The following is a 206,760-nucleotide window of genomic DNA, read 5'->3' as shown; positions in this document are numbered from 1 at the left end:
TTGATGCGCTTTACCTGTCCTGATACGATGAGTCCCTTTGGAGCGGGTGGAATCAATGCTTACGCCTACTGTGTGGGGGATCCAATCAACTTAATTGATCCGACGGGACACTATGTCACTGGAGGCGTGGCTAGTATGGCCATCGGTCGATATGGAGGAGCAACAGGGGGAATCATATTGGGATTGGTAGGAATTGTCACTTCTATTGCCACTTTTGGAGCTTCTGTGGCCGCCATGGGAGCGGTTGCCGCTGGTGTTGCTTTAGCCCTCAGCGTGACTGCAGAAATAACGGGAGTCACGAGTATTGTTATAGGAGATATAAATCCAGAATTATCGGCTAATTTAGGCTGGGCTTCGCTGGGATTGGGAATTGCAGGCGCAGTAACGGGAAGTGTAGGATATAAGAAAAGGCCAACAGCTATAAATTCAACAAGAAATCGAATGCGAATTATGGAAAATCCTCTCTTTGTAGATGATTCGCCTCAAGATTTTCGTAGAGGAGATCTTCTAGAAAATCCAGCACTTCCAGTGCTAGCAAAGCAGAGAGAAGATGTTGATTATCTACTTGATGGAGGGAAAGAATTCAGAGGTACTTATATAAGAACTAATAATCCTTTAGGGGAAAATAGTCTATTTATCACTGCGCATGGTGCTCGAAGTGGAGGAACTTTTACTACCGATAGAAATATTACACTTCTAACTCCTCTAAATACAAACTTAAGGAGCAGACAAGTTATGAACTATCTTGATGGAGGACCAAATAATTTTAATTCAACAACTTATAACGCAGGTACAGAAGTTCCTAATTTGAGGATATCAGGGCCTATTTTACCTAATCAGACCTTAGATGATTCAATAAATTTGTATCAAGATTTAATAGCACGCAATTTTCCTCACACCTTTTTTGCAATTAGTTCACCAATTGAATATGTGAATCTTAGGGAGCTATTAAGGGGATTGCCAAGACAATATCCAGATGTATTTTTAGCTTGCTGTGCTTCATTTCCGAGAAGAGCGAGCGTGTAAAACAAATTATAAATGAACTTCTCAAAGAATTTTATTGTTATTATTGATGAGAAAAAAATCCTACAGCAAGACTTATCTTGTTGTAGGATTTTAATAGTAGAAACGAATAGCTTAATTTAAGCGGATTCTACCACTTTAAACTGAGATTCATATAGGTTTCTATAGTATCCGTTATCATAAGTTAATAACTCTTGATGCGTTCCTTTTTCTACAATTTTTCCTTTATCCATGACGATAATCACATCTGCATTTACAATCGTAGCTAAGCGGTGTGCGATAATGATAGAGGTTTGATTGTGTGTTAAGTAATCGGTTGCCTTTTGTAGTAATTCTTCCGAGTGAGAGTCAATTGAAGAAGTAGCTTCATCCAGAATTAAGATGCTCGGTCTACTTACATAAGCGCGTAAAAAGGCGATTAATTGTCGTTGTCCTGATGAGAGCATTACCCCTCGTTCTTTTACGTCATAATCATAACCACCTGGCAGATTTACAATGAAGTCATGTATGCCTATTTTCTTAGCCGATTCAATGACAAATTCTCTCGTAATATCAGGGTTGTGAAGGGTGATATTATTCATAATGCTATCGCTAAATAAGAAAACATCTTGTAAAACAATGGCAATTTGTTTGCGCAACGAAGCTAATTCAAAATCGTGAATATCTACATGGTCAATTTTGATTGTTCCTGCATTAATATCGTAAAAGCGATTCAATAAATTGATAATCGTTGATTTTCCTGCACCTGATGATCCTACAATCGCAACAGTTTGTCCAGCTTTTATTTCTAAATCAATTCCCTTTAATACTTCAACACCAGGGATATAACTGAAATGAACCTTTTGAAGTGAAATATCGCCTTTGAATGCAGGCGCTTGAATCCTACCGTTATTTTCAATGGTTTCATCCATTTCTAATACTTCAAATACGCGTTCTGCAGCAATGATTCCCATTTGCATCACATTAAATTTATCCGCAATTTGACGCAAAGGGTTGAATAACATACTGATTAACATGGTGTAGGCAAATAAATCTCCAAAAGTTGTCAAGTTATCTCCTTGTACAATAGACATACCTCCATACCAAATAACTAGTCCCAATGTTAAAGAGGAGACAATATCCGCAATAGGGAAAAAGATGGAGTTATATAAGATATTCTTTAGCCAAGCTTGGTTGTGTTTTTCGTTAATCTCTTTGAACTTTTCATATTCAATTTCCTCACGTGTGAAGAGTTGAACAATCTTCATTCCTGAAATGCGTTCTTGTACAAAGGTGTTGAGGTTGGCAATTTGTGTACGCACCTCTTGGAACGCATCTTTCATTTTAATTTGGAAGATACGTGTGGCATATAGTAAAATAGGCATGGCCAATAAAACAATACAACTGAGTTTCCAGTTCATGTAGAACATAATCCCTAAAACAACCACCATTTTCAATAAGTCACTGACAATCATAAATAATCCTTGACTAAAGATACTGGCAATTGATTCGATATCTGATACTGAACGGGTGACTAATTTACCAACAGGTTCATTGTCGAAATAACGCATGCGAAAAGAAATGATCTTTTTGAATAGTTGTTCGCGAATATCTTTGACGATATCTTGTCCCAACCAACTTGCCCAATAGGTAAATAGAAATTGAAACATCACCTCCAGAAAGAGTACAATTCCCATTAGACCTACATAGAGTAATAAACCATTTTGATCTTGGGGTTGTACGTAACTATTTACGGTTTCTTTGACCATATACGGACGGGCCGCGGCAAAGATGGATAGTGCAATAGCAAAGAATACCACCCAACGAAATCTACTTTGATAAGGTTTGGCGTATGCTAAGGTTTTGCGTAAGGATATAGAATTTAATTTTTTCATAAATAAGGGTAACCTACTTTTGTTAAAAATAAGCCTTTTCCGGGAACTGAAAAACCAGCCTTTCCTCGGTCTTTGCTTTCGATGATGGCTCTGAAATCATCGAGGGTAATTTTGTGTAAACCAACATTGATTAAGGTACCTACAATAGCGCGTACCATATTGCGCAAAAAGCGATTGGCACTAACGGTGAAAACCAGTTGATTGTCGTTTAGCATGGTCCATTCTGCTTTGTAAATGGTGCAATTGAAGGTAAAAACATCCGTATGCGTCTTAGAAAAACACTCGAAATCTTCGTATTCAAATAGAATTTGAGCGGCTTGATTCATCAGTGTAATATCCAAAGGACGGTGATGGTAATAACTCAACGGATGAACAAAAGCATCTTTAAATAGATGCATATGGTATTCATAGGTGCGATAAGTAGCATCAAATCGAGCATGAGCCTCTGCATCTACAGAATGAAATTGATAGACCACAATATCGGCAGGTAAAAAGGAATTCATTTTTTGAATTAAACTCGAAGCATCCAAAGGCAGATCATAATCGAAATGAGCGTACATTTGCTTGGCGTGTACCCCTGCATCTGTTCTTCCTGCACCAACTAATTCAATCGGTTGACGCAATAATGTCGAAATAGCCTCCGTTAAAGTCTGCTGTACAGTAGGAGCATTCGGTTGTAATTGCCAACCGTGATATTCCGTGCCGTTATATGCAAATTCGATAAAATATCTCAAAATAAATTCAGTTTATAAGGCTACAAATATACTTTAAAAAAGTGGAAAACAGTTAGCAGAAAGTAGTAATCGGTTCGGGAGAGTTTTAGCTAAAGTTAGATGATATCGTCTTTAATCGAACATACACCAAGCAACAAACACCAAACAAATGCCAAACAAATGCCAAACAAATACCGAAATAATCCTATTTTTACTTTTTGAAAAGAAACGATATCATGAGAAAGATAAAAAAACTAGCCTTAGCATTAGTACTAGGAGGAATGTGCACAGCAATGCAAGCCCAAGATTTTAATCAATATTTTGAAAATAAGACGTTGCGCTTGGATTATATTTTTGGAGGAAATGCCAGTCAACAATACATTTTATTGGATGAATTGGTTCGTTATCCTAGCTGGGCAGGAAGACAGCATCATTTAAGTGAAAATGCTCTACGTGGAAATGGACAAATTCATTTATATGATGAGGCTACGGATCAACTCATTTATACTACAAGTTTTAGTACCCTTTTTCAGGAGTGGCTGTCCACAGAAGAAGCGAGTACAACAACCAAGAGCTTTGAAAATGTCTTTTTAGTTCCTTTTCCCAAACAAAAAACGCGTATTGAAGTGGTGTTGTTTGATGAAAAAGGCAATGAAAAAAATAAATTAGTACATGTTGTACAACCCCATGATATTTTAATTCACGACAAAGGAGGACAAGAGGTTACTCCGCATGAATATATCCATCGCGCGAAAGACAATGCCAAGGCAATTAACGTGGTGTTGATGGCCGAGGGGTATACCTCAGAAGAGATGGGGCAATTTATGGAATCTGCTCGTTTGTCCGTAGGAGAAATATTCAAGCACAAGCCTTTTGATCAGTTTGGGGATAATTTTAATTTCATCGCAGTTCAAAGTGCGTCTTTAGATTCAGGAGTAAGTGTACCGAGAGCGGGAGAATGGAAGAAAACAGCCGTAGAATCCAATTTTGATACGTTTTACTCTGAGCGTTATTTAACGACGAATCGCCTCAAAAAGGTACATGATTTACTTGCGGGAATTCCTTATGAACACATTATTATTTTAGCTAATACAAATGTATATGGTGGAGGAGGAATCTATAATTCGTATACATTGACTACAACAGGACACAAAGATTTTAAACCTGTGGTTGTTCACGAATTTGGACATAGTTTTGCGGGTTTGGCAGATGAATATTTTTATGAACAAGATGTATTAAGTGATTTCATTTCCAATCAAACGGAACCTTGGGAGCAGAATATTACAACATTAAAGGATTTTGATTCTAAGTGGAAGAAGCAATTGAAGAAGGGAACACCAGTTCCAACGCCTATTGAACAAGCTAAAAAATATCCACTTGGTGTTTATGAAGGATTGCCAGGGAATGGCATTTACAAAGGCGCGATGGAATGTCGTATGCGTACCAATCAATACGATAAATTTTGTGTTGTTTGTCAAAATGCAATTGAGCGCTTGATTCACTTTTATATTGATTAACGATTGTAAAACAAAGGAGGATTTAAAAACATTGAAAAAGATATTATTGTTATCCGATACACATAGTTGTATGGATGAATCGATTTTAAAATATGTCAAACAAGCGGATGAGGTTTGGCATGCTGGAGATATAGGAAATATTCAGGTGACAGATGAGATTAAAAAGCATGTGCCATTGCGTGCGGTATATGGAAATATTGACGATACACAAGCGCGATTGGAATTTCCAGAAGAGCAGCTATTTGTTTGTGAGGGAATGAAGGTTTATATGATTCACATTGGAGGATATCCAGGAAAATACAGGACTCAGGTGAAAAATCAATTGACGAAGGAAAAACCAGGTTTATATATTTGTGGACATTCTCACATCTTAAAAGTGCAATATGATCCACAATATAGTGTGTTGCATTTGAATCCAGGAGCGGCGGGAATCAGCGGGTTTCACCAAGTTCGAACGATGCTTCGATTCGTGTTAGATCAAGGGAATATTAAAGATATGGAGGTTATCGAATGGCCTAAAAACAAAAAAACCGAACAACTCTAGTTGTTCGGTTTTTTTTACGCACTAATAAACTAAGATGTTAGGTTTATCGTAAGCGATCCACAGATTTTACAAGATCTTCATCCTTCTTGATGGCTTTGTTTGCTAATACAAGCAACACGATAGAAACAATAGGGAGGAACATCCCAATACCTTTCTCAGAAACGATTTCTGACGCTTCTCCAGATACAGTTAGTGTTCGATAAACAAATAATCCTAATAGTATAACGTTTAATATCATAGTCAGTCTGTTGCAAACAAACTGTCGTTGTCTATTTTTGTAATTCAAGATACTTACTAAGGTCAATGCAGTACATATACCAAAAAGGATGGTATAACTAGGAACAAACATAAAGTAGATTTCTTCTTGTTGGGCATTGTACCATAATGGAAAAACAAAGGGTAATACGCCAAGCACAATAAGTGCTAAAATCATATATACGGTTTGAATTCGCTGTAGCATGATGATTGGATTTCTGTAACTCACACAAAAGTAAGGTTTCTTTTTTATAAAAACCTATTAAATATTAAAAATAATTCGTATTATTGCAACAGTTATGTCGTAAGTACTTCATAATACGACACTTCTACTAATAAAAATTCCATTCTTATTTTTAAGACACAACTCATTTATTTATAATCTATAAACATTTATATGTTTGACATTTCCCAATTAGAAAAAATGAAGGTTTCTGACCTTCAGGAGATCGCGAAGGAGGCTAAGCTAACTAAGGTGTCGACTTTAAAAAAAGGAGAGTTAATTGAGCGAATTATAGCGCTTCAAACTCCGACAGAAGCTAAAGCGCCAAAACCTGTTGCGAAAAAAGAAAAAGCAGTTCAAGCTGAAGCGGTTCAAGCTATACCAGCAGAAGCTACTACAGTTGAAAAAGCTAAACGCCCAAGGTTAGCGAATAAACAAGCCACAGAGGTTGAGACAACATCAGTGGAAGGGAAACAAGAAAAGGCGACTGAAACAACAGTGAAAACAAACGAGCCTTCAAAAGAAAAAAGAACAGAGCAAAGAACAGAGAATAAGGAGGCAGCGATAAGCGATCAACCTACTCAACCTCGCGATAATCGCAAAGAGTTCACACCCAAAAAGAAAAATGACAACACCAAGCGCGATTTTCAAAAACGCGACTTTAAAAATAACAGAAAACAACAAGGAGAAGAACAACGTCAAGGGGTTACTCCAGATACTACAAAAAGCGAAACTGAGCCTTCAGTTGTAAGCGACCAGCCTATTGTTGAACAAGAAAACAAAAAACAACACCACAATCAACAAGGCAATAAAAATCAACAACGCAATCAAAACCAATCCAATAACAATAACGCTCAAAAGAATAATTTCAGAGAACCAGATTATGAGTTTGACGGAATTATTGAAAGCGAAGGTGTATTGGAAATGATGCCTGATGGTTATGGTTTCTTGCGTTCTGCTGATTATAATTACTTGTCTTCTCCGGATGATATTTATTTATCTCAATCTCAAATCCGTCTTTTCGGATTAAAAACAGGAGATACGGTAAAAGGAGTGGTACGTCCTCCAAAAGAAGGAGAGAAATTCTTCCCTTTGGTTCGCGTATTAAAAATCAATGGGCATGATCCTCAAAGTGTGAGAGATCGCGTGTCTTTTGAACATTTAACGCCGATTTTTCCAACGGAAAAATTCAAATTAGACGGACATAGAAGTACGACGTCTACGCGTATTATGGATATGTTTGCTCCAATTGGTAAAGGACAACGTGGAATGATTGTGGCTCAACCCAAAACAGGTAAAACCATGTTGCTGAAAGATGTAGCTAATGCAATTGCAGCCAATCATCCAGAGGTTTATTTGATTGTTTTATTAATTGATGAACGTCCAGAAGAGGTTACAGATATGCAACGCAGCGTACGTGCAGAAGTAATTGCATCAACTTTTGATGAACCTGCAGAACGCCATGTGAAAGTAGCTAATATTGTATTGGAAAAAGCCAAGCGTTTGGTAGAATGTGGCCATGATGTGGTTATCTTGTTGGATTCAATTACGCGTTTAGCTCGTGCATACAATACGGTACAACCAGCTTCAGGAAAAGTGTTGAGTGGAGGGGTAGATGCCAATGCACTACAAAAGCCAAAACGCTTCTTCGGTGCGGCTCGTAATATTGAAAATGGAGGATCGTTGAGTATTATTGCTACAGCATTAGTGGATACAGGATCTAAAATGGATGAGGTTATCTTCGAAGAGTTCAAAGGAACGGGGAATATGGAACTTCAGCTGGATCGTAAATTGGCGAATAAACGCATTTACCCAGCCATTGACATTACTTCTTCAAGTACACGTCGTGATGACGAGTTGTTAGATCGAGATGCATTACAACGCACATGGACCGTTCGTAAAGTAATGGACGACATGAATTCAATAGAAGCAATGACATCGATTATTGATTCAATCAAAAACACAAAAAACAACGAAGAGTTCTTTGCTGAAATTCAAGGATAATTAGTGATTTCGAATATAAGCAGAAAGAGATAGTCCCTTGTGGTACTATCTCTTTTTTTATTTTTTTAATGGAGTGAGGAGATAGTTTGTTATTTTTGCGCATTAAATGATTGCATATCGACGCCTTAGTATGATAAAGATTGTATTGATTTTACTTGTTTTATTAGTGGACTACCTAGGCTATCGCTATGGGAAGTCTCGCCTAGCTATGTCAAGTAGAAAACTTCAAGTACACAGAAAATCACTACAAAAAACCTGGACTGAAAAACGAGCCCAACTCGAAGAAAAAACCAAACAACTCGAGAGAGAACTCAAAGAAGAAGAGGATGAATTTGACGATTTGATTGACAAAGAGACCTTTAACTTCTTATTAGCTGGTGCCATTGCTACGCTCTTGTTTTTAATTGTTGGCTTGTTTACGGGAAATCCGTTATATTTTTATTTGATTATCTTTCTAATCACGACGTTGGTTTATGTGTATTACACGAAAATACAGTAGCAATCAGCAGGTATTAACCCAATCTTCTTTCTTTTTCTAGTAGTAAGAGATTCATTTGTTTTCTTGCGTATTTGCGTCCATTTAAAAACCGCCCTCGAATTGAATCCTCTTGATAATATTCGATAAAGTAATTCAGTTCTTGAAGTGTCATTGCACTTGGTTGTAAGGTGATTTTTTTGAAATTTATTTGATTGATGTCTTTGCATTCAATTGCGTTTTCAATGCGGTGAATCCGATCTAAAGGAAGTATTTCTTCTACATCAATTAAAATATATTGGTTGAGATCTAAATTGGGGAGGTCGATGCATTTTAAGTATTCTTCAATACTTCTATTTTCAAGATAAATAGAACCGCCACCCGAGCGATGTCGATTGTGTTGATTTTTTTTAACTCCTGAAATCCAATACTCATCTCCTGATTCTAGTTCGTAGTAATTTCCCGATAGGCCATTGCCTTGTAAGCTCTGAAAAGCCTTGCCGTCAAAATACAAGGTTTTTCCGCTCTTGGAAAGAGAAATAAGACCAATCCAAGCAGGACCATTATGACTAAATCCCGTTTTTAGTTCAATGTATTTTAGGACTGTTTTCATAAGAGGAGAATATGAAGTGGAGGTTTTTTTTATTTATTTCAAAAAGTTGTCCTTGCATCCAAAGTCTGAAGTTGAAGTCATCTGTAGATTTTGTTTCATAGATATAACCACAGTATACGTTGTTTGTTAATCTAAGCGTAAGAAGAACAGTAAATCTACTAAGATAAATTTAGAAAGAAAAAGTTTATCAGAAAGACAAAAAAAAGTCTGGACTGATAAACTTTTAGTACAAATAATTAGGAAATGACCCCTAATGTGATATGTAATTGATTAGTTAGCTGTTTTGTTTGTCCTATTACCTCTTAATTTGTCAAATAGATAAACAGGGAGTTAATTGAGAAGACAGTTTTTAGTAGTGAATCTTAAGGAACTTGTTTAAGATAAATCACTACATCTGTAGAATTTGTAAGTATACCCACTTCGTAATTACGTCCTTGATAAGTAAATCTATGAGTGTCTGTGTATTGACTATTAGGTTCTATTGTGATGCATATTTCACGCGAATTTTTGTTATAAACTAATCTTTCCCCAAAAAACGAATCAACGTACCCCACATTTGCCCAATTGTTAGGCAAACCATTTTGAAGTAAGTTGTGAGGAAAGTTCATTTTAACAGTAGAATTAGCAACAGGAATTGTTTTGTTTTTTACATCAAATTTGATAAAAAAGAGCTTTCCCATTTTTCCTACGATATCTCTTTCAGCACTTCTTACTGTGCTTCCTGTGTAATTGAAATTGAATCCGTTAATGGTTGGCATTCCAGGGTATTGAAGAGGGACTGCGTTATATGCAATAAAAGTTTGTTGCTGGTTAGGATTTAAAGTGATAGCCTCAGCGGGAATGAAGTTTCCGAATTTTTTACCATTAGTGATAAGGTTAGGCGAATAGTAAATGCTAGATGGGTCAAATATTTTTATATTACTTGAGTTGCTAGGTGAATTTGGCCATAAAATTTCAGGAATATTAGGATCAAAATCAAAAGTACCATAACCGAAGTAAGGAGTAAACGTAAAGAACAAATTAGTACTATTTATTAATTTGTAATTAATATAACCATTAGGAGTAACTCCCATATCCATATAGCCGGACGAATCCGCATAATAAGGGGAATTGTATCCTATACTTGGGTCGATGGTTTGTGTTTCTAACGGTGTGGATTGAATTTCTTTGTCATCTTGAGAACAAGAAAAAAGTAAGAATGCTAACCCGAATAATAGAATTTTTTTCATAAGATTTGTGATTAAGGTTGATCATATGAATTTAATTATTTTTTTTAGTATAATTTAATATAAATTCTATTTTAGGGAAAAGTACAGTTTTTCTGTATTTGTTTCTATGAGAAGGTACTCAAAAAAAGAGAATTGTTTTTTGTAGAAATATAAAGCGATATTAACTAAAGATATAGTTTTTTTGTATTAATTGTTAATTTTATTGTATTAATTTTTTAATAATTTGTTTTATTGTTAAGTTTAATTAACCAATTAAAATTATATTTTATGAAAAAAATGTTAGTATTAATAGTGTCTTTGATGCTGTTTAGTTGTAGTAGTGACTCGGTTACCGAATCAAAAGAAGGTATGGATTATTCTAATGTAAACACTACATTAAATGAGGAAATACAAAAGGCTCGAGCAGATTTTGAAGAGTACTATCGTATGTTTATGCTTGGTAAGGATCCTATGACAAAAGAAGAATTTGTAGATAAACTATATCAATACGCGTATGATTATTTGAAAGCTTTAGATATAGTTCCTCCGTTAGATAAAGAGGAAGCTGTAGGGATGGCTTTTGCTAACTATTATGAAATGAATTCTGTGTCTTCGCCTGGGAAAATGGGAATAGCTAGATCTATTGAAATTATCAATAATACAATACATGATTTGCAGATTCCAGCTTTAGTTGCAGTAGTGACTGATACAAATACAATGTTTGATAATTTACAAATAGCAGCACCTGTACGTATTTCTTCTAATCATTCATTTGTTTTACAACAAATAAATAATAGGTTTGATTTTCCGTTTTGTTCTCCAACACATACGGTGAAATGGAATAATTATCATTATCCTCTTCCTCCTGTTTTAAATGTTGCTTGTGGTGATGTTTTGAATCTTTCAAATGTTGCAGCAATGAATAACTTTATGTATATGACTATGTTTAAAACTGATTTTTTTTATGAGAATACTCAAAATCCTACTGGTTTATCTGGGGCATATGGTTCTGTAGCACGTAATGATAGTCACCATATCATTAATATTGGTGAAATTACTCGTGTACCTGTTGGAATCGTGTCGAATAATGGCGAACAAATGTTGGTATCAGAAGTTGCTTTAATTCTTGGTGGTACTGATGTTCATGTGATTGAAATAAGTATTGAATAAAATAAAGTAAGAAAAAGTTCATCACACGATGAACTTTTTTTATGTCTAGATTAAAGTAGAGAACGAATACTTCTAAGTAAACGGGCTAGAAACTTTTAGATGTATTGATTATACTATGTACTTATGATTCATAAGAAAAAAACTTCTATGCTAAGCCTCTCTCAATTAATCAATTAATCAATAACTTAAAAAAAACATCTATTTTTTCTTTGTTCTAGTTTGGTTTTACAGAATATCGTCTTATATTTGCACTCGCAATAAGCAACAAGGCCACGTGGCGCAACTGAATAGCGCATCTGATTACGGCTCAGAAGGTTGCAGGTTTGAATCCTGCCGTGGTCACGAAATTAAGGCGATGTGGCGCAACTGAATAGCGCATCTGATTACGGCTCAGAAGGTTACAGGTTTGAATCCTGTCATCGTCACAAAAAGGAAAAGGTTACACATTTGTGTAACCTTTTTTTATGGTATTTAGCCAAATTACATAGAATATTTTATACTAGATTTAATTATTCAAAAACGCATTTAAATAAAGAAGTCAGTTAAAATTACAAAATCATTTCAATCAAGATTTACTAAAAACTCTTCATTATTCCTGAATACAGAAAATCCTACTCAGATTTATCTGAGTAGGATTTTCTTTTTATGTTTTATTTACATTTTAAGGTAAAGCTAATATTGCTGCTTCTAATTGTTGATAATTTGTTGTATAAATCAAACTATTAGTCGGTACAATATAGCTTGAATTATTTCCAAGAGGTGTAGATATAATACTATAAACATAATTCCCATTCATTTCAGCTACAAAAATAAGATGAACATCTAAACCGACAGATGCCATATTTGATGAAAATTGAAATGAATTTGATCCTGAATGAAATGTATCCAATTGAAAAAGCGCATTATTTTGTCCTTCTACTGCTAAATATACAGAAGAATTTGATAGATTAAAATTTGATGGTACAGTTACTCTTACATTTGTTTTTTCTCCAGGTAAGTAAATTAATTTATCAACATTACACCATCCAAAATTGCGAGAATTCTTAATTAATATATCATACATTGGTTCTCTTTCTCTCTCATTAGTAAAGGTTTCTCCATCATTTTCAAAAGTTAAATCATTTGAATCTGCAGGTTGCCAAGTTAAATTATCATTTTCATCAATATCTCCATTCCATAAAACCATACCTCTAGGATCTGCATCTGAGTTTCTTGTATCAATATTTACTTTAATAGGGCTCACTATTTCTACTTGCTCTCTTTGATATCTAATATCTATATAAAACTCACCACCTGTAATCAACAATTCTTTTTGTTGATTAATTAAAGCCATTGTTGGCGTATTAGCTAACACCATCTTGCTTCTCTCAAAAATCTCTATATAATCAATGTCTAAAATTCCATTAATATCCTCACCGTGCTTTGTTTTAATTGAATGAGGCGGAATTACAATATTAGATCTACTTTTTGTATAAAAAACAGCCCCTTTTTCGGCATAATAATAAATTCTACCTCCTTGGTTAAGATCAGCTAAAGCCTTTTTTCTAAGGGCTTTTAAATTGCCATTAACCTCTAATGTTGTTTGTGAAGTTGGATTTCCATCGTTAGTATTAACTGAATCCGAACTACAAGAAGCAAGTGTTAATGACAAAGTCAATAACATAAATAAAATTTTCTTCATAATTTAAAATTAAAATTGGTAATTATTTTTTAATTCTACTTTCTATAAGTAAAACTTACTACCCTATCTCCTAAAATATTCCGGACTAGTTTTTAAAAAGATATTACAGTAGTATAAATTTAGTTAAATAAAATTAACTTACAATAAGCAAAGAAAAAATATTTAAGTAAATATGTGGTTTATTTATTCTTTTTTAACCAATAATGCTTGTTAAATCGTCTAAATATAAGGAATTTTGCAATTTTGCTAAACAATAGATATTTATATAATTATTGTTAATTAAATGTTAATTTATTTCATTCTGCTTCACCAACTTCTCATATTCAAAACCCTACTTCATTATTCACTGCGTGGTTTTTTTTATTATAGTGTCAGTCCCGTCCTGAAATAGCGATACATAAAAAATATCGGATTACAGTCAAGTTTTCGGCTTGTATGTCCTCACGCAGGAGAAATCAAAGCGTAGTGAAGATTCATCGAACACTAAAATAAAATAGTAACTCGGTGAGATAGGTCGCATTTCCTAAATCAGGTTTCGATTATCGGATTTCTAAACAAAAAGTTTAGTCAATTTAAAAGGAAAGGATTTGTCTTTTACTTCTACAAACATTCTCCTCAGCTTTTTTTTATTGTTACATAATCGAGTAATGTCATTCATACTTCTATCGTTGTTTTTTTACTATTCTAAAAGAATAGGTGTATAAAAACTGTACATTATGTTAATTATTGATTGTTTATTTTTTTGTTAAATTAACGATATCTATATTTAGGATAACCAATTTTAAAATTATATAGTATGAAAAAATTATTGTTAGGATTAGCATTGACGCTGTCATTAGGAACGTTTGCTAATTCAGGTGAAATTGTTAAAGATGAGAGACTAGAGCAAACTACTAAAAAATGTTATCTGTTGCGATTTGATGCCATTTACTATTCCAATTTCCAAGCAGTTGCGAGTTCTAAAACATACCATGAAATGAATTTTTATGGCACATTTGATGAAGCTATAGTTGAATCAGAAGATTTTAAAGATAGTTTTAATTATTCTCCAATACTAAATTGGACCACTGGAACAGGATGGAGTTTACCAGTTAGCCAACCTCAAGAAGTATCAATAACTAAATGTTTTAATTTTAATTAATAAAAAACAGGCTGTCTTTTTAGACAGCCTGTTATATTCTAATCCTTTCTGTAGGATATAGAGATCCTTTAATGTATTGATAATTCGAAAATTGATTAATTCATGAAGTGTTTTTAAGGTTAATATAAGCGGCTTTAAAATCTTTTGATTTAGAAATATTTCCGAGTGTATGGATAAGCGAAACTAGGGCTTTTTATGCCTGATTTGCGATAGTTTGGATTCGACACAACAAACTTCCAACACATTTTTAAGTTAGTGTAATAGATAAAACTAGCACAGACATTTACGACTTCTTTTGAAAGCATAATACCACAAGTCTTGTTGTTATTGCAAACACCTATCCCTTAGGCGGTACCATTAAATCTCTTACTTGTTCATTTCTTTTTAGATAAGCAAAGTATCTACTTTATTTTCTTTCAAAGTTTCTAGGTGATACTGATGTTTTAGACAAGTTGGTTTTTATTGAAATACTTCAAGGAGCCTTCTCGGATCAGATATAAAAGTTGAGAACAGTAAAAATATCTTAGTATAACCAAGTTTTCGACTCCTATGCCGCCTTGACCTAGGAGAAATCAAAACGTACTGAAGATTGATCGAACACTAAGATAGTAACTCAGTGAGAGAGGTCGCATTTCCTAAATCAGGTTCCACTTATCGGATTTCTAAACAAAAAGTTTAGTCAATTTAAAAGGAAAGGATTTGTCTTTTACTTCAACAAGCATTCTCCTCAGCTTTTTTTATTGTTACATAATCGAGTAATGTCATTCATACTTCTATCGTTGTTTTTGTGTATTTATGTTTTTTAGAATAGGTGTATAAAAACTGTACATTATGTTAATTATTGATTGTTTATTTTTTTGTTAAATTAACGATATTTATATTTAGGATAACCAATTTTAAAATTATAGAGTATGAAGAAATTATTGTTAGGATTAGCATTGACGCTGTCATTAGGAACGTTTGCTAATTCAGGTGAAATTATTAAAGATGACCAAATTATTCATCTAATAAAAACTTGTTATAGATTTGATGTTGATAGAACGAAATGGGTAAATCACAATCCGACAAGTTATACTACAAGTTATACAGAATATGGTATGTATACAGAAGCAGGGGCTTACCAAAGATCTCTGGAGTTGTCTCAATTATATCCGACAGATATTGATCAGAATGGTAACGGATATTTGTCATTACATGCATATAGTGTTTCAAATATATCAAATTGCACTGGACTAATACCAGCTATCTCTTCAGATAATTAGACATATTATCACTACAAATATTAAAAAATATCAGAGTTTAACTACTCTGGTATTTTTTATTTAGGGGGAACTAGGTAGTTTTAATAGTAAAGCTTGGTAATAGTAAAAAGTACATGATTCAAAGAGAAAGATAGAAAATAGACATATTCGACTTTAGATTATAAAAGTTAAGTGGCCTTTCTGTATAACCCCTTAATTCTCGTATTTTTGTTTTTGTAAATAAGAACGAAATACATGATCCTCGACTACCTTCAATTTTGGTTTTCCGCTTATAACGAACACGGCACCCATTCGCCTTTTGTGTTTAATCTCTTGACGCGTGGACTTTATCCTGTTGATGCACGTTGGAAAGGACAGTCTAGGAAAGAACAATTTTTCAATCGCCTTTTGGTGTATTTTGAACCCCAGCAACTCGCTACTTTAGCTGGTAGTATTCCCAAAGATATTAAAACATCAATTTCCACAGTACCCTATCAAGGGAATATAAATAAAGGCTATGATGCGATTCTCTTTCAAGGAGCAGATGCAAAAACGTGGCCTGCTATAGAAGAAGTTGCGCAAACGATGCACAATGATTCTTTTTGGATGATTGATCGTAGAGGAAAAGATGCATCTATTGAAAAATATTGGCAAGAAGTCGTGGCATCAGAGGAAATGATTGTAACTTTAGATTTCTATTATTTTGGAGTGGCTTTTAAGCGAAAAGAACAATTGAAGCAGCATTTTAAACTGCGTCTGCAACCGGATCGCGTTTTTCGCTTGCTGCGCGTGTAACAAAAGGGCACTTCGACACACTTATATGAAAATACGAAGATTATGTCTAAAGAATTAATTATTGATATCAAGGCGATTAAACGCGATTTTAAAATGGGATCCGAAACGGTCAAGGTTTTAAAAGGGGTGGATTTGCAAATTGAAAAAGGGGATTACGTCGCTTTGATGGGACCTTCTGGATCAGGTAAGTCTACGTTGATGAATATATTAGGTTGTTTGGATACGCCTACTTCAGGCTATTATAGCTTAAATGGCAAAGATGTCAGTCGATTGGACGATGATCAATTGGCAGAAATTCGCAACAAAGACATCGGTTTCGTCTTTCAAACCTTCAATTTAATGCCGCGTACTACGGCTTTAGACAATGTAGCCTTGCCGATGATTTACGCTGGACGATCCAAAGAAGATCGCAATCAACGTGCGTCTGATGTATTGCATATGGTGGGCTTAGGGGATCGCATGGATCACCATCCCAATCAATTGTCAGGAGGACAACGACAACGTGTGGCAGTCGCTCGTGCCTTAGTTAATAATCCTTCGATTATTTTGGCTGATGAGCCCACAGGGAATTTAGATACCAAAACTTCGATTGAGATTATGGGGTTGTTTGATGAGATTCACCGCAAAGGCAATACCGTTATTCTCGTGACACACGAAGAAGATATTGCCGAACATGCTCATCGCATTATTCGCTTGCGCGATGGAGTTATCGAAAGTGACCAGCGAATAAAATAGAAAACAAAGAATGGAATTGTGCCTAAAGTATTGTATTTTGCTTCAGTGAAAACATATTATTACAAAGGGAACAATGAAAATATATACTAAAACGGGAGATCAAGGGAGTACTGCTTTATTCGGTGGTACACGTGTGCCGAAAAACCATATGCGAATAGAGGCCTATGGCACGGTGGATGAATTAAATTCTTATATTGGTTTGATTCGCGATCAGGATATTCCCCAACTTGAAAAACAGGCTTTACTCGCTATTCAGCATCACCTTTTTACGTTAGGGGCTATTTTAGCAACAGATCCAGCCAAGGCTATACTGAAAAATGGAAAAGAACGCCTGAATATTCCAAAAATAACAGCAGAGACAATCCTCTTTTTAGAGGAAGAGATTGATCGCATGGAGGAGCCTTTAGCGCCTATGACACATTTTATTCTTCCTGGCGGACATACAACGGTGTCATTCTGTCATATTGCACGTTGTGTTTGTCGTCGATCCGAGCGCTTGTCAGTACAATTAGACCTAGAAGAGGGGGTTGATGCAACAGTTTTGATGTACTTGAACCGACTTTCTGACTATCTATTTGTGTTGGCACGAAAGTTGACTTTTGATTTACAAGCGGAAGAGATTAAATGGATACCTGAAAAGTTGAAATAACCATGGAAATCTGCTGTTTTTTGTTGTGATTAAGCAAGACGTTCTTTAATGTTAGTGAAATACTATGAAAAAAGCTTGCTTATTTCATAATAAAATTTATTTTTGCAATAAAATTTAAAAAAGGTTAAGAGATGTATTGGACATTAGAATTGGCATCTTATTTAAGTGATGCTCCATGGCCTGCTACTAAAGATGAGTTGATAGATTACGCTATTAGAACAGGTGCGCCCCTTGAAGTAGTAGAAAACTTACAATCCATCGAAGATGAAGGAGAAATCTATGAATCTATGGAAGAAATTTGGCCAGACTATCCTACGGACGAAGATTATCTTTGGAACGAGGATGAGTACTAATATAGAAAAAAGCCTTCTTCAAGGCTTTTTTTTGTTTATTTTAGCAAGTAAAAAAGAGTAAAAATATATAAACCTATGAGTCTTATAAATACCATATTAAAGGTTTTTGTCGGCGATAAATCAGAACGAGATATCAAAGAAATAAAACCTCTAATTGAAAAAATTAAAACGTATGAATCGTCTTTATCTGGTTTGTCAAATGACGAATTAAGAGCGAAGACTATCTATTTTAAAGAGAAAATTCAACAATCTAGAGCCGGTCAAGATGCGAAGATTGCTTCGTACAAAGAAGAAATCGAGAAGACTCAAGATATCGATAAAAGAGAAGCTATCTACGCTAGTATTGATAGTTTAGAGAAAGAAGCTTATGACAATACTGAAAAAGTATTGATGGACATCTTACCAGAAGCTTTTGCTGTAGTGAAAGAAACTGCCAAGCGTTTTAAAGAAAATGAAACGGTTGTGGTTACAGCTTCAGAAAAAGATATGGAATTCTCACAAAATAAACCGTATGTAACAGTTGCTGACGGAAAAGCAAGTTGGGCTAATAAGTGGTCTGCTGCCGGTAAGGAAGTTACTTGGGATATGATTCACTACGACGTTCAGTTAATCGGAGGTATCGTATTACACCAAGGAAAAATTGCAGAGATGCAAACAGGGGAAGGGAAAACATTAGTAGCAACTTTACCTTTGTACTTAAATGCCTTAACAGGAAATGGGGTACACTTAGTTACGGTGAATGACTACCTTGCAAAAAGGGATAGTCAGTGGAAAGCTCCTTTGTTTGAGTTCCACGGAATGACAGTAGATTGTATCGATAATCACCAACCTAACTCTCCAGGAAGAAGAGCAGCTTATGCTGCAGATATCACATACGGAACAAATAACGAGTTTGGTTTCGATTACTTGAGAGATAATATGGCACATACACCAGAAGAATTGGTGCAACGTGTACACAACTACGCTATTGTCGATGAGGTCGATTCAGTATTAGTAGATGATGCAAGAACACCATTGATTATTTCTGGACCTGTTCCTCAAGGAGATCGTCACGAATTCAACGAGTTAAAACCAAAAGTGGCTAACTTAGTTGAAATTCAACGCAAATTGGCGAACAACTTCTTGGCTGATGCGAGAAAATTAATCCGCGAAGGAAATACAAAAGAAGGTGGATTCTTATTGTTAAGAGCGTACCGAAGCTTACCAAAAAATAAAGCCCTAATTAAATTCTTGAGTGAAGAAGGGGTGAAACAATTGCTTCAAAAAACGGAAAATCACTATATGCAAGACAACAACAGAGAAATGCATAAAGTGGATGAAGCGTTGTACTTCGTGATTGAAGAGAAAAACAATCAAGTGCAATTGACTGATAATGGAATCAAATTCCTATCACAAGATACAGATGAGAACTTCTTCGTTTTACCAGATATTGGAACAGAAGTGGCACGTATTGAAAGTCAAAACTTATCAAGAGAAGAAGAAGCTGTAGCGAAGGAGCGTTTATTCCAAGATTTTGGTGTAAAAAGCGAGCGTATTCACACGTTAAATCAGTTGTTAAAAGCGTATACTGTATTTGAAAAAGATACAGAATACGTTGTAATTGACAACAAAATCTTAATCGTTGATGAGCAAACAGGTCGTATTATGGATGGACGTCGTTATTCAGACGGATTACACCAAGCGATTGAGGCAAAAGAAAACGTGAAAATCGAAGCGGCAACACAGACGTTTGCAACGATTACCTTACAGAACTACTTCCGTATGTACAAGAAGTTGGGAGGTATGACAGGTACGGCTATCACAGAAGCAGGAGAGTTCTTGCAAATCTACAAATTAGACGTAGTTGAAATTCCAACAAACAGAGGAATTGCTCGTAAAGATAAAGAAGATAAAATCTACCGTTCAGTACGTGAAAAATACAAAGCGGTGATTGACGATGTAGTAGAATTATCACAAGAAGGTCGTCCGGTGTTAATCGGTACAACTTCAGTTGAGATTTCTGAGTTATTGAGCAGATCGTTAAAAATGCGCGGTATCCAACACAACGTATTGAATGCGAAATTACACAAGCAAGAGGCTCAAATCGTTGAAGAAGCAGGAAAACCAGGTGTTGTAACCATTGCAACGAATATGGCAGGTCGTGGTACGGATATTAAACTTTCTCAAGAGGTAAAAGACAAAGGAGGTTTAGCAATTATTGGTACAGAGCGTCACGATTCAAGACGTGTTGACCGTCAGTTAAGAGGTCGTGCAGGACGTCAAGGAGATCCAGGAAGTTCTCAATTCTATGTGTCTTTAGAGGATAACTTAATGCGTTTATTCGGATCAGAGCGTGTAGCGAAGATTATGGATAGAATGGGATTAGAAGAAGGAGAAGTGATCCAACATTCGATGATGACTAAATCAATCGAAAGAGCACAGAAAAAAGTAGAAGAGAACAACTTCGGTATTCGTAAGCGTTTATTAGAATATGATGACGTAATGAATGCACAACGTGAGGTGATTTACAAACGTAGAAAACACGCGTTGTTTGGAGATCGTCTAAAAGTGGATATTGCTAATATGATGTACGATTTATGTGAGCGTATTAGCGAGAACAACAAAATGGCGAATGACTTCAAAAATCTAGATATGGATATGATCCGCAATTTCGGTATTAACGATGTGGTGACAGAAGATCAATTCAATAAAGACGACGTAGTTACGTTAGCAAATAGATTGTATGAAAAGGCATTTACTGCTTACCGTGAAAAAGGACAACGCAGTGCTGCTGAAGCATTCAAGGTAATCAAAAACGTATACGAAAATCAAGATAACAACTTCGAACGTATTGTAGTACCATTTACAGATGGAATGAAAACAATGAATGTTGTAACAAACCTAGAAACGGCATATAGCACACAAGGTATGAGTTTGATTGATGATTTCGAGAAAAACGTTGTATTGTCGATTTTAGATGAGGCATGGAAGAAACACCTTAGAAAAATGGACGAATTGAAACAATCGGTTCAATTAGCGGTTCACGAACAAAAAGATCCTTTGTTGATTTATAAGTTTGAAGCATTTGAATTGTTTAAGAAAACAATTGCTGAAATGGATGCGGAAATAACTTCATTCTTAACGAAAGCGGACTTACCAGTTCAGCCAACACAAGAAGAAGTACAAGCCTAATTTCAGCTTGACAGATACAAAAAAGGGCTCTTTAAGAGCCCTTTTTTTATGGTAAGAGGATGTTAAGACTTGGATTCTTATTTTTCATTCCCTTACTAAATTTGTAATTTTATAGAACAAATAATAATTAGATTAGTATGGCTATTTTTAGCAAACCATTTACGACCAAACATGGTACAGCACCATTTTCTCAAATAAAAATCTCGGATTATAAACCTGCTTTTGATCGTGCAATTGCACAGTCTAAAGCGGATATCGAGGCTATTACGGCTAATCCAGCATCGCCAACTTTTGAAAATACCATCGAAGCTTTGGCTTTTGCTGGAATGGACCTGGATGTTTTAGCGAGTATCTTTTTCAATTTGAATTCCGCAGAAACCAACGATGAGATGCAACAAATTGCACAAGAAGTAGCGCCTTTGTTATCCGAATTGAGCAATGATATTTTGTTGAATGAACAATTGTTCTTACGCGTAAAGGCGGTTTATGAGCAATTGAATCAGTTGAATTTGACAACAGAGCAACAGACGTTATTGACAAAGAATTATAAAAACTTTGTGCGCAATGGTGCTTTACTTTCAGAAGAACAAAAGAATAAAGTAAGAGCAATCGATGCAGAATTGGCAACGACTGCTTTAAAGTTTGGTGAGAATGTATTAGCAGAGACGCATAATTATCAGTTGCATATTACAAAAGAAGAGGATTTAAAAGGATTGCCAGAAGGGGCAATTGAAGAGGCTCATGCTTTGGCACAACAAGAAAACAAGGAAGGGTGGATTTTTACCTTAGACTACCCGAGTTATATTCCGTTTATGACCTATGCTGAGAATAGGGCTTTGCGCAAAGAATTGGCTATTGCAGCTGGAACAAAAGCGTTTAAAGCAAACGAGTATAATAACGAAGCAAATGTTTTAAACATCGCTAAATTAAGACATGAACGCGCCAATATTTTGGGCTATGCTACGCATGCTGATTTTGTATTAGAAGAACGCATGGCTCAATCTCCTGCTAAAGTAAATGCCTTTTTACAAGACTTATTGTTGAAAGCAAAACCAGCGGCAGATGAAGAATTTGCTGAGCTAACTGCTTTTGCTAAACAATTAGATGGTCTGGATCATTTAGAGAAATGGGATGGCAGCTATTATGCAGAAAAATTAAAACAAGAGCGCTTTAATTTAGACGATGAAATCCTAAAACCGTATTTTCAATTGGAGCATGTATTGGATGGTGCTTTTCAAGTGGCGAATAAATTATATGGATTAATCTTTACTGAAGTTTTTGATATCGAGAAATACCACGCAGAAGTTCGCACCTTTGAGGTAACGAATGAAACAGGGGAGTTTATCGCTGTATTTTATACCGATTTCTTTCCGCGTAAAGGCAAACGCAATGGGGCTTGGATGACGTCATTTAAAAATCAGTATAGCTTAAATGGAGTGAATGAAAGACCTCATATTTCCATTGTGTGTAATTTTACCAAGCCCACAGCAACCAAACCGTCTTTATTAACGTTTAACGAAGTAACAACGTTGTTTCACGAATTTGGTCATGCTCTACATGGAATGTTGGCAAATACTACCTATCCGTCTTTATCGGGAACGAATGTATATTGGGATTTTGTTGAATTGCCAAGTCAGATTTTAGAAAACTGGTGTTATGAAAAAGAAACCCTAGCTTTGTTTGCAAAACATTATCAAACCGGTGAAGTGATTCCAATGGAATTCGTAGAAAAGATAAAAGAAAGTGCTTCTTTCTTGGAGGGAATGGCAACAGTTCGACAATTGAGTTTTGGGTTGTTGGATATGGGGTGGCATGGACAAGATCCTACAAAAATCACAAATCTAAAAGCTTTCGAATTGGAACAATTCAAAGCGACGCAACAATATCCAGATGTGGCAGAAAATGCGATGAGTACGTCTTTCTCTCATATTTTTCAAGGAGGTTATTCTTCGGGATATTACAGCTATAAATGGGCGGAAGTATTGGATGCAGATGCTTTTGCTTATTTTAAAGAAAAGGGAATCTTCAATAAAGAAGTAGCTACAGCATTTAAAGAGCATGTGTTATCACAAGGAGGAACGGATCATCCAATGACGTTGTATAAAAAATTTAGAGGACAAGAACCAACGCCAGAAGCTTTGCTTAGAAGAGCGGGGTTATTGACATAAAATGAAAAAGAGTTCCAAAATTATTTGGAACTCTTTTTTACACTTAACAACATCACTTTCTTTTTTCAACTTATCTTTTCTCCTCAAGGGATTTATTTTAACTTGTATATCTCTTATTCATAAGAGAGAAGGAAGATTTAACGAGGGAATTACCTTTTTCGGTTAAATCTATAATTCAAATATAAGTAAAAACTAATTTATTAACAAATAAAAAAAGAAAAAATCATCTATTTGAAATAGGAGTTTTTTATTATTGATTTAAAACTATAAAAAAATAGTTAAATCATTTTGGTTTTTAGAGAAAGCATTCCTCATTATATACATAAGTATCAATAGTAGTAGGTAAATTCTTTGCTTTCTTTAGTTCTTCTTGCAAATATGACAAAGATTCTTCTTGGTCGTCTACAGGATTAGCTTTTAAGTCAGCTAGATCTGCTTGTAAACTTGCCTGTGTATTTTTTTTTGTTTCCATCAATAGTTTCTCTGCTAATTGAATAATCCCTGTAAATGTTAATCCATCTATCTTTTTGAAGTAAATGGCATTCCATTTCTCAAAATCAATATCATCTTCTGCAGTGTAAATATCCACCGTTTCGGCTACATGATTGGATACAATTTGAATGGCTTTTTGCAAGCGCTTTTGATCCATTTCATTCAACATATTCAGCAACTTTTCTTCTGATGCAGCATATAACTCCGTATTAGTACCTACGAGTTTTAATTCTTCTTGCTCAGGAGTTTGAGGTTCAGTTTTCGTTGTTTCTTTATTTTCAACGGTAGTATTTACTGAAGTAGGTTGTTCTTCTGTGTCAGAATTTTTGGAATTACATCCGATAGACAACCCCAAAAGCAACCCCATTATTGCCATTCTTTTACGCATAGTTTTTATTTGCAAAAGTAAAAGAATTCACAAACTGAGAAAATAAAACACATAAAAAAAGGTGTTGCTCAGCAACACCTTTTCGTTATCATTAATTCCAAGTTCCGAATTTACCTGTATTAAAATCGTCGAAAGCTTGTAGCAATTCTTCTTGTGTATTCATCACAAAGGGACCATAATGGGCAATGGGTTCTTTGATTGGAAGACCCGCAAGAACTAAAACAACAGCATCTTCGTTTACTTCTACGGTAAATTGCTCTCCATCATGAGCCATTACCGCTACGTGATCTGTTTGTACGTCAGTTCCGTTTACTTTGATACTGCCTTCTATAACCAATAACAATGTAGTATAGGTTGTAGGAAATTCGTAGGTAACTTGTGCGCCAGTTTGAGCTTTTAAGTTAGACATATGAATTGGAGTGAAGGTTGTAGCAGGACCTTGAACACCTTGATATTCACCTGCAATTACTTCAATAAATCCGAGACCATCTGCTAGCGTATAATGGGGCATTTGTGCATTTTCAATGGCTTGATATTGGGGTTTACCTTTTTTAGCTTCAGCAGGTAGATTTACCCATAATTGAACCATTTGGAATGCTCCTCCTGTTTTACTCCATTCTGTTTCGTGAAACTCTTTGTGCAATACACCTGATGCTGCTGTCATCCATTGTACATCTCCTTCACCTATGATTCCACCACCACCGCTACTATCCCCGTGCTCTACACGTCCTTTGTATGCGATTGTAACCGTTTCAAAACCTTTGTGGGGATGAACACCAACCCCTCTTGGAATTTCACTCGGTCCGAAGTGGTATTTGGAGTTGTAGTCAAACATAATAAAGGGATCCATGCGCTGCATGCTCATGCCCGGTACACCTGGAATAAAATTGTGTACTCTAAAACCATCTCCTACAAAATGCGCAGGTCTTGGTGATACGATTTGTTCAATATTTTTTGTTTTCATATCCTTTTTATTTATACTCAAAGTTACTCCTTTGGATATGGAATATACTTAATCTAAAACAAGAAGTTATCAGTGAACGGTTATGAGGTATCGGTAGATTTTTCTAAAATAAGAAGGTATTTTCTTTAAACAAATCTCACCAAACAAAAAGTTATCAGTGATCTGTTATGAGGTATCGGTAGATTTTTCTAAAATAAGAAGGTATTTTCTTTAAACAAATCTCACCATCTATCTCACCAAGTTTATATTGGTGTTTGGTGTTCGATGAATCTTCACTACGTTACGATTTGCACTGCGTTTCGATTTCACCATCTATCTCACCCAACACCCAACAACAAGCACCCAACACCAAACACCAAACAACAAAACCCCTTACTATAAAAAAAGCCGAAGCATTTGCTTCGGCTTTTTTTATTTTTTAGTAGAACCAATGTGTCTCATGGCATCTCGAACCATCTGAAAGAGTTCAGAAGAATAAACGAAATCCACAACATCTTCATTGTCTGTTTGGATAATTTCCTTGTTGTTTCCCGACCAAGCTAATACACCATTCTTTAAGAATACGATGTGTTCTCCAATTTCTAATACAGAGTTCATATCATGTGTATTGATTACCGTTGTAATGTCGTATTCGTGTGTAATCTCTTGAATCAGGTTATCAATGACGATAGCCGTTTTAGGATCTAGTCCAGAGTTGGGCTCATCACAGAATAAATATTTCGGGTTATTTACAATGGCACGAGCAATTGCTACCCTTTTTTGCATTCCTCCCGATATTTCTGAAGGTTTCTTTTTATTGGCATTGATTAATTTTACGCGATCAATTACCTCATTCACGCGATGCATGATTTCTTTATCGCTTTTGTTGGTAAACATACGCATAGGAAAGGCGATGTTTTCTTCCACAGTCATGGAATCAAAAAGAGCACTTCCTTGAAATACCATTCCAATTTCCGTGCGTAAATCTCTGCGTTGATGTTTATTCATATCCGCATAATCTCGTCCATCAAAAAGGATTTGACCATTATCATGGGCGTGAATACCCAAAAGTGTTTTCAAGAAAACAGTTTTTCCTGAACCACTTTGTCCTATGATTAAATTGGTTTTTCCAGTTTCAAATGTGGTGGTAATTCCCTTCAAAACCTTAGTGCCATTAAAAGACTTTTCTATGTTTGTTACTTTAATCATCTTGTTAATTACTTAAAAGGAGAGAGGTTAGTATATAGTTTGTAAGGATAATAGCCACACTCGTCCATACGAAGGCTGTTGTACTCGCTTTACCCACTTCTAATGCACCACCTTTCATGTAGTAACCAAAGTAAGAAGGAATTGTTGCTAATAAGAAACCAAATAAGGTCGTTTTGATAAAGGCATATGTAATGTGAAAGGGAATGAAGGTATCTTGTAAACCAACAATAAATTGTTCAGAAGTTACGAAGTTTCCCATTACACCACCAAACCATCCGCCTAAAATACCCAAGAACATACTGATACCAATAACAAAAGGATATAAAAGAACCGCGACCATTTTTGGAAATACAAGGTAGTTGAGTGAACTAACTCCCATCACTTCTAAAGCGTCAATTTGTTCTGTAACGCGCATGGTTCCAATACTCGATGTGATAAAAGATCCCATTTTTCCCGCCATAATAATGGAGATAAAAGTAGGGGCAAATTCTAATACAACGGATTGTCTCGTTGCAAATCCAATAAGATATTTAGGAATTAAAGGATTGGTTAAGTTTAAGGCTGTTTGAATCGCAACAACACCTCCAACGAAAAAAGATAAGAAGCAAACAATCCCCAAAGAACCGATGATTAAATCGTCTATTTCTTTGAATATTAGCTCCTTCATTACTTTCCATTTAGTCATTTTACTAAAGATTTCCTTTAGCATAATAAAGTATTGACCAATATTTGTTAATCCAGTTTTTATCATAAAAAATAAATATCGGCTAAATTACCAATTACAAATGATTTTTTAGGTTTATAAGTTCAAAAATGTATTAAAACAACTTAGACTTTATTTTCGTCCAGCGATAGTGGCGGATAAATTTTCCTTGTTCTGTTGTCACTAAATAAGGTTCTTTTCTCGTTTTAGCTTGAAAGTATCCTTTGATATAATCTAGAAATAACAGCGGTTTACCTTTTTTGGAGGCGAGTTTTACACTGGCGATAAGTGTAATTAAAAAACCGTAATGTAAGCGGTAAAAAGCTTCTCCTTGTTTGTAACGTGCGCTTTTGTCATACTGAGCCCCCGTTGGTTTCAGGTGTTTAATTTGCAAATCTTGACGAACAAGAATCTCCCACTTGTAGTAACGACAGAGTAATTCATCTACCGTATCCCATCCCATAGCCGGTTGGAGTCCGCCAATTTGTTGAAAACACGTCTTGCGATAGGCTTTAAAAGCCCCGCGAATATGATCTTTGTCGGTTAGGTTTTCGATAATCCAGGTATTGTTTTTTTCGATAAGGGCCACACCTCCAGCCATACCGAGCTTGGAATTATGCTTAAATTCACGTGCAATGTGGGCAAAATAATCCGAAGGAAGAATTAAGTCAGCATCCAATTTGACGATAAAATCATAGGTAATTGATTCAGGCAAAAAGGATAATCCATAATTAAAGGCTTGAATGACTTTACTTCCCGGCAAGTGAATAGCGGCTGAATCCTTAGTGATTAATTGCATCCAAGGGTGTTGGGCTGTATATGATTCTACAATCGCAGCCGTTTGATCCGTTGATCCATCGTTAATGATCAATACCCATTCAGGAAGTAAGGTTTGATCCGCTAAACTTTGTAAGGTCTTCGCAATATAAGAGGCTTCATTGTAAGCGGGAATAAGGATAATATACTTCATGAAATAGAAAATTTACAAGGGAAGCCTTTTTGGAAATCGAAACTTTGGGCATCCAAACACACAAAAATATAAAAAAATGTAGTTAAGCATCGAATAGCCAGTATATTTGTAGAAACGAATCAAGGAATAAGTACAATGGGGAATGGTATTTCAACCAAACAAGCTTTTTTATTTACGCTAATTAACTATTTAGGCGTATTGATTGGCGTTGTTTCAACGATTTTGATTTATCCTCAAGACAAAGAGATGCTTGGAATTATTCGATTTGTTGATGCTTGTGCTCAAATCATGTACCCTATTATTGTCTTGGGAAGCACGCATGCCTTGATTAATTTTTACCCTCAGTTAACGGAGAGATTACAGCAGAAACTATTTAGTTATAGCTTGATTTCCCTTGCGAAATTAGCGGGATGGGTAGGTCTTTTATTGGTGGTTATTCGATTTTTTTATACCGATACTTCCTTTAAATACCTAGCTTTTGCCTTTCCTCTAGCTTTAGCCATGGCTTATATTGAACTGTTCCGTCGACAAGCGACCAATTTGCAGAAAATATCCTTTCCAACGTTTTTTGAGAAAATTATTCCCAAAATTACCTTGCCTAGTATTTTTTTATTGGCGCTTTATACGACAACGACAATTGATCAAGGTTTGGTGCTCTATATTGTAAGTTACGGTTTAATTACAGCGGTAATAGGCGTCTACATCTATAAAATGTATCCCTATCACCTGAGTAAAAACTACGATGATTTATTCGACAAAGTAAAGAAAAAGGACTATTACGCTTATAGCTTATTTGCCTTTGCGGGTAGTTTTGGTTCTTTCTTTGCCTTTCGCGTGGATTCTTTAATGATTCCGTATTTTATTTCATATGAAGCCAATGGAACCTATAATATTGGCGTTACTTTAGCTTCAACATTGGCTATTCCCGCAACGGGCGTTTTCGCCTTATATGCTCCTGTAATTTCGGATTTAATTAAAAACGTACAACTCAAAAAACTCAATGAAAAATATAAAGAAGTGGCCCGTGTCATGTTTTTTATCGGGATGCTGTTGTTTTCTTGTGTCGCTGTGGGAATTGATCCTTTATTTCGCTTATTGCCAACCTACGAAAAGTTAGCCCCTTCTATTCCTATTATCTATTTGTTGGGGGTGAATGGGGTAATCAATATGGCAACAGGGTTTAATTCAGAAATTATCTCCTATTCCAAATACTATCGCTTTAATCTCATCTCCATTCTTTTTCTAATGGTACTGAATGTAGGGATGAACCTTTGGTTTTTAACCCAAACAACCTATGGTATATTGGGCGTTGGACTAGCTTCATTAATCAGTTTAACCTTATTTAATTTAGGAAAGGTCCTTTACATTTACCTCAAAATGAAACTGTGGCCTTTTGACCTTCAATTCGGTAAATTATTGGGTTGCATGCTCTTGATATTGGGCCTCGGTTTTTATATTCCCATACTCAATCACAGCTATTTTCTAACCTTAGTTGTTCGCGTTGGTTTCATTTTGATTTGCGGGGGAATTTTGATTTTAAAAACCCCTTGGGTGTTTTTAATTCAACAGCGTGTTTTTATGTTGATTCGACGCTATTGGCATTAATTTTCTGGAATTTCTTTCTTCTTTATTTTGGTCAATAATAGAATGGTGAAAATAATACAACTACTTCCTAACCAATCGAGGAATTCAAACTGTACCCCAAAGTAAAAAACGGCGATTAAAGTTGCGGATAAAGGTTCTGCACAGGCGAGTAAACTTGCGCGTTGAGGACCAATATTATTGATAGCATCTAAGAAGATATAAAACGAAATTAGTGTACCAAATAGGATGATAAATGCAACAGCCCAGAAGGTTTCCATGTCCCATATTCCAGGAAAGTGCGTAGGAGGGTAGACAATAGCCATTCCCGTACCTGCAATAAGCATACTCCATCCAATAATAACGATGGGGCTATACTCTTTCAATAAATGCACAGGTAAAATCGTATAAGCGGCTAGGGCAATGGCGGAAATGATTCCCCATACTAAAGCGGTAGGGGTAATGGTTAAACTATTGATGTCTCCGTGTGTAACGAGTAAAAACGTACCCAACATAGCCAAGCCAATTGCTAGTATTTCGATGGGTTTTGGCCATTTTCTCAAGCGAAGCGCCAGATAAATAGCAATAAAAACAGGACCAATATATTGAAGTACGGTTGCAGTAGCTGCGTTAGAGTGAAAGATGGTAATAAAATAAGAGTATTGCACTAATAGCATGCCCAAAAAGCTAAATACAACCAATTGGGAGGCGTATTTTTTGTTCTTCCAGATATGCCATACATCTTTGTCTCCTTTTAAGATACCTAAGGATAGCATAATGCTCCCTGATATGAGGAGGCGAACGGTAACTAGCCATTCGGCATTGAAATTTTTCTCATTGAACAAGAACTGAGCAAATGCTCCTGATACACCCCAAAGTGCTGCAGCAAAAATAGCTGCTGAAAAACCTAGAAACTTATTATTGAGTCCCATAATAGGCAATACGAATTATTTAGACGAAAAAACCGCTTTCCTCAAATAAAGGGAAGCGGCGGCAAAGGTACATATTTCGTCGGAAAATGACTTCTTTTTTCCGTCAGACTATTGTGTTTTTTTATTGAGTTGGACCATGTATAAAATCAAAATTAAAAGACAGATAATCAAGGTAGTATACCGTGTGCTCAACTGAAATTGCGTGTCGATTGCTCCTGACGATGAAATAATAAAACTAGTCAGTGAGGTGATAACATAGGTTAATCCCCCCATTAATCCTCCTGCTGTACCTGAATTATTGGGAAAATACAGCATTGTTGAGGTGAAAAAATTATTGAATATAGTACCTGAACAAATGTGTACTAAAAATAAACCAATCATCAAAAGGTATAAGTTTTCTATGTAATAACTAGCTCCAAGGAGAAGAAGAATCAATCCCAATTGAATGTAAACAGGACGGGTAATGCGCTGTTTAAAGGGAATGTGCATTCTCTTTTTACCAATAATTCCTCCTAACATCCAAGAGAATCCCAATAATAAAGTACAATATCCGATAACAATTGAATTTTGGTTAAAAGTATTTTCAATTAAAAATGGACCTGCAATATTAAAGACCATAACGATAGAATAACTCATTCCTAGGATAAAGATGCCTGTAATAAAGTTTTTGTTGCTCAACATCGTTTGATACACTTGTAGGGTCTGACTTAGGTTGAATTTCTTTTTCTCTGGAATACTTTCTCCACTAATCAATACGTCTAGAATAAAGAGCACTATAGCGTACAGAGAGAGAAAATAAAAATTGGCATGCCATGAAAACAGCGCATCGAGGTATCCCCCCAAGAAAGGCGCTAGAATCGGACCACAAGACCAAACTACTGTAAAGTAGCTGAGGTAATGGATGCGTTGTTTCTCTTCGTATATATCCATGAAAATGGCTCGTGTTGCAACGACTAAGATGGAAATTGCAATTCCTTGAACAATGCGCAACAGACAAATCAAGAAAATATCATTGGTGAAAGCGATTAACGTACTGGATAAAGCGATAAAAAGTAAGGCGATTAAACGGGGCTTATAACGACCAATACTATCTAGCATACTGCCGACAAAGAGTTGTGAAATACCATAACTCAGTAAGTAACACGTGAGGGTAAGTTGTACTTCCTTTTCTGTAATCGCTAAATCATTAGCCATAGAAGGAAAGGAAGGTAGGTAGATATCCGTTACAAATCCAGATAAGGGAATTGAACTAAAAGCGAGAATAGTAGCTAGCTTTTTTCTTTGGTTTGTAGCTTCTCTAAGCATAAAGTGAATTGTTGTTTTACGACTACAAAAGTAAAAGAACAAGCCAGGAGCTATCTTAAAAAAGACAAAGGTATAATTGTAAAAATCAAAGAATTTTAATTTTGATTTCTAAACTGTAAAGGAGTTTGTTCCATGTGTTTTTTAAAGAAATGAGTAAAATGAGAAGGTTGATCAAAGCCTAGGGTATAACCCACTTGTGCAATATCCCAATCGGTGTTCATCAACAAGTTTTTAGCTTCTAGTAAAATGCGATCTGTAATATGCTGGGAGGTTGTTTTTCCCGTTGCAGATTTGATGGAGGAATTTAAGTGGTTGACATGCACATTGAGTTTATTGGCATAGTCAATAGGACGTCTCAAAGCAAGAGGATAAGCGGGAGAATCCAAAGGAAACTGTTTGTTTAATAACTGGTCAAAAAGGCGAAATAGTCGCATTGATGCACTTTGTTCCTCTAGGGCGATATCTTCTACTTTTAATTGAAGCGCCTGATGTAATAATAAAGCCAATAAATTGCGAATAACCTCATATTTTAAAGGGTAGTTCGACTGGGCCATGGTGTACATTTGTTGAAAATACAAATGAGCAATCTCTAATTGAGCAGGAGTTAAAAAGATTAAAGGTTTGCCCCATTCTTTGAATAAAGACGTTTTTTTAAAGGATTCTAAACTTCTGTTTTCTGTAAAAAACTCATGGTTGAACAAGCAAAAATACCCTTCTTGTTGTTTCTCAATACAGGTCCAAGAATACGGTGTTGTTGGACAAGGTAAAAATAGAGCAGGTCGATCAATGGTGATGGAATGTGAGCCATAATGCAATTCTCCACGGCCGATGATTAATCCAACTTTATAGAAATCACGGCGATTATAAGGTGTTGTAAAACTGCAATATTTGCGCATATTAATATTAAAATGCGAAGTACCCGTTTTATATTCATTGATGCTAAAGGCATAGTTACGCGAAAGAGAAGATGATGATCGCTCTTTGTAATAATCGGCTATGGTTTCTAAATCTTTGCTCATAGTGTTTTATCTTGAGTGTATGCAAAATTACAAAAATCAAATAAAGATATGAATGCTAAACGGAAATTAACTGGTATACAGTAAAATGCCCTGGTTTGATCTTAGAAAAGAAAAAAGGAAGTCTTTATGAACTAAATATAGAAAATAGCATAGAAGTAGAATATTTTTTACTGACTGGATTATTTTAAGTAATAGGGTGAAAAGATTTCATTTTGTGTATTTTTCTGAATTAATATTAATTTTTTTCTGATATACTTTGGATTAAGTATGCAATAATTGCCTTAAAGTTTTTAAAAACATAAGAATGAAAAGGTTAGATGGTGGAAAGATTAAAAAAAGTGGAATGTTTTTTGTTGTATTAGAGGAAATTAGTTCAATGCTTTTTAGTTAGAAGCAGAAGAAATGGACCTAGTATACTAGGATAGAAATTATTTCAGGTAAAGGGGAAGTTATTTCAAATTTTGTAAACATGGATAAGTTAGTTAAAGGATTAGTTCTATTAACCACAATGGGACTTGTATTGAATTTGTTTGATTTTTTCAGCTATGGACATGCTGATTTGGTTTGTTATGCACTTTTGATTTTAAGTGGAGTGTATTTTCTCATTAAAAAGTACCGGCTTCGAAATGAAGGATAAATCCAGTTGTTTTATCGTTTCGCTTTTTATATGAATTGGCTTTTTTATTTTAAAGTTTTCAGAAAAAAGCTGTATCGGTTGAACACAAGGCTTTTATAGAGATAATCAAGGAAGTCAGGTAACGATTTGGTAACGGTGCTTATTGCTTTGTTTTTCAACGTGTTTCCGTTAGCTCATAGCAAATATACGAAAAAATTAAAGGATAGGCTTCAATTTATCTATCCTTTAATTATCACTCTTAAATATTTTTTATTTTCACAAAACATATATAACACATTAATTACCAGACATTCCGTTAACAAAAGTGTCTACAAAATCTAAAATTTTATTCAAAATACGATCTCCTGTTTCTTTGAATTTCAAAACGCTAGGTTTTCCATCTTTTCTTAGACTTAAAAGTTCATCTCTTAATGGTTCTCTTTCTGAGAAAAGATAGTTTTCGATAAGCTTTTCCGTTTTGTCGTGGTGTAAGTTCTCTGTATCTATCAACTCTTCGAGTGCCTTTTCTTGCTCTACATTCCAGAATTTTTCAAACTCTTCAGGAATAGTATCTGTATCTTCAATATTTGGTAAGCTCTCTTGAATAAATTTATCAATTAATTCTCTTTTACTTCGTAATGAAACCTCGGTGTTCAATAAGTTGGTAATCTCTTTTTCAATGCTTTCTTTATCTTTCCCGCTGTGTTTGGATTTGAATTTGACCAACAATTGAATGATATATGTTACATTAATTGTATCGCGTCTTATCAATTCCAATTCAAAATCAATATCGTTGAGGATAGATGTTTTTTCGGGCGATGGTTCTGTTCCTAATTTATCTTTTAGATCCAAATACTTACTCGTGTAATCTGCAAATAGTTGCTCTTCGATCTGCAAATCATCCCAAGTAAATTCGGTATAATGGCTCATCTTCTTGTGTAGACGCATCAAAGCACGAAAAGCTAAGATAAACTGTAATTTATCTTCTTCTGAATATAATCCATCAACAGATGCAATTTCTGGAACGATTTCTAATAGTTTTTGTGTGGCTTCATTAAATTTATCGACATAAATCTCATAAGGTTCAACTATAATTTCATCAATCGCTTCTTTATTACTGAACAAAGCAATCGCTTCGTCTGTTTTATCTTTTAAATTTCTGAAACAAACAATATTTCCTTGCGTTTTGTTCTTATCCAATATACGGTTGGTTCGGCTAAATGCTTGGATTAATCCATGGTATTGAAGGTTTTTATCAACATATAAGGTGTTTAGATTTTTACTATCAAATCCTGTTAAAAACATATTTGCTACCAAAAGAATATCCGCTTCGTGTTTTGGGTGTTTCGATTTTTTAGCTACGGCATTGTAATAATTGTAATATCCTTCGTTGTCTTTGATATTTTGCTTTTCACCAAACATCTCATTAAAATCTTCAACATAATTTTCCAATAACTCTCTACGGTGTGGTTTATATCCGTATTCAGTTTGAGGTTCAGCAGCCATATTGATTTGAGCAGCTACTTGTTCTTCCATTTCTTCTTCATTCTGAGCAAAACTGAAAATAGTTGTTATTTTAAGATTATGCTCCCCATTTAATTTTTTACGTTTAAAAATTTCATAGTATTGAATAACCGAATCAATATCTTGTACACACATCATCGCACAAAATTTCTTGTTTTGTGTTTTCCGATCATGATGCTGAATGATATAATCTACGATTGCTTCTTTACGTTGAGGGGCTTCAAAGACTTCTGTTTCGTTGATTTGCTCCACTTTTAAATCAATGATATGTTCTTTTTGCTTAAAGGTCTGAATGTATTCAACCGAAAATTTTAACACATTTTCGTCACGTATGGCATCAGTAATTACATATTTATGCAGACACTTTCCAAAAAGACTTGCTGTGGTTTTCATTCCGTCAGAATTCTTTTCTAAAATTGGTGTGCCTGTAAAACCAAACAACTGAATGTTAGTGAAATAATTTACTATGTTTTTATGCGTATCACCAAATTGCGAGCGGTGACATTCATCAAAAATAAAGACCATTCTTTCATTCTGAATAGCTTTCATTTTACCTAAATTTCTGATTGAAATCGCATTATTCAGTTTCTGAATAGTTGTAACAATTATTCGAACATTCGGATCATTAAATTTTCGAACTAAATCATCTGTATTAGTAGCAGAACTAACAGAACCTTTACTGAAATTATCATATTCCTGATTGGTTTGATAATCTAAATCTTTCCTATCCACCACAAAAACCACCTTTTTAATGGCTGGAATATTAGATAAAATCTGACTAGCTTTAAAACTAGTTAAAGTTTTACCACTTCCTGTTGTATGCCAAATATATCCGTTTTTTTCAATATTATAACCGTTCAGGATTTCATTTTCTTTTACCTTTTTGATTATATTTTCTACTGCATAGTACTGATACGGTCGAAGCACCATTAAAGCCTTTGCGGTTTCATTCAGCACAATGTATTTGCAGATCATTTTACTGATATGACAAGGTTCTAAAAAAGTATCCGTAAAACCATTCAGTATGTTGTTGAGTGGATTATTCTGTTCGTCTGTCCAGTGAAAAGTCTGAAGATATTCCTGCTTGTGTGTTCCGAAATTGCTGAAATATTTGGTATTTACGCCGTTACTGATAACGAATAATTGTACAAAATGAAACAAGCCTTTGCCTGCTCCGAAACTATGTTTTTGATAGCGGTTGATTTGGTTGAATGCTTCCTTCATTTCCAAACCTCTTCGCTTTAACTCAATTTGTACTAATGGCAAACCGTTTATCAACAGTGTAACATCATAGCGATTTTGATATTTTCCTTCCTGTGTAATCTGATTGGTTACCTGATATTCATTTTGACACCACTGTTCCACATTAAGAAATTCAAAATATAGATTATCACCATTATCTCTAATGATATGATGCTTCTTTTCTCTTAATACCTTGGCTTTTTCAAAGACAGATCCCTTATTGAGAATGTTTAATACTTTTTCAAATTCACTCTCGCTAAATTGTATATGATTGTGCTTTTCTAATTGCGTTTTAAGGTTTGCCAACAAAGATTTTTCATCAGCTATAGTAATATATTTATATCCCAATTTTTGTAATTGGATAAGGAGTTGTTCTTCTAAAATTTGCTCAGACTGTTTGCTCAAAATAATTATGAATTAGGAGTTAACCGTGTTTTTTTTTATCTACACAAATTTAACAAAATAAAGTGATCTCAATTCATTAGTACCTCCTAATTCATAATATAAACTTACCTCAAAGCTTTAAACATTTGTTCAATGGCTTTCTTCTTTTGTTCCATATTTGGATGAACATATAAATTTAATGTTGTACTTATATTTGAGTGCCCCAATAAAACACTAACTGTTTTGTAATCACAATTACTTTCAATACATCGGGTAGCGAAGCTGTGTCGTAACCCGTGAAATTTAAGTTCAGGCATTTTTAATTCCTTCATTAAGTTCTTGTAATAGCTTCTATAGGTTCTTGGCTCCGTGGGTTTGGCATCGTTTGTCAATACAAAGAACGAGGGATTAACTATCTTTTTAAATGGTTTGAGTATTCGTAATAAATCCTTACTTATTGGAATCTCACGAATAGAATTTTTTGTTTTAGGTGTATCAAGAATGAGTTCTGTTCTTCTATTCCCATCTTCTATAACATATATACGTTGAATTGTACGATTAACGCTGATTACTCCATTGTCTGTATCGATATCTTCCCAAGTTAAAGCACATAGTTCTCCGATGCGCATACCAGCACTCAGACATATGTAAATACCTAAATTTCTAAATGTAAAATGCTCTTGTATATAGTTCATAATTTTTTTCTGGTCAGTTTTGGTAAGCACTTCGATATTATGCTTTTCACGCTCAGTAGGAAACTGAATATCAAATGGAGTATAGTCCAACCATTTGTTTTTTGCTCCGAATTTGAGAACCATTTTCAAAACAATTAAAATATCTTTAATTGTTTTATGACTTAATCCTGCTGCCAATTTTTGGAAAACAAAATTTTGTACATCCACTTCTTCAACGGCACATTTATCCCCGAAAATAGGCAGTAGATGGTTTTCTATTAATAGCGTATATGCAGAGAAACTTGACTTTTTTACATACTGCTTTTTGTCTATTTTCCATAGATTGATTACTTCTGAGAGTTGTTTTTGTTCATTCATTATATTATTTTTTTAAAATCTCAAAGGAAAGCAATTAAGGACACTTTATCCCCCAGATGGATTTGGAACTAAGTTCCCAAATTTGAGATTTCCTGAGTTTACTGAGGAGTGGGAAACTAAGAAGTTGGGGGAGATTGGTGATGTGAAAATGTGTAGAAGAATCTTTAATGATGAAACTGAACCAATGGGTGATATTCCATTTTTTAAAATTGGTTCATTTGGAAAAGAAGCTGATGCATTTATTTCAAAGGAATTATATTTGGATTATAGAAAGCGATTTTCATTTCCTAAAAAAGGAGATATTTTAATTTCTGCGGCAGGAACAATCGGGAGAACAGTTGTCTATGATGGAAACGACGCTTACTTTCAAGATTCTAATATTGTTTGGATTGATAATGATAATAAAAATATCACAAATGAATTTTTGTATTATATTCTACAAATAGTGAAATACAATACGGAAGGTGGAACAATTCAACGGTTGTATAATAATGTTCTGAAATCAACAAAATTTAGTTCTCCTTCAATCCAAGAACAGGAAAAAATCTCAACATTTCTGTCGCTTGTTGACAAAAGAATTCAAACCCAAAACAAAATAATTGGACAATTAGAAACCTTAATTAAAGGGCTTTGTCAGAAACTAATTCTAAAGCAAGTGCCGAATAAAAAATTAAGTGATTGCGTCTCTTGTTATTCATCATCATTAACAGAATCGAATGTAATTGATAAAAATGGAGTTTATCCAGTTTATGGAGCTACAGGTGTTATTGCATTTACGGAAAATCCACAAATTAATGAAGATGCCGTTTTAATAATAAAAGATGGTTCTGGAGTTGGAAAGGTTCAATACGCATCGGATAAGTTTTCGGTTATTGGTACTTTGAACTATTTAACTGTAAAACCAGATGTTAATTTGAAGTATATTTTTTTCTGTTTAAAATTTTTTAACTTTGAGAAATACAAAGTTGGCTCTGGGATTCCACATATCTATTTCAAAGATTATGGAGAATCATTAATTTTTTGTCCATCACTTGATGAACAAGGTAAAATTGAGAAATTACTATCATCAATTGATGAGAAAATAAAGATTGAAAAGACGTTATTAAAAAAATATGAGATACAAAAAAAGAACCTGTTGCAGAACCTGTTTATATAAATAGGTTCTGCAACAGATATTGTTTTTGACAATGGTATTTATCTAAAATACTTTTCTCGGTTTCAATTTTTGCATCTATCGAAGACAAGAATATGGAGATTTTGGTTTGTTCGTCTATAGATGGAATTAAGATTTTAAACTTCGAAAATTCAGTTTTATTTATAATTGGTAGAGTTGATGAACTTTGGGTTGACTTAATATAATCAGAAATATTTTTAATTGCATAAAATAGAAACTCACTATCAAAACAAGAATGAGGTATTACAGAATTTATTTGTTGATTTGTTACACAAGGGTTTAGAGATAAACTCATTTTTCCAATTGAAGCAATACAAGTAAACATTATGCTCTTTTGAGGAAGAATTTTTAGGTTATCAGCCTTCTTAATTGTCCGTTCCGTTGAATGTTGATATTTATTCTCTGTTATGTCTGTTGGTGTTACAAATTGAATATCTCCATTCCATAAATCTAAATCTTTAGTACTGGGTGTTTTTCCTGTAATTATTTCTCCTATTTCTCCCAAACTCTTCAATTCCCATTCTCTCATAAAACCTTTAAATCTAATTTTCTGAGAAAACAGCTTTTCACTTAGCCCTTTAATTAAGGATTTTATTTCCTATGTGATTACGATTCGCTATCAACTATACGAACGAATTCTTAATCAAGAAAATGAATATGTTCAAGTTAAGGATACTTTAACCTATGAACAGCCAACTAAATATTTGGTAACAAATACGGATTATTCATCTGATATTTCGTTACTTCCAGTTCTAACTGCAAATAAAGCTTTTATATTAGGATATACCGATGAAGAATTTGGTGTTTATGACAAAGGTCAATGTATCATTTTCGATGATTTTACAATGGATATAAAGTTTGTTAATTTTCCATTCAAAGTAAAATCTTCAGCAATTAAAGTACTGACAGCGAAATCAAACGTGAACCTAAAATTTATATTTGAGTATTTGTCATTTTTAAATCTATCATCAAATGAACACAAACGGCATTATATCTCCGAAATTGAGACTATGGAAATGCAATTACCAAATTATATTCAACAAACATATGTTGCAGATTTTCTAGCAAGTATTGACGATAAAATAAAAACTGAATTTGAAATTCATACGCTATTACTTAAGCAGAAACAATACTTGTTAGCTAATTTATTTATATAAATAAATTAGCTAACAAGTATCTCTTTTGTTTTTCAAATTTATGCAATAGTTGGCTTTCAATATCAATCTTTGAATCTATAGATGAAAGGTAATCAGCAATCTTTTTTTGCTCTTCAATACAAGGTAAATCAAATTTAATTCTCGCAAAATTGTCGTAGAAAAGATAATCTCTTACTCCCCCTTCAACATTTCTTAAAACTTCTCTATTAAAAAAATCTGTCTTTAGATATTGATATAGAAAGTTGTCATTTACGGTGTTATCTGTTTTAAAACAAACATACAATGAACTGATAATAATATTCTCTAAGTTTTCACTATAGCCAATAGACCCCACATTAATTCTTGCTGGATTATAGGCAAAGGTGTTCTTGTTAATTATTTTGTATAATTTAATATCGTAGCCTCTATCTTCGCTATCAACTCCCTCGAATTGCTCACTTTGCGGAACGAATCCTAATTTGTTATTTATAGAATAAACAGGAAGCTTTTCGTTATTTTTATTTCTCTTATTTACAAGAGTTGTAACCTCTCCCAACTTTTTAGTATTCCAATCTATATAGTTTTCATTGTTTCCATTTTTAAACCTCAATTGACGTGAGAATAATTTCTTACTAATCGTAATCTTTAATAATTTCAACTCCTCAATTATTTTGTTTTGGGTTTGAATACGTTCGTCAACAATTGATAGAAAAGATGCCAATTTTTTTTGTTCTTCTATAGAAGGAAATGGAACTTTAAATTTTCTTAAATCACTTCCGTTTATTGAATTAATCGTTGCTCCTAAATTTTTATATACAATTTCCTTGTATTCATTTGTATCAAACCAATGAAATAGGAACGTATTAAAAGAGCTTCTATAAATCGACATAAAAGCTCCAAAAGCAACCCCTTCGTTTTCCTTATTAATTAGTGCATTTTTACCAATTAAATTTTTACTACCATTCCTAACACAAATTAAAATGTCGTTTTCTTGAACAGGATTATAATTATCTGTTCTTACATAAACATTATCATCAAAAGCCAAACTTCTATTTTGAACATTAGATGATCTAAGAACTAGCACACCATTTTCAGCGATGTCATTTGGACTATATGTTAATCCATTAACGATTTCTCCGATTTCCCCCAACTTCTTAGTTTCCCACTCTTCGGTAAACTCTGGAAATCTCAAATTTGGGAACTTAGCCACATTTTTATTATCTTTTTGTATCTTGGTCATCGTATTATCTTCTTATTCAGCATTAGGGATTTAATCTATTTGCTTTTTTATTTTTATTTTGTACCTTTGCAACAGCTCAGTAACCATTTCTTTATTGAATGTAAGTGTTAAAGGAGTATAAGAAGCCGTTTAGTTCCGCTAAGCGGTTTTGGCTTTTATATACGTTTCGTATTCTTTTAACAACTTCCTTTTTCTATGTTCTGTTTCAATATAGTAAGCCGTTATGAACATATAATATTCTCCTCTGTCGGTTAAAATCACAATATAATTTTCGATTTCATTGAACAAAACAATACGTTCATCTTTCCCTCTTACATTTTTCCAGATGAGAATTTCCTCGTGTTCAAAGTTTTCTATAACAAACTTTGGAAAACGTATCCGCTCCATTCTTCTAACATCAGGTTGCCTATTAGCTTCGTCTTCTCCTTGGTGCGTAATGTGATAAAATGTACGATGCATTCCGTCCACTTCCGGATATTTTCTAACAGATACTTTTAGACCTTCATAAATAGGCTGTGCTTTGATAAAATCGTTATGAAAAACCGAATAAACAGCGTCAAAATATGTAGAAAAAACTCCGCCATATTCGCCAAAAGATATCAATGCAGGAAACACTAAACTCATACAAAATATGGTTTTTGTGGTTCCCAAATAAAAACATTGAACTTTCGCTCTTTCAATAAAGTAGATTTTGTTAAAGAATATTTAGAGCGATGTTTAATGAGATTGATTAATTCATTTTTAGTTTTACTATCTGATAATCCTCTATTTACATAAGCAGTAGCACCCACTAATAAATCTGCCAATTGCAAAATTTCTACTTCGTGAGATCTTACCTGTTGTACTTTTTTAATAATTTCTTTAGAATAGTCGTATTTGTCATTCCTTAAAACCTGTTCCAGTTTATGAACCTTTTCTTTACTTCTGGTATCTTTAATGTCTATGTAAATATGATGAGAGTTTTCAGGATTCAAGATAGCTTTCAACATTCCAAAATACATTTTATAGTAAAATGTATCGTGTGTATGACTGAACTTTTCATAATCTATTGCAGATTTATTAGATACTACAAGCACCCTAAATTGCAAGTCATCATCATCAAAAAAATAATTGATTACATCTTTGTAATACTCAATTTTTGATTTTGAAACTTTGTTCCATTTAAGTTCATAATAAGTTCGATTTTCATTATCATTCTTTTTATTTTTAGGAATTAGGTTGTGTTTGAGTTTAAAACTATACAATCTTTCAAAAATTTCTTCCTTCTTTTCAATCGGACAATAAACAGCCCCGATAACCATAACAGGCTCTTTGTCATTCTGTAAATGACAACTTTCATCGCAATATATATTGATTGTTGGCTTCATTATAAAAAATTAAAAAACAAGTCCCAATTCTTTGAAATACACATCAATTTCTTTGTCCAATTCCCCTCGCTTGGCTTCCAAAGATTTAATTTCCTGCATTACAACTTGGATATCGATTTCTTCTTCAGCTTCGAAAGTATCTACATAACGAGGTATATTAAGATTATAGTCATTTTCTGCAACTTCTTGTAAAGTAGCCAAATGACTGTATTTCTCAATTTCGGTTCTATTACGATAAGTTTCCACAATCTTATTGATATGCTCTTCACGTAACATATTTTGGTTCTTAACTTTCTCGAATTCTTTACTTGCATCAATAAATAGGATATGGTCAGGATCTTCCTTACATTTCTTAAACACCAAAATACAAGTCGGAATACCAGTTCCGTAAAAAATATTGGCAGGTAAACCAATTACAGCATCTAAATAATTTTTATGTTCAATAAGATATTTTCGAATATGTAATTCTGCCGAACCTCTAAACAAGACACCGTGTGGCAATACAATAGCCATTGTTCCGTTTTCAGCAAGATGATGAATCATGTGTTGTACAAAGGCAAAATCTGCTTTGCTTGCAGGGGCTAATTTACCGTATTGACTAAAACGTTCATTACTAAGATGCAGAGGATTAGCACTCCAGTTGGCTGAAAATGGTGGATTTGCTACAATGGCTTCTGCTAACAAACCTTCGTGTTGAGGATGTTCTAAAGTGTCTTCCTGTTTGATATCAAATTTCAGATAATGTACGCCGTGCAATATCATATTCATTCGGGCAAGATTGTACGTTGTCCGATTCATTTCTTGTCCATAGAAATTATTGACGTCTTTTACTTCTCTTGCTACACGCAGTAATAATGAACCTGAACCACAGGTTGGGTCATATACCGATTTTAAACGGTTTTTACCAGTCGTAACGATCTTTGCGAGAATTTTAGATACTTCTTGAGGGGTGTAGAATTCGCCCGCTTTTTTTCCTGCACCGCTGGCAAACTGACCAATCAAGTATTCATATGCATCACCTAATACATCTAATTCGGTATGTTCTAATTTGAAATCAATTTCATCCAAATGGGTCAACACTTTAACGATGATTTCATTTCTTGCGTCAGCTGTCTTACCTAGTTTAGTACTATTAAGATCCATATCTTCAAACAGGTTATCAAAGTCTTCTTCACTTTGAGTTCCCATTGTACTCAGCTGAATATTCGTCAGTATTTTTTGTAAATCTTCTAATATAAATGCATTGGTATCGCTATTCCCTCGTTTAGCTATTTCACTAAATAATTCAGAAGGTTTTAGAAAATACCCCAATGTTTCCAGTGCTTCTTCACGAATAGCATTAATATATTCTAAGCCTTCGGCAGAAGTTTCGTCAATATTTCTGAATTGGATGTTATCTTCTTCTAAAATAGAATTAGCATAGATTTCCATTTTCTCCGCCAAATATTTATAAAAAATAAATCCCAAAATATAATCTCGGAATTCATCAGCATTCATTTTCCCACGTAATGTATTGGCGATATTCCAGAGCTGTTGCTCTAATATTTTCTTTTGTTCTTCTGACATTGAAATAAGCGTTATTTGATTAGGGATTTTTTATCCTTAAGAATCCACTAAAATAGTAAACTTTTAGATTCTAAACATTAAGCTTGCTATAAAAATGATGGTTATTTAAATTGTAAACTTGCTTTATAGCTTGTTTGAAAATTTATTTATTGTCAATGATAACATCTGTTACCATTTTCTTCCTCTTTTCTTTTTCTTCCTCATCTTATTAGCAAATTGTTCTTCTTCATAATCTTCGCCCTGTGCATCAGATAGCAGGTTAAATAATCCTAAATCAGAATTAGAAGAATGTTCCTGTGAGATAAATTCAAAAAAGTCTGTTGTTGGCAGATTTTCCAATGTATTTGTATTGGAAACAGGACTGTCCTGTATCTTTGGTTCTGGCTTGTTTCCGTTGTTCCACCAATCATTGAATGCATTTGCTGAGAGGTTTCTGTCTAATTGTGAGCCGTTCCAAACGGTACGACCTTCGTGATCGATGAAGGTCATCCCGTAAATTCGCCCTTCATTATTACGTCTCACAACCGTATTAATTCCTTGTTCAGTCAATTGCTTTTTAAATTCTATTTCATTGTTTGTGGTGTGTATAGCCAATTCAATGGTATTCTTTAGGACAGACCTTATAGGCGTGGTTTTCATTTTCTCTTTAGACTGCTCAAAGTGTTTTTGCAGTTGTGCAACGCCTGCATCTTTCCCGAAAAGTGATGCTTTAAATGGATTGCTTGCCTTGTTGCCGTTTTCATCCAATGCAACATAGACCAATCCGTTTACAGGTTGTCCGTTCCGTTCGCCTTTGACTTCTTCTGCTGTGATATTGAAAAGAGAAAGTAACGCATTGTAGCTACCCATAGACGTAAAGCTATAATGCTTTGGCAAATACCGTACTACCGAAGCAATCTGACTTTTGATGTCGCCTTTATGGTAATCTACAGGTTTGAAAACTTTGTTGGATTGTTTGTGCTCCTGTTCAGTTGCCTTTTGCAGATTGTATTTTGTTTCCAAATCCCGACAAATAGCCATTGAGCGTGGATGATCGTAATCATCGGGGATTTTCTTTCCGTCAATAGCTACACAAGTCGAAACAATGTGTATATGCATTCTGTCAATATCCGTATGCTTGAAAACAATATATGGCTGATTGCCGTAGCCCATACGCTCCATATACTCCTGTGCCATTTCCATAAACTGTTCATCACTGACCTTATCCGCAGGATCTGGGTTCAGCGATATATGACGTACCGTCTTTTCAGTTTTAATATTTGCAGACAGATACGGCTCAAAGCATTTATTAAAATAGGCTACAGAATACCTGCCGTCCACCGTGTCGGGTATCTTGTTCAGTAACAAAACCGTTCCGTTTTCCTTGTCCACTTTCTGCTGATTGTAAAGAATTGCTCCGTACATATTGCTTCCCTTTCCAATTTTTGCAATCATATTTTTACTCTTTTTTCAGATACTTCTCTTCAAATTCCTGTGTCAAACGGATGACTTCTTTCGTGATTTTTACCAATTCTATGGTTTCTTTTTCCAATTTAAAAAGGTATGTTCCTGCTTTTTTCTCTGAAAAATTGCGGTACAATATCTTCACAATTTGATTGTAATTTGTTCCGATTGCTCGAAATTGGCTAAAAAATCGGGTCAGTTTTTCGTGATATTCTATGGCATCTATATCAATTTTGACGGTCTTTACCGTCTTCTGAAAGATGCAAGCTGTAATAAAATGTGCCGTTATTTTCATTCCCGACTGGTCAAAGAGGGCAAGAAACTTGGCGTTATCCTCATCATTGAGGTTGAAGGAATACCGATGTACCGCAGGGTCAATCTTCGGTTTTCTTCCTGCCTTTTTAATCTGATTTCTGTTTTTCTCTTCCATAATAAATCCATTTTAATTTTTAAACAAACGGGCGACTTCGGAGCCGTTTCCAGCCCCCTGCAAGGGCAAGTGCTCTTGAGGTACGGAAATTTATTTCGAGGACCTCAAGAGATAACTTGCTCTGAACAGGGGTTCAGAAAATCCGTTTTGCAAACGGATTGGAGTTAGTAGGAAAAACCCATAGCTTCCATTACAAATTTCGGTAAGACTATTTGAATAATAGCTATTTATAACGACGACAATGAACGCCAAATGATGCCACTGAATGCCACCCTGATTAAAATTGGGACTGCTTTTACTTCCTTTGTATATGGTTAGCCAGCTGGTTACCTGTATCGTTAACGATGTAACCAATCAGCATAAATCCTGATTACAAATGAGGGTGACTGATAACAAATCAACGTACGTGGTTGCTGGCTAATTGCATACCCTTAATTAGCTGTTTCGCTAATTAAGGGTATGCAGGTACATAAGTATATATGTTGTTACATAGGTGCAACAGTAAATACAGCTGACTACTTAACTAACCAAACAGTTAATTGGATATAACATTAAAGTTGAGAGATATGATACACGAAGAAAACAAAAATCAGCAACCCGAAACAGAGAATTTTTCTATTGAAAATTTCCTAACTGATGAAAAGAAAGAACCTGAACAAGAGCAGAACACTTTACCGCATAGCGATGACCTTACTGCCATCGAAACAGGAGAAAAATCTGTAGAAGGAGATACAAAACCGATTGCAGGCAATACCAAAAGAGCCGTTTCAAAACCAAAGAAGCTGACGAAAGAGGATTATTGCGTAGCGTTCTTTAAAATCCCTAAAAGGAATGCAAGCAAAGGCAAATCGGTCTATGTACGGCAGGAACATCACGAAACATTTAACAGGCTTACCAACATTATGGGAATTGACAAGCTGACAATTTATGCTTATCTGGATAATATTATCGAATACCACTTTCAGGAGTTCGGAGAGCTGATTAAGGAAATCTATAACGATAAGCACAAGCCGTTGTTCTGATAACGGTTTGTGTAGGCAAAGAGCAATATAATCTTTTGGATATTCATCGCTCATTGTGCCCATGAACGCCAAACAGTGCCACTGACTACCACTTTGGGCAAAGGCTTCGTTTTCGGGATTAAATTCCCGAAAAACGAAAAATCATGCTACACAAAGAAACAGTCAGCAGTGAGATGTGGAAACTTCTCCAGACACTAATGAAAGATGAAATGCTGAAAGATTTTAACCTTGTAGGGGGAACTGCATTAAGTCTACAGATTGGTCACCGATTGAGTATTGATATTGACCTTTTTACAACCAAAGGCTTTGATGAACAGAAGCTATTAAAACATTTAGTCACTAAATATCCTCGGGTATTGATAAACGATATGTTTAATAATACAATCTTACTTGATATAGATAAGATTAAAGTTGATATTCTTTCGCATCAATATCCATGGCAAAAGTCAATTGAAACAAAAGATGGGATACGATTAGCATCCTTAGAGGACATAGGGGCAATGAAACTCCACGCCATCTTCCAAAATGGTACACGGATTAAGGATTTTATAGATATGCATTTTCTATTAGAACACCATCCGTTAAGAACCTATTTAGAAGCATATCAAAATAAATATGGCGGTAATCCTGCAATGGCTACATACGCATTATTGTATCACAAGAATATCGACCACGAAGCAAAAGTTAAGTTGTTAAAAGGTAAAGAGACCGATATGGAAAAAATTAATGAACGCTTAAACAAGGCGGTTCTTAATCCGTCTTTAAAATTTGGACAAATACCCGATCTGCCGAAAAAAGGTAGAGGCTTTAGGCGTTGAAAAATCAATGAACAACTAAAAAAATCGTATCTTTACTATATGGAATTAAGAGAAAAAAATAACGACATTCCAAATCTTGACCGAGTGTTTTTTTGGGATTTCGACATCGAAGCAATGGACTTTAAGAAAGCCTACAAGACTATTATAGCCCGTATCATAGAACGTGGCGGTCAAAATGAAATTGATGAACTTGTCCGTTTCTATGGTCATAGCAGGATTATCAAAGCAATCCGTGACGAAATTTACTTCTTACCCAACTATGCAATTGATAGGGCATTGAGGTTCTTCCCAGAACTTAAAAAGGAAGAAATGTACTGCTACCTGAACCGTAAGGATAAGCCTTACCATTGGATATAAATTAAAATCTTATAGAGGGATAGGTTGAGAAATCAGCCTGTCTTTTTTTTCATCCAACGACTTTTAGCCTAATAGTTCCAACCCCAATAGCGGAGTTCTTTTTGCTTCCTTTTCTTGCTCTGCAACTTGTCAAGAAAAAGAAATTGGGCTATCCCGAACCATAGATACAAGGGGTATCCTGCATATGCTGATTATAGTTCTGAATCTCTCTCTCAAAAAATATTTTCAAAACAAAAAAACAGAAAAAAAAGAAAGCCATTTTAACAAGGCGGACAGGCGAAAAACCAAAAGGAAACGGAATAAGTCCCGAAGGGTGGCAGGGGAACAGATTAACCAGACGAAGCCACCTTTTTGCCCTGCCATTATGCCGTAAGCTTTTGGTTGGGTGGTGCGGTGGCTGTCCGCTTTATCTTTGCGACCTTTTTATTCTTTTTTAATCCATTCCAATCAAAGAAAGGGTACAAAAAATACGTAAGGGATAAGGATAGGCTGTTTTTGATATGCTTTCCTTTATCCGTAGAAAACTCTTTAAATCTGTGAGGGCTTGGCGAGGAAAATTTAAAGTGTTTTAAGGATTGCTTTCTTTGCTATTGTGCCAATATAAGCCAAATACTGCCACATAAAACCAAATGAAAACAATACATTCTCTTGTGTTCTATATTGGGGGAAATTTTGAACTTATGGCACAAAAAGTAAATACCAACAAAGAGCGTAAAGAAAACGAGCTATCCGAGAAGAAAAAGAATGCTCCTTTTATGCAGGTCGATAAGCATAGCGACCCGATTTCCAACTTTATTTCCAACTTTAAACGTCAATTCAAAGATACAAAGGGTTTAGGTCTGGGCAAGTTGTTCGGTGGCAAGCGTGTTGAACAACAAAAACAGACTACCGAACCCGAAAGCGTAATAGGTGCAACAAAAACGGTTATGCGTTCGGATTTCAAAAACGATAGAAAAAGTCAGACTGTACAAACCAACAAAAAACCAGCTTTGAGAATGGATAATGCAATCAAACAGCAACAGGCTCGCCCGAAAAACAATAAACCAAAATTGGGATTGTAATACCGTATTTGGCAACTGTACGCCAAATGCTACCTCTGACTGCAACATTGAAACGCCCTGTATAAGTACCTTATACATTTGAAGTCTAAATTGATTAGAATATGGAAATAACAGTTTTAGACATTCAGATTTTGAAAGCATTGCATAGGGAAGTAAAGGAAGTTTCTTTATTGATTTCGGAAATGACTGCACCCTACAAAGCATTGCAACAGGCAACGAAATGGCTCGACCAACAGGAAGCCTGCCAACTGCTTAATATCAGCAAAAGAACGTTGCAGACGTATAGGGCAAAAGGCATTCTTGGAGCAACGCAAATCAATCGGAAAACGTATTTCAGATTATCCGAAGTGGAGTTACTTATGCAGGGAGAGCGACCATTAAAAAAGCAAAAGAAATGAAACAGATTGGAAATTCAAACGAAGATATGCTTGCCTTGCTCGAAGCTGTGGTAGGCATCAAAAATGAACTGTTGTATATCAGAGAATATTTCCATCCATTACTAAAAGGGGAAATCTACCTGTCAGGCGAACAGGTTTGCGAGATGTTACACATAAGCAAACGGACATTGCAACAGTACAGGGATGACGGACTGATACCTTTTATCAAGCTCGAACGGAAAATCTTGTTCCGTGAAAGCGATATTGTAAAAGTATTGGAAGATAACTATCAGCGTTAGCCGAATGTTTAGGACTGTTTATATCTTATCTGATTATTTTTCTAAATAGGATTCTAGTTTTTTTAAAATTTCATTTACGATAAATCGACTATTTTGGATTGATCTCTCACTCTCATTTGTGACATCAATAAAACCGAGTTTACATTTTTTGCCTAAATTGTCAAAATGAAATGTTCCGAAATTGCTGTCAATTTGATTGGTTTTAGGATAAAGCAATAATGTTTTTTCAGCTTTCCAATGCAGATTATACACGAACATTTGCTTTAAATCATCGTCTGACGGATTATTGGCTTCAATGATTTTCCATTTGGTGTCAATGACGAATGTTTCGTCTTTGGTTTTCAACACAATGTCAGGACGAATGCGTTTGTTCTCCCAAAAATTATCGGAATTTTGAAACGATACTTCGATTTCTTCGGTTTTGTGTTTTTGAAGAATACGGAAAATATATTCTTCCCACAAAGCATTCATATCGAACAAAAGCGTAAGCAAATTCTCGTTTCCGTAATTCAAACTTGGCGAATAATTCAGAATGATAATTTTTGCAATATTAATCGCTTTTTGATAGTCGTTGTTTTTTCGGTCAATAATGATTTTATCAAAGTGCTTTTTCTGAATAGCCAAATTTTCAATATCTTGAAATTCAAATAGCAATCGGTTTAGTTTGTCTTTCAAAGAATCATTGACAAAAGTTTTCAAAACCAATAAACCTTTATAAAGAATCTGATGTAACAAATGGTTTTTATCGTAAACCTGATGTTCACAATAAAAATGCTCTTTATGCACAATATTTTGTTGAATGTTTTGAGCAAAAAGTAATTTGCCTTTTAGTGCATTTTGATTGGATTGTCTTTTTCGGTATTTCTTTATCAAGCCTTTTTTTATCAATCGTTCAATTTCGTTCAAATACAATTCAAAATAAACATCCAAAATCGAATAGTAGCGTTTTTTGAGTTGCGTTTCTGAAATGGATTCAACCTGAATTTTCTTGCAGATTTTCAGCATATTGAGCAATACATTTTGCCATAGATTTTTGTCTGCATTTTCGTTGTTATCGGCTTTAGGAAGAATCTCAATCGTTAATCCACCAATTTGAATCACACCAACATAACTTCCAAATCGGATTCCTTGATGAATAATCGTGAAATATTTGTTTTGATGCAGTTCGTTGAATTTTACCATTGCATCAAAATGATGTTTTCGGAAATCTCCCGAATCATCGTATCGCAATTTTTGATACTCAAAAACCTGTATAAACTTTTTATTCTGCATCAATTAGTCTTCGTAAACAGAAATAAAAGTTTGTTCGTCCCAATTTTCAAAAGGCGTAAAGCGATATACTTTTTTGTCTTCTAAAAAGTCATTTTCATAGCTGAAGTTCTTTGAGAATTTTGCCTTATTTTCTTCTTGATAGATAAAACTTCCTCCCAAAACCAAACCTATCTTTCCGAAATCTCCGTAAAAATATTCTTCCAAAAGCGGAATAATTTTGTCTTTGAAAGTTTGTTTTAAATCTTCCAAATTTTGGATTCCAATAAAATATGAATGTCCGATTTGATGGTCTTTGTCAACCAAAACTTCTATACGTTGATTAATCATTTCTAAAAGTTGTTTCAAATCAACATCTTGATATTCTGAATTGAGTAAAACACTTGGATTGGGTTGCATTTCAACGAATGAAAAACGTCTTCTTAAAGCTGTGTCCAACGCTTCTACGCTTCGGTCAGCTGTGTTCATTGTTCCGATAATGTCCACGTTTTTGGGAACTCCAAACTCTCTCTTTGAATAAGGAAGTTTTACTTTAAGTTCGTTGACTGCACCAATTCTCTTGTCGGGTTCAATCAACGTAATTAATTCTCCGAAAATAGCTGAAACATTACCTCGATTGATTTCATCAATAAAAATTGCGTAGCGATTTTCTGTGTCGTTTTGTGCTTTTAAACATAGATCCTTAAATATTCCGTTTTCAATTTGGTAAGAAATAGTTTCTTTACCTTCTTCCATAACGGGTTTTATTCCTTCAATAAAATCTTCGTAAGAAAATGATTGATGGAAAGTTGTAAATACGTAGTGCTTGATTTCTTTATTAGGATTCGGCTTGAAATTATTAACGGAATCGAGAATATCGTAAATTTCGGGTGCTTGTTCTTTTAATTCATTTTCAAGTAATTCCCATTTTTTATCTTTTGTTTTGTCAAAAATATAAGGCGTTTGTCTTTGCGTGTAATTGACTGTTTTGGATTCAATTATAGTATGAAATTGTAAATTTCCCCATATCGTTGCCCGAACATTTTTTGATTCAGATAAAACCGCTTTTTTAGAAACCCAACGGTTTTCTAAAATATCATTGACTTTACTTGTTCCCACTTCTAAAAGAGCCAAAGCAATGGTTTGCCACCAAGTCAATCCACTCACAATTTCTTCAAAATAAGATTCTGGGCTTATACTTTTTTCAGAAATTGTGTACTTAGGAAAATACTCGTTTCTCAATGTATATGTTTTTCCTGTTCCTGGTGCTCCGAAAAGGATTTGATTTAGTGAAATCTTTTTATCAGAATTTATGTTTTCCATTGGTTTTTCGGTTGTTGTTTGATATTCTAATTGGCTCAAAATTTCATTTCTGAAATCAATATCAAAAGCCATTTTTTCCAATTCTTTTTTATTGTATTTGGAATAACCTGAAATTTGAGTGCGATTCAGTTCGTTCTCAATTGAGTTTAATATGGATTGTTTATTTTTATGAGCTTCTGAAATATTATTCATTTTGCATAAATAAGCAGTTGGACTACCGTCAAAATTCACAAAATTCTTGCTTATTTGTTGCTCTGAGATTGTACGGAATTTATAGTCATCTTTACCGATAGTTGCTGTATTCCAAATATATCTTTGTCCGATTGTAAAAACAATTTTGTTTTTATCAGCATTAAAGACCAATCTTTTGTCGTCTTCTTGAAAACCAAAATTTTCAATTATTGAATCTAAAAAATCGTAGTATTCTTCTAATTGTTTTTTGTCAAACTTTTTCAAAAGTTCGAGTAAATTAAAATCTTTAGCATCTCTGAAAACGACATACAAAACATTCTGAATCATCAAGTATTTATCATCCCAATTTGGTTTTTGATAAAATTTGCGATAGGTATTGATGAAATTATTGTCGTTTAATAAATTTTCTTGAATAATTTGGTTGGCTAATTCTTGCAAATGTAAAAATCTTTCTCCCGATTTTTTCGCTTTTATATTTAGTTGCTCACAGAAATTCTTGTAGTAATCTGCTTTGTACAACATATATTTTTCAGGAAAACGAAAAGCCAAATAAACCGAAATTGTTCGCTCGTCTTGTTGAGTGTTGATGTTCGTTCGGTTTAACGATTGTCTTACTTTGGGAAGTATTTTTTCTGATTCGGTTTGAAAAATTTTGATTCTTTGTGAAATTTCTACCGATTCATCATATAGATTCCGAAACATTTCTCGAACTTCATTAGGAAAAAGTTGTGTTGATTTTTCTATAAATCCCCACGAATTTTGATAAAGTAAATTAGATACTTTACTGAATGAAGATCGAAACATTTGATGAAAATCTTGGGATTCTAAATCCCAATTCTGCTGAAATGTATTTATTGCTAAATATTTATACGCTTCGTTTGGTTCTCCGTTTTCTTCTAAAATGTCAATATATTTCTCAATCAAGTGATAAGTTATGTTTTTTAGGCTTTCAGTCATTGCTTATTAATGATTTAATATATAGCTGACTAAATTACAAAAAAAGCCAATGCTTATGACATTGACTTTTCTTGATTAATTTATAGATGTCATAGTTGTGAAGTAAAAGACCGTCCCATTCCCTTAAATTTATGCGATACCTTTTGCATATCCTTTCCAACTTTCTCGTTGAGTATTTTGGCGTAAATCTGCGTTGTGGCTATGTTTTTATGTCCTAACATCTTGCTTAAACTTTCCAGCGGAACACCCTCACTCAAAAACAACGTGGCAAAGGTATGACGTGCTAAATGAAAGGTTACTTTCTTTTCTTTAAGGCAATCGATTTGTTGGGATATTCGCTTTAGGCTGTTATTACAAACTGTATTTGATGGTACGGGAAATACCTTTCCGTCCTTTGAGAACCCTGCATATTTCTCTATAATCATTTTTGGAATATCCAAGAGCATCACGTTTGATGATGTTGCCGTTTTCTTTCTGCGTACAATAATCCATTGGTTGCCATCAAAGAAATCCTGAATATTACTGTTTCTTAGTCCTTTAATATCTGAATATGAAAGACCAGTAAAGCAACTGAAAACAAACAGGTCTTTAACCAATTCGTCTTTCTTTTTCTCGCAGTTGAACGTTACAAGTTGTTCCAATTCATTCCGTAGCAGATAACCTCTGTCTTTGTCTTTTTTGGTGTTCTTATACTCGCTGAATGGATTGAAAGTAAGATGCTTTCTGCTCATTGCCAAGCGGCAAAGCGTGGTAAATCCAATCATATATAACCAAATGGTGTTGTGTGTCAAGCTTTGGTCATCACGCAGGTAATAATCAAAGTCCTGTACAAAATCAGATGTAAGATCGTTGAATGATAAGTCAGAATATCCGTACTTTGTCAGTGCAAAATTACGCAGGTGCTTTAAAAGTGTTTTGTATTTACTGCGTGTACCATTTACCCGAAGTCCGTTATTGACCTTTTTCTCATAGTCCGAAAGGAACTGTTCATAGAACTTGAAAAAGGTCAGTTCTCCGCTTTCCATCCCAAGAACGGCATTTTTAAGTTTAGCACTGTTTACAGCTCCCTCATTCTTTAAAATTTTGGAATAGCATTCTTCGATACCCAAACGGATTTTGTCGAGTTTGCTGTTTGTGTCTTGTGCTTCTCGGCTTTTACCTAAAACCCTGCCGTACTTCAAATCCCAATTTGTTGCAGAAATATCCAGCTTGGTACTAAATGCAGATTGTTTACCATTTACGGTAATTCTGCACATAACCGTAACTTTTCCGTTTTTCTTTGGGGCGTTCTTTTTAAGGTAGAACAATACCTTAAACGTTGATTTTTTTGTCGTTTCCATACTCACAATTCTTAATGATAAAATTAAACCTATGTGAGCTACGGAACAATATGAAAAACTATGCAGAAAGCTGAAATACAGTATTTTAAACGATTGTTTCTAATATTTAAAAGTAACGTTTTAGTAACCTTACTTTTGCCAAACCTCGCTTTTTACTGCTTTTTACCTCATTACCAAAAAATCATAAAACGGCTGTAAAGTCTTTATTTACAACCGTTTTGACTGTTATTAATCTTTGATGTATTTTTACTGAAACTTTATTTTAAAAAAATCAAAGCAATATATCTTATTGCATTATAATATCAAGTATTTCACATCCCTCTTAGTAAAGGATATATTTTTTTTACTTACTTTTAATGTATGGCTAAGGTAAAAGCATAATATCCTCCCAATTTTACCTATTTAGAATAGAAGTGATTGTTATAAGGTCATTTTTTCTATTGTATTAAGTTTGCTCAATTACTGAGATTTTCAATTTTTTTGATTGCTACCGTTATTTTCCTCCCAATAGAGCAATCGCTAGAACAACAATTTACTATTTAATTAACGCACAGGTAAGCACTCAGGCTGTTCGTGCTTCTCGTTCTATACTTGATTGGATTGGATTATCCGTGAGTATTGCCTGACAGCTGTGTAGAAAGCTTCACTATACCCATTATCTTGATCAAGAATTGACCGAGCGTAACAAGTAATGTCTTAAAACTAAACTTGTATTGATTCACTTAAATTTTATTAATCATGAAACAACTAGAACTCACAATTGAAACTATTGAGACAAGAGAAGTATCCGCATTAGATCCAGTTATGGCTCAAAACTTGGATATCTATGCTTGTTGCAGTTGTTGCTGTTGCTGTTAGTAACTCAGACTAGTAATACCAATGAAAGTTGGTGTTACTAGTTTTTAATTTACACATTTATGAAGAAGAAAAAATGGAAAATTATTCAAACGGATCACAATGAATATATCGTATTGTCTGATTCAAATTCAATTAAGAAGATTAAAGGAAAAGATGCAAACGATATGATTGCTGTTCTTGCTTTAGTACAAGAACAAGTACCTATTCCTCCAGATTTTACATTTTCTTATCCCTATGTCTCACAGAAAGATAGAGTTAATGACTTACTATCGTGGTTGACTATGCACCAATTTATCTACCCGGATATTGAAAAAAAAATGGAGATGAAATTAGATATTATTGGAGAATTTGGTGTTCATTCCAATTTGTTGCAGACTTTCATAAAGGGATTACCTGATCAAATCAAAGTTTCTAATGTTTACAACATATCAGAAGAGAATATTGTTCTCCAACCGGCTGCTTCATCGGCAACTTTAACGCTTCTTGTAGGGCCTTACTTCTATAATGCAAAAACAATTCAACAGATTAGCTTAGTACAACAAACTACCTCCACAGATTTTTTATTTGTTGAATTATTTGAGAATGGGATCCTATTAGGTCCTTTAATGAATCATCAGAAAGGAACCGTTTGTTTGAATTGTATTGAAATGAGGAAGATGTTTAATGCAACGACACCAGCTATTCTCATGGAGCAACTTTTAGAGAAAGAGAGGATTAAAGATCACCCATTTTCAGTATGGGAAATTGGATCATTTTCAATCAATACGGCTTTTATTTACAATGAATTGCATAAAATTATGATTGAAGGAGATAAAACACGGTATAACAAAGCAGTGTTTGTCGATTTTCATCGTTATCACAATCAGTATCTAATGGTGTTAGGTGATCCTTCGTGCGAGTTTTGTAATGACTTATCTGTTTATTGTCCCTTATGATGCACAGATTATACGGAAAAATTGGGTTTTTAAATAATCCCAAGTTAAGGGTAGCACGAAATTTATATTTGCCCGCTAATATGTGCGAAACTGTGTGTTTTTCAGATCATTTATACGTGATGAAAAACAATCGAACCACTATTTATGGCGGTGGAATTGCGCTAAATGAGCAACAAGCAGATGTGGCTGCTTTAGGAGAGTATTTAGAACGGTATGCTTCTAGTTTTCAATTGAATAAAAAATTGATTTATGGGGCATATGATGAACTTAAGAGCGTGCACACCTGTTATCCTCCGCATTGCATACGTTACTTTACAACTGAACAATACAATCACCCCAACTTTGAACTTCATCGCCTAGACGAACACAGTCAGACCCATTGGATAAAAGGATATAATTATAGTACGCAAGAGGAAATTTTGTTGCCTTTTTTTATGGTCAATGTAGAGAATATTAAAGGGGATGGCTTATACCATAAAAATACATCTACAGGAACAGCAGCACATACGAATTTAGAACTGGCTATTCAGGGAGGATTATTGGAATGCATAGAAAGAGATGGTTTTGTAAAATTTTGGTATAGTCAACACCATCAACAGTTTAAAAAATATGACCAAGCTTTTATTCTGAAACAGTTTAAAACAGATCAGCAAATTCAACAATTATTTGACAATAGTAAGGTGAAAATTATAACCTATGATCTGAGTGAGCACGCTTTTTGTCCAACTTTTGCTGTTTTTATCTTGTTTAAAAAAGGGAATAAGGTTTATCAAAGTGTAGGAGCTGCGGCCAGGTTGAATAAAAAAGAAGCAATTGTAAAGGCAGTTATTGAAGCCTATCAAGGAATAGAGTATACCGCATTTACCTGTGAGCAATTTAGAACGGTATTATCTCCTGAAAAAATGAGAGCTCTTGATTTTTCTCAAATCGATTCTTTTAAGAAACACTACGCTTTATACAATCTCTTTCCAGAGCTGATTGAACATGTTCCTCTTTTACAAGATGTGAGACGAGAGGGTAATTACACGCTGGATTGGCAAGAGGTACATTCCCATCACATCGTGAACTTAACTGCCAGTGAGCTGATGGATAAGGGAATACAAGAAGTGTATTATGCAAATTTGAGTACGAGAGATGTTCAACAATTGGGTTTTGAAGTGATTAAAGTAATAACTCCACAACTCAGTTTGTTAACTGGTGATTTTAATTATCCTTATCTGGGATTGTTTGATTCAAATGAAAATTGGTTTACCCATTTTCCTCATCCATTCCCTTAACTAGACATACCATGAAACAATTAAAAAAATATATGAAAACTAGTCTATTACTCAGTATCATGAGTATCTGTTTCTTTTGTAGTTATAAGCCTAAAAGCAGTGATGTGCTACCTAGTTCAGTTCAAGAGGAACCGATTGATTTGGTTTATTTTCCAACGGATATTTTTACAAAACAAACGTATCAAATTCGAATGGATAGTCTTGTAAAGAAACTATTTAAAGAGAAAGATCTTCATCTTGTTGAAAGTGAATTAAAGCGTATAAATCAAATTCACACCCGCTTTTACGCGATGTATTGGAAAGCGTACTTACTTTATTATACCGCAGTTTTTTATCAGAACCTTCGCTCAGAAGATGATTTAGCTGCGAAAACGATTGCGCAGTCACTCCAAACGCTTCAAGAAAGAGAATATGAAAATTCAGAGTATTATGCGCTTCTGGCTCAGGTTACTTCTTTTTCAATTCAATTTGCAACTATTACTCAATTAGCAAGAGTCTCAACGGCAGTTGAAACAGCAGCTAATCATGCTTTGGAGCTGAATAAGAATAACCTTCGAGCTTATCTCGTATTGGCTTCTCACAATTTTCACACGCCTAAGATGTTTGGTGGGATGAAAAAGGTAGAAACTTATGCGTTGAAGGGCTTAGCATGCCCAGATGTTATTGAAAATACAGAGTATAGTCCTACTTGGGGAAGGAACCAACTGTATCATTTATTGGAGCAGTATTACGAACAAGAAGGAAAGACAAAAGCTTTAGAAGAATTACATGAGAAGTATAATGCAAGACAATCAACCCCATGACTAGAGAAGAACAACTGAATGTATTGTCAGCACATCAATTGAGTGAGCATACTCTAGATTTTTTGAACAGTATAAAATTTAAAAAATACGATAAAGAGTCGAGGGATAAATTTAAACGAATGGCTTACATCAACAACAGTCCTGAGATGATGAAAAAAATAATGGACGCTAAATATGAAATGGGCTTTTGTGAAACTTATGTGTTGCAGTCCATACCTTTTTCCTCTCAAAAGGCACGGTGCTTAGCCGAATTAAACCAAGAGCGAAAAAGCGTAAGGCGATTTGGAAACGATCCGATTAACCTGAATCAAGTTAGTGCCTTTTTTAATTTGTTTTATACGGTAACAGGTCAAGAAGAATTCGATTTCAAAGGAGTATCATTAACTCAGATGAAGAGAAATATTGCCTCAGGAGGTTCTTTGTATCCCACAGAAATTTATTTTGTCAATCATCGAATCACTGAATTGCCATTAGGGGTTTATCACTATAATGTATTTACGTTTAGCTTGGAATTAATTCGAGCTTTACCTACTGCGGCAGAATGGGATTTTTTTTACGAGATTATAATGAAGGCAGATTCTTCTTCCATTGATTTTGATCAAGCTTCTGCGTTTGTCATCTTTTCTTCTGTTTTTAATAAACAATCCTTTAAGTATCAAGATTTTGGAGTCGCTTTGTCTTTGGTTGAGGTTGGAGAATTTATACATGCTGCTTACCTAGCTTTAGCAGCATTGGAACTGAGAGGTTGTGCATTTGGTGGTTTTTTGAGCAAGGAAATGCATCAGTTTCTTGCCCTGAAAAACAGCTTACATCAACCCTTATTTTGTATGGCTATTGGAGATCAATTAAAATAAGAATGATGAAGTTAAATGAAAGTATTTGTATAGAAGAACAGCAGGATCAGTTGCTATTGAAAATTCGAGATGAAAATCATTTAGTGAAACTTTCTAAAATTGAATATGAAATCATTGCGTATTATTGTCAGGTGTTGGATAAACAGGCTGTGATTGCGTTTTTTAGCGCTAAAGTAGAGATTGGAGCGCAACAATTGGAAACACTCTTAGATCTAGCGAAACAGAAAGGAATTTTAGTAGAGAAAGTAGCGGAGAAGAAATCGTTTTTTCAATTGCGTTTGAAGAGACGAAAAGCAATATTCGAATTATTATTCTTGGACTTTACCGGATCATTATTTGAGCGATTAGTAGAAAACAAAAAGTTACGGATGTTGTTATTTTGGTTATGGATAGGTCTGACATTGGGTGCCCTTTGTTATTTATTTGGGTACCCCCTAGCATTTATTGAAAACTATAAATCGACCTTGTATCTTGTTCCTTATTCTTTTAAACAATTGATTGTCTTTATTTACTTAGGGGCTTTTGCAAGTATTATTATACACGAATGGGGACACTATTTTTTTTATAAATTATACAAGGGGAAATGCTCCATTTTTGGTATAGGTTTGTTGTTGTTTGTGATTCCTGTGTTTTATAACAAATTGTATATTCAGCAAGTTTCTACTAAGAAACATCGTTTATGGATTTATGCTGGCGGAATTCTATGGGATATGACTACAGTCGTGTGGATACTTTTGGGAACGATAGTTTGGAAGGATACCCATCCTACTCTTGTTTTTATAGGATACTCCATGCTACTCTCTATTGGAATACGATTTGTTTTTAATATAAATGTGTTCTTACCTCAAACAGATGGATATTTTATACTCAATGATTGGCTTGGAAAAGAAAATCTTTGGCGGGAGTCTTATCTTGTTGCTTTACACTTGCGTAAAAAGCCGTTTACGGTACAGAGGTTCTTGTATTTGGTCTATTTTATTTTCAGTTGTCTAGCCGTTGTATTTGCTTGGGGGTGTTTCACTATTCCTTTGTTTTTGCTTGTTTTATATGCATGCTCTTCTTAGTCATTTTGTTTCATCTGTAGGTTTTAGTCTTATTGGTATACTAGGGTATGCACAGGAAGTAAAACAAGATTCAACGTCTCAGCCGTTGCACGAAATTATTATTGTCAATAAAAATCCAATCGCAGAAAAGTTCTCGAGTGTTAGCCTGAATCGTTTAGATATTTATTTTAATCCTGCTTCTAGTGGAGATCCACTTAAGGCGATCAGTCTATTGCCTATGTCAACCTCTAGTTCAGAAACAGCAAATCCTGTACTAAGGGGGGCATTAGCAGATCAATCTAGGGTATATGTTAACGGTGCTCCTGTTGTAAACCCAGTTCGAAATACACAAGAGAATGGATGGGGGAATTTTTCTATTTTCAATACAGAAATGTTGGAGAAACAATATGTATACGCAAGCAATCCTCCCTTGAATTACGGCAATTCAACAGGGGGAATGGTGGAAATAGAAACGATAAAGCAGTTGAACCAAGATTCTTATCAAGTGATTTTGGGATTGTCTAATCTAGGTGCTCAAATAAATAAAAAAATAGGAGAAAGTGCTTTTGTTCAACTCTATTCTAATTTTCAATTTTCGAATGTACTCCAGCAAGTGAACGCACAAAGTTTGACAGATTTGAACGCTTTTCAATCCAAGGATGCGGGACTGCATTTTCGGGTTAGGTTGTCGAATCGTTTGAATTTGTCAAGTTATACGTATTATTTAAATGAGCGTTACGATGCTAAAAATTATCATTTACAGTATATAGGAGATGCCCTTGCCAAACAAAAGCGATTTTTTACCATTCAGTCGTTAGAATACAACAGTGATAGATCTTTGTTTAAATTATCTACGTTAATGGATCAAAGTAGGGGAGCTTATACATTTGCTAATCTTGATGCAACTGCCACTTACGTACAATATTTTCTGACAGTGTCTCATCGCTATCGAATTGGCTATGCATGGCATGTACAATATGGAGTAGATTATACGACTACCCAATATAAAAATGAGGATTTTCACGGGGAGTTTTTTTATGCTATGCGTCCACAAGATCCTGTTATTTATCAAGAAAAACGAATGAAATTTACAGCAGTGGAGGCGTATTTATATACAGATTATAAGGTTGGTAATCATTTTGGATTATCCTTAGGTCTTCGCAAAAGTATGTTGGAGCAAGCGAATCAGTTTTCATTTTTAAGCGGGCAATTTTCAACCTTTTATAAACTTAATACACAGCATCGATTTATTTTTAGTCTAGGTAATTACAATAGTTATATTACGCCCAATTCTTACAATTACTCCCTTGGAATGTATAACAGCAAGCAAGTGGCTTTGGATTACTATTGGGAAACAGAAAAAGACGAAGTAAGTGGTGCGGTATATTTTAAAAAAGATAAAGGAAATGTATTCTTGTCGAGGTTAGAAGAGTTTTCACATCGACAAATATGGGGAGCGGAAGGCGCTTATAAACATCTATTTGGTCGGTATTTATCTTTTGGAGTATCCAATACACTATTGTACCAATCGGTTGATATTAATAATACCCCAAATACGCGTTGGATGTATTTCTTAAAATCACAATTAACCTATAATAACCCTCGTCTATTTACAGCATCTTTGGTGGGGACTATGCATTCAGGAGAATCTTATCCTTTCATCCATTCTACTTTTTTTGATGCTGAAAATGAACTTTTTATTCCTTCTTTTAAAATGGATAATCGACAGTATTTTAATACCTATTTTAGAGTGGATTTTACGATCAATAAAATGGTTTCAATTCGCGATACATTCTTGATTGTATATGCTTCGATTACGAATGTATTGAATCGAAACAATGAGAAAAAAGCATATTATTCGACAGATTACTCCCGTGTTTACTTTCAAAATTTTCAGGGGAGAATTCTATATTTTGGTTTACAATTTAAATTTTAAATCTACTTGTATTGTATCACTTACTAAAGTGAAAAAAAAACGCCATCGATTTCGATGGCGTTTTTCAATTATATTACAGTGAATTAATTTTCAAGATAAGCTTCAATTGGAGCACAAGAACAAACTAAGTTTCTATCTCCATAAGCGTCATCAATACGACGTACAGTAGGCCAGAATTTGTTTTCAGCTACGTATTCTAATGGATACGCTGCTTTTTGTCTTGAGTAAGGAAGATCCCAATTATCTGCAGTTAATAAAGCTAAAGTATGCGGTGCATTCTTTAATTCATTTACTGGGTTTTCAATTGTAGCGTTTTCAATTTCTTGACGAATAGAAATCATTGCATCACAGAAACGATCGATTTCAGCTAAGCTTTCACTTTCTGTTGGTTCGATCATTAAAGTACCTGCTACAGGGAAAGAAACCGTTGGTGCGTGGAAACCGTAATCGATTAAACGCTTAGCGATATCAGTTACTTCAATTCCTTTTTCTTTGAATTCGCGAACGTCAACAATCATTTCGTGTGCTGCACGTCCTTTTTCACCTGTATATAAAATAGCATAGTGCTCTTCTAATCTAGACTTCATATAGTTCGCATTCAAGATTGCTGTTTGCGTTACTTTTTTCAATCCTTCTGTTCCCAACATAGAGATATAACCGTAAGAGATTAAACACACTAATGCAGAACCGTAAGGAGCAGAAGAAATAGAAGTAATTGCATTTTTACCACCTACAGCCACTAATGGGTTAGAAGGTAAAAATTCTACTAAATGCTCAGCCACACAGATAGGTCCAACTCCAGGTCCACCACCACCGTGAGGAATAGCAAATGTTTTGTGTAAGTTTAAGTGACAAACGTCAGCACCAATAGAAGCTGGGTTAGTAAATCCAACTTGAGCGTTCATATTCGCACCATCCATATATACTTGTCCTCCGTTATCGTGGATAATTTGTGTAATTTCCATGATTGCAGATTCGTACACTCCATGAGTAGAAGGGTAAGTAACCATTAAACAAGAAAGATTGTCTTTGTGTAATTCTGCTTTTTCTCTTAAGTCAGCCACATCGATATTTCCTTCAGGAGTTGTTTTTGTTACTACCACTTTCATTCCAGCCATTGCTGCAGAAGCAGGGTTTGTTCCGTGAGCAGAAGCAGGGATTAAAGCAATATTTCTTTGGAAATCACCTCTTGATTGGTGGTAAGCGCGAATCGCCATTAATCCAGCGTATTCTCCTTGTGCACCAGAGTTTGGCTGTAATGTTGTTCCAGCAAAACCAGTGATAATATTTAATTTATGCTCTAAGTCTTTCAACATTTCGATATAACCTTGTGCTTGATCTAGTGGAGCAAAAGGGTGGATGTTGTTCCATTGACCGTTGCTTAACGGAAGCATTTCAGCTGCCGCATTCAACTTCATGGTACAAGATCCCAATGAAATCATCGATTGGTTTAATGCTAAATCTTTGCGCTCTAAACGCTTGATGTAACGCATTAACTCTGTTTCAGAGTGGTAGCTATTAAATACGTCGTGCTCTAAGAATTTAGAAGTACGTTTTAATTTTGCTGGGTAATTTACTGCTTCTTCATTTAAAGCTGTAATAGTAAAGGCTTCTTTACCTACTGCTTGAGCGAAGATAGCGATGATTGTATTGATGTCATTTACATTTACTGTCTCGTTTAAAGAGATTGAAATTGTATTGGCATCGATATAGTAGAAGTTTACTTGGTTTGCTTCAGCGATAGGTCTAACTTTAGCAGCATCTGCTTTTACAACGATGGTATCGAAGTAAGCTGTATTGGTTTGCTCAATACCTAATTTAGCTAAGTTTTCAGCAACCGTATTTGCTTTTGCATGTACTTGGTTTGCAATAAAACGAAGACCATTTGGTCCGTGGTAAACCGCGTAGAAACTCGCCATAACAGCTAATAATACTTGAGCGGTACAGATATTTGACGTTGCTTTTTCGCGTTTGATGTGTTGTTCACGTGTTTGCAAAGCCATACGCAATGCTCTGTTTCCGTCTGCATCTTTAGAAACACCAATGATACGACCTGGCATACTGCGTTTGTACTCTTCTTTTGTAGTGAAGAAACCAGCGTGAGGTCCTCCAAATCCTAATGGAATACCAAAACGTTGTGTTGTTCCAACAACAACATCAGCTCCCATTTCTCCTGGAGAAGTTAAAGTTACTAATGACAAGATATCTGCTGCAACGGCAACTTTGATATCTTTTGATTTAGCGGTATGAATGAAGTCAGCATAATCATATACTTGACCGTATTTTCCTGGATATTGTAAGATTGCTCCGAAGAAATCTTCTGAGAAATCAAAGGTTTGGTGATCGCCTACAACTAATTCAATTTCGAAAGGAACTGAACGCGTTTGTAATACAGATAACGTTTGAGGTAAAATCTCTTCAGAAACGAAGAATTTTAACGCGTTATTTTTCTTTTGATCTCTTGTACGAACATCGTATAATAACATCATGGCTTCTGCAGCAGCAGTACCTTCATCTAATAAAGAAGCATTGGCAATTTCCATTCCAGCTAATTCAATTACTGTTGTTTGGAAATTTAATAAAGCCTCTAAACGACCTTGTGCAATCTCAGCTTGGTACGGAGTATAAGCTGTGTACCAACCAGCGTTTTCAAATACGTTGCGAATAATAGGAGCAGGGCTAACAGATTCGTTGTATCCTAATCCAATATAAGAACGAAAGATTTTGTTTTTGTTGCCTAAGTTCTGAATATAAGATAAATACTCATATTCCGTCATTGCAGGAGCAAGATCTAAATCTTGTTTTAAGCGAATTGAAGTTGGAAAAGTCTCATCGATTAATTGTTCAATGTTGTCAACTTTCACAGTTTTAAACATTTGTGCCATGTCCTCAGCACGAGGGCCAATGTGTCTTAAAGCAAATGCATTTGTTTTCATTTGGGCAAAATAATAAGTTGTGTATAAGCATACAAAAATAACCATAAATCTGAGATAAATTGAGTATATTCCTAGTAATTTTGTTAATGTAAATTTCTAGCCGATTTAGGTATAAAAAATGAGCATGAAAAAAGTTCTAGGTAACCTATTTGATTTTTATCTGAAAGCGAGTATTCACGTTTCTTTCGCCGTTTTTGCATTGGTACAAATGACTTTTTATTTCTGTCGTTTGCCCTTCGATTGGACGGTCTCTCTTTTGGCCTTTTCAGGAACCTTGTTTTCCTATAACTTTATCAAATACGCAGATTATGTTGTGGCACATCGCCGCAATTTGTCTCCAAAAATAAAGGCAATCCTCTTATTAAGTGTTGTCGCCTTAATCGTGGGGATGGTGAGTTTTTTTTATTTAACCTTTACTGCCCAGCTTGTCACTATCTCTTTGTTGGTTTTGGCTGTGCTCTATGCAGTGCCTATCTCTAAGCGGATTCCAAATTTGCGCAATTGGTCTGGTTTAAAAGTCTATATCGTCTGCTTGTGCTGGGCTACAGTAACCCTTATTATTCCTGTATTTAATGCAGGAATCGAACTTTCATTGGATATTTGGATTAAATTTCTACAGCGATTTATCTTAGTACTAATCTTAATCGGCATATTTGAAATCGTCGATTTGCAATACGATGAAAAGTATTTGAAGACGATTCCTCAATTATTAGGTACTCGAAAAACAAAATGGTTACTCGCTAGTTTGTTAATTCCCTTTTTTGTCATTGAGTTTTTTAAGGTGGGATTCCAACCCATTCAGGCGTGGAATAATTTGATTCTTGTTTGTATTACCCTATTTTTTATTCAATTAGCTTCACCCAAACGCAGTAGTTACTTTAGTTTATTTTGGGTAGAAAGTGTGCCCATCTATTGGTGGATTCTCGTGCTCCTTGAAGGATAAAAAGCGAAAGAAAGGTAGTATTTGCTCATCTTTTTAACCTCTATTTTTAGCTCAGTCTAAAAAAACGTATATTTGTAGGACTAAAAAACAACAAAAATGATACAACTTGTAAATGATGTTCAAGCAAACGGAAATCTAGTTTTCGTTTTAGGAAATGACAATACTGTTGAAGTACCAGCACTTTTAAATGACTTTGTACAAGCATTTGAAGCAGGAGAAAAAGAAGAAGACTTTGCGAAAATTGGAAATCAATATTTCTTTTTTGTAAAGGAAAATACCAATTTAGAAAAGATGCGTTTGGCTGGATTCAACATCCGCAAACAATTAGATAAAAAAGCAGATAACTTGACTGTTGTAGGAAATGGAGATACTACTTTGGCTTTGGTTGAAGGAATTGCCCTTTCAAACTACCAATTCTTGAAGTATTTCAAAGAAGCAGAGACCATGAAATTTGCTTTAGAAAATATCAGTGTAAAAGGAAACTTTGAAACGAAACAAATTAGCGATTTAAACCATACGATTAAAGCAGTTTACTGGGCGCGTACCATGGTAAACGAACCGGTGAGCTATTTAACAGCTACTCAATTGGCAAAAGAAATTGAAGTGTTAGGAAACGAAGCTCAATTTTCAGTAAAAGTATTGGGTAAAAAAGAGATTGAAGCTTTGCGTATGGGAGGTTTATTGGCTGTAAATAAAGGATCAGTAGAGCAACCTACTTTTACGATTATGGAATATAAACCTGCGAATCCAATCAATAAGAAACCAATTGTTTTAGTTGGAAAAGGAGTGGTGTATGATACAGGAGGGTTGAGTTTAAAACCAACTGCTGGATCAATGGATTCCATGAAGAGCGACATGGGAGGAGCTGCTTGTATGGCAGGAACTATCTATGCTGCGGCTTTGAATCAAGTAAACGTGCACGTAATTGGTTTAATTCCAGCAACAGATAACCGCCCTGGAGGAGATGCATATGCACCTGGCGATGTGATTACGATGTATGACGGAACAACTGTTGAAGTATTGAATACAGATGCAGAAGGACGTATGATTTTAGGAGATGCCATTGCTTATGCAACCCAATATGAACCTGAAGTAATCATTGATGCCGCTACTTTAACAGGAGCTGCGTTAGTGGTAGCTGGAGATATGGCTTCTTGTATTATGGGGAATGACGAAAAAACAATCCAAGCGATTGTAGCGTCAGGATACAAGGTACACGAGCGTTTAGCTCAATTGCCATTCTGGGATGATTACAAAGATTTGTTGAAATCAAGTGTAGCAGATATGAAAAATATCGGTGGACGTTTTGCAGGGACTATTACCGCAGGAAAATTCTTAGAGCATTTTGCAAAAGCACCTTATGTACACATTGATATCGCAGGTCCAGCTTGGATGGATGCTCCAAGAGATTACAAAGGAAACGGAGGAACAGGAAGTGGAGTCCGTACTTTAGTTGATTTCTTAACGAATTATAAAGCGTAATCGTTCACACGAGATAGTAAATGAAGCAGTAAATTTCGATTTACTGCTTTTTTTTTGCTCTTCGCTCAACATCATCAAAAGTGGAAAAACAAAAAAACGTACCTTTGATTCTTCTACTATTTAATTCAAGAAAAAATGCAAAATATCTCAATCCAATATCAAGCGGTTACGCCAGAAAATATGCACTTAATCCGTCCATTAGCTGAAAAAATTTGGCAAAAAACCTATGGACCTTTATTAGACTCTGCACAAATTGAATACATGTTGCCCATGATGTACAGTCAGGAGCGAATAACCAAGGAAATTGAAGATGGATATGTTTGGGAATTATTTGTTGTTGAAGGTCAAGTTTTAGGCTATCTGGATTATAAATTGATGGAGGATAATCGCGTATTTTTATCTAAAATTTATTTAGATACTGATCAACAACAAAAGGGGTTAGGTAAATTAATGTTGCAACACGTCATCGAATTTGCACAAGAAAATAAAGCAGATGCGTTGTATTTAACTGTGAACAAATACAATGCGAAGGCAATTGAATTCTATGAACGCAATGGATTAAAGTGTATAGAATCTAAGACTTTTGATATTGGTCAGGGCTATATCATGGATGATTATATTTATCAGATCGAAATCGAGTAGGCTAAGATGTCAATAAAATAAAATATGAAGACAAATTTTTTAGTTGTTTTTTTTGTTTCTCTGTTCTCTTTTTCAACAGCAAAGAGTCAGGAGAAAATTCCGTTTCGATTAAATGAACACTACAATATTTTGGTTGATGGGGTAATCAATAAACGCGATAGTGTGGTGTTGATGTTCCAAATTGCCATGAGAGAAGCTTCTTTGGCACCTAATCGTAAAAGTAAGGTAGAATCTGTCGTTTTTGATACAACTGATTTTTCAGAAGGATTGAGTAAAGGCAATTGCATTCAGGTCGGCAATACCCTTGTTGAACCCATATGGATTTGGGACAAGGAATATACAGGTAATGGAGCAGAGGGTAAAATAGGAACTCAATTGTTTAACGGACAGATTTTTGCGATTAATTACGACCAATCCCAATTTGAAATCTATACTCATTTACCCGATACTCGTGGATTTGTAGCTTTGCCGTTAACCCATGAACAGGGACGATTATTTATTGAAGTTTCGAGCAAGGTAAAGGAGAAGGAAATCAAAACAAAGTTTCTTTTGCAATCTGGATTTTCGGGTATGTTGTTGTACAACAATCAAGTGGCGGATGAAAATCAATGGGCGGAAGTACTCCCACGTTTAGACGAAAAAACGCTGATGAATTCAGCAGGAGAGAAGTTGACAAATTTAATCGTTGAAATGCCAACCGTTCTCATAAACTCCTTTCGTTTTACTCATGTCCCCGTTAATATTTTTACAGGAGAAATCAAGAATCAACCCACCAGCTATTTTGGTGCGGATTTTATTCATCGCTTTAATTGGATTATTGATATGCAAGGAGGATATGCTTACATTCAACCGAATAAGTATTTTTCAGATGCGTATTATTTTTTAAAAAAGTGAGGAAGATTTTTATTTCAGGCGATGATAATAAAGATAAGATAGAAGATATAAGAGGATAGCTAAGGCTATCCTCTTTATGATTATTGGCATATTTTTTACAGCAATTTGGAATATAGTTGATCCAGAGGAATTAAATGATAAAGGAGACGCTGGACGAATTTTAGAGGGGATGATACTAGTTAACCTAATGTTTGAAATGCAATACCGAAAATTGAAACAAAGTTTAGATGAAGAATAACGTAAAAGCGGAACGTGTACGCTGTTATTTAACCCAACAGGAATTAGCAGATGCCATTGAAGTTTCCCGTCAAACAATTCATTCCATTGAGGCAAATCGCTATGTACCTTCTACCATATTGGCGTTAAAACTGGCGAAAACACTCCAAGTAAAAGTGGAAGATTTATTTGAGTTAGAAGAAACAGATTAACGTATTATTTTTATTTAGTTTAAATAATTTTGTATCTTAGCGCGACAATATAAATACAATTACAATGAGTACAGATACACTTAATCCAAACTTCGATCAGCATAAAGTAAAGCCAAAAGCTCCTAAAGTAGAAGAGCTTATTAATGAGTGCAAATCGGTTATGATTGCGTCGTTAAACGAAGATGGTTCTCCATTGGTTAGTACAGCACCTTATTCAAGAGTAGGAAATGATTTCCAAATCTTAGTTTCGTTTATGGCAAAACATACGAAGAACTTAAGAGATCGCAAAAAAGTATCTTTTATGTTTGTAGAAGATGAGAGTACATCGAAACAATTATACGCGAGACACCGTTTAACAATTGAAACAGAAGCGGAGTTAGTAGAAAAAGGAAATCCGTTATACGATCAAGCGATGGTTGATTTGAGAGAGAGACATGGAAAAGTAATTGAGGTTTTAGGAAACTTAGAAGACTTTATCATGTTCAATTTAAAACCAATCAAAGGATCTTATGTAAATGGATTCGGAAGTGCTTACTTCATTGATGAGAATTTACAAGTAATGGAGCATAGACACGGAGCTCACGGGCAACACAATGTAGATGTAAAAAAATAATATATTTTTCTTGTTGAAAACAAAAAAGTCTTTGGTCAAAAACCAAAGACTTTTTTGTTTTATGTCGCATTTTGCTTACTAAAAGCAATCACTAAGGTGACGGATAACAACACAAAGAACAAGCCGAGTGCAGACATCCAGTCAAAGAATTCACCAAAGAACAACGTTCCCACTAATACAGCAACTACGGGTTCCATCGATCCTAAAATAGAGGTGATAGTAGATCCTGCGTGTTTTACGGCCAAGACCAAGCATAAATCAGAAATAAACGTCGCAAAGAAGCCCAATAAAATTAAGTTCATCCAATCGGCTCTGAGTGTGATAGCGTCGATTCCCGTTGTCATTAAAGCGTAAAAAAGAAAAATCAAACACCCCATCAATAAGACGTAAAATGTCAGAGAATCAAAGTTCATATTGGAAATCCTTGATTTATTTAATCCCACAATATACAATCCATAGGCAAAAATGGTTAAGGCCGATAAGATAAGTCCTTTAAAAAGAGCAGGAGAAGCTTCTCCATGCCAACACATCATACCAACGCCGATTAAGGAGAGAATTGAAGCAATAAACAATACGGTCGATTTCTTTTCTTTAAAGAAGAGAATCATGATAATACTAACGAAAAGCGGATATAAAAAATGGACGGTGGTTGCTAATCCACTAGCGATATATTCATAAGAGTCAACTAAAAACTTGGCGGTAGCGGCATACAACAAAGCCAAGCAAAAGACGACTGCTAAATCCTTAATAGAAATTTTTAAACTTGTTTTCTTGTAGAGACAAACAGCCCCCATGGTAGCGGATGAAAACAAAAATCGATAAAATAGAATGGTCGGTATGCCGATAGCCGCCACTCCTTCTGGTCGCAAACTCGGTACAAGTAGCGGTAGCGAAAATAACGGAACCAAACCAAATGTACCAGAGGAAATTAAGGCGAACAAAATTCCTTTCAGGTTTTTCATTGTAAATAAAAATTATAAAAATTCCGCGCAAAGATACGGCTTCTGATTGGGGAGCGGTAGCTGTATGTCACTATTGCCAACATTGTAATTTCAAGAGCCTTTGCTTAAAAATCTCCATAGTTATTCCTTCAAATAAAAAACAACTCTCTAATTTGTTTGGCAATTAAGTTCGAATCAGATAATAGAACAGGTTTTTTTCTGTTTCCTTTTTTTAGTAAAAAACGTATTTTTACTTCATGAGCTAAAACAATTGTTTGCTTGAGTTTTGATATAAATATAAACAATGATGAAATACTACCTATTATTCCTTTTCGTTTGGTTCGGATATAATCAAAGTCAAGCACAAGTTTTGACGGATTGGCAGATGGAAAATGTCAAAGGAAAAGTAAAGACCCTAACAAGTATAGACTATCCTAGTGAAGGAAAAGAGGTGAAAAAACAAATCGTACATTTCAATGAACGAGGTTTTTTTACGTTGAAGGAGATTTATATTGGTGTACAGGAAGAAGAAAAGACTAGTTCTATAGTCTATACTAAAATAGGAGAGCTTCAGTTTTTTGAGTATCAAAATAATATACGCCACAGCTTGAGTTTGAATGCAAATGGAACAAAAGCCACAGAAATTGTCCAACAATGGCCTACAACAAACACTTGTGAATTTACCTATACCTATTTTAATAAACCGAAGAATAAAGGAAGTATGCAGTTGTTGTTTACTCCTCAAGCACAAGTGAAAGAAATTCACTTAATCATCATGAATAAGGAAGATGGAAATATTGAATTTGAAACGAAATCCCTTCACCAATATGATGCAAAAGGATATGAAATCCAATTTAAGCAACAAACACTTCAACCTTATGGAGACACTCAGTTATTAACTTTTAAAAATAAAGCCTTTGATTATCAGGGTAATATTGTAGAAAAAGAGGTGTTTGACGAATATAATCAAACGTATAGTACAACTTTTTTTGAATATGAGTATTATAAGTAAAATTAATGCTTAGGAATCACTAAAACTTAACAGTGAATTAAAATTCAACGTATTCTTTACTCCTACATTTGTTCGAATAAATCTATTAATTCATATACAAATGGTAAGCCATAATGCTGATTTTGATAAAATCTTTCAAAAACACTGGGCTGAATTATACAGTTTTGCCTATAATGTAATACGAGACAAAGCCGTTGCAGAGGATATTGTACAAGAAGTCTTTATCGACTTTTGGAATAGGCAAGTTACGGCTGAATTGCCACGTGCTTATTTATTTCAGGCTACGAGAAATCAATGTGCAAAAGCCTTGTGTAATCGCCGGTTTGATTCCGTTCAGGTGGAAAAACTAGCGACGCTAATTCCCGATTTAGAAGACGCCCAATACGATGAAGTGAAAGCGATGCTCTTAGATGAAATCGAAAAAACGGCTCTTGCCATTCTTCCTGATCGTTGCCTCTTGATTTTTAAAATGCGCTTCTATGAACAGCGCACGTATAAAGATATTGCCCAATGTTTGGGCATTACGGAGAGTACTGTTGAAAATCAAATCAACAAAGCTTTAAAACTATTGAAAGAATCTACACCTTATGTAGTAGATATTCCTGGAGCAATCTTGCTGTTATCTTGGTTAAGTGTTACCTAAATGTTTTGTGTTTTAAGGAATGATTAAGCCTTAATTTTTACATAGGGGAAAACCACTCTTTCGCGTACTTCATTATAGTACTAGATCACAAGACTATAATGTATAAGAAATTCAAAGCGCTATTAGCCAAATACAACAAAGGAACAGCTTCAGTACCCGAACAAGCTGTAATCAATCAATTTTTCAATTCCCTACAGGTGGGGGGAATCACGGCAGAAGAAGTAAAACGCGATAAAGTATTATACCATCGACTGCATCAGGCCATCTCTTCCAAAACGAAACCCTCAATCTTTCAAACGCATTTCTTGCGGTATACCTCATTTGCGGCTTGTTTGGTCAGTGTAGGTGTGTTCTATTTTTTCTTTTTTGCCAAAACAGACCCACAGTGGATTACCCAACAAGCACAAAAAGGAGAACAGCTCGTCTTTCACCTAAGTGACTCTACCTTAGTCTACCTCAGCGGAGGAAGTTCCATACAATACCCCACTCAATTTGAAGAAGATCAACGCCTCGTTTACTTACAGGGTGAAGCCTTTTTTGAGGTGAAGCGAACACATCCTCAACAACCTTTTCGGGTGGAAAGTGAAAATTTACACGTCAAGGTATTGGGAACAAAGTTCAATGTCAATGATGTAAATGGAGAAACCATCAGTGTAAGTGTTCATGAAGGAAAGGTTGAAGTAAGCGATGCAGAACAATCGAAGAAAGTAATCTTAAAAGCCAATGAAAAAGTGGATTTCCAAACTGTAAAACAACAATTTGTATCCTACGCGATGGAAGAAAAAGATTTAGATCAATGGCATCGAGGCAATCTCAAATTTAGAAAAGCAACCATCCAAGAAGTGATTCACGTACTCAATAGGAAGTTAAACACAAAAATAATTTGGCAAGGACAGGAAGTACCCACATTGACGATTACAGGAGATTTTAAATACAATAGTATTGAGGAAATACTAAATAGTTTAAACTTTTTGTATGGGATAAGTTATGCTAAAAAAGCAGATGGAACCATCGCAATAAGCGTAAAATAGAAATAAAAAAACCTGCCTATAGTTGCAGCTATAAACAGGTGTATTCCATTAATTATCAAAAGAATATTGATTAACTAAAAACCAAAGATAATAAAATGTACCGAAAATTAGTAAAAAGTAGGAGTAAATCCTATCCAACATGGGTGTATGTCCTAGCGTTGAGCAGTACGTTCAGTTTAGGTGTGCACGCACAAAAAGAAGGGAAGTCTCTTCCTGCTTATGCAGATGGATTGTCTATCGAAGAAGTATTTGAAGACGTTAAAAAGCAGACCAATTACACCGTTGTAGCTTCTGACGATGTATTGAAAACCAATAAAAAGATTGCCATCGCAGTAAAAGACAGAAAGATTACGGATGTACTTGATGAGGTTTCGAGTGAATACGGATTGACGTATCAAATCTCAGGTACTACCATCTCGGTAAAAGAACAGCAAAATCACCAACAGATAAAAGGAGTGGTGAAAGATAAGGATGGTTTTACTATTCCTGGAGCTACTGTTGCGATTAAGGGAACCAATAAAGGAGTAGCTACAGATATCAATGGAGTGTTTAGTCTAACTGTAAATTTAGGAGTGGATGATTTAGAAATTTCATTTATTGGTTATAAAACACAAGTGGTTAGAGCTGCCCAAAATTTAAACATTGTTTTACAAGATGATCAAACAAGTTTGGATGAGGTGGTGGTAACCGCATTGGGAATCAAACGTGAAGAAAAACGTTTGGGTTATGCGCAAGAAACAGTAAATGCGGAAAAGCTATCTACTGCGGTAGCCAATAACTGGTCCAGTGGATTAAAGGGAAAAGTTGCTGGATTGAATATCGCATCAGGAGGAACGGGACCGATTAATTCTCAACGCATCCAATTGAGGGGAAATACCTCTTTAGATGCTAGTAAAAACTACGCGTTGATTGTTATTGATGGAGTGCCAATGGATCAAGAAATTAATTCCAATGGGTATAATACTGCTGCTTTTGGAAATGATTCCCCAGTAGATAATGGAAACGCCATCTCCGATTTGAATCAAGATGATATTGAAAGTGTAACGGTTTTAAAAGGACCAACAGCTGCGGCATTATACGGATCTAGAGCAGCGAATGGAGCTTTAATTATCACGACAAAATCAGGAAAGAAAAACGATAAGTTTGGTATTGCTTTTAACAGCTCAGTTGCATTTGATGTGATTAATAAATGGCCGGATTATCAATATGAATATGGACAAGGATCGGGGGGATATTTTGACAAGAATGGAAATCCATACTATTCTTTTGGCAATTCAGCCGATGGTCCAGATACAGGAAATCACCCAGAAGCTTGGGGACCTAAATTCCAAGATCAATATTTTTATCAATATGATCCCACGACTCAAGGACAAACGCCAGAGCGCACCTTGTGGAGACCTTATAAAAACAACAGAAAAGACTTTTTTGAAACGGGTGTAACCGTTAATAATGCCATTGCTTTTCAAGGGGGGAATGACAAAGGCTCTATGCGATTGAATATTTCACATACAGATAATAAGTGGATTGTTCCCAACACAGGATACAAAAAATACGGGGCCTCATTCAATGGAAATTACCAGATTTCAGACCGCGTTAAGTTATCTGCCGTGATGAATTACAACAACAGAAAGAGCGATAACTTACCCGTTTTGGGATATAATAATGGATCATTGGCTTATTTCATGATGTTCTTATTGCCCAACGTGGATGTCAACTGGTATAAACCCATGTGGAAAAATGGAAAGGAAGATCGAGAGCAGTTAAACCCTTTCTCGCCTTGGTCTAGTAATCCTTATTTTATTACCAATGTCGATCAAAATACACTAGATAGCAGTCAATTTATCGGAAACGCAAAAGCAGAGATTAAGCTGACAGATAAATTGGACTTTATGGGGCGTTTAGCCATCAATAACCTTACTCAATTCAGAGAAACCAAACGCGGCTTTTCGAGTAAACGCCATGCAGAAGGATTTTATGCTCGTCAAGATATATCAAGTAGAGAAATAAATGCTGATTTCTTATTGACGTACAAGGATAAAATTTCAGAAACATTGGATTATCAAGTTATGGTGGGAGCTAATCATATGTCGTATACGCATCGAAATGTGAGAACGTCTGTGGATGCCTTAGTAGTACCAGGAGTGTACAAGCTATCTAATGGCGTGAATAATCCCATTGTCAATACGTCTGATGCCTTGAAAAAAGTAAACAGTACCTACGGAATGATGACGATGGGGTACAACAACTTCTTATTCGTGGATGTAACCGCTAGAAATGACTGGTCTAGTACACTGCCAAGTGGGAATAATTCGTATTTCTACCCTTCTGTAAGTGCAAGTGCTATTCTATCAGATATGTTTGTTTTACCTGAAATGATTGATTATTTGAAATACAGGGTATCCTTTGCAAAAGTAGGAAGTGATACAGATCCGTATCAAGTATCCAAATACTATGCACAAAGTAATTTCCCAAGTTCAGCTGTTATGCCAAGCACGTTGTACAATGCAAACTTAAGACCCGAAATTACGTCAAGTTGGGAAACAGGAGTAGAAATGAAGATGTTGCAAAATCGCTTGGGATTTGATGTAACTTTTTATAATTCAGATACAAAGAACCAGATTTTAGTTTTGCCTATGGATATAGCAGAAGGATTTAGTTCTCAGGTTATCAATGCAGGAAAAGTAAGAAATAAAGGAGTGGAGTTGGTACTACATGGAACGCCAATAAAGAATAGCGATTTTTCATGGAATGTTTCTGCCAACTGGTCTAAAAATAAAAACGAAGTACTAGAATTAAAAGACAATTTAGAAGAGCAAGTATTAGCTACAGTTGTCAACGGACGATTAATTGCGAAGGTAGGAGGAACAACAACAGCTTTATATGGGCGAAAATTCGTCCGCAATCCAGAAGGGCAAATTGTTTATAGCAATGGAGTTCCTGTATTAGGGGCTGACCCAGAGTATATTGGTGATGTGGCTCCAAAATGGAAGGCCGGATTAGTCAATAATTTCAAATATAAGAATTGGAATTTTGGATTTACAATTGACGGTCAATATGGAGGAAAGATTTACTCCCATACCCATCACAAAGCTACAGAAGCAGGACAATTGAAACATACACTCAAAGGACGTGAAGCAGGAGAATTAATAGGAGAAGGAGTGGTATTAAATGCCGATGGAACTTATTCACCCAATACAACGCCAATTCGCGTAGATAATTACTACAGAAAATACTATGAATACCAAAATGTCGAGTCTAATACCTTTGATGCTTCTTTTTTGAAGATTAGAGAACTCTCGTTGTCGTATTCTTTTGCGAAAAAACAATTGAAACGCATGGGATTAGAAAGTTTGACACTAACCGTATATGGACGTGATTTAAAAACGTTTACCGATTTCCCAATTTATGATCCAGAAGCCGCAACCATGAATGGAAGTGTCATTGTACCCGGAATGGAAACAGGGCAAATGCCTTCTACCGCTTCCTATGGATTTAATTTAAAAGTAGAATTTTAATACGCAGCATCACACATGAAAAGAATAATTTACCTAGTCGCTTCAGTTTTCTTCTTTCTCTCTTGTACAGAAAACTTTGAAGAAGTCAATACAGATCCCAATTTAATTGATCAAATTAGCCCAGGTACCCTCTTGAATGAGGTTATCTATAATATGGCAAACAACAACATAAGGAATTACTACGATATCACGGCAGAACTCATGCAGGTAAAGTTGCCTTATCCCAGTTTTTACGGAGGAAGACACCGTTATGAGATTTTAGATAATACGGGAAATTCCCAATGGAATGCTAGTTACAAATGGGCGAAGAATATCCGTGAAATGTTAGCCGTTTCAGAGGCGAATCCCAATGATGCTAATTATAAAGCCATCGGTTTAACTTTACGCGCTTGGGTGTATTCCAATCTAACCGATTCATTTGGTGATATTCCCTTCTCAGAGGCATCCAAAGGAGATGAAGGAGGATTAAAACCCAAATACGATACCCAGCAAGAGATTTACATGAGGTTATTGCAAGATTTAGAAGAGGCTAACGCATTGTATAATCACACGAATCCAATGTTATACGGAAAAGAAATCCTGTTTGATAATAATACTAAAAATTGGCAGCGATTTACCAATTCACTGCGCTTGCGTTTGTTGTTGAGAATCTCCAATGTATATCCACAGGCGTTTGGAGAAATGGTGACTATGTTGAGCCAAGAAGATAAATACCCCATCATTAGCGATTTTACGCAAAGTGCTGCATTAAAGGTAACGGGAATTACCCCTAATTTATCGCCTTGGTCTAGAGCGTTAGATTTCTCTACCAATCAATCGGCTTCAGCCTTTTTTATTGATCATTTAAATGAGTTGAAAGATCCTCGTATTGGAGTATATGCAACAGAAGCCAAAGACTTAGAAGGAAAATCAATCGGATATGTGGGAATACCAAGTGCCTATGTAGGGGATAATTCTCAATTTAAATTCTCTCCTTCTTATATGAATAATAAACAAGTGGTTGCTCCTATGAGTATTCCCATTTTGATGCATGCAGAGGTGGAATTCATCAAAGCGGAATTAGCCCAACGTGGTTACTACAATAGCGGTCAGGCGGAGCAATACTACACCAATGGAATAAAAAGTGCAATTCTCTTCGTAACAGGAAAAACAGCTGAAGCAGCTTATTTAGAGCAAGAGAAAGTGAAATATAAGGGGAATTTGGAGCAAATTATGTTGCAAAAATACATTTCACTCTACTTTACAGATTTTCAACAATGGTCTGAATACAGACGTACTGGATTACCTGTATTACCAACAACTTCTTCTATGTTAAATGACGGAAAAATGCCCTATCGCCTGTTGTATCATTCCGATCAAAAAGTGTACAATCCAACGAATTATTCCGAAGCAAGTCAGCGTATGGGAGGAGATAAAATGAATGCTAAAATTTGGTGGATCAAGTAAGGAAATGAAGAGAAGTGAATTTTTGCGAACGGTTGCCTTAGGAACCTTAGCGACAGCTATTCCCTTTGACATTCAAGCGAAGGAGATAGGGGAGGAAAGAAAAAAAGAAACGTTGAGCTTTGGTATTATAACCGATTTACATCAAGATTTAACCTTTGATGCGCCAATGCGATTGCAAGCCTTTGTAGAGGAAATGAATCGAAAACAAGTCGATTTTATTATTCAATTGGGTGATTTTTGTGTTCCTAAAAAGGAGAATCAAATCATTTTAGATATTTGGAATTCCTTTCAAGGAGATGCCTTTCACGTGATTGGCAACCATGAATTTGATGAGAATAAATCCTTAGAACAAATCATGGATTTCTTTTCCCTGAAACAGAATTATTACAGTTTTGATCGCAAAGGGCATCACTTTGTAGTATTAGATGGCAATGGAAAAATACCTGGTAATGAGGGGATGCGTTATCCTTCCTATTTCCACAAGCAACAATTGGAATGGTTGGAACAGGACCTCAATAGCACCTCCTTGCCGACCATTGTATTTATTCATCAAGGATTGGATCACAATGGAGTGCACAATAGGGAAGCGGTACGTATCTTATTGGATAACTGCAATAAAAAAGCAGGATTTACGAAGGTAAAGGTCGTGTTTTCAGGACATCACCATATGGATTATACCAATGTAATCAACGGAATTCACTATGTGCAAATCAACAGTGCCGTATACCGATGGTTGGGAGAACCCTATAACAATACGTCATTTTCGCAAGAAGCCTATACGAAATATCCTTATTTGCGCAATATGGGGTATTACAAAGATCCGCTGTGGGCCCACGTACAAATAGAATCCGATGAACTGCGATTGACAGGGAAAGAATCATCTTGGTATGGGCAATCCCCCGTTCAATTAGGTGAACCTATTGTTTCGTGGAATTACGTTTCTGCAGCTAAAATATCAGATCGATTAATTAAGTTATAAACATAAGATGAAAAATATTGTATTAAGTATTGCCCTTTTAACTTCTTTAGTTGTAGGGGCTCAAACGAAAGTAATTGGCTATGTTTTTGAGGATGCCAATGCCAATGGAATAAAAGATAAAAAAGAACGACCATTAGCCAATGTAGCCGTAAGCAATGGAATGGAGGTAGTATTGACCGATGCACAAGGAAAATATGAATTACCTTTGTCTGATGACAATCCTATTTTTGTCATCAAGCCTGCGGGTTATGGTTTTTTATTGGATGAATATAATTTACCGCGCTACTACTATATGCACAAACCCAAAGGATCTCCCAAACACTTCAAGTATAAAGGAATAGAACCAACGGGAAAATTGCCAAAAGAAGTCAACTTTGGGTTACTTCCACAAGAAGAAAACAACGATTTTAAAGCCTTTGTTTTCGGTGATCCACAACCTTATACAATGGCTGAAATGGAATATTACAAAAGAGCGATTGTCGATGAAGCGAAGGAGCGTACAGCGGGTATCTCTTTTGGAATTAGTTTAGGTGATATTGTAGGAGATGATTTGAGTTTGCATCAACCCTACAAGGAAGTCATGAAAGAAATTGGATTGCCGTGGTATAATGTATTGGGAAATCACGATATGAATTACGATGCAACAGAAGACATTCATTCAGACGAAACCTTCGAGCGCAATTTTGGACCAGCTAATTATGCTTTTAATTATGGAAAAGCTCATTTTATTGTATTGGATGATGTGCTTTATCCACATCCTATTACCCAAAAAGGATATTGGGGTGGATTTCGAAAAGATCAATTGGATTTTGTTCGTAACAACTTAAAATTAGTCGACAAAGATCGTTTAATCGTCGTATCCTTCCATATTCCTTTATATGTAGGGGAGGAGAAACACTTCGATGCTAAAGCTAGACAAGAGCTATTGGATGTATTGGCAGAATTTGACAACGTTTTATTGTTATCGGCTCATATGCATACACAAACCCATCAATTCTACGGAAAAGAACAAGGGTGGAACAAAGCTAAATTACTCCATGAATACAATGTAGGTACTACCTCTGGTGATTGGTATTCTGGAGAATACAACGAAGAAAATGTACCTGTATCTACCATGAGAGACGGCACACCTAAAGGATATGCTATTCTATCAGTCAAAGGAAATACCTATGAGTTAGATTATAAAGTAGCTGGAAAATCAGAAGATTATCGCATGGAAGTGTTTTTACCTCAAGTTGTAGCAGATAAAAAAGGAGGGAATTCATTTGTATATGCCAATATATTTATGGGAACTGAATTTGATGAGGTTGAATATCGCATTGATCAACAAGAATGGAAGAAAATGAATCGAGAAGTGACGTTGGATCCAGCCTTATACGCTAAAGTGCAAAAATACGATCTTTCTCAAACGTTAGTGGACGGAAAGAGGCCATCTAATCCTGTGAATAGTCCTCATTTATGGGGTGCGCGTATTCCTTCCAATTTGAGTGTAGGAATCCACCAAGTAGAAATCCGAACAAAAGATATGTTTCAACGTGTATTCTCTACAATAAAAACATTTAGAGTAGAAGCACGTGCTCAAAAATAAAGTAAGTCAAGATGAAGTGAAAGTAATTTCATGAAGTGAATGTGTTAATTTGGTTAGATAGGCGGGATTTTTCTCGCCTATTTTTTATTTGATTCATTCAATAAAAAAATGTTGTATGTCAGTAGATATTCGAGTATTTTGCCCTAAACAAACGAAAACTAAAATAAAATGAAGTTTACCACAACGATCCATCAAAATCTCAAGCATAGTTTACTGGGAATTGCTCTTATTACAAGTAGTTTAACCATCGCTCAAAATCAAGATCCCATTGTGGAGGCTATTATCACAGAAGGAACCACAAATTCTCAACTTAAGACCTATGCTTTTGAATTATTAGACGGAATAGGTCCGCGTTTAGTTGGAACCCCTCAGATGATGCAAGCCCACAATTGGGTAAAAGACACCTACCAAAAGATGGGGTTGGAAGCACGTAATGAAGCTTATGGAACATGGAAGGCATGGGAAAGAGGAACCTCGCAAATTACGATGACATCTCCACGAATCAAATCCTTAGAAGGAACACAATTGGCTTGGAGTCCCGCTACAAAGAAAAATGGAGTAGAAGGAGAGGTTGTTGTTTTAGTAGATGCCAAAAATAAAGCTGAGTTTGAAGCTTGGTTACCAACGGTAAAAGGAAAATACGTGATGATTTCTCAGCTTCCACCTAGTGGACGACCAGACTACCAATGGAAAGAGTACGCGACACCAGCGTCATACGAGAAAATGAAAAAAGAAAGAGAAGCGATAGAGCAAGCGTGGAATCAACGCATAGCTAATACAGGATATACAGCAAAAGAATTGCCAAAAGTATTAGAAAAAGCTGGTGCTGAAGGAGTTGTTATGTCTTTTTGGACGGGTATAATGGGGGCGAATCGCATCTTTGGAGCGCAAACCACACAAGTGCCAACCATTGATATTGCCCTAGAAGATTACGGATTGTTGTATCGTTTAGCAGAGGGAGGAAAAGCACCGAGAATCAACGTAAATGTACAATCGAAGAATTTAGGAACGGCGCAAACTTATAACACCATAGCCGAATTAAAGGGAACAGATAAAGCAGATGAATATGTGATTTTATCCGCTCACTTAGACAGTTGGGATGGGGGAACAGGAGCAACAGATAATGGAACGGGAATCATTACCATGATGGAAGCTGCGCGTATCCTAAAAACAGTCTTGCCAAATCCTAAACGCACCATCTTAATCGGAAACTGGGGAAGTGAAGAACAAGGATTAAACGGATCACGTGCTTTTGTAGCCGATCATCCAGAACTGCTAGAAAAAATACAAGTTGTTTTTAACCAAGACAACGGAACAGGGCGAATTGCCAATATAACCGGGCAAGGATTCTTACATGCTTATGACTTTTTGGGAAGATGGCTATCAGCAGTACCTGAAAATTATAAAAAAGACCTCAAAACGCATTATCCTGGTTCTCCTTCTGGAGGAGGATCTGATCACGTGTCTTTTGTCAGTAAAGATATTCCTGGATTCATGATGAGTTCACTCAGTTGGGGATATGGAAACTACACTTGGCATACCAACCGCGATACAGCAGATAAAATCGTTTTTGACGACGTACAAAACAACGCAATACTCTTAGCGATTATGGTGTATAAAGCCAGTGAAGAACCCGAATTGGTTTCAAGAGAAAAAATTGTACTACCAACCAATGATCAAGGGGAACAACAACAATGGCCAGTATCTAAAGAGCCACAACGCAATTCAGATCAGTATTAATAACTAAAAAAAGGCTTTTACCTCGAGTAAAAGCCTTTTTTTTTATTCAATTTATAAATTGCTGTTAAGAAATTTGTACTTTCCTTTTTGTACAAATGTTTTTTGTCAATGAAACAATAAATATGATTGTGAATAGTCATATATTTATGCACCCAATTTATTATTTCTTATGAAAAAATTAAATATGTATTTGATGATACTTGCTCCAATCTTAGGTTTTGCTCAGCAACCCAATAAAAAGATACAGGAGTTGTGGAAGAGTATCGAACACAAAGAGCAACAGCAAGAGGTAAGAAGCTTGTTGCCCGAAGTACAAGAGGTGATTTCACTTTCTCGTCAAACGAAAGCCTATGCAAGTCTCTTAAAAGGAATGTTTTATGAAGCAAGAATTAATATCACAATCCAAGAAGACAAAGACTACGATATTAATCAGATTCTAAGAGAATTTGATAAGGAATTGCAAACAGCATCAGGAGAATACAAGGCGATTGTTCAAGCGTATATTGCTCATATATACCAATTATACTATGAAGAAAATGCATATAAAATTAGCAATAGAACGGCTGTAGAACAGCAAAAAGGTACTGACGTTCGCTTCTGGGGCAAAGAGGATTTCGAAAGAGCGTGTACGAAATATTGGGAAGAGGCTTTAGATACAGCTAAAAAACAAGCTTCTGCTACCGTAGGAGGATGGAATGACGTTTTCCAAACGACAGAACAGTACAACTTAGATTTTTCCAAATTCTCCGTTTACGATGCTTTGCGTATGGATTACGCTCTTTTCTTAAACAATGGCTTTTCTTACCGCTCTTCTGCTGAACAAAGAGAACTAAAGAAAATGCAAGCCAAAGATTTAATGAATCAAGTGATTCAAGATTTGACCAAGAAAGGGCAAACAGAATTAGCGGCTTATGTTCGAATCTATGCATTGAATAATTTTGAAGACCAAAAGGAAGCAGCAGAACTGAATAAAATTTATCAAGAACTGCTGAAACAAAACCCGAAATCTGCTTTGGTTCACGAAGCTGTAGCTCAATTTATGTACTACACCTATCGCGATACCCAAGATAAAGAATTAGCAAAAACATCAGGAGCTACCTTATTGGCTTTTATCAGTCAAACGACTGAAAAATTCCCGCAGACTGAAACAGCACAACGCTTATTAGATCTTAAGAAAGTAGTCGAAGCTCCCGTATTAAATGTGAACTATAATTCCTATGAATTACCAGATCTAAGTTCGATTTTGACGGTAACGCATAAGAATGTAAATACGCTTTATTTTAAAGTTTTAAAATTCAATAGTGAGGATAAAACTTTTTCAATTAATGAACCCAATACATTAGCTGGATATAAAAAGATTGCTTCAGCTTATGAAAAGGTAACGGATTATACGATTGAGTTAAAGCCTTTCACAGATTATCAATCACATACGACCAATGTAGAGTTGAAACCACTTGCACCTGGTCGTTATATTGTGTTGTTAGCCAATCGCGATTTTGATTACTTGACAGAAGATCAAGATGTGGTGAGTATGGCGTTGATTCATGTGACCTCAAATGCCTTTTTAACGAATGGCAATAAGTTTCGATTATACGACCGTAAAACAGGACAACCCAAAGCGAATCAACCTGTATTTTTAGCCAATGGACCCAAAAAAGACTTAAGTAAGGCCTATTGGGAAACCATCGTAAATACAGATGCAAATGGAGAATTCTCTACAGATTTCGTCAAAGAAAATACCAATTTATTTTACGGTGTAAAAGGAGAGTCAATTTACTATTCAACTTATTCTTATCCTAAAAATTCAGGAGTAGAAGAAGGAGTAGAAGCGATCAATTGGAAAGCAAAGGTTTTAACCGATCGAGCTATTTATCGCCCAGGTCAAGTGGTGTACTTTAAGTCAATTGTCTTTCGTCAAAAAGGAAAAACAAGACAGGTTGGAGCGAACCAAATGGTGACGGTTAAATTGATGAATCAAGAGACCCAACAAGAAGTAGGAAGTTTAGCATTAAAAACCAATGCTTTTGGATCCGTTCAAGGAGAATTTATCTTACCTACCACTGGATTATTGGGGAATGTTTATTTTGAAGTGCTTTTAAAAGATAGCAATATTGGAGAATATACTACTATTTCAGTAGAAGAATACAAGCGCCCGAAATTTGAAGTAACGATGGACGCTGTAAAAGGAGTGTATTACTTCAATGAGAAAGTAGAAGCCAAAGGAAAAGCAGTGGATTATTCTGGAGCAACGGTTGATCAAAGTAAAGTGAGCTATCGCGTAGTTCGCAATGCTGGGTATCGCTATGATATTCGAGGATATTATGGATGGCCACGTCCTGAACAAGCAGTGACGATTGCGCAAGGAGAAGTAGAAACTGATGCTGAAGGAAACTTTACAGTAGATTTTACGGCTGTTCCTGAACAAAAAGAATACAAAGCAGACGCTTTGCGCGTGAATTCTTACACGGTATATGTAGATGTAATGGATATCAAAGGAGAAACCCATAGCACTACACAAACAATTTATGTGGGGGATAAAAATGTCAGTCTACAATTGCCAATTATCACCAACGAAATGGTGTCGACAAAAGAATTGGAAGCAATTAAAGTAATGACGAATAACCTCAATGGAGAAGCTTTTGCTGCCAAAGGAGAAGTGAGTATCGTTGAATTGGAAGCGCCATACGCACGTAGAATGTTATTGCCGTATGACAATTATACAAAAGAGGATTATGAATTGTATTCTTATGAAGAATTTATCGCTAAATTCCCTTACATAGCCTATGGAAATGAAAATGATCATACAAAATGGAAGCAAGGAAAAGTAGTGTTTACTAAAGCTTTTGATACAGCAAAAGATAATACTGTAACTTTTCCAAATGCAAAACTACTGACTTCAGGATTTTATTTATTAAAGGGATTTGTTTGGGAAAAAGGAGAGAAAACAGAAGTAGAACAATATTTCTATTACGACAATACCAAAGAAGAACCAGGAGTAATTTATCAATTACTTTCGGTAAAAGCAGATAAAGACAAATACAAAGTGGGCGATTTAGCAAAAATTCGCTTACAAAGTGGGGAAAACCAGACGACAGTAATTGCTTCTGTGTTTGTAAATGGGTATTTGAAACAAAAGAAAACACTAGAAGTAAACCGAAAAGCAAGCTATTTCGAATATCCAATGAGTGGAGAAATGGGCGATGTTAGAGTGAGTTTTACTGCGATTAAACACAACTTTGCTACACAAAAATCAGCCCAGTTGGTTTTGGATGCTTCACAAGAAGATCTAAAACTAGAACTTGTTACCTTCCGCGATAAATTAACCCCAGGACAAGAAGAAACTTGGCGTTTAAAAGTATCAGGTATGGCGAAGGATAAATTTGCCGCTGAGGTAGTGGCTGCTATGTATGACGCTTCCTTAGATCAGTTTAGAAGCAATACTTCCTTCCAAACGAGTTTTGATTATACTTTTAATTACGGACAAGATTCTGACTTCAGTACCTATAATTTAAGTAGAAAAAGTTTTGGACAAAATCTCTTGTACAGCAACGCTTATCCAAGTTTGATTTCTTTTGGAACTCCAATTGAATTAAATTTATTTGGGTTTAGTACCTCTATGTACAATGTTAGAGGAACTTTTGGAGCTGCTCCAAGTATGGCTAAAAGAAACCTAAAGACAGCTGCGGTTGTTGAAGGAAAAGCAATGGGAGTTTCGGTAAGTAATGAAATGGAAGACAGTGCAAATGCTTTGAGTGAAGAGGTTGTTTCAACAAAAAAACAAGAGATAAAAGGCGGAAGCGATGCTAAGGGACAAAACGAAGTTCAAATCAGAACAAACTTAAAAGAAACTGCGTTTTTCTATCCAACACTACAAACGGATGATAAAGGGAATGTAAATGTATCTTTTACCACACCAGAGGCTTTAACTCAATGGAGGTTCATGGCCTTTGCACATACCAAAAACTTAGAAAGTAGCTATGTAGAGCAAGTCGTTCGCACCCAAAAAGAACTGATGGTTCAACCGAATATGCCGCGTTTTGTACGTGAGGAAGATCAAATTATTGTTTCGACAAAAATTGCCAATCTGAACGACAAAGCCTTAAGCGGAGACGTAGAAATTCAATTCTTTGATGCCTTAACAGCAACGCCAATCACTTCGATTTTAGATACTAATAGTCAGGCGAAACAAAGCTTTAGCGTTGGCGTAAAAGGAAATACAGAAGTAGCTTGGACGATTAATGTACCAAAAAATATCGTGGCTTTAGGGTACAGAGTTTTAGCGAAAGCAGGTTCGTTTAGCGATGGAGAAGAATCGGCGATTCCAGTATTGTCAAACCGTACCTTAGTAACGGAAACCATGCCGTTATACGTAAAAGAAGGGCAAAATAAGATCTTTACTTTTGAAACATTAGAACATCCAGGTTCAGCTTTACGCGACAATTATAAGTTGACGTTAGAGGTAACAGCAAACCCAATGTGGACGGCAATTTTAGCCTTACCCTATTTAAAAGAATACCCGTATAAAGGAACAGAACAAACATTCAGTAAAGTATTTGCTAATACGATTGCATCTCAGTTGTTGAATAGTAATTTGCGCATTCAATCTGTATTTGAGTACTGGACGAAACAAGGAGCCATTCAATCCAAATTAGAGCAAAACGAAGAATTGAAACAGGTGTTAATCGAAGAAACACCTTGGGTACGTCAAGCAGCAGATGAAACAGAACAGATGAAGCGTTTGGCCGTTTTATTCGATTTGAATAAAATGAAATCAGAGCTAGAAGCTGAATTAGAACGTTTAGCTAATCAACAAAATAGTGATGGAGGTTTCCCTTGGTTTAGCGGAGATCAATCGAATGTGTACATTACTCAAACCATTGTAGAAGGATTCGGTCAAATGAAACAAGCCGGTTCATTAAATCCAATGGCAATGGCGATGTTGAAAAAAGCAGTAGCTTATTTAGACGAGCAGCATTATGCTACGTATCAAAAGAATAAAAATACAACAGATTCACCAGCAATTGATATGCACTACCTATACGTGCGTAGTTTGTTCAAAGATGAGTTGAAAATACAAGATAAATACGCGAGGATGATTGCAGATTACCGCAAAGAATTGGCAAGTCAAAAAGCAGTAGACAACTTGTATGTAACAGGAATGAAAGCTGTGGTTTTACAGCGTTTTGGCGATAGTAAAACAGCAAATAGCTTGGTGAAGGGAATCATGGAAATGGCGGTGAAGAGCGATGAGATGGGTATGTACTGGAAAGAAAATGCGGCAGGATGGCTGTGGTATAATGCACCAATCGAAACACAGGTAATGTTGATTGAAGCAGCACACGAAGTAGATGCAGTAAAATATGCTAATGCTATTGAAGACATGAAAGTGTGGTTGTTGAAAAATAAGCAAACTGTAGCTTGGAATTCAACAAAAGCAACTACACGCGCCGTTTATGCTCTATTGTATTTAGGGAAAAATTGGATGAATACTGATCAAGGAGTCGAAGTAAAAGTAGGAGGGTACCCTGTTACCTTTGCAAAATCAGAACAGTTTAATACAGGATACTACAAAAAAGTATGGGACGGAGCTGCGATTAAAGAAAAAATGGGTATCGTAGAATTAGATAAAAAATCAGCAGGTGTTGCTTATGGCGCAATGTACTGGCAGTATTTTGAAGACTTGAACAAAGTATCAAAATCAGGATCAGGTATTACATTCAATAAGCAATTGTTTATCAAAGCTTCTACAGATAAAGGGCAAGTATTGCGTGAAATCACCAATGAATCACCCATCAAAGTAGGAGATGTAGTAACTGTGCGTTTAGAAATTACGGTGGATCGTGATATGGATTATGTCCACCTAAAAGATATGCGTGCGAGTGGTTTTGAACCAATCAATGTTCGTTCAGGGTACAAGAGAAAAGGAGAATTTGGGTATTATGAAGAAACACGTGATGCCGCAACTAACTTCTTTATCACTCATTTACGCAAGGGAACCTATGTATTTGAATACGACGTTCGCGCCAATAATGCAGGTTATTTCTCTAATGGAATAACTTCTTTGCAAAGTGTTTATGCACCTGAAATGAAAGCGAATAGCACAGGACAAGATGTGAAAATCTTGAGAAAATAATAAGGTCAATACACCTAGTAAAAAAGCCCTTCTCAGTAATAGAGAAGGGCTTTTTTTGGAGTTTGGAAAACACCAATTGAAGTACAAGGATTAAATAGTAAACTTTCACAATGGAGAACGGGTGAATCAAGACTGTAGAGGCAGATGGAAATCTGCCTAATAACTGGATCAATTGAATATCATTGTGGAAGCAGATGGAAATCTGTCTAATAACTGGATCAATTGAATATCATTGTGGAAGCAGATGGAAATCTGCCTAAAAACAATTTCATATAACAAAAAAGCTGAGCGTTAGCTCAGCTTTTTTTGTTATAACATTTCCATTCCTTCCATATCGCCACCGCCTTCTGGGCCACCTGGAGTCATGTTTTTACGTTCTAATTTCTTTGTTTGATTGAATCGATACGTAAAGGAAAGATTAATCTGTCTTCCTCTCCATTGCATTTCACTGTGTGAAATAGACTGAGGTAATACTAAATCCTGTTCTCTTTTTCTCGAATTAAAAATATCGCTGATATTGAATGTGATGGTTCCTTTATCTTTTAAAACATCTTTACTCAAGGCTACATTTCCTGATAAATTGCCTAACACCTTTCCTTGAGCCGTATTGTAGGGTGCACGATACATTCCATTTAACTGCCAATCAATTTTATAAGGCAAGGTGATTTTAGAGGAAATACGCGTAAACCAAGCATATGTATCTTTGTCAAAATTCTGGGTTTCTAACGTACCATCTAAATGAGTAAACGTATAATCCCCTCTTGTTTCCGTTCTATAGAAGTTGAAATTTCCATTCAATCTCCACCATTTAAATGGAGAATAGTTTAACGTAATATCTACTCCATAACGGTGTTCAGTTGCTAGGTTGATTGGAGAACTAATTGAGATTGGTGTTCCATCTGCTGTTTCCCCTGCAATTCGACGTACAAATTGAAAAGTGTCATCTGTTTTATTGTAATAAGCCGATGCATTCAACGTAAAGCCTGTCCAACGTTTCATAAAACCTAAATCAACAGCATCTGTTTTTGCTGGATCTAAATCGGGATTTCCTTGGAAAAAGTTAATATCGCTGGTATAGTTTGAAAATGGATTCAAGAAGAAACCACGCGGACGATTTACACGTCTACTATAGCTAATACTTGTGCTTGTGCTTTCATTCCATTCGTAGTTTAAGAATGCACTAGGAAAGAAATCATTGTATTTTTTGTTGTTGAAACTTTTCGTATCCATTTGATTTACATCAATATTGGAGTCTTCCCAACGTAAACCAACCATAAAGCTCAACTGTGACGTAATACGGTCTCCATATTGCGCATAAAGAGCATGAATGTTCTCCTTGTATTCTAAGGTATTCGATAAACGATTATCCACTTGCCAACTGTCGTTGTTTAAACGTTGAAGATTAAATGCTGTATTTGTTGATTTGAATGTTCCCAAATACCCTGCTTCAAAATTTCCATGTTCACCAATAGGCAACGTATAATCTAATTTTGCTAAACCACTTTTTTCCTTTTCCTTATTGAACGTACGCTCAAAAGAAGTTTGATTTAAGTATTCGTTGATGTCGTCAATTCCCGCATTTTCATTGTCTTTGTCCTGTGCGATTGACCCTTCAATTGTCAAAATATGCCCTTCTTTACTAAATTTCTTTTCAAAAGTTGTCGTGTAATCTACATTATTTCTCGTACCATCTTTTTCTTCATTTCTATAGCGATTGTATAAGAAGGTATTGGAAGCATCGTAATAGCTGTAGTTTACTCTATTGGGATTATTACCTGTATTACGACGTGCAGTAACGGTATTCGTCCAAGTGATAGAAGGGGTTAAGTACCATTCTAAACCAAAAGTACCATTGTAGCCTTGTCTTTCTCTGTTGTTGTCTTTGTATTCATGGATGCGCTGTGTAGGTTCTCCTGTTGTTGGATCTAGGTAGCGGTTATCATTTAGATTGTATCCCTCAGATTTTGAATCTCTATACCCTAAAGATGTAAAGAAATTGAATTTCTCACTTCTAAAATTGAACATCGTATTCAATTCATAGTTTCGAGGATCTCCAATTGTTCCTGTTATACTACCATTAATACCCAAAGCCTTCCCTTTGCGCAAAATAATATTGATGATACCAGCACCACCTTCAGCCTCATAACGAGCAGATGGATTGGTGATTACTTCAACGCGGTCAATAGATTCTGCAGGTAAGATGCGCATCGCCTCTTGAATGTTGTTGGCCAATCCTGTCGGTTTACCATCAATTAAAACTTTTACGTTTTCATTTCCCCTTAAGCTGATGGTTCCCTCACTATCCACTACAACAGAAGGTACGTTGTCGAGTACATCCGCTGCAGTTCCTCCTTTGACAATCATGTCCTGTCCGACGTTGTATATTTTTTTGTCGAGTTTGATATCTACTGTAGAACGCTCCGCAATAACGGTAACTTCTTCTAGCATTTGAGTGTCATCTTGTACTTTTTGAACCCCAATATTGGTGTTACCTGACACTGTAATATTTTTTAATTCCAATGTTTTAAAACCCAGGAAATCAATTTTGATATAGTAAGTTCCGTCTGGAACATCAAAAGAAAAATGACCTTTTGAGTCGGTCATCGCTCCAGAAACAAGGTTGGCATTGCTTTCATTTTGAGCATAAATACTAGCGTATTCAAGGGGGGTGTTAGTCGCGGCCTCAAGGACAGTACCAGTTACTGTACTTTGAGCGCGGTTCTGAGCTGCTGTTGTTAGTGCCGTTAAAAATACGAACAACAGCAGAAGAACTGATGAAGGCGTTTGTTTTTTCATTATAGTCGTTTAGTTTACTTATCTAAAACTTAGACTACAATTTGAACGATTGGTTTAATAACTTAATTGTTAAAATAAAGTTAATTACAAAATTTGGTAAATTTTTTCTGTTGGTCTTGCTACAATTGCTTTTGAGCCATTGACAACGACTGGACGTTCTATGATTTGGGGATAAGTGACCATGGTTTGGATAATATCTTCATCCGAAAGAACCTTATCTGCAAAATTTTCTTGCCAGAAGGCATCTTTGGTTCGAACTAACTCAATAGGGGTGAAGTTTAACTTCTGTAACAGCGCTTTAATATCGTCATAACTGAGGTTTGCATCCAAATATTTTATAATTTTGTACGCTACGCCCTGTTGTTCCATAAACGCGATACTTTCTCTAGATTTACTGCAACGAGGATTGTGATAAATTGTAATCATAAGTGTTAGGGTTTGTTCTCAAATATAGCAATTTTTTTGAAAAATGAAATACATCGATCAACTACAACATCAAGTAACGAAGAGACAAATTCTATATTATGTTCCGTTTACTTTCTTTTATTTGATGATTATGTTTGTAAATTGGTTAGTAACGAAGTATTCTTCAATATCAACCAAGGAATTACTTAATTCTCAAATTGAGATTTTAGGAAAAAATATGGCATTTTTTCAGTTAATTATTCCTTTTTCTATCTTTTTGCTACTATTAGCTTTATGGGTATTGTTTGCACATAAACAATCTTTAGTGAGTTTAACTACATCAAGAGCAAAAATAGATCTAAAACGCTTTGGATTTGCTTTTGGCTGTCAAGCCATTTTGATTATCGTGAGCTTTATGATTAGTTACTTCCTAAATCCAGCGAACTTTGTTTTTAATTTTAATTTGCCTGCTTTTTTAGGCTTTTTTGTGATTGCTCTACTTTTTATTCCCATTCAGACGAGTTTTGAGGAATATTTCTTTAGAGGTTATCTCATGCAAGGAGTCGGACTAGCAACGCGAAATAGAGGTATCGCTTTAATCGTTACTTCTGTCATTTTTGGTTTATTGCATCTAGCTAATCCAGAGGTAGAAACCTTAGGGGGAGGCATTATGGTATACTATATTGGAACGGGCTTTTTCTTGGGGATTATGACTCTTATGGATGATGGATTGGAATTAGCTTTGGGGTTTCATGCGGCAAATAATTTAATCGGTGCTTTATTGGTTACGTCAAGTTGGACGGTGTTTCAAACAAATTCCCTATTTTTAAATATTGCAGAACAAGAACAGGTTTCAGTTTGGGAATTTATCTGGCAAGTATTTGTTTTTTACCCCATTTTATTGGTGATTTTTGCTAAAAAATACCAATGGAAGGATTGGAAAAACCGCTTGTTCGGTAGAGTAGTTTAAAATTTTGAATTTATGAATAACAACTATATTCATCCCCAATTTAAATTAAATGGAGTACCTCATACAGTTGAATCCCTCAAACACGAGGCGCTACTCTTATTGCAATCCCCAGAAGAACATCTTCGTGATCTGGGGCAATTGATTGGCGATTGGTTGGATGAAAAAAAGCATATTGTACAACGTACATCGGGTACCACGGGACCTCCAAAAGAAATTGAGCTGAATAAAATGGCTATGATTGCTTCAGCAGAAGCTACGGTGACTTTTTTTGATGTAAGACCAGGAAGCAAGGCCCTGCTGTGTATGTCAACTCAATTTGTTGGAGGAAAACTGATGTTTATTCGAGCTCTTTTGTTCGGATGGGAGCTCGATGTCTGTAAACCTAGTGCGTGTCCTTTAGCTCATACAGCTACGCACTATAATTTTGTTGCCATGGTACCCATGCAAGTAGAAAATAGTCTGAAAGAAATGAATCAGATTGATATACTTATAATTGGAGGAGCTAAAGTATCTCCAGTTTTAGCACAAAAATTACTGGAGAAAAATACGCAAGTGTATGAAACCTATGGCATGACGGAAACGATTACCCATATTGCTGCAAAAAAAATTGGAACTCCTTATTTTGAGGTCTTGCCTCACGCGAATATACAAACAGATGAACGGGGTTGTTTGGTGATTCATGCTCCTGCAATAAATCCTAATCCCATTGTAACGAATGATCTAGTTCAATTGATAAACAACCGAACCTTTGAGTGGTTAGGACGCTTTGATAATGTGATTAATAGTGGAGGGGTAAAGCTTTTTCCAGAACAAATTGAACAAAAATTAGCTGATAAAATAAAGTCTCGATTTTTTATAGGAGGTAAAGCAGATGATTATTTTGGTACTATTGTTGTGTTAGTAATTGAAAGTGAACCTTATACTTTGGATGAGGATGTTTTCGAAGGATTAGCAAAATACGAAAGACCTAAAGAAATTCAATTCGTAGAACAATTGATAGAAACAGAATCGGGCAAGGTTATTAGAAGTAAAAATATAAACTAATGTACCCTTTTAGAGAGATGAAAATATTAAAATTACAACAAATAGTACTATTGATTATGTTGGTAGGAATCGGTCAGGTGAATCAAAGTGTGGCACAGCAAAAGCAGACGAAATTAGATCAGCAAATTACAGCGGGTTTAATGCAAAAAATTGTAGATAGAAATCAAGGATATTACAAAGAAGGAAAAGTGGCAGATTATATTCCCGAATTGGGAAAAGCGAATCCCAAAGCGATTGCTTTTTCTGTGGTGAAATCCAATGGCGAAATCATCAATGTAGGAGATGTAAAAGAAAAATTTACGATTCAGAGCATTTCGAAAGTGATTGCCTTGATGATTGCCGTACAAGAAAAAGGAGAAAAAGCTTTATATGAACGCATTGGGTATTATGGAACTGAAAAAGCATTTAATCATTATGCGAATCTTGAAACGGCGGGAAAACCCCTCAATCCCATGATGAATGCAGGAGCTATATTAACTACGGCTTTCATTGAAGGAGAAGGAGATGTTGCCTATCAAAAAATACTTCAAATGCTTCGTTATATTACTAAAAATGAAAGTATTACCATCAATGAAGCAGTTTACTTATCAGAAAAAGAAACAGGACACCGCAATCGAGGAATTTTCTATTTATTGAAAAATAATGGATTAATTGAAGGAGAAGAAAATAAATTAGACAATTACTTCAAACAGTGTTCCATCGAAGTTACGGCAGAAGATTTAGCTAAAATAGGCTATTTCTATGCCAATGGTTGTACGCGTTTTGATGGAGATAAAACCTATTATAACCGCGATTTAGCGCGACTGATTCAAGCGCAAATGCTCATTGCAGGTATGTATGATTTCAGTGGAGAATACGCAAGAACGGTAGGATTACCTAGTAAATCTGGAGTTGGTGGTGGAATTGCAGTAAGTGTACCCAATAAAATGGGAATTGGCGTATTCAACCCCGCTTTAGATCAACACGGAAACTCTGTTGTAGGCTATCATATGTTGTATGATTTTGTCAACCAATTAGATTTGAGCCTATTTTAGTTCCTCATAGAACTTTAAAAAAGAATAAAACGAATAAGATAAAAGCCCTACTAAATGCAAGCATTTAGACATGCCCCAAAAAGTTATACACTTTTTGGGGCATTTTTTATGAGTAGGGCTTTTTATTGTGGTTTAGCATACTCGTTATTTAATCTGTAGCTTTCTGATATGATATAAAAAACGCAGAGTAAAGCCTAGGGTTAGTATCGTCAATAGGATTTGAATCGCATAATCGTTTCGTGGAATCATGAGAATGATTAAAATAAAACAACCGACAGAAGCCCACATTCTACTTTTGTAATCTCCTATAGGAACCCTGTTCTTTTCAAAAATTAAAATTAATAGAGAAACGATTGTCCCACCACCTAATAAGAAAAGTATTGCACTCCAATCGGTTTGAGCATAGATGGCATATAATAAACTAATAACTCCAATTAGAAGACCGATATAGAGAATGGGTTTGTCTAGTTTGGTTGAAGGCAACCACGTCTGTTTGTTGTGATAAAGGGTCTCTTTTGTACTGTTTTTAAATTCCTCTTGAGAAACAAATGTACCCTGAATAGAATTGGATTGTTTCGGTTTGAAATAGGAGGAAATAAGTTTGTCACCCATAGGTACAGATAAGAGTAGATAGGTTGTTTCTTCTGGGGGAAGCTCAATAGAATTTTTGTATTCACTTAGTTGCCAGTGTAGGGATGTAGCCTCTTGAGGAAGTTGAACAACAGTGAATTGATTTGATTGAAGATGAGCAATTAGTTCTTGATTGTAATAAATTGCCAACGGTTCAGTTTGATTCCAATGCTTTGGAAAAAAGAGTTTGAGGTGTACTGTTTTCATAATAGAAGAATTTGATTTAACGTCAAGCTAAAAGGAATGTATCGCATCGCCTTCAATTAGAACAGCAAAACTACCTCAATAAGTTAGGCAGATGTAAACGAACTGTTTAGAGTCCTGGACAAGGCAAGCTTAACATGCATAATATCTTTTCATCAGTAGATTATTAATGGGTTGTAAATTACTCGAATATACGCATTCGGTTTGTTATATAAAAAATAATACTGTTAAAGTATTTGTGTTTTGTTATTTATTGAGTGTTTTTGATTGAATATAGTTAAAATGAAGTGATTTGTGCTTTAGTTCAATGAAAGAACATTAGAACTGAATGCTTTACCAATATAGGTCACTGTCTGTGTTTTTGGTATAAAAAAATGTTAATTACAGTATGGTTTTTGATTTTAAATAGTTGATTATTGGCATAAAACCTTGAAGTTATGAAGAATATATTTTTACTACTAAGTCTGATTATCCTAAGTGGATGTACGGAAAATAATGATGGAGATGTCTCAAGTACTACTATAGATTTACTGTTTATGTTAGAATACAAAAATGAACAAGGCGAGGATTTACTAAACCCTTTGACCAAAGGGGCATGGAAAACGGATGAGATTCAATTCTTTGCTTTAGATGAAGGTGGATCTCCTATTATTTTAGCAGAGGAGAAAATCAATCATTTTGTAAATATGGCAGAAGATAAGGGGCAAAAAAAATATTGTATCTGGTTTGTTTATAGCTATTTTGTAAAGGATGCTACAACGAGTGTTGTCTATATTGCCTTACCGAATGGGGATACCGATAAAATTGAAGTTTGGGCAAAGAGAGGAAAAAATAGTTTAGTCAAAGATCAACTGTTGTATAATGATGTGCTCGTTTGGGATCGATCTCATCTCGATGATCGCATTGTAATTATCAAGTAAAGACATAAAAAAACCACGAGCATTGCTCGTGGTTTTAGTATTTTTTAAATTCTAAGTGAATTAGAATTGCTCTCTACCAGCAAAATGGAATGCACCTTCAATAGCAGCATTTTCGTCGCTGTCTGATCCGTGAACTGCGTTCTCTCCAATTGATTTAGCGTATTTTTTACGGATTGTTCCTTCAGCTGCATCAGCAGGGTTAGTAGCTCCGATTAATTTTCTGAAATCTTCAACAGCGTTATCTTTTTCTAAAATAGCCGCTACGATTGGACCTCTTGACATGAATTCAACTAATTCACCATAGAAAGGTCTTTCAGCGTGTACTTCGTAGAATTTTTGAGCGTCTCTAACTGTTAATTGAGTTAACTTCATAGAAACAATTTTAAATCCTGCTTCTGTAATCATGTTAAGGATTCCACCGATATGACCTGCTTCTACTGCGTCAGGTTTAATCATTGTAAAAGTTCTGTTCGTTGCCATTTGTTCTAAAATTAAATTTTTTGCAAAAATAGACTTTTATGTCTAATATATTAAATTTTGATTCAAAATATTCACATTCAAATTGAAGTAATTGAACTAAGCCGTTGGAATATCCAATAAACGCTGTGCTAAGTCAATCATTTCAGGTGTTCCCGTGTGTTTTTTCGGTTCATCAGATAGCTTGACTACATCCGTCCAAGGCCCCCCTTCGGGATAGGCTTGCGTCATTTTGATCACGATGTTCAACGCTGGTAGTCCCGCATCATTGGTGAAATCCGTTCCAATTCCAAACGACATGCCGATGCGATTTTTACAATAGGTCGCAATGCGCTCTACTTTTTCAGGGTTTAACCCATCTGAGAAAATAATCGTTTTGGACAGGGGATCAATATTCATCTTTTTGTAATGCGCGATGGTTTGGTTGGCAAATTCGATGGCATCTCCACTGTCGTGTCTCACCCCATCAAATAACTTGGCGAATTTTTTATCGAAAGATTCGAAGAATACTTTACTCGTATACGTATCGGTTAAAGCAATACCCAAATCTCCTCTATACGTATCTACCCAATGTTCTAATCCCATGGAATTAGCCATTTTAAAACCGTATTTAGCCGCATGAAACATAAACCATTCATGCGCATGAGTACCAATGGGTTTGGTGCCGTATTTCATCGCCAAATGGACATTGCTCGTTCCGATGAAGGTTCCTCCTCCGTATTGTTGTAAGGTTTCTACCACCACTTGGTGAACAGTATACGAATGTCTGCGTCTCGTTCCAAATTCGGCAATTGTAATACCTAATTTTTTATAGTTTTCAATTTTCTCCTTTGTCTTTGCGCGAATGATATCGTCAGATTCTCGTACCGATCCTGTTAGTTTGTAATATAACTCACAAATCATTGACATCAAGGGTACTTCCCAAAGAATCGTTCGATACCAATATCCCTTAATCGCTACTTCTAAATCCTCTCCTTCTTGTGTGATTTCCACTTCGGAAGGATCAAAGTGATACCCCTGTAGGAAATCCAAATAGGTAGGATCTAAATACGGGCATGTCACCTGAAGAAATGCTTTTTCTTGTTTTGTCAGTTTGAGTTTTGCCATTTCATCTACGGCTGCTCTTAGGGCTTCAGCAAATCCAGGTGGATATTTATGCTGTCCGCGATTGATGAAAATATATGCCGCTTTTGCGTAGGGGAATTGCTTAACCACGGCATGTTGCATGGTGAATTTATAGAAGTCGTTGTCTAAAATAGACGGAATGACTTGAGGTGAAAGTGTTATTTCCATAGCTTTAGTAAATGTGTGGAATCTCTATTCAATCAGATTCAGACGCAAATATACAATATACGAAAAGTAGAAAGGCTATTGCTTAAAATAGTGATAAAAAAAACAAACCCGCTGTTAAATGATTTAAAAGCGGGTTGAATTAGGTTATTTATTCAAAGGATTGTAACGACACCAATTTGGTATACGTTCCGTTTTGTTTCATTAGTTCTTCATGTGTTCCTTGTTCTACAATTCTTCCTTTTTGCATCACGACAATCAAGTCTGCATTTTGAATGGTAGATAAACGGTGGGCAATTACCACTGAAGTTCTGTTTTTCATCATGTTTTCCAAAGCATCCTGAACGAGTTTTTCGCTTTCTGTATCCAAAGCGGAAGTAGCCTCGTCTAAGACCATGATTGGTGGGTTTTTCAATACAGCTCTGGCAATAGACAAACGCTGTTTTTGCCCTCCTGATAACTTACTTCCCGAATCTCCAATATTAGTTTCGATGCCTTGAGGTAAGTCTTTGACAAACTCATACGCATTGGCTACTTTCAACGCAGCAATGATGTCCTCATCACTCGCATTTTCATTTCCAATCAGCATATTGGCCTTGATGGAGTCATTGAATAAGATGCTATCTTGAGTCACTAAACCAATCATATTGCGCAGACTGTGTAAGTCTAAGTTGCGAATGTCTTCATTGTCAATTTTAATTGCGCCTGCATTAATATCCCAAAAACGAGTCAGTAAATTCGCAAGTGTACTTTTTCCACTACCAGACTGTCCAACCAAAGCCACTGATTTTCCTTTGGGAATCGTCAAGCTAAAGTCTTTCAGAACTAATTCATCTTCGTATTTGAAATCAATGTGTTCAATGGTGATTTTATCGTCAAATGTTTCTTTTTGAATGGCATGTTCAGGGCTTGTAATTGGATTTTGTTCTTCTAAAATCTCCAATACGCGCTCTGCTGCTGCGTTACCGCGTTTAAGTGCATAAGAGGCTTTAGACATTGCTTTCGCTGGGGTTAAGATATTATACGCCATTCCGATATAAGCAATAAAAGCAGCACCTGTTAATACTCCTTCTCCTAATACTAAATGCCCCCCATAAACCAATAAAACTGCAATCGTAACAATTCCCAAGAATTCACTCAAGGGAGAGGATAAGTTTTGACGATTTAAGATGGTATTATTTAATTCGTAAAAGGTTTGAGTCGAAGTTTGAAATTTTTTATTAAAGTTTTTCTCGGCATTAAAACTCTTAATCACCTTTAATCCAGCTAGGGATTCTTCGATAATTGACAAGAAATAGCCTTGTTCTTCTGAAGCTTTTTGTGAACTTCTCTTTAAGGTTTTACCTACCTTAGATATGATAATTCCCGATACAGGTACAAAGACAAAAACGAAGATAGTTAGTTCTGTACTAATCGCAAACATACCAATGATGGTAAACACAATGGTCAAGGGTTCACGGACAACTACTTCTAAAACCGATAAGAAAGAGTGTTGAATTTCCAATACATCAGAGGTCATTCTAGAAATGACATCTCCTTTGCGTTTTTCTGAGAAAAAAGAAAGCGGAAGGTCCACGGACTTTTTAAACAGGGCATTGCGAATGTCCTTTAAAACTCCATTGCGCAAGAAAGTAATAAAATACATCGCCCAATAGTTGAATAAGTTTTTCAACAGGAAGATAGCGATGACTACACCAGCCATAACCATTAAGGTGTGTTGTGCCCCATATTCTGCCGTATATTGGGTCAGAAAATAAGACATAGAGTCTTCCAAATAGGCTTTGAGATGGCCAATACCTGTGTAAACGGGTTGTTCAGTTACTTTTTTTCCATCACCAAAGAGGATCGTTAACATGGGAATTAGTGCCAAAAATCCCAACGCACTAAAAAGCGCATAGAGGATATTGAAAAAAACATTCAGGTAAGCGTACGATTTATACGGCTTAGCGAAGTGGATAATCTTTTTGAAATATTCGTTCATATTTGTACAATATAAAAGGCAAAAATAAAGAAAAAAGACTGGTTTTTGACCAGTCCTTTGATGCTGTTTAGTTCAGTTTCATTTCATCGATGATGGATTGAATCTTGTCGGTTAAGAATTGCTCCACCTCTTTAACGTCTTCCAAGCGGTCTAACCATTCGTTTACACTGAAGTAGAACTTAATCTTCGGCTCTGTTCCACTTGGGCGAGCTGCTATTTTTGTTCCGTCTTCTAGGTAGTAAATCAATACGTTAGATTTTGGAATATGAATCGATTCGGTATCCCCTGTGATTAAATTTCTCGCTTGACTTGTTTGGTAGTCTTCAACGCAAACCACGCGTTGTCCGATGATTTCAGTTAACGGATTTTCGCGTAATTCCACCATCATTTGTTTGATTTCTTCTGCGCCAGAAATTCCTTTTTTAACTAGGGAGATCAAGTGCTCTTTGTAATAACGATGGTCGATGTATAGGTTCATTAGTTCTTGGTAGAAAGAGCTACCTGCTGCTTTAGCTAGGGCTGCAATCTCACACACCAATAGAGCAGAGGCTACGGCATCTTTGTCGCGCACTTTGTCGCCTACCATATAACCGAAACTCTCTTCTCCACCGCCAATGAATTGTTGTTGAGGGAATTCTTTGATGAATTTTGCAATCCATTTGAATCCCGTTAATCCTACTTTACACTCTACACCATAGCTCTCAGCTAAATCTAGCATCATTGGAGTAGAAACAATGGTAGATCCAATGAATTCATTCCCCGAAAAACCGCGGTTTACCTTCCATTGTTCCAATAAGAACGCCGTCATCATCACCATGGTTTGGTTTCCGTTCAGTAGAATCATCTTTCCGTCTAAATCGCGGACACCAATACCAATACGATCTGAATCAGGATCCGTTCCAATCACGATATCCGCTCCTTTTTCTTCCGCTAGTGCCATAGCCATAGTTAAGGCTTCTGGTTCCTCAGGATTTGGCGATTGAACCGTTGGGAAATCTCCGTTGGGTTCTTCTTGTTCTTTGACAATATAAACGTTGTTGTAACCTGCTTCTTTTAAGGTTCTTGGAATCAATTTAATTGACGTTCCGTGAAGGGAAGTATAAGCTACTTTTAAGCCGTCTTTAACGGTTTGTGGTGTATTAAAACTCGCATTTTCAATTGTGGAATCAATGAATGCACGATCTAGTTCTTCACCAACCGTAGTAATTAATGCATGATTCCCTGCAAAGTTTACTTGCTCATAGGTCAATTGATTGATTTCGTCAATCACTGCTCCATCTTCTGGTGGAACAATTTGTCCTCCATCAGCCCAATATACTTTGTATCCGTTGTATTCGGGTGGATTATGTGAAGCCGTTAAAACGATTCCTGCTTGACATCCGTAGTAACGTACGGCAAATGACAACTCCGGTGTTGGACGCATATCACCAAATAGATAAACGTGAATACCATTGGCCGTGAAAACATCCGCAACTACTTGGGCTAATTCTTTACTATTGTGACGGCAATCGTAATTGATTGCTACTTTTGCTTCTTGATTAGGAAAGGATTTCTTAATGAAATTAGATAATCCTTGGGTGTTTTTTCCCAAAGTATATTTGTTGATGCGGTTGGTTCCTACTCCCATAACACCTCGCATTCCACCCGTTCCAAATTCTAAGTTTTTGTAAAAACTATCTTGCAATTGAGCAGGATCATGGTCAAGTAACTGTTTAACAATCGCTTGTGTTTCAGCATCAAAAGGTTCTTTTAACCATTGTTCTGCCTTTGCTAAAATTTCTTTTTCTATTTGCATTTCCTTCTAATTTAGCGTTCGTTTAAACCACTGTATGCAGCAATTTTATATCTATTTGTATTTGATTTCGTTTGTAAAATAAGTTCGCCTAAGAAACCAGCTAAGAACAATTGTGTTCCGATAATCATGGTGGCTAATGCAATGTAAAACCAAGGATCTTGAGTAACCAAAATCGCAGGTTTGTTCTGATACAATTTGATTAATTTACTTGCGCCAATTCCAGCTGCAGCTAAAAAACCAATCATAAAAGTAATAACCCCTAAAGTACCAAAAAGGTGCATGGGTCTTTTGCCGAATTTTGATAAAAACCAAATGGTAATTAAATCCAAAAAACCATAAATAAAACGACTCATCCCAAATTTGGTCGTGCCATACTTTCTCGCTTGATGTTGCACCACTTTTTCTCCAATCTTATCAAAGCCTTCGTTCTTGGCTAATACAGGAATATAACGGTGCATTTCCCCTGATACATCAATACTCTTAATCACTTCTTTGCGATAGGCTTTTAACCCACAATTGAAGTCGTGTAAATAGACTCCTGAAGTTTTACGCGCTGCCCAATTGAATAGTTTAGAGGGAAGATTCTTTGCTAAAACAGAATCATAGCGTTTTTTCTTCCATCCTGATACCATATCAAAGCGATCTTGCGTAATCATGTGGTATAATCCAGGAATCTCATCTGGACTGTCTTGTAAATCGGCATCCATCGTAATAACGACATCGCCTTCAGCTTGAGCGAAACCCGCGTGTAAGGCTTGAGATTTACCAAAATTGCGCTGAAACTTAATCCCTTTTACAGCTGTATGTTGCTGAGATAAATTCGTTATAATCTTCCAAGAATCATCCGTACTCCCGTCATCCACAAATAAAACTTCATAGGTGAAATTATTTTCGTGCATAACCTTACTGATCCAAGTGTATAACTCGGGCAAAGATTCGGCCTCATTCAATAGGGGGATGACTATGGATATATTGATACTCATGGTTTAGCTGTTTGATTCAGAGGAAGTTGATTCTGCCTGTTCTTCTTCTTTAACTGGTGTTGTAAACTCCGATTTATTTTTGAAAATAGCGGCTAATAATAAACCTAAGATAGACATGCGTAAAATACTACCTGCCCACATGAATAATTGAGAACCAGGTTCAAATTGATTTAATTCTTCGGATTTACTTAGCTGTTCGTTAATTTGTTCTTGAGGTAATCCTGAATTGTTTAAGGTCTCAATCAACATATCGTGTAAAACTTTATTAATCAGTTCTTTTGCAGAAGGATCAACTAAGTTGAATAGGATGTTGTACATCAAATAATTAACCGTTACACCAATGGCAACCGTAATTAAGTACGGTGTAAATGCCTCTCGAAAGGTTACATAGCCTCCCACTTTTCTTTTTGCTGTAAAAACGCATAATACGCCAATAACAATAATGACGAACATATTAAAAAAGCCGACAAATTTATTGGCAAAAAGGGTCTTGTCTGTAAAAAATAAAGTGCAGTTAAATAGGACGTAATATAAGGCTAATACAATTCCAAAGGTGATGCCTACTTTGTTGAGAGGGTTCTTCATTCGTGTGTTTTCAAAAAAATGTAAGTTACAAATATACTAAATTACCCTTTTAGTTTTTGCTCTCTAAAGGAATATAAGACAAAAGAGAGGGAAACAAACTGTTGGTGTAAATAGAACCTTCTAATTTTACTTGGTTTGTACAGTGAAAGGAAAGCGAATTGTCTTTTTTGGTTCTTTGTTTTTTTGCTATTTTTACGTGAAATCAATAGAGAATCTTTCTCAAATAAACTAGCTATACAATGCGTGTACTTTTTATTAAAAATATGGTGTGTAATCGCTGTGTATTCATGGTTCAACAGGAGATAGAAAAATTGGGATTATCCATTCAATCCATCAAATTAGGAGAGGTAGAATTAAAGCAAGAACCTAGTGTTCCAGAAAAAGAAGCCTTAAATAAGGCTTTAGTAGCGTTGGGATTTTATCTCATTGACGATAAGAAGAGTCAATTAATCACAAAAATTAAATCAGCTATTGTGGAACTGGTTCATCATCGAGATAATGAGTTGAAAATGAATCTTTCCGATTTCTTGAGTGCTGAATTAGGACATGACTACAACTATTTATCCAATTTGTTTTCTGAGGTGGAAGGTAAAACCATTGAGAAATATTTTATCGCTCAGAAAGTCGAAAAAATAAAAGAGCTGTTGGTGTATGACGAGCTTTCACTGAGTGAGATTGCTCATCAGCTCAATTATTCGAGCGTTGCTTATTTGAGTAATCAGTTTAAAAAAGTAACGGGACTAACGCCGAGTCACTTTAAGAAAATACGCGAAAACAAAAGAAAACCGTTAGACGAGGTATAAGTAAAAGTTACAAATTATACCCGAAATTACGTAACAGTTTACTCTAGGATAGTTGTCAACTTTGTACCATACAAATATCAGTACGAATATGACAACAACGAGTAAACATAAAGTAGTGTATCTACCATTAGAGCAAGTGCACAGTGAGCATTGTGCCTTAATCGTAGAAAAGGGATTGACACAGGTTAAAGGAGTTGATTCACCCAAAGTAGAACTCAATAACGAACGGGTAGCTATTTCCATAGGAGATGCGGAAGTAATTGGAGAAGCTGTAAGAAAAATTCGCGATTTAGGGTATGATGTGCCTACCGTCAAACAAAGCTTTCCTGTATTGGGGATGACTTGTGCTTCTTGTGCAGGAAGTGCTGAAAGCATTGTTAGTTTTGAGGAAGGAGTCGTAGCGGCTTCAGTGAATTTTGCAACGGGAAATTTAACCGTAGAGTATTTGCCTAGCTTGACAAATGCAACGAAGCTTCAACAAGCCGTTCAAGGTGCGGGTTATGATTTATTACTTGTAGAGGAAACAAAACAACAAGAGTCACTAGAGGCGATTCACGCCGAAAAATTCAAACAACTAAAAAAGAAAACTTTTGGGGCAGTAGTCCTATCGATTCCCGTTGTCATCATCGGAATGTTCTTCATGGATATGCCTTATGGCAATGAGATTATGTGGTTGTTTTCCACTCCAGTATTGCTGTACTTCGGAAAAGACTTTTTTATCAATGCGTGGAAACAAACGAAAAATCGCTCAGCCAATATGGATACTTTAGTGGCATTGAGTACAGGGATCGCCTATGTTTTTAGTGTATTCAATATGCTATTTGCCGATTTTTGGCAACGTAGAGGATTAGAAGCACACGTTTATTTTGAAGCGGCAGCAGTTATTATAGCTTTTATCTTACTTGGTAAATTATTGGAGGAAAAAGCCAAGGGAAATACTTCTTCCGCCATTAAAAAACTAATGGGACTTCAACCGAAGACGGTGCTTGTTATTCAGGCTGATGGAACAGAAAAGCAAATGCCAATTGAAGAAGTACAAGTAGGAGCTGTAATTTTGGTTAAACCGGGAGAAAAGATTGCCGTTGATGGTATGGTATTGAATGGAAGTTCCTATGTAGATGAAAGTATGTTGAGTGGAGAACCTGTTCCCGTATTGAAAAAAGAAGGGGAGAAGGTATTTGCAGGAACGATTAACCAGAAGGGGAGCTTTCAATTTGAAGCGATAAAAGTAGGAAAAGAAACTATGCTGGCACAGATTATTCGCATGGTTCAAGATGCACAAGGAAGTAAAGCGCCCGTACAGAAATTAGTGGATAAAATTGCGGGAATATTCGTTCCTGTTGTGATTGGAATAGCTGTGTTAACTTTTGTTTTATGGTTGATTCTCGGCGGTGAGCACGGAGTTGTTCAAGGTCTACTAGCTGCTGTAACGGTTTTGGTTATCGCTTGTCCATGTGCTTTAGGTTTGGCAACGCCTACCGCTATTATGGTGGGAGTAGGAAAAGGAGCGGAGAATGGCATCTTAATCAAAGATGCAGAAAGTTTAGAATTGGCGAAAAACGTTTCGGCCGTTGTATTGGATAAAACGGGAACCATTACGGAAGGAAAACCTCAAGTAACGGGAGTAAAATGGGGCAATGGAGGAGATGAGCGAAAAGGTGTTTTACTCAGTATTGAAAAACAATCGGAGCACCCTTTAGCAGAGGCAGTAGTTGTTTATTTTAAAGGAGAAGAATCAACGGCGATTACAGCTTTTGACAGCATAACAGGAAAAGGTGCAAAAGCAGAGTATGAAGGGGAAACCTATTATGTTGGGAATAAAAAACTTCTCAATGAAAATCAAATTTCGATTGCTTCAATTTTGCAGCAACAAGCAGATCAATGGGGAACCGAGTCTAAAACTGTAATCTGGTTTGCTGATAGTAAACAAGCTTTAGCTGTTCTCGCTATTTCAGATCAAATCAAGCAAACCTCAGTTCAAGCCATTCAAGAGTTGCAAGCGATGGGGATTCAATTGTATATGTTGACGGGCGATAATGAAGCAACGGCAAAAGCAATTGCAGCCCAAACGGGCATTCAACACTATAAAGCAGAGGTCTTGCCACAAGACAAAGCAGATTTTGTCAAAAAACTACAACAAGAAGGAAAAGTAGTGGCTATGGTAGGGGATGGAATCAATGACAGTACTGCCTTGGCGACTGCTGATGTCAGTATTGCCATGGGAAAAGGAAGTGATATCGCGATGGATGTGGCTAAAATGACCATTATCTCTTCAGATTTAACTAAAATCCCACAGGCAATTCGCTTGTCCAAACAAACGGTGAATACCATCAAACAAAATTTATTTTGGGCCTTTATTTACAACCTAATCGGTATTCCCATTGCAGCGGGAGCCTTGTATGCGGTGAATGGTTTTTTATTAAACCCGATGATTGCTGGAGCCGCTATGGCCTTGAGTAGTGTGAGTGTGGTGAGCAATAGTTTGCGATTAAAGTGGAAGAAGTAAGTCGTACGTTTATAGGAAGAACTATTTGCAATAGAAATTAGACAGATAAAACCATGAAATCTCACAAATTATAACAAGAATTATATAACGATATTTCGTACAAAAGAAAGGAACTTTGTTGAAGTATTTAACATTAAAAATAAAGAAATATGGAAAATAATAATAGTCAATTCAAAACCAATTTAAACTGCTCAAGCTGTGTGGGAAAAGTAACCGCTGATTTAAATGAAGCAGTGGGAGAAGGTCAATGGACAGTAGACACAACGGTAAGCGATAAAATTTTAACCGTGAAAAGTGATGCATTAACAGCTGAAGAAGTAGTGAATATCATCAAGAAAAAAGGCTTTAAAGCAGAAGCATTGTAGTAGTGTGGGAGTTGATTGTTGTGAGTTGGATCAAAAAGACAAAAAAATGAAACAACAAAAAACATCCCACAAAAAAGCAAAAAACTATTTGTAGATTCAAATTAAATTGTAAATTTGCATGCTTAAAGAAAATAAGTATAACCCAAAAGTTATTTGACGTTTACACCTTTCTTGAGAACAGGAAGCTTCGAAATAGAGAATAGCTCAATTTTTTAAAACAGATTTATCATGAAAAAAGGTATTCACCCAGAAAATTACAGATTAGTAGCATTTAAAGATATGTCAAACGAAGACGTATTCATTACAAAATCAACAGTTGAAACAAAAGAAACAATTGAAGTTGATGGAGTTGAATATCCAGTGTTCAAAATGGAGATCTCTCGTACATCTCACCCTTTTTACACAGGTAAATCTAAACTTATTGATACTGCAGGACGTATCGATAAATTCAAAAGCAAATATGCTAAATTCAACAAATAGTCTGAATTTAATTAAGATAACGAAAACCTTCCAAGCAATTGGAAGGTTTTTTTGTTTATATCTCCTTGAAAAATGCTGTTTTTTGGACAGATTCAATTAACTTTGAATAATCTATGAACTGATAATTAGTGTTATGAATTATATTTTATTTGACGGAGAGGTAAGAAATGCCTTATTGCCTTTTACTTTTACAAGACCCGTAGCCGATATACGCGTAGGAATTTTAACCATTCGCGAGAAATGGGAGAAATATTTGGGATATACAACTACTACAGTAACCGAGGAATACTTGGAGGCCAAGTATCCAATGGTAGAAGCAGAGCAAAATATTATGATTAATAGCGCCTTTTTGCCTAATGAGCAATTGATAGCATTAGTTCAAGAATTACAACCGAAACAAGCGATTGGATATCACGATGATATTGTGGCTTTCTTTACGGAAGAAGAACAAGAGGAAATTGATTTTGACGAGTATGAAATTCTTGACTTCACAGGTTCACTCATCAAGATTGAGCATACTTGGGATATTTTTCAATACAATGACGCAGCTATTCGTCAAGATTACGCCTTGTTGACTGAAGATCGAATTTCAGAACCTATTCCTTCAACCGTTCAAGTAATCGGCCGTGAGCATGTCTTTATAGAAGAAGGAGCAGTATTAAACTTTGTGACTTTAAATGCCACAACAGGACCGATCTATATTGGCAGAAATACAGAAATCATGGAAGGAGCAATCATTCGCGGACCTTTTGCACTATGTGAAGGGGCTCAAGTGAAAATGGGAGCTAAAATCTATGGTGCTACAACCATCGGACCAGAATGTCGAGTAGGAGGAGAAGTGAGTAATTCGGTGATGTTTGGCTATTCCAATAAAGGACACGATGGTTTCTTAGGAAACTCCGTTTTAGGTGAATGGTGTAACCTCGGTGCAGATACGAATAATTCAAACTTAAAGAATAATTATGCTCCAGTAAAATTGTGGAACTATCAAACAAATTCAACAGAAAACACAGGGTTACAGTTTTGTGGATTGATGATGGGAGATCACAGCAAGAGCGGAATCAATACCATGTTTAACACAGGTACAGTCGTTGGAGTGGGATGTAGTATTTTTGGTGGAGGTTTTCCAAAAACGTTTTTACCAAGCTTTACATGGGGAGGCAAAGACTTAGACGATGTATACGATGTCGATAAAGCCATCAAAACCATGCAAATCGTGATGAGTCGCCGTCATATTGAATGGACAGCCGTGGAAGAAAACATTATCCGCCACTTAGCGGAAGAGAATAAATTAGAGCGCTTTCAAGCAAAATTGACTTATTAGAGAGAGGAAAGAGGAAAGGAGTAAATTTTCCAGATAAAAGAATAAGATAATAAAAACAAAAAACCACCTCTAAATGGGTGGTTTTTTGTTTTTTGTGCCGCTTTGAGTTTGGGAAATAAAAACTCATGAAAAATTGACACAAAAACACAAAGAATGAACGTTCCTAAATAGGATTGGCCATTTTTAAATGAAAATATACAGAAACACAAACATCATAAAGAACAAAGAACAAAGAGCAAAGAACAAAGAGCAAACCTCACAAACCTCATAAAAAAGCAAACATTTCTAACTATTGAAAAATTCACCCCCTTTCCTCTTTCTTCTTTCCCCTCTCTAATAATACGAAACCGTTTGCGGTCTGTCGTAATTAAAGTTAGGTAAATCCATATTGTATTGTACGGAATTGGCTCTGAACACGCTATTTCCAGAATCGGGCATTGTTGGATAATACACCAAAGAAACCGTTACTTTACTAAATACGAGATAATCGTTATTAGCTACTAAACCTAAGCTAAAGCGAGAGTAAAGTTTAGGGTCGAGTAGGCGATTGCTACTATCTCCAATAAAGGCTCCTTCAAAGCTAAAATACGGGTTGAATCGGAATCCTTTCCATTCATAAGGGGCATAAGATTGCCATTGATAAGCTAAGGAAAGACGTTTAGTTCCCGTGATTTTTTGAGCGCGTATTCCTTGAATAATACCTTCTATTTTGAGTTCATCTCCAATGTGGTCATAACGATGTGATCCAATGACTAATTGAGGAACGAAGAAATGTCGAAATCTCCAATCCCCTAAGACGAATAATCGGGTAAAATAGGTTCCTTCTAAACGAAAGGCTGCTTGTTCTGTTTTTCCACCGTGAAAGTGACTTCCCCATTCGATATTACCTGCAAAATAGCCCAATTTGGTATAACCACCCATGGCAAATCGCGCACCGAAATAAGCGCGCCTTTTGTTGTATTTATCGCGCATTCCGCCAGTCAAGGCTAATATTTTTCCAACTTGAACGTCCTCAATGATGTCGTAGTTGAAGATAAATCGATCTTGAATATAATTGGTTGAACTTAAACTCACAGAGGCTAAATATAAACGCTGATCACGGTAATAATCGTAAGGATCATATTCTTTACCTGGAGTTGTATGGTAGTTCTCTTTGACAAAGCGAAGCGAAGTACGCAAATTGGTAATGATAGGACTCTTGGCAAATACAGGAATAGAATATCCTGCCCAATAATCATAGGTGTTGTACTTGACAGACTCCAAGCTGTATTTCATGTTCTGATCAGGGAGTGAATCACGTCTGAAGCGCTGTTGTGCACTCACACCTCCTGCCCATTTCGCATAGGGAGAATAGAAAGGACGGTTGAGGGATACTCCTTTGACATAGTTGCCCCAAGCATCTTGATTGAACAAGATATTGGAACGAATAAAGGTATTTTGAATGTTGTTTACTGAATAGCTAAAATAAGCCCCTTGTTTATTCTCCTTGAAACGCGTAATGTATTGCACGGTTACATCATGTCCAAAACCACCGAAGTTGCGATCCGTTAATTTCACCCGCATAGAAGAAGTAGAGATAGAACCACTGGGATAAATTGTCCAAGAATCCAATTCTCGAATAGCAATATCGACCGAATCAGGAGATGAAGTAGGAATAGCCGTGATCATTACGCGACGAACATAGCGTTGTGTACGAATTAAACGTTCCGATTCTTTGACTTTTAAGGAGTCAAAGACATCTCCTTCCTCAAAGAGTAAAAAATTGCGTATCGTAAACTTCTTTGTTTTCAAATGCGCGCGATTCCCCCATATTTCCAATGCTTTTGTCGGTTTTTTAAGGGTGTCTTTTTCCGAATAACCAAAGGGATCTAACGTAGTAATATTGATGTTTCGAATAATCTTTCCTTCTCCTTGATCCAAGTGTCTGTTCACTTGAACCTCAGGCGCATGGGCAACTAAGCGCTTGTTGCTTTTGTATACCAATCGATTGAATAAACGACCCACCTTACTGCCTTTGTTCTTTTCTTTTAGGTTAGAGAAAATTTGCGTAGTGTCTTTTTCTACTTGAAAAGGTAGTTTCTTAAAATCAACGTGATCAAATTTTGGAACTACAGTATCTACTTTTAGAATAGGTCTAACCTGTGCAAAAGTGAATGGCACCAGAAGACAAGCGAAAATTAAAAAAGAGATAAATCGGAACATGGAGTTTTTCAATCGAACTAGATTATTGTAACGGAAAAGTTAAGTATTTATTTCTAAATCTCGGATATAATCTTCGTATTCGTAGAAGAAAATTTCAAAAGCTGTCATTTTTTCGTTGAAAAAATCATAAATCTTGGGCCAAGTATTTGGATTATTAATAGAAACACCGTCCATCGTTACCCAAATACGACTGATTAATTTTCCATTTTCCAGGTAGTATTGGCGTTCAAATATCGCATCAGGCAGATGTTCTTCGAGTAGAATCGTTTTAAGCGATTCAACTTTCTCATAATAGATGGTTCTCTTTTCCTCATCTTTGGGTTCAATATCGAGCAATACTTCTGCTTTTTTATTGTCCGCGTAGAATTTAAAAGAAACATCCTTGATTTTCGTATTGTGCAACAACCATTTTCTTGGATATTCAGCGGCGAATTGAATCCAAAATTCTTTTTTTATTCTTTTAGCATCTTCTTTACTATACATGATTGATAAAGTCGTAAATTTAGGTACATGTTAATTTGATAAAGCAAATCTATGACATTTGATTCTTTTTTGCATAAGATCGAACAAATTAAAGGTGCAACCCCAGTGGGTATTGATGCGCATCGATTGATGATCCCCGTAGAAAGGATCCCCTATTTGTATGCAGATGATTTTGTAATGCGCAATCCTAGAGAATCTGCTGTGATGATGTTGTTGTATCCCAAAGGACAAAAAACACATGTACTTCTGATTGAACGGGCAACGTATAAAGGGGTGCATTCTGGTCAAGTTGGGTTTCCAGGTGGAAAGTACGAGCAAGAAGATGTCGATTTACAACATACAGCCTTGCGCGAAACACAAGAAGAAGTGGGAATTGTAGATAAAGACATACAAATTATTCAACCTTATACAAAAATTTATATTCCTCCTAGTAATTTCTACGTGCAACCCTATTTGGGGATTTCTAAAAAAGAGCTGTCTTTTACCCCAGATGCCTTCGAGGTAGCTAATATCATTGAATTGCCTTTGGATATTTTATTGCAAGATCAATTGGTACAAGAGGTTCAAATGAAGACGAGCTATGCTTCTTGGACGCAGGTACCGGCCTTTATTTACAACGACTATACGATTTGGGGAGCCACGGCTATGATGTTGAGTGAGCTCAAAGAAACCTTGAAAAAAGCATTAAAAACAGCAAAGTAAAACGCAATTAGCAAATTTTAACCTATTAAAAGAAGTAAAAGCATTAAATTTGCGGTTCATTAAATCAGGATGAAGGAGTATGGGATTATTTAAGAGAAATCCGTTTGGACATATTTTATGGCTAAAAAAATGGATCATTAGAACGTTTGGATTTTTAACCCATCAACGTTATAGAGGATTTAACGACTTACAAATCGAAGGTTCCGATATTTTACGCCGTTTACCCGATAAAAATGTATTGTTTATATCCAACCATCAAACCTATTTTGCGGATGTGGTAGCGATGTATCACGTGTTTAACGCCAGTTTGAAAGGACGTGATAATTCGATTAAGAATATCATGTATATCTGGAAACCCAAGTTGAATCTCTACTATGTTGCGGCAGCGGAAACAATGAAATCAGGTATTTTACCGCGTATTATGGCTTATGTTGGAGCAGTAAAAGTCGATCGTACTTGGAGAAGTCAAGGCGTAGATATAGAAGAGAAAAAAGAAGTCAACCAAGATCAAGTAGAAAATATCAAAATTGCGTTAGATGACGGTTGGGTGATTACTTTCCCGCAAGGAACAACAAAATCATTTAAACCCATTCGAAAGGGAACGGCACATATCATCAAAAATTACAAACCGATTGTCGTGCCAATTGTTATTGACGGTTTTAGACGATCATTTGACAAAAAAGGGTTGCACCTGAAGAAGAAAGGAATTTTGCAGTCGATGGTGATTAAAGAGCCCTTGCAAATTGATTATGAAAACGATAGCATTGATCAAATTGTAGAACAAATCGAAATGGCGATTGAACAACATCCATCTTTCTTAAAAGTTCTTCCACAAGAATTCGTAGAGGAACAAAAAGAATTAGATGAGAAAAGAACCTATGGGTATTACAATTCATCCAAGAATTTTTAGCATAAAAAAAGGTCATCCCTCGGGATGACCTTTGTGTTTTAATAAGCGTAACTACTATCTGTGCTAGGATACAGCGTAGTACTGTCAATTTTATTTTGGAAAATGGGATTGTCTTCCATTTTGCCTTTTTTAAGTTTACTCGTTAACTCAAAAATAACTTTATTAGTATCTTTTGCTAAACGTTGGATGGTCATCGAGCTCTTTTGAAGGGTGCATACAAAGTAAGAACTCTCATCATAATCGTAATAGCTATAAGTATCTCCCCATGATTTTAGGGCAACAGTTCCCTCTACAAGACGGCCTTCGTCAAAGGTACTTTTGTACTTTGCTTTACCTTTTTCGTAATAGATACACGTACCGTGTAAAGCGTAATCTTTCATACCATATTGATAAATCAATGCTTCGTTTTCATCATAGATGCTTTTTTGCGTCGATCCATCAGCAAGCATTTTTTCTTCTGAAAGTAATAAACCTGTATAAGTACTTACTGTTTTTTCATAAGTAATTAAACCGTTTTCGTAGGTTGTGTATGCATTGCTTTCATATCCATAGGCAATGTTAGTTCCCTGATGTGCATACCCGTCTTTGTATTCTAAGGTAGCGATTACTTCACCTTCCTCATCGTAAAAAGTAGTAGGACCGTTTAATTCTCCATCTTTATACAGTTTAGACGATTGCAAGTAGTTGTCTAGATAGTTTTCTTCTTTTACAATCTGCCCTGCTTTGTAGTAGGTTTTCGTTGCTACATAATCAGCATAGTCACTTTTGAAGGTTTCAACACCTTCTTTTAATCCTTTTTCATAAGAAGAGATTGTAGTGGAATATCCGTCGTAAATGCTAACCGTTCCAGTATAAGGTTTTCCAGCTTTATACGAAGCTTTAGCGATTACATTCCCCTCCATATCATAGAAAACACCCTCTTTGTTGTAGTTGATTTCAGAAGCTAAATACGGATCGATTTCCGTGCTATACGAACCATTTTTATTCGCGTATTCTTTTTTGTAAATCAATTCTCCTTTGCTGTACGTGCTTGTAGATTCAATTACATCATTGTCGAAGAAAGTATATTGGGTTCCTTCTTTTTCGATATTGTCAAAAACACCCGTTACTTTTCCTTTTGCATCAAAGTAAGTGACTTTTAAAATGTTTTCGTCATAATAGTTTTTGCTGAATAACTCTTCTCTGCTTTTTTTCCCTTGTCTTGTATAGTAAATGCGTTTAGGCGTTCCATTCAACGGAGTGAAAACTTCCTCTCTTAAGATGGGTTTGCTGTCATAAGAAGGATAAGCTTCATATGTAGCAGAATAAACACTTTGACCTAATTCGTATTTTATTTTTGAGCCAATTTCATCATTAGTCAACGTAATAAAATCCCCAGTAAAAGGCTCTGTATAGCCATAAGTTCCTTTTTTAGACTGTAACTTACCAATAACAGCACCTTTTTTGTTGTAATAGGTAGATGTTAATTCCGTTGCATCTTCAAAAAGTTCACCTGTAGCGTAAAACGATTTCTTTGCTACTAGAATACCATCCTTATAAGTCGTAACAGAATCGTCATCATAAGCAACTCCGTTTTGAGGGGTATAACCATCTTCATTGTAGATTAACTCTCCTTTTTTGCTTCCATCCGCATGGAAGTATTCAATTTTTTCAAGGTAATAATCCCCTTTATAGAATTTAATCGATTTGGGAACGAAAGCAGTCGGTTGGTCATAGAAAATAGTTTCCTTTACCAAACTTCCTTTTTTGTATTCTGATTGACTTGTTGGAGTATCTGGAGTTTCTGAATATTCATTGTAGAATAAGTAAATCCCCTCTTGATTGGATTCTGATCCATATTCATCTAAATCTGCCTTATACGTACCCAATACTTTTCCTTTATCATCATAGAAAACCGTGGTCGTTTTGGTTGCAGTAGCTGTTGTTTTGTATTTTATTTGTCCCGATTTAAAGTAAAAAACCGACTCTGTATTTACTCCATTCACATAAGTACTAGTAGAACTAGGACGGAAGGTATCATAATCTAAAACAATCGAAGTTCCGTTTTGAACAGCACCTCCTTCATAAGTAGCAGAATAAACAATTTCTCCTTTGGCATTGATGAATTGTTCATCGATGATATTGTTGTCTTCATCAAAGGTGAAAAGGTATTTTTCATCCGCATTATCTTTGTTTACATAGATATAAGACACATAAACCCCCTCGCTAATTACATAGTAGAAATAAGCGTTTTTGTACAATTGCACCATAGTTCCATCATACGGATAACCATTTTCATAGGTTAGGGTGTAGTCTTCTTGTGTAAATGGGTCGGTAGACGTAATTTTTATTGCGTTTCCTTGCTCAAAAAACATATCGAAATTAATCGATCCATCTGCATTGTAATAGGTTACTTTTCCGTCGTATGTAATTGTTTTTTGACTATCAATACTTCCTAAACCTTTAATTTCAATGGCTTTTGTGTCTTTATTGTAGGTTGTAATCTCTTCTAAACCACTCTTTTTTGATGGTTTTGAAAGTCTAAATGAAGAAGCCAACGCTTTTGTCGTTACTTCATCATAAGTATTTACCCACAAAGTATCTTTTGCTGTCTGACTGTAGATAGCAGAAGAAAATAACAAGGCAATAGGTAATAATTTTTTATACATCTTCCTGTGTGTTTTTATTGTACAACAAATGTAGATAAAACCGCAGAAAAACAACATCACTACTTTTAGTGAATGTAGCATATTTCAGTATAAAGCATAAAAAAAGTCTTTGTATCAAATACAAAGACTTTTAGTTTATTTTTTTCAGTTGTAAACAACTAGGCAACTGTTTGTTTTTTCTTGAAGATTAATCGACTATTCATTAAGAAAATAGCACTTAAAATCAGTAGAATACCCAACCATTGAATCAAAACGACTTGTTCTTGTAGCACCATAAAAGCAACGGTAACGGATACGGGTAGTTCAATTGAAGCGACAATACTTCCCAGTCCAACTCCCGTATGTGGGAATCCCATATTTAAGAAAATAGGAGGAAGGATGGTACCAAAAAGAGCTAATAACAATCCCCAAGAGTAGAAAATGCTCCAATCGAAATCGCGAATCCCTACTGTATTGTCTGTAAATAGCTGATAAAATGATAGCATGGTATTGGAATTATTTGGTCCTATTTGTGTAATAAAGCAAAAAATCAATACAATGGTTGTTGCTCCACAAAGCATGAATAAACTGCGTTTTGGCGCAGCAAGGTGATTGGCTACGATATTAGAAGCAAACATGGTTGTTGCAAAAGAACAAGAAGCAAGGAAACCGAAAATTACACCTCTGTAATCCAGCTCAATTTCGTTGGCTAATACATTGGTTGCTAATACGGTTCCAAATAAGATTAGAGCAACAGCGATGATTTTAAGTAAGCTTGGAAATTGTTTGGTTACCACACTTTCGATCACTACGCCAATCCACACCGATTGCATTAATAACACAACGGCAATAGATGCATCAATATAACTCACTGCCATATAGTATAATACAGAAGTGAATCCCATAGAAGTACCCGCTAAAACAAGGTTGCGGATGTCTTTCTTCGTTGCTGTTAATTCATTGGGTTGCTTTTTGCGAATTAGGTTGATGATAAACATACCAATTAGCCCTAGTAATACTTGAGATAAAGTTACCTCGGCTGTCGTATATCCATGCGAATACGCCAATTTTACAAAGGATGCCAACATTCCAAAGCTTGAAGCCCCAATGGCTACTAAAAATACACCTTTTATCAAATTTTGTTCTTTCATTGCTCAAATTTTAACCGCGCAAAGGTAGGTATTATTTTTTTGGAGGTCTAGGACAAATGTCTAAGGAGAGGGAAAGAGAAAAAAGTGCGTAAATGTAGTTTTTGTTCTTCTGTTTTTTATCAAATTTTAGTTTGAAATGGTTAATTTAGTTGGTTTAATCCGTATTGATTTATGTTAATCAAAGTTAGATTAGGCGTTGACTATATCATACAAGTAGAAAAAGGAAAACCGTTTCAAGGCTTGTATCAAATTTTGAGTTATATAAGTACAGTTAATCGAGAATAAAGATAGATTTAAGTTCATTTAAAATGATAACATTTAAAAATAACAATTGGCAACCAACAACCGTAGCTTTTATTCAATCTCTTGTCTGGTCCCAAAAAGACGCAACCATTACGTTTTTGTGTCAAGAAAGAGAAGAAAAGGAATGGCCCAATAGACAAGAGGCATTTGTTGCGGTTGAAGTACAATTTAAAAATTGTACACAGTTCAAATTGAATTTCGAAGGTGATACCTTGCAACCGGCTTTTGGGTTTGATATCCTTGATGTTTCAGCTAATGGCTTGGAGTACATCCATTTCCAAATTGAGGATTATGAAAATGACTGCATTGGTTTTTACTGTGAAACAATCGAAATTCTATCAAAAGTGAGTGTAAAGCTTTAAAAGATTCATAAAATTAATAAGGTTGTTTAAAAAGCCTAGAAAACTAAAACCCCGTCCAATTTTGGACGGGGTTTTTAATGAAGTATACTTAAAAATAGTTGGTATCAACTACTTACAGTTTTTCAAAATTTCGTTTCACGAAAGCTGTAAGTTCTTCTCCTTTCAACAACCCTTGCGATAATTTCGCTAAATCTAAGGCTTGACTGAAAGCAGTTGTACGCTCTGCTTCATTGGTGTTGTTTAAGATTTTAGAGGCAAATTCAGAGTTGGTGTTCACCACTAAATTATACATCTCTGGGAAATTACCCATACCGAACATTCCACCACCTCCTGACTGACTCATCTCTTTCATACGACGCATGAATTCCGGTTGAGTCAAGATTAGTGGAGCATCTTGGCTGTCCATTGATTCTAGTTTTACCGTGTATTTTTCTTTTGGTACCACTTGTTCAATGAACGATTGCAATGTCGTTTGCTCTTCTTCTGATAACTTAGAAATTGCGTTTTCCTCTTTCTTAATTAAGTTATTGATGTGATCCGCATCTACGCGAGCAAATGTCATTTTTTCATTCTCGCTCTCTAATTTCTGAATCAAGTGTGACACAATAGGAGAATCAAGAACAATTACTTGGTATCCTTTTTCTTTTGCCGCACTGATATAGCTGTGTTGCGCATCTTTATTTGACGTGTATAAAACAACAAGGTTTCCGTCTTTGTCGGTTTGTAAATCCTTTGTTGCTTCTTTTAATTCCTCTATGGTGTAATAGGTATTGTCTGTTGTTGGGTATAGCATAAAAGCACCAGCTTTCTCTGCAAATTTTTCTTCAGACAACATACCGTATTCCAACACTACTTTAATGTCGTTCCACTTGCTTTCAAAATCAGCGCGATTCTCGTTGAATAAAGATTTTAATTTATCCGCTACTTTACGCGTGATGTAGTTTGAGATTTTCTTTACGTTACCATCCGCTTGTAAGTAAGAACGAGATACGTTTAATGGAATATCTGGCGAATCAATCACCCCTTTCAACATCGTTAAGAAGTCAGGAACAATTCCTTCTACGTTATCTGTTACGAATACTTGGTTTTGGTACAATTGAATTTTGTCCTTTTGCATTTGCATATCCGCACTCAATTTAGGGAAGTATAAGATTCCCGTTAAATTAAATGGATAGTCAACATTCAAGTGAATGTGAAACAAAGGTTCTTCAAATTGCATCGGGTACAACTCGCGGTAGAAGTTTTTGTAGTCTTCATCCGTTAAGTCTGCCGGTTGCTTGGTCCAAGCTGGAGTAGGGTTGTTGATGATGGTATCCACTTCTACTTTATCCTCGCCTTCGCCTTCTTCATGGGTTCCAAATTTGATGGGCACCGGCATGAATTTATTGTATTTCGTTAAAAGTTCGCGGATTTTATACTCCTCTAAGAAGTCTAGCGAATCTTCTGCAATGTGCAAAATGATTTCTGTTCCTCTTTCTTGTTTGTCCGCTTCTTCTAAGGTATACTCCGGACTACCATCACAAGTCCAATGAGCAGCAGCTGCGTCTTTGAACGATTTGGTGATGATTTCTACTTTGTCAGCTACCATAAAAGCAGAGTAGAATCCCAATCCAAAATGACCAATGATTCCCGTGTCTTTGGCGCTGTCTTTGTATTTCTCTAAGAATTCTTCCGCACCAGAGAAGGCAACCTGATTGATGTATTTCTCAACTTCTTCCTTGGTCATACCAATTCCTTGATCGATAATGTGAAGTTTTTTGTTGTCTTTGTCGATTTTAACCTCAATAATAGGATTGCCATATTCTACATTCGCCTCACCAATGCTCGTTAGGTGTTTTAACTTCAATGTAGCATCAGTTGCATTTGAAACTAATTCTCTTAAGAATATCTCGTGATCACTATATAAAAACTTTTTAATCAGAGGAAAGATATTCTCTACAGTAACATTAATTTTTCCAGATGTCATATTTATTTTGGTATTATTATTTTTAATAAATTTATGTACAACAAAATAGACAAAAAAGATACCAAGCTGAAGAGAGATGTCAATTTGTCATTTGATTCTTTTTTGGGCAGTAAAATCCGTTAATACCTAGAAAGTTTGTATTATTGTAAAAAATAGGAGAATTATTATGAAAAAGTTAGTTTTATTAAGTTTTGTAGGCTTAGCCTTGGCCTCATGTAAACCGACGATGGATAGACAGTCGCAATACGGAATCAAAGGAGATTGGACACTTACTTCTGTTTCTCATATCGGAGGGGAGTTTGTAAAAGTAACTTCTTTTAATATTGCTGATGCTCATTGTTTTAAAGGAAGTCAATGGAAATTTGTTTCAAACAATAACACGGGAGTGGTAAGTTTAATGGGCGGAAGTTCATGTCCTATGTTTGAAAGTAATTTCAAGTGGTTTGTTAATCCGAATGGCGAATTTGAATTCAAATTTGTAGATGCAGGATTAAAAGCAAAAAATGTAACCACAGGGTATAAGATGAAGGTTAAAAATCAAACAGCTACTAGTTTTGATTTGATTGATTATTTTTACGCAGACGGACAAGGATATGATGTAACATATCACTTTGTTAAGAATTAAGAATCAACAAGAAGGAAATATTATGAAAAAAACAACTACGACCCTATTAGCAGGAGCTATGTTAGTAGGTTCTCTATCGCTGACAAGCTGTGACTCTGTCAAAAATGCGAATAATACACAAAAAGGAGCGACAATTGGAGCTGCCGGAGGAGCTATCATCGGAGGAATATTAGGAAATAATATTGGAAAAGGTGGAAATAGTGCTTTAGGAGCGGTATTAGGAGGAGTTATTGGTGGTGCTGCTGGTGGTGTTATTGGAAACAATATGGACAAGCAAGCGCGTCAAATTGAACAAACAGTTCCTGGTGCTCAAGTAGAACGCGTAGGAGAGGGAATCAAATTGACTTTAGGTGAGAGCTCTGTAAACTTTAACCTGAACCAAGCTACTTTGACCGATAAAGCAAAACAAAACTTGGATAAACTAATCGTTGTATTTAAAGAAAATCCAAATACAAATATTAGTATTTTCGGATATACAGATAATACAGGAAGAGAAGAATACAACTTGAAATTATCTAGACAACGCGCAAATGCAGTGAAAACGTATTTGATGCAAAATGGAGTTTCAAATAAGCGTTTAGCTACTGAAGGAATGGGAATTGCTGATCCAATTGCAAGTAATGATACTGAAGCAGGAAGAGCAAAAAACCGCCGTGTAGAATTTGCAATTAAAGCAAACGAACAGATGATTATCGATGCACAAAACGAAGCTGCAACGATGTAATCAATATTAAAAATATAAAAGGGAGCCTTTTGGCTCCCTTTTTTTAGTTGCAATCTGTGCAGTGTAAATTAAAATCATCTCTCATCTCATACCAATGTGTACCTGGTTTGATACTGGATTGAAGACCATGAAATAAATAAGGTTTTACCTTGTCATTCAGCTGAACCTTCTTTCCTATAGGTAAATATAACGTAAAAGTAGGATCAAGCTTTAATTGCGCTTCGGTAATTACCACAGTAAAGGCTGTATCCTCTTCTTTGGTTTGTATTACATTTTTGTATTGATGTCCTGTATTACCTAGTTTACCGTAAATCTCCTCTTGATAAGAAGGGACAATTTCTATTTTATTGATGAAATCGGTTGTGTTTTGGACAGTATCCTCTAATGCTAAAACGGCATCTTTACTCGTCGTAAACAGAAAGGCATCATCAACTGTGCTGTCTTTGTCATCAGAAGAATAGGTTACATTATATCGGTATTCCTTTTTGATGAAATTACTCGCTTCTCCATTAATCATCATGACAGATAATCCAATTAAACTACCAATCCACAAAACGAATATGGTAATAGCGGTAATCCATATGTACTTCATATTGGTGTATAGTAATTTTAATCCCAACAGCAACATGATGATGAAAGGTAAGAACGTAATTAAACTGATACAAGTATGAAGAATCCATCTTGGAATCGTAGGGTCTATAAATTCACTTGGAATGTCAAACTCGTTAATCATGAAGTTGGTGTTGACAATAATCATCAAGTTGACAAAAAAGCTAACCAACATTCCAATGACAGACACAATAATGAAACCAATACCTAAAATATAACGAATGACTTTCGTCCCTTGGTTGGTCGCTCTTTGTGTTTGTGCTTTGAACTTATCATAGTCAATAGAATTAATCTTACTTGTTGTATAATCAACTCCTTCTCTAATTTTTCGTTCAATGGTTTCGATGTTGACAGGCTCGCCCATCATATCCAATTTCTCACTGGTTGTTTTCGCACTGGGAATGATAATCCACAGAACAAAATACAAGAGGATGCCCGTTCCATAGAAGAAAACCAAAAAGATGAAAATTAAACGCACCCAAATCGTATCAATTTTGAAATAATGTGCCAAACCTGCCAAAACCCCACCTAAAATGCGATTGTCCGTATCTCGAAACAACTTCTTTTCTCTATAGTACGTTTGTTCCGTGTGCTGATACGTCGCTTCATCATCAATTGAATAATCCTCTGGACGTCCCATAATTTGAATCACTTCATCCACATCGTCTGAAGTAATTACTTGTTTTGTTGCCGTTATTTTAGAGTTGAATATTTCTGCAATACGCAATTCAATATCCTGAACTACTTCATCTTGTTCTTCAATGGCAATCGATCTGCGAATCGCCTTGATGTATTGATCCAAGCGCTGGAAGGCCTGCTCTTCAATGTGAAAAACTAAACCACCGATATTTATTGTTAATGTCTTATTCATTGTCTTGATTTTTTGTGGTTATTTCTTGAACAGCATGGGCTAATTCCTCCCATGTTTCTGTTAGTTCGTTTAAAAACAATTCACCTTTTTCAGTTAATTTATAGTACTTTCTCGGAGGGCCTGCGTTGGACTCTTCCCATCTATAGGTTAACAAATCCCCATTTTTGAGTCTTGTTAGTAAAGGGTATACGGTTCCTTCTACCACTAAAAGTTTTACTTTTTTCAATTCCTCTAGTATTTCAGAGGTATAATAATCGCGTTCTTTTAGAATGGATAGAATACAGAACTCTAAGATACCCTTGCGCATTTGAGCTTTTGTATTTTCACTATTCATAGGTTCAATGATTTATCTTATGCAAAGATATAGCTAAAAGCATGTACTATGTATTACAAAGTACTGATTATTAACTTTAATTTAACAATTTTGTTTTTGGGAAGTATGAATTTTTTATTTGTTAATTTGTTTGTTTACAATGTGTTATGTGTGTTTTTTGGGTTTGTTTTTAGCATGGGAAAAGGAATGATCTGATCGAAGTTAGAAAGAGAAAGTAGAGGGGTATATTTTAGTTGATGCTTCAATCAACGGTATAATTTTGTATATTTAGGGGAATTAAAATAGACATACTATGGAATTTTCAGTTTCATCGATTAATAAGTTTTTATTTTTTAAGTTGCCTTCTGCTTATTGGACAGGCGTACGATTAAGAAGTATTTCGGATACAACCGCTATTACAACGGTCCGCCATAAATGGGTGAATCAAAATCCATTTCGCTCCATGTATTTTGCAGTACAGGCTATGGCTGCGGAGTTATCTACAGGGGCTTTGGTCATGAAAAAAATTCAGGAAAGCGGTGCGCCCATTTCCATGTTAGTGGCACAAAATAATTCAGTTTTTGTCAAAAAAGCGACAGGTAAAATCTCCTTTACTTGTGTGGATGGTTATCCGTTGGATGAAGCCATGCGAAAAGCAATTGAAACAAAGGAAGGGGTTACGATTTGGATGAAATCAGTAGGTGTAGATGAAAAAGGAGATGAGGTTTCTGTATTTAATTTTGAATGGACGCTTAAAGTTCGAGTAAAGAAATAAGAGTAAATAAAAGTATATGAGGGTTTTAGTTACAGGAGCAACAGGATTGGTCGGTAAGGAGTTGTTGAAACAATTGCTAGAAAATGGAGATGAGGTTGTGTTCTTGACTACAACCCAAGACAAATTAAATGCTTTAAAGGGATGCCAAGGTTTTTATTGGAATCCAAAAAATCGCGAGATTGACGTCAATTGTTTAACCGGAGTAGAGACGATTATTCACTTAGCTGGGAGTTCCATTAATGGTTCCTGGTCAAAAATGGGGAAACAAGAGATTGTCAGTAGTAGAGTAGAAGCTTCTCAAACTTTATATCAACTGTTAAGGGAGCAGAAGCATCAAGTAAAGCAAATCATTTGTGCTTCGGCAGTGGGTATATACGATACTGTAGATGCTATTCAAACCGAAGAAAATTACACCCCTGCCACTAATTTTTTAGGACAAGTTGTCCAACAATGGGAAGGGGAAAATCGATGTTTTGAACAGTTGGGTATTCCCGTTGCCTTTTTGCGCATCGGTTTAGTGTTATCTCGCCAAGGAGGTGCTTTGCCACATATTGAACAGATGGCCAACTATTATCTAGCCTCTCCATTAGGTAGGGGAACTCAGTATTATTCTTGGATTCACTTATCTGATTTGATAAGTATTTTTATTTTCGTCATGAATCACCGTTTACAAGGCGCATTTAATGCAGTTGCACCCCATCCAGAAACCAATAAACAGTTTACAAAATACCTGAGCCAAGCAGTGGGGAAAAACATGATTTTACCTGCTGTTCCTACTTTCGTTTTACGCTTAGTTTTAGGGGAAAAAGCGATGCTTGTTACAGAAGGGCAACGCATTAGTTGTAGTAAATTACTCGCTCTGAATTTTCAGTTTCAATTTCCAACCTTATCAGAAGCTTTTACTGATTTGTATAAAAGTTGATGGATTGAAAGAGGAGAGATACCTCACAAAGCACAAATCGTAGCGTAGCGTAGATTCATCGAATACGAAAATAAAATATTAACCAATGAGATAAACCTCACGAAGCACAAATCGTAGCGTAGCGTAGATTCATCGAATACGAAAATAAAATATTAACCAATGAGATAAACTTCACAAAGCACAACTTGGCAAAAAAATCTGCCATTATGACACAAATACACAGTTGGCAAAGGATTTGATTAAAAGATAGCAACATAAATTGTAAGCTATCAGTATGGAAAATAAAGATATAAATAAGGAAGAAGTGGATTTAAACACAGAAAATACGCAAGAAACTGAAACTGCGGCAGTAGGTTCAGAGTCTGTGGAAGATACGTTGAATGCTAAAATTGCAGAGGAAAAAGACAAGTATTTGCGTTTATTTGCTGAGTTTGAAAACTACAAACGCCGTACTTCTAAAGAGCGTTTAGAATTGTTTAAAACGGCAAATGAGGAAGTTATGTCAGCCATGCTACCAATTTTAGATGACTTCAACCGAGCTTTATCAGAATTGGAAAAGCAAGGAGAGAGTGATCATTTAACGGGAGTGCGTTTAATTTCAACGAAATTAATAGACACTTTGGCGGCTAAAGGATTAGAAGAGGTAGTAATTCAGAGCGGAGATGTGTTCAATGCGGATTTATCAGAGGCTATTACGCAAATTCCAGCAGGTGATGAACTAAAAGGAAAAGTAGTTGATGTAGTAGAAAAAGGATATAAATTGGGAGATAAGATTATTCGTTTTCCAAAAGTTGTTATTGGTCAATAAGCTTGTATTGAGATCAATTTATTAATAGAAACTCAGAATCCAAATGAAGAAAGATTATTACGAAATATTAGGTATTGATAAAGGAGCAGATGCTGCTGCCATTAAGAAGGCATACCGCAAAAAAGCAATTGAATTCCATCCAGATAAGAATCCAGGGGATAAAGAAGCAGAAGAAAAATTCAAAGAAGCTGCTGAGGCGTATGAAGTATTGAGTGACGCAGACAAAAAAGCGCGTTACGATCAATATGGACATGCCGCATTTGAAGGTGGCGGTGGATTTGGCGGAGGTCATATGAATATGGATGATATCTTCAGTCAGTTTGGAGATATTTTCGGCAGTGCTTTCGGCGGAGGTGGATTTGGCGGCTTCGGCGGTTTCGGCGGAGGTGGAGGCCAACGCAGAGCGAAGGGAACGAGTTTGCGAATTAAAGTGAAACTTACTTTAGAAGATATTGCCAATGGCGTTGAAAAGAAAGTAAAAGTAAAACGCAAGATAAAAGCAGCTGGCGTTACCTATAAAACTTGTGCTACTTGTAATGGGACAGGACAAGTGACAAAGATTGCCAATACGGTATTTGGTCGTATGCAAACGGCTTCTCCTTGTCATACATGTCAAGGAACAGGACAAATGATCGATCAAAAACCAACGGGATCGGATGCAGAAGGAATGATTCTACAAGAAGAAACCGTATCAATCAAAATTCCCGCAGGTGTAGCAGAAGGCATGCAATTGAAAGTTGCAGGTAAAGGAAATGAGGCACCAGGAAACAACAGTGTACCGGGTGATTTATTAGTTGTCGTAGAAGAATTAGAACACGATACGTTAAAAAGAGAGGGAGACAACCTACATTATGACCTTTATATTAGCTTTTCTGAAGCTGCCTTAGGAGGAAATAAAGAAATTTATACCGTAACAGGAAATGTGCGTATCAAATTAGAAGAGGGAATTCAATCGGGTAAAATTCTCCGTTTGAGAGGAAAAGGTTTACCGCACTTAAATAGTTATGGCAGTGGTGATTTACTTGTTCATATTAATGTATGGACACCTAAGAAACTGACAAAAGAACAAAAAGAATTTTTCGAAAAAATGGAAGAAGATACCAACTTCAAACCATCTCCAGGTAAAGGAGATAAATCTTTTTTCGAAAAAGTCAAAGAAATGTTTTCATAATTAGAAAAGAAGTCATACATTTGATGCACACTTATTAAACAGTGGATTTTCTTTTTCATAGCAATTTTTCCCAACCTTATAGTAATATAAGGTTGGGTTTTTTTATACCTATTTGTCATCAAAATATACCTTGTACTTCGCAAGTTGAAATAAATGATTTATTTTTACGAGAAATATAAAAGATCGATTGATGCAACCTATCTTAGAAGTTAAGAATGTAGAAAAAAGATATTCTGATAAAATAGCTTTAAATAATGTTTCTCTTACCGTACCGAAAGGATCTATTTACGGTTTATTAGGCCCTAATGGGGCAGGAAAAACATCCCTCATCCGAATTATAAATCAAATCACTTATCCTGATCAAGGGCAAATTATTTTGGATGGTCAGGCTTTAAGTCCTCATCATATTAAAGATATCGGTTATATGCCTGAAGAAAGAGGGCTGTATAAAACCATGAAAGTGGGAGAACAGGCGCTTTATTTAGCTCAACTCAAAGGATTGAGTAAGGCCGAAGCCAAAGAACAATTGGACTATTGGTTCGATAAGTTAGATATCAAAGGATGGTGGGACAAAAAAATCCAAGAACTATCAAAAGGGATGGCACAGAAAATCCAGTTTGTAGTTACGGTTTTACACAAACCTAAATTGTTGATTTTTGATGAACCTTTTTCTGGATTCGATCCCGTAAATGCCAATATCATCAAAGATGAAATACTAGAGCTCAAAGAAAAAGGAGCAACAATTATCTTTTCTACTCACCGCATGGAAAGCGTAGAGGAAATGTGTGACTATATTGCTTTAATCCACAAATCAAATAAACTAATTGAAGGAAGATTAGTCGATGTGAAAAGAGATTTTCGCACGAATCTATATCAAGTAGGAATCCTATCTAGTGATGTACACCGATTAATGTTTGAATTGTCTCAAAAATTTACCGTTCAGCCTACGTCATTCAAATCTTTAAATGACGAGTTGCAATTAGAAATTGACCTTGGACAAGCCATGCCCAATGAATTGTTGCATATTTTAGCCAACAATGGACAAGTAACTCATTTCGTCGAAAAACTACCAACGGCAAATGATATTTTTATTCAAACTGTAAGTAAATAATTATGAGTGTTTTAAAACTAATTATAAAAAGAGAGTTTATTGCCAAGGCGCGTAATAAAGCATTTATTGTTATGACTTTCTTAGCCCCTCTCTTTTTTGTAGCAATTGCAGTGCTTATCGGTTATTTAAGTACAATGAAGTCAACGACGAAAGTCATTGCTATTCACGATGAGAGTGGAATCTTTAGTGGAGATTTTGAAAGTTCAGAAGAATATAAATACCAGAATCTATCCGCAGTGCCAATCGCTATTTTAAAAGATAGTGTCTTGGCTGAGAAATACGATGGCTTGTTGTATATACCCAAACAAGAACAAATCACGGATTACGAAAAGTCCGTTTACTATATTTCAAATGAAAGCCCAGGCATTGCTTTTATCAGTAAGATTGAATCAATTATAGAAAATAAAGTTTCTAGTTTGAATTTGGTAGCAAGGGGAATTGATCCGCAAATTATCAAGGAAAATCAAGCAGAAGTAAACTTACATTTAGAAAAAGCCTCGGGTGAACAAACTGTAAAGGGATTGAATGAAATTAAAATATTCATTGGATCTTTATTTGGTTACTGTATCATGATGTTTATTATTATCTACGGAAATATGGTGATGCGCTCTGTAATTGAAGAAAAAACAAATCGTATTATTGAGGTAATTATTTCTTCTGTTAAACCATTCCAATTGATGATGGGAAAAATTATTGGTACCTCGATGGCAGGTTTGTTGCAATTTCTAATTTGGGGAGTTGTAGGTGGTATTTTAATGTTGGTAGCAACATCTGTTTTCGGATTGAATGCAGGGGCTGCGAATTTAGAAGCGGCTCAAATGGCTACGACTATGGATACCAGTGTCATGAGTAATATACAGAATTACATCTCTGAAATCATGAGTTTACCCTTGTTGACGTGGTTTGTTTACTTTATCATTTTCTTTATTGGTGGGTATTTTCTATACAGCTCTTTGTATGCTGCTATTGGAGCGGCAGTGGATAATGAAACCGATACACAGCAATTCTTATTTCCTGTGATGTTGCCCTTGATGTTAGGGGTTTACATTGGTTTCTTTACCGTGATTAAAGACCCTCACGGAACGGTTGCTACTGTATTCTCTATGATTCCATTTACTTCACCTATTGTGATGTTGATGCGTATTCCTTTTGGAGTTCCCATTTGGCAAGTAATCGTGTCTATTGTCTTGTTATTTGCTACCTTTATCTTAACAGTATGGTTAGCAGCAAAAATTTATCGAATAGGTATATTGATGTACGGAAAACGCCCTTCATGGAAAGAATTATATAAGTGGTTAAAATATTAATCTCGTGCTAAATTATAAAGATAATGGGTAAAGAATCTAAGATATTAATTGTAGAGGATGAGGCTGCTATTCGCCGCGTTTTGGCTCGTATACTAGAAGATGAATCTCCTTCCTATAAAGTAGATACGGCAGAAGATGGAGAAGAAGGATTGAAAAAGATTGCCCAAGAAGATTATGACTTGGTTATCTCTGATATCAAAATGCCTAAAATGAGTGGGGATGAGTTGTTGGTTGAAGCCAAAAAAATAAAACCAGAAACAGTTTTCGTGATGATCTCAGGACATGGTGATTTGGAAACGGCAATCAACACAATGAAATTAGGAGCCTTTGATTATATTTCAAAACCACCCGATTTAAATCGCTTATTGACTACTGTCCGCAATGCATTAGACAAGAGTCAGCTCGTAGTTGAGAACACGATTTTAAAGAAAAAAGTATCTAAAAAATACGAGATTATAGGGAAAAACGAATCTATTGAGCAAATTAAAGCAATGATAGAAAAGGTAGCTCCTACAGAGGCTCGTGTATTAATTACCGGACCGAATGGAACAGGAAAAGAATTAGTTGCTCACCAAATTCACGCTCAAAGTTCGAGATCCGTAAAGCCGTTGATTGAAGTAAACTGTGCAGCTATTCCAGCAGAACTAATCGAAAGTGAGTTGTTTGGTCACGTGAAAGGAGCTTTTACTTCAGCGGTTAAAGATCGTCCAGGAAAGTTTGAACTTGCCGATAAAGGAACCATCTTTTTAGATGAAATTGGAGATATGAGTCTATCTGCTCAGGCCAAAGTATTACGAGCTTTACAAGAAAACGTAATTACACGCGTTGGAGCAGAGAAAGATCAAAAAATAGACGTTCGCGTATTGGCTGCTACCAATAAAGATTTGCGCAAAGAAATTGAAGAAGGACGCTTCAGAGAAGATTTATATCATCGATTGGCTGTTATATTAATTAAGGTACCTGCTTTGAATGACCGTCGAGATGATATACCTTTGCTGTTGGAACACTTTGTCAAACAAATTGCTGCAGAACAAGGAACGGCGCCTAAGAAATTTACAGCTGAGGCAGTCGCCTTATTGCAACAATACGATTGGAGTGGAAATATCCGAGAGCTGCGCAATGTCATTGAGCGCTTAATTATCTTAGGAGGAAATGAAGTAACACTAGAAGATGTAAAGCTATTTGCTACAAAATAATATGAAGTTAAAAAAAATACACCCGGTTCTACAAAATAACTTGAGTCAATTGGGATTTGAAGAACCAACTATACTACAAAAATCAACGTTTGGTCGCATTAAAAGTGGACAGGATTTTGTTTTACTTGCACCCAAAGAAGAAGGAAAAACGACAGCGCTAATTATCGCTGCATTACAACGTGTAGAAGCACCCGTTGATGATATGATTTCTACTCGTGTTTTAATCGTTGTAAAAGACAAATTTGAAGTGGAACGCTTAGTAGAAGAGTTCGATCGAATTGGAGATAAGATGAATATCCGCGTATATGGAGTTCACGATTATACAGATTTAGATGATGATAAAAATCAAATGTCTTTGGGAAATGATATTCTAATCGGAACAGCAGAACGTCTAAACTTAATGTTTAGCGGGGCAGGATTTGATGTGAATCAATTGAAGATGTATATGATTGACGATGTGGATCAACAATTGAGAAACAGACACGAACCGCGTTTGTATCGCTTGTCTGAAAGTATTGGAAAAACACAACGCGTTTATTTCGCTACAGATTATATTGAGCAAATGGATATGTTCATTGACAAAACCATGACAGAAGACGCAGAATGGCTTGATTTTTACGAAGAAGACGAAGAAAATTAAAATTAGTTAACGGCTAACACGATGTAAGTGAAAGTACGGATATATACAGAGGAAGGCTGAAAGGTCTTCCTTTTTTTGTGGAGTTGCTGGTTGTAAGGTGATGAGGTGATGAATTTCTGCTTCGCTCTGATTTCTTCTCTCTTCTCTCTTCTCTCTTCTCTCTCAGTTCTCTTACCATAAAAAATAAATAGCAAACATCGTTACAGCATAAACGATAGCCAACACAATTAAGGGAGCTTTTCGCCTTTGTATCGCTTGAGGAAATCGGTGTTTATAAATGAAATAATCTCGACAAAAGCGCAGGAAAATAATTAAAAAAGCAACACCAAAACAAAGGTGTAACATACCCGTAATCGTTTGTAGGGAAACGAGGTTTGTTCCTAGAGGGCTAGCTGTAAGTAGGGATAACAACATCATGATTTCAATTTTAATCTCCTATTGAATAGATAAAAATATTTATTTTTTCCCAATCAATCACGATGATACTAAAAAAAGGATGTTAATGAAGTAAAAAATTAATTGATTTTTTGCTTGTTTCGACTCACAAAAAAATAAAAGAGACTGCCTAAAAGAGGGAAAAACAAGATTAGAAAGGCATAAAGAAGTTTCTGACTGGTACTTTCTTTTGATTGACTTACTTTATACAAATTGTAAATCGTAAAGAGAAAAAGGGCGATTAGCAGTACTTGCCAGAATAGTATACTCATCTTTGCTGTAATTTTTTTTAGTGTATGTATAATAAGGGCAAACATAAACTAATCTAAGCAGAAATGAGAAATTAGATGAATAAAAAATAGAAGGGAGAAAGGCTATTTTTTTTCTTTCTAATTAGAATAATCTTTACATCTTTGTGAGACAAACTAAATCGTTCAATTTTATACTCACTTTTAGAAAAACATGGAGTTATTAGATTTTATCTTTCACATTGACCAATACTTACATATGCTTATTGCAGATTATGGAGCTTGGATCTACGCTATTTTATTCTTGATTATTTTTGTAGAGACAGGATTGGTTATTATGCCTTTTTTACCTGGAGATTCTTTGCTTTTTGCAACGGGAATGCTCGTGGCTCAATCGTCAGAATTAGACATTACTGTGGCCATTATACTCTTGTTGATTGCCGCTATTTCCGGAGATTCTTTAAATTATTATATCGGTCGAAAAGTAGGCATGCGCATGACGAATATTCGCTTATTTGGCAAGCAGGTCATTAAAGAAGAACACCTCGATAAAACCCATGCTTTTTATGAGAAATATGGAGAGCGCACCATTGTTATCGCTCGATTCATTCCTATTGTACGTACGTTAGCACCTTTTGTTGCAGGAGTAGGGAGTATGCGGTATCGTATTTTCATGACCTATAATGTGATTGGCGGTATTATTTGGGTCGTTGGTTTAACTTTGGCTGGTTACTTTTTAGGGAATCTACCTATTGTAAAGGATAACTTTTCTAAAATTGCCTTGTTAATTATTTTTGTGTCGATCTTACCCATTATTTTTGAGTTTATCAAAGCAAAAATGAAAAAAAATAAGTAGAGAAGTAGGCTCTGTTTTTAAATTCGGTATCTTTAAACAAAAACAAAATGAAAATTGGTGGTGATACAGTAGAACTAAGTAAACAATATCGCGTTTATTTTGGAGTAATCATGGGGGTAAGTTATGCGCTTGTTCACTGTCTTTTTCGACTTTTGAGTAAAGAGCCAATTGATCCCATTCAAGTTGTCTTTCAAGTTGCTTTTTTTGCTTTATTTTGGTATTTTGTTTTCTTTCGATTGAAGCTAAAAATACGGGAAAAATCGATAGTTGATGTTATGGGGCATCAAGAGGTTTCTTTTTATGGAGTAGCGCATCAAATAGTAAAAACATCAGGGATTATGGGTGTTTTGTATGCAAGAGAAAAACAACTGATTTTTACACCTGAAACAACAAATTTTGTAGAAAGTCCGTTGACAATAGATTTTGAAAACATTGTACAAGTGGAAGTTTACAAATCGATGTGGTTAGTTGAGTTTGGAATTCTTATTCGTACGAAAGAAAATAGAACGTTTAAATTTCGAGTAAATGAACCGCAAATTTGGGTAGCAGCCATTCAAAATAAAATTATATGAACACTATAGCTTTTAAGAGGATAACCTTGTGAAAGTGAATACTATTATTTATGAGTATATTAAAAAATATTTTTGCTAAAAAAGAAAAACCAATTCACACCATTGAAGAGTTTTGGCAATGGTTTCAGGAAAATGAACAAACGTTTCATAAAGTGGTTCAAGACCGCGATGCGATCGAAGAAAAGTTTTTCGATCGCTTAGCACCTAAATTACAAGAAGTAAGAGAAGGGGTTTATTTTCTATCAGGGATGATGGACAATAATACGGCAGAGTTAATCTTTACCCCAGATGGTATTGTGAAAAATGTTGCTTTTATCGAAGATTTAGTGCAAGCGGCTCCACAATTACCTCATTGGAAGTTTACTGCATTAAAACCCGCTGTAGATATTAATCGCTTTAATATCCGAATGAATAATTATGAATTCTCCAAAGAGAAAATTAATTTCTATGCAATAGAGCATCCAGCTTACCCAGATGAAGTTGACTTAGTTATCGTTTACGATGATTTTGTAGAAAGCGATCGTCCAGTAATTACCAATGGAATCTATGTGTTTTTGGATAATTTATTAGGTGAATTAAATGCAATCACTTCGATTGATAGTCTAAAAGTAGTAGGACTAGAGCAAGCAGAAGCAGAGCTAATTCCGATTTTAAAACTTAAAGATTATCTTGTATGGCGTGAGAAGGAGTTTATTGAGAAATATGAAGGAACGCGTTATAATACAGAAAATGATGATTATATTGGATTAGAAGCAAAGCTTGATAATGGAATGCCTTTAATCGCTATGATTAATCGCACGCTTTTAGATTGGGATGCCAAAGCTTCACATCCTTGGATTGTCCGCGTAGAAATTGCGTTTAAAGCCAATGAAAATGGATTCCCAGACGAACATACATATCAGTTATTGAATGCGTTTGAAGACGAGCTTATTGAGATTTTACCTGATGCACAAGGGTATTTAAATATCGGTAGAGAAACAGTGGATGGAAATAGAGATATTTTCTTCGCGTGTAAAGATTTTAGAGAACCTGCTCAAGTTGTGGATCAAATAAAGAAAAAATACAGCGACAATTTTAGCGTTTCTTACGCTATTTATAAGGATAAATATTGGCAATCTTTTGAACGGTATAAAGGATAAAAAAAAGCGCTATTCAATTTTGGATAGCGCTTTTTGTATTTAGCTTGTTTGATGCCAATGATAAGTTCCATCTAGCCAATAAAGTAACCCACTTCCGCAACTTTCAGGGATGCTTAAATGCAAACTTTCATAGGGAAGTGCAGTTTTTTCGTCTTCAGGAACATCCTCTTCAGCACGCAGATCACCATTTTCGTCCGTTACTTCATAAATGATGGTATTTTTTTCTGCTACCGCTACATCTTGTGCCCAAATTAAATCTTCCATATCTTCAGGTAGGGCACGATGCGTAGAACCTACAAGAGGACCAATGATGTCAAAAGCACCATTTCCTCTTTTAACTGTAATTCCATATAAACCATCTGATGTCGATTTTACAATTTCAATACGGTCCGCTTTATTGTCTCCGTCAATATCTAAGGTGATGGTATTGGTTTTGTGATCAGGGGATAAGATAAAATCAGGTTTTTTTTCTTCTGGCGTATTTACTCTTTCTGTTATCGGTGTAGCAATGGCTTGTTCTTCTTTTTTCTTTTGACAATTTGTAAAAGTCAAGACGCTTGCAAATACAGCTAAGGCGATTTGTTTATTCATAAAATAGCAATGTAGTATTATTCAATTTCAAAGGGATAGTGCTCTGCCAATAGAGGGTGAATTTGATTTAATGCATGGATAAAAGCCAGGTTGGTTTGCTTCATGTTATAATTTCCATCATACCATTCGTCCAATTGTTGGGTTAAGAAAGCCAGCTGTAGCCACTGTTGAAAATCAATAGTTAAAGGATGTAAACTCATGGGGTGGTCATCGTGATCTCCAAAGAATACTCGACCTTTTTCATCCATTAACCAACGATCACCCTGTCCATTACCTGCGAATATCCAATGGGTCGGGTCATCAGCGTTTTTGTTTTCTGATGTCGCTTCAACTGAGCCATATAAAATAGCTTCAGAGGATATTGTTAAGGTCGGAATAGAAGGAACTAAATCCTGATATAACGAGGGAAATGGAAAAGAAATAGAATTAGAGAAGTTTTGTTTCATCTTTTTCTCTTGTTCTAGTATGGTTTGTATTTCATTTGCAGTTAATACGTTGAAGCTAATTATAGAGGCAGGTTTATTCAAAACTTTTGCCTCATCCCAACAAGAAACGCAAACCAATTTGTGCTGACAATCGATAAACCATTGTTCTCGATCTGCTTCGGTTCGGGTGAGATTCCAAGCTTCTTCACAGGTATTACACCAGGCATCCGGTCTTCCTGTATCACCTGTATCATATTCAAAGAAACCCAGGGGATTTCGATGGTGTAAACTATGGGCTAAATGTGTACACAGCAAGGCCATCGCTTGTTTGCCATGTGTTATGCATTCGATATATTTTTCTTGCATGTGTGTTTAATTAATAGACTAGATTCTTATTTTTATCGTCAATTACCTAAAATAAGAAGGTGATATAGTGTTCCTAAGAAAGGTTTTTCAAACGAGTACTATTGCGAATTGGAGCAAGTAGATGTTTTATTCTGTCTAATCTTAATCGTATAGAAGTAACCTAACCCATACCCTAAACTTGGAATAATAAAAGAAAGTAAGGTATTGATGAGTAAAAAATTAAAATCAGAACTTGTTGTCGATTCTACGAGCATATACCAATGGGAATTAAAGCCGAGGATGAGAAAAAATAACGTTAATGCCGTATTGTTCGAACCAAAAAAGGGAACATTTCCAAAGCCACCATTGCTAATAATAAAGGTTAAGAGCAAAAGTATATTGAGTACAAAAGGCCATAATACGGAGCGATAACGTTTAAACGTCAAGGCATTAAAACAGCTTGACGTTAGAATAAAAATAAAAGCCAACGACAGCAAAATATAGAGGTATCGGGTATCGGCATTAAGAAAAAAAAAGAGCAATATTCCCACTACTGCTGCAAGGCAATAGGTTAATAAAGCATAGTTTGGTTTGAATATGTAAGGCTTCATATAAGATCGTATTAGGTTCTGGTGAAGATAATAAAAAAAAGAAAAATCAAAGGTTTTCAATTGTTTTACTTCTTTATTTGTTTGAAAAGTGTAAATGAATAGCCATGAAATGCACTTGATTTTGCTATTTGTTCAACGTGATGATTGCGAGTCATGATTTGTGTTTCACTGTTGTTTTTTCTAATAATCCTATCCTTTTTTTGAAACTTCTTTAGCAGTCAAGGGGATTGTTGTTTTAAAACTTAAAATTTCTTGTTGTGTGAGGTTGTGTTCAATTAATTTAAGATGCAATTGCTTGATTCCTACTGGTATTTTGATTTTGATTTCTTGTTGATAGTTATATCCATATATAAGATTGCCTTCTTTGCCAAAACCTCCTTTTGGTTCTACATAACAAGTTAGTGTTAATTGATCATCTTCAATTTCCTGAATCATTTGAATGCGGTTTAATTTTCGCGCTTGTAGGCCAGAAGAACTATACCAACCTTGTACACGTACAATAGCTTTGCGTCCCCAAAAGGAATGTTGAATCTCGCGTAAAATCATTAGAGGTTCTAATTGAGGGTTTTCTCTGTCAAGCTGTTTCGTTCGTTCTTTTCCGCTGTAGGTATACTGTGTAGGAGTGAGTATCAAAGGAGAGGAACTACATCCTACGAAGATGAAGAGTAAGAAAGAAATACAATACAATTTCATAAAGGGTATCTTTATTTTCGGTCTAAATCCGTAATTAATAAGGGATTGTTTAGACGTAAGTTTAGCATTAATTTTTCTGTCTCTGATAATTGGGGATTTTCCCATAAGAGATCCAATTCTTTTTGGGTGATTCCTACCATTTGTAAGAAATCTACTCGCCCATGAGGGGTATCAATCGACCCTAACTCTGGATCTGGTACAAAGGCAATACCCACCAAATCGGTATCATACTCTAAGCGAATTGGACTATTGGTAGGAATAAAGTGAAAGGCTTCAAACCATTTTCCTGAATCAAACACGTATTTAGCAAGATTCTGCATCAAATTCATGGCCCAATGGATGTTTTCATCTCCTTGTTTCTTAATGCGAAACGTCAATTCAAAACCAAAACCACTGTATTCTGCCTCTAGTTTTTCTTCATCATAGTACAAATTAGAAAAACCATAACTAACTAAATGAAAGTGATCTTCTTGTTGTGTACTTTGGTATACACTCATTCCATCCAAAGGATTTTCACCCCCCAAGGAGAAAGGAATTGAATTGCCAAAATGTTGAGGATCTTGATCTCCGTATAGTTGATTTAATGCTGTAGTGATGCAATCCCATCCTACAGCATCCTCTTCGTTATAGTTGTATTTATATTCTTCTAGTGTCATAACTTCTCTTTTTACGGTGTATAAAATTAATCTAAATGATTAGCTGAATCTATCCCTAATTATAGGGGAATACAGGGTTTATTTTTGTAGAAACTGCTCCAGACAAAAAAATCGCTCATAGAAAACTATGAGCGATCCAGAACAAAATTGTAAGTAATAATATAGTTTTTTTCAGCGCAATTTTTACTTCATCTTACTTAAGTCAAAATTCACTCATTTTCGCTAAATGCGAAATCCCTAATTATAGTTAATTTTTACACTAACTTTTGAATAAAGCGGTATAAAACAGGTAAAGCGTACACACTGTATTAACTTTGTATAGAAATTGCCAGAATTTGAGATAAAGAACAAGGTAACTACTATAAAATGGAGCTATTTCTTGGTAAATAGATGGATGAACTATTATTAAATCCTTACTTTTGCGAACAGATTATTTGAAAAATAGCATATGAATCTTAATCTTTTTCGCAAAACAGTCTGGAATGGACTGCTGTATTTTTTGTTTTTTATTTTCTTATTTGCAGTTGGACGATTGGTTTTCCTACTGAGTTATGGAGCTTCCGATGTGTTTGAAAATGAAAAGGGAAAGATTGCTGAAGCTTTTATTGTAGGTGCGCGCTTTGATGTGTCTGCTATTTGTTATGGCTTTTTACCTCTCGTGCTTTTTTGGTTGAGTTCCTTGTTCATACCTAAAAAATACGAATTGGGCTTTAGCAAAGTTTACGCTGGTTTTGCCCGTTATTATTTATTGTTTGTAGCTGTAGTTTTCTTAACATTGATTATTATTGATTACTTTTTTTATCAATTTTTTCAGTCTCATATCAATCTACTGTTCTTCGGTATTTTTAATGATGATACTACAGCCGTATTAACTTCCGTTTGGACGGATTATCCTTTGTTGTCTATTGGTTTGGTCTATGTAGTTGTTGTGATTACGTGGTTGTATTGGAGCAAGCGCATCAAGCGAAAAGTGATACAACCTGCTGCTGCTCGTGCAAAAATCTATAGCTTAATTGGGTTATTGATTTTTCCACTGTTCTTTATTGGAATGAGAGGAAGTGTAGGCGTATTTACGCTGAGGAGAGAACACACCAATATTTCTAAAAATGAATTCGTAAATTCACTGTGTTATAATGCTTTGTACTCGTTGAAATTTGCAAATTCTGAACGAAAAGAAAATGCGATAAATCCCGATATTGACAGAGAGTTAGAGGCGAATGGTTTTGCAAGTGCTGAAGAGGCACAACTAAGTTATAAAGGAGAAAGCGAAAAACCCTTGTTTAATCAAGCGTTATTCACTCAAACTCAACACAATGAATTTTTAGCTCAACATCCGCCTAATGTGGTATTTCTTCAAATGGAAAGTATGAGTAATCACTACTTTGATTTGAATAATGATACTTTAAATTTACTAGGTGATTTGAGTAAGGAATTGCCGAATCTCTATTATTTTAAAAATAGTTTATCGGCTTATAATGGTACAATTCAAACCTTAGAGGATTTCATCTTAGGAACACCAAAGACGATTATTTCTCAATCGGTATATTTTGATACTCCTTTTACTAGTTCTATTGCTTTGCCTTTTAAAAAGAGCGGTTATGAAACTTATTTCTTAACTGGAGCTAGTATTTCTTGGAGAAATATTGACAATATGATTAAGAATCAAAAGTTTGATGTGATTCAAGGTAAAAATTTCATCCAAGAGAAGTTTCCAAATGCAGAAGAATTTGCTTGGGGCGTTCACGATGGATATCTCTTCGATTATATTCGAGAAACACTGAAGGAATCGAAAACGCCTAAATTCATTTTCGGATTGACGATTAGCAATCACACACCTTTTGAAGTACCTTCTTATTATCACAAGCAGGAGATTAGGATGAGTGAGGAGATGAAGAAGAAAATTCGCGTAGATGAAAAAACAGCTTATGCTAATTTTTATTCGCATCAATATGCAGCTTCTGAATTAGCGCGTTTCATCAAAGAGATTCGAAACTCACCTTTAGGGGAGAATACGATTATTGTTGCCTCAGGGGATCACAACATTCGTCAAGTATTTGAATACACACCAGAAGAAGGGTTTTTGAAGCGAAGTGTCCCTATTTTAATGTATATCCCAGAAAAGTATAAACCTGCTTTTTTTGATGGAACTGTATTGGCTTCACATAAAGATATTTTTCCAACGATTTTCAATTTAGCTTTATCTGATGCTCCTTATTTTTATACAGGAGATAATCTTTTTGATCCAACAGTAGAACATCGATTTGCTTTGAATGATTATAGTTTTATTGCCGATGACAAAGGAGCAATTGCTATTGAAAATAATCAACCGTATTATTATACTTGGGTAGATAAAGAAAGAAGAAAGTTACAAGGAGGAGATAATTCTTCCAGTCACGCACTTTATTTGCAACATCGCATGCAAGCATATACCGTGATGAAAACAGTGGAAATTTACAAGAGTATCAATCAACATCAAAAAATGAAATAGGTTTTATCTTAGGTGTTTTTTTATTTTTTCTTTGTTTTTTTAATTGTAAATACTTAATTTAAAGGAAAATAAAAAGTAAAACCTATGAAAAAGTATCTATTATTACTTGTGTTTTTCTTAGTAGTAGGAACACAAGCTTTCGCTAGTTCTGGTGGAAATGCAGGAATTTTGGGAGGTGTTGGATTAGGAACTATTATCGCCATTGTTGCCTCATGGTCAAGAAATAAATCCGTGCTTTGGGCTATCATTCACGGATTATTAGGGTGGATTTATGTCATTTATTTTGTATTGACACCCAGTAAAAAATAAATAGAAATAAGAGTAAAAAAAAAGAGATTTGGAAAGGGCCCAAATCTCTTTTTCGTTATGAAATATCTCAGCGTATCGCTGTGATTTTTTCGGTCAACATCAATTAATGATTGTGTAAGAACGCTTGTCTGTTTAAAAGTGTTTCTTCACTTTCAACGTGGTTGTCGTCTGGAATACAACAATCCACAGGACAAACGGCAGCACATTGAGGCTCTTCGTGGAAACCTTTACATTCCGTACATTTAGAAGGAACGATATAGTAAAACTCATCCGATACAGGATCTTGTGCAGCATCTGCATCAACTTCTGTACCGTCAGGTAAAACAACAGATCCTCTTAAGGCTGTACCATCTTTATATCTCCAATCGTCAGCTCCCTCGTATATCGCATTGTTTGGGCACTCAGGTTCACAAGCACCGCAATTTATGCATTCGTCAGTTATAATGATTGCCATAGCTTATATTTTGTTTTATATGTATTAACTTTGCTACAAATTTACACCCAAAACATTTCAGAAACAAATCAATATGGATTTAGAAGCTAAAAAAAAAGCATTCGTAGCGTTAGGAGATTTTTTAAGACAATTTGCTACAAATGAATTTGTAAAAAGTGAAAAAGTTGAGCATAATGATGCTTTTTTCTCTTCATTCGAAGCTTTAATCGAAACATCTGTACATTACAACGGATGGTTTGTAAAAGAACAAGTGCTTGTTGCTGTTCAATCTTGGGCAGCTGCCTTGACAGAGGAAAATATCACCAAGTGGTGTTCTGCCTATGATTTTTCAAATGAACCGTTGAAGAAAGTAGGTCTTATCTTAGCCGGTAATATTCCTCTAGTAGGATTTCACGATTTATTAGCTGTTTTGCTTTCTGGAAATATCGCTTTGATTAAATTGTCGTCTAACGATCAAAAACTATTGCCTTTCTTGACTAAATACTTGCAAACAGTAGAACCTCAGTTTGCGGATCGCTTGATTTTTATCGAAGGAAAGATGGAGGGATTTGACGCTGTTATTGCAACTGGAAGCAACAATACCGCTCGCTATTTTGATTATTATTTTAATGCAGTTCCTCATATTATTCGAAAAAATAGAAACTCAGTAGCCTTACTTACAGGAGAAGAAACGGCAGAACAATTGACAGCATTGAGCAAAGATATTTTTACTTACTACGGATTGGGATGTCGAAGCGTTTCCAAGTTATTTGTGCCAAAAGGATATAATTTTGATGCATTTTTTCAAGGGATGTACGCACAAAAAGAGGTGATTGAGTACGAGAAATACGCCAATAATTACGATTATAATAAAGCTGTTTTTCTAATGAGCGAATTTCAATTATTAGACAATGGATTTTTAACAATAAAAGAAGATGCTTCTTATGCTTCGCCCATTTCTTCGGTATATTATGAATATTACGATACAATTGAAGAAGTAGTAGAGCGATTGCGTGAAGATCAGGATAAAATACAGTGCATTGTATCGAATGAATTAACAGAAGATAGTATTGCATTCGGACAAACCCAGCATCCACAGCTTTGGGATTATGCAGATCAAGTGGATACACTAGAATTTTTGCTAAAATTGTAAATTATGAAAGAAGTACATAACTTTTGTGCGGGTCCTAGTTTGTTGCCACAAACGGTATACGAACAAGCCGCTCAAGCCGTTCTCAATTTTGAACATACGGGAATGTCTATTTTGTCTATTTCTCATCGAAGTAAAGAATTTATTGCTGCTCTTGAAGAGGCTAGGCAATTGAGCTTGGAACTATTGGGATTGGATCAAAAAGGTTATGTTGCTTTATTTCTACAAGGAGGAGCAAGTATGGAATTCTTGCGCGTTCCTTATAATTTGATGCAAAAAAAAGCCGCTTATATCAACACAGGTACTTGGTCAAGTAAAGCGATTGAACAAGCCCAAATGCTCGGAGAAGTTGATATTGTAGCGAGTTCAGAAGATCAACAGTTCTCTTATATTCCCAAAAACGTAAGGATAGAAGAGCTTGTTGATTATGTTCACTTTACCTCGAATAACACCATTTACGGGACCCAGTTCAATTATATCCCTCAAACGGATGCACCTTTGGTGTGCGATATGAGTTCGGATATTTATTCACGTGAATTTGACTGCGAAAAAATGGATTTAATTTATGCCGGAGCTCAGAAAAATATTGGTTCTGCAGGGGTTAGTTTGATTATTGTCAAGGAAGATATTCTGGGAAAAACAAAACGAACTATTCCTCAAATGTTGGATTACCAAGAACACATTGCGAAGGATAGTTTGTATCATACGGCCAATGTATTTGCCGTTTATACTTGTTTGTTGAATCTGAGATGGCTCAAACAGCAAGGCGGAGTAAAGGTTATGGAACAACTAAATAAAACGAAAGCCGATTTGTTGTATCAAACCATTGATGCATTGGATTTTGTATCTGGAACTGCAGCAGTAGAAGATCGATCAAAGATGAATGCTACTTTTACCTTCAAAGAAGAGGGAATGAATATAATCTTCGATCAATTATGCCGAGAGGCAAATATTGCCAATATCAAAGGTCATCGTTCTGTGGGAGGCTATCGTGCTTCACTTTACAATGCTGTGACATTAGATAGTGTTGAAGTGCTTACAGGTGTTTTACAGCAGATGAAAACAAGGGTTTAATAGACTAAAGAATAAAAAGAGCATGAGAGTATTAGCCAATGATGGGATACCAGAACATAGTAAACAGGAATTAGAATCATTAGGATTTGAAATAAAAGAAGTACGCGTTGCTCATGAGCAATTGGTGACGTATACTAAAAAAAATGAAATTGACGTTTTGTTGTTACAACAAGGAACCTTGTTGAACAAAACCATGATTGATGAGTTAAAACATTTGAAAGCCATCGTTTTTGCAGGAGTTGTAGTGAATCTAGAGCTGATTGATCACATCAAAAGCAACGGAATTACCGTATTTTGGGCAGAGGAATCTCTAGCCAATGCTACAGCAGAAATGGTACTCGCTCATTTGTTTAGCGGGGCTAGATTACTGCAAGAGGCGAATAGAAATATGCCGTTAGAAGGAGATACGATGTTTAAATCCCTTCAACAATCGTACAGCTCAGGTATTGAAATAGCGGGAAAAACATTGGGAATTATTGGAATGAATCTAGCAGGTCAGTTTTTAGCACAAAAAGCCTTAGGATTGGGAATGCATGTAGTGTATACTGATAATGCTACCCCTCAAGTGAAAACAGAATTTGAATTGCCTAATGGAATTGTTTTTCCTATTAATATGGAATCGATTGCAATGGATGCTTTGTTGGAACAATCGCATTTTATCTCTGTGCATACGAAATATTTCCAACGTTATATTGTCAATAAAGAGTCGTTTGAAAAAGCTGAAAATTTAATAGGTGTCATCAATTGTGCTTATCCAGAAGCTATTAATGAGGTGGATTTAGTAGATGAGGTGAACAAAGAAACTATTCTTTTTGCGGGACTAGATCGCTTTGAAGAGGAGCCCCATCCTGTTATTCAAGTCTTGATGCAACCTGCGTTTTCTCTTTCGCCTAATATAGCAACGGCAACCCATGAAAGTCAGCACCAAGTTTGGTCTGAAATAACTGTTAAAATAAAAGATTTGTTGAATTAATTGCTTAGTTTTATTTGAAATAATAAAAACTATGGTAGAGCAAATTACAAAATTAATTGAGCAGGTAAGTGCAAAAGAAATCAGCGGATCTACAATTTCAACAGATCTAACTTCAGCAGTTACGAAGGAAACAGGTGAGAGTATCATCAATGGTTTTAAAGACAGTATCAGCAGTGGTAATATCAGTGGTTTAACTGATTTACTAGGAGGCGGAGTAAGCAATTTAGCATCCAATCCGATGGTATCAGGAATGATTGGCAACTTAATTTCAGGATTGACAGAAAAAATCGGATTACCAGAAGGTGTAGCTTCTAATTTTGCAGGTAGCGTAATTCCTTCTGTCATTGAAATGATTGTTTCTAAAGTACAGGGAGGAGAAAGTGGTTTCCAATTAACGGATTTAATCGGTGGATTAAGTGATGGCAATGGTGGAGGATTAAAAGATATGTTAGGATCTTTAGGCGGAGGAAAAGAAGGACTTGGAGGTGCGATAGATGCTTTAAAAGGCTTATTCTAGTATTTAGTCAGATATAAAAAAATAAAACCCAAAAAGTTTATTCTTTTTGGGTTTTTTATTTTATTTATTAATGTGAAATAGTTGATTTTTTAAAGTTTATGATTTTTTTTAGTTAAAAAAATAGAGTTGTGTTTTTATTTTTATACTTTGAGGGTAAAAATGAAAATTTTAATTATCGAACCTAATCCTTTACTGATAGAAGGGTATATAGCTGTGCTAGGAAATGAAAAACATACTTTTTTGAAGGTGGCTAATGGCCAAGATTTTTTTGCGCTCTTTACCAAAGCAAAAGATTTAGATCTAGCCCTGATTACAGATCATAGTATGGATGTTTTTGAAAGAAAATTAAAAACAGGTTTGGATTGCGCGTTGTTTATAAAAAAGAATATTCCGTATTGCAAGATCATTCTGCTTACAGAACATAAGAAAGTACTTGTCTTGTATGAGTTGTATAAAAGAAGAAAGGTAGATGCATTACTGGTCAAATCAGATTTTACTAAAGAGTTGTTTTGCGATCTAGTAACCGCTACCAAAATCGATTTCCCTTATGTAAGTCCTAGTGCAAAAAAAGCAATTCAGACTATGCAAAAAAATGCTTCTTTATTGGATTCAAAAAATAGACACATTATCTATTTGCTAGCTCAAGGCTATCGCATGAATCAAATAAGTGATCAAATTTTGTTGAGCAGGAGCGCGATTCAGAAACGAGTATCTAAACTATTAGTGGCGTTTGATGTCAAAGATTATCAAGAATTGTTGGATGTGTTGAGGGAACGTGGAATAGTTTGAATTTTTAATAGATTCCTATAGTATAAAGATATATTAACTGTTTTGATAAAAAAAAGTGGTCAGAATTGCTTCCAACCACTTAGAATTTATTTTTTTTTGAGAATTAAGAAATTATGGCTTCACTGGGATAGAAATTTTTTCTGCATCACCTTTACTTGTTATATCACCTATTCGACATGTTCGATCAGATGATTGATCACAAACGTACCCCACTTTTTGGGCATAAACACTTTGGTTTAGAATAAAACCTCCCATAATTGCCAACAACGCAATTGTAATTTTAATTGTTTTCATGATTTTTAAATTTAATTAGTTAATAATTATTTTAGATATTTATTATATCTCCGAATGAAAATATTTTAATTTTGTCTTTAGAGTATATTTTTTGAATGTATGAATTATTAATCTTTTGATTCTTTATCACTATAAGCTTGCTGTTCTCATATTTGCCAGTTTCTAAAGAATAATAATCTAATAGAATCCCATGATTATATTTATTAAAGTAATTTGAAAAAACTACAAGTTTCTTTCTCGAATTATTAAGACATACACCTTTTGTGAAAGATTTAAAACTTTGAGATAATGTAAAAGTATTGTTCCTTGCGTAAATAGCAGGTAGTGCGGTTTGGTCAGATAGTATGAAAGTTTTTAAATACGTTAAATCACTTTTGAATAGGATAATTTTTGGGATATTGTAATAGGTGTAACTGAAATAACCATTTCCATGTTGAGTAAAATACCCATCATAAAGAAGAATATTTTCCATTTTGTAAATAGTATCAGATTGATTTGTTAAAATATTATTTAATTCACTATTAAGGTTTAATTTATATATACCTATATTGTACTTATTTTCGTTTTTAATAGTTGAATAAATAAGAAATTGTTCCTTATTTATTGGAAATGCGTTGTAAACAGAATCTTTGATCTTTTCTGTTTTTAAATTTTTTTTGTTTATCTTAAGAAGTGTGTTTTTGTTGTTAATATAATATAAGTAATCATTATCAAAACTGGAAATAGTAATTAGATCGTTAATATTGATTGAAATAGAGTTGATTAATTGAGAAGAGTTAATGTTGTATTCGTTAATATCTACTGATGTATAATTTATTTTATATGCTAAAAATTCAGGCTTATTATAAGAAAAAGATAATCTAGGCATTGTGTAAATATTCTTGACAATATCTGATGAGTTGCTCTCTGTCTTAATGACATTTCTATCTATGTAAACCTCATCATTAGTAGAATTTATTTTGTTCTTTATACTGAAAAAAATAAAAATTAATGTAGAAACAGCTATAAAAAGAATGGATATTGCTCTTTTTTTATTTTTCATTTTGATACAATTTTAGATAAGAAAAAAAAGACAAAATACATATGGATGTATTAAAAATAAGATGTCTTGTATATCCTAAATAGTTTAATAGACCACCACAACCACAAGAGGAATATTTATCAAAATGATTTAAGATGATAATGTAGATCGAAAAGATTAAGAAAATTATAGATAGAAATAAGAAGCCTATTTTTTCTTTGATTATTAATGTGATAACAGTACTTATTTCCATTATTATTACAAAATAGGATAATGGAAGTATGAGCCAATTATAGAAAATTTGGGTATTTTCTATACTTAAAACAAAAGAATTATAGTTGATTAGTTTTTCAATTACTGACAGGAGTAAAAAGAAGATACAGAATAACAATAAAAAGTTTTTGATATATTTCATAGTATTAGTATTAATAGGTAGCTTGGATTGGTGCATCGTTTTTAGCTCTTAGTTTGTTGTTCCCTAGGGTATAACTTAAATTGACCGCGATAGAAGCATAATTTTTTATTTCGTTCGATTTAAATCGCGTATCTACAATATGGACCTTGTCATAGCTATCGGAATAAAAACTAGTTGATTCTTCTTTCGCTTTGATGAAAGGATTGTTCAGTACTAGAGCCACTTTTATATTTTTATCGCTAAACTCTTTTTCGACAGTTACACTCACAAAAGGATGTTTTATTTCAGTTGATTCAAAAGGTGTATAAAGGTCAAAATTGGTATAAGAAGAAGAGAGCTTTAAACTAAAACCTTTGTTGAATTGATATTTGGCATAAAAATCATAACCAAGTACGTATTTTTCCGTTGTATAATCTACTAGATCAAACTGACTTCGATTCAAGGTGAATAAGGATTGTATGATAAAATGATCCGTTAGTTCAAAGAAACCTCCTACTTCCATGATATAACGCTGAATTTTTCCCGCGTTTACAGTTGTTTTTAATCGTTCAGCTGCATCAGATTTTACTAAATAATTGATTGGAGCGTTGTGGTGCGTTTGGAATTTACCTCGTGCAAAAAGTTCTATTCCACTTTTTACGGTGTAATTAAACTCTAGAGATAAATGATCTGTATTACTCCTTTTAATCCCATAATTATCAATTGTTGTATTGAGGTTGTTGTCTATACTATTTTGTTTATTGACGTCGTAAACAGAAATTAATTGATAAGAATTGAAGTAGTTCAAATAGATGGAGTAAGACTTTTTAGTAAAGGCTAGCGTCGTGCTATTTAATAAAACTGGATCATTTTTATTAATGAGGTTGTAAGAAAAATCTATAGCAAGGCTAAGGTTATTCGTTAGCGCTAAGGTGCTAATAAAGGCAAATTTATGACGTTGATTGGTTGCGTTATCTTGCGTTTTATTCTTCATAGCGGATTGATAGTATGAATAATATACATCATATCGAAGGGGGAGGTTCAATAGTGTTCTATTGCTTTTACTTATCATAAGATCAAAGTTCAATGCATTGTCATACAATATATTGTTCCATTGCTTGTTGATATAATACCCTTTGTTACTGTATTCGTTATAGGTGTACAAAAACGATGTGTTCAGGGACGTACTGTCATTAAAGATATGATTGAAAAAAAGAAAAGAACCTGTATTCAAATAAGCAATATCTTGCCTGTAGGTATTTACAGTTTCCTTGGGGTGGATTGTATATTCACTGGTGTTTATGTTTCTAGGCGTATACAAGAATAGTGTAGCTCCAAAGGAGTTTTTTTCGTTTAGCTTAACATGAAGGTCTGGCTGTATCGTTATACCATCTGAAATTGTTTGCTCTTTGCTACTATTTAGTTCTGAACCTGCCGAGTAGGTTGTACTATTGCTTTCAAGCATCGATTTTCCAAATCTAATAGGCAAGGATATCGATATGTTATTTTTTTTGAAAAAGGAATTAGCATTTAGAACATAGCTTTCTTTCGTCAGATTGTATCCAAGTGATAAATCTTCTCTAAAATAATCGAGTACATTTTCTTTCAGTATAATGTTCAATACAGGTTCACCAGTATTACCATAAGCGGAATGCCCATAGGGAATAATTTCAATCGATTCAATGTTTTTAGGGTCGATATTTTCTATTTTTCCAATCGTTTTTTTTTCATTAATAATTAGCGTTACCTCTCTTCCTTTGTAGTTTATTTTTTCTCCCTTTATAAAAAATAAGGGGATGTTTTCTATTACTTGAAGCACGGTAGGATTTTCGCCCAAAAGCTGCTTATTAATTTTGTATGTAATACGACCGGCATCGTTTTTTGCAGGGGAAACATAGATGAATAATTCTGATAAGGTTTGATTGTTTTGCTCTAGAACTAAACTAGGATTTTCATTTAGTTCTTCCCAACTATACTGTTTACCGATATAGTTTTCTTTAAAGAAAAGGAAACTAGATCCATTCGTTCCACGAATAACTACTTCTCCTTGTTGGTTTGTCTTCAGTTCTTCTGCAGTAGAGACATTAAAGCATACAACTTCTTCAATAGGGAGAAAAGAATAATCGTAAATCTTTATTTTTAGTTCTTTTGTTTGAGCTACTATTGTTATGCTGAAAAAAATAAAAAACAACAAGAAAACCTCATTCCTCTTGATTATTACATTATGGCTGTTTTTGTTTCTCATAGCGTAAAATTCATTTCGTTTATAATCATTTGTTGTGATACAGATATGAAATTAAAATACAAATCCTGTACTAAAAAATAAGGCTCGAAAACTTAACAAAAAAGGGTTAAAGTGATCAAAATAAGTTAATTAAGTAATCAAATAAATAATTGAAAATATAGGATTTAGTCGATTGTTATGCTATAAGTAGAAAAAAGGTTAAGCTTGTTTTACTCCTGTTTTTTTTAGGAGTGATATTTATTTTAGTACCTTAACACAACTAATAAAACACTACTATGTCAACCCAAGCTTTATTACTTGATTTTTTGCAATTTCTGAGAAAACCTAATACTAAACCTCTTATTCATCATAAAAAGCAAGCCCTGTTTTTATCTTTTAAGCTTTGGCTTTGTCTTTTTGTATTCATCATTTTTGGAGGCGTGTTTTTGGATTCTCTTGTGGATATTCCTATGCATGACCGTTTTGAAGAGGTCATGGAGCAAATAGGTATTTGGGGATTCGTTGGATTCGCAGTTATTTTAGGTCCTTTTTTGGAAGAAATTGCCTTTCGATTGGCGATGCGTTTCCGTTTGAGAAATGTGATAGTGGGTGTTACCGCCTTTATCGCTTACATGACACAAGCTGCGTCTTACCTTGCTGAAAAGATGAGTGCTAACGGAACGTTATATCTCTATACTTTTTCTGGTCTGCTTTTGGTTGGATTTCTTATTTTGTGTGTCAAATATCCTTCTCGTTTAGCGAATTGGTGGACTGCTCATTTCCCTCTTGTTTTCTACATCGCTTCTGTTTCATTCGCCTTGATTCACATTTTTAATTTTGAGGAATTTCCCTTGCGTGTTGTTCTCCTCTCACCTTTAATTACTTTACCTCAATTGGTATTGGGATTCGGAATGGGGTATTTGCGTATGCGTTTTGGGTTTTGGTATGGTTATTTCTTTCATATCTTAAATAATGGCTTTGCTGTTAGTGTTTATTTGCTCTTGCAATACTGATAAACTCATGTAATAAAATGATGTGGAATGGTAGACAAATACCTATATTTTTTTAATTTTGTTCTAAATAATTGAAGATATGAATAGTATCCACTGGCATACAAAAGCATTTGAAGAATTGACGTTGGACGAATTGTATGATATCATGCAATTGCGCATCAATATTTTTGTGGTTGAACAAAATTGCCCTTATCCTGAGTTGGATGGAAAAGACAAAAACTGTTTACACGTATTTGCTACACAAGGTGGTAAAGTAGTGGCGTATGCAAGAATTGTACCTCCAGGGTTGAGCTATAAAGAGATTTCAATTGGTCGTGTTGTTGTACATGCAGATTATAGAAAAGATGGCTTAGGACGAATTTTAATTGATTTGACCCTCGAGAAAATAGAAGAAGAATTTAGTGTACAACCTATTCAAATCGGTGCTCAAACTTATCTAAAGAAATTTTACAGCTCTTTTGGTTTTGAACCCGTTTCAGAAGAATATTTGGAAGATGGTATTCCGCATGTGGATATGATTAGAAAAGGGTAGTTGTTCGTTGTTGGTTGATGTGATGAGAAACACACAACACACAGCAAACAACAAACAGCAAACAACACACAACACTCAACACACAACAAACTATACTTGTTTCAATTTCCATTTTCCTCTTCTAAAGGCGACAAAGGCTAAAACTGCAATTAGTGTTTCTGCTGCGGGAATAGCAATAAATACGCCTTCCGGTCCCCAATTGAAATAATAAACGAGGGCATAAGCAAGGGGAATTTGAAACAACCAAAAACCAACAAAATTTAAAATAGACGGGGTTAAGGTATCTCCAGCACCGTTGAAGGCATTCATCAAGGTCATTCCTACGCCGTAAAAGATAAAACCACTTGCACCGATGTACATGGCTAAGATGGCAACGGATTTGATATCTTCTTGTGTGGTAAAGATAGAAGCTAAGTAATTGGCCATCGTAAAGAAAATAACCGTTACTACAAGCATATAAATGACGTTGTATTTTAGTGTGGTCATTACTGATTTTGCAGCACTTTGAGGATCTTTATTTCCCAAGTGTTGTCCTACTAACGTGGAAGCAGCATTACTCAATCCCCAAGCGGGTAAAATAAAGAAAACCATTAAACGCAAGCAAGTTAAGAATCCTGAAGAACCAATTTCACCACTGCTTTGAGCGACAATACGCGCTAAAATTACCCAACTACAGGTTGAAATCATGTATTGAATCATTCCAGGAATAGCGATTTTTAAAATATGCCAAACCTTGTCCACCTGCATTTTGAAATAATGCCATTTCAGTTGAATCAAGGAATCTTTACGCGTTAAGTAATAGATCTGATATAAAACACCTACACTTCTTCCAATCGCAGTAGAATAAGCGGCTCCATCTAATCCCATTTCTGGAAATATCCACCAACCGCGAACGAGAATAGGGCAGAGGATGATGTTGAATACGTTTCCAAACCATAAACTCTTCATGGCAATGGCCGCATTTCCTGCACCTCGGAAAATCCCATTAATCAAGAAAAGCATCATAATAGAAACACAGCTCACCAATAAAATGCGCGTATAACCATAACCATATTCGGCTGATTCCTCTGAAGCGCCCATCCAAATAAGCCAATCTTTGGCGTAGATGAATCCCAAAATACTTAGTATAACCGTTATTATAGTGGCAATGGAAATGGCTTGTGCTGCGTTGATTGAGGCTTGTTCTCTGTCTTTTTCTCCGATGCGACGCGCAACAATTGCCGTAGCAGCCATGCTAATTCCAATGCAGATGGCGTAAATAATAGATAATAAAGACTCCGTTAGTCCTACAGTTTGAATAGCAAAGGCACTCTCTTTGAGGTGGCCAACAAAATACAAATCAACCAAGGCAAATACCGACTCCATTAGCATTTCAAACATCATGGGAATCGCCAATAAGAGCACAGCCTTGTTGGTCGGAATCTTTGTTAAATCGAGGCTTTCATTGGAAAAAGATTGTTTGAACAGTGCTAAAACACCTGTTTTTGTGGGTACTTGAGTCGTCATATAGCAATAAAAAAGTAAGCAAATGTATTATATTATTTAAAAAAGAGGCGTATAAATTATACCAATGGTTTTGGTAGTCATTCTGTTGAAGTATCTTTGTCTTATGTTAGAAATTTTGTACCAAGACGAATACATCGTAGCGATTAATAAACCCCGTGATTTATTAGTGCATAAATCTTTTATAGCGAGTGATATTCAGGAATATGCCATTCAGATTTTACGCGATCAGATTGGACAATATGTTTATCCTGTGCACCGTTTGGATCGCAAGACATCAGGGGTGTTGTTATTTGCGTTGAATAAAGATGTTTTAAAGCAGCTCAACGAAATTTTTGCTACGCGACAAGTAGAGAAAAAATACATTGCTATCGTGAGAGGGTATACAGAAGAGGAGGAGACGATTGATTACGCTTTGACGAATGACAACGGGCAATTGCAAGACGCCAAGACTTCTTATAAAACCCTGCAACGTGTTGAGGTTAATATTCCCTTTGGTAAACATCCTACTTCGCGTTATTCCTTGGTTGAGGCCTATCCAGAAACAGGTAGACAACACCAATTACGCAAGCATTTCAAGCATATCTTCCACCCTATTTTAGGGAGTAGACCCCATGGGTGTAATAAGCAAAACAAATTGTGGTTGGATCAGTTTGGTCTTACAGCGATGTTGTTGCACGCTGTGGAATTAACCTTTGAGCATCCTGTGACTAAAACGGCTATTCACTTAAGAGCGACTCTAGACGAACAATATGAAAAGTATAATGCTTTATTGGGATTTGATCTACAAGCCTATTATAACTAAAAAAAGCCCAGCTTAGCTGGGCTTTTTTTAGTATATAGAAGCGAGTTTATATTTCGCTTAACTTATCTAAGGTGTATAGAATCAATTGGTCTACTGCTGCGTATGGATCTTCCGAAAAAGTTCCATTTGCTCTATTAGCAATAATGGTATTCAAAGAAACTGCATGATGTCCTAGTAATTTAGCTAGACCATAAATAGCAGAAGTTTCCATTTCAAAATTAGTGATACGGTAATCATTAAATTTAAAATTGTCAATTTTGTGATTTAATTCAGGGTCTTGAATTTCCAAGCGCAATACACGTCCTTGAGGGCCATAAAAACCACCTGCCGTTCCAGTAATCCCTTTAAACGTTTGTTCACTGCTTAGTTTTTCTTCTAACCACGAGCTATTTTGAATGAAATAAGGACGTCCTTTTCTCATATCCCATTGCGTGTGGGCAATAAAAGCTTCCTCCATGGCATAATCGGTAATATCTTCGATGAGATAAGAACGCATCATATTATCCAATCCTAAACCATACTGCGATAGTACAAAACTATTGACTGGAATATCTGCTTGTAAAGATCCCGAAGTACCAATACGGACAATATTTACGGAAGTTAGTTCTTTTTTAATTTCTCTTGTCTCCAAATCAATATTGAATAAAGCATCAATTTCGTTGACTACAATATCGATATTGTCAGGGCCAATTCCCGTAGAAATGACAGAAAAACGCTTGCCTTTATAGGTTCCAGTATGCGTTTTGAACTCTCTTTTTTGCGTTGAAAATTCAATCGTATCAAAATGTCTTGAAATTCGATCTACTCGATTTTGATCCCCTACAAAGATGATATTCTCTGCTAAGTGCTCAGGTCTTAAATTCAAATGGTATACGCTACCATCTGGATTTAAAATAAGTTCAGATGATTTTATTTTCATAGTCTTTGTTATTAACCGCCTACACGTTTTACTTTGTAGCCTTTTTTCTGTAAATACTCCATGATTTTATCGCGAAAATTGCCTTGAATGATAATTTCGCCATCTTTAGCGCTTCCACCAACTCCACAAAGCGTCTTTAAGTCTTTGGCCAATGTTTTTAAATCATCGTCGTTTCCTTCGAAACCTTTGATAATGGTGGCAATTTTACCACCTCTATTTTTTTTATCTAAATGAGCTTCTAATCGTTGTTCTCCAGGAGCAAGTGTTTCCGTTTCTTCGTCTTGTGTAAATTCAAAATCTTTATTCGTCGAAAAAACAAAACCCCCAAGGTCTTCTAAACTGCTGATTTTTTTTGCCATTATTGTAAATTGGATTTATAGATCTAAAATTATATGGTACTAACTCAAAGATACTGATTTCCTTGTTGAGTTGAAAGAATATTTAAATAGATAGAGGAGAGAGGAAAATAGATAGAGGAGAGAGGAAAAGGGAGAGAAGTATTCTCCCTTCTATCTCATTAGCTTCATATTCTATTTAGTTATTCATCTACACTTCGCTTCGATTTGATTTTAGTGTTCGATGAATATATCTCACCTATTTTATATTTATCTCATTAGGTTTACATTTTATTTGGGTATTCGATGAATCTCCACTGCGTTACGATTTCCATTTTCCATTTTCCATTTTCCACTTTCCTCTCTCTTCTCTCTTCTCTCTTCTCTCCAATTAGCTATTTAATCAAACCCAATTCGACCAAGCGTTGGTGTAAGAATTCACCTGCTGTGATATCGTCAAATTTTTTAGGGTTTGCTTCATCAATGCAATTGTCTAAGCAGTTTAGTGGCATTTCGCTTATAGGGTGCATAAAGAAAGGAATCGAGTAGCGAGATGTACTCCATAATTCTCTAGGCGGATTTACTACCTGGTGAATGGTTGATTTTAGACGGTTGTTCGAGTGTCTTGATAACATATCTCCCACGTTGATTACTAGTTCATCATCTGCGGCGATGGCATCAATCCACTCACCTTTGTGGTTTTGTACTTGTAAACCTTTTCCTTGAGCTCCCATTAATAAGGTAATCAAGTTGATGTCTCCATGAGCTGCTGCGCGAACGGCATTTTTCGGTTCATCTGTAATAGGAGGGTAGTGGATCGGTCTTAAGATACTGTTTCCGTTTTTGACAAATTTATCGAAGTAAAATTCATCAAGTCCCAAGTAAAGGGCTAAAGCACGTAAAACGTAAACTCCTGTTTTTTCCAACATTTGATACGTCTCTTTTCCAATAGGGTTGAATTGAGGTAATTCCTCAACAGTTACATTGGCAGGATACGCTTTTTCTAACTCGGGATTGTCTTCGACATACTGCCCAAAGTGAAAGAATTCTTTTAAATCTCCTTCTGATCTTCCTTTGGCGTGTTCTTTTCCAAAAGATACATATCCTCTTTGGCCACCAATGCCAGGAATTTCGTATTTCTTTTTGGTTTCTAAAGGAAGGTTGAAAAAATTGCGGACTTCTGTATACAGATTCTCAACAAGTTGATCGTCTAAGAAGTGTCCTTTTAATGCTACGAATCCAATTTCTTCGTAGGCTTGGCCGATTTCATTTACAAACTTTTGTTTACGTACCGGGTCATCCGATAGGAAATCACGTAAGTTAACACTAGGAATGTTTTGCATTTTCTAAGTTGTTATGTGCTCTTACTGTTTTTAGATGAAACAAAAGTAGGTAAAATAGCTCATACTATTGGAATATAACATTTATTTAATAGTGTATGACAAATGAAATAGTACTCCGTTTAATCTTTTTTAGAATGCAGTTTCTTTATTTTTTAAATGATAATGTTAGAAAAAAATGAATTATAATTCAGAAGTACTCTTTTATTTTTGAGTTTTTAGTTGACATTAAATAAGTATTTTTAATGCGAAATATGAATTGTCTATTTTTTTTTTTAAATTTCGATAGAATTAAAAAATGAGAAATATGAAATTACCTATTGTATTAAAAGCAAATGAATTCGTGGTATTAGTTACCGTTGATGTGGATCCTAAATATGAATTAAAAGATATGGATTCTTTTTATGCGAGTTTACCGAAAAGTTTTAAACCCATTTTTCAGAAAAAAGCCAATTCAACGATACGCGTATATTGTATAAGTAATAATGAGGATGATTTGATGTTTTGCTTGCGTCAAACAGGATATAAAACGGCTTTATTGTAAAGATGGACACATTTGACAACGTTAAAATTAGGATACAACTAGTTTAAAACTGTTTCCCTTTTAGGTGCAAACAGTTTTTTTTTGCCCCAAAATGAGGAGGTTAACCTCAAATATCTTTTTTTTTGTAGAAGGAACTTGTGATTCTAGTGGAGAAATGTTGTAAATGCTTTTTTGTTTTTTGTTTTTATTAAGGGGTTTAAGACTAATAGGAGTTAAAAATGTTAATTGAACTCAATGTAAATATTTTGTCTCGGCTCGTGAGTATTTGTTAAATTATTGATTTTACTTCTGTTTTTTGGGCTGTATTATTTTTTTGTTCCTAATTATTTATTTAATTTTATAATTGAAATTCTAAAATAATGAGTAATAAACGTTAAAGTATTACTAAATAAAAAAAGTTCGTTTTTTTTGGTATGTTGTTTGGGATTATCTTTGTAACGTAAAAGATTGAGAATATGATATTGGCTTTAACTGTTTCATTGTTTCCCTCTTGTGGAAGTGATAATTTAACTGAAAAGGGACAAAAAGAAAATGATACAAAACAACTGGATCTCCTGAAAAAAGAGGATTCAGAAGGAGTTTTTTTTAAAATATTAGCACAAGATTCTTTACAGACAATTACCATCAGTAAAAAAGGTATTGTTTATGCTAGTATGAAACCGAATGTGAAAATCGTTTTTCCTTATGAAGAACCTCTAATCGAAGGGGAAGGAAGAGTGTATCGATCCGCTACTGCAAATGAAAAAATTGAAATTGTAATCTACAAAGACGATAGTGCTCGTTCTTTTTTAGATGGAAGATTCGATCATTCTGTAGCTGTGAGTTTGTGTAAGAGGGATGGTGTTGAAACAGATTTTGCATGTTTTGGGCATTACCTATACGATAAAAAATTATCGGGAAATTGGGTGTTTAAAGCTTTTGAAAATAAAAAAATTGAAGAGCTGGGAATTAATCAAATCCCTTTAGTGTGTATTGATGTCAATACACGTAGTTTTTCTGGAAGTGGTGGAAATCATATGATTTATGGTGACCTTCGTTGTGAAGGAGATAGCATCGCTTTTAAAATAGTATTGTCTCCAGATTATGTTTCTTCGAATGAAAGCAGAGAAAAAGAATTGTTGGAAATTCTAGAAGAATGTGATCGTTACGAATTGGACGGAGATGATTTGAATTTGTTAATAGGGGAAGAATTAAAATTACAATTTTTCAGAGATACCTATAACGTATAACATTGGGAGTAAATAATTGAATATTGAAAAAAAGGTTGAAAACTTAATTGTTTTCAACCTTTTTTATATCATCGGGTTTGATGGTGTCTCGTCTGTCTTCTACAACTTTATAAGCATTGACAATGCGCTTCACTAATTTATGACGCACAATATCCTTGTCATCTAAGTAGAGCATTCCTATTCCTTCAACATCTTTTAGAATTTCAATGGCTTCTTTTAATCCAGAGGAAACTTTACGCGGTAAGTCAATCTGCCCAGGATCTCCTGTAATAATGAATTTGGCATTTTTTCCCATACGCGTTAAAAACATCTTCATTTGAGAATGTGTGGTATTTTGAGCCTCATCCAAAATGACAAACGCATGGTCTAAGGTTCTACCTCTCATAAAGGCTAAAGGTGCAATTTGAATAACGCCTTTGAATAGATAGTCTTCTAAGGTTTGTGGAGGAATCATATCGCGTAAGGCATCATAGAGCGGCTGCATATAAGGGTCTAATTTTTCTTTCATGTCTCCTGGTAGGAAACCCAAATTTTCACCTGCTTCTACTGCAGGACGCGTTAGAATAATTCGCTTGACCTCCTTGTTTTTTAAAGCGCGAACGGCCAAAGCTACACCAGTATAGGTTTTCCCAGTACCTGCGGGACCTATGGCGAAAACCATGTCGTTCTTCTCTACAAATTTGACTAATTTTTGCTGATTATCTGTCATTGCTTTGATGAGTTTTCCTCCAACACCATGCACCAAGACGTCGTCTAATGCAGTGGTTTGTTGTAGGTCGCTATCCAACACAATGCGCTCAATCGCATTTTCATCAATCTTATTGTATCGAGTGAAGTATTTGACCAAACGGACAAATTTTCGTTCAAATTCATCTAAAACTTCTTCTTCTCCATAAATTTTTAATAGAGATCCTCTTGCGATTATTTTTACTCGAGGATAGAGCTTTTTTAAAACGTCTAAGTGGATGTCTTGGGGGCCCCAAAACTCTTTAGGACTCATTTCCGATAGTTCTATTATTCTTTCGTTCAATACTAATACGAATTAATTAAAAAAATAGTCTAATTTTGTATTTCAAATCTACTATAAAAAATTGATTTTTCTTATAAAAACAGAGACTAAAAAATAATGCAGCGAATAATTACATTAACAACTGATTTTGGATATACAGATTATTATGTAGGAGTTTTAAAGGGGAAGATTTATTCTAATATTCAAAATTGTAATGTAGTTGATATTTCTCATGGAGTGAGAAACTATAGAGTGGCTGATGCAGGTTTTGTTCTTTCCATGGCATATAGTCATTTCCCGAAAGGGAGCATTCACATTTTATCTGTAGCTTCTGCTATCTTGCCTTTCTCAGCTGCTATTTGTGTGAAATATCAAGATCATTACTTTATAGGTACGGATAATGGCGCAATTGCAGTTGCCTTGGGGACTCATGAATTTGAAGAAGCAGTAGCGATTAATCACGTTGAAGGGATGAGCACAAATGATGTTTTTGTGTATTGTGCCTACCAATTGTGTGAAGGAAAAGAGCTTCAAGCCATCGGTCAGCCAATTGAGGCATTGTATAAGATGAACTTATTGCTTGAAAATCTCACCGTTAAACCCAATCTTATTATTGGAACTTATGTGTATGAAGATAAATTCGGAAATCTAGTAACGAATATTTCGAGAGAATTGTTTGAACAAGTAGGAAGAGGGAGAAACTTTGGTATTCGAATAAAAAATCGTACAATTACAAAAATAAATGAATACTACGCCGATTTTAATGTCAATGACCCCAGTGAATTGATGAATAAAGCAGGAGAATTGTTGGCTTTGTTTAATGAAGTTGGACAGTTGGTAGTGGCGATTATGTATTCAACAACAAACGAACCTGGTGGTTCTATTCGAACGCTATTAGGCGTGCATTTAGAAGATCAGTTGTTCATCGAATTTAGTGAAGAGTAATCTAAAGTAAAAAAATATGTTTGTACGTATCGTAAAACTGACCTTACAAGAGGATAAAATCGATGATTTTTTAAATCATTTTGAAAAATATAAAGATCAAATTCGCAACTTTCCCGGTTGTCAATTTTTAGAGGTTTACAGAGATAAACAGCAACCAAATATCTTTTTTACTTATAGTTATTGGTCTGAGGAATCGGATCTAGAAACGTATAAAAAATCAACTTTGTTTGGGGAAGTTTGGCCTTATTTTAAGAAATTATTCAAAGAAAAGGCTGAAGCGTGGAGTGTGGATAAGTACGCTACTTTAAAATAATCGCATTTACTATATGAAAGCACTGTGTTTGCGCGAAATTAAATCCTTTTTCGGATCGCCAATCGGCTATTTAGTCATCATTGTTTTTTTGATTATTAACGGAGTCTTCCTTTGGGTTTTGGACGGAGATTACAATATTCCTCAAAGTGGATTTGCCGATTTATCTCCTTTTTTCCTTTTGTCTCCTTGGGTATTTTTATTTTTAATTCCCGCAGTAACCATGCGAAGTTTTTCAGAAGAAATCAAACAAGGAACCATCGAATTGCTCTTAACTAAACCTTTGTCTCCTTGGCAAATTGTTTTAGGAAAGTTTTTTGGAGTACTGGTATTGGTTCTCTTAGCTATTCTTCCTACTTTGGTTTATGTATGGGTGTTGCAAGAGTATCTTTTGGCTGGGCAAACTTTTGATTTAGGAAGTGTAATCGGTTCTTATTTGGGACTTCTTTTCTTAGGTGCGGCTTATGTCGCTATGGGGCTTTTTGCTTCTGCACTAACCAGTAATCAAGTGGTATCTTTTATCTTAGCAGTGCTGTTTTGTGTGTTTGCTTCCTACGGATTAACTTTATTAGATCGTGTACCCACATTAAACGGTATTGGTAAATTGGGAATTAACGCTCATTTTAGCAGTATTTCAAGAGGGGTAATCGATACAAGAGATTTGCTTTATTTTGTCTCTTTTTCTGCTTTATTTTTAAGTTTGACTGTATTCCGAATTAATCAATTGCGCAAATAATGAAAAGAGAAACAAAGAAAAATATTGTTCAGCTTGGGAGTTTTATTGCCGGAATTGTACTATTAAACGGTATTGGAACTTTCGTATATCATCGTTTTGACTTAACACAAGACAAGCGCTATACGCTTTCTCCAATAACCAATGAGATTGTTGATGAGGTAAAGGAACCGATTTTAATTGAAGTGTTGTTAGAAGGTCAATTCTCTCAAGAGTTTGTCAAATTACAAAGTGAAACCCGTCAATTATTAGAAGAATTTAGCGCTGAGAATTCAAATATTCTCTTCCGTTTCGTCAATCCTTTAGAAGAAGGTGGAGGAACAGAAGAACAAGTTGTAAATAACTTATATGAGTTGGGGGCTAAACCTGTTACATTGACCGTTAATGATAAAGGCATTCAATCTCAATCCTTAGTCTTCCCTTGGGCCTTTGTTAGCAAAGGAGAGCAGATGGTTAAAGTGCAATTGTTGAAAAATATGATTGGAGCTAATACAGAAGAAAAAGTATTGACATCTATTCAACATTTAGAGTATGCTTTTACAGAAGCCATTGCCAAGATTAATACACCAAAATCTAAAAAAATTGCCATCTTAAAAGGCAATGGTCAGTTAGAGGATCAGTATATCGCAGATTTTTTAATCTCAGCCAAAGACAATTATCACATTGCACCTTTTACATTGGATTCTGTAGCGAATGCACCAGAAAAAACACTCGCACAGTTAAATGAATTTGATTTGGCAATTGTAGCAAAACCAACGAAGGCATTTGATGAAAAGCAAATCGAGGTTTTGGATCAATTCATCATGAATGGCGGAAAGACGTTGTGGCTGTTAGATCAGGTACAAGCAGACTTCGATAGTTTACGCGCTAAAGGCTCCATGCTTGCTTATCCAAAAGATCAATCACTGGGTGAAATGCTATTCAAATACGGTGTGCGTATTAATCCACTTTTGGTAAAAGATGAGGTGGCGACTCCTATTAAATTGGCTTTAGGCCGACAAGGAAGTGAAACACAATATGGAGAATTTATTTGGAAGTTCGCTCCTTTTGTATATCCTGAATCCAATCATCCGATTGTAAAGAATATTGAAGGGGTTCGCATGGACTTTGTTTCTCCTATGGATACGCTGAAAAATGGCATCCGCAAAACAGTATTGTTGCAATCTTCACAATATTCTTTAACTGTGGGAACTCCTGCAGAAATTACTTTGGATATCCTCAATGAAGAAACAACGCCGGAACACTATGAAGGCAAAGGAAATTACGTGTTAGGGGTGTTGTTAGAAGGACAATTTAAGTCTGTTTTCGAAAATAGAGTCTTGCCTTTTGCTTTACCAAATGCGAAAAAGCAAAGTGAAGATACTAAAATGATTGTCATAAGTGATGGTGATATCATCAAAAATCAATTGGATCAGAACTATCAACCAATGGAATTGGGATACGATAAATGGACCAATAAACTATACGGAAACAAGGAGTTTTTGTTCAATGCAATGAATTATTTATTAGATGATTCAGGATTGATTAACCTTCGTACTAAGGAAGTTAAAATCCCAGTTTTAGATAAAATGAAGGTTTTCGAACAGTATTCGAAAATTCAATTTATTGTACTGGCGGTTCCTATTGCCGTCCTTTTAGTGATAGGGTTTTTGTTTTCTTTCTTTAAAAGAAAGGCTTTTGTTAAAAAGTAGTGCAAATTCTACTTTTATTATTGAAGTTAAACGAATATATTTGTAGGTGTAAAGCCTTTTACATATAAAAATATTTTAATATGAAATTTATAGTATCGAGTTCCTATTTGTTGAAGCAATTACAGGTATTGGGAAGTGTTATTAGTAGTAGTAATACATTGCATATATTAGACAATTTCTTGTTCGAATTGGATAATAATATCTTGAGAGTTTCGGCTTCTGACTTAGAAACAACAATGTCTGCTAGTTTAGAGATAGAATCAACTAGTCAGGGGAGTATCGCTGTTCCTGCTAAGCTATTGTTGGAAACATTGAAAACATTTCCTGAGCAACCATTGACTTTCTCAGTAAAGGAAAACAATACGATTGAAATTAGTTCAGATGTTGGAAAATACGTTTTAGCTTATTCTGCAGGAGATGAATTCCCTAAAGCAGAGAGCTTAGAAGATCCTTCAAAAACAGAAGTATCAGCGGGTGTATTAGCTACAGCAATTAGCAAAACAATTTTTGCCGCAGGTAATGATGATTTAAGACCTGTAATGTCTGGTGTGTTTTTTCAATTCGCACCAACAGGATTAATTTTCGTTGCTACAGATGCACACAAATTAGTTAAATATTCTCGTACAGATATCACTTCACCAAGTGAAGCAAGCTTCATTATGCCGAAGAAACCACTAAATATTTTGAAAAATATCTTAATGGCTTCAGGAGCAGATGTTGTAATTGAATTCAACGATTCTAATGCGAAATTTACCTTTGATAATTACGCCTTAACTTGTCGCTTAATCGATGGGAAATATCCTAATTACGAGGCTGTAATTCCAAAGGAAAATCCGAATAAATTACTTTTGAACCGCGTTCAATTCTTGAATTCAGTTCGTCGTGTGGCTATTTATGCAAATAAAACAACACACCAAATCAGATTGCGTATTGCAGGTACAGAATTGAATATCTCTGCAGAGGATATCGATTACTCAAACAAAGCAGATGAGCGTTTAACTTGTGATTATCAAGGAGACGATATGCAAATCGGATTCAACTCAAGATTCTTATTGGAGATGTTGAACAACCTTCAATCGGATGAGATTCAATTAGAAATGTCATTGCCAAACAGAGCAGGAATCTTAACACCAGTGGATGGGTTAGAAGATGGAGAAGCAGTTACGATGCTTGTAATGCCTGTTATGTTAAATAACTAATACAAAAAGGTCTATGAAAATAGACCTTTTTTGTTTCAATTAAGCTACGCCTATCTTGATATGCGTAGCTTTTTTATGCCTATATTTGTTTGTTATTGATAATACTCAAGCGAATGAATTCTTCAACATGCATTTTAATTACTGGAGGAGCTGGCTTCATAGGAAGTCATGTGGTGCGCAAATTTGTAACGGCTTATCCCGATGCCATGATTGTCAATTTGGATGCGTTAACTTATGCAGGAAATTTAGCTAATATTGAAGATATAGCGACTTATCCCAATTATCAATTTGTACAAGGAGATATTCGAGATGAATATTTTATTAACCAACTTTTTGATACATACCAATTTACACATATCGTTCATTTAGCAGCAGAATCTCATGTCGATCGTTCTATTGCTGATCCTTTGGCTTTCGTTACAACAAATGTCATGGGAACGGTTGTATTATTGAATGCTTTTCGCAAGTTGTGGGAACACAATTGGGAGGGGAAGATATTTTATCATATCAGTACGGATGAAGTGTATGGTACGCTAGGCAGTGAAGGCTTATTTACTGAAACAACCGCTTATTCGCCTAATTCGCCTTATTCCGCTTCTAAAGCAAGTTCCGATCACTTTGTTCGAGCCTATGGAGAAACGTATCAAATGCCTTATTTGATTAGCAATTGCTCCAATAATTATGGACCGAATCAATACCCCGAAAAATTAATTCCTTTGACCATTCAGCATATTTTGAAACAGAAACCGATTCCAGTATATGGAACAGGAGAAAATATTCGCGATTGGTTGTATGTAGAAGATCATGCAGAAGCTATTCGCTTCATCTTAGAACACGGAATACAAGGAGAAACTTATAATGTAGGTGGGTTTAATGAAGTGAAAAATATTGAACTTGTTCATTTGTTGTGTGATATTCTAGATGAACAATTGGAACAAGAACCAGGCAAGAGTAAACAACTGATTCGGTTTGTAGAAGATCGAAAAGGACATGATTTTAGATATGCAATTGATGCAACAAAATTACAAGCTTTAGGTTGGATGCCTGCAGAAGATGTGCAAGAAGGCATGCGAAAAACTGTTGCTTGGTACTTAGCGAATCAAGATTGGATTCAGGCCATTGAGCAAAGAAAAGAAGGGAAATAAATACCTATTTTTGCTGAATAAATCGAATATTATCGCGTATATAATCGTAATATTCTCCTTTGTAAGGAGCAATATGTTTTGCCAATGCATCAATGGAAATCCACTTTTTATATAAAGCAATTTCTTCTAAACAAGCAATCTTAAGCCCCGTTCTCTTTTCTACTGTCTTGACAAATTCAGTGGCTTCTACTAAGGATTCATGTGTACCCGTATCCAACCAAGCAAAACCTCGTCCTAAGGGTTGTACGACTAAATGACCTTGTTGTAAGTAGAGGTTATTCAAACTTGTTATTTCTAGTTCACCACGCGCAGAGGGTTGAAGTGTTTTGGCATATTGCACCGCATTATTGGGGTAGAAGTACAATCCAACTACCGCAAAATTTGATTTAGGATGTTGGGGTTTCTCTTCAATAGATATAGCGTTGTGTTCTTCGTCAAATTCTACAACGCCATAGCGTTGAGGATCTTTTACGGTATAGCCAAATACAACTGCTTTCTCTACTTCTTGAACAGAAGTAATGGCGTTTTGTAATTTGTTTTTTAAATCATTGCCATAGAAAATATTGTCCCCTAAAATTAAACAAACAGGATCATTTCCAATAAAATCCTCTGCTATAATTAGCGCTTGAGCAATACCTTCGGGTTGTGGTTGAACGGCATAAGAAAGTTGAATCCCCAATTGTTCACCAGTGCCTAATAAAGATTCAAATAAAGGCAAATCTCTAGGGGTTGAAATAATTAAAATGTCGCGAATACCAGCTAGCATTAGTGTAGATAAAGGGTAGTAAATCATGGGTTTATCGTAAACTGGTAAAAGTTGTTTCGATATCGATAAGGTAAGCGGATGTAATCGTGTTCCTGAACCACCTGCCAATACAATTCCCTTCATAATGTTGCTTTTTTGTATGTCATGGTAAAATTATCCCAATGAGAGTTGAAAGATAAGTAAAGATTTTTGTTTGGGGGTATTTTGGATCAAAAACTTTGTATCTAATTCACGTTTAGTTTTAGGAGTCAAACAACTTATTTTAATGTCTTGATTTGATAAAGAATGATTTAAACATTGAAGGGATTAGGGGGAATTATGTGGATTTTATAATTAAATTTGTATAAATCTTTGCTGAGAAGAAGTCATAGGAAGACCTTCTATTGTTCAAAAAAGCAGATAGGATAAAAGTAATTTTAAATCGAATTAAAATGCTAGATATCAAAGTTAGGTCGCATGATGCCTTTACTTTAGAAATGAAAGTTGGCTTTATAAAGGGAGAAAATCAGCATAAAAGTGATTTTACAATCAATACTTGGATTTTTATTCCCAATACCTTAGACCTCAATACAACGACTTATTCGAAAGATCAATTTTATTCAGATGTAAAATCGAAAGTTCGCTTCATTACTCCCGTTTATAAACTCACAACTATTGTAGATGAAGGTGCTATACCCTATAATAATTTAAGTGCGGCCACTCACGATTTACTACTAGCGGAAACGGAACTAAACGTATATGAAATTGAGTTTCAGTTGAAGATGTTTATGGCTATCTTTAGGAGTGCTTTACGCAACGCAGTTACTGAATTTAAACAAGCAAAAGAGGATCAGCATGTCGATTTAATTCACACCTATGTCAATTCGAGTATTGCTATTCGCGATAAATACAGAGCATTAAAAGAAGAATTACATCAAAATGAACAGGTAACAGGCAAGGAATACCTAAATTATTTCAGTTTCGCCGACGAATATTTATCTTATACCTTATTGCGTTATAGTTTTTTGCTATTAGATCGATTGATGTTGGTTTCCGATGAGCGTTTTCAATTGTTACAACAACAAGTTAAACAATTGATTTTGTCGGAGCAAGCCTATATGAAGAGCAAGGGGTATTCTTTTATTAAAGCCAATGAAAAGGCAACCAATCAGGAGGTTATTTATCGTTATGCTATGTTGAATAAATATGTAGAATCTGATTTGTTGTTAGAATCAAACAAAAAGAAAGATAGTGATGGGATTTTTGTTCAACAGGTTTACTACAGTATTGCAGCGGGAGTTTCCATGGTGTTTGCGACAATTGTAGCTTTCTCTTTTCAGCAAAAATACGGTAACTTTACGATGCCTTTATTTGTTGCTTTGGTTGTAGGGTATATGCTAAAAGACCGAATAAAAGAGTTGATGCGTTTTTATTTCGCCGGTAAGTTAGGAGGAAAATATTTTGACAATAAGACTTCTATTAGTGTTAAAGGCAAACAAATAGGGTGGATTAAAGAAGCCGTTGATTTTATAACAGATGAAAAGGTGCCTTCTGAGATTCTCAATATTCGAAATCGATCTGTTTTATTAGAAGTGGAGAACCGCATTCACAATGAGAAAATATTGTTGTATCGAAAAAAAGTTTCTTTGGATCGAGGGGAGATGATGAAGAATAGCACTTATTTTTTCAAAGGGGTTCACGATATTTTTCGATTTAATTTGACGCGATTGATGCAACGCATGGACAATCCAAAAGTGGCAGTATTGAGTTTAGATGAACAAAATGAACAAGTTATAGGTTTTTATGCAGATAAGGTGTATTACATTAATTTTATCTCGCAGATTGAATATGAAGATCATACGGAATATAAGCGTTATCGCATTATTTGTCAGCGCGACGGTATTCAGAAAATAGAAGAATTATTCACTTAGTAAATAACGTTAGATTCGTGGGAAAAAAGCGTATTTTTTTGATAAGCATCAGCTTATTTTGTTGGAGTTGGAGCATGGCTCAAGTGGATTCGCTGTATATTGGAAAATACAAACATACCTATGGAATAACAGGAAGTTTAAAACAAGAGTTTTTGTCTTTGAATTACCAGGAGGATAAGAAGGAATTTAATTTTGAACCGAATCGACCTTTAAATATTGGTTTGGCTTTTTCGTGGAAAAATTCGTCATTGAGTTATAGCCATGGTTTTTCAGGCATGCGAGATAAGGAAAAAGGAAAAAGTTCAACGGTTGATTTCCAATATCATTTGGTAGGAAAGAAGTTTTTAGTTGATTTTTACTTTCAACAATATAAAGGATTTTATCGTTTTGACGGAGATACCAAAACTTATCTTAGTTATGATGATTTGAGAATTAATATGTATGGAGGGAAATTCACTTATGTATTCAATTCCGATAAATTCTCAATTGGAGCGGCAAACAATAAAAATAGCATTCAGAAAAAATCGGCTGGAGCTTTACTTATAGGTGGATCTAGTTTTCTGAGTGTGATTAAAAATACGCCTGAATTACTTGAAGGGATACAGGGACATGATAGACGAGGATTTAGTTTTGGGCCTACTATTGGCTATGCTTACAATTGGGTACTTTGGCGAAAGTTTCTTGTTTCTCCTTCCTTTAGTGTAGGGATAAACGGTATTTTTGATGAGAATCTCCAAACGAAAAGCACCGTATTTTATGTCAATGGTCAAATAGCGAGTACACTAAATCTAGCTTATCAAGGAGAAGAGTGGGGAATAGGGATACGATCGGCTTTAAGTGCAATGTACTTAGATAAAGTAGAAGGGTATACAACGGAATTGTCCAACAAGAGTTTCTCTTTATTTGTGACTAAGCGATTTTCAATGAAAAAGGATCCAAAAATCTTACAATATGACTTGATTGATTTGTTGAATCCTTCTACGTATTAATTGTATTCTTTAATGAAATTAATCGCATGGGAATGAAGTTTTTGTTCTCCGCTGTAGCGATAGCAAACCAAATGGCCATTTTTTGCTACACTATAGTCTAAACAACAAGTATTCGGTGTTAGTACAAGTGGAGTTTTGGTTGCATTAACTTTCATCCAATAGTGACCGAAAAATACGGGCTTAGCTTCTTTGGCATAAAAGTTTACTTCTTGTACATCGACAGCTTCATCTGCGTGATGCTTAATAACAGAAGCACTGACATTACTTAATGTGTGTGGTTTTTGTGGTTCTTCCCACCATTTTACTCTAAAGGAATGGCGTATAATTCCATCCTTGTCAATAAAAGATTGGTTATTGGGGAGGTTCATTTCTTTGCCTTTTAGTACAATTTCTACAGCCTGATATAAAGGTGTTCCTTCTGTATTGGCTTCTTCAAGTAGATCTGTTGTCAAGCAGTTTTCTTGAAGGCGCGTTTTTAGATAGGTTACACTAGCTTCATCCCAACAGGCGTGAATAGCGCGAAAGGAATCATTTTCGTAAAAAAGAGGTAGTGATTTAAACCATTCAATGTACATTTTATACAAATTAGGTTTTTGCATAAAAGCAGCCATAGTGATGGCGTGTTGGTTGAAGTTTTTTTTGCTGTGTTCTCGTAAATAGGATCCATCAGCAGTCATGGTATTATAGCAAATAGCATTGTATTCATGATTGCCCATTAAGGCGATTGCTTCTCCATTGTCCACCATGTTTTTGACAATTTCTAGTACTTCAACAACATTAACGCCTCGGTCAATATAGTCGCCGAGAAAGAGTACTTTTCTCTCTGGGTGTTGGTAGTAATTACTTTTTAATTTATAACCTAAGGCGCCTAATAATTTTTTTAAATCATTGCTGTGGCCGTGTATATCACCGATGATATCAAAATTGTTAAAGTTTTTTGGAATTCTATTCATAGTTTAGGGATGCATGAAAAAAATGGTTAGTAATTACTTTAAATAGAGGAATAAAATACTAATTTTTGTTGAGGTAAACAAATAGATAACCGTATAATTTTGTTGTAGTAAGAAATAAAAAAAGCCACTTGTATAACAAGTGGCTTTTAAAAATAGTATGAATGATTATTTTTTCATTTCTTTCATTTCTTTTTCGATCATATCATAGAATTGATCGATTTTTGGCATCAAGATAATTCTAGTTCTTCTGTTTCTTGCTTTGTTATCAGCAGTATCATTGTCAACTAGAGGCACATATTCTCCACGTCCTGAAGCTACTAATTGTTTAGGATCTAAACCTAAATCTTTTTGTAACACTCTAACGATAGATGTTGCTCTTTTAACACTCAAATCCCAGTTATCTTCAAACATTGTGTTTTTGATAGGCACGTTATCTGTGTGTCCTTCAACCATTAATTCAAAATCAGGTTTGCTTTTTGCAATTTTAGCTACTTTTGCTAATACAGCTTTTGCTTTATCATTTACTTGGTAGCTAGCAGATTTGAATAATAACTTATCAGCAATTGAAATATATACAACTCCTTTTTCTACGTTAACTTCAATATCTGGATCATCAAACCCAACTTCTTTTTTTACGCTTTTTACTAATGCTAAAGTCACAGAGTCTTTTTTAGTAAGTGCGTCTTGTAATCTTGTGATTTTTAAATCTTTTTCTTTTAAACTTTCTAAAGATTTTTCTAAGTTGTCAGCTCCTTTAGAAGATAACATCGTTAAGTTACCTACATTGCTAATCAAATCAGATGTGTTTTTCTTTAAATCGTGTACTTGCTCTGATAAAACCTTTTTCTCAGCAAGTGCAGAGTTCAATTGAATGGTACAAGTGTTTAATAAATCTTGTACTTCTTTGTTTTTTGCTTCTAAATCAGCAATTTTTTGTTTTGTACCACATGACGTAAGTGCAAGAGCCAAAACTGATAAACCTAAAACTACTTTTTTCATAAATAAAAAAATGATTGAATTTTGAGTCAAATATACCAAAAGCATCGAGATTCTGGTATATCTGAGTAAAAATTATTTATTATTTGTTTTGAATTTTGACGAAATTCTTTTTTCTACATACAAAGTACGAATAAATTATAGATTTTTCTGTAAAATAATTGTTAATGTTTGAGAATTCTATTTTGTTTTTGAGTTTTGGTATGCGTTTATAAAAGGCAAAATGAGATCGAATTATCGCCCAACAGTGCTTGGGTTTGCCCATTAACATAAAGCGAACACCTGCAATGCCATCCAAACATAGGCGAATAAAGAGGGTACTAAACTTGCGGTGTTGAGGTAAGTTCTTGTATAACATCATGAGCGAATTGCGAAAGTTTAAATAGGTTTTCCTCGGATTGTCGTAGTTTAATGTGGCTCCCCCAACATGGTAAACCGTGGAAAGACCACAATATTGAATGCGATAGCCTCTGTTTTGAGCACGCCAACACAAATCAATCTCCTCTTGATGCGCAAAGAAATCTTCGTCAAATCCGTTTAAGGCTTTAAAAACGTCATTTTTGATAAACAAACACGCGCCACTTGCCCAAAAAATAGTTGTGATGTCATTATATTGCCCTTCGTCCTTTTCAATGGTATCAAAAATACGACCCCTACAGTACGGAAAGCCATATTGATCTAGATAACCTCCTGCTGCTCCCGCATATTCAAAATACGCTTTGTTTTTATAATCGAGTATCTTGGGTTGAACAATAGCCAGGTCAGGAGTAGACTCAAATAAAGCAGCAATGGGAGTTAACCAGTTTTCTGTTACCTCAATGTCTGAATTAATTAAAATGAGGATGGGCTCTGTGATATGTGTTAATCCTTCATTGTACCCTTTTGCATAACCGTAATTCCCCGCATTTTCAATTATTTTTACCGTTGGAAATGCCTTTTGAATAAACGCTTGACTTCCGTCTGTTGAAGCGTTGTCTATCACGTATAAATTGGCTTGTGATGAGTATTGAACCATCGCAGGTAAAAATGTTTCTAAAAGCTTTTTTCCATTCCAGTTTAAGACAACTAGTGCAAATTGTTTTTCCATAGTTCTCGTTTATTCAATTGTAAAGGTAGTGTAGTTTGGCAGGGATTTGAGAAAGAAATAACTCTCTTTTTCATAATCCATCTGACAGAAATAGTGATTTAATCCGTTAGTAACATACAAATAGTCAGCGCGCAATTGAAAATTGTAACGCGCAATTTGATCAAAGGTTTGTTGGGTAATGGCCACCGAAGGCGCTTTGCACTCAATGAGAATGGCAATAGTTCCGTTGGGTTTGAAGACTACTACGTCATAGCGCTTATTCATTCCATTGATCTTGACAATCTTTTCAACACTAATAAGCGAAATGGGATATCCTTTATTCTCCATCAATTCGCGAACGACATGTTGTCTTACCCACTCTTCAGGAGTTAGCAGAATAAATTTTTTACGGATCACATCAAAAATAGCTATCTTATTTTCACTATTTTTGAATCGGAAATTAAAAGATGGAAAGTTTAATCTTTGCATTTTACAAAGATATTTGTTTAAGCGAATAGTACAATTTTAAGTAAATTATATTTTGGAACAACTCAAAGAAATCGTAAAGAATATTAAAAATAAGACCATTGCACCCGTTTATTTTTTGATGGGGGATGAGCCTTATTACATTGATAATGTTGCGGATTATATCGAAAATAACGTATTGACTGAAGAGGAAAAGGGATTTAATCAGATGATACTTTACGGCCGAGATGTTACCATTCAAGATATCGTATCGAATGCTAAACGCTTTCCTTTGATGGCTGATAAACAAGTGATTATTGTAAAAGAAGCCCAAGATTTAGCAAAGACAATTGAGCAGTTGGACGATTATGTTAATCAGCCTCAACCTTCGACGGTTTTGGTTTTTTGTTATAAATACAAAACCATTGACAAACGCAAAAAGTTATATAAGAGCTTGCAAAAACATGCCGTGCTCTTCGAAAGTAACCGTCTAAAAGACTATAAACTGGAAGGATGGCTGCAGCAAACTGTTGGCAAACGCGGGTATAGTATTGATCCAAAATCAGCGGCTATGTTGATTGAGTTTTTAGGGAATGATTTATCTAAAATCGTCAAAGAATTAGACAAATTGACCCTTGTTTTACCCAAAGGGCAACCTATTACGGCAGAGGTTATTGAAAAGAATATAGGCATCAGTAAAGATTACAATAACTTTGAATTAATGAAGGCTATTGTTGATCGAAACCAATTGCAAGCCTATAAAATAGCGAGTCATTTTGCACAAAATCCCAAAAACAATCCTTTTGTAGTTACTATTGGTATTGTGTATGCTTATTTTTCTAAATTGCTTTTGTATCATGGACTTCAAGATAAATCGCCACAAAATGCAATGAAGCATTTAAAAGTAGTTCAATACGCAATAAAAGACTATGAAGTGGGGTTTAGAACGTATCCAATGAAGCGAGTAAGTCAAATTATTGCTCACTTGAAAGAAGTGGACTTAAAAGGAAAAGGAGTAGGAGCAGCTCAATTACCACAAGGTGATTTGTTGAAAGAAATGTTGATGAAAATCTTTAATTAAAACAAAGGAAATGGCAAATAATTTAAATAAGAATAAAATATTAGGGTACGCAACCTTGATTATGATTGTAATGGGGATTGTGTTAATTGCGTTGGGAACATTGAAATACTACGAAATAGCAGGATGGGGATTCGCAGCAGTAGGCGTTGGGTTCTTGGCTATTGCCTGGGTATTTAATGCCTTAAAAGGACGGGTATAAAATCGTTAGATCGATTTGAAAAAAGCGAAATCAAGATAGAAATTCGCTACAAAAATTGGCAAATCTGAGTTACTTAATTTAAGTAAGAAAACAGCTGAAAATAAAAAATCTTGTAATTGATTGTTGCTTTCTGTGAAAACGAATAATCAGTTACAAGATCCTATTTGCTTAAATTCCAAGGTGTTCTTCGTACTCATCGTAATAATCTATTTCTTCCTCTTCTAAATCTACGTACAGTCCAGCTGGCATATTAGCCTCACCTAGTGGATAGTTTAAGTTTTCGCCTACAGATTGGTTTGTTTCAACATCCTGTTCTTGTAGGTCTTTAAAACGGATCGTTCTAAAAAATCTTTCCATACAATTTCTGTGTTTTTATTACTTTAAATATAGGAAAAAATATTTGATTATTTTAGGTGTTTTTGAATGATTAATTGTTATTTTTAAAAACTTTAACACATTAATGTCCTTCGACTGTTTTAAGTGTATTTGGTTTAACTGTTTTTAAGAACATCAAGGGTTGTAAATAGCGTATTGTCCTAGTAATGAATAAGTATGTTTAATATCCGAAATAGACAATTTACGATTTGGGGAATGATTGCCATTCTGTTTTTTAGTGTTTTAATTGTTACGGATTTGGTGTTTTTGCCCTATGAAAAATCTGTAGAAACAATCGAATACGCTGAATTAGTCACCCAAGGAAGTATGAAAGAGGTAGTTGGTTACCGCTATCGAACAAATCAAGGAACATCGTTTACCTTAGATAAAGATTACATTAGAGGAGATGCTATAACGTTGGAACGCACCTTATTGTTCAAGCAAATTATTGATGTTAAAACATCAACAAGAGATTATACTCCCTTACTATCCTCTGGTTTTAATGGTTTTACGCTTTTTTGGCTCGTGTTTTTAGCTATTTCTTGTGGAATTAGCCTTTTTAATTTGTGGGGAAATGAACCGATGACAGTCAATCGCTATCAAAACTTTGTCATGTTTACTGCCTTTATTTTTTTCTGTACTGTATCGGTGTGGTTCGTGTTTAATTAGAATTGCGTTTGACATCTGCAAAAAAAAAGAAGCTAACGAGTAGCTTCTTTTTCAATATAGATTAGGATCAACTTACATTTTCTTTAAGATTAATGCTGTTGACTTTTGAGGAAATAATACATATTCAAATAAGGTAGCTTGAATTTCATTGGCGTTGATAAAGTCTTCAACAGTCAAATAATAGGTATAAGCACCATTTCGATTTTCTAAAATTACGGTATTGGCTGAGTACTTTTCGTATTTACTCATGTATTGTACGGTCTCCATATTGGGAATGCCAGTGGTATTTTCTGCCTGGATTACGCTGCAACTGCCGTTGTCATTGAAGGTAATAGTAAATAATTTTTGTCCATTTGCTTCTGCTTTCCAAGTTCCAACAAGTTTTTGTAGGTCTAAAGTAAGGTCTTCTTTTAGGCGAATTAAACGTCCATTTTGCCCTTGTTCATGAACTCCGGAAACAATTAAATTGACATCTAGTTCATTTTGTGAAATATGTTTTTTAATTGTCATAATGGAGTAGTCTGTCATTTTAAATCCAGACGAGATAACATCCATGTGAATCTTATCGCCAATGATGCGGTACTCTCCTTGCATTAACGTACCAAAATAAACGAAGTTAAAAGTATCGTCTTCATAGAAATTGTAAATGATTTCGTGTGAAGCAGCATTTTCTAATTTCCACTTTCCACGTATGATTTGTTCTATTTTAGGTTGCTCTTTCTCGATTTGAATAGCGAGTTCGTTTGATTTGATGGTGTTTTTTTGTGCGTATACCAGTAAATGTGTCCCATCAGTTTCTTTTACTTGGTAGGTGTTCCCCTCAATCGGTTTCGCATTGACAAAGAAGATTACTTTTGAAGTAAGATCTTTTTGTTCATTGTTGATTGCACTGAAAGTGATAATATCATCGGGTTTCGCAATTTCCTTGTTTGCTTTGACAGTCAGTGTTTCTTCGGCAACTGTCAATTGTATCGTTTTGCTATTTTGATAATTGGGTTTGGTTGCGACTACTTGGTAGATACCTGAAATTGTAGTCTTATAAGTATATCCAACGATTGCTTTATTATCAACTAAAATAGTTGCGTCAGTAACCGTTTTTCCGTTGTTGTCAGAAACAGTGAAAGAGACTTCCTCTCCTACTAAAAGGTGTTGTGAATTGGCTTGTAAGGTTAATGTTAATTCTTCAGTAGAAGAAGCATCGTCACTGCTGCAGCTGAAAACAAAAAGACTGAGTAGGACAAGTACTGTAAAAGGGATAATTTTTTTGGTAAACATAATTGATTATTTATTGATAGCGCAAATGTACTGTAACTTATTCTTATTTAGATTAAATATTAATAAAAAATAAAAAACGATATATTGTGTTGTAAATCAATCTTTTGTTGTGTTTTTTGGAATGTAGTAATGAATATGAACCCTTATAGTGTCTAAATAAAAGGACAGAAAAAGGGAGGGAGGTGTTTGTTGTTCCATATTGGAGTAAGAGGAGAAGATTCTTTTTCGTCCGATTGAAAATTATTTCTTATCTCCGTAATAATGTGTATTTTTGGGGTATTCGATGATTCTCTTGTCGCTCAGGGTGAGCGAGAAGTAATTCATCACATCATTTTCAATCAATTTTTTACTTTATGTCAGACGATAAAAAGGTAATTTTTTCCATGTCGAAGGTGAGTAAAACGTACTCATCAACAAACAAAACAGTTTTAAAAGACATTTATTTGAGCTTCTTTTATGGGGCTAAGATTGGTATTTTGGGTCTTAACGGTTCAGGTAAGTCTTCGTTATTGAAGATTATTGCTGGTGTTGACAAGAATTACCAAGGGGATGTTGTATTTGCGCCAGGGTATACTGTGGGGTATTTAGAGCAAGAACCAGAATTAGATGAAGAGAAAACAGTAATCGAAATTGTAAGAGAAGGTGCTGCAGAGATAGTGGCTATCTTGGATGAGTTCAATGCGATTAACGATATGTTTGGTTTACCAGAAGTATATGAAGATGCAGATAAGATGCAGAAACTGATGGATAAACAAGCAATACTACAAGATAAGATTGATGCAGTTGGCGGATGGGAGTTGGATACAAAATTAGAAATTGCAATGGATGCTTTACGCACACCAGACCCAGATACGCCGATTAAAGTGTTATCAGGAGGAGAGCGTCGTCGTGTGGCTTTATGTCGTCTGTTGTTACAAAACCCAGATGTATTGTTATTGGATGAGCCTACCAACCACTTGGATGCGGAATCTGTACATTGGTTAGAACAGCACTTACAACAGTATGCAGGAACGGTTATCGCTGTAACGCACGACCGTTATTTCTTGGATAATGTTGCAGGCTGGATTTTAGAGTTGGATAGAGGAGAGGGAATTCCATGGAAAGGAAACTATTCTTCTTGGTTAGATCAAAAAGCAAAACGCTTAGAACAAGAAGAAAAAACAGCATCGAAACGCCGTAAGACGTTAGAGCGCGAGTTAGATTGGGTTCGCCAAGGAGCTAAAGGTCGTCAAACCAAACAAAAAGCGAGGTTACAGAATTACGATAAATTGTTGAATGAGGATCAAAAACAATTGGAAGAGAAATTGGAAATCTACATTCCAAATGGACCTCGATTAGGAACGAATGTGATCGAAGCTCAAGGAGTAGCCAAAGCTTTTGGAGATAAGTTGTTGTACGATAACTTAAACTTTACGTTACCTCAAGCGGGGATTGTAGGTATTATTGGACCAAATGGTGCTGGTAAATCGACAATTTTCCGTATGATTATGGGAGAACAAACACCAGATGCAGGTACATTTTCTATCGGGGATACCGTAAAAATCGCTTATGTCGATCAATCACACTCGAATATAGATCCTGAAAAATCAATTTGGGAAAACTTCTGTGATGGTCAAGAATTAATTATGATGGGAGGTCGCCAAGTAAATTCAAGAGCGTATTTAAGTCGTTTTAACTTTGGTGGATCGGATCAAAATAAAAAGGTAGCAACGTTATCAGGAGGAGAGCGCAACCGCTTGCACTTAGCCATGACGTTAAAAGAAGAAGGAAACGTTTTGTTACTGGATGAGCCTACGAACGACTTGGACGTAAATACACTACGTGCGTTAGAAGAAGGGTTGGATAACTTTGCAGGATGTGCAGTAGTGATTTCCCACGACCGTTGGTTCTTAGACCGTATTTGTACGCATATCCTTGCTTTTGAAGGAGATTCTCAAGTGTACTTCTTCGAGGGATCTTTCTCTGAATATGAAGAAAACCGCAAAAAACGCTTAGGGGATGTTGCGCCAACGCGTTTGAAATACAAGAAATTAGTACGATAATAGGAGTTTTAAGACCTATTGGATTGAACAAGATAAAAGGGGATTTAAACGGAAAGGTTTAAGTCCCTTTTTGTTGTGGGTGATTTAAATTAGACAAGAGAGAAATTAAAATGCACCAATGAAAAAGAAGGGGGCTGTCTTTTGAAGACAGCCCCCTTTTTTCTATTTTATTTATTTTTTAATTAATTTTTCTGTTGCGATTCGCTTCCCATCAGCTTCTAAACTGATTAAATACGTACCTTTTCCTAAATGGTTCATATCAAGTACAACTTCAGCTTTTCGTTCACTAATTTTTTGTTTGTAGCGCTGTACACCTAAAAGATCATAAACAACTAAATATTGTGCATTTTCATTTGAAGTACCGATATTGTAAGTAGCATAAGTAATATCTGCTGTAGGATTTGGAGAAAGCGCTAGAGATGGAATCTCTAATCCATTTAGGTTCATGATGGCACCATCTAACCTTATAGATACTTTGTTTGCACAAAAATCTCCCGTAGCAACAAATTGATCAATTACACCTGATGAATAGGTAGAATTGACATAGAAATCAACAATAAATGTGTTTGTTCCATTTGTAATTGTATGTACTGCAGGAGAAAAATTACCATAGCCATTTAAACTACTTAAATAAATTAGTTGTGTACCTGTAGGATTCGTAATGTCCACTTTATATCGGAGTCCACCTTGAATCCTATTGATTAAGGTAAAGATTATTTTGAAGGAACAATCTTTCTGTGAACAGTTAGTAGAATTGATGGTAATATTCGGTTTATTACTTACAAATGTACATCCGTTTTGAGTTACACTTAGGGAGTATATACCACCTCCATTGAGTAGTTGATTTGGAATAATACTATTATTTCCTGATAGTGTAACTGAATTTGATCGTTTCCATTGATAATTTTCGTATCGTCCTAATGGTCCTAGTAGATATGTATTACATACGGTGTAACAACCTTGCGGAACAATCCACAACGAACGCTCTGGATTATGAGGAGCTTGAATACTACCTATTTCACTACAACCTGTAGTTGCAGTATAAGTTACTGTATAAGCACCACCATGATGTACTTCAATACTTTGTCCTGACATACCATTACTCCAATTATAAGTTCCTGTACTCGGTCCAGTAGCTGTTAAGCGTATGGTATAAGGATTACAATTGATTACGGTAGCAGAAACAGTTGGTCTTGTAACTGCAGGATGTACCTGAACAATTGCTTTGAAGCTATTGCTACAAGAAGCATCATTAGTTATACGAGTGTGGAAGAAATATTCATAGGTTCCTTGTGCAAGCCCATTCAGCGGTAGTGTTTTATTGGCTGTACTAGTAGACCAGTTGCCTAAGGCAGTTGGAATATTCGGTCCTGTCCAACGGAATTCAACATTTGCATCTGTTGTAATCCCTGTTAATACCGTATTTTCTCTGAAACAGAGGTTTGTATTACCTTCGATACTCGCAAATGGCGGTTGACGTAGCGTATAATGTTTGGGTTTAGAAACCATTATTGAACTCTTACATCCATTTTGGTCAATTAATATAGGCCAATAGTTACCACTTCGTATGGGTTGAAAGGTTAATCCTGTTCCGGCCTCTTCATTATCACGCATCCAGATGATATTACTCAGTGTAGATGACGTAGGGGATGTTACTGTAAAACTCAGAGGCGTAGGAGTATTCGCACAAAATTCAGCTGGAGTAGGGTTAATCGTTCCTATATTGAAGTTTGCCTGATTTATTCGCACTTGGATGTTATTCGTTGAAGTATAGCTACAACCATAAGGCGTCGTAATCTTTAACTGTATTGGATAAGTTCCTGCTGATGCAATATTAATTGGCGTTTGTGCGCTTGATGCCGTAAAACTTGTACCATTAAAAAACCACTCATATCGATATTCTGGATTATAGTTGGCGAGATTTAATAGGATTTTATCATCAGCACAGTAGTTAAGCGGTGAAAGTGTAAAATTAGGATTAGGTACAGCGCCAATAGTCACAGGTACAGAAACAGAGCAATTAGGTTTCCCAGGTGAACTTAGTGTAAGTGTGTACGTGTAGTTACCTGGGCCAATGCTATTGATGGTGTGGTTTTGTCCTGATGTTGGACCTGTTATACCTGGACCAGTATAGGTATAGGTAATAGGGAGTCCAGCATAAGCAAGATCCGAGTTATTAAGAAGCTCTATCTTGTAAGTTCCATCGCTGTTGCATGTAACTCGTGTTTTCATCTTAGCTTGGTAGTCTTTGATTATTTCAATTTGTTTAGATATTGTACAATTACCATATCGCAATACGACAGAAATACGATGACCTCCTACAACATCTGTTGTGTAATTAACAGAGCTAGCGTTTTCTGGATTTGGCGTGATTAGAGTTAAATGCTGAGATCCTTTCCAACTAATTCTATCAGGAGGACGATTAAACGTCACATTAGCTTCGAATTCTTCGCATTTTGTCCATGCAGCATCTAGGTTAATATTAGGGAATGGACTGATGGTACATTCTGGTGCTACTGAGCAATCACTTAATACTTCTACTTCAGGTGATTTTGAAGTACAACCATTGGTAGAGTCTGTAACATACACTCGATAACGTCCTGTTGGATTAGTACCTGATATTGTATAAGTAGAGGTGGTGACACCTGTTGAAATACCATTTTTATACCAAAGATAAGTTACATTTACAATTCCAGTAGGTACTGATGCATAGAGTGTAAAGGGGGTATAATTGTCAGAGCATAATAAAAATTTATAATGTGGTCCAACTGTAATCTTCATTGGAGGAAGAATTGTTACATTTAGTGTTGTTTGAACTTTAATACCACATACTTCATAGTGGAATGTAATAGACTTGGAGATATTTGAATTTGTATTGTTTCTAAACCTATTTGCTATCGTTAAAGGAGTGCCACTCGTAAAGGGCATGCTTACTATAGGGAATTCTCCATTATAATCAATTTTTACTATTCCAGAAGCCATAGGATTGGTTGTTAGAACGACGTCAAAAAATGAAGTATCCGCACAAATTGGAGCTATTGGAGCAACACTTAATGTAGGAATTTTTATTATGGTGATAGGATAGGTTTTGGTAATGGTAGTACCACATTTTGTTACTGTAGCTTTTAAAACACCAGTTTCTGAATTGGAACCTATAACGTTATTGAAGCTAACGGTTGCGATTTTTGCATTTTTTCCATCTGTAATATTACCAAAGTTGGTACTTCCCGTACTACTCAGAATACTCCATTCAATATAGTCTGGATCGACATCTCCTAAATTTAAAGAAAAAGTTGCACTTGTACTCGGACAAAAAGCAGTCAAGTTATTTTGAGTGGTAATAACAGGATTGAGTATAGCTTGTTCAACAGCAAGGCTGATTGGAGGGGTGCTACAAGTTACTCCATTTACTACTTTTTTCTTGACAACACTAATGGTTCCAGGAGCAGTGAATTTAACGTCAACTTGTAAACCTGAATTAGTGCCAATTATACTCCCGTTGGTTATATTCCAGACATAGATATAGCCAGGATCATTTTCGGTTATTTTATAAGTGTAAGGGGTATTAAAACACACTTTTTTAGGGCCTTTTATCTCTCCATTTATTACCCCTGTTTTGATAACTTCTGTAAGTAAAGGTTCTGTTACACAACCATTGTAATTTGCGGTTACCAAGTGTGTGCCACTATTTGGAAAGTTGTATTGCATTGTACTCCCTGTAGCTGTATAAACACTTGTTCCGTTTAGTGTAACAGTCCATTGTACACTAGTATTATTGCTGATGCTGAAATTTTTAGTAGTAGAAGGACATATTGTATTTCCCGTATTTGAAGTAATGGTAGGACGTGCTTCTATTTTAAATACGGTAGTAGCCTCACCTCTGCAATTTCCATTGTCTATCAGGGTGTTTCTATACCTTGCTTTTAGAGTGTATGTTCCCGGTGTTGTTCCGTTAATTATAATTTCATTGCGTTGATCTGTACGCACTAAGAAAGGATGATTAGGATTATCATTGATCATCCATTCAAATTCAGTTGTAGGCCATTGAGGTAAGGTGAAAAGACCTTGGCCACTTTGACAAATAATACCAGGTCCTATGATTTTGCTTGTTGCTAAGATAACAGGCACTTTTACCGTGCTCCATACAGGGCAGGTACATTTCGATTGATAAGCTACATAACCAAAACCTTCTATTAGGTCAACTTGATCCCATCGCACGTTGATGGAGTTTCCTACAATATTCAGAATTGTACCACCTTTTACTTTCCATTCACCATTGGCACAATTATCATTAACCGTATAGGTAGCAATACTTTTATCACAAACTACACTTGGACATGATATTTCAAAAGGCTCTGAATCGTAAATGTAGATTTCCTTTTTGTAGGTTGAGGAACAATTACAGCTGTTGGTTACGGTTAGTGTTACTATGTAGTTTCCAGTTTGTCTATAAATATGAATGGGTTCAGAAGCATTGGATGAAGTACCATCACCAAAGTCCCAAAAATAATTGATAATATCCGTACCTCCATTTGTAGAAGACGTATTGTCAAAGTTAACAGGCGTATTCAAACAGAATTTAGCTTGTTCGGGATCAATACCTGCTATTTGAAATTTTGCGCTAGGGCTTTTGATTTTCTCTACACAGAGGGTGAGTGTTTCTGATGTATTATTTGTATAGGTAACGATAAGCGTAAGACTTCCATTTCTTGTCGTATTCCAATTGACTATCGCTTGATTATTGGAACTAGTACTGATAGTTCCTCCTGAAACCTGCCAGGTTACTTGTCGGAGATTATTCGCTCTAAAGTTGTACGTTACGGTGCTGTTTTCACAAACACGAAGACAGAAACCAAGACGGATTTGCTCATAAAGTGAATAGTTGCTACTATCTTCTTTGGTGTTGGTTATAATGATACATCCAACTTCTTTATCCCAAGTTAAAACAGGATTCATTCCTAGTTGAGCCTTTATTCCTAAAGACCATAGTGATACTAGTAAGATGAGCCAAAAGCCCCGAATACTAATTCGATTTGTAGTGTTTGTCATAAAATAATAATTTAAGTTAATGTTTGATTAATTATTTATCAATGATTGTTCGATTTTCTTTTTTATTTGCTGAGAAATAAAGGGAAATTTCTGTGATTACTCGATTATTATTTGAGACAAAAACTACTGTATGCTTGGAGAAAGCTTTTGTTATGACCTACATTTTATCAATTTCATTTTGCTTTTTAAAAGCAATATTTTTGTTTAAATAATTGATTTATAGTTTTTTATTTTTGTTTTATAGTATTATTTCTTTATCAAAAGAAAAGATTTTTATTTTAAAATCCTAATTTTTTCTTAATAAAAACAAAATAAAATGTAAATTAAATCCAGGTGTTCATAGGGTTGATTTGTTGAGTAGGTGTATTTCTATTTTATCATAAAATTTTTAAGTATGTTTAAAATTGGAAATAATCTCTATTGTATTGGGGTAAATTTTATTAATAGAGATTTATACCAAAAAAAGAAGCAGACATTTGAGCTTAAGTGTTTGAAAAAAAAGGATTCACGGTTTCTTCATTCCCATAATAATAACATAACCATTTCATAAGGTTAAAAAGAGGGAATTAACATTTTTACTGCTTAGATTTAAGTAAAAGAAGTTAGTCTATGGAAATCCTTTATGTTATTATTGTATTGCATGCAGAAAACAAGCAAGCTTTTACAATTGAATTAAAAACTTTATTCCCTTTTGCAACAATAGAATATGTTGCTTATGAAGAGAATTCTTTGTTGTTGTTATCCATTAATATCGATGAAATATGCTGGACAGATTTTGATTTTTCTGTTTTCTTTTTGGAGGATAAAATTGCTTCTTTTAGTCGAAATCATCCGTATTTAAAAATAGGCGTAATCAATAAAATAGGTCAAGTGGATATGTGTTTTTACGATAGTTATATCCTAAAGAATAAGCAAATTGTCTTTGAATATGCGGAATTGTACAAGGGATATATTCCATTGTTAAAGGAATTGCTGGGTCAAAATGACGATAGACCACTCGCTGTATTTGATGCTATTTTTACTCAAGGATAATAGGAGATTTAAAATTGTATAGAGAAGAGAGAGAATCTCTTGTAAAAAGGTTAAAAAAGCGCAAGTTGAGCGTTAAATACTTAACTTTGCTAGATTGAATACAACCAAAAAAATATACGTATGTTATCATTTAATAATGAGACCAAACAATTGATTATTCAGGATAATTACAAGGGAAGATTGACTTCTTCTCGTCTGATGTCTGCTGTTATTTTAGGAATGTCTTTGATTCGTTTATTTATGGCGGATTGGAAGAGTCCTAAAGAAATGGATTATGTTTTTTGTATTATCGCAGCTGTTTTTTTGTTTTTAGCTTATAAAAACTTTTTAACTAAAACTGCAGCAGAACAGTTGGATAAGGTCGCAATTAAGTATGTGAAAATGCCTAGAGGATTAGCTACAAAAGCAGTCGTTAAATTGAATAATGGTAAAGTAAGAGAAATCTTCAACTTAAAAACCAAAGAACAACAAGGGATGTTGAGAAAAATTTTGACTAATGCTAAGATCACAATGAAATAGGCTGTTTAGCAGTCCATACATCTAGTTTACAAAAAAAGAGAAAGAAGGGATTTATCCCTTTTTTACATTTAAAATAAGAGGGATTTGGCAAAAACCAACAGAAAGCTTACTTTTAGTTGAACAAGTCTTGGAATAAATAAGAACACAAATTCATGAATGAATCACTTGGTTTGAGAAGTGTAGTGGTTACACGTTATGTCACTCCTTTGCGAGAAGGAGGATCTTTACCAGCCTTAGCAGATGCGGATGATGACTTTAAATATGTCATTAAGTTTCGCGGTGCGGGTCATGGGGTAAAGGCCTTAATTGCAGAATTATTAGGCGGATTATTGGCTAAAACACTTGGTTTACCAGTACCTGAATTGGTTTTTGCAACTTTAGATGAAGCTTTTGGAAGAACAGAAGCAGATGAGGAAATTCAAGACCTATTGAAGTTTAGTCAAGGATTGAATTTGGGATTACACTTTTTATCCGGAGCGTTGACTTTTGATCCCCAAGCGTATGAAGTAGAGGAAAAATTAGCGTCTCAAGTCGTTTGGTTAGATGCGTTTATCACAAATGTAGACCGCACTTTTCGCAATACCAATATGTTGGTTTGGCATAAAGAATTGTGGTTGATTGATCATGGAGCTTCTTTTTATTTCCATCATTCTTTTACGAATTGGGAGAAAAGTGCCTTGACGCCTTTTACGTTGATTAAAGACCATGTATTATTGAGAAAAGCCTCTCAGTTGGATGAGGTAAATGAGGCGTTTACCCGTATACTCACGGATGAAGTTCTACAAGATATTGTGCAACAAATTCCAGTGGATTGGTTAACTTGGGAAGAGTCGGAGTTAAGTCCAGAAGAAATAAGAGCTGTTTATTATCAGTTTTTAAAACTCAGACGCGATCATGCGAGCCTATTTGTTAATGAAGCAAAAAAGTTACGTCATGTTGGTATATGAGTATGCAGTGATTCGATTTGTTCCTCGTGTAGAACGTGGAGAGTTCATTAACATTGGACTTTTACTTTTTTGTAAACAGAAGCGAGCCCTACGAGGACAGTATTTTTTAAATCGAGAAAAGTTAGCCTGTTTTGCTACAGAAATTGATTTGGATGTGCTAGAAAAGCATATCCAAGCGTTTATTGCTATTGCACAAGCAGAAGCAAAGGAAAGTCCCATTACGGAATTTGATGCGGCAGAACGCTTTCGCTGGTTGGCTGCAACAAAGAGTTCTTGTCTCCAAGTTTCACCTACTCACTGCGGTTTGACAGCAGATGCAGACCAAACGTTTAATCAACTTTTCGAAGAATTAGTCTTGTAACTATGCCGTTATTTTATCTCAAGGATGTCGTTGTAAATAAAATCAAGTACTTTTTAGTTCGCTTGCCGTTCTTACTTAGTTTTATCTCTTTATTTGTCCTAATTTTTGATTTGGGATTTAATACACTCAATGATTATCACAGCCATTTACACCATTTGTACAATGTGTGTTTGACTTTTGGCATGGTCATTATTCTCTATCGGTATTATCAAGCATTTCGGAAAAATAAATTTCCTAGTTTAGGGGTGAAGATTTTCGATGTGTTTAGTGTACTTTTATTTTTGACACTGGTTGTTGTTCGTTGGCAACCTGAACATACAAGTCAATTTTTTGACAGTAATGCTGTTATTTTCTTTGCTGTATTTATCATGCTTGTACGTGAGTTTTCGATGCTACAGCTCAATTTAAAGAAAACAAAACTCACGCCTCCTCAGTTGTTTATTGTCAGTTTTTTGTTGATTATTTTCATAGGAGCTTTTATGCTTTCTTTCCCCAAGGCTACAGTAACGCCAGGGAGTTTACGCTATATTGATGCGTTGTTTACTGCAACAAGTGCTGTTTGTGTCACAGGATTATCCACTGTAGATATTGGCAGCCAATTTACGTTTTTTGGAAAGACGGTGATGATTTTTTTGATGGAATGTGGAGGATTGGGAATCATGACTATTGCTAGTTATTTTAGTTATTTTTTTAGGGGGAAAGCCTCTTACGGCAATCAATTGGTTTTAAAAGATGTATCCTCTATTGATAAATTAGGGGATGTGTTTGGTACTTTAAAACGCATTATGATTATCTCGGGAATTATTCAATTTATAGGGATGATTGCTATCTTTATCAGTATTCGAAATCAAGCGTTTGATTCCTTATTTGAGCGTGTATTTTTTGCCATTTTTCACGGCGTTTCTGCTTTTTGTAATGCTGGATTTTCAACCTTGCCTGAAAATTTATATACCTTAGAATATCGGTTTAACTATCCACTGCAATTGATTATTGCTGGTTTGTTTATTATGGGAGGATTAGGATTTCCCATCGTTTATAATGTGTACAAATACATCAAGCATTTAATCGTTAATCGATTGCTGCCGTTTAGTATACAAGAGGCTAGTGTATATGTCCCTCGCGTAATTAATTTAAGTACAAAGATTATTTTAATTACAACGGCAGGATTAATCGTAGGGGGAACTGCCTTCGTTTATTGCTTGGAATACAACAATACGCTAGCAGAACACCAGGGGTTTGGAAAAGTAGTTGTAGCCTTTTTTACCGCTACCTCACCGCGTACTGCTGGATTTGCTTCAGTAGATAACAATTTGTTTACTGTTCCGACTTTCTTAATTCTCATGTTGTTGATGTGGATTGGAGCCTCTCCAATATCCACGGGAGGTGGGATTAAAACAACAACCTTTGCTATTGCATTATTGAATATATGGACCTTGATGAAAGGCAAAACGCGAATTGAAATCAATCGAAGAGAAGTAGATGAATCTGCCGTGAGACGTGCTTTTGCCATCATTTTTTTATCTTTGTTCATCATTGGAATTGCTTTATTTGCTCTGACTTTTTTTGAACCGAATATCGATATTATTCGCCTGTCTTATGAGGCGTTTTCCGCTTATAGTACGGCGGGATTAAGTACAGGTATTACAGCAAAATTAGCCGATCCAAGTAAAGTAACGCTTATTATGCTCATGTTTGTTGGAAGGGTGAGTATCTTGACCCTTTTAATTGCCATTAGCAAAAAAGAAACGATAACCAATTACAGGTATCCAACAGAAGAAATTTTGATTAACTAATAGAAAAGTTAGGATGAAATATATAATTATCGGTTTAGGGAATTTTGGAGCTTCTTTAGCGCAAAAGTTAACCGAACAAGGAAATGAAGTCATTGGAGTTGATAAGAATATGGCTCGTGTTGACGCAAATAAAGATAAGGTCTCTCATACCATTTGTTTGGATTCAACGGATCAGTATTTGGTGGCTGGATTACCTTTGGCTAATACGGATATCGTGATTGTTGCCATAGGAGAAGATCAAGGAGCCAATATCATGACAACTGCTGTATTAAAAAATTTAAATGTCAAACGGTTAATTAGCCGCGCGATCACGCCCTTGCACGAAAATGTATTGCAAGCGATTGGCGTGGATGAAATTGTTCATCCAGAAGAAGAAACAGCAGAGCGTTGGGCGAAGAAACTCTGTATAAAAGGAGTGGTTGATTCTTATGAAATTAATGGGCGTTATAGTATTGTTGAAATTACAATATCCGATCGATTTGCCAATCGAACACTTGGAGAAATAGGATTTAGAACCAATTATAATTTAGTGGTATTAACTACGCTGAAAGTAAAAGAAGAACGCAATTTCTTTGGTGCACAACGAAAAATACACGAAGTACAAGGAATAGCATCTTATGACACAGTATTGCACAAAGGCGATATCATGGTTATCTATGGAGACAACAAAGATATCAAACGCATTTTAAGCGAGTAGGGGCGAATGGCAATTCGCCTTTAGTTATCCTTTATGGCAATTCGCCCTTTAGTACCCATCACCCTTTGCGATATTCTTATATTGCATATGTCAATGTGATATAGTGTAAAAAAAAGAGTTGTAATTTACATTACAACTCTACATTTCCAACGGGATAATCTCCTAGATAGTGAGATAAATCTATTGTTTTATACGTTAATTTCGAATATTTGTTTGAAAAGAGAATGATACAAGCATTCGAATCTGCTAAGCGAATATAAGAAGAAGTGTTTCCTCTCCACCAGCCGTTGTGGTAGGTGTAGTTTTTGTTGTTCTTCATTTTGATTAGACGCAAACCTAAACCATAATTGCGTGTTCCTTTGCTTTCAAAGCTATAGCCTTCTGTCATTTGTGTTTTTAAGTCGGCACTTAAAAAATCATCTGAGTACAGGGCTGTATCTAATTTAAGCATATCTCTTGGCGTGGTATAGATATTTTTATCTCCATACGTTCCATCCATATAATCCCAATGCATTTCGCGATAATTTGAATTATACGATTGGGTTACTTGATTTTTATGTGTAATATCATCAAAGACAAAGCTGTGGTTCATTTCCAAAGGGTCAAAGATTAAATCGCGGACCACTTGTTTGAATTTTTTTCCTGTTACTTTTTCTGCAATAGAGGCTAAAACAACGTAGTTAGTATTACTATAGGTAAAACGTGTATTGGGTTTAAAATCTAAACTAACCGTTTTACTGTTGATTATTTCAATTACTTGATCATTGGTAATTACATTTTGACTTGTCCATTTGTTTGGGTAATACCCATAGTATTTTAAGCCACTACGGTGACTTAGTAATGTACGTATGGTGATATCTTCGTGTGGAAAGCCATCAATAATTTCTGAAACGGGCTGGTCTAAGCTCAAAAGCCCCTCTTGTACCAAGCGCAAAATAGTGACGGCTGTAATTACTTTACCTACAGAAGCTACGTGAATAGGTGTTGTTTCGGTAATGGCCTCATTTTGTCTTTTATTGGCATATCCAGAGTAATTTTCATATAGAATTTTGCCGTTTTGCGCGACTAAAAAACTTCCTGTATAACCACTTTTTTTGATATATTGATTGTAAAAATCTTCGATTTTTTGTCCTTTTTCAAGGATATATTCCGGTTTTAGTTCTTGAAATGAAGTTTCATAAGGCTTATCAATAAAGACATTGTGTTCTTTGATGATAGGCATATTCAAGGCTAAATCCATAGTAGCATCCTGCTGCTGTTTGCAAGAAGCGAAAGCTAATAAGCTAACTAAAGAGATTGCGAGTTTGGTATTCATTAGTCTTACTGTCTTTGTAGGGATTTTTTAAAGAAAAAACCAAATTAATAAAAGTTATCGAATATCAAAGAAAAATCTAGCTAAACTTTCAGATTACAAATGAAAAAAATAGAAAGAACACAATTTATCGTCTTTTTTAAAAGGATAAATGCAAGATTGGCGATTTAAATTTTGTATAATGGGGGTGGAGGAGTTAGAATGGGATTCTGTGCGTCTTTGTTTAGATATGAAGTAAAAAAATAGTAATTTTACTCACAAATAGTAAAAGATATGAGTAAGATAGAATGGAAAACGGCAATCGAGTTTGAAGACATTACCTATAAAAAGTGTAATGGAGTAGCGCGTATTGCGTTTAATCGACCAGAAGTTCGAAATGCTTTTAGACCTAAGACAACAAGTGAGTTGTATCGCGCTTTTTACGATGCACAAGAAGATACCTCTATAGGCGTAGTTTTACTTTCTGCGGAAGGACCTTCACCGAAAGACGGTGTATATTCTTTCTGTAGTGGTGGAGATCAAAAAGCGAGAGGACACCAAGGATATGTAGGAGAGGATGGAATGCATCGCTTGAATATATTAGAGGTGCAGCGATTAATTCGCTTTATGCCTAAGGTAGTTATTGCTGTAGTTCCAGGATGGGCTGTTGGTGGAGGACATAGTTTACACGTGGTTTGTGATATGACTTTAGCCAGTAAAGAACACGCTATTTTCAAACAAACGGACGCTGATGTAACGAGTTTTGATGGAGGGTATGGTTCTGCTTATTTGGCCAAAATGGTCGGACAGAAAAAAGCAAGAGAGATTTTCTTTTTAGGAAGAAACTATTCTGCTCAAGAAGCCTTTGAAATGGGGATGGTTAATGCGGTGATTCCACATGAGGAGTTAGAAGATACAGCCTATGAATGGGCACAAGAAGTGTTAGGTAAATCACCAACATCAATCAAAATGTTGAAGTTTGCGATGAACTTGACAGACGATGGAATGGTAGGGCAACAAGTATTTGCAGGAGAAGCGACTCGTTTAGCCTATATGACAGAAGAAGCAATCGAAGGACGTAATGCGTTTTTAGAGAAACGCAAACCGAATTTCCCTAAAAAGTGGATTCCATAATAGATAAAAAAATAAAGTAAATAGTTTATCCGCATTCTCGGGGAAAGCTGTATTTTTGCAGTCTTATGCAGATCGCCTTATCGCTGGTTTAGCAATAAACGAGAGGAAAGTCTGGACACCATAGAGCAGTATAGTGGGTAACACCCATCCGCGAAGTAATTCGTGAGGACAAGTGCAACAGAAAGGATGTACAGGTAAGGCTGTAGTGAAATCAGGTAAACTCTATACGGTGAAATGCCATGTATATTTAGCGTTTGAGGGCTGCTCGCCCGATGCTTTAGGGGTAGGCAGATAGAGCCATTGAGTAATTGATGGCCTGGATAAATGATAAGGGTGCACTTCGGTGCATACAGAATCCGGCTTATAGATCTGCATTTATTTTTAAATCAATGCACAAGAATAAAAAGATTGACTTGAATGCAAGTCAATCTTTTTTTGTGTATACTTGAGATTTTGATGTGCAAATTACTTAAGTCTAAAAAAAGTATTTAAAAAATAAAATATAAATCATCTATTGCTTACTATATTCAATTGTTTTTCAGGGTGTTGTGTTTTTTTGTTCTATTTTTAGAAAAGAATAAATATCAACATTAAAAAATAATGAGTTATGAAGAAGATAATTATACTTTTTTTATTGATTCTCGTTTATGTTCGTTGCTCAACTTATGAAGAAGAGAAACATCTAGTTTATGACAAAAATGAAAATACAAAAGTTTTGACTTTAACATCAGGAGCCCGTGTTGAAAAAACGGATAATCAGTATGTTTATTTAGGGGATTTAGTATTGTCAGATAAGCAACTACAAGGCTTAGATCAATATGGAGATGTTTTTGCATTTAAAAATAAACCAAGATATAAGGGAGTTTTTAAACCTGAATATGGAATAGTTCCTTTGGGATTACCATTGGAAAGCGGAAAACAACTGGAAGATTTTTATGGCACTAAAGTTGTTGCATTGCCACAAGGAACCCATTGGGCAATGGTTCGATTTACTTTTGATTCTAACTTGAATACACTTCAGATAGCTGCTATTCAGCAGGCGATGAATGAATTGGAAGAACTAACGAATGTTAGATTTTATAACGCAACAGGTGAACCTACTGGTAATCCTAGTCTAGGTGTTAATTATAATTATATTACTTTTTATAGTAGTAATGTCAATAATTCTCAAATAGGCAGTGTTGGCGGACAACAAATAATTAATTTAGTATCCTTTAATTCAAAAACGATAATGCATGAGATTTTACATGCTTTAGGTTTATTTCATGAGCAATCTAGACCCGATCGAGATGCGTATATTGATGTAAATGTTGCGAACATAGCCAATGAAAATAGACATAATTTTGATCGAGTAACCCAAAACTATTTAACACTAGGAGCATTTGATTTTAATTCAATCATGTTATATGATTCTTATGCTTTTAGCATAAATGGAGAGCCTACACTAACTAAAAAAAATGGTTCCGTTTTCTTTGATAATAATCAATTATCTGAGTTAGATAGGAGCTATGTTAATACATATTATATTCCTTATAAAAGGAATCCAAGTGGAACGAGAATTTTAATTGATAATCAAGTTTATAAAAGTGATAATTCATTGATGACTCAACTAGAACGTGATAATTTAGAGCGAAAATTAAATGGTGAACCCCCAATTTGGGATGGGACTGGAAAACCACCGATGCAGTAAACGGCTAGTTATGAATAAAAAAATCCACACCTTTAAGGTGTGGATTTTTTTATTCTTCTTCTGTATCGTCCTCATCCTCATCTGATGCGTATTCGAAAAACGTAAAGACAGATCCTCCGTAATTCTTCTCAAAAGAAAAATGAGGCAAATGCTCTAGTTTTGTAAATTTAGAGTGCTCGACAACCAGCATTCCTTCTTCATCCAAGATGTTGTTTTCTAAAATATCTGTAACTATTTTTTCAAATTGCTCTTGGGAGAAATCATAGGGTGGATCCGCAAAAACAATATCATATGTTCCTTGGTGTTTTTCTATAAATTTAAAAACATCTGATTTGTAAGGCACAATATTTAAGTCAAAATCCTTTGCTGTTTTTTTGATAAAATTGACACAACCATAATCCGCATCAATACTGACAATATTTTCCACGCCTCTTGAAGCAAATTCATAACTAATACTGCCTGTACCTGCAAACAAGTCTAGGACTTGCAGTTCTGAGAAATTGAAGTGATTGTTTAAAATATTAAACAAGGCTTCTTTACTCATGTCTGTTGTAGGGCGAACAGGTAAGTTTTTAGGTGGGCTAAGCTTTCTTCCTTTTAATTTTCCTGAAATAATTCTCATAGATGGAATAAAATATAATGTTGTTTGGGTACTTGATAATGCAAGAGGAGGGAAGGTGCAACTAAGGCTTGTTCCTCCAAAATTTCGATATGTCTGATGTAGGTATAGGCCTGTTCAAACAAGCTATCTTCTTTTTCGATCCGACTTAGCAGTTTTAATGGAACCAATTCTGGATCCAATTTTAGCTGTTCATAGACGAATAAGAGATAATAAATAAAATCTTGTGCTGTATGATACAAAAAGGAATTGAACAAAATTAAATGCCCTTCTTGGGCAACAATAAGTTCGAAGTGATCTTTTTGCACATGGGCATAAACTTCAATTTCACTGTGTTGCGCTGATAAATCTAATAGATAATCAACTAAAGCTGTATTGATATTTTGATAGGTAAATGCGCCTAATCGATCCAATAGAAAATTGTTGATTTGCACATAGGGAATATACACATTGTTGATTTTTTTGTCTGTCAATTCATCAAAAGCAAAAAAATCAGTAGAAAATACTTTGGTATTGTATTGTAAGTATGATCCTAATGCCTGTTCATCAAATAAAGCTGTAGGTACAAATGTATTGAGGTTGCTGTCGTGTAAAACTAAAATATCTTCGAAAGAAGAAGTTAGAATTTCATGTTTAGCAAAGAGACTCTGCAACTGATCTTCAATTGTTCTATTTTGGTTTAATCCTTCTGAAGCAAAATGGTGAATCTGTTTCGATTCAATCTCTTGAATGATAAACGTAAATTTCTGAAGGGAAACCTGAATGATAAGTTTTTGTAAGCTTTGCTCCATAGTTTTTGCACACTAAATTTCTAACAGCGAATGCGAGAGACAAATTTAAACAATTTTAAGGGAGTATATTAGTCTTGGGCTAAAAAGCTTAGTATCTTTGATGTTTTAGGTGTATTTAGGAGAATTAGAACATGAGAGGAACTGAATTTTACAAGGTATTACGACATCAATTTCCGTACGAACTGACGTTAAAACAGGATATATTTTTACAAAAAATAGCAGAATTTATCACAGCTGACCAACAAGATGAGTTGTTTGTTTTAAAGGGATATGCAGGTACGGGAAAAACAACTTTGTTATCTGTTGTAGTCAATCAGTTGCGTTCCATTCAGAAATACGCGGTTATGTTAGCTCCAACCGGACGTGCTGCTAAAGTCATTAGTAGTTATGCACAGCGTCCTGCCTTTACAATTCACAAGTATATCTATTATCCAAAGCCATTGAAAAATGGAGGAGGTATGCAATATACCATGCGTCAGAACAAACATAAAAATACTGTTTTTATTGTGGATGAGGCCTCGATGATTGGCGATGGATCCGCAGGAGATAGCAGTATGTATCCTCATGGTTCTCTTTTGGATGACTTGATTTACTATGTGTATACGGGTCAAAACTGCAAGTTAATTCTCATCGGGGATGTTGCTCAGCTTCCGCCAATCAATATGACCGTAAGTCCTGCTTTGGATACTGATCAGTTGAGTTTTCACTACAATATGCCGATTCAGCACATTGAATTGGATGAGGTTATGCGTCAAGAAGAAGATTCGGGAATTCTCTATAATGCCACGGAATTACGCATGTTGCTGGACTCTCATTTTATGGATACTTTTCAGTTTAATCTTTATGGCTTTAAGGATATCATACGGCTGACAGACAGTTACGACATTCAAGATGCTATCTTTTCTTCTTATTCCAATGCTGGTCCAGAGGAAACCATGTTTATTGTGCGTTCAAATAAACGAGCCAATGCGTATAATCAGCAGATTCGTATGCGTATTTTAGATCGAGAGAGTGAAATCGCTGCTGGAGATTTGTTGATGGTGGTTAAAAATAACTACTATTGGTTGAAAGATTCGACCGTAACCGATTTTTTAGCGAACGGAGATATTATTGAAATTCTACAGATTTATAAAACAGTAGAACTGTATGGTTTCCGATTTGCATCAGTGCGTATTCGCATGATTGACTATGATCAAATGGCTCCTTTTGATACAGTTATCTTACTAGATACGTTGACGAGTGAATCACCTGCTTTGACGTATGAGGAAAGTAATCGCTTGTATCAAGAAGTATTACTGGATTATGAAGACGAAATATCCAAGTATAAAAAGAATCAAAAAGTAAAGGAAAACGAGTATTTCAACGCGTTACAAGTGAAGTTCTCGTATGCAGTCACTTGTCATAAATCTCAAGGTGGGCAATGGGATACGGTTTTTATTGAACAACCGTATTTACCAGAAGGAATTACGCAAGATTATGTGCGTTGGTTGTATACTGCAATTACCCGTGCAAAAAGTAAATTGTATTTAATTGGTTTTCAAGAGGAATATTTTGAAGAGCAATTGGATTGATTCCTTAAAATAAATTGTAGTGGTAATTCTTGAAATCCCTTATCTTTGATTCACTAAATAAAACCAATATGAAAGTAATTGCGGTAATTCCGGCTCGTTATGCCTCTACGCGTTTTCCTGCTAAATTGATGCAAGAATTAGGAGGGAAAACCATTATTCGAAGAACGTATGAGGCAACAATAGCCACAGGACTTTTTGATGATGTTTTTGTGGTAACAGATTCACCTTTGATTTTTGATGAGATTCAGCAATATGGAGGAAAAGTGGTTCGCAGTATAAAAGAGCACGAAAGCGGAAGTGATCGCATTGCAGAGGCAGTTGCGGATATAGAAGCGGATATCGTGATTAATGTACAAGGGGATGAACCTTTTGTCAATAAGGACAATCTGGAGCAATTGATTCAAATTTTCAAAGAAGATCATGCGAAACAAATTGACTTAGCTTCTTTAATGACGCCAATTCACGATTGGGCATTGATTGAAAATCCCAATAACGTAAAGGTGGTGGTAGACGAAAATAAAGTAGCCTTGTATTTTTCTCGTTCAGTTATTCCTTATCCCCGTGATAAAGAAACAGCAGTACAATACTATCAACATATTGGTGTGTATGCGTTTCGAAGAGAAGCCTTGTTGGAATTCACCACTTGGCCGATGAAGTTTTTAGAAGCGACAGAAAAGTTAGAACAATTACGCTATTTAGAATATGGTAAACGCATCAAAATGGCAATCACACAACACGTAGGTGTGGGAATTGATACACCAGAAGATTTAGAACGCGCCAAAACTCTATTGGCAAGTGGATTATAAAAAAAAAGAGAATCTAATTATTAAATTAGATTCTCTTTTTTTTATCCGTTGTTTTCCTCTTGTACAGTAGTGACTGGAGGAATTTCTGTTGTTGTTTGATTTTCTTTTGGTGTTCCTGAATAAGTGCGATATGTACGTCTTATACTATCATTGACAGTTGTAGGCTGTTGATTTTTGATAACAGGAATCAGGATGGTTGTCTTCCACGAAGAAGGCAATCGATTGTTGAAAGAGGATTGGTTCAATTCTACAATCATTTTTCCTGTGGGATTATTGGTAAATACTTCCGATTTACTGATAATCGGTCGAATCTCTCTTAAAGCTTTTGGCAAATGAGAATAGTAACCCGATACAGTGCTTTCAAAATAGGAATTAGCCTCCAAAGTTGCTATTTTAAATTGTTCTTCTTCATTTAAGAAGATTGAATCGTGTAATTTAAATCCGTATTGAAAGGATAGTGTTTGCGTTAATGGTGTATTGTCAAAAATAAGTAAAGGTGTGCTATCAACTTTAATCTTATTGGTGGTGCAAAAATCTGATAATTTGGCGTGTAAAATCTCAATTGAGGATTTGATATCCGTATAGTCAGAAGTTCCATCTAAATAGATGTAACGCAAAGCTGCTTTATTGGTAAGTCCAGTTGTTGTTAAATCATATTCCTTATATTGTTTGATAAAAAAAACAATTAGAGCATTGATGCTGTTATCCATTGCTTCCCCTACAACTTTGTTTGGTGATCCCGAAAAGAAAGTAAGAATTTTTGTTTTGATATCGATAGTACCTTCAAAGGAAAAATCTACTTTTGTTTTTTGACCTACGGTACTAAAACGCCAAATGATATTAGACAATTTGTTGTCATATAGAATATCTTGAGAGATACTATCAAAGGGTTTTTCGTATTCTTTTCTAATCTGATAGGAACCAATATTCGGTAAATCAATGGCGTAAACTCCATTGGGTAATTTTTCGGTAGCAATCCAATCGTTCCAATTGTCTAATTCTTGAATATATTGATAGACAATAGGTTGAGGTGCATCCAATTCAAAGGATTTCGTTATTTTGAAATTACCACTTTGTGTTAATACAAAAACAATAAGCGAAATGCATAGTAAGGTAATAAGGAGTAGGAAATACTTGAGAATTTTCATAGTAAGCAGTCAACACCTAGGATTATAAATTATTTAAGTACATTCTTTAGAATGAATAAGGAACCGATAAAGGCTAGAAACGCGAGTAAAATCCACAATCGATTTTTGTAATATTTTCGATGTAGATTAAGGTCTTTACGATACATGATAATTAATACTATGGTAAAGGTAACGATAAAGAAAAGCGCGAATTGAATTTGCCCTGGTGTAAACATAATAAAGATTTTAGCAAAAATAAGTAAAAACCATCAATATAGCGCATAAAAAAACGGCAGGATGCCTGCCGTTTTTGAAATTGTATCCTAAAAGGATCATTATATTTTTTCTGTCCAGTTGAAAGTGTCTTCAATTGCTTTTTGTTGAATACCTTGTAGGTTTGTTTTCAATAAGATAGCGTAAGAATTTTCATCCGCTACATTTGGCAATTCGTAGTATTTTTGTTGGTAAGCAAAACCTTCAATTTGTCCAATTGTTACTGCTGTTCCAGCACCAAAGATTTCTAATAATTCACCTTTAGCGTGAGCATCCAATAATTCTTGAACTACGATAGAGCGAACTTCAACGTTAATTCCTTTGCTTTTTGCGATGTCAATTAAACTTTTTCTTGTCACACCATCCAAGATACGCTCACTAGTTGGAGCAGTAATTAAAGTATCTCCAATTCTGAAGAATACGTTCATTGTACCTGCTTCTTCTAATTTTGTATGTGTAGCATCATCTGTCCAGATTACTTGTTGGTATCCTTCTTGTTGTGCTAATTGAGTTGGGTAGAATTGCCCCCCGTAGTTTCCTGAACATTTAGTGTACCCAACACCTCCGTTAGCTGCACGGCTATAGTGCTCAGCAACTTGTACTTTTACTTTTCCTGAGTAGTATGTACGAGCAGGAGAACAAATTACGCAGAACATAAATTCGCTAGATGGACCAGCAACAACACCTTCGTGTGTACCAACCATAAATGGACGTAAGTATAAAGAGTTTCCTTCTCCTTTTCTTACCCATTCTCTATCTAAATTTAAAAGTGCTTTTAAACCATCAATAAATCGCTCTTCATCAATGTGTGGCATAGCCATACGCTCTGCAGATTTATTAAAACGAGCCCAGTTTTCGCGTGGACGGAATAACCATACATCGTCGTTGTTATCTTTGTATGCTTTCATTCCTTCAAAAATAGCTTGTCCGTAGTGGAAAACATTAATTGAAGGTGCGAAACTCATCGGTCCATAAGGTTTGATTTCCACTTTTCCCCATTTCCCATCTTTATAATGACAAACCAACATGTGATCCGTGAAAATAGATCCAAATTTTACATTCTCGAAATCAATTGAATCGACTCTAGACTTTTCTATCTTGTCAATAGAAAGTTCAAATTTTGTTTCTAAACTCATTTTATAGTATTTTTTTAAAAGTTGTTGTTGTATTAAAATAAAACGTTCTAGCAGTTTTTGATTTTACTGCCTTACAAAAATAGCAAAAAAAGTCGCTATTTCTCAATTTAATTTGTAGATTATTTATGTAGCTGAATAAAATATTATATTATCAAAAAAAAACTTGGGAAAATTTAGTATACTTTCAATTTGTTTGTGTAAACTCTTCGTTTTTAGTTTATTTTTTTGATTTACTTAGACAAAATAATGCCTGATATCCAATAAGAAGTATATTTTATTTCTACATATGATGTGAATTGAAGTAATACTTGTCTTATTTTCATTGAGGTTAATGAGAATAATAGAATCTTTTATCACTGCTTTATGCTGTTGTTTGCTAGACTGTTTTAGGTTGTGCTACTTGCTTTTTAGAAATAGAGTGAGGATAGGAACCAAATACATTGTGGATTTATCTTTTTATTTTCACTCTGTTTTTTAATTATCTTTGGTCGAACTATATATTAACACAATCAGATGAAATATTTCGTATTAACCTTAGGCTTACTAGCTTTAGCAACCACTAGTTGCGGAAAGAAACAAGAACAACAAGTTGAACAAGAAGTGGCAACAGTTCCTGCAACAGAATATGAAACTTTTGGACAAGATTTGGATGTAAAACAACCTGTTTTGTCTAAAGAGGATATGTGGAAAAAATTTGACCAATTAAAAGCAGGAGATACCTTACACGTAGCCTTCACTTCTACCATTAAGGAAGTATGTCAGAAAAAAGGATGTTGGATGCAAGTTGATTTGGATCAAGAGAAAAGCAGTTTTGTGCGCTTTAAGGATTATGGATTTTTTGCGCCTATGAATGCAGCAGGACATGAAGTTGTGATGCAAGGAAAAGCTTTTGTATCTATTGTTTCTGTTGATGAATTAAAACACTATGCTAAAGATGCTGGGAAAAGTGAAGCTGAAATTGCAGCAATTACAGAACCCAAAGTAACCTATGCATTCGAAGCAGATGGAATTGCAATTGCTAAATAGGAAAAGAATGTTTCGACTAGGACTCGTTTTGTCTCTACTTGTCTGTTGTGTAAGTTGTAAAAAAGAAAACCAAGTAGAAGAACAAACCAAGCCAATCCAGACAGAAAATACGTTTAAACTGTATGAAATGTCAGAAATGGCTGTATTGATGGAGCAAATGTATGTAGATAATCAACGGATTCGTCAACGAATTCTCGAGGGGGTAACGATTGATGACGCTATGCCTAGTTTACATCAGCGTTTATTTACCGCAGTGATGACAGATCCTTCCGATAAAGATTTGTTTTTTGAAACACAAGCCCAAGCTTTTATTCAAGTTGAAGAAGCGTTTTATGCCAATCCCAAGGAGCAAACGAAAGAAAAATTCAATGCTATAGTAGAAGCTTGTTTAAGTTGTCATCAAAAGAAATGTGGTGGACCTATACCGAGAATTAAAAAATTATGGATTCCTTAATTGAATAATGAAGAGAAAGATTATAGTTACTTCAGATGGTTCTCATTCTTTGGAAGTAGAAGAATGGGGCGAAACGTATCACTCTATTCACGGAGCAATACAAGAATCGAACCATGTTTATATTGAACAGGGCCTGATGAAGTTTATGAACCAAGAAGAAATAAAAATAGTGGAATTTGGGTTGGGAACCGGGTTGAATGCTTTTCTAACTATGGCAGCAACAATACCCAATCACAAAAAAATTGTCTATCATTCGATAGAGGCGTTTCCGCTGATACAAGAAGAATACGAGCTCTTGACGTTTCCAACTTTATTGTCAGAATTTAAGGAGGGAGAAGAATTGTTTAAAGCTTTACACCAAGCTCCTTGGAATGAGGATGTTTTGTTACATCCACAAATACAATTACATAAATTAAAGGCTACATTTGAAACGGTTGAATTGCAGGGTAATGATTTTGATCTTGTTTACTTTGATGTCTTTGGGTATCAATTTCAACCTCATTTGTGGTCGGAAGCTATTTTTAAAACGGCTTATAACAGTTTAAGACAAGGAGGCGTTTTGGTAACTTATGCCTGTCGAAATCCGATTAAGAGGAATATGAAAGCAGCTGGATTTACTATTGAAATTGTACCTGGTCCACCTGGAAAAAGAGAAATGTTACTCGCTTATAAGAGTGAATAAAAATAAACTGATAAAAAAAAACACCAGAAGCATAATACGCTTCTGGTGTTTTTTTTTATCGCTAATTCGATGATTTTTATATTTTAACATTCTTGAGGTAGAATTCTATTTATTTTAAAAATAAATAGAATTATGATAAAATCATTTTTTAAACAATAATGTTGTATTGTTTTCTTTATTGGGACTTATTTTATTTATTTTATTGTTTTTTTGGTTAAAAAAACAATATTCGCTAGTGTTATTATTAAATTAACTTTAGTTTATTATTTTGTTTTGTTGTGGTTTTGTTTGTTTTTTTATTTAAATTTATGTGAATTTTAATATTAATGTATTAAAATTAAGATATGATTTAGGTATTCAATATGTTGAATACAGCTAAGAATACTAAGGCATAGAAGCGAATTCCAATCATTAAATAAAACTTATATGAGTCAGCATTATTTAAAATTAACCTCATTATTGCTTGTCTGTGTTCATGGTTTATCTTATGGACAAGAAGGATCAGAGAATATACAACTCATTAATATAGGGCTATTCAGTGTCCGTCCAGAAACCATTTTGTCTACCCGTTTTGATTTTACTAATACACCTTCAGGTCATTTTATAAATGATGGCAGTGTGTATTATTATCAAGATTTTACGAATGATGGTTATTATGGAATTTCTTCGGCTATGAAAAGCTCTTCAACTTATTTTATTTTAACTAATGCTACGTTGGCTAAGCGCATTGTTGGAAATAGCTTGTCTTCGTTTTACAATGTTGAATTTGATAGTGAGATGGATGGAGAAGCTTTTGATTTAAAAAACAACATCGATATTGCTGGGGTGGCTAATTTTAAAAATGGAATTATAAACGTAGATCCAACAAAAAATCAAACTACTTTATTATCTAATGGTATGGTTACTTTTTTAGCAGGTGCTCAACATACAAATGTAGGGAATCAAAGTTTTGTTGCTGGATCAGTTGAGAAAAGAGGAAATGATCGTTTTGAATATCCTATTGGAGATAAAAATTACTTTCGTCCAGCGTTGATTAGTGCACCTGATGATATTAAGGCTACTATTGTTGGTCAATATTATTTAAAAGATGCTCCTTTTTTTACAGCACATAAAAAGACGGCTGGTGTAATCAAGAAGTTAAATGAAAATGAGTATTGGCGATTAGAAGGGAATTTGAAACAACCTCACATGGTCGTATTAAGTTTAGATTGGAATGAAGAGACTACACCTCCAGAATTACTTGAAAATGCAGAGGAGGAATTACATATTGTGCGTTGGGATGCTAAACAGCAATTGTGGGTAGATGAAGGCGGAGTGGTAGATATGGCGTCAAAACGAGTAACTACAGTAGCAGAGATTAAAGATTTTGGATATTTCACTTTAGCAACAGTAAAACAAAATTGGATTTCGGAAGGAGATGTGGTGATTTACAATTTAGTGACACCAGATGGTGATGGTAAAAATGATTATTTTCTCATTGATAATATCAGAAAATATCCCAATAACCGTGTAGAAATCTACAACCGTTGGGGAATAAAGGTATATGAAACAACAGGGTATGATCCGTATGGAGATGGAAGTTCAAATGTGTTTACAGGATATTCTGAGGGAAAAGTTACAGTAGATAAAAGTAAAAAGTTACCAAGTGGAACTTATTATTATGTAGTGACCTATGAATACAAAGATGCAAATGGCAGTCGCATGATTAAGAAGGCGGCAAACTTACATTTAGAGACCAATTAAATCCTGAAATAAATGAGACTAAAAAACACAATAAAGATAGTTGTTCTTGGAGGAGTAGGATTGTTCTGTATGGAACAATCGTATGGGCAACAAGATCCACAATATACACAGTATATGTATAACCATTCGAATATTAACCCTGCTTATGCGGGGAGTAGAGAAGGGTTGAATATTTTTGGTTTGTACCGTACCCAATGGGTTGGACTTGAAGGGGCTCCTAAAACAGCAACTTTATCAGTGAATACACCTTTAGGGGAATCTGGTTTGGGATTAGGGGTGAATTTTGTCAATGATCATTTAGGGGTAATGGACGATAATACCCTATCTGTTGATTTGTCATATGCCGTAAATTTAAACTACAATTATAAATTGGCATTCGGAATAAAAGGATCAGCTAATTTATTAGATGTTAATTACAGTAAACTACATATTTACAATCCAACTGATCCTGTCGCAGAAGATGATATTAAAAATGAATTTACTCCCAATATAGGGGCTGGATTATTCTTGTATTCAGACAAGGCCTATGTTGGAGTTTCTGTACCTACTTTATTGACGCGTTCTCGTTATGATGACAACAATGTCAAAACAATGCGTGAAAAGATGCATTTGTATCTGACTGGAGGATATGTATTTGATTTGAATCGCGATATCAAATTTAAACCTGCTGCTATGGTAAAAATGGAGCAAGGATCTCCTCTTCAAGTGGATGTATCTGCCAATTTTATGTTTGTGGATAAGTTTACAGCTGGAGTTGCCTATCGTTGGGATGCTGCAGTGAGCGGAATGGTTGGTTTCCAAGTTTCAGACAACATTATGGTGGGGTATAGTTATGATGCGGAAACGTCTAAACTGGCTCGTTATAATTCTGGATCTCATGAGATTTTTATGCGATTTACTTTGTTTAATAGCTATAAGCGCATTGCTGCGCCAAGGTTCTTCTAATCTTTACGAGTATGGTGAAACAGATAATACAACTTGGAATATTTAGTATAGCCTTGATTTTGAATACAGCGGGTTATAGTCAAATCAATAAAGAAAAACAAGCGGACAAGAGCTTTGATCGATTGGCTTATGTTGATGCAATTAAGGTATATGAACGAATCGCAGCTAAAGGGTATGTCAATACGTCAATTCTACAAAATTTGGCAGATGCTTACTATTTCAACGGTAAGCTAGTAGAGGCTAATAAATGGTATACAGTATTGTTTGACGATAGTTACGAGGATAAAAATCTGGAGAAACTACCTTCGGAATATTATTATCGCTATGCGCAAACACTAAAATCGGTTCAAGACTATGCCAAATCCAAACAAATGATGGATCAGTTTGCCTCTTTAGAACAACAGGATTCGAGAGTAGCGTTGTATAATAAAAACCGAGATTATTTATCGCATATTGAAAATCAAGCCGATCGCTATGATATTCAGCGTTTAGATTTTAATACTGCATATTCCGATTATGGAGGTACATTTCTTGGGGATCAATTTGTCTTTACTTCAGCACGAGCAACAGAACATCAAAGTGGAAAGGCAATTCACTCTTGGACAAACGAAAGCTATACAAGTTTGTATAGTTCCAAGATAGATCAAAAAGGATTTGGTGAACCTACGCTTTTTGCACCTGAAATTAATTCTAACGTTAATGATGCAACGGCTATTTTTACCCAAGATGGCAATACGATGTACTTTACTCGAAATAATTCCAATTCGAGTGGAAAAAGCAAGCAAAACAAAGATAAAACCTCAGTTTTAAAAATATATAAGGCAGTAAAGCAGTTAGATGGAACATGGGGACAAGTAGAAGAGTTGCCGTTTAATTCGGATTATTTTAATACAGCTCATCCAGCCTTAACTCCAGATGATAAATGGCTTTATTTTGCGTCTGATCGAAAAGGAACAGTCGGACAGTCTGATTTGTTTCGCATAGCTTTATATGAAAATGGAGGTTATGGCTCGATTGAGAATCTAGGACCTTCTATTAATACCTCAGGAAGAGAGAGCTTTCCGTTTATATCTTCGGATTATCAATTATACTTCTCTTCTGATGGCCATCTTGGTTTGGGAGGATTAGATGTGTTTGTTGCCAAATTGTATCCTAATGGAAGTTTTGGTCCCGTAGTAAATATGGGCACGCCAATTAACAGTAGTATGGATGACTTCGCATTCTATTTGGATTCCAAACAAAATAAAGGGTTCATTAGTTCTAATCGCGCAACTGGATTAGCAACGGATGATATTTATTTCCTTGCTGAAAAACCATGTAAACAACATATCGAAGGTACGGTATACGATAAAGATACGAATGAGTTATTAGCGAATGCTTTAATTATCGTTTCAGATGCTGTATATCAAAAATCAGATACATTGTATACAGATCATAAAGGATATTACATCACTTCACTTTTAGATTGTGGCTATAAATACCGCATTAAAGCAGAAAAAAAATTATATAATACTGTAGAAGTTTCTTTTAATGTAAATCGAGAGCCAGGAGTTAAAACCGTGAATGTAGGTTTAGAAAAAACGGAAAAACCACTGGGCTTGTATGATGATTTATTTAAAAGACTCAATTTAAAACCTATTTACTTTGACTTTGATAAATCGAATATTCGTAGAGATGCATCGATTGAGTTGATGAAGGTTGTAGAGGTCATGAAAGAATATCCTTCGATGAAAATTGATGTTCGTTCTCATACGGATAGTAGAGGAAATGACGAGTACAATCGCGTTTTATCCGATCGTCGAGTGAAAGCAACAATCAAGTGGATGATTGAACAAGGTATTAACCCAAGTCGCTTGACTGGAAAGGGGTATGGAGAAACTCAATTGTTAAACAATTGTAGCAATGGTGTACGATGTACAGACGAACAACACCAAGAAAATAGACGTAGTGAATTTATTATTCTCGAAATGTAACAAACAGCAAAACATAATTTAAAAATAGCTAATCACATGAAAAAGAGATGGATTTTACTCGGTGCTTTTTGCACTGGGGCAATAAGTTATGCTCAAGTTGGAATAGGTACGGCTATCCCGAACCCATCTGCACAACTTGAGGTTTCTTCTGATAAACGAGGACTTTTAATCCCTCAAATCGCTCTAAAAAGCCTTACAGATGATAAAACAATAATCAGTGGTAATGTAGAAAGTTTATTGGTGTATAATACCACTGATAATGGAATAGTAAAGCCAGGTTATTACTATTGGAAGAAAAATAGTTGGACTCGACTGTTGACGGAAATCGATGATAAAGTGCTAGATTTTCCTACTAATAGCAAATTTGTAGTAGAAGACGGATTATTGAAATTATATGATACGGAAGATAATTTTGTGTTCATTGATATTGAAAAATTAAATATAATTACCACCTTAGTAAAAGATCCATCAGGTAACGGACAATACACCTATACTAATGAAGCAGGTGTAGCAGTTGTGAT

186 protein-coding genes, 2 tRNA genes and 1 other RNA gene are annotated in these 206,760 nt (G+C 35.2%); 115 read left to right on the top strand and 74 right to left on the bottom strand.

Features of this window, described 5'->3' with window-relative positions; genetic code table 11:
- On the top strand, positions 1 to 1,026 hold a 1,026-nt coding region (locus tag HX004_RS09750), incomplete at its 5' end, for an RHS repeat-associated core domain-containing protein (protein ID WP_286442304.1).
- Positions 1,027 to 1,142: 116 nt separating this feature from the next.
- Here HX004_RS09750 and HX004_RS09745 read toward each other — a convergent pair.
- Positions 1,143 to 2,897, bottom strand: a complete 1,755-nt coding sequence (locus HX004_RS09745; RefSeq protein WP_286442303.1) for an ABC transporter ATP-binding protein — start codon at positions 2,895 to 2,897, stop codon at positions 1,143 to 1,145.
- Positions 2,894 to 3,631 carry a tRNA pseudouridine(38-40) synthase TruA gene (gene truA, locus HX004_RS09740; RefSeq protein WP_286442302.1) on the bottom strand — a complete coding sequence of 246 codons (738 nt, stop codon included), beginning with the start codon at positions 3,629 to 3,631 and terminating at the stop codon, positions 2,894 to 2,896. The genes HX004_RS09745 and truA overlap by 4 nt, the downstream gene beginning before the upstream one ends.
- A gap of 215 nt (positions 3,632 to 3,846) precedes the next feature.
- Here truA and HX004_RS09735 point away from each other — a divergent pair, with 215 nt between their 5' ends.
- Together HX004_RS09735 and HX004_RS09730 are read left to right on the top strand one after the other, a co-directional pair.
- The gene (locus tag HX004_RS09735) at positions 3,847 to 5,127 is read left to right on the top strand and encodes a M64 family metallopeptidase (protein WP_286442301.1); all 1,281 of its coding nucleotides are present in this window, start codon (positions 3,847 to 3,849) and stop codon (positions 5,125 to 5,127) included.
- Between the two features lie 31 nt (positions 5,128 to 5,158).
- Positions 5,159 to 5,671: a metallophosphoesterase family protein gene (locus HX004_RS09730; RefSeq protein WP_286442300.1), complete on the top strand. Its 513-nt coding sequence runs from the start codon at positions 5,159 to 5,161 to the stop codon at positions 5,669 to 5,671.
- A 43-nt stretch (positions 5,672 to 5,714) separates the two neighbouring features.
- Here the strand turns inward: HX004_RS09730 and HX004_RS09725 are convergent, their stop codons facing one another.
- Positions 5,715 to 6,131 carry a DUF4293 domain-containing protein gene (locus HX004_RS09725; RefSeq protein WP_286442306.1) on the bottom strand — a complete coding sequence of 139 codons (417 nt, stop codon included), beginning with the start codon at positions 6,129 to 6,131 and terminating at the stop codon, positions 5,715 to 5,717.
- 192 nt (positions 6,132 to 6,323) lie between these two features.
- Here HX004_RS09725 and rho point away from each other — a divergent pair, with 192 nt between their 5' ends.
- Both rho and HX004_RS09715 read left to right on the top strand, forming a co-directional pair.
- Positions 6,324 to 8,153: a transcription termination factor Rho gene (rho, locus tag HX004_RS09720; protein WP_286442299.1), complete on the top strand. Its 1,830-nt coding sequence runs from the start codon at positions 6,324 to 6,326 to the stop codon at positions 8,151 to 8,153.
- 130 nt (positions 8,154 to 8,283) lie between these two features.
- Entirely contained in the window at positions 8,284 to 8,652 is a 369-nt protein-coding gene (locus HX004_RS09715) for a hypothetical protein (protein WP_286442298.1), read from the top strand.
- Between the two features lie 13 nt (positions 8,653 to 8,665).
- Here the strand turns inward: HX004_RS09715 and HX004_RS09710 are convergent, their stop codons facing one another.
- Both HX004_RS09710 and HX004_RS09705 read right to left on the bottom strand, forming a co-directional pair.
- Complete coding sequence (locus HX004_RS09710; protein ID WP_286442297.1) at positions 8,666 to 9,241, bottom strand: hypothetical protein; 576 nt, start codon at positions 9,239 to 9,241, stop codon at positions 8,666 to 8,668.
- A gap of 362 nt (positions 9,242 to 9,603) precedes the next feature.
- On the bottom strand, positions 9,604 to 10,470 hold the full coding sequence (locus tag HX004_RS09705; RefSeq protein ID WP_286442296.1) for a hypothetical protein: 867 nt from the start codon (positions 10,468 to 10,470) through the stop codon (positions 9,604 to 9,606).
- A gap of 267 nt (positions 10,471 to 10,737) precedes the next feature.
- On the opposite strand from HX004_RS09705, the gene HX004_RS09700 reads away from it, so the two are divergent.
- The 3 genes from HX004_RS09700 to HX004_RS09690 all read left to right on the top strand — a co-directional run bounded on the left by HX004_RS09700 (position 10,738) and on the right by HX004_RS09690 (position 12,044).
- Positions 10,738 to 11,619: a hypothetical protein gene (locus tag HX004_RS09700; RefSeq protein WP_286442295.1), complete on the top strand. Its 882-nt coding sequence runs from the start codon at positions 10,738 to 10,740 to the stop codon at positions 11,617 to 11,619.
- Between the two features lie 268 nt (positions 11,620 to 11,887).
- A tRNA-Arg gene (locus tag HX004_RS09695) sits at positions 11,888 to 11,961 on the top strand.
- Positions 11,962 to 11,970: 9 nt separating this feature from the next.
- A tRNA-Arg gene (locus HX004_RS09690) sits at positions 11,971 to 12,044 on the top strand.
- 236 nt (positions 12,045 to 12,280) lie between these two features.
- Here HX004_RS09690 and HX004_RS09685 read toward each other — a convergent pair.
- Positions 12,281 to 13,300 carry a hypothetical protein gene (locus HX004_RS09685; RefSeq protein WP_286442294.1) on the bottom strand — a complete coding sequence of 340 codons (1,020 nt, stop codon included), beginning with the start codon at positions 13,298 to 13,300 and terminating at the stop codon, positions 12,281 to 12,283.
- A gap of 796 nt (positions 13,301 to 14,096) precedes the next feature.
- On the opposite strand from HX004_RS09685, the gene HX004_RS09680 reads away from it, so the two are divergent.
- From HX004_RS09680 to HX004_RS09645, 8 genes are all read left to right on the top strand, one after another.
- Entirely contained in the window at positions 14,097 to 14,441 is a 345-nt protein-coding gene (locus HX004_RS09680; RefSeq protein ID WP_286442293.1) for a hypothetical protein, read from the top strand.
- A 911-nt stretch (positions 14,442 to 15,352) separates the two neighbouring features.
- A complete protein-coding gene (locus HX004_RS09675) occupies positions 15,353 to 15,703 on the top strand; it encodes a hypothetical protein (RefSeq protein ID WP_286442292.1) in 351 nt (116 codons plus the stop codon).
- A gap of 234 nt (positions 15,704 to 15,937) precedes the next feature.
- Positions 15,938 to 16,477, top strand: coding sequence for a hypothetical protein (locus HX004_RS09670; RefSeq protein ID WP_286442291.1), 540 nt, complete (start codon positions 15,938 to 15,940; stop codon positions 16,475 to 16,477).
- Between the two features lie 42 nt (positions 16,478 to 16,519).
- Complete coding sequence (locus HX004_RS09665; protein ID WP_286442290.1) at positions 16,520 to 17,212, top strand: ABC transporter ATP-binding protein; 693 nt, start codon at positions 16,520 to 16,522, stop codon at positions 17,210 to 17,212.
- 73 nt (positions 17,213 to 17,285) lie between these two features.
- Complete coding sequence (locus HX004_RS09660; RefSeq protein WP_286442289.1) at positions 17,286 to 17,861, top strand: cob(I)yrinic acid a,c-diamide adenosyltransferase; 576 nt, start codon at positions 17,286 to 17,288, stop codon at positions 17,859 to 17,861.
- Between the two features lie 131 nt (positions 17,862 to 17,992).
- Positions 17,993 to 18,214 carry a DUF2795 domain-containing protein gene (locus tag HX004_RS09655; RefSeq protein ID WP_002986941.1) on the top strand — a complete coding sequence of 74 codons (222 nt, stop codon included), beginning with the start codon at positions 17,993 to 17,995 and terminating at the stop codon, positions 18,212 to 18,214.
- Positions 18,215 to 18,289: 75 nt separating this feature from the next.
- Complete coding sequence (secA, locus tag HX004_RS09650; protein ID WP_286442288.1) at positions 18,290 to 21,385, top strand: preprotein translocase subunit SecA; 3,096 nt, start codon at positions 18,290 to 18,292, stop codon at positions 21,383 to 21,385.
- A 137-nt stretch (positions 21,386 to 21,522) separates the two neighbouring features.
- Entirely contained in the window at positions 21,523 to 23,553 is a 2,031-nt protein-coding gene (locus HX004_RS09645; protein ID WP_286442287.1) for a M3 family metallopeptidase, read from the top strand.
- Positions 23,554 to 23,848: 295 nt separating this feature from the next.
- Here the strand turns inward: HX004_RS09645 and HX004_RS09640 are convergent, their stop codons facing one another.
- From HX004_RS09640 to HX004_RS09620, 5 genes are all read right to left on the bottom strand, one after another.
- Positions 23,849 to 24,433: a hypothetical protein gene (locus tag HX004_RS09640; RefSeq protein ID WP_286442286.1), complete on the bottom strand. Its 585-nt coding sequence runs from the start codon at positions 24,431 to 24,433 to the stop codon at positions 23,849 to 23,851.
- Between the two features lie 91 nt (positions 24,434 to 24,524).
- On the bottom strand, positions 24,525 to 25,397 hold the full coding sequence (locus HX004_RS09635; RefSeq protein WP_286442285.1) for a pirin family protein: 873 nt from the start codon (positions 25,395 to 25,397) through the stop codon (positions 24,525 to 24,527).
- A gap of 411 nt (positions 25,398 to 25,808) precedes the next feature.
- A complete protein-coding gene (locus tag HX004_RS09630) occupies positions 25,809 to 26,585 on the bottom strand; it encodes an ABC transporter ATP-binding protein (RefSeq protein ID WP_286442284.1) in 777 nt (258 codons plus the stop codon).
- 4 nt (positions 26,586 to 26,589) lie between these two features.
- Positions 26,590 to 27,336, bottom strand: a complete 747-nt coding sequence (locus HX004_RS09625) for an MlaE family ABC transporter permease (protein ID WP_286442283.1) — start codon at positions 27,334 to 27,336, stop codon at positions 26,590 to 26,592.
- 67 nt (positions 27,337 to 27,403) lie between these two features.
- Positions 27,404 to 28,258 (bottom strand): glycosyltransferase family 2 protein, encoded by an 855-nt coding sequence (locus HX004_RS09620; protein ID WP_286442282.1) that lies wholly within the window; start codon positions 28,256 to 28,258, stop codon positions 27,404 to 27,406.
- 135 nt (positions 28,259 to 28,393) lie between these two features.
- On the opposite strand from HX004_RS09620, the gene HX004_RS09615 reads away from it, so the two are divergent.
- Complete coding sequence (locus tag HX004_RS09615) at positions 28,394 to 29,863, top strand: lipopolysaccharide biosynthesis protein (protein WP_286442281.1); 1,470 nt, start codon at positions 28,394 to 28,396, stop codon at positions 29,861 to 29,863.
- Here HX004_RS09615 and HX004_RS09610 read toward each other — a convergent pair.
- The 3 genes from HX004_RS09610 to HX004_RS09600 all read right to left on the bottom strand — a co-directional run bounded on the left by HX004_RS09610 (position 29,860) and on the right by HX004_RS09600 (position 33,095).
- Complete coding sequence (locus tag HX004_RS09610) at positions 29,860 to 30,771, bottom strand: DMT family transporter (protein WP_286442280.1); 912 nt, start codon at positions 30,769 to 30,771, stop codon at positions 29,860 to 29,862. The genes HX004_RS09615 and HX004_RS09610 overlap by 4 nt on opposite strands.
- 108 nt (positions 30,772 to 30,879) lie before the next feature.
- The gene (locus HX004_RS09605; RefSeq protein ID WP_286442279.1) at positions 30,880 to 32,076 is read right to left on the bottom strand and encodes an MFS transporter; all 1,197 of its coding nucleotides are present in this window, start codon (positions 32,074 to 32,076) and stop codon (positions 30,880 to 30,882) included.
- Between the two features lie 95 nt (positions 32,077 to 32,171).
- Entirely contained in the window at positions 32,172 to 33,095 is a 924-nt protein-coding gene (locus tag HX004_RS09600; RefSeq protein WP_286442278.1) for a helix-turn-helix domain-containing protein, read from the bottom strand.
- Between the two features lie 469 nt (positions 33,096 to 33,564).
- Here HX004_RS09600 and HX004_RS09595 point away from each other — a divergent pair, with 469 nt between their 5' ends.
- Positions 33,565 to 33,732, top strand: a complete 168-nt coding sequence (locus HX004_RS09595) for a hypothetical protein (protein WP_286442277.1) — start codon at positions 33,565 to 33,567, stop codon at positions 33,730 to 33,732.
- Between the two features lie 276 nt (positions 33,733 to 34,008).
- Here HX004_RS09595 and HX004_RS09590 read toward each other — a convergent pair whose 3' ends face one another.
- Positions 34,009 to 36,882 (bottom strand): type I restriction endonuclease subunit R, encoded by a 2,874-nt coding sequence (locus HX004_RS09590; protein WP_286442276.1) that lies wholly within the window; start codon positions 36,880 to 36,882, stop codon positions 34,009 to 34,011.
- A 104-nt stretch (positions 36,883 to 36,986) separates the two neighbouring features.
- Positions 36,987 to 37,913 carry a tyrosine-type recombinase/integrase gene (locus HX004_RS09585; protein ID WP_286442275.1) on the bottom strand — a complete coding sequence of 309 codons (927 nt, stop codon included), beginning with the start codon at positions 37,911 to 37,913 and terminating at the stop codon, positions 36,987 to 36,989.
- An 82-nt stretch (positions 37,914 to 37,995) separates the two neighbouring features.
- On the opposite strand from HX004_RS09585, the gene HX004_RS09580 reads away from it, so the two are divergent.
- Positions 37,996 to 39,069 (top strand): restriction endonuclease subunit S, encoded by a 1,074-nt coding sequence (locus tag HX004_RS09580; RefSeq protein WP_286442274.1) that lies wholly within the window; start codon positions 37,996 to 37,998, stop codon positions 39,067 to 39,069.
- On the opposite strand, the gene HX004_RS09575 is transcribed toward HX004_RS09580, so the two are convergent.
- A complete protein-coding gene (locus tag HX004_RS09575; RefSeq protein ID WP_286442273.1) occupies positions 39,062 to 39,616 on the bottom strand; it encodes a restriction endonuclease subunit S in 555 nt (184 codons plus the stop codon). The two genes, HX004_RS09580 and HX004_RS09575, sit on opposite strands and share 8 nt — an antisense overlap.
- Positions 39,617 to 39,689: 73 nt before the next feature.
- Between HX004_RS09575 and HX004_RS09570 the strand changes: the two genes are divergently transcribed.
- Positions 39,690 to 40,244, top strand: coding sequence for a restriction endonuclease subunit S domain-containing protein (locus HX004_RS09570; RefSeq protein ID WP_286442272.1), 555 nt, complete (start codon positions 39,690 to 39,692; stop codon positions 40,242 to 40,244).
- On the opposite strand, the gene HX004_RS09565 is transcribed toward HX004_RS09570, so the two are convergent.
- From HX004_RS09565 to mobA, 6 genes are all read right to left on the bottom strand, one after another.
- A complete protein-coding gene (locus HX004_RS09565; RefSeq protein WP_286442271.1) occupies positions 40,237 to 41,463 on the bottom strand; it encodes a restriction endonuclease subunit S in 1,227 nt (408 codons plus the stop codon). The two genes, HX004_RS09570 and HX004_RS09565, sit on opposite strands and share 8 nt — an antisense overlap.
- Before the next feature lie 138 nt (positions 41,464 to 41,601).
- A complete protein-coding gene (locus HX004_RS09560; protein ID WP_286442270.1) occupies positions 41,602 to 42,087 on the bottom strand; it encodes a hypothetical protein in 486 nt (161 codons plus the stop codon).
- Entirely contained in the window at positions 42,084 to 42,830 is a 747-nt protein-coding gene (locus tag HX004_RS09555; protein ID WP_286442269.1) for a DUF3800 domain-containing protein, read from the bottom strand. The genes HX004_RS09560 and HX004_RS09555 overlap by 4 nt, the downstream gene beginning before the upstream one ends.
- A gap of 9 nt (positions 42,831 to 42,839) precedes the next feature.
- Positions 42,840 to 44,396 (bottom strand): type I restriction-modification system subunit M, encoded by a 1,557-nt coding sequence (locus tag HX004_RS09550; protein WP_286442268.1) that lies wholly within the window; start codon positions 44,394 to 44,396, stop codon positions 42,840 to 42,842.
- Positions 44,397 to 44,564: 168 nt separating this feature from the next.
- Positions 44,565 to 45,830: a conjugal transfer protein MobB gene (mobB, locus tag HX004_RS09545; RefSeq protein WP_286442267.1), complete on the bottom strand. Its 1,266-nt coding sequence runs from the start codon at positions 45,828 to 45,830 to the stop codon at positions 44,565 to 44,567.
- A gap of 4 nt (positions 45,831 to 45,834) precedes the next feature.
- A complete protein-coding gene (gene mobA / locus HX004_RS09540; RefSeq protein WP_286442266.1) occupies positions 45,835 to 46,269 on the bottom strand; it encodes a conjugal transfer protein MobA in 435 nt (144 codons plus the stop codon).
- A 566-nt stretch (positions 46,270 to 46,835) separates the two neighbouring features.
- Between mobA and HX004_RS09535 the strand changes: the two genes are divergently transcribed.
- The 6 genes from HX004_RS09535 to HX004_RS09510 all read left to right on the top strand — a co-directional run bounded on the left by HX004_RS09535 (position 46,836) and on the right by HX004_RS09510 (position 50,203).
- Positions 46,836 to 47,291 (top strand): DUF3408 domain-containing protein, encoded by a 456-nt coding sequence (locus HX004_RS09535; protein ID WP_286442265.1) that lies wholly within the window; start codon positions 46,836 to 46,838, stop codon positions 47,289 to 47,291.
- A gap of 143 nt (positions 47,292 to 47,434) precedes the next feature.
- The gene (locus HX004_RS09530; RefSeq protein ID WP_286442264.1) at positions 47,435 to 48,109 is read left to right on the top strand and encodes a nucleotidyl transferase AbiEii/AbiGii toxin family protein; all 675 of its coding nucleotides are present in this window, start codon (positions 47,435 to 47,437) and stop codon (positions 48,107 to 48,109) included.
- A gap of 39 nt (positions 48,110 to 48,148) precedes the next feature.
- Positions 48,149 to 48,466, top strand: a complete 318-nt coding sequence (locus HX004_RS09525; protein ID WP_281715135.1) for a DUF6922 domain-containing protein — start codon at positions 48,149 to 48,151, stop codon at positions 48,464 to 48,466.
- 680 nt (positions 48,467 to 49,146) lie between these two features.
- Entirely contained in the window at positions 49,147 to 49,527 is a 381-nt protein-coding gene (locus tag HX004_RS09520; RefSeq protein WP_286442263.1) for a hypothetical protein, read from the top strand.
- Positions 49,528 to 49,628: 101 nt separating this feature from the next.
- Complete coding sequence (locus HX004_RS09515; protein ID WP_281715133.1) at positions 49,629 to 49,925, top strand: helix-turn-helix domain-containing protein; 297 nt, start codon at positions 49,629 to 49,631, stop codon at positions 49,923 to 49,925.
- Positions 49,922 to 50,203, top strand: a complete 282-nt coding sequence (locus HX004_RS09510; protein WP_021191501.1) for a helix-turn-helix domain-containing protein — start codon at positions 49,922 to 49,924, stop codon at positions 50,201 to 50,203. The genes HX004_RS09515 and HX004_RS09510 overlap by 4 nt, the downstream gene beginning before the upstream one ends.
- A gap of 33 nt (positions 50,204 to 50,236) precedes the next feature.
- Here the strand turns inward: HX004_RS09510 and HX004_RS09505 are convergent, their stop codons facing one another.
- From HX004_RS09505 to HX004_RS09495, 3 genes are all read right to left on the bottom strand, one after another.
- Positions 50,237 to 51,475 carry an McrC family protein gene (locus tag HX004_RS09505; RefSeq protein WP_286442262.1) on the bottom strand — a complete coding sequence of 413 codons (1,239 nt, stop codon included), beginning with the start codon at positions 51,473 to 51,475 and terminating at the stop codon, positions 50,237 to 50,239.
- A 3-nt stretch (positions 51,476 to 51,478) separates the two neighbouring features.
- Positions 51,479 to 53,923 (bottom strand): McrB family protein, encoded by a 2,445-nt coding sequence (locus HX004_RS09500; protein WP_286442261.1) that lies wholly within the window; start codon positions 53,921 to 53,923, stop codon positions 51,479 to 51,481.
- An 89-nt stretch (positions 53,924 to 54,012) separates the two neighbouring features.
- Positions 54,013 to 55,263 (bottom strand): site-specific integrase, encoded by a 1,251-nt coding sequence (locus HX004_RS09495; protein ID WP_286442260.1) that lies wholly within the window; start codon positions 55,261 to 55,263, stop codon positions 54,013 to 54,015.
- Between the two features lie 917 nt (positions 55,264 to 56,180).
- Between HX004_RS09495 and HX004_RS09490 the strand changes: the two genes are divergently transcribed.
- From HX004_RS09490 to HX004_RS09465, 6 genes are all read left to right on the top strand, one after another.
- The gene (locus HX004_RS09490; RefSeq protein ID WP_286442259.1) at positions 56,181 to 57,056 is read left to right on the top strand and encodes a hypothetical protein; all 876 of its coding nucleotides are present in this window, start codon (positions 56,181 to 56,183) and stop codon (positions 57,054 to 57,056) included.
- A gap of 119 nt (positions 57,057 to 57,175) precedes the next feature.
- On the top strand, positions 57,176 to 58,333 hold the full coding sequence (locus HX004_RS09485; RefSeq protein WP_286442258.1) for a YcaO-like family protein: 1,158 nt from the start codon (positions 57,176 to 57,178) through the stop codon (positions 58,331 to 58,333).
- A gap of 32 nt (positions 58,334 to 58,365) precedes the next feature.
- On the top strand, positions 58,366 to 59,136 hold the full coding sequence (locus HX004_RS09480; RefSeq protein ID WP_286442257.1) for a hypothetical protein: 771 nt from the start codon (positions 58,366 to 58,368) through the stop codon (positions 59,134 to 59,136).
- Entirely contained in the window at positions 59,133 to 59,990 is an 858-nt protein-coding gene (locus tag HX004_RS09475; protein ID WP_286442256.1) for a SagB family peptide dehydrogenase, read from the top strand. Before HX004_RS09480 ends, HX004_RS09475 begins: the two co-directional genes overlap by 4 nt.
- A 2-nt stretch (positions 59,991 to 59,992) precedes the next feature.
- Positions 59,993 to 61,054: a hypothetical protein gene (locus HX004_RS09470; RefSeq protein WP_286442255.1), complete on the top strand. Its 1,062-nt coding sequence runs from the start codon at positions 59,993 to 59,995 to the stop codon at positions 61,052 to 61,054.
- On the top strand, positions 61,038 to 62,969 hold the full coding sequence (locus HX004_RS09465) for a TonB-dependent receptor (RefSeq protein ID WP_286442254.1): 1,932 nt from the start codon (positions 61,038 to 61,040) through the stop codon (positions 62,967 to 62,969). The genes HX004_RS09470 and HX004_RS09465 overlap by 17 nt, the downstream gene beginning before the upstream one ends.
- Positions 62,970 to 63,052: 83 nt before the next feature.
- On the opposite strand, the gene gcvP is transcribed toward HX004_RS09465, so the two are convergent.
- Complete coding sequence (gene gcvP / locus HX004_RS09460; protein ID WP_286442253.1) at positions 63,053 to 65,905, bottom strand: aminomethyl-transferring glycine dehydrogenase; 2,853 nt, start codon at positions 65,903 to 65,905, stop codon at positions 63,053 to 63,055.
- A 124-nt stretch (positions 65,906 to 66,029) separates the two neighbouring features.
- On the opposite strand from gcvP, the gene HX004_RS09455 reads away from it, so the two are divergent.
- The 7 genes from HX004_RS09455 (at position 66,030) to HX004_RS09425 (ending at position 70,907) form a co-directional block, all read left to right on the top strand.
- Complete coding sequence (locus tag HX004_RS09455; protein WP_286442252.1) at positions 66,030 to 66,848, top strand: UbiA prenyltransferase family protein; 819 nt, start codon at positions 66,030 to 66,032, stop codon at positions 66,846 to 66,848.
- A 96-nt stretch (positions 66,849 to 66,944) separates the two neighbouring features.
- Positions 66,945 to 68,330, top strand: a complete 1,386-nt coding sequence (locus HX004_RS09450; RefSeq protein WP_286442251.1) for a leucyl aminopeptidase family protein — start codon at positions 66,945 to 66,947, stop codon at positions 68,328 to 68,330.
- Between the two features lie 135 nt (positions 68,331 to 68,465).
- The gene (locus HX004_RS09445) at positions 68,466 to 68,972 is read left to right on the top strand and encodes a GNAT family N-acetyltransferase (RefSeq protein ID WP_286442250.1); all 507 of its coding nucleotides are present in this window, start codon (positions 68,466 to 68,468) and stop codon (positions 68,970 to 68,972) included.
- A gap of 24 nt (positions 68,973 to 68,996) precedes the next feature.
- Positions 68,997 to 69,866, top strand: a complete 870-nt coding sequence (locus HX004_RS09440; RefSeq protein WP_286442249.1) for a hypothetical protein — start codon at positions 68,997 to 68,999, stop codon at positions 69,864 to 69,866.
- 76 nt (positions 69,867 to 69,942) lie between these two features.
- Positions 69,943 to 70,104: a hypothetical protein gene (locus HX004_RS09435; RefSeq protein WP_286442248.1), complete on the top strand. Its 162-nt coding sequence runs from the start codon at positions 69,943 to 69,945 to the stop codon at positions 70,102 to 70,104.
- The gene (locus HX004_RS09430) at positions 70,094 to 70,294 is read left to right on the top strand and encodes a helix-turn-helix transcriptional regulator (protein WP_286442247.1); all 201 of its coding nucleotides are present in this window, start codon (positions 70,094 to 70,096) and stop codon (positions 70,292 to 70,294) included. Before HX004_RS09435 ends, HX004_RS09430 begins: the two co-directional genes overlap by 11 nt.
- 64 nt (positions 70,295 to 70,358) lie before the next feature.
- Positions 70,359 to 70,907, top strand: coding sequence for a HugZ family pyridoxamine 5'-phosphate oxidase (locus tag HX004_RS09425; RefSeq protein WP_286442246.1), 549 nt, complete (start codon positions 70,359 to 70,361; stop codon positions 70,905 to 70,907).
- A gap of 59 nt (positions 70,908 to 70,966) precedes the next feature.
- On the opposite strand, the gene HX004_RS09420 is transcribed toward HX004_RS09425, so the two are convergent.
- Positions 70,967 to 71,869, bottom strand: a complete 903-nt coding sequence (locus HX004_RS09420) for a DMT family transporter (protein WP_286442245.1) — start codon at positions 71,867 to 71,869, stop codon at positions 70,967 to 70,969.
- A 286-nt stretch (positions 71,870 to 72,155) separates the two neighbouring features.
- Here HX004_RS09420 and HX004_RS09415 point away from each other — a divergent pair, with 286 nt between their 5' ends.
- The 9 genes from HX004_RS09415 to HX004_RS09375 all read left to right on the top strand — a co-directional run bounded on the left by HX004_RS09415 (position 72,156) and on the right by HX004_RS09375 (position 89,935).
- On the top strand, positions 72,156 to 72,860 hold the full coding sequence (locus tag HX004_RS09415) for a hypothetical protein (protein WP_286442244.1): 705 nt from the start codon (positions 72,156 to 72,158) through the stop codon (positions 72,858 to 72,860).
- A gap of 100 nt (positions 72,861 to 72,960) precedes the next feature.
- On the top strand, positions 72,961 to 73,503 hold the full coding sequence (locus HX004_RS09410) for an RNA polymerase sigma factor (protein ID WP_286442243.1): 543 nt from the start codon (positions 72,961 to 72,963) through the stop codon (positions 73,501 to 73,503).
- A 98-nt stretch (positions 73,504 to 73,601) separates the two neighbouring features.
- Positions 73,602 to 74,534, top strand: coding sequence for a FecR family protein (locus tag HX004_RS09405; protein WP_286442242.1), 933 nt, complete (start codon positions 73,602 to 73,604; stop codon positions 74,532 to 74,534).
- A gap of 95 nt (positions 74,535 to 74,629) precedes the next feature.
- Positions 74,630 to 78,049 carry a SusC/RagA family TonB-linked outer membrane protein gene (locus HX004_RS09400; RefSeq protein WP_286442241.1) on the top strand — a complete coding sequence of 1,140 codons (3,420 nt, stop codon included), beginning with the start codon at positions 74,630 to 74,632 and terminating at the stop codon, positions 78,047 to 78,049.
- A 15-nt stretch (positions 78,050 to 78,064) separates the two neighbouring features.
- Entirely contained in the window at positions 78,065 to 79,495 is a 1,431-nt protein-coding gene (locus tag HX004_RS09395; RefSeq protein WP_286442240.1) for a SusD/RagB family nutrient-binding outer membrane lipoprotein, read from the top strand.
- Positions 79,470 to 80,474, top strand: coding sequence for a metallophosphoesterase family protein (locus HX004_RS09390; protein ID WP_286442239.1), 1,005 nt, complete (start codon positions 79,470 to 79,472; stop codon positions 80,472 to 80,474). The genes HX004_RS09395 and HX004_RS09390 overlap by 26 nt, the downstream gene beginning before the upstream one ends.
- Positions 80,475 to 80,481: 7 nt before the next feature.
- Positions 80,482 to 82,062, top strand: coding sequence for a calcineurin-like phosphoesterase C-terminal domain-containing protein (locus tag HX004_RS09385; protein ID WP_286442237.1), 1,581 nt, complete (start codon positions 80,482 to 80,484; stop codon positions 82,060 to 82,062).
- A 168-nt stretch (positions 82,063 to 82,230) separates the two neighbouring features.
- The gene (locus HX004_RS09380; RefSeq protein WP_286442236.1) at positions 82,231 to 83,802 is read left to right on the top strand and encodes a M20/M25/M40 family metallo-hydrolase; all 1,572 of its coding nucleotides are present in this window, start codon (positions 82,231 to 82,233) and stop codon (positions 83,800 to 83,802) included.
- Positions 83,803 to 83,971: 169 nt separating this feature from the next.
- Positions 83,972 to 89,935 (top strand): alpha-2-macroglobulin family protein, encoded by a 5,964-nt coding sequence (locus HX004_RS09375; protein WP_286442235.1) that lies wholly within the window; start codon positions 83,972 to 83,974, stop codon positions 89,933 to 89,935.
- 309 nt (positions 89,936 to 90,244) lie between these two features.
- On the opposite strand, the gene HX004_RS09370 is transcribed toward HX004_RS09375, so the two are convergent.
- The gene (locus HX004_RS09370) at positions 90,245 to 92,731 is read right to left on the bottom strand and encodes a TonB-dependent receptor (protein WP_286442234.1); all 2,487 of its coding nucleotides are present in this window, start codon (positions 92,729 to 92,731) and stop codon (positions 90,245 to 90,247) included.
- Between the two features lie 84 nt (positions 92,732 to 92,815).
- Positions 92,816 to 93,157: an arsenate reductase (glutaredoxin) gene (gene arsC / locus HX004_RS09365; protein ID WP_286442233.1), complete on the bottom strand. Its 342-nt coding sequence runs from the start codon at positions 93,155 to 93,157 to the stop codon at positions 92,816 to 92,818.
- Positions 93,158 to 93,200: 43 nt separating this feature from the next.
- Between arsC and HX004_RS09360 the strand changes: the two genes are divergently transcribed.
- Genes HX004_RS09360 through glsA form a run of 3 tightly spaced genes read left to right on the top strand, consistent with a single transcriptional unit; the run spans position 93,201 to position 96,184 of the window.
- The gene (locus HX004_RS09360; protein WP_286442232.1) at positions 93,201 to 94,106 is read left to right on the top strand and encodes a CPBP family intramembrane glutamic endopeptidase; all 906 of its coding nucleotides are present in this window, start codon (positions 93,201 to 93,203) and stop codon (positions 94,104 to 94,106) included.
- A gap of 12 nt (positions 94,107 to 94,118) precedes the next feature.
- Positions 94,119 to 95,150 carry an AMP-binding protein gene (locus HX004_RS09355; protein ID WP_286442231.1) on the top strand — a complete coding sequence of 344 codons (1,032 nt, stop codon included), beginning with the start codon at positions 94,119 to 94,121 and terminating at the stop codon, positions 95,148 to 95,150.
- Entirely contained in the window at positions 95,150 to 96,184 is a 1,035-nt protein-coding gene (gene glsA / locus HX004_RS09350; protein WP_286442230.1) for a glutaminase A, read from the top strand. The genes HX004_RS09355 and glsA overlap by 1 nt, the downstream gene beginning before the upstream one ends.
- A gap of 144 nt (positions 96,185 to 96,328) precedes the next feature.
- Here glsA and HX004_RS09345 read toward each other — a convergent pair whose 3' ends face one another.
- Positions 96,329 to 97,021, bottom strand: coding sequence for a hypothetical protein (locus tag HX004_RS09345; protein WP_286442229.1), 693 nt, complete (start codon positions 97,019 to 97,021; stop codon positions 96,329 to 96,331).
- A 434-nt stretch (positions 97,022 to 97,455) separates the two neighbouring features.
- Here HX004_RS09345 and HX004_RS09340 point away from each other — a divergent pair, with 434 nt between their 5' ends.
- Positions 97,456 to 97,938 carry a hypothetical protein gene (locus HX004_RS09340; RefSeq protein ID WP_286442228.1) on the top strand — a complete coding sequence of 161 codons (483 nt, stop codon included), beginning with the start codon at positions 97,456 to 97,458 and terminating at the stop codon, positions 97,936 to 97,938.
- Between the two features lie 60 nt (positions 97,939 to 97,998).
- Here HX004_RS09340 and HX004_RS09335 read toward each other — a convergent pair whose 3' ends face one another.
- The 6 genes from HX004_RS09335 to HX004_RS09310 form a co-directional block, all read right to left on the bottom strand.
- The gene (locus tag HX004_RS09335; protein ID WP_158962782.1) at positions 97,999 to 98,418 is read right to left on the bottom strand and encodes a nucleoside-diphosphate kinase; all 420 of its coding nucleotides are present in this window, start codon (positions 98,416 to 98,418) and stop codon (positions 97,999 to 98,001) included.
- Between the two features lie 96 nt (positions 98,419 to 98,514).
- Entirely contained in the window at positions 98,515 to 99,708 is a 1,194-nt protein-coding gene (gene pncB / locus HX004_RS09330; RefSeq protein ID WP_286442227.1) for a nicotinate phosphoribosyltransferase, read from the bottom strand.
- Between the two features lie 148 nt (positions 99,709 to 99,856).
- Positions 99,857 to 101,686 carry an ABC transporter ATP-binding protein gene (locus HX004_RS09325; RefSeq protein ID WP_286442226.1) on the bottom strand — a complete coding sequence of 610 codons (1,830 nt, stop codon included), beginning with the start codon at positions 101,684 to 101,686 and terminating at the stop codon, positions 99,857 to 99,859.
- Between the two features lie 67 nt (positions 101,687 to 101,753).
- Entirely contained in the window at positions 101,754 to 103,481 is a 1,728-nt protein-coding gene (locus tag HX004_RS09320; protein ID WP_286442225.1) for a phospho-sugar mutase, read from the bottom strand.
- Between the two features lie 11 nt (positions 103,482 to 103,492).
- Positions 103,493 to 104,458, bottom strand: a complete 966-nt coding sequence (locus tag HX004_RS09315) for a glycosyltransferase family 2 protein (RefSeq protein WP_286442305.1) — start codon at positions 104,456 to 104,458, stop codon at positions 103,493 to 103,495.
- Positions 104,459 to 104,467: 9 nt separating this feature from the next.
- Positions 104,468 to 105,049: a DUF4199 domain-containing protein gene (locus tag HX004_RS09310; RefSeq protein ID WP_286442224.1), complete on the bottom strand. Its 582-nt coding sequence runs from the start codon at positions 105,047 to 105,049 to the stop codon at positions 104,468 to 104,470.
- A 239-nt stretch (positions 105,050 to 105,288) separates the two neighbouring features.
- Here HX004_RS09310 and HX004_RS09305 point away from each other — a divergent pair, with 239 nt between their 5' ends.
- From HX004_RS09305 to HX004_RS09285, 5 genes are all read left to right on the top strand, one after another.
- The gene (locus HX004_RS09305; RefSeq protein ID WP_286442223.1) at positions 105,289 to 105,852 is read left to right on the top strand and encodes a helix-turn-helix domain-containing protein; all 564 of its coding nucleotides are present in this window, start codon (positions 105,289 to 105,291) and stop codon (positions 105,850 to 105,852) included.
- A gap of 88 nt (positions 105,853 to 105,940) precedes the next feature.
- Positions 105,941 to 108,358 carry a heavy metal translocating P-type ATPase gene (locus HX004_RS09300; RefSeq protein ID WP_286442222.1) on the top strand — a complete coding sequence of 806 codons (2,418 nt, stop codon included), beginning with the start codon at positions 105,941 to 105,943 and terminating at the stop codon, positions 108,356 to 108,358.
- A gap of 149 nt (positions 108,359 to 108,507) precedes the next feature.
- Positions 108,508 to 108,723 (top strand): heavy-metal-associated domain-containing protein, encoded by a 216-nt coding sequence (locus HX004_RS09295; RefSeq protein WP_286442221.1) that lies wholly within the window; start codon positions 108,508 to 108,510, stop codon positions 108,721 to 108,723.
- A gap of 228 nt (positions 108,724 to 108,951) precedes the next feature.
- Entirely contained in the window at positions 108,952 to 109,203 is a 252-nt protein-coding gene (locus tag HX004_RS09290) for a type B 50S ribosomal protein L31 (RefSeq protein WP_182627051.1), read from the top strand.
- Positions 109,204 to 109,336: 133 nt separating this feature from the next.
- On the top strand, positions 109,337 to 110,527 hold the full coding sequence (locus HX004_RS09285; protein WP_286442220.1) for a GlmU family protein: 1,191 nt from the start codon (positions 109,337 to 109,339) through the stop codon (positions 110,525 to 110,527).
- Positions 110,528 to 110,860: 333 nt separating this feature from the next.
- Here HX004_RS09285 and HX004_RS09280 read toward each other — a convergent pair whose 3' ends face one another.
- Positions 110,861 to 112,729 (bottom strand): BamA/TamA family outer membrane protein, encoded by a 1,869-nt coding sequence (locus tag HX004_RS09280; protein ID WP_286442219.1) that lies wholly within the window; start codon positions 112,727 to 112,729, stop codon positions 110,861 to 110,863.
- A gap of 39 nt (positions 112,730 to 112,768) precedes the next feature.
- Positions 112,769 to 113,212: a DUF4268 domain-containing protein gene (locus tag HX004_RS09275; protein ID WP_286442217.1), complete on the bottom strand. Its 444-nt coding sequence runs from the start codon at positions 113,210 to 113,212 to the stop codon at positions 112,769 to 112,771.
- 51 nt (positions 113,213 to 113,263) lie between these two features.
- Between HX004_RS09275 and HX004_RS09270 the strand changes: the two genes are divergently transcribed.
- The gene (locus tag HX004_RS09270; RefSeq protein ID WP_286442216.1) at positions 113,264 to 113,914 is read left to right on the top strand and encodes an NUDIX hydrolase; all 651 of its coding nucleotides are present in this window, start codon (positions 113,264 to 113,266) and stop codon (positions 113,912 to 113,914) included.
- Between the two features lie 79 nt (positions 113,915 to 113,993).
- Complete coding sequence (locus HX004_RS09265) at positions 113,994 to 114,824, top strand: lysophospholipid acyltransferase family protein (protein ID WP_286442215.1); 831 nt, start codon at positions 113,994 to 113,996, stop codon at positions 114,822 to 114,824.
- Between the two features lie 38 nt (positions 114,825 to 114,862).
- Here the strand turns inward: HX004_RS09265 and HX004_RS09260 are convergent, their stop codons facing one another.
- Together HX004_RS09260 and HX004_RS09255 are read right to left on the bottom strand one after the other, a co-directional pair.
- Positions 114,863 to 117,472: a toxin-antitoxin system YwqK family antitoxin gene (locus HX004_RS09260; RefSeq protein ID WP_286442214.1), complete on the bottom strand. Its 2,610-nt coding sequence runs from the start codon at positions 117,470 to 117,472 to the stop codon at positions 114,863 to 114,865.
- 158 nt (positions 117,473 to 117,630) lie between these two features.
- Complete coding sequence (locus HX004_RS09255) at positions 117,631 to 118,602, bottom strand: EamA family transporter (RefSeq protein WP_286442213.1); 972 nt, start codon at positions 118,600 to 118,602, stop codon at positions 117,631 to 117,633.
- A gap of 308 nt (positions 118,603 to 118,910) precedes the next feature.
- Here HX004_RS09255 and HX004_RS09250 point away from each other — a divergent pair, with 308 nt between their 5' ends.
- The gene (locus HX004_RS09250; RefSeq protein WP_286442212.1) at positions 118,911 to 119,267 is read left to right on the top strand and encodes a hypothetical protein; all 357 of its coding nucleotides are present in this window, start codon (positions 118,911 to 118,913) and stop codon (positions 119,265 to 119,267) included.
- Between the two features lie 112 nt (positions 119,268 to 119,379).
- On the opposite strand, the gene htpG is transcribed toward HX004_RS09250, so the two are convergent.
- Complete coding sequence (gene htpG, locus HX004_RS09245; RefSeq protein ID WP_286442211.1) at positions 119,380 to 121,233, bottom strand: molecular chaperone HtpG; 1,854 nt, start codon at positions 121,231 to 121,233, stop codon at positions 119,380 to 119,382.
- Between the two features lie 166 nt (positions 121,234 to 121,399).
- On the opposite strand from htpG, the gene HX004_RS09240 reads away from it, so the two are divergent.
- Complete coding sequence (locus HX004_RS09240; protein ID WP_286442210.1) at positions 121,400 to 121,858, top strand: lipocalin family protein; 459 nt, start codon at positions 121,400 to 121,402, stop codon at positions 121,856 to 121,858.
- A gap of 22 nt (positions 121,859 to 121,880) precedes the next feature.
- A complete protein-coding gene (locus tag HX004_RS09235) occupies positions 121,881 to 122,582 on the top strand; it encodes a YiaD family glycine zipper/OmpA-like lipoprotein (RefSeq protein WP_286442209.1) in 702 nt (233 codons plus the stop codon).
- Positions 122,583 to 122,625: 43 nt separating this feature from the next.
- Here the strand turns inward: HX004_RS09235 and HX004_RS09230 are convergent, their stop codons facing one another.
- Positions 122,626 to 124,062, bottom strand: a complete 1,437-nt coding sequence (locus HX004_RS09230) for a PspC domain-containing protein (protein WP_286442208.1) — start codon at positions 124,060 to 124,062, stop codon at positions 122,626 to 122,628.
- Complete coding sequence (locus tag HX004_RS09225) at positions 124,055 to 124,396, bottom strand: PadR family transcriptional regulator (protein ID WP_286442207.1); 342 nt, start codon at positions 124,394 to 124,396, stop codon at positions 124,055 to 124,057. Before HX004_RS09225 ends, HX004_RS09230 begins: the two co-directional genes overlap by 8 nt.
- A gap of 292 nt (positions 124,397 to 124,688) precedes the next feature.
- Here HX004_RS09225 and HX004_RS09220 point away from each other — a divergent pair, with 292 nt between their 5' ends.
- The 8 genes from HX004_RS09220 (at position 124,689) to HX004_RS09185 (ending at position 132,305) form a co-directional block, all read left to right on the top strand.
- On the top strand, positions 124,689 to 125,150 hold the full coding sequence (locus HX004_RS09220) for a DUF4442 domain-containing protein (protein ID WP_286442206.1): 462 nt from the start codon (positions 124,689 to 124,691) through the stop codon (positions 125,148 to 125,150).
- Between the two features lie 16 nt (positions 125,151 to 125,166).
- The gene (locus HX004_RS09215) at positions 125,167 to 126,072 is read left to right on the top strand and encodes a TIGR01777 family oxidoreductase (protein ID WP_286442205.1); all 906 of its coding nucleotides are present in this window, start codon (positions 125,167 to 125,169) and stop codon (positions 126,070 to 126,072) included.
- A 274-nt stretch (positions 126,073 to 126,346) separates the two neighbouring features.
- On the top strand, positions 126,347 to 126,880 hold the full coding sequence (locus HX004_RS09210; RefSeq protein WP_286442204.1) for a nucleotide exchange factor GrpE: 534 nt from the start codon (positions 126,347 to 126,349) through the stop codon (positions 126,878 to 126,880).
- A gap of 43 nt (positions 126,881 to 126,923) precedes the next feature.
- Positions 126,924 to 128,051, top strand: coding sequence for a molecular chaperone DnaJ (dnaJ, locus tag HX004_RS09205; protein ID WP_286442203.1), 1,128 nt, complete (start codon positions 126,924 to 126,926; stop codon positions 128,049 to 128,051).
- A gap of 190 nt (positions 128,052 to 128,241) precedes the next feature.
- Positions 128,242 to 129,162 (top strand): ABC transporter ATP-binding protein, encoded by a 921-nt coding sequence (locus HX004_RS09200; RefSeq protein ID WP_286442202.1) that lies wholly within the window; start codon positions 128,242 to 128,244, stop codon positions 129,160 to 129,162.
- A 2-nt stretch (positions 129,163 to 129,164) separates the two neighbouring features.
- Positions 129,165 to 130,469 carry an ABC transporter permease gene (locus tag HX004_RS09195; RefSeq protein ID WP_286442201.1) on the top strand — a complete coding sequence of 435 codons (1,305 nt, stop codon included), beginning with the start codon at positions 129,165 to 129,167 and terminating at the stop codon, positions 130,467 to 130,469.
- A gap of 23 nt (positions 130,470 to 130,492) precedes the next feature.
- Complete coding sequence (locus HX004_RS09190) at positions 130,493 to 131,665, top strand: sigma-54-dependent transcriptional regulator (RefSeq protein WP_286442200.1); 1,173 nt, start codon at positions 130,493 to 130,495, stop codon at positions 131,663 to 131,665.
- A gap of 1 nt (position 131,666) precedes the next feature.
- On the top strand, positions 131,667 to 132,305 hold the full coding sequence (locus HX004_RS09185) for a DEAD/DEAH box helicase (RefSeq protein WP_286442199.1): 639 nt from the start codon (positions 131,667 to 131,669) through the stop codon (positions 132,303 to 132,305).
- A 171-nt stretch (positions 132,306 to 132,476) separates the two neighbouring features.
- On the opposite strand, the gene HX004_RS09180 is transcribed toward HX004_RS09185, so the two are convergent.
- Both HX004_RS09180 and HX004_RS17725 read right to left on the bottom strand, forming a co-directional pair.
- The gene (locus HX004_RS09180; RefSeq protein ID WP_286442198.1) at positions 132,477 to 132,722 is read right to left on the bottom strand and encodes a hypothetical protein; all 246 of its coding nucleotides are present in this window, start codon (positions 132,720 to 132,722) and stop codon (positions 132,477 to 132,479) included.
- Positions 132,723 to 132,820: 98 nt separating this feature from the next.
- Positions 132,821 to 133,012, bottom strand: coding sequence for a PLDc N-terminal domain-containing protein (locus HX004_RS17725; RefSeq protein ID WP_353620010.1), 192 nt, complete (start codon positions 133,010 to 133,012; stop codon positions 132,821 to 132,823).
- A 190-nt stretch (positions 133,013 to 133,202) separates the two neighbouring features.
- Between HX004_RS17725 and HX004_RS09175 the strand changes: the two genes are divergently transcribed.
- The 3 genes from HX004_RS09175 to HX004_RS09165 are packed head-to-tail and all read left to right on the top strand — an operon-like array spanning position 133,203 to position 135,555.
- Positions 133,203 to 133,844 (top strand): DedA family protein, encoded by a 642-nt coding sequence (locus tag HX004_RS09175; RefSeq protein ID WP_286442197.1) that lies wholly within the window; start codon positions 133,203 to 133,205, stop codon positions 133,842 to 133,844.
- A gap of 47 nt (positions 133,845 to 133,891) precedes the next feature.
- Positions 133,892 to 134,416, top strand: a complete 525-nt coding sequence (locus HX004_RS09170) for a hypothetical protein (RefSeq protein ID WP_286442196.1) — start codon at positions 133,892 to 133,894, stop codon at positions 134,414 to 134,416.
- Between the two features lie 50 nt (positions 134,417 to 134,466).
- Positions 134,467 to 135,555, top strand: a complete 1,089-nt coding sequence (locus tag HX004_RS09165; RefSeq protein WP_286442195.1) for a DUF695 domain-containing protein — start codon at positions 134,467 to 134,469, stop codon at positions 135,553 to 135,555.
- 39 nt (positions 135,556 to 135,594) lie between these two features.
- Here HX004_RS09165 and HX004_RS09160 read toward each other — a convergent pair whose 3' ends face one another.
- The 5 genes from HX004_RS09160 to HX004_RS09140 all read right to left on the bottom strand — a co-directional run bounded on the left by HX004_RS09160 (position 135,595) and on the right by HX004_RS09140 (position 138,876).
- Positions 135,595 to 136,146, bottom strand: a complete 552-nt coding sequence (locus HX004_RS09160) for a hypothetical protein (RefSeq protein WP_286442194.1) — start codon at positions 136,144 to 136,146, stop codon at positions 135,595 to 135,597.
- Positions 136,147 to 136,163: 17 nt separating this feature from the next.
- Positions 136,164 to 136,937: a hypothetical protein gene (locus HX004_RS09155; RefSeq protein ID WP_286442193.1), complete on the bottom strand. Its 774-nt coding sequence runs from the start codon at positions 136,935 to 136,937 to the stop codon at positions 136,164 to 136,166.
- A gap of 98 nt (positions 136,938 to 137,035) precedes the next feature.
- Complete coding sequence (locus tag HX004_RS09150; RefSeq protein ID WP_286442192.1) at positions 137,036 to 137,527, bottom strand: hypothetical protein; 492 nt, start codon at positions 137,525 to 137,527, stop codon at positions 137,036 to 137,038.
- A 189-nt stretch (positions 137,528 to 137,716) separates the two neighbouring features.
- A complete protein-coding gene (locus tag HX004_RS09145) occupies positions 137,717 to 138,220 on the bottom strand; it encodes a hypothetical protein (protein ID WP_286442191.1) in 504 nt (167 codons plus the stop codon).
- An 11-nt stretch (positions 138,221 to 138,231) separates the two neighbouring features.
- Complete coding sequence (locus HX004_RS09140) at positions 138,232 to 138,876, bottom strand: suppressor of fused domain protein (RefSeq protein ID WP_286442190.1); 645 nt, start codon at positions 138,874 to 138,876, stop codon at positions 138,232 to 138,234.
- 448 nt (positions 138,877 to 139,324) lie between these two features.
- Between HX004_RS09140 and HX004_RS09135 the strand changes: the two genes are divergently transcribed.
- Together HX004_RS09135 and HX004_RS09130 are read left to right on the top strand one after the other, a co-directional pair.
- Entirely contained in the window at positions 139,325 to 141,364 is a 2,040-nt protein-coding gene (locus HX004_RS09135; protein ID WP_286442189.1) for an LTA synthase family protein, read from the top strand.
- A gap of 84 nt (positions 141,365 to 141,448) precedes the next feature.
- A complete protein-coding gene (locus HX004_RS09130) occupies positions 141,449 to 141,673 on the top strand; it encodes a hypothetical protein (protein ID WP_286442188.1) in 225 nt (74 codons plus the stop codon).
- Positions 141,674 to 141,776: 103 nt separating this feature from the next.
- On the opposite strand, the gene HX004_RS09125 is transcribed toward HX004_RS09130, so the two are convergent.
- Entirely contained in the window at positions 141,777 to 142,127 is a 351-nt protein-coding gene (locus HX004_RS09125; protein ID WP_286442186.1) for a 4Fe-4S dicluster domain-containing protein, read from the bottom strand.
- 73 nt (positions 142,128 to 142,200) lie between these two features.
- On the opposite strand from HX004_RS09125, the gene HX004_RS09120 reads away from it, so the two are divergent.
- The 5 genes from HX004_RS09120 to HX004_RS09100 all read left to right on the top strand — a co-directional run bounded on the left by HX004_RS09120 (position 142,201) and on the right by HX004_RS09100 (position 146,609).
- Positions 142,201 to 143,259 carry an acyl-CoA reductase gene (locus tag HX004_RS09120; RefSeq protein ID WP_286442185.1) on the top strand — a complete coding sequence of 353 codons (1,059 nt, stop codon included), beginning with the start codon at positions 142,201 to 142,203 and terminating at the stop codon, positions 143,257 to 143,259.
- 3 nt (positions 143,260 to 143,262) lie between these two features.
- Entirely contained in the window at positions 143,263 to 144,330 is a 1,068-nt protein-coding gene (gene serC, locus HX004_RS09115; RefSeq protein ID WP_286442184.1) for a 3-phosphoserine/phosphohydroxythreonine transaminase, read from the top strand.
- Positions 144,331 to 144,352: 22 nt separating this feature from the next.
- On the top strand, positions 144,353 to 145,303 hold the full coding sequence (locus HX004_RS09110; RefSeq protein ID WP_286442183.1) for an NAD(P)-dependent oxidoreductase: 951 nt from the start codon (positions 144,353 to 144,355) through the stop codon (positions 145,301 to 145,303).
- A gap of 31 nt (positions 145,304 to 145,334) precedes the next feature.
- A complete protein-coding gene (locus tag HX004_RS09105; RefSeq protein ID WP_286442182.1) occupies positions 145,335 to 145,820 on the top strand; it encodes a hypothetical protein in 486 nt (161 codons plus the stop codon).
- Positions 145,821 to 145,979: 159 nt separating this feature from the next.
- Entirely contained in the window at positions 145,980 to 146,609 is a 630-nt protein-coding gene (locus HX004_RS09100; RefSeq protein ID WP_286442181.1) for a helix-turn-helix domain-containing protein, read from the top strand.
- A gap of 111 nt (positions 146,610 to 146,720) precedes the next feature.
- Here the strand turns inward: HX004_RS09100 and HX004_RS09095 are convergent, their stop codons facing one another.
- From HX004_RS09095 to HX004_RS09085, 4 genes are read right to left on the bottom strand one after another with little or no spacing between them, the layout of a single operon-like run.
- Entirely contained in the window at positions 146,721 to 146,903 is a 183-nt protein-coding gene (locus HX004_RS09095; protein WP_286442180.1) for a hypothetical protein, read from the bottom strand.
- A 31-nt stretch (positions 146,904 to 146,934) separates the two neighbouring features.
- Positions 146,935 to 147,945, bottom strand: a complete 1,011-nt coding sequence (locus tag HX004_RS09090) for a hypothetical protein (protein ID WP_286442179.1) — start codon at positions 147,943 to 147,945, stop codon at positions 146,935 to 146,937.
- A complete protein-coding gene (locus HX004_RS17720; RefSeq protein ID WP_353620009.1) occupies positions 147,935 to 148,339 on the bottom strand; it encodes a MauE/DoxX family redox-associated membrane protein in 405 nt (134 codons plus the stop codon). Before HX004_RS17720 ends, HX004_RS09090 begins: the two co-directional genes overlap by 11 nt.
- A gap of 10 nt (positions 148,340 to 148,349) precedes the next feature.
- A complete protein-coding gene (locus HX004_RS09085) occupies positions 148,350 to 150,563 on the bottom strand; it encodes a TonB-dependent receptor (protein ID WP_286442178.1) in 2,214 nt (737 codons plus the stop codon).
- A 275-nt stretch (positions 150,564 to 150,838) separates the two neighbouring features.
- Between HX004_RS09085 and HX004_RS09080 the strand changes: the two genes are divergently transcribed.
- The gene (locus HX004_RS09080; protein WP_286442177.1) at positions 150,839 to 151,555 is read left to right on the top strand and encodes a CPBP family glutamic-type intramembrane protease; all 717 of its coding nucleotides are present in this window, start codon (positions 150,839 to 150,841) and stop codon (positions 151,553 to 151,555) included.
- 79 nt (positions 151,556 to 151,634) lie between these two features.
- Positions 151,635 to 152,087: a GNAT family N-acetyltransferase gene (locus HX004_RS09075; protein ID WP_286442176.1), complete on the top strand. Its 453-nt coding sequence runs from the start codon at positions 151,635 to 151,637 to the stop codon at positions 152,085 to 152,087.
- 90 nt (positions 152,088 to 152,177) lie between these two features.
- Here the strand turns inward: HX004_RS09075 and HX004_RS09070 are convergent, their stop codons facing one another.
- Positions 152,178 to 153,593 (bottom strand): MATE family efflux transporter, encoded by a 1,416-nt coding sequence (locus HX004_RS09070; RefSeq protein ID WP_286442175.1) that lies wholly within the window; start codon positions 153,591 to 153,593, stop codon positions 152,178 to 152,180.
- Between the two features lie 103 nt (positions 153,594 to 153,696).
- On the opposite strand from HX004_RS09070, the gene HX004_RS09065 reads away from it, so the two are divergent.
- Positions 153,697 to 154,395 (top strand): pseudouridine synthase, encoded by a 699-nt coding sequence (locus tag HX004_RS09065; RefSeq protein WP_286442174.1) that lies wholly within the window; start codon positions 153,697 to 153,699, stop codon positions 154,393 to 154,395.
- 46 nt (positions 154,396 to 154,441) lie between these two features.
- Here HX004_RS09065 and HX004_RS09060 read toward each other — a convergent pair whose 3' ends face one another.
- The 3 genes from HX004_RS09060 to HX004_RS09050 form a co-directional block, all read right to left on the bottom strand.
- Positions 154,442 to 155,314: a nucleoside phosphorylase gene (locus tag HX004_RS09060; protein ID WP_286442173.1), complete on the bottom strand. Its 873-nt coding sequence runs from the start codon at positions 155,312 to 155,314 to the stop codon at positions 154,442 to 154,444.
- An 11-nt stretch (positions 155,315 to 155,325) separates the two neighbouring features.
- Positions 155,326 to 155,673, bottom strand: a complete 348-nt coding sequence (locus HX004_RS09055) for a translation initiation factor (RefSeq protein ID WP_286442172.1) — start codon at positions 155,671 to 155,673, stop codon at positions 155,326 to 155,328.
- Positions 155,674 to 156,044: 371 nt separating this feature from the next.
- Positions 156,045 to 156,992, bottom strand: a complete 948-nt coding sequence (locus HX004_RS09050) for an isopenicillin N synthase family dioxygenase (RefSeq protein WP_286442171.1) — start codon at positions 156,990 to 156,992, stop codon at positions 156,045 to 156,047.
- A gap of 304 nt (positions 156,993 to 157,296) precedes the next feature.
- On the opposite strand from HX004_RS09050, the gene HX004_RS09045 reads away from it, so the two are divergent.
- Both HX004_RS09045 and HX004_RS09040 read left to right on the top strand, forming a co-directional pair.
- Positions 157,297 to 157,533 (top strand): hypothetical protein, encoded by a 237-nt coding sequence (locus tag HX004_RS09045; protein ID WP_286442170.1) that lies wholly within the window; start codon positions 157,297 to 157,299, stop codon positions 157,531 to 157,533.
- A gap of 455 nt (positions 157,534 to 157,988) precedes the next feature.
- Positions 157,989 to 158,762, top strand: coding sequence for a hypothetical protein (locus HX004_RS09040; RefSeq protein WP_286442169.1), 774 nt, complete (start codon positions 157,989 to 157,991; stop codon positions 158,760 to 158,762).
- 43 nt (positions 158,763 to 158,805) lie between these two features.
- On the opposite strand, the gene HX004_RS09035 is transcribed toward HX004_RS09040, so the two are convergent.
- Positions 158,806 to 159,792: a PhoH family protein gene (locus tag HX004_RS09035; protein WP_286442168.1), complete on the bottom strand. Its 987-nt coding sequence runs from the start codon at positions 159,790 to 159,792 to the stop codon at positions 158,806 to 158,808.
- Positions 159,793 to 159,888: 96 nt separating this feature from the next.
- Between HX004_RS09035 and HX004_RS09030 the strand changes: the two genes are divergently transcribed.
- The 6 genes from HX004_RS09030 to rfbB all read left to right on the top strand — a co-directional run bounded on the left by HX004_RS09030 (position 159,889) and on the right by rfbB (position 165,794).
- A complete protein-coding gene (locus HX004_RS09030) occupies positions 159,889 to 160,716 on the top strand; it encodes an SAM hydrolase/SAM-dependent halogenase family protein (RefSeq protein ID WP_286442167.1) in 828 nt (275 codons plus the stop codon).
- Between the two features lie 16 nt (positions 160,717 to 160,732).
- Entirely contained in the window at positions 160,733 to 161,029 is a 297-nt protein-coding gene (locus tag HX004_RS09025) for a putative quinol monooxygenase (RefSeq protein WP_286442166.1), read from the top strand.
- A 13-nt stretch (positions 161,030 to 161,042) separates the two neighbouring features.
- The gene (gene gldF, locus HX004_RS09020; protein WP_286442165.1) at positions 161,043 to 161,762 is read left to right on the top strand and encodes a gliding motility-associated ABC transporter permease subunit GldF; all 720 of its coding nucleotides are present in this window, start codon (positions 161,043 to 161,045) and stop codon (positions 161,760 to 161,762) included.
- Positions 161,762 to 163,450, top strand: coding sequence for a gliding motility-associated ABC transporter substrate-binding protein GldG (gldG, locus tag HX004_RS09015; protein ID WP_286442164.1), 1,689 nt, complete (start codon positions 161,762 to 161,764; stop codon positions 163,448 to 163,450). The genes gldF and gldG overlap by 1 nt, the downstream gene beginning before the upstream one ends.
- 80 nt (positions 163,451 to 163,530) lie before the next feature.
- Entirely contained in the window at positions 163,531 to 164,649 is a 1,119-nt protein-coding gene (gene dnaN, locus HX004_RS09010; protein ID WP_286442163.1) for a DNA polymerase III subunit beta, read from the top strand.
- Positions 164,650 to 164,762: 113 nt separating this feature from the next.
- Entirely contained in the window at positions 164,763 to 165,794 is a 1,032-nt protein-coding gene (gene rfbB / locus HX004_RS09005; RefSeq protein WP_286442162.1) for a dTDP-glucose 4,6-dehydratase, read from the top strand.
- 4 nt (positions 165,795 to 165,798) lie between these two features.
- Here rfbB and rfbA read toward each other — a convergent pair whose 3' ends face one another.
- Positions 165,799 to 166,683: a glucose-1-phosphate thymidylyltransferase RfbA gene (gene rfbA, locus HX004_RS09000; RefSeq protein ID WP_286442161.1), complete on the bottom strand. Its 885-nt coding sequence runs from the start codon at positions 166,681 to 166,683 to the stop codon at positions 165,799 to 165,801.
- Between the two features lie 308 nt (positions 166,684 to 166,991).
- On the opposite strand from rfbA, the gene HX004_RS08995 reads away from it, so the two are divergent.
- The gene (locus tag HX004_RS08995; RefSeq protein WP_286442160.1) at positions 166,992 to 168,470 is read left to right on the top strand and encodes a hypothetical protein; all 1,479 of its coding nucleotides are present in this window, start codon (positions 166,992 to 166,994) and stop codon (positions 168,468 to 168,470) included.
- Between the two features lie 38 nt (positions 168,471 to 168,508).
- Positions 168,509 to 169,459 carry a DUF4421 family protein gene (locus HX004_RS08990; protein ID WP_286442158.1) on the top strand — a complete coding sequence of 317 codons (951 nt, stop codon included), beginning with the start codon at positions 168,509 to 168,511 and terminating at the stop codon, positions 169,457 to 169,459.
- On the opposite strand, the gene HX004_RS08985 is transcribed toward HX004_RS08990, so the two are convergent.
- The 4 genes from HX004_RS08985 to HX004_RS08970 all read right to left on the bottom strand — a co-directional run bounded on the left by HX004_RS08985 (position 169,456) and on the right by HX004_RS08970 (position 172,963).
- Positions 169,456 to 170,412: a metallophosphoesterase gene (locus tag HX004_RS08985; protein WP_286442157.1), complete on the bottom strand. Its 957-nt coding sequence runs from the start codon at positions 170,410 to 170,412 to the stop codon at positions 169,456 to 169,458. The two genes, HX004_RS08990 and HX004_RS08985, sit on opposite strands and share 4 nt — an antisense overlap.
- Before the next feature lie 165 nt (positions 170,413 to 170,577).
- Positions 170,578 to 171,411, bottom strand: coding sequence for an OmpA/MotB family protein (locus HX004_RS08980; RefSeq protein ID WP_286442156.1), 834 nt, complete (start codon positions 171,409 to 171,411; stop codon positions 170,578 to 170,580).
- Between the two features lie 79 nt (positions 171,412 to 171,490).
- Positions 171,491 to 172,495, bottom strand: coding sequence for a glycosyltransferase family 2 protein (locus HX004_RS08975; RefSeq protein WP_286442155.1), 1,005 nt, complete (start codon positions 172,493 to 172,495; stop codon positions 171,491 to 171,493).
- Between the two features lie 9 nt (positions 172,496 to 172,504).
- Positions 172,505 to 172,963 (bottom strand): type I restriction enzyme HsdR N-terminal domain-containing protein, encoded by a 459-nt coding sequence (locus HX004_RS08970; RefSeq protein ID WP_286442154.1) that lies wholly within the window; start codon positions 172,961 to 172,963, stop codon positions 172,505 to 172,507.
- 52 nt (positions 172,964 to 173,015) lie between these two features.
- On the opposite strand from HX004_RS08970, the gene holA reads away from it, so the two are divergent.
- Entirely contained in the window at positions 173,016 to 174,020 is a 1,005-nt protein-coding gene (holA, locus tag HX004_RS08965) for a DNA polymerase III subunit delta (RefSeq protein ID WP_286442153.1), read from the top strand.
- A gap of 10 nt (positions 174,021 to 174,030) precedes the next feature.
- On the top strand, positions 174,031 to 174,219 hold the full coding sequence (locus tag HX004_RS08960; RefSeq protein WP_286442152.1) for a CAL67264 family membrane protein: 189 nt from the start codon (positions 174,031 to 174,033) through the stop codon (positions 174,217 to 174,219).
- Positions 174,220 to 174,387: 168 nt separating this feature from the next.
- Here HX004_RS08960 and HX004_RS08955 read toward each other — a convergent pair whose 3' ends face one another.
- The gene (locus HX004_RS08955) at positions 174,388 to 174,576 is read right to left on the bottom strand and encodes a hypothetical protein (RefSeq protein WP_286442151.1); all 189 of its coding nucleotides are present in this window, start codon (positions 174,574 to 174,576) and stop codon (positions 174,388 to 174,390) included.
- A gap of 195 nt (positions 174,577 to 174,771) precedes the next feature.
- Here HX004_RS08955 and HX004_RS08950 point away from each other — a divergent pair, with 195 nt between their 5' ends.
- On the top strand, positions 174,772 to 175,263 hold the full coding sequence (locus tag HX004_RS08950) for a hypothetical protein (RefSeq protein WP_286442150.1): 492 nt from the start codon (positions 174,772 to 174,774) through the stop codon (positions 175,261 to 175,263).
- A 72-nt stretch (positions 175,264 to 175,335) separates the two neighbouring features.
- Here the strand turns inward: HX004_RS08950 and HX004_RS08945 are convergent, their stop codons facing one another.
- Complete coding sequence (locus tag HX004_RS08945; RefSeq protein WP_286442149.1) at positions 175,336 to 176,538, bottom strand: Ig-like domain-containing protein; 1,203 nt, start codon at positions 176,536 to 176,538, stop codon at positions 175,336 to 175,338.
- Between the two features lie 353 nt (positions 176,539 to 176,891).
- On the opposite strand from HX004_RS08945, the gene ettA reads away from it, so the two are divergent.
- Positions 176,892 to 178,580 carry an energy-dependent translational throttle protein EttA gene (ettA, locus tag HX004_RS08940; protein WP_286442148.1) on the top strand — a complete coding sequence of 563 codons (1,689 nt, stop codon included), beginning with the start codon at positions 176,892 to 176,894 and terminating at the stop codon, positions 178,578 to 178,580.
- Between the two features lie 171 nt (positions 178,581 to 178,751).
- On the opposite strand, the gene HX004_RS08935 is transcribed toward ettA, so the two are convergent.
- Entirely contained in the window at positions 178,752 to 183,629 is a 4,878-nt protein-coding gene (locus HX004_RS08935) for a PKD domain-containing protein (protein ID WP_286442147.1), read from the bottom strand.
- Positions 183,630 to 184,238: 609 nt separating this feature from the next.
- Between HX004_RS08935 and HX004_RS08930 the strand changes: the two genes are divergently transcribed.
- From HX004_RS08930 to HX004_RS08905, 6 genes are all read left to right on the top strand, one after another.
- On the top strand, positions 184,239 to 184,661 hold the full coding sequence (locus HX004_RS08930) for a hypothetical protein (protein ID WP_286442146.1): 423 nt from the start codon (positions 184,239 to 184,241) through the stop codon (positions 184,659 to 184,661).
- 120 nt (positions 184,662 to 184,781) lie between these two features.
- Positions 184,782 to 185,180, top strand: coding sequence for a hypothetical protein (locus HX004_RS08925; protein ID WP_286442144.1), 399 nt, complete (start codon positions 184,782 to 184,784; stop codon positions 185,178 to 185,180).
- A gap of 152 nt (positions 185,181 to 185,332) precedes the next feature.
- Complete coding sequence (locus HX004_RS08920) at positions 185,333 to 186,127, top strand: HipA family kinase (RefSeq protein WP_286442143.1); 795 nt, start codon at positions 185,333 to 185,335, stop codon at positions 186,125 to 186,127.
- On the top strand, positions 186,114 to 186,488 hold the full coding sequence (locus HX004_RS08915) for a DUF3037 domain-containing protein (protein ID WP_286442142.1): 375 nt from the start codon (positions 186,114 to 186,116) through the stop codon (positions 186,486 to 186,488). Before HX004_RS08920 ends, HX004_RS08915 begins: the two co-directional genes overlap by 14 nt.
- Before the next feature lie 2 nt (positions 186,489 to 186,490).
- Positions 186,491 to 188,281 carry a TrkH family potassium uptake protein gene (locus tag HX004_RS08910; RefSeq protein WP_286442141.1) on the top strand — a complete coding sequence of 597 codons (1,791 nt, stop codon included), beginning with the start codon at positions 186,491 to 186,493 and terminating at the stop codon, positions 188,279 to 188,281.
- Positions 188,282 to 188,294: 13 nt separating this feature from the next.
- Entirely contained in the window at positions 188,295 to 188,978 is a 684-nt protein-coding gene (locus HX004_RS08905; protein ID WP_286442140.1) for a potassium channel family protein, read from the top strand.
- 130 nt (positions 188,979 to 189,108) lie between these two features.
- Here the strand turns inward: HX004_RS08905 and HX004_RS08900 are convergent, their stop codons facing one another.
- A complete protein-coding gene (locus HX004_RS08900) occupies positions 189,109 to 190,293 on the bottom strand; it encodes a serine hydrolase domain-containing protein (protein WP_286442139.1) in 1,185 nt (394 codons plus the stop codon).
- A gap of 270 nt (positions 190,294 to 190,563) precedes the next feature.
- On the opposite strand from HX004_RS08900, the gene HX004_RS08895 reads away from it, so the two are divergent.
- The 3 genes from HX004_RS08895 to HX004_RS08885 all read left to right on the top strand — a co-directional run bounded on the left by HX004_RS08895 (position 190,564) and on the right by HX004_RS08885 (position 193,093).
- Entirely contained in the window at positions 190,564 to 191,403 is an 840-nt protein-coding gene (locus HX004_RS08895) for a 1,4-dihydroxy-2-naphthoyl-CoA synthase (RefSeq protein ID WP_286442138.1), read from the top strand.
- A 64-nt stretch (positions 191,404 to 191,467) separates the two neighbouring features.
- An RNA gene (gene rnpB / locus HX004_RS08890) (RNase P RNA component class A) lies at positions 191,468 to 191,783 on the top strand.
- A gap of 227 nt (positions 191,784 to 192,010) precedes the next feature.
- Positions 192,011 to 193,093: a M12 family metallopeptidase gene (locus HX004_RS08885; protein WP_286442137.1), complete on the top strand. Its 1,083-nt coding sequence runs from the start codon at positions 192,011 to 192,013 to the stop codon at positions 193,091 to 193,093.
- A 49-nt stretch (positions 193,094 to 193,142) separates the two neighbouring features.
- Here HX004_RS08885 and rsmD read toward each other — a convergent pair whose 3' ends face one another.
- Positions 193,143 to 193,715, bottom strand: coding sequence for a 16S rRNA (guanine(966)-N(2))-methyltransferase RsmD (rsmD, locus tag HX004_RS08880; protein ID WP_286442136.1), 573 nt, complete (start codon positions 193,713 to 193,715; stop codon positions 193,143 to 193,145).
- Positions 193,712 to 194,503, bottom strand: coding sequence for a DUF3822 family protein (locus HX004_RS08875; RefSeq protein WP_286442135.1), 792 nt, complete (start codon positions 194,501 to 194,503; stop codon positions 193,712 to 193,714). Before HX004_RS08875 ends, rsmD begins: the two co-directional genes overlap by 4 nt.
- A 131-nt stretch (positions 194,504 to 194,634) precedes the next feature.
- On the opposite strand from HX004_RS08875, the gene HX004_RS08870 reads away from it, so the two are divergent.
- Both HX004_RS08870 and kdsB read left to right on the top strand, forming a co-directional pair.
- The gene (locus HX004_RS08870) at positions 194,635 to 196,074 is read left to right on the top strand and encodes an ATP-dependent DNA helicase (protein ID WP_286442134.1); all 1,440 of its coding nucleotides are present in this window, start codon (positions 194,635 to 194,637) and stop codon (positions 196,072 to 196,074) included.
- Between the two features lie 68 nt (positions 196,075 to 196,142).
- On the top strand, positions 196,143 to 196,880 hold the full coding sequence (gene kdsB / locus HX004_RS08865) for a 3-deoxy-manno-octulosonate cytidylyltransferase (protein WP_286442133.1): 738 nt from the start codon (positions 196,143 to 196,145) through the stop codon (positions 196,878 to 196,880).
- A 41-nt stretch (positions 196,881 to 196,921) separates the two neighbouring features.
- On the opposite strand, the gene HX004_RS08860 is transcribed toward kdsB, so the two are convergent.
- The gene (locus HX004_RS08860; protein ID WP_286442132.1) at positions 196,922 to 198,028 is read right to left on the bottom strand and encodes a hypothetical protein; all 1,107 of its coding nucleotides are present in this window, start codon (positions 198,026 to 198,028) and stop codon (positions 196,922 to 196,924) included.
- A gap of 314 nt (positions 198,029 to 198,342) precedes the next feature.
- The gene (locus HX004_RS08850) at positions 198,343 to 199,416 is read right to left on the bottom strand and encodes a branched-chain amino acid aminotransferase (protein WP_286442130.1); all 1,074 of its coding nucleotides are present in this window, start codon (positions 199,414 to 199,416) and stop codon (positions 198,343 to 198,345) included.
- 513 nt (positions 199,417 to 199,929) lie between these two features.
- Between HX004_RS08850 and HX004_RS08845 the strand changes: the two genes are divergently transcribed.
- The 7 genes from HX004_RS08845 to HX004_RS08815 all read left to right on the top strand — a co-directional run.
- Entirely contained in the window at positions 199,930 to 200,442 is a 513-nt protein-coding gene (locus HX004_RS08845) for a DUF4920 domain-containing protein (RefSeq protein WP_286442129.1), read from the top strand.
- 7 nt (positions 200,443 to 200,449) lie between these two features.
- Complete coding sequence (locus tag HX004_RS08840) at positions 200,450 to 200,896, top strand: hypothetical protein (RefSeq protein ID WP_286442128.1); 447 nt, start codon at positions 200,450 to 200,452, stop codon at positions 200,894 to 200,896.
- Positions 200,897 to 200,903: 7 nt separating this feature from the next.
- The gene (mnmC2, locus tag HX004_RS08835) at positions 200,904 to 201,578 is read left to right on the top strand and encodes a tRNA (5-methylaminomethyl-2-thiouridine)(34)-methyltransferase MnmC2 (RefSeq protein ID WP_286442127.1); all 675 of its coding nucleotides are present in this window, start codon (positions 200,904 to 200,906) and stop codon (positions 201,576 to 201,578) included.
- Between the two features lie 426 nt (positions 201,579 to 202,004).
- Positions 202,005 to 203,321 (top strand): T9SS type B sorting domain-containing protein, encoded by a 1,317-nt coding sequence (locus HX004_RS08830; protein WP_286442126.1) that lies wholly within the window; start codon positions 202,005 to 202,007, stop codon positions 203,319 to 203,321.
- Positions 203,322 to 203,333: 12 nt separating this feature from the next.
- On the top strand, positions 203,334 to 204,266 hold the full coding sequence (locus tag HX004_RS08825) for a PorP/SprF family type IX secretion system membrane protein (protein ID WP_286442125.1): 933 nt from the start codon (positions 203,334 to 203,336) through the stop codon (positions 204,264 to 204,266).
- Positions 204,267 to 204,277: 11 nt separating this feature from the next.
- The gene (locus tag HX004_RS08820) at positions 204,278 to 206,239 is read left to right on the top strand and encodes an OmpA family protein (protein ID WP_286442124.1); all 1,962 of its coding nucleotides are present in this window, start codon (positions 204,278 to 204,280) and stop codon (positions 206,237 to 206,239) included.
- Between the two features lie 36 nt (positions 206,240 to 206,275).
- Positions 206,276 to 206,760 (top strand): phage tail-like protein (locus HX004_RS08815; protein WP_502888474.1); only part of this gene is annotated, 485 nt, incomplete at its 3' end.

The sequence above is a fragment of the Myroides sp. 1354 genome, from assembly GCF_030324495.1.
Taxonomy (GTDB): Bacteria; Bacteroidota; Bacteroidia; order Flavobacteriales; family Flavobacteriaceae; genus Flavobacterium.
Note: the sequence above shows the minus strand (reverse complement) of the source record. Positions and strands in the feature narration are given on the sequence as shown.

What these genes read in the sequence shown, in the direction of transcription:
- HX004_RS09670 (WP_286442291.1), top strand. Translation starts at nt 15,938, where the DNA reads ATGATCCTCGACTACCTTCAATTTTGGTTTTCCGCTTATAACGAACAC.
- HX004_RS09700 (WP_286442295.1), top strand. Translation starts at nt 10,738, where the DNA reads ATGAAAAAAATGTTAGTATTAATAGTGTCTTTGATGCTGTTTAGTTGT.
- HX004_RS09265 (WP_286442215.1), top strand. Translation starts at nt 113,994, where the DNA reads ATGGGATTATTTAAGAGAAATCCGTTTGGACATATTTTATGGCTAAAA.
- HX004_RS09415 (WP_286442244.1), top strand. Translation starts at nt 72,156, where the DNA reads ATGAAATACTACCTATTATTCCTTTTCGTTTGGTTCGGATATAATCAA.
- HX004_RS08820 (WP_286442124.1), top strand. Translation starts at nt 204,278, where the DNA reads ATGGTGAAACAGATAATACAACTTGGAATATTTAGTATAGCCTTGATT.
- htpG (WP_286442211.1), bottom strand. Translation starts at nt 121,233, where the DNA reads ATGACATCTGGAAAAATTAATGTTACTGTAGAGAATATCTTTCCTCTG.
- HX004_RS09635 (WP_286442285.1), bottom strand. Translation starts at nt 25,397, where the DNA reads ATGAAAACAAAAAATATTGAACAAATCGTATCACCAAGACCTGCGCAT.
- mnmC2 (WP_286442127.1), top strand. Translation starts at nt 200,904, where the DNA reads ATGAAGAGAAAGATTATAGTTACTTCAGATGGTTCTCATTCTTTGGAA.
- HX004_RS09325 (WP_286442226.1), bottom strand. Translation starts at nt 101,686, where the DNA reads ATGAACGAATATTTCAAAAAGATTATCCACTTCGCTAAGCCGTATAAA.
- HX004_RS09100 (WP_286442181.1), top strand. Translation starts at nt 145,980, where the DNA reads ATGAAAATTTTAATTATCGAACCTAATCCTTTACTGATAGAAGGGTAT.
- HX004_RS08825 (WP_286442125.1), top strand. Translation starts at nt 203,334, where the DNA reads ATGAGACTAAAAAACACAATAAAGATAGTTGTTCTTGGAGGAGTAGGA.
- HX004_RS09420 (WP_286442245.1), bottom strand. Translation starts at nt 71,869, where the DNA reads ATGAAAAACCTGAAAGGAATTTTGTTCGCCTTAATTTCCTCTGGTACA.
- HX004_RS09380 (WP_286442236.1), top strand. Translation starts at nt 82,231, where the DNA reads ATGAAGTTTACCACAACGATCCATCAAAATCTCAAGCATAGTTTACTG.
- HX004_RS09425 (WP_286442246.1), top strand. Translation starts at nt 70,359, where the DNA reads ATGAGTACAGATACACTTAATCCAAACTTCGATCAGCATAAAGTAAAG.
- HX004_RS08920 (WP_286442143.1), top strand. Translation starts at nt 185,333, where the DNA reads ATGAATGAATCACTTGGTTTGAGAAGTGTAGTGGTTACACGTTATGTC.
- HX004_RS09300 (WP_286442222.1), top strand. Translation starts at nt 105,941, where the DNA reads ATGACAACAACGAGTAAACATAAAGTAGTGTATCTACCATTAGAGCAA.
- HX004_RS09355 (WP_286442231.1), top strand. Translation starts at nt 94,119, where the DNA reads ATGAATAACAACTATATTCATCCCCAATTTAAATTAAATGGAGTACCT.
- kdsB (WP_286442133.1), top strand. Translation starts at nt 196,143, where the DNA reads ATGAAAGTAATTGCGGTAATTCCGGCTCGTTATGCCTCTACGCGTTTT.
- mobA (WP_286442266.1), bottom strand. Translation starts at nt 46,269, where the DNA reads ATGGAAGAGAAAAACAGAAATCAGATTAAAAAGGCAGGAAGAAAACCG.
- HX004_RS09525 (WP_281715135.1), top strand. Translation starts at nt 48,149, where the DNA reads ATGGAATTAAGAGAAAAAAATAACGACATTCCAAATCTTGACCGAGTG.
- HX004_RS09385 (WP_286442237.1), top strand. Translation starts at nt 80,482, where the DNA reads ATGAAAAATATTGTATTAAGTATTGCCCTTTTAACTTCTTTAGTTGTA.
- HX004_RS09195 (WP_286442201.1), top strand. Translation starts at nt 129,165, where the DNA reads ATGAGTGTTTTAAAACTAATTATAAAAAGAGAGTTTATTGCCAAGGCG.
- HX004_RS08905 (WP_286442140.1), top strand. Translation starts at nt 188,295, where the DNA reads ATGAAATATATAATTATCGGTTTAGGGAATTTTGGAGCTTCTTTAGCG.
- HX004_RS09405 (WP_286442242.1), top strand. Translation starts at nt 73,602, where the DNA reads ATGTATAAGAAATTCAAAGCGCTATTAGCCAAATACAACAAAGGAACA.
- HX004_RS08935 (WP_286442147.1), bottom strand. Translation starts at nt 183,629, where the DNA reads ATGACAAACACTACAAATCGAATTAGTATTCGGGGCTTTTGGCTCATC.
- HX004_RS09125 (WP_286442186.1), bottom strand. Translation starts at nt 142,127, where the DNA reads ATGGCAATCATTATAACTGACGAATGCATAAATTGCGGTGCTTGTGAA.
- HX004_RS09450 (WP_286442251.1), top strand. Translation starts at nt 66,945, where the DNA reads ATGATACAACTTGTAAATGATGTTCAAGCAAACGGAAATCTAGTTTTC.
- rfbA (WP_286442161.1), bottom strand. Translation starts at nt 166,683, where the DNA reads ATGAAGGGAATTGTATTGGCAGGTGGTTCAGGAACACGATTACATCCG.
- HX004_RS08830 (WP_286442126.1), top strand. Translation starts at nt 202,005, where the DNA reads ATGAGTCAGCATTATTTAAAATTAACCTCATTATTGCTTGTCTGTGTT.
- HX004_RS08860 (WP_286442132.1), bottom strand. Translation starts at nt 198,028, where the DNA reads ATGAAAATTCTCAAGTATTTCCTACTCCTTATTACCTTACTATGCATT.
- HX004_RS08950 (WP_286442150.1), top strand. Translation starts at nt 174,772, where the DNA reads ATGTTTAATATCCGAAATAGACAATTTACGATTTGGGGAATGATTGCC.
- HX004_RS09220 (WP_286442206.1), top strand. Translation starts at nt 124,689, where the DNA reads ATGGAATTTTCAGTTTCATCGATTAATAAGTTTTTATTTTTTAAGTTG.
- HX004_RS09165 (WP_286442195.1), top strand. Translation starts at nt 134,467, where the DNA reads ATGAGTATATTAAAAAATATTTTTGCTAAAAAAGAAAAACCAATTCAC.
- HX004_RS09240 (WP_286442210.1), top strand. Translation starts at nt 121,400, where the DNA reads ATGAAAAAGTTAGTTTTATTAAGTTTTGTAGGCTTAGCCTTGGCCTCA.
- HX004_RS08840 (WP_286442128.1), top strand. Translation starts at nt 200,450, where the DNA reads ATGTTTCGACTAGGACTCGTTTTGTCTCTACTTGTCTGTTGTGTAAGT.
- HX004_RS09475 (WP_286442256.1), top strand. Translation starts at nt 59,133, where the DNA reads ATGACTAGAGAAGAACAACTGAATGTATTGTCAGCACATCAATTGAGT.
- HX004_RS09680 (WP_286442293.1), top strand. Translation starts at nt 14,097, where the DNA reads ATGAAAAAATTATTGTTAGGATTAGCATTGACGCTGTCATTAGGAACG.
- HX004_RS09050 (WP_286442171.1), bottom strand. Translation starts at nt 156,992, where the DNA reads ATGCAAAACATTCCTAGTGTTAACTTACGTGATTTCCTATCGGATGAC.
- HX004_RS09045 (WP_286442170.1), top strand. Translation starts at nt 157,297, where the DNA reads ATGAAATTACCTATTGTATTAAAAGCAAATGAATTCGTGGTATTAGTT.
- HX004_RS08910 (WP_286442141.1), top strand. Translation starts at nt 186,491, where the DNA reads ATGCCGTTATTTTATCTCAAGGATGTCGTTGTAAATAAAATCAAGTAC.
- HX004_RS09725 (WP_286442306.1), bottom strand. Translation starts at nt 6,131, where the DNA reads ATGCTACAGCGAATTCAAACCGTATATATGATTTTAGCACTTATTGTG.
- HX004_RS09395 (WP_286442240.1), top strand. Translation starts at nt 78,065, where the DNA reads ATGAAAAGAATAATTTACCTAGTCGCTTCAGTTTTCTTCTTTCTCTCT.
- HX004_RS09085 (WP_286442178.1), bottom strand. Translation starts at nt 150,563, where the DNA reads ATGAGAAACAAAAACAGCCATAATGTAATAATCAAGAGGAATGAGGTT.
- HX004_RS09295 (WP_286442221.1), top strand. Translation starts at nt 108,508, where the DNA reads ATGGAAAATAATAATAGTCAATTCAAAACCAATTTAAACTGCTCAAGC.
- rsmD (WP_286442136.1), bottom strand. Translation starts at nt 193,715, where the DNA reads ATGAGAATTATTTCAGGAAAATTAAAAGGAAGAAAGCTTAGCCCACCT.
- HX004_RS09410 (WP_286442243.1), top strand. Translation starts at nt 72,961, where the DNA reads ATGGTAAGCCATAATGCTGATTTTGATAAAATCTTTCAAAAACACTGG.
- HX004_RS09180 (WP_286442198.1), bottom strand. Translation starts at nt 132,722, where the DNA reads ATGATGTTGTTATCCCTACTTACAGCTAGCCCTCTAGGAACAAACCTC.
- HX004_RS08960 (WP_286442152.1), top strand. Translation starts at nt 174,031, where the DNA reads ATGGCAAATAATTTAAATAAGAATAAAATATTAGGGTACGCAACCTTG.
- glsA (WP_286442230.1), top strand. Translation starts at nt 95,150, where the DNA reads ATGTACCCTTTTAGAGAGATGAAAATATTAAAATTACAACAAATAGTA.
- HX004_RS09110 (WP_286442183.1), top strand. Translation starts at nt 144,353, where the DNA reads ATGAGAGTATTAGCCAATGATGGGATACCAGAACATAGTAAACAGGAA.
- HX004_RS09210 (WP_286442204.1), top strand. Translation starts at nt 126,347, where the DNA reads ATGGAAAATAAAGATATAAATAAGGAAGAAGTGGATTTAAACACAGAA.
- HX004_RS08995 (WP_286442160.1), top strand. Translation starts at nt 166,992, where the DNA reads ATGCTAGATATCAAAGTTAGGTCGCATGATGCCTTTACTTTAGAAATG.
- HX004_RS09430 (WP_286442247.1), top strand. Translation starts at nt 70,094, where the DNA reads ATGAAGAATAACGTAAAAGCGGAACGTGTACGCTGTTATTTAACCCAA.
- HX004_RS09520 (WP_286442263.1), top strand. Translation starts at nt 49,147, where the DNA reads ATGGCACAAAAAGTAAATACCAACAAAGAGCGTAAAGAAAACGAGCTA.
- HX004_RS09745 (WP_286442303.1), bottom strand. Translation starts at nt 2,897, where the DNA reads ATGAAAAAATTAAATTCTATATCCTTACGCAAAACCTTAGCATACGCC.
- HX004_RS08980 (WP_286442156.1), bottom strand. Translation starts at nt 171,411, where the DNA reads ATGAAAAAAGTAGTTTTAGGTTTATCAGTTTTGGCTCTTGCACTTACG.
- secA (WP_286442288.1), top strand. Translation starts at nt 18,290, where the DNA reads ATGAGTCTTATAAATACCATATTAAAGGTTTTTGTCGGCGATAAATCA.
- HX004_RS08845 (WP_286442129.1), top strand. Translation starts at nt 199,930, where the DNA reads ATGAAATATTTCGTATTAACCTTAGGCTTACTAGCTTTAGCAACCACT.
- HX004_RS09285 (WP_286442220.1), top strand. Translation starts at nt 109,337, where the DNA reads ATGAATTATATTTTATTTGACGGAGAGGTAAGAAATGCCTTATTGCCT.
- HX004_RS09535 (WP_286442265.1), top strand. Translation starts at nt 46,836, where the DNA reads ATGATACACGAAGAAAACAAAAATCAGCAACCCGAAACAGAGAATTTT.
- HX004_RS09260 (WP_286442214.1), bottom strand. Translation starts at nt 117,472, where the DNA reads ATGTATAAAAAATTATTACCTATTGCCTTGTTATTTTCTTCTGCTATC.
- HX004_RS09275 (WP_286442217.1), bottom strand. Translation starts at nt 113,212, where the DNA reads ATGTATAGTAAAGAAGATGCTAAAAGAATAAAAAAAGAATTTTGGATT.
- HX004_RS09335 (WP_158962782.1), bottom strand. Translation starts at nt 98,418, where the DNA reads ATGGCAACGAACAGAACTTTTACAATGATTAAACCTGACGCAGTAGAA.
- HX004_RS09225 (WP_286442207.1), bottom strand. Translation starts at nt 124,396, where the DNA reads ATGAATAGTGAAAATACAAAAGCTCAAATGCGCAAGGGTATCTTAGAG.
- HX004_RS17720 (WP_353620009.1), bottom strand. Translation starts at nt 148,339, where the DNA reads ATGAAATATATCAAAAACTTTTTATTGTTATTCTGTATCTTCTTTTTA.
- mobB (WP_286442267.1), bottom strand. Translation starts at nt 45,830, where the DNA reads ATGATTGCAAAAATTGGAAAGGGAAGCAATATGTACGGAGCAATTCTT.
- HX004_RS09280 (WP_286442219.1), bottom strand. Translation starts at nt 112,729, where the DNA reads ATGTTCCGATTTATCTCTTTTTTAATTTTCGCTTGTCTTCTGGTGCCA.
- rho (WP_286442299.1), top strand. Translation starts at nt 6,324, where the DNA reads ATGTTTGACATTTCCCAATTAGAAAAAATGAAGGTTTCTGACCTTCAG.
- dnaJ (WP_286442203.1), top strand. Translation starts at nt 126,924, where the DNA reads ATGAAGAAAGATTATTACGAAATATTAGGTATTGATAAAGGAGCAGAT.
- HX004_RS09470 (WP_286442255.1), top strand. Translation starts at nt 59,993, where the DNA reads ATGATGAAGTTAAATGAAAGTATTTGTATAGAAGAACAGCAGGATCAG.
- HX004_RS09485 (WP_286442258.1), top strand. Translation starts at nt 57,176, where the DNA reads ATGAAAAACAATCGAACCACTATTTATGGCGGTGGAATTGCGCTAAAT.
- HX004_RS09375 (WP_286442235.1), top strand. Translation starts at nt 83,972, where the DNA reads ATGAAAAAATTAAATATGTATTTGATGATACTTGCTCCAATCTTAGGT.
- HX004_RS09480 (WP_286442257.1), top strand. Translation starts at nt 58,366, where the DNA reads ATGAAAACTAGTCTATTACTCAGTATCATGAGTATCTGTTTCTTTTGT.
- HX004_RS09160 (WP_286442194.1), bottom strand. Translation starts at nt 136,146, where the DNA reads ATGAATAAACAAATCGCCTTAGCTGTATTTGCAAGCGTCTTGACTTTT.
- HX004_RS08945 (WP_286442149.1), bottom strand. Translation starts at nt 176,538, where the DNA reads ATGTTTACCAAAAAAATTATCCCTTTTACAGTACTTGTCCTACTCAGT.
- HX004_RS09675 (WP_286442292.1), top strand. Translation starts at nt 15,353, where the DNA reads ATGAAGAAATTATTGTTAGGATTAGCATTGACGCTGTCATTAGGAACG.
- HX004_RS09630 (WP_286442284.1), bottom strand. Translation starts at nt 26,585, where the DNA reads ATGATTAAAGTAACAAACATAGAAAAGTCTTTTAATGGCACTAAGGTT.
- HX004_RS09305 (WP_286442223.1), top strand. Translation starts at nt 105,289, where the DNA reads ATGCGTGTACTTTTTATTAAAAATATGGTGTGTAATCGCTGTGTATTC.
- HX004_RS09055 (WP_286442172.1), bottom strand. Translation starts at nt 155,673, where the DNA reads ATGGCAAAAAAAATCAGCAGTTTAGAAGACCTTGGGGGTTTTGTTTTT.
- HX004_RS09705 (WP_286442296.1), bottom strand. Translation starts at nt 10,470, where the DNA reads ATGAAAAAAATTCTATTATTCGGGTTAGCATTCTTACTTTTTTCTTGT.
- HX004_RS09550 (WP_286442268.1), bottom strand. Translation starts at nt 44,396, where the DNA reads ATGTCAGAAGAACAAAAGAAAATATTAGAGCAACAGCTCTGGAATATC.
- HX004_RS09490 (WP_286442259.1), top strand. Translation starts at nt 56,181, where the DNA reads ATGAAGAAGAAAAAATGGAAAATTATTCAAACGGATCACAATGAATAT.
- HX004_RS09555 (WP_286442269.1), bottom strand. Translation starts at nt 42,830, where the DNA reads ATGAAGCCAACAATCAATATATATTGCGATGAAAGTTGTCATTTACAG.
- rfbB (WP_286442162.1), top strand. Translation starts at nt 164,763, where the DNA reads ATGAATTCTTCAACATGCATTTTAATTACTGGAGGAGCTGGCTTCATA.
- pncB (WP_286442227.1), bottom strand. Translation starts at nt 99,708, where the DNA reads ATGGAAATAACACTTTCACCTCAAGTCATTCCGTCTATTTTAGACAAC.
- HX004_RS09170 (WP_286442196.1), top strand. Translation starts at nt 133,892, where the DNA reads ATGAAAATTGGTGGTGATACAGTAGAACTAAGTAAACAATATCGCGTT.
- HX004_RS09360 (WP_286442232.1), top strand. Translation starts at nt 93,201, where the DNA reads ATGAAATACATCGATCAACTACAACATCAAGTAACGAAGAGACAAATT.
- HX004_RS09500 (WP_286442261.1), bottom strand. Translation starts at nt 53,923, where the DNA reads ATGACTGAAAGCCTAAAAAACATAACTTATCACTTGATTGAGAAATAT.
- HX004_RS09515 (WP_281715133.1), top strand. Translation starts at nt 49,629, where the DNA reads ATGGAAATAACAGTTTTAGACATTCAGATTTTGAAAGCATTGCATAGG.
- HX004_RS09625 (WP_286442283.1), bottom strand. Translation starts at nt 27,336, where the DNA reads ATGATAAAAACTGGATTAACAAATATTGGTCAATACTTTATTATGCTA.
- HX004_RS09075 (WP_286442176.1), top strand. Translation starts at nt 151,635, where the DNA reads ATGAATAGTATCCACTGGCATACAAAAGCATTTGAAGAATTGACGTTG.
- HX004_RS09190 (WP_286442200.1), top strand. Translation starts at nt 130,493, where the DNA reads ATGGGTAAAGAATCTAAGATATTAATTGTAGAGGATGAGGCTGCTATT.
- HX004_RS09455 (WP_286442252.1), top strand. Translation starts at nt 66,030, where the DNA reads ATGAAAAAAGTTCTAGGTAACCTATTTGATTTTTATCTGAAAGCGAGT.
- HX004_RS17725 (WP_353620010.1), bottom strand. Translation starts at nt 133,012, where the DNA reads ATGAGTATACTATTCTGGCAAGTACTGCTAATCGCCCTTTTTCTCTTT.
- gldG (WP_286442164.1), top strand. Translation starts at nt 161,762, where the DNA reads ATGAAAAGAGAAACAAAGAAAAATATTGTTCAGCTTGGGAGTTTTATT.
- HX004_RS09270 (WP_286442216.1), top strand. Translation starts at nt 113,264, where the DNA reads ATGACATTTGATTCTTTTTTGCATAAGATCGAACAAATTAAAGGTGCA.
- HX004_RS09345 (WP_286442229.1), bottom strand. Translation starts at nt 97,021, where the DNA reads ATGAAAACAGTACACCTCAAACTCTTTTTTCCAAAGCATTGGAATCAA.
- HX004_RS08900 (WP_286442139.1), bottom strand. Translation starts at nt 190,293, where the DNA reads ATGAATACCAAACTCGCAATCTCTTTAGTTAGCTTATTAGCTTTCGCT.
- HX004_RS09615 (WP_286442281.1), top strand. Translation starts at nt 28,394, where the DNA reads ATGGGGAATGGTATTTCAACCAAACAAGCTTTTTTATTTACGCTAATT.
- HX004_RS09440 (WP_286442249.1), top strand. Translation starts at nt 68,997, where the DNA reads ATGAAGACAAATTTTTTAGTTGTTTTTTTTGTTTCTCTGTTCTCTTTT.
- HX004_RS09215 (WP_286442205.1), top strand. Translation starts at nt 125,167, where the DNA reads ATGAGGGTTTTAGTTACAGGAGCAACAGGATTGGTCGGTAAGGAGTTG.
- HX004_RS09605 (WP_286442279.1), bottom strand. Translation starts at nt 32,076, where the DNA reads ATGCTTAGAGAAGCTACAAACCAAAGAAAAAAGCTAGCTACTATTCTC.
- HX004_RS08975 (WP_286442155.1), bottom strand. Translation starts at nt 172,495, where the DNA reads ATGGAAAAACAATTTGCACTAGTTGTCTTAAACTGGAATGGAAAAAAG.
- HX004_RS08985 (WP_286442157.1), bottom strand. Translation starts at nt 170,412, where the DNA reads ATGAATAGAATTCCAAAAAACTTTAACAATTTTGATATCATCGGTGAT.
- HX004_RS09640 (WP_286442286.1), bottom strand. Translation starts at nt 24,433, where the DNA reads ATGCGTAAAAGAATGGCAATAATGGGGTTGCTTTTGGGGTTGTCTATC.
- HX004_RS08930 (WP_286442146.1), top strand. Translation starts at nt 184,239, where the DNA reads ATGGAAATCCTTTATGTTATTATTGTATTGCATGCAGAAAACAAGCAA.
- HX004_RS09235 (WP_286442209.1), top strand. Translation starts at nt 121,881, where the DNA reads ATGAAAAAAACAACTACGACCCTATTAGCAGGAGCTATGTTAGTAGGT.
- dnaN (WP_286442163.1), top strand. Translation starts at nt 163,531, where the DNA reads ATGAAATTTATAGTATCGAGTTCCTATTTGTTGAAGCAATTACAGGTA.
- HX004_RS08870 (WP_286442134.1), top strand. Translation starts at nt 194,635, where the DNA reads ATGAGAGGAACTGAATTTTACAAGGTATTACGACATCAATTTCCGTAC.
- HX004_RS09060 (WP_286442173.1), bottom strand. Translation starts at nt 155,314, where the DNA reads ATGAAAATAAAATCATCTGAACTTATTTTAAATCCAGATGGTAGCGTA.
- HX004_RS09040 (WP_286442169.1), top strand. Translation starts at nt 157,989, where the DNA reads ATGATATTGGCTTTAACTGTTTCATTGTTTCCCTCTTGTGGAAGTGAT.
- HX004_RS08925 (WP_286442144.1), top strand. Translation starts at nt 184,782, where the DNA reads ATGTTATCATTTAATAATGAGACCAAACAATTGATTATTCAGGATAAT.
- HX004_RS09505 (WP_286442262.1), bottom strand. Translation starts at nt 51,475, where the DNA reads ATGCAGAATAAAAAGTTTATACAGGTTTTTGAGTATCAAAAATTGCGA.
- HX004_RS09620 (WP_286442282.1), bottom strand. Translation starts at nt 28,258, where the DNA reads ATGAAGTATATTATCCTTATTCCCGCTTACAATGAAGCCTCTTATATT.
- HX004_RS09645 (WP_286442287.1), top strand. Translation starts at nt 21,523, where the DNA reads ATGGCTATTTTTAGCAAACCATTTACGACCAAACATGGTACAGCACCA.
- HX004_RS09090 (WP_286442179.1), bottom strand. Translation starts at nt 147,945, where the DNA reads ATGAAAAATAAAAAAAGAGCAATATCCATTCTTTTTATAGCTGTTTCT.
- HX004_RS09200 (WP_286442202.1), top strand. Translation starts at nt 128,242, where the DNA reads ATGCAACCTATCTTAGAAGTTAAGAATGTAGAAAAAAGATATTCTGAT.
- HX004_RS09610 (WP_286442280.1), bottom strand. Translation starts at nt 30,771, where the DNA reads ATGGGACTCAATAATAAGTTTCTAGGTTTTTCAGCAGCTATTTTTGCT.
- HX004_RS09185 (WP_286442199.1), top strand. Translation starts at nt 131,667, where the DNA reads ATGAAGTTAAAAAAAATACACCCGGTTCTACAAAATAACTTGAGTCAA.
- HX004_RS09230 (WP_286442208.1), bottom strand. Translation starts at nt 124,062, where the DNA reads ATGAATAAGACATTAACAATAAATATCGGTGGTTTAGTTTTTCACATT.
- HX004_RS09465 (WP_286442254.1), top strand. Translation starts at nt 61,038, where the DNA reads ATGCATGCTCTTCTTAGTCATTTTGTTTCATCTGTAGGTTTTAGTCTT.
- HX004_RS08915 (WP_286442142.1), top strand. Translation starts at nt 186,114, where the DNA reads ATGTTGGTATATGAGTATGCAGTGATTCGATTTGTTCCTCGTGTAGAA.
- HX004_RS09710 (WP_286442297.1), bottom strand. Translation starts at nt 9,241, where the DNA reads ATGAAAACAGTCCTAAAATACATTGAACTAAAAACGGGATTTAGTCAT.
- HX004_RS08970 (WP_286442154.1), bottom strand. Translation starts at nt 172,963, where the DNA reads ATGCAAAGATTAAACTTTCCATCTTTTAATTTCCGATTCAAAAATAGT.
- HX004_RS09255 (WP_286442213.1), bottom strand. Translation starts at nt 118,602, where the DNA reads ATGAAAGAACAAAATTTGATAAAAGGTGTATTTTTAGTAGCCATTGGG.
- HX004_RS09030 (WP_286442167.1), top strand. Translation starts at nt 159,889, where the DNA reads ATGCAGCGAATAATTACATTAACAACTGATTTTGGATATACAGATTAT.
- HX004_RS09530 (WP_286442264.1), top strand. Translation starts at nt 47,435, where the DNA reads ATGCTACACAAAGAAACAGTCAGCAGTGAGATGTGGAAACTTCTCCAG.
- HX004_RS08875 (WP_286442135.1), bottom strand. Translation starts at nt 194,503, where the DNA reads ATGGAGCAAAGCTTACAAAAACTTATCATTCAGGTTTCCCTTCAGAAA.
- HX004_RS08885 (WP_286442137.1), top strand. Translation starts at nt 192,011, where the DNA reads ATGAAGAAGATAATTATACTTTTTTTATTGATTCTCGTTTATGTTCGT.
- HX004_RS09070 (WP_286442175.1), bottom strand. Translation starts at nt 153,593, where the DNA reads ATGACGACTCAAGTACCCACAAAAACAGGTGTTTTAGCACTGTTCAAA.
- HX004_RS09150 (WP_286442192.1), bottom strand. Translation starts at nt 137,527, where the DNA reads ATGAAGCCTTACATATTCAAACCAAACTATGCTTTATTAACCTATTGC.
- HX004_RS09585 (WP_286442275.1), bottom strand. Translation starts at nt 37,913, where the DNA reads ATGAATGAACAAAAACAACTCTCAGAAGTAATCAATCTATGGAAAATA.
- HX004_RS09445 (WP_286442250.1), top strand. Translation starts at nt 68,466, where the DNA reads ATGCAAAATATCTCAATCCAATATCAAGCGGTTACGCCAGAAAATATG.
- HX004_RS09135 (WP_286442189.1), top strand. Translation starts at nt 139,325, where the DNA reads ATGAATCTTAATCTTTTTCGCAAAACAGTCTGGAATGGACTGCTGTAT.
- HX004_RS09400 (WP_286442241.1), top strand. Translation starts at nt 74,630, where the DNA reads ATGTACCGAAAATTAGTAAAAAGTAGGAGTAAATCCTATCCAACATGG.
- HX004_RS09080 (WP_286442177.1), top strand. Translation starts at nt 150,839, where the DNA reads ATGTCAACCCAAGCTTTATTACTTGATTTTTTGCAATTTCTGAGAAAA.
- HX004_RS09735 (WP_286442301.1), top strand. Translation starts at nt 3,847, where the DNA reads ATGAGAAAGATAAAAAAACTAGCCTTAGCATTAGTACTAGGAGGAATG.
- HX004_RS09175 (WP_286442197.1), top strand. Translation starts at nt 133,203, where the DNA reads ATGGAGTTATTAGATTTTATCTTTCACATTGACCAATACTTACATATG.
- HX004_RS08895 (WP_286442138.1), top strand. Translation starts at nt 190,564, where the DNA reads ATGAGTAAGATAGAATGGAAAACGGCAATCGAGTTTGAAGACATTACC.
- HX004_RS09250 (WP_286442212.1), top strand. Translation starts at nt 118,911, where the DNA reads ATGATAACATTTAAAAATAACAATTGGCAACCAACAACCGTAGCTTTT.
- HX004_RS09340 (WP_286442228.1), top strand. Translation starts at nt 97,456, where the DNA reads ATGAAGAATATATTTTTACTACTAAGTCTGATTATCCTAAGTGGATGT.
- serC (WP_286442184.1), top strand. Translation starts at nt 143,263, where the DNA reads ATGAAAGAAGTACATAACTTTTGTGCGGGTCCTAGTTTGTTGCCACAA.
- HX004_RS09560 (WP_286442270.1), bottom strand. Translation starts at nt 42,087, where the DNA reads ATGAGTTTAGTGTTTCCTGCATTGATATCTTTTGGCGAATATGGCGGA.
- HX004_RS09685 (WP_286442294.1), bottom strand. Translation starts at nt 13,300, where the DNA reads ATGAAGAAAATTTTATTTATGTTATTGACTTTGTCATTAACACTTGCT.
- HX004_RS09310 (WP_286442224.1), bottom strand. Translation starts at nt 105,049, where the DNA reads ATGAAGAACCCTCTCAACAAAGTAGGCATCACCTTTGGAATTGTATTA.
- gldF (WP_286442165.1), top strand. Translation starts at nt 161,043, where the DNA reads ATGAAAGCACTGTGTTTGCGCGAAATTAAATCCTTTTTCGGATCGCCA.
- HX004_RS09290 (WP_182627051.1), top strand. Translation starts at nt 108,952, where the DNA reads ATGAAAAAAGGTATTCACCCAGAAAATTACAGATTAGTAGCATTTAAA.
- HX004_RS08955 (WP_286442151.1), bottom strand. Translation starts at nt 174,576, where the DNA reads ATGGAAAGATTTTTTAGAACGATCCGTTTTAAAGACCTACAAGAACAG.
- HX004_RS09370 (WP_286442234.1), bottom strand. Translation starts at nt 92,731, where the DNA reads ATGAAAAAACAAACGCCTTCATCAGTTCTTCTGCTGTTGTTCGTATTT.
- HX004_RS09130 (WP_286442188.1), top strand. Translation starts at nt 141,449, where the DNA reads ATGAAAAAGTATCTATTATTACTTGTGTTTTTCTTAGTAGTAGGAACA.
- HX004_RS09565 (WP_286442271.1), bottom strand. Translation starts at nt 41,463, where the DNA reads ATGACCAAGATACAAAAAGATAATAAAAATGTGGCTAAGTTCCCAAAT.
- HX004_RS09435 (WP_286442248.1), top strand. Translation starts at nt 69,943, where the DNA reads ATGATTATTGGCATATTTTTTACAGCAATTTGGAATATAGTTGATCCA.
- HX004_RS09145 (WP_286442191.1), bottom strand. Translation starts at nt 138,220, where the DNA reads ATGAAATTGTATTGTATTTCTTTCTTACTCTTCATCTTCGTAGGATGT.
- HX004_RS09025 (WP_286442166.1), top strand. Translation starts at nt 160,733, where the DNA reads ATGTTTGTACGTATCGTAAAACTGACCTTACAAGAGGATAAAATCGAT.
- HX004_RS09660 (WP_286442289.1), top strand. Translation starts at nt 17,286, where the DNA reads ATGAAAATATATACTAAAACGGGAGATCAAGGGAGTACTGCTTTATTC.
- HX004_RS09155 (WP_286442193.1), bottom strand. Translation starts at nt 136,937, where the DNA reads ATGCAAGAAAAATATATCGAATGCATAACACATGGCAAACAAGCGATG.
- HX004_RS09495 (WP_286442260.1), bottom strand. Translation starts at nt 55,263, where the DNA reads ATGGAAACGACAAAAAAATCAACGTTTAAGGTATTGTTCTACCTTAAA.
- HX004_RS09600 (WP_286442278.1), bottom strand. Translation starts at nt 33,095, where the DNA reads ATGAGCAAAGATTTAGAAACCATAGCCGATTATTACAAAGAGCGATCA.
- HX004_RS09510 (WP_021191501.1), top strand. Translation starts at nt 49,922, where the DNA reads ATGAAACAGATTGGAAATTCAAACGAAGATATGCTTGCCTTGCTCGAA.
- HX004_RS09320 (WP_286442225.1), bottom strand. Translation starts at nt 103,481, where the DNA reads ATGCAAATAGAAAAAGAAATTTTAGCAAAGGCAGAACAATGGTTAAAA.
- HX004_RS09575 (WP_286442273.1), bottom strand. Translation starts at nt 39,616, where the DNA reads ATGAGAGAATGGGAATTGAAGAGTTTGGGAGAAATAGGAGAAATAATT.
- HX004_RS09390 (WP_286442239.1), top strand. Translation starts at nt 79,470, where the DNA reads ATGCTAAAATTTGGTGGATCAAGTAAGGAAATGAAGAGAAGTGAATTT.
- HX004_RS09140 (WP_286442190.1), bottom strand. Translation starts at nt 138,876, where the DNA reads ATGACACTAGAAGAATATAAATACAACTATAACGAAGAGGATGCTGTA.
- gcvP (WP_286442253.1), bottom strand. Translation starts at nt 65,905, where the DNA reads ATGAAAACAAATGCATTTGCTTTAAGACACATTGGCCCTCGTGCTGAG.
- HX004_RS09715 (WP_286442298.1), top strand. Translation starts at nt 8,284, where the DNA reads ATGATAAAGATTGTATTGATTTTACTTGTTTTATTAGTGGACTACCTA.
- ettA (WP_286442148.1), top strand. Translation starts at nt 176,892, where the DNA reads ATGTCAGACGATAAAAAGGTAATTTTTTCCATGTCGAAGGTGAGTAAA.
- HX004_RS09595 (WP_286442277.1), top strand. Translation starts at nt 33,565, where the DNA reads ATGGATAAGTTAGTTAAAGGATTAGTTCTATTAACCACAATGGGACTT.
- HX004_RS08850 (WP_286442130.1), bottom strand. Translation starts at nt 199,416, where the DNA reads ATGAGTTTAGAAACAAAATTTGAACTTTCTATTGACAAGATAGAAAAG.
- HX004_RS09095 (WP_286442180.1), bottom strand. Translation starts at nt 146,903, where the DNA reads ATGAAAACAATTAAAATTACAATTGCGTTGTTGGCAATTATGGGAGGT.
- HX004_RS09655 (WP_002986941.1), top strand. Translation starts at nt 17,993, where the DNA reads ATGTATTGGACATTAGAATTGGCATCTTATTTAAGTGATGCTCCATGG.
- HX004_RS09065 (WP_286442174.1), top strand. Translation starts at nt 153,697, where the DNA reads ATGTTAGAAATTTTGTACCAAGACGAATACATCGTAGCGATTAATAAA.
- arsC (WP_286442233.1), bottom strand. Translation starts at nt 93,157, where the DNA reads ATGATTACAATTTATCACAATCCTCGTTGCAGTAAATCTAGAGAAAGT.
- HX004_RS09120 (WP_286442185.1), top strand. Translation starts at nt 142,201, where the DNA reads ATGGATTTAGAAGCTAAAAAAAAAGCATTCGTAGCGTTAGGAGATTTT.
- HX004_RS09665 (WP_286442290.1), top strand. Translation starts at nt 16,520, where the DNA reads ATGTCTAAAGAATTAATTATTGATATCAAGGCGATTAAACGCGATTTT.
- HX004_RS09105 (WP_286442182.1), top strand. Translation starts at nt 145,335, where the DNA reads ATGGTAGAGCAAATTACAAAATTAATTGAGCAGGTAAGTGCAAAAGAA.